The sequence below is a fragment of the Jannaschia sp. M317 genome (genome assembly GCF_025141175.1).
Classification (GTDB): Bacteria; Pseudomonadota; Alphaproteobacteria; order Rhodobacterales; family Rhodobacteraceae; genus Jannaschia.
In genome coordinates, this window is record NZ_CP081155.1 from 607,422 (window position 1) to 829,446 (window position 222,025).

Annotated in this window: 230 protein-coding genes, 2 tRNA genes and 1 riboswitch (2 of these 233 only partly in view); of the genes, 137 read left to right on the plus strand and 95 right to left on the minus strand. The window is 66.1% G+C overall.

Annotated elements, in window-relative coordinates; translation table 11 throughout:
* Positions 1–738 carry the 3' portion of a murein transglycosylase A gene (locus K3551_RS03190; RefSeq protein ID WP_259917611.1) on the plus strand. Its footprint begins 192 nt before the window's first position, so the window shows 738 of its 930 coding nt (coding positions 193–930); the start codon falls outside the window, past its left edge; the stop codon is at positions 736–738.
* Positions 735–1,316 (plus strand): Smr/MutS family protein, encoded by a 582-nt coding sequence (locus K3551_RS03195; protein ID WP_259917612.1) that lies wholly within the window; start codon positions 735–737, stop codon positions 1,314–1,316. Before K3551_RS03190 ends, K3551_RS03195 begins: the two co-directional genes overlap by 4 nt.
* Here K3551_RS03195 and K3551_RS03200 read toward each other — a convergent pair.
* On the minus strand, positions 1,281–2,549 hold the full coding sequence (locus K3551_RS03200; protein WP_259917614.1) for an MFS transporter: 1,269 nt from the start codon (positions 2,547–2,549) through the stop codon (positions 1,281–1,283). The genes K3551_RS03195 and K3551_RS03200 overlap by 36 nt on opposite strands.
* On the minus strand, positions 2,546–3,844 hold the full coding sequence (gene hslU / locus K3551_RS03205) for an ATP-dependent protease ATPase subunit HslU (protein ID WP_259917616.1): 1,299 nt from the start codon (positions 3,842–3,844) through the stop codon (positions 2,546–2,548). The genes K3551_RS03200 and hslU overlap by 4 nt, the downstream gene beginning before the upstream one ends.
* A gap of 126 nt (positions 3,845–3,970) precedes the next feature.
* On the opposite strand from hslU, the gene K3551_RS03210 reads away from it, so the two are divergent.
* From K3551_RS03210 to K3551_RS03220, 3 genes are all read left to right on the plus strand, one after another.
* Positions 3,971–4,375 (plus strand): hypothetical protein, encoded by a 405-nt coding sequence (locus K3551_RS03210; RefSeq protein WP_259917618.1) that lies wholly within the window; start codon positions 3,971–3,973, stop codon positions 4,373–4,375.
* 57 nt (positions 4,376–4,432) lie between these two features.
* Complete coding sequence (locus K3551_RS03215) at positions 4,433–4,807, plus strand: class I SAM-dependent methyltransferase (protein ID WP_259917620.1); 375 nt, start codon at positions 4,433–4,435, stop codon at positions 4,805–4,807.
* Positions 4,808–4,885: 78 nt separating this feature from the next.
* Complete coding sequence (locus K3551_RS03220) at positions 4,886–5,260, plus strand: DM13 domain-containing protein (RefSeq protein WP_259917622.1); 375 nt, start codon at positions 4,886–4,888, stop codon at positions 5,258–5,260.
* On the opposite strand, the gene K3551_RS03225 is transcribed toward K3551_RS03220, so the two are convergent.
* From K3551_RS03225 to crtD, 4 genes are read right to left on the minus strand one after another with little or no spacing between them, the layout of a single operon-like run.
* Complete coding sequence (locus K3551_RS03225; RefSeq protein WP_259917623.1) at positions 5,226–6,308, minus strand: hypothetical protein; 1,083 nt, start codon at positions 6,306–6,308, stop codon at positions 5,226–5,228. The genes K3551_RS03220 and K3551_RS03225 overlap by 35 nt on opposite strands.
* Positions 6,305–6,856, minus strand: a complete 552-nt coding sequence (gene hslV / locus K3551_RS03230) for an ATP-dependent protease subunit HslV (RefSeq protein ID WP_259917624.1) — start codon at positions 6,854–6,856, stop codon at positions 6,305–6,307. Before hslV ends, K3551_RS03225 begins: the two co-directional genes overlap by 4 nt.
* A 40-nt stretch (positions 6,857–6,896) precedes the next feature.
* Positions 6,897–7,733, minus strand: coding sequence for a carotenoid 1,2-hydratase (crtC, locus tag K3551_RS03235; RefSeq protein WP_409197420.1), 837 nt, complete (start codon positions 7,731–7,733; stop codon positions 6,897–6,899).
* A complete protein-coding gene (gene crtD, locus K3551_RS03240; protein ID WP_259917629.1) occupies positions 7,646–9,268 on the minus strand; it encodes a 1-hydroxycarotenoid 3,4-desaturase CrtD in 1,623 nt (540 codons plus the stop codon). Before crtD ends, crtC begins: the two co-directional genes overlap by 88 nt.
* A 92-nt stretch (positions 9,269–9,360) precedes the next feature.
* On the opposite strand from crtD, the gene K3551_RS03245 reads away from it, so the two are divergent.
* The 12 genes from K3551_RS03245 (at position 9,361) to pufC (ending at position 20,137) form a co-directional block, all read left to right on the plus strand.
* Positions 9,361–10,230 (plus strand): polyprenyl synthetase family protein, encoded by an 870-nt coding sequence (locus K3551_RS03245; protein WP_259917632.1) that lies wholly within the window; start codon positions 9,361–9,363, stop codon positions 10,228–10,230.
* 44 nt (positions 10,231–10,274) lie between these two features.
* Entirely contained in the window at positions 10,275–11,348 is a 1,074-nt protein-coding gene (locus tag K3551_RS03250; RefSeq protein WP_259917634.1) for an acetylserotonin O-methyltransferase, read from the plus strand.
* Between the two features lie 93 nt (positions 11,349–11,441).
* A complete protein-coding gene (gene bchC / locus K3551_RS03255; RefSeq protein ID WP_259917636.1) occupies positions 11,442–12,380 on the plus strand; it encodes a chlorophyll synthesis pathway protein BchC in 939 nt (312 codons plus the stop codon).
* Positions 12,377–13,378: a chlorophyllide a reductase iron protein subunit X gene (locus K3551_RS03260; protein WP_259917638.1), complete on the plus strand. Its 1,002-nt coding sequence runs from the start codon at positions 12,377–12,379 to the stop codon at positions 13,376–13,378. Before bchC ends, K3551_RS03260 begins: the two co-directional genes overlap by 4 nt.
* Positions 13,371–14,873 carry a chlorophyllide a reductase subunit Y gene (gene bchY, locus K3551_RS03265; protein ID WP_409197402.1) on the plus strand — a complete coding sequence of 501 codons (1,503 nt, stop codon included), beginning with the start codon at positions 13,371–13,373 and terminating at the stop codon, positions 14,871–14,873. Before K3551_RS03260 ends, bchY begins: the two co-directional genes overlap by 8 nt.
* Entirely contained in the window at positions 14,873–16,342 is a 1,470-nt protein-coding gene (gene bchZ, locus K3551_RS03270; protein WP_259917640.1) for a chlorophyllide a reductase subunit Z, read from the plus strand. The genes bchY and bchZ overlap by 1 nt, the downstream gene beginning before the upstream one ends.
* On the plus strand, positions 16,335–16,556 hold the full coding sequence (pufQ, locus tag K3551_RS03275; RefSeq protein WP_259917642.1) for a cytochrome PufQ: 222 nt from the start codon (positions 16,335–16,337) through the stop codon (positions 16,554–16,556). The genes bchZ and pufQ overlap by 8 nt, the downstream gene beginning before the upstream one ends.
* A gap of 195 nt (positions 16,557–16,751) precedes the next feature.
* A complete protein-coding gene (gene pufB, locus K3551_RS03280; RefSeq protein WP_115380695.1) occupies positions 16,752–16,907 on the plus strand; it encodes a light-harvesting antenna LH1, beta subunit in 156 nt (51 codons plus the stop codon).
* 10 nt (positions 16,908–16,917) lie between these two features.
* Entirely contained in the window at positions 16,918–17,082 is a 165-nt protein-coding gene (gene pufA, locus K3551_RS03285; RefSeq protein ID WP_259917644.1) for a light-harvesting antenna LH1, alpha subunit, read from the plus strand.
* A 122-nt stretch (positions 17,083–17,204) separates the two neighbouring features.
* Positions 17,205–18,044: a photosynthetic reaction center subunit L gene (gene pufL, locus K3551_RS03290; RefSeq protein ID WP_259917646.1), complete on the plus strand. Its 840-nt coding sequence runs from the start codon at positions 17,205–17,207 to the stop codon at positions 18,042–18,044.
* Position 18,045: 1 nt separating this feature from the next.
* Positions 18,046–19,023 (plus strand): photosynthetic reaction center subunit M, encoded by a 978-nt coding sequence (pufM, locus tag K3551_RS03295; protein WP_259917648.1) that lies wholly within the window; start codon positions 18,046–18,048, stop codon positions 19,021–19,023.
* A gap of 1 nt (position 19,024) precedes the next feature.
* Positions 19,025–20,137 (plus strand): photosynthetic reaction center cytochrome PufC, encoded by a 1,113-nt coding sequence (gene pufC, locus K3551_RS03300; protein WP_259917649.1) that lies wholly within the window; start codon positions 19,025–19,027, stop codon positions 20,135–20,137.
* 148 nt (positions 20,138–20,285) lie between these two features.
* Here pufC and idi read toward each other — a convergent pair whose 3' ends face one another.
* Genes idi through K3551_RS03330 form a run of 6 tightly spaced genes read right to left on the minus strand, consistent with a single transcriptional unit; the run spans position 20,286 to position 26,432 of the window.
* Positions 20,286–20,819 carry an isopentenyl-diphosphate Delta-isomerase gene (idi, locus tag K3551_RS03305; protein ID WP_259917651.1) on the minus strand — a complete coding sequence of 178 codons (534 nt, stop codon included), beginning with the start codon at positions 20,817–20,819 and terminating at the stop codon, positions 20,286–20,288.
* Positions 20,816–22,006, minus strand: a complete 1,191-nt coding sequence (locus tag K3551_RS03310) for a geranylgeranyl diphosphate reductase (protein WP_259917652.1) — start codon at positions 22,004–22,006, stop codon at positions 20,816–20,818. Before K3551_RS03310 ends, idi begins: the two co-directional genes overlap by 4 nt.
* A gap of 3 nt (positions 22,007–22,009) precedes the next feature.
* Positions 22,010–23,236, minus strand: a complete 1,227-nt coding sequence (locus K3551_RS03315) for an MFS transporter (RefSeq protein ID WP_259917654.1) — start codon at positions 23,234–23,236, stop codon at positions 22,010–22,012.
* Positions 23,236–24,141 (minus strand): chlorophyll synthase ChlG, encoded by a 906-nt coding sequence (gene chlG / locus K3551_RS03320; RefSeq protein ID WP_259917656.1) that lies wholly within the window; start codon positions 24,139–24,141, stop codon positions 23,236–23,238. Before chlG ends, K3551_RS03315 begins: the two co-directional genes overlap by 1 nt.
* A gap of 41 nt (positions 24,142–24,182) precedes the next feature.
* The gene (gene ppsR, locus K3551_RS03325) at positions 24,183–25,607 is read right to left on the minus strand and encodes a transcriptional regulator PpsR (RefSeq protein ID WP_259917657.1); all 1,425 of its coding nucleotides are present in this window, start codon (positions 25,605–25,607) and stop codon (positions 24,183–24,185) included.
* A gap of 42 nt (positions 25,608–25,649) precedes the next feature.
* A complete protein-coding gene (locus K3551_RS03330) occupies positions 25,650–26,432 on the minus strand; it encodes a B12-binding domain-containing protein (RefSeq protein WP_259917658.1) in 783 nt (260 codons plus the stop codon).
* Positions 26,433–26,631: 199 nt separating this feature from the next.
* Here K3551_RS03330 and bchF point away from each other — a divergent pair, with 199 nt between their 5' ends.
* From bchF to K3551_RS03405, 15 genes are all read left to right on the plus strand, one after another.
* Positions 26,632–27,114 (plus strand): 2-vinyl bacteriochlorophyllide hydratase, encoded by a 483-nt coding sequence (gene bchF, locus K3551_RS03335; RefSeq protein WP_259917659.1) that lies wholly within the window; start codon positions 26,632–26,634, stop codon positions 27,112–27,114.
* Complete coding sequence (locus K3551_RS03340) at positions 27,111–28,442, plus strand: ferredoxin:protochlorophyllide reductase (ATP-dependent) subunit N (RefSeq protein ID WP_259917660.1); 1,332 nt, start codon at positions 27,111–27,113, stop codon at positions 28,440–28,442. Before bchF ends, K3551_RS03340 begins: the two co-directional genes overlap by 4 nt.
* On the plus strand, positions 28,439–29,992 hold the full coding sequence (gene bchB, locus K3551_RS03345; protein ID WP_259917661.1) for a ferredoxin:protochlorophyllide reductase (ATP-dependent) subunit B: 1,554 nt from the start codon (positions 28,439–28,441) through the stop codon (positions 29,990–29,992). Before K3551_RS03340 ends, bchB begins: the two co-directional genes overlap by 4 nt.
* Positions 29,982–33,488, plus strand: coding sequence for a cobaltochelatase subunit CobN (locus K3551_RS03350; RefSeq protein WP_259917663.1), 3,507 nt, complete (start codon positions 29,982–29,984; stop codon positions 33,486–33,488). Before bchB ends, K3551_RS03350 begins: the two co-directional genes overlap by 11 nt.
* A gap of 12 nt (positions 33,489–33,500) precedes the next feature.
* Entirely contained in the window at positions 33,501–34,391 is an 891-nt protein-coding gene (bchL, locus tag K3551_RS03355; protein WP_259917665.1) for a ferredoxin:protochlorophyllide reductase (ATP-dependent) iron-sulfur ATP-binding protein, read from the plus strand.
* A gap of 1 nt (position 34,392) precedes the next feature.
* The gene (bchM, locus tag K3551_RS03360) at positions 34,393–35,055 is read left to right on the plus strand and encodes a magnesium protoporphyrin IX methyltransferase (protein ID WP_259917667.1); all 663 of its coding nucleotides are present in this window, start codon (positions 34,393–34,395) and stop codon (positions 35,053–35,055) included.
* 5 nt (positions 35,056–35,060) lie between these two features.
* Entirely contained in the window at positions 35,061–36,479 is a 1,419-nt protein-coding gene (locus K3551_RS03365) for a PucC family protein (RefSeq protein WP_259919449.1), read from the plus strand.
* A gap of 16 nt (positions 36,480–36,495) precedes the next feature.
* Entirely contained in the window at positions 36,496–37,254 is a 759-nt protein-coding gene (puhA, locus tag K3551_RS03370; protein ID WP_259917668.1) for a photosynthetic reaction center subunit H, read from the plus strand.
* 23 nt (positions 37,255–37,277) lie between these two features.
* Positions 37,278–37,928: a photosynthetic complex putative assembly protein PuhB gene (gene puhB / locus K3551_RS03375; protein WP_259917669.1), complete on the plus strand. Its 651-nt coding sequence runs from the start codon at positions 37,278–37,280 to the stop codon at positions 37,926–37,928.
* Positions 37,929–37,933: 5 nt separating this feature from the next.
* Positions 37,934–38,401: a photosynthetic complex assembly protein PuhC gene (gene puhC, locus K3551_RS03380; RefSeq protein ID WP_259917671.1), complete on the plus strand. Its 468-nt coding sequence runs from the start codon at positions 37,934–37,936 to the stop codon at positions 38,399–38,401.
* 16 nt (positions 38,402–38,417) lie between these two features.
* On the plus strand, positions 38,418–38,714 hold the full coding sequence (locus K3551_RS03385) for a hypothetical protein (protein WP_259917673.1): 297 nt from the start codon (positions 38,418–38,420) through the stop codon (positions 38,712–38,714).
* Complete coding sequence (gene acsF, locus K3551_RS03390; RefSeq protein WP_259917675.1) at positions 38,711–39,832, plus strand: magnesium-protoporphyrin IX monomethyl ester (oxidative) cyclase; 1,122 nt, start codon at positions 38,711–38,713, stop codon at positions 39,830–39,832. The genes K3551_RS03385 and acsF overlap by 4 nt, the downstream gene beginning before the upstream one ends.
* An 82-nt stretch (positions 39,833–39,914) precedes the next feature.
* On the plus strand, positions 39,915–40,715 hold the full coding sequence (gene puhE, locus K3551_RS03395) for a putative photosynthetic complex assembly protein PuhE (protein ID WP_259917677.1): 801 nt from the start codon (positions 39,915–39,917) through the stop codon (positions 40,713–40,715).
* Entirely contained in the window at positions 40,702–41,916 is a 1,215-nt protein-coding gene (gene hemA / locus K3551_RS03400) for a 5-aminolevulinate synthase (protein WP_259917679.1), read from the plus strand. The genes puhE and hemA overlap by 14 nt, the downstream gene beginning before the upstream one ends.
* A gap of 80 nt (positions 41,917–41,996) precedes the next feature.
* Positions 41,997–42,437: a cytochrome c family protein gene (locus K3551_RS03405; RefSeq protein ID WP_259917681.1), complete on the plus strand. Its 441-nt coding sequence runs from the start codon at positions 41,997–41,999 to the stop codon at positions 42,435–42,437.
* Here the strand turns inward: K3551_RS03405 and bchO are convergent.
* The 4 genes from bchO to crtA are packed head-to-tail and all read right to left on the minus strand — an operon-like array spanning position 42,434 to position 46,600.
* Complete coding sequence (gene bchO, locus K3551_RS03410; RefSeq protein WP_259917683.1) at positions 42,434–43,303, minus strand: alpha/beta fold hydrolase BchO; 870 nt, start codon at positions 43,301–43,303, stop codon at positions 42,434–42,436. The two genes, K3551_RS03405 and bchO, sit on opposite strands and share 4 nt — an antisense overlap.
* On the minus strand, positions 43,300–44,919 hold the full coding sequence (locus K3551_RS03415; RefSeq protein WP_259917684.1) for a magnesium chelatase subunit D: 1,620 nt from the start codon (positions 44,917–44,919) through the stop codon (positions 43,300–43,302). Before K3551_RS03415 ends, bchO begins: the two co-directional genes overlap by 4 nt.
* The gene (gene bchI, locus K3551_RS03420) at positions 44,916–45,917 is read right to left on the minus strand and encodes a magnesium chelatase ATPase subunit I (RefSeq protein ID WP_259917685.1); all 1,002 of its coding nucleotides are present in this window, start codon (positions 45,915–45,917) and stop codon (positions 44,916–44,918) included. Before bchI ends, K3551_RS03415 begins: the two co-directional genes overlap by 4 nt.
* Entirely contained in the window at positions 45,914–46,600 is a 687-nt protein-coding gene (gene crtA / locus K3551_RS03425; protein ID WP_311199757.1) for a spheroidene monooxygenase, read from the minus strand. The genes bchI and crtA overlap by 4 nt, the downstream gene beginning before the upstream one ends.
* Before the next feature lie 118 nt (positions 46,601–46,718).
* On the opposite strand from crtA, the gene crtI reads away from it, so the two are divergent.
* From crtI to tspO, 3 genes are read left to right on the plus strand one after another with little or no spacing between them, the layout of a single operon-like run.
* Entirely contained in the window at positions 46,719–48,272 is a 1,554-nt protein-coding gene (gene crtI / locus K3551_RS03430) for a phytoene desaturase family protein (protein ID WP_259917687.1), read from the plus strand.
* A complete protein-coding gene (gene crtB / locus K3551_RS03435) occupies positions 48,269–49,306 on the plus strand; it encodes a 15-cis-phytoene synthase (protein WP_259917689.1) in 1,038 nt (345 codons plus the stop codon). Before crtI ends, crtB begins: the two co-directional genes overlap by 4 nt.
* Before the next feature lie 5 nt (positions 49,307–49,311).
* The gene (gene tspO / locus K3551_RS03440; RefSeq protein ID WP_259917691.1) at positions 49,312–49,767 is read left to right on the plus strand and encodes a tryptophan-rich sensory protein TspO; all 456 of its coding nucleotides are present in this window, start codon (positions 49,312–49,314) and stop codon (positions 49,765–49,767) included.
* Here the strand turns inward: tspO and K3551_RS03445 are convergent.
* The 4 genes from K3551_RS03445 to K3551_RS03460 form a co-directional block, all read right to left on the minus strand.
* On the minus strand, positions 49,759–50,451 hold the full coding sequence (locus K3551_RS03445; RefSeq protein ID WP_259917694.1) for an ATP-binding cassette domain-containing protein: 693 nt from the start codon (positions 50,449–50,451) through the stop codon (positions 49,759–49,761). The two genes, tspO and K3551_RS03445, sit on opposite strands and share 9 nt — an antisense overlap.
* A complete protein-coding gene (locus tag K3551_RS03450; protein WP_259917696.1) occupies positions 50,444–51,970 on the minus strand; it encodes a thiamine/thiamine pyrophosphate ABC transporter permease ThiP in 1,527 nt (508 codons plus the stop codon). Before K3551_RS03450 ends, K3551_RS03445 begins: the two co-directional genes overlap by 8 nt.
* A 22-nt stretch (positions 51,971–51,992) precedes the next feature.
* Positions 51,993–52,967: a thiamine ABC transporter substrate binding subunit gene (locus K3551_RS03455; RefSeq protein WP_259917697.1), complete on the minus strand. Its 975-nt coding sequence runs from the start codon at positions 52,965–52,967 to the stop codon at positions 51,993–51,995.
* Between the two features lie 34 nt (positions 52,968–53,001).
* Positions 53,002–53,101, minus strand: a riboswitch (TPP riboswitch).
* A 34-nt stretch (positions 53,102–53,135) separates the two neighbouring features.
* Positions 53,136–53,987 (minus strand): MBL fold metallo-hydrolase, encoded by an 852-nt coding sequence (locus tag K3551_RS03460; protein ID WP_259917699.1) that lies wholly within the window; start codon positions 53,985–53,987, stop codon positions 53,136–53,138.
* 216 nt (positions 53,988–54,203) lie between these two features.
* Between K3551_RS03460 and K3551_RS03465 the strand changes: the two genes are divergently transcribed.
* Positions 54,204–54,539: an acyl-CoA thioesterase gene (locus K3551_RS03465; RefSeq protein ID WP_259919453.1), complete on the plus strand. Its 336-nt coding sequence runs from the start codon at positions 54,204–54,206 to the stop codon at positions 54,537–54,539.
* Positions 54,540–54,596: 57 nt separating this feature from the next.
* Entirely contained in the window at positions 54,597–55,700 is a 1,104-nt protein-coding gene (gene aroC, locus K3551_RS03470; protein WP_259917701.1) for a chorismate synthase, read from the plus strand.
* Between the two features lie 98 nt (positions 55,701–55,798).
* On the opposite strand, the gene K3551_RS03475 is transcribed toward aroC, so the two are convergent.
* The 5 genes from K3551_RS03475 to K3551_RS03495 all read right to left on the minus strand — a co-directional run bounded on the left by K3551_RS03475 (position 55,799) and on the right by K3551_RS03495 (position 61,719).
* Positions 55,799–56,668 (minus strand): DMT family transporter, encoded by an 870-nt coding sequence (locus K3551_RS03475; RefSeq protein WP_259917703.1) that lies wholly within the window; start codon positions 56,666–56,668, stop codon positions 55,799–55,801.
* Between the two features lie 100 nt (positions 56,669–56,768).
* On the minus strand, positions 56,769–57,059 hold the full coding sequence (locus K3551_RS03480; protein ID WP_259917705.1) for an HU family DNA-binding protein: 291 nt from the start codon (positions 57,057–57,059) through the stop codon (positions 56,769–56,771).
* 119 nt (positions 57,060–57,178) lie between these two features.
* On the minus strand, positions 57,179–58,660 hold the full coding sequence (locus K3551_RS03485; protein WP_259917706.1) for an AMP nucleosidase: 1,482 nt from the start codon (positions 58,658–58,660) through the stop codon (positions 57,179–57,181).
* Complete coding sequence (locus K3551_RS03490) at positions 58,657–60,465, minus strand: adenine deaminase (protein ID WP_259917708.1); 1,809 nt, start codon at positions 60,463–60,465, stop codon at positions 58,657–58,659. Before K3551_RS03490 ends, K3551_RS03485 begins: the two co-directional genes overlap by 4 nt.
* Positions 60,466–60,546: 81 nt before the next feature.
* The gene (locus K3551_RS03495; RefSeq protein ID WP_259917709.1) at positions 60,547–61,719 is read right to left on the minus strand and encodes a HupE/UreJ family protein; all 1,173 of its coding nucleotides are present in this window, start codon (positions 61,717–61,719) and stop codon (positions 60,547–60,549) included.
* Here K3551_RS03495 and K3551_RS03500 point away from each other — a divergent pair.
* The 8 genes from K3551_RS03500 to K3551_RS03535 all read left to right on the plus strand — a co-directional run bounded on the left by K3551_RS03500 (position 61,718) and on the right by K3551_RS03535 (position 68,428).
* On the plus strand, positions 61,718–62,527 hold the full coding sequence (locus tag K3551_RS03500) for a DUF4198 domain-containing protein (RefSeq protein WP_259917710.1): 810 nt from the start codon (positions 61,718–61,720) through the stop codon (positions 62,525–62,527). The genes K3551_RS03495 and K3551_RS03500 overlap by 2 nt on opposite strands.
* 26 nt (positions 62,528–62,553) lie before the next feature.
* Positions 62,554–63,159 carry a 3-isopropylmalate dehydratase small subunit gene (gene leuD, locus K3551_RS03505; RefSeq protein WP_259917712.1) on the plus strand — a complete coding sequence of 202 codons (606 nt, stop codon included), beginning with the start codon at positions 62,554–62,556 and terminating at the stop codon, positions 63,157–63,159.
* A gap of 306 nt (positions 63,160–63,465) precedes the next feature.
* The gene (locus K3551_RS03510) at positions 63,466–64,251 is read left to right on the plus strand and encodes a hypothetical protein (RefSeq protein WP_259917713.1); all 786 of its coding nucleotides are present in this window, start codon (positions 63,466–63,468) and stop codon (positions 64,249–64,251) included.
* A gap of 2 nt (positions 64,252–64,253) precedes the next feature.
* Positions 64,254–65,243, plus strand: a complete 990-nt coding sequence (locus tag K3551_RS03515; protein ID WP_259917715.1) for an endonuclease/exonuclease/phosphatase family protein — start codon at positions 64,254–64,256, stop codon at positions 65,241–65,243.
* A 58-nt stretch (positions 65,244–65,301) separates the two neighbouring features.
* Positions 65,302–66,405 (plus strand): 3-isopropylmalate dehydrogenase, encoded by a 1,104-nt coding sequence (gene leuB, locus K3551_RS03520; protein WP_259917716.1) that lies wholly within the window; start codon positions 65,302–65,304, stop codon positions 66,403–66,405.
* Positions 66,406–66,650: 245 nt separating this feature from the next.
* Positions 66,651–67,625, plus strand: a complete 975-nt coding sequence (locus K3551_RS03525; RefSeq protein ID WP_259917718.1) for a DMT family transporter — start codon at positions 66,651–66,653, stop codon at positions 67,623–67,625.
* A gap of 46 nt (positions 67,626–67,671) precedes the next feature.
* Positions 67,672–68,280, plus strand: coding sequence for a methyl-accepting chemotaxis protein (locus tag K3551_RS19900; RefSeq protein WP_311199758.1), 609 nt, complete (start codon positions 67,672–67,674; stop codon positions 68,278–68,280).
* A gap of 71 nt (positions 68,281–68,351) precedes the next feature.
* A tRNA-Pro gene (locus K3551_RS03535) sits at positions 68,352–68,428 on the plus strand.
* A 2-nt stretch (positions 68,429–68,430) separates the two neighbouring features.
* Here K3551_RS03535 and K3551_RS03540 read toward each other — a convergent pair.
* The 3 genes from K3551_RS03540 to K3551_RS03550 are packed head-to-tail and all read right to left on the minus strand — an operon-like array spanning position 68,431 to position 72,735.
* Complete coding sequence (locus K3551_RS03540; protein WP_259917720.1) at positions 68,431–69,294, minus strand: DMT family transporter; 864 nt, start codon at positions 69,292–69,294, stop codon at positions 68,431–68,433.
* Positions 69,281–71,539, minus strand: coding sequence for a PIG-L family deacetylase (locus K3551_RS03545; protein ID WP_259917722.1), 2,259 nt, complete (start codon positions 71,537–71,539; stop codon positions 69,281–69,283). The genes K3551_RS03540 and K3551_RS03545 overlap by 14 nt, the downstream gene beginning before the upstream one ends.
* An 11-nt stretch (positions 71,540–71,550) precedes the next feature.
* Complete coding sequence (locus tag K3551_RS03550) at positions 71,551–72,735, minus strand: ROK family transcriptional regulator (protein ID WP_259917724.1); 1,185 nt, start codon at positions 72,733–72,735, stop codon at positions 71,551–71,553.
* Between the two features lie 103 nt (positions 72,736–72,838).
* Between K3551_RS03550 and K3551_RS03555 the strand changes: the two genes are divergently transcribed.
* The 9 genes from K3551_RS03555 (at position 72,839) to K3551_RS03595 (ending at position 82,750) form a co-directional block, all read left to right on the plus strand.
* The gene (locus tag K3551_RS03555; protein WP_259917726.1) at positions 72,839–74,089 is read left to right on the plus strand and encodes an extracellular solute-binding protein; all 1,251 of its coding nucleotides are present in this window, start codon (positions 72,839–72,841) and stop codon (positions 74,087–74,089) included.
* A gap of 100 nt (positions 74,090–74,189) precedes the next feature.
* Positions 74,190–75,086 (plus strand): carbohydrate ABC transporter permease, encoded by an 897-nt coding sequence (locus tag K3551_RS03560; RefSeq protein WP_259917728.1) that lies wholly within the window; start codon positions 74,190–74,192, stop codon positions 75,084–75,086.
* Entirely contained in the window at positions 75,083–75,979 is an 897-nt protein-coding gene (locus K3551_RS03565) for a carbohydrate ABC transporter permease (RefSeq protein ID WP_409197403.1), read from the plus strand. Before K3551_RS03560 ends, K3551_RS03565 begins: the two co-directional genes overlap by 4 nt.
* A 196-nt stretch (positions 75,980–76,175) precedes the next feature.
* Positions 76,176–77,660, plus strand: a complete 1,485-nt coding sequence (argH, locus tag K3551_RS03570; RefSeq protein ID WP_259917729.1) for an argininosuccinate lyase — start codon at positions 76,176–76,178, stop codon at positions 77,658–77,660.
* 3 nt (positions 77,661–77,663) lie between these two features.
* Positions 77,664–78,713 carry an ABC transporter ATP-binding protein gene (locus tag K3551_RS03575; protein ID WP_259917730.1) on the plus strand — a complete coding sequence of 350 codons (1,050 nt, stop codon included), beginning with the start codon at positions 77,664–77,666 and terminating at the stop codon, positions 78,711–78,713.
* A complete protein-coding gene (locus K3551_RS03580) occupies positions 78,710–79,612 on the plus strand; it encodes a carbohydrate kinase family protein (protein WP_259917731.1) in 903 nt (300 codons plus the stop codon). Before K3551_RS03575 ends, K3551_RS03580 begins: the two co-directional genes overlap by 4 nt.
* A complete protein-coding gene (locus K3551_RS03585) occupies positions 79,612–80,139 on the plus strand; it encodes a hypothetical protein (RefSeq protein ID WP_259917732.1) in 528 nt (175 codons plus the stop codon). Before K3551_RS03580 ends, K3551_RS03585 begins: the two co-directional genes overlap by 1 nt.
* A complete protein-coding gene (locus K3551_RS03590; protein ID WP_259917733.1) occupies positions 80,136–81,080 on the plus strand; it encodes an SIS domain-containing protein in 945 nt (314 codons plus the stop codon). The genes K3551_RS03585 and K3551_RS03590 overlap by 4 nt, the downstream gene beginning before the upstream one ends.
* Before the next feature lie 95 nt (positions 81,081–81,175).
* Positions 81,176–82,750, plus strand: coding sequence for an ABC transporter substrate-binding protein (locus K3551_RS03595; protein ID WP_259917734.1), 1,575 nt, complete (start codon positions 81,176–81,178; stop codon positions 82,748–82,750).
* A 69-nt stretch (positions 82,751–82,819) separates the two neighbouring features.
* Here K3551_RS03595 and K3551_RS03600 read toward each other — a convergent pair whose 3' ends face one another.
* Together K3551_RS03600 and K3551_RS03605 are read right to left on the minus strand one after the other, a co-directional pair.
* The gene (locus K3551_RS03600; protein WP_259917735.1) at positions 82,820–83,314 is read right to left on the minus strand and encodes a hypothetical protein; all 495 of its coding nucleotides are present in this window, start codon (positions 83,312–83,314) and stop codon (positions 82,820–82,822) included.
* 109 nt (positions 83,315–83,423) lie between these two features.
* Positions 83,424–84,641 carry a winged helix-turn-helix domain-containing protein gene (locus K3551_RS03605; RefSeq protein ID WP_259917738.1) on the minus strand — a complete coding sequence of 406 codons (1,218 nt, stop codon included), beginning with the start codon at positions 84,639–84,641 and terminating at the stop codon, positions 83,424–83,426.
* A 102-nt stretch (positions 84,642–84,743) separates the two neighbouring features.
* On the opposite strand from K3551_RS03605, the gene K3551_RS03610 reads away from it, so the two are divergent.
* Complete coding sequence (locus tag K3551_RS03610; RefSeq protein ID WP_259917739.1) at positions 84,744–85,199, plus strand: YtoQ family protein; 456 nt, start codon at positions 84,744–84,746, stop codon at positions 85,197–85,199.
* Here the strand turns inward: K3551_RS03610 and K3551_RS03615 are convergent.
* Positions 85,196–85,945: a helix-turn-helix domain-containing protein gene (locus K3551_RS03615; RefSeq protein WP_259917741.1), complete on the minus strand. Its 750-nt coding sequence runs from the start codon at positions 85,943–85,945 to the stop codon at positions 85,196–85,198. The two genes, K3551_RS03610 and K3551_RS03615, sit on opposite strands and share 4 nt — an antisense overlap.
* A 64-nt stretch (positions 85,946–86,009) precedes the next feature.
* Here K3551_RS03615 and K3551_RS03620 point away from each other — a divergent pair, with 64 nt between their 5' ends.
* Both K3551_RS03620 and K3551_RS03625 read left to right on the plus strand, forming a co-directional pair.
* Positions 86,010–86,612, plus strand: coding sequence for a pyridoxamine 5'-phosphate oxidase family protein (locus tag K3551_RS03620; protein ID WP_259917744.1), 603 nt, complete (start codon positions 86,010–86,012; stop codon positions 86,610–86,612).
* 92 nt (positions 86,613–86,704) lie between these two features.
* Positions 86,705–88,255 (plus strand): ABC transporter substrate-binding protein, encoded by a 1,551-nt coding sequence (locus tag K3551_RS03625; protein WP_259917745.1) that lies wholly within the window; start codon positions 86,705–86,707, stop codon positions 88,253–88,255.
* Between the two features lie 37 nt (positions 88,256–88,292).
* Here the strand turns inward: K3551_RS03625 and K3551_RS03630 are convergent, their stop codons facing one another.
* On the minus strand, positions 88,293–88,694 hold the full coding sequence (locus K3551_RS03630) for a glyoxalase superfamily protein (protein ID WP_259917747.1): 402 nt from the start codon (positions 88,692–88,694) through the stop codon (positions 88,293–88,295).
* Positions 88,691–90,049 (minus strand): MATE family efflux transporter, encoded by a 1,359-nt coding sequence (locus K3551_RS03635; RefSeq protein ID WP_259917748.1) that lies wholly within the window; start codon positions 90,047–90,049, stop codon positions 88,691–88,693. Before K3551_RS03635 ends, K3551_RS03630 begins: the two co-directional genes overlap by 4 nt.
* 344 nt (positions 90,050–90,393) lie before the next feature.
* On the opposite strand from K3551_RS03635, the gene K3551_RS03640 reads away from it, so the two are divergent.
* From K3551_RS03640 to K3551_RS03650, 3 genes are read left to right on the plus strand one after another with little or no spacing between them, the layout of a single operon-like run.
* Positions 90,394–91,368: an ABC transporter permease gene (locus K3551_RS03640; RefSeq protein ID WP_259917750.1), complete on the plus strand. Its 975-nt coding sequence runs from the start codon at positions 90,394–90,396 to the stop codon at positions 91,366–91,368.
* Positions 91,368–92,318 carry an ABC transporter permease gene (locus tag K3551_RS03645; protein WP_259917752.1) on the plus strand — a complete coding sequence of 317 codons (951 nt, stop codon included), beginning with the start codon at positions 91,368–91,370 and terminating at the stop codon, positions 92,316–92,318. Before K3551_RS03640 ends, K3551_RS03645 begins: the two co-directional genes overlap by 1 nt.
* Before the next feature lie 2 nt (positions 92,319–92,320).
* Positions 92,321–92,629 carry a hypothetical protein gene (locus tag K3551_RS03650; protein ID WP_259917753.1) on the plus strand — a complete coding sequence of 103 codons (309 nt, stop codon included), beginning with the start codon at positions 92,321–92,323 and terminating at the stop codon, positions 92,627–92,629.
* Between the two features lie 5 nt (positions 92,630–92,634).
* Here K3551_RS03650 and K3551_RS03655 read toward each other — a convergent pair whose 3' ends face one another.
* A complete protein-coding gene (locus K3551_RS03655; RefSeq protein WP_259917755.1) occupies positions 92,635–92,829 on the minus strand; it encodes a hypothetical protein in 195 nt (64 codons plus the stop codon).
* 173 nt (positions 92,830–93,002) lie between these two features.
* On the opposite strand from K3551_RS03655, the gene K3551_RS03660 reads away from it, so the two are divergent.
* On the plus strand, positions 93,003–93,983 hold the full coding sequence (locus tag K3551_RS03660) for an ABC transporter ATP-binding protein (protein WP_259917758.1): 981 nt from the start codon (positions 93,003–93,005) through the stop codon (positions 93,981–93,983).
* Positions 93,980–94,978 carry an ABC transporter ATP-binding protein gene (locus K3551_RS03665; RefSeq protein WP_259917760.1) on the plus strand — a complete coding sequence of 333 codons (999 nt, stop codon included), beginning with the start codon at positions 93,980–93,982 and terminating at the stop codon, positions 94,976–94,978. The genes K3551_RS03660 and K3551_RS03665 overlap by 4 nt, the downstream gene beginning before the upstream one ends.
* Positions 94,979–95,061: 83 nt before the next feature.
* On the opposite strand, the gene K3551_RS03670 is transcribed toward K3551_RS03665, so the two are convergent.
* From K3551_RS03670 to K3551_RS03695, 6 genes are all read right to left on the minus strand, one after another.
* A complete protein-coding gene (locus K3551_RS03670) occupies positions 95,062–95,427 on the minus strand; it encodes a Lin0512 family protein (RefSeq protein ID WP_259917764.1) in 366 nt (121 codons plus the stop codon).
* Positions 95,424–95,768 (minus strand): Lin0512 family protein, encoded by a 345-nt coding sequence (locus K3551_RS03675; protein ID WP_259917767.1) that lies wholly within the window; start codon positions 95,766–95,768, stop codon positions 95,424–95,426. Before K3551_RS03675 ends, K3551_RS03670 begins: the two co-directional genes overlap by 4 nt.
* Positions 95,769–95,771: 3 nt before the next feature.
* Complete coding sequence (locus K3551_RS03680; protein WP_259917768.1) at positions 95,772–96,248, minus strand: ureidoglycolate lyase; 477 nt, start codon at positions 96,246–96,248, stop codon at positions 95,772–95,774.
* On the minus strand, positions 96,242–97,714 hold the full coding sequence (gene puuE / locus K3551_RS03685; protein ID WP_259917771.1) for an allantoinase PuuE: 1,473 nt from the start codon (positions 97,712–97,714) through the stop codon (positions 96,242–96,244). Before puuE ends, K3551_RS03680 begins: the two co-directional genes overlap by 7 nt.
* A 66-nt stretch (positions 97,715–97,780) precedes the next feature.
* A complete protein-coding gene (locus tag K3551_RS03690; RefSeq protein WP_259917773.1) occupies positions 97,781–98,545 on the minus strand; it encodes an IclR family transcriptional regulator in 765 nt (254 codons plus the stop codon).
* 155 nt (positions 98,546–98,700) lie between these two features.
* Positions 98,701–101,682, minus strand: coding sequence for an L-glutamate gamma-semialdehyde dehydrogenase (locus K3551_RS03695; protein ID WP_259917776.1), 2,982 nt, complete (start codon positions 101,680–101,682; stop codon positions 98,701–98,703).
* 105 nt (positions 101,683–101,787) lie between these two features.
* Between K3551_RS03695 and K3551_RS03700 the strand changes: the two genes are divergently transcribed.
* The 5 genes from K3551_RS03700 to K3551_RS03720 all read left to right on the plus strand — a co-directional run bounded on the left by K3551_RS03700 (position 101,788) and on the right by K3551_RS03720 (position 105,404).
* A complete protein-coding gene (locus tag K3551_RS03700) occupies positions 101,788–102,246 on the plus strand; it encodes an Lrp/AsnC ligand binding domain-containing protein (RefSeq protein WP_259919459.1) in 459 nt (152 codons plus the stop codon).
* A gap of 191 nt (positions 102,247–102,437) precedes the next feature.
* Positions 102,438–103,727, plus strand: a complete 1,290-nt coding sequence (locus tag K3551_RS03705) for a flagellin (protein ID WP_259917778.1) — start codon at positions 102,438–102,440, stop codon at positions 103,725–103,727.
* 108 nt (positions 103,728–103,835) lie between these two features.
* On the plus strand, positions 103,836–104,210 hold the full coding sequence (locus K3551_RS03710) for a flagellar biosynthesis regulator FlaF (protein WP_259917781.1): 375 nt from the start codon (positions 103,836–103,838) through the stop codon (positions 104,208–104,210).
* A 1-nt stretch (position 104,211) separates the two neighbouring features.
* Positions 104,212–104,616, plus strand: coding sequence for a flagellar biosynthesis repressor FlbT (locus tag K3551_RS03715; protein WP_259917783.1), 405 nt, complete (start codon positions 104,212–104,214; stop codon positions 104,614–104,616).
* Positions 104,613–105,404 (plus strand): DUF1217 domain-containing protein, encoded by a 792-nt coding sequence (locus K3551_RS03720; RefSeq protein WP_259917786.1) that lies wholly within the window; start codon positions 104,613–104,615, stop codon positions 105,402–105,404. Before K3551_RS03715 ends, K3551_RS03720 begins: the two co-directional genes overlap by 4 nt.
* 97 nt (positions 105,405–105,501) lie before the next feature.
* On the opposite strand, the gene K3551_RS03725 is transcribed toward K3551_RS03720, so the two are convergent.
* Positions 105,502–106,842 carry a FliI/YscN family ATPase gene (locus K3551_RS03725; protein WP_259917789.1) on the minus strand — a complete coding sequence of 447 codons (1,341 nt, stop codon included), beginning with the start codon at positions 106,840–106,842 and terminating at the stop codon, positions 105,502–105,504.
* Positions 106,843–106,923: 81 nt separating this feature from the next.
* On the opposite strand from K3551_RS03725, the gene K3551_RS03730 reads away from it, so the two are divergent.
* Genes K3551_RS03730 through K3551_RS03770 form a run of 9 tightly spaced genes read left to right on the plus strand, consistent with a single transcriptional unit; the run spans position 106,924 to position 111,392 of the window.
* Complete coding sequence (locus K3551_RS03730) at positions 106,924–107,292, plus strand: FlgB family protein (RefSeq protein WP_259917791.1); 369 nt, start codon at positions 106,924–106,926, stop codon at positions 107,290–107,292.
* Position 107,293: 1 nt separating this feature from the next.
* Positions 107,294–107,686, plus strand: coding sequence for a flagellar basal body rod protein FlgC (gene flgC / locus K3551_RS03735; RefSeq protein ID WP_259917792.1), 393 nt, complete (start codon positions 107,294–107,296; stop codon positions 107,684–107,686).
* A 9-nt stretch (positions 107,687–107,695) separates the two neighbouring features.
* Positions 107,696–107,977, plus strand: coding sequence for a flagellar hook-basal body complex protein FliE (gene fliE / locus K3551_RS03740; protein WP_259917794.1), 282 nt, complete (start codon positions 107,696–107,698; stop codon positions 107,975–107,977).
* A 4-nt stretch (positions 107,978–107,981) separates the two neighbouring features.
* Positions 107,982–108,248: a flagellar biosynthetic protein FliQ gene (locus K3551_RS03745; protein ID WP_259917795.1), complete on the plus strand. Its 267-nt coding sequence runs from the start codon at positions 107,982–107,984 to the stop codon at positions 108,246–108,248.
* 1 nt (position 108,249) lies between these two features.
* Entirely contained in the window at positions 108,250–108,966 is a 717-nt protein-coding gene (locus K3551_RS03750) for a flagellar hook-basal body complex protein (RefSeq protein ID WP_259917797.1), read from the plus strand.
* Between the two features lie 10 nt (positions 108,967–108,976).
* Complete coding sequence (gene flgG / locus K3551_RS03755) at positions 108,977–109,762, plus strand: flagellar basal-body rod protein FlgG (RefSeq protein WP_259917798.1); 786 nt, start codon at positions 108,977–108,979, stop codon at positions 109,760–109,762.
* Between the two features lies 1 nt (position 109,763).
* Positions 109,764–110,174, plus strand: coding sequence for a flagellar basal body P-ring formation chaperone FlgA (gene flgA / locus K3551_RS03760; RefSeq protein WP_259917800.1), 411 nt, complete (start codon positions 109,764–109,766; stop codon positions 110,172–110,174).
* Between the two features lie 16 nt (positions 110,175–110,190).
* Positions 110,191–110,925, plus strand: coding sequence for a flagellar basal body L-ring protein FlgH (flgH, locus tag K3551_RS03765; protein WP_259917802.1), 735 nt, complete (start codon positions 110,191–110,193; stop codon positions 110,923–110,925).
* Entirely contained in the window at positions 110,925–111,392 is a 468-nt protein-coding gene (locus tag K3551_RS03770) for a flagellar basal body-associated protein FliL (protein ID WP_259917804.1), read from the plus strand. The genes flgH and K3551_RS03770 overlap by 1 nt, the downstream gene beginning before the upstream one ends.
* A gap of 4 nt (positions 111,393–111,396) precedes the next feature.
* Here K3551_RS03770 and K3551_RS03775 read toward each other — a convergent pair whose 3' ends face one another.
* The 9 genes from K3551_RS03775 to fliL all read right to left on the minus strand — a co-directional run bounded on the left by K3551_RS03775 (position 111,397) and on the right by fliL (position 119,841).
* On the minus strand, positions 111,397–111,723 hold the full coding sequence (locus K3551_RS03775) for a hypothetical protein (RefSeq protein ID WP_259917806.1): 327 nt from the start codon (positions 111,721–111,723) through the stop codon (positions 111,397–111,399).
* On the minus strand, positions 111,720–112,796 hold the full coding sequence (locus tag K3551_RS03780; protein ID WP_259917808.1) for a flagellar biosynthesis protein FlhB: 1,077 nt from the start codon (positions 112,794–112,796) through the stop codon (positions 111,720–111,722). The genes K3551_RS03775 and K3551_RS03780 overlap by 4 nt, the downstream gene beginning before the upstream one ends.
* On the minus strand, positions 112,793–113,548 hold the full coding sequence (locus K3551_RS03785; protein WP_259917810.1) for a flagellar biosynthetic protein FliR: 756 nt from the start codon (positions 113,546–113,548) through the stop codon (positions 112,793–112,795). Before K3551_RS03785 ends, K3551_RS03780 begins: the two co-directional genes overlap by 4 nt.
* A complete protein-coding gene (locus K3551_RS03790) occupies positions 113,545–115,602 on the minus strand; it encodes a flagellar biosynthesis protein FlhA (protein WP_259917814.1) in 2,058 nt (685 codons plus the stop codon). Before K3551_RS03790 ends, K3551_RS03785 begins: the two co-directional genes overlap by 4 nt.
* 75 nt (positions 115,603–115,677) lie before the next feature.
* Positions 115,678–117,528: a hypothetical protein gene (locus K3551_RS03795; protein ID WP_259917815.1), complete on the minus strand. Its 1,851-nt coding sequence runs from the start codon at positions 117,526–117,528 to the stop codon at positions 115,678–115,680.
* A complete protein-coding gene (gene motA / locus K3551_RS03800) occupies positions 117,528–118,391 on the minus strand; it encodes a flagellar motor stator protein MotA (protein WP_259917818.1) in 864 nt (287 codons plus the stop codon). Before motA ends, K3551_RS03795 begins: the two co-directional genes overlap by 1 nt.
* A 4-nt stretch (positions 118,392–118,395) precedes the next feature.
* The gene (locus K3551_RS03805; RefSeq protein WP_259917820.1) at positions 118,396–118,968 is read right to left on the minus strand and encodes a MotE family protein; all 573 of its coding nucleotides are present in this window, start codon (positions 118,966–118,968) and stop codon (positions 118,396–118,398) included.
* A 14-nt stretch (positions 118,969–118,982) separates the two neighbouring features.
* Entirely contained in the window at positions 118,983–119,360 is a 378-nt protein-coding gene (locus K3551_RS03810) for a hypothetical protein (RefSeq protein WP_259917823.1), read from the minus strand.
* A 1-nt stretch (position 119,361) separates the two neighbouring features.
* A complete protein-coding gene (gene fliL, locus K3551_RS03815) occupies positions 119,362–119,841 on the minus strand; it encodes a flagellar basal body-associated protein FliL (RefSeq protein ID WP_259917825.1) in 480 nt (159 codons plus the stop codon).
* 119 nt (positions 119,842–119,960) lie between these two features.
* Between fliL and fliF the strand changes: the two genes are divergently transcribed.
* From fliF to K3551_RS03840, 5 genes are read left to right on the plus strand one after another with little or no spacing between them, the layout of a single operon-like run.
* Positions 119,961–121,619 carry a flagellar basal-body MS-ring/collar protein FliF gene (gene fliF / locus K3551_RS03820; protein WP_259917827.1) on the plus strand — a complete coding sequence of 553 codons (1,659 nt, stop codon included), beginning with the start codon at positions 119,961–119,963 and terminating at the stop codon, positions 121,617–121,619.
* Positions 121,616–122,200, plus strand: a complete 585-nt coding sequence (locus K3551_RS03825) for a hypothetical protein (protein ID WP_259917829.1) — start codon at positions 121,616–121,618, stop codon at positions 122,198–122,200. The genes fliF and K3551_RS03825 overlap by 4 nt, the downstream gene beginning before the upstream one ends.
* Positions 122,193–122,456 carry a FliM/FliN family flagellar motor switch protein gene (locus K3551_RS03830; RefSeq protein ID WP_259917833.1) on the plus strand — a complete coding sequence of 88 codons (264 nt, stop codon included), beginning with the start codon at positions 122,193–122,195 and terminating at the stop codon, positions 122,454–122,456. The genes K3551_RS03825 and K3551_RS03830 overlap by 8 nt, the downstream gene beginning before the upstream one ends.
* A gap of 35 nt (positions 122,457–122,491) precedes the next feature.
* Positions 122,492–123,163: a flagellar type III secretion system pore protein FliP gene (gene fliP / locus K3551_RS03835; protein ID WP_259919462.1), complete on the plus strand. Its 672-nt coding sequence runs from the start codon at positions 122,492–122,494 to the stop codon at positions 123,161–123,163.
* A gap of 10 nt (positions 123,164–123,173) precedes the next feature.
* Positions 123,174–123,821: a hypothetical protein gene (locus tag K3551_RS03840; protein ID WP_259917835.1), complete on the plus strand. Its 648-nt coding sequence runs from the start codon at positions 123,174–123,176 to the stop codon at positions 123,819–123,821.
* 48 nt (positions 123,822–123,869) lie between these two features.
* On the opposite strand, the gene ettA is transcribed toward K3551_RS03840, so the two are convergent.
* The gene (ettA, locus tag K3551_RS03845) at positions 123,870–125,525 is read right to left on the minus strand and encodes an energy-dependent translational throttle protein EttA (protein ID WP_259917836.1); all 1,656 of its coding nucleotides are present in this window, start codon (positions 125,523–125,525) and stop codon (positions 123,870–123,872) included.
* A gap of 117 nt (positions 125,526–125,642) precedes the next feature.
* On the opposite strand from ettA, the gene K3551_RS03850 reads away from it, so the two are divergent.
* Positions 125,643–126,242: a nicotinate-nucleotide adenylyltransferase gene (locus K3551_RS03850; RefSeq protein WP_259917838.1), complete on the plus strand. Its 600-nt coding sequence runs from the start codon at positions 125,643–125,645 to the stop codon at positions 126,240–126,242.
* Here K3551_RS03850 and K3551_RS03855 read toward each other — a convergent pair.
* Positions 126,239–127,081: a DMT family transporter gene (locus K3551_RS03855; protein WP_259917840.1), complete on the minus strand. Its 843-nt coding sequence runs from the start codon at positions 127,079–127,081 to the stop codon at positions 126,239–126,241. The two genes, K3551_RS03850 and K3551_RS03855, sit on opposite strands and share 4 nt — an antisense overlap.
* A 104-nt stretch (positions 127,082–127,185) precedes the next feature.
* Here K3551_RS03855 and dacB point away from each other — a divergent pair, with 104 nt between their 5' ends.
* The 4 genes from dacB to K3551_RS03875 are packed head-to-tail and all read left to right on the plus strand — an operon-like array spanning position 127,186 to position 129,983.
* Positions 127,186–128,640 (plus strand): D-alanyl-D-alanine carboxypeptidase/D-alanyl-D-alanine-endopeptidase, encoded by a 1,455-nt coding sequence (gene dacB, locus K3551_RS03860; protein WP_259917842.1) that lies wholly within the window; start codon positions 127,186–127,188, stop codon positions 128,638–128,640.
* Positions 128,637–129,101 (plus strand): tRNA (cytidine(34)-2'-O)-methyltransferase, encoded by a 465-nt coding sequence (locus tag K3551_RS03865; protein WP_259917844.1) that lies wholly within the window; start codon positions 128,637–128,639, stop codon positions 129,099–129,101. Before dacB ends, K3551_RS03865 begins: the two co-directional genes overlap by 4 nt.
* A 26-nt stretch (positions 129,102–129,127) precedes the next feature.
* Complete coding sequence (locus K3551_RS03870; RefSeq protein ID WP_259917846.1) at positions 129,128–129,403, plus strand: DUF5665 domain-containing protein; 276 nt, start codon at positions 129,128–129,130, stop codon at positions 129,401–129,403.
* Positions 129,404–129,428: 25 nt separating this feature from the next.
* A complete protein-coding gene (locus K3551_RS03875) occupies positions 129,429–129,983 on the plus strand; it encodes a hemerythrin domain-containing protein (protein ID WP_259917848.1) in 555 nt (184 codons plus the stop codon).
* Here the strand turns inward: K3551_RS03875 and K3551_RS03880 are convergent.
* Positions 129,980–130,663: a hypothetical protein gene (locus tag K3551_RS03880; RefSeq protein ID WP_259917850.1), complete on the minus strand. Its 684-nt coding sequence runs from the start codon at positions 130,661–130,663 to the stop codon at positions 129,980–129,982. The genes K3551_RS03875 and K3551_RS03880 overlap by 4 nt on opposite strands.
* A 104-nt stretch (positions 130,664–130,767) precedes the next feature.
* Here K3551_RS03880 and K3551_RS03885 point away from each other — a divergent pair, with 104 nt between their 5' ends.
* On the plus strand, positions 130,768–131,061 hold the full coding sequence (locus tag K3551_RS03885) for a GlsB/YeaQ/YmgE family stress response membrane protein (protein ID WP_259917851.1): 294 nt from the start codon (positions 130,768–130,770) through the stop codon (positions 131,059–131,061).
* Positions 131,062–131,242: 181 nt separating this feature from the next.
* On the opposite strand, the gene K3551_RS03890 is transcribed toward K3551_RS03885, so the two are convergent.
* Together K3551_RS03890 and uvrB are read right to left on the minus strand one after the other, a co-directional pair.
* The gene (locus K3551_RS03890; protein WP_259917853.1) at positions 131,243–131,632 is read right to left on the minus strand and encodes a hypothetical protein; all 390 of its coding nucleotides are present in this window, start codon (positions 131,630–131,632) and stop codon (positions 131,243–131,245) included.
* A gap of 73 nt (positions 131,633–131,705) precedes the next feature.
* Entirely contained in the window at positions 131,706–133,895 is a 2,190-nt protein-coding gene (uvrB, locus tag K3551_RS03895) for an excinuclease ABC subunit UvrB (RefSeq protein ID WP_311199759.1), read from the minus strand.
* A 157-nt stretch (positions 133,896–134,052) separates the two neighbouring features.
* Between uvrB and K3551_RS03900 the strand changes: the two genes are divergently transcribed.
* Both K3551_RS03900 and K3551_RS03905 read left to right on the plus strand, forming a co-directional pair.
* Positions 134,053–135,210, plus strand: coding sequence for a hypothetical protein (locus K3551_RS03900; RefSeq protein ID WP_259917854.1), 1,158 nt, complete (start codon positions 134,053–134,055; stop codon positions 135,208–135,210).
* 70 nt (positions 135,211–135,280) lie between these two features.
* Positions 135,281–135,592: an ETC complex I subunit gene (locus tag K3551_RS03905; protein ID WP_259917855.1), complete on the plus strand. Its 312-nt coding sequence runs from the start codon at positions 135,281–135,283 to the stop codon at positions 135,590–135,592.
* Positions 135,593–135,596: 4 nt separating this feature from the next.
* Here K3551_RS03905 and K3551_RS03910 read toward each other — a convergent pair whose 3' ends face one another.
* The 4 genes from K3551_RS03910 to K3551_RS03925 form a co-directional block, all read right to left on the minus strand.
* Positions 135,597–137,093 carry an ABC transporter permease gene (locus K3551_RS03910; protein WP_259917859.1) on the minus strand — a complete coding sequence of 499 codons (1,497 nt, stop codon included), beginning with the start codon at positions 137,091–137,093 and terminating at the stop codon, positions 135,597–135,599.
* Complete coding sequence (locus tag K3551_RS03915) at positions 137,086–137,742, minus strand: ATP-binding cassette domain-containing protein (RefSeq protein ID WP_311199760.1); 657 nt, start codon at positions 137,740–137,742, stop codon at positions 137,086–137,088. The genes K3551_RS03910 and K3551_RS03915 overlap by 8 nt, the downstream gene beginning before the upstream one ends.
* A gap of 4 nt (positions 137,743–137,746) precedes the next feature.
* Entirely contained in the window at positions 137,747–138,595 is an 849-nt protein-coding gene (locus tag K3551_RS03920; protein ID WP_259917861.1) for a putative selenate ABC transporter substrate-binding protein, read from the minus strand.
* An 83-nt stretch (positions 138,596–138,678) separates the two neighbouring features.
* Positions 138,679–139,767, minus strand: a complete 1,089-nt coding sequence (locus K3551_RS03925; RefSeq protein ID WP_259917863.1) for an alkene reductase — start codon at positions 139,765–139,767, stop codon at positions 138,679–138,681.
* A gap of 136 nt (positions 139,768–139,903) precedes the next feature.
* Between K3551_RS03925 and K3551_RS03930 the strand changes: the two genes are divergently transcribed.
* Positions 139,904–139,980 (plus strand) — tRNA-Arg (locus K3551_RS03930).
* 9 nt (positions 139,981–139,989) lie between these two features.
* On the opposite strand, the gene K3551_RS03935 is transcribed toward K3551_RS03930, so the two are convergent.
* The 3 genes from K3551_RS03935 to K3551_RS03945 all read right to left on the minus strand — a co-directional run bounded on the left by K3551_RS03935 (position 139,990) and on the right by K3551_RS03945 (position 142,735).
* A complete protein-coding gene (locus tag K3551_RS03935) occupies positions 139,990–140,817 on the minus strand; it encodes an ABC transporter permease (RefSeq protein WP_259917865.1) in 828 nt (275 codons plus the stop codon).
* 153 nt (positions 140,818–140,970) lie between these two features.
* A complete protein-coding gene (locus K3551_RS03940) occupies positions 140,971–141,720 on the minus strand; it encodes an ABC transporter ATP-binding protein (RefSeq protein ID WP_259917868.1) in 750 nt (249 codons plus the stop codon).
* Between the two features lies 1 nt (position 141,721).
* The gene (locus K3551_RS03945) at positions 141,722–142,735 is read right to left on the minus strand and encodes an ABC transporter substrate-binding protein (RefSeq protein WP_259917871.1); all 1,014 of its coding nucleotides are present in this window, start codon (positions 142,733–142,735) and stop codon (positions 141,722–141,724) included.
* 166 nt (positions 142,736–142,901) lie between these two features.
* On the opposite strand from K3551_RS03945, the gene K3551_RS19905 reads away from it, so the two are divergent.
* On the plus strand, positions 142,902–145,091 hold the full coding sequence (locus tag K3551_RS19905; protein WP_311199761.1) for a calcium-binding protein: 2,190 nt from the start codon (positions 142,902–142,904) through the stop codon (positions 145,089–145,091).
* 104 nt (positions 145,092–145,195) lie between these two features.
* Here K3551_RS19905 and typA read toward each other — a convergent pair whose 3' ends face one another.
* Entirely contained in the window at positions 145,196–147,016 is a 1,821-nt protein-coding gene (gene typA, locus K3551_RS03955) for a translational GTPase TypA (protein WP_259917875.1), read from the minus strand.
* Positions 147,017–147,239: 223 nt separating this feature from the next.
* On the opposite strand from typA, the gene K3551_RS03960 reads away from it, so the two are divergent.
* The 3 genes from K3551_RS03960 to K3551_RS19915 all read left to right on the plus strand — a co-directional run bounded on the left by K3551_RS03960 (position 147,240) and on the right by K3551_RS19915 (position 149,550).
* A complete protein-coding gene (locus tag K3551_RS03960) occupies positions 147,240–148,478 on the plus strand; it encodes a cytochrome c peroxidase (RefSeq protein ID WP_311199762.1) in 1,239 nt (412 codons plus the stop codon).
* A gap of 205 nt (positions 148,479–148,683) precedes the next feature.
* On the plus strand, positions 148,684–148,992 hold the full coding sequence (locus K3551_RS19910) for a hypothetical protein (protein WP_311199763.1): 309 nt from the start codon (positions 148,684–148,686) through the stop codon (positions 148,990–148,992).
* 255 nt (positions 148,993–149,247) lie between these two features.
* Positions 149,248–149,550 carry an EamA family transporter gene (locus K3551_RS19915; RefSeq protein ID WP_311199764.1) on the plus strand — a complete coding sequence of 101 codons (303 nt, stop codon included), beginning with the start codon at positions 149,248–149,250 and terminating at the stop codon, positions 149,548–149,550.
* Positions 149,551–149,637: 87 nt separating this feature from the next.
* On the opposite strand, the gene K3551_RS03970 is transcribed toward K3551_RS19915, so the two are convergent.
* Positions 149,638–150,564: an ABC transporter ATP-binding protein gene (locus K3551_RS03970; RefSeq protein ID WP_259917877.1), complete on the minus strand. Its 927-nt coding sequence runs from the start codon at positions 150,562–150,564 to the stop codon at positions 149,638–149,640.
* A gap of 150 nt (positions 150,565–150,714) precedes the next feature.
* Between K3551_RS03970 and K3551_RS03975 the strand changes: the two genes are divergently transcribed.
* The 8 genes from K3551_RS03975 (at position 150,715) to K3551_RS04010 (ending at position 158,085) form a co-directional block, all read left to right on the plus strand.
* Positions 150,715–150,903, plus strand: a complete 189-nt coding sequence (locus K3551_RS03975; RefSeq protein ID WP_259917880.1) for a zinc-finger domain-containing protein — start codon at positions 150,715–150,717, stop codon at positions 150,901–150,903.
* A gap of 19 nt (positions 150,904–150,922) precedes the next feature.
* Positions 150,923–151,525 (plus strand): DUF2459 domain-containing protein, encoded by a 603-nt coding sequence (locus tag K3551_RS03980; RefSeq protein ID WP_259917882.1) that lies wholly within the window; start codon positions 150,923–150,925, stop codon positions 151,523–151,525.
* A gap of 83 nt (positions 151,526–151,608) precedes the next feature.
* A complete protein-coding gene (gene trhA / locus K3551_RS03985; RefSeq protein ID WP_259917885.1) occupies positions 151,609–152,286 on the plus strand; it encodes a PAQR family membrane homeostasis protein TrhA in 678 nt (225 codons plus the stop codon).
* 63 nt (positions 152,287–152,349) lie between these two features.
* Positions 152,350–154,080 carry an ABC transporter ATP-binding protein gene (locus K3551_RS03990; protein ID WP_311199765.1) on the plus strand — a complete coding sequence of 577 codons (1,731 nt, stop codon included), beginning with the start codon at positions 152,350–152,352 and terminating at the stop codon, positions 154,078–154,080.
* Positions 154,077–154,922: a glycosyltransferase family 10 gene (locus K3551_RS03995; RefSeq protein ID WP_259917887.1), complete on the plus strand. Its 846-nt coding sequence runs from the start codon at positions 154,077–154,079 to the stop codon at positions 154,920–154,922. Before K3551_RS03990 ends, K3551_RS03995 begins: the two co-directional genes overlap by 4 nt.
* Entirely contained in the window at positions 154,919–155,965 is a 1,047-nt protein-coding gene (gmd, locus tag K3551_RS04000; protein ID WP_259917890.1) for a GDP-mannose 4,6-dehydratase, read from the plus strand. Before K3551_RS03995 ends, gmd begins: the two co-directional genes overlap by 4 nt.
* A complete protein-coding gene (locus K3551_RS04005) occupies positions 155,958–156,911 on the plus strand; it encodes a GDP-L-fucose synthase (RefSeq protein WP_259917894.1) in 954 nt (317 codons plus the stop codon). Before gmd ends, K3551_RS04005 begins: the two co-directional genes overlap by 8 nt.
* Positions 156,904–158,085 (plus strand): DegT/DnrJ/EryC1/StrS aminotransferase family protein, encoded by a 1,182-nt coding sequence (locus tag K3551_RS04010; RefSeq protein ID WP_259917896.1) that lies wholly within the window; start codon positions 156,904–156,906, stop codon positions 158,083–158,085. The genes K3551_RS04005 and K3551_RS04010 overlap by 8 nt, the downstream gene beginning before the upstream one ends.
* Before the next feature lie 2 nt (positions 158,086–158,087).
* Here the strand turns inward: K3551_RS04010 and K3551_RS04015 are convergent, their stop codons facing one another.
* Positions 158,088–158,924, minus strand: coding sequence for an alpha-1,2-fucosyltransferase (locus K3551_RS04015; protein WP_259917898.1), 837 nt, complete (start codon positions 158,922–158,924; stop codon positions 158,088–158,090).
* A gap of 45 nt (positions 158,925–158,969) precedes the next feature.
* Here K3551_RS04015 and K3551_RS04020 point away from each other — a divergent pair, with 45 nt between their 5' ends.
* Both K3551_RS04020 and K3551_RS04025 read left to right on the plus strand, forming a co-directional pair.
* On the plus strand, positions 158,970–160,007 hold the full coding sequence (locus tag K3551_RS04020) for a glycosyltransferase family 4 protein (protein WP_259917900.1): 1,038 nt from the start codon (positions 158,970–158,972) through the stop codon (positions 160,005–160,007).
* Positions 160,007–160,732, plus strand: coding sequence for a glycosyltransferase family 25 protein (locus tag K3551_RS04025; protein WP_259917902.1), 726 nt, complete (start codon positions 160,007–160,009; stop codon positions 160,730–160,732). Before K3551_RS04020 ends, K3551_RS04025 begins: the two co-directional genes overlap by 1 nt.
* Here the strand turns inward: K3551_RS04025 and K3551_RS04030 are convergent.
* The gene (locus K3551_RS04030; RefSeq protein WP_259917903.1) at positions 160,722–161,411 is read right to left on the minus strand and encodes a sulfotransferase; all 690 of its coding nucleotides are present in this window, start codon (positions 161,409–161,411) and stop codon (positions 160,722–160,724) included. The genes K3551_RS04025 and K3551_RS04030 overlap by 11 nt on opposite strands.
* A gap of 134 nt (positions 161,412–161,545) precedes the next feature.
* On the opposite strand from K3551_RS04030, the gene K3551_RS04035 reads away from it, so the two are divergent.
* Together K3551_RS04035 and K3551_RS04040 are read left to right on the plus strand one after the other, a co-directional pair.
* Positions 161,546–162,103, plus strand: coding sequence for a GNAT family N-acetyltransferase (locus tag K3551_RS04035; RefSeq protein WP_259917905.1), 558 nt, complete (start codon positions 161,546–161,548; stop codon positions 162,101–162,103).
* 92 nt (positions 162,104–162,195) lie between these two features.
* Entirely contained in the window at positions 162,196–162,336 is a 141-nt protein-coding gene (locus K3551_RS04040; protein WP_259917907.1) for a hypothetical protein, read from the plus strand.
* A gap of 17 nt (positions 162,337–162,353) precedes the next feature.
* Here the strand turns inward: K3551_RS04040 and K3551_RS04045 are convergent, their stop codons facing one another.
* A complete protein-coding gene (locus tag K3551_RS04045) occupies positions 162,354–162,641 on the minus strand; it encodes a YggT family protein (protein WP_259917909.1) in 288 nt (95 codons plus the stop codon).
* Positions 162,642–162,754: 113 nt separating this feature from the next.
* Between K3551_RS04045 and K3551_RS04050 the strand changes: the two genes are divergently transcribed.
* The 4 genes from K3551_RS04050 (at position 162,755) to K3551_RS04065 (ending at position 166,402) form a co-directional block, all read left to right on the plus strand.
* The gene (locus K3551_RS04050) at positions 162,755–163,318 is read left to right on the plus strand and encodes an acyl-CoA thioesterase (protein ID WP_259917911.1); all 564 of its coding nucleotides are present in this window, start codon (positions 162,755–162,757) and stop codon (positions 163,316–163,318) included.
* A gap of 71 nt (positions 163,319–163,389) precedes the next feature.
* Positions 163,390–164,748: an MFS transporter gene (locus K3551_RS04055; protein ID WP_259917913.1), complete on the plus strand. Its 1,359-nt coding sequence runs from the start codon at positions 163,390–163,392 to the stop codon at positions 164,746–164,748.
* Positions 164,721–165,578: a penicillin-insensitive murein endopeptidase gene (mepA, locus tag K3551_RS04060; RefSeq protein WP_259917914.1), complete on the plus strand. Its 858-nt coding sequence runs from the start codon at positions 164,721–164,723 to the stop codon at positions 165,576–165,578. Before K3551_RS04055 ends, mepA begins: the two co-directional genes overlap by 28 nt.
* Entirely contained in the window at positions 165,551–166,402 is an 852-nt protein-coding gene (locus tag K3551_RS04065) for an esterase-like activity of phytase family protein (RefSeq protein ID WP_259917915.1), read from the plus strand. Before mepA ends, K3551_RS04065 begins: the two co-directional genes overlap by 28 nt.
* Before the next feature lie 148 nt (positions 166,403–166,550).
* Here the strand turns inward: K3551_RS04065 and K3551_RS04070 are convergent, their stop codons facing one another.
* Positions 166,551–167,411 carry an LOG family protein gene (locus K3551_RS04070; RefSeq protein WP_259917916.1) on the minus strand — a complete coding sequence of 287 codons (861 nt, stop codon included), beginning with the start codon at positions 167,409–167,411 and terminating at the stop codon, positions 166,551–166,553.
* A 60-nt stretch (positions 167,412–167,471) separates the two neighbouring features.
* Here K3551_RS04070 and K3551_RS04075 point away from each other — a divergent pair, with 60 nt between their 5' ends.
* Positions 167,472–168,398, plus strand: coding sequence for a threonine/serine dehydratase (locus K3551_RS04075; protein ID WP_259917918.1), 927 nt, complete (start codon positions 167,472–167,474; stop codon positions 168,396–168,398).
* Here K3551_RS04075 and K3551_RS04080 read toward each other — a convergent pair.
* Complete coding sequence (locus K3551_RS04080) at positions 168,395–168,850, minus strand: DMT family transporter (protein WP_259917919.1); 456 nt, start codon at positions 168,848–168,850, stop codon at positions 168,395–168,397. The two genes, K3551_RS04075 and K3551_RS04080, sit on opposite strands and share 4 nt — an antisense overlap.
* A 92-nt stretch (positions 168,851–168,942) precedes the next feature.
* Here K3551_RS04080 and dapD point away from each other — a divergent pair, with 92 nt between their 5' ends.
* Entirely contained in the window at positions 168,943–169,770 is an 828-nt protein-coding gene (dapD, locus tag K3551_RS04085) for a 2,3,4,5-tetrahydropyridine-2,6-dicarboxylate N-succinyltransferase (protein ID WP_259917920.1), read from the plus strand.
* Between the two features lie 19 nt (positions 169,771–169,789).
* Here dapD and K3551_RS04090 read toward each other — a convergent pair whose 3' ends face one another.
* Entirely contained in the window at positions 169,790–170,071 is a 282-nt protein-coding gene (locus K3551_RS04090) for a DUF6525 family protein (protein WP_259917921.1), read from the minus strand.
* A 272-nt stretch (positions 170,072–170,343) separates the two neighbouring features.
* Here K3551_RS04090 and K3551_RS04095 point away from each other — a divergent pair, with 272 nt between their 5' ends.
* The 3 genes from K3551_RS04095 to dapE all read left to right on the plus strand — a co-directional run bounded on the left by K3551_RS04095 (position 170,344) and on the right by dapE (position 172,194).
* Positions 170,344–170,601: a GlsB/YeaQ/YmgE family stress response membrane protein gene (locus K3551_RS04095; RefSeq protein WP_259917922.1), complete on the plus strand. Its 258-nt coding sequence runs from the start codon at positions 170,344–170,346 to the stop codon at positions 170,599–170,601.
* Positions 170,602–170,707: 106 nt separating this feature from the next.
* Positions 170,708–171,055, plus strand: coding sequence for a hypothetical protein (locus K3551_RS04100; RefSeq protein ID WP_259919474.1), 348 nt, complete (start codon positions 170,708–170,710; stop codon positions 171,053–171,055).
* Complete coding sequence (gene dapE, locus K3551_RS04105; RefSeq protein ID WP_259917924.1) at positions 171,052–172,194, plus strand: succinyl-diaminopimelate desuccinylase; 1,143 nt, start codon at positions 171,052–171,054, stop codon at positions 172,192–172,194. Before K3551_RS04100 ends, dapE begins: the two co-directional genes overlap by 4 nt.
* Positions 172,195–172,253: 59 nt before the next feature.
* Here the strand turns inward: dapE and yaaA are convergent, their stop codons facing one another.
* Positions 172,254–173,030 carry a peroxide stress protein YaaA gene (gene yaaA, locus K3551_RS04110; RefSeq protein ID WP_259917925.1) on the minus strand — a complete coding sequence of 259 codons (777 nt, stop codon included), beginning with the start codon at positions 173,028–173,030 and terminating at the stop codon, positions 172,254–172,256.
* A 132-nt stretch (positions 173,031–173,162) separates the two neighbouring features.
* Here yaaA and K3551_RS04115 point away from each other — a divergent pair, with 132 nt between their 5' ends.
* On the plus strand, positions 173,163–173,480 hold the full coding sequence (locus K3551_RS04115) for a DUF3775 domain-containing protein (protein ID WP_259917926.1): 318 nt from the start codon (positions 173,163–173,165) through the stop codon (positions 173,478–173,480).
* Here the strand turns inward: K3551_RS04115 and recQ are convergent.
* Positions 173,477–175,531 carry a DNA helicase RecQ gene (gene recQ / locus K3551_RS04120; RefSeq protein WP_259917927.1) on the minus strand — a complete coding sequence of 685 codons (2,055 nt, stop codon included), beginning with the start codon at positions 175,529–175,531 and terminating at the stop codon, positions 173,477–173,479. The two genes, K3551_RS04115 and recQ, sit on opposite strands and share 4 nt — an antisense overlap.
* Positions 175,532–175,682: 151 nt before the next feature.
* Here recQ and K3551_RS04125 point away from each other — a divergent pair, with 151 nt between their 5' ends.
* On the plus strand, positions 175,683–176,720 hold the full coding sequence (locus K3551_RS04125) for a TRAP transporter substrate-binding protein (protein WP_259917929.1): 1,038 nt from the start codon (positions 175,683–175,685) through the stop codon (positions 176,718–176,720).
* A gap of 81 nt (positions 176,721–176,801) precedes the next feature.
* Here the strand turns inward: K3551_RS04125 and rsmD are convergent, their stop codons facing one another.
* A complete protein-coding gene (gene rsmD / locus K3551_RS04130; RefSeq protein WP_259917931.1) occupies positions 176,802–177,347 on the minus strand; it encodes a 16S rRNA (guanine(966)-N(2))-methyltransferase RsmD in 546 nt (181 codons plus the stop codon).
* Entirely contained in the window at positions 177,344–178,540 is a 1,197-nt protein-coding gene (locus tag K3551_RS04135) for an NAD(P)/FAD-dependent oxidoreductase (RefSeq protein WP_259917932.1), read from the minus strand. The genes rsmD and K3551_RS04135 overlap by 4 nt, the downstream gene beginning before the upstream one ends.
* Before the next feature lie 74 nt (positions 178,541–178,614).
* Between K3551_RS04135 and K3551_RS04140 the strand changes: the two genes are divergently transcribed.
* Positions 178,615–179,103 carry a peroxiredoxin gene (locus K3551_RS04140; protein ID WP_259917933.1) on the plus strand — a complete coding sequence of 163 codons (489 nt, stop codon included), beginning with the start codon at positions 178,615–178,617 and terminating at the stop codon, positions 179,101–179,103.
* Positions 179,104–179,206: 103 nt separating this feature from the next.
* On the opposite strand, the gene K3551_RS04145 is transcribed toward K3551_RS04140, so the two are convergent.
* Positions 179,207–179,629, minus strand: a complete 423-nt coding sequence (locus tag K3551_RS04145; protein ID WP_259917934.1) for an Lrp/AsnC family transcriptional regulator — start codon at positions 179,627–179,629, stop codon at positions 179,207–179,209.
* A 113-nt stretch (positions 179,630–179,742) separates the two neighbouring features.
* Here K3551_RS04145 and rocF point away from each other — a divergent pair, with 113 nt between their 5' ends.
* The 4 genes from rocF (at position 179,743) to K3551_RS04165 (ending at position 183,869) form a co-directional block, all read left to right on the plus strand.
* On the plus strand, positions 179,743–180,666 hold the full coding sequence (rocF, locus tag K3551_RS04150; protein ID WP_259917936.1) for an arginase: 924 nt from the start codon (positions 179,743–179,745) through the stop codon (positions 180,664–180,666).
* 2 nt (positions 180,667–180,668) lie between these two features.
* Positions 180,669–181,595, plus strand: coding sequence for a citrulline utilization hydrolase CtlX (gene ctlX, locus K3551_RS04155; RefSeq protein WP_259917938.1), 927 nt, complete (start codon positions 180,669–180,671; stop codon positions 181,593–181,595).
* Entirely contained in the window at positions 181,592–182,650 is a 1,059-nt protein-coding gene (locus tag K3551_RS04160) for an ornithine cyclodeaminase (RefSeq protein WP_259917940.1), read from the plus strand. Before ctlX ends, K3551_RS04160 begins: the two co-directional genes overlap by 4 nt.
* 64 nt (positions 182,651–182,714) lie before the next feature.
* Positions 182,715–183,869 carry a glycosyltransferase gene (locus K3551_RS04165; RefSeq protein ID WP_259917941.1) on the plus strand — a complete coding sequence of 385 codons (1,155 nt, stop codon included), beginning with the start codon at positions 182,715–182,717 and terminating at the stop codon, positions 183,867–183,869.
* Positions 183,870–183,902: 33 nt separating this feature from the next.
* Here K3551_RS04165 and K3551_RS04170 read toward each other — a convergent pair whose 3' ends face one another.
* The 8 genes from K3551_RS04170 to K3551_RS04205 all read right to left on the minus strand — a co-directional run bounded on the left by K3551_RS04170 (position 183,903) and on the right by K3551_RS04205 (position 193,056).
* On the minus strand, positions 183,903–184,751 hold the full coding sequence (locus K3551_RS04170; protein WP_259917943.1) for a mechanosensitive ion channel family protein: 849 nt from the start codon (positions 184,749–184,751) through the stop codon (positions 183,903–183,905).
* 1 nt (position 184,752) lies between these two features.
* On the minus strand, positions 184,753–184,992 hold the full coding sequence (locus K3551_RS04175; protein ID WP_259917944.1) for a 4a-hydroxytetrahydrobiopterin dehydratase: 240 nt from the start codon (positions 184,990–184,992) through the stop codon (positions 184,753–184,755).
* Complete coding sequence (locus tag K3551_RS04180) at positions 184,989–186,176, minus strand: GNAT family N-acetyltransferase (RefSeq protein WP_259917946.1); 1,188 nt, start codon at positions 186,174–186,176, stop codon at positions 184,989–184,991. Before K3551_RS04180 ends, K3551_RS04175 begins: the two co-directional genes overlap by 4 nt.
* Before the next feature lie 25 nt (positions 186,177–186,201).
* Positions 186,202–186,957 (minus strand): glycerophosphodiester phosphodiesterase family protein, encoded by a 756-nt coding sequence (locus K3551_RS04185; protein ID WP_259917948.1) that lies wholly within the window; start codon positions 186,955–186,957, stop codon positions 186,202–186,204.
* Positions 186,954–187,412, minus strand: a complete 459-nt coding sequence (locus K3551_RS04190; protein ID WP_259917950.1) for a RidA family protein — start codon at positions 187,410–187,412, stop codon at positions 186,954–186,956. The genes K3551_RS04185 and K3551_RS04190 overlap by 4 nt, the downstream gene beginning before the upstream one ends.
* Positions 187,413–187,669: 257 nt before the next feature.
* Positions 187,670–189,043, minus strand: coding sequence for an HlyD family type I secretion periplasmic adaptor subunit (locus tag K3551_RS04195; protein ID WP_311199766.1), 1,374 nt, complete (start codon positions 189,041–189,043; stop codon positions 187,670–187,672).
* Positions 189,040–190,785, minus strand: a complete 1,746-nt coding sequence (locus K3551_RS04200) for a type I secretion system permease/ATPase (protein WP_259917952.1) — start codon at positions 190,783–190,785, stop codon at positions 189,040–189,042. Before K3551_RS04200 ends, K3551_RS04195 begins: the two co-directional genes overlap by 4 nt.
* Positions 190,786–190,908: 123 nt before the next feature.
* Positions 190,909–193,056 (minus strand): transglycosylase domain-containing protein, encoded by a 2,148-nt coding sequence (locus K3551_RS04205; protein WP_259917954.1) that lies wholly within the window; start codon positions 193,054–193,056, stop codon positions 190,909–190,911.
* 282 nt (positions 193,057–193,338) lie between these two features.
* Between K3551_RS04205 and K3551_RS04210 the strand changes: the two genes are divergently transcribed.
* The 3 genes from K3551_RS04210 to K3551_RS04220 all read left to right on the plus strand — a co-directional run bounded on the left by K3551_RS04210 (position 193,339) and on the right by K3551_RS04220 (position 195,745).
* Positions 193,339–193,677, plus strand: coding sequence for a P-II family nitrogen regulator (locus K3551_RS04210; protein WP_259917956.1), 339 nt, complete (start codon positions 193,339–193,341; stop codon positions 193,675–193,677).
* Positions 193,678–193,700: 23 nt separating this feature from the next.
* Positions 193,701–195,020 carry an ammonium transporter gene (locus K3551_RS04215; protein WP_259917957.1) on the plus strand — a complete coding sequence of 440 codons (1,320 nt, stop codon included), beginning with the start codon at positions 193,701–193,703 and terminating at the stop codon, positions 195,018–195,020.
* Positions 195,021–195,121: 101 nt separating this feature from the next.
* Positions 195,122–195,745, plus strand: coding sequence for a Pr6Pr family membrane protein (locus K3551_RS04220; RefSeq protein WP_259917958.1), 624 nt, complete (start codon positions 195,122–195,124; stop codon positions 195,743–195,745).
* 138 nt (positions 195,746–195,883) lie between these two features.
* Here the strand turns inward: K3551_RS04220 and trxA are convergent, their stop codons facing one another.
* The 8 genes from trxA to regB all read right to left on the minus strand — a co-directional run bounded on the left by trxA (position 195,884) and on the right by regB (position 207,782).
* The gene (gene trxA, locus K3551_RS04225; RefSeq protein ID WP_259917960.1) at positions 195,884–196,204 is read right to left on the minus strand and encodes a thioredoxin; all 321 of its coding nucleotides are present in this window, start codon (positions 196,202–196,204) and stop codon (positions 195,884–195,886) included.
* A 70-nt stretch (positions 196,205–196,274) separates the two neighbouring features.
* On the minus strand, positions 196,275–199,580 hold the full coding sequence (gene addA / locus K3551_RS04230) for a double-strand break repair helicase AddA (RefSeq protein WP_259917962.1): 3,306 nt from the start codon (positions 199,578–199,580) through the stop codon (positions 196,275–196,277).
* Positions 199,577–202,495: a PD-(D/E)XK nuclease family protein gene (locus tag K3551_RS04235; protein ID WP_259917964.1), complete on the minus strand. Its 2,919-nt coding sequence runs from the start codon at positions 202,493–202,495 to the stop codon at positions 199,577–199,579. The genes addA and K3551_RS04235 overlap by 4 nt, the downstream gene beginning before the upstream one ends.
* Positions 202,492–203,160 carry a nucleotidyltransferase family protein gene (locus tag K3551_RS04240; protein WP_259917966.1) on the minus strand — a complete coding sequence of 223 codons (669 nt, stop codon included), beginning with the start codon at positions 203,158–203,160 and terminating at the stop codon, positions 202,492–202,494. The genes K3551_RS04235 and K3551_RS04240 overlap by 4 nt, the downstream gene beginning before the upstream one ends.
* Positions 203,157–204,173, minus strand: coding sequence for an aminoglycoside phosphotransferase family protein (locus tag K3551_RS04245; RefSeq protein WP_259917968.1), 1,017 nt, complete (start codon positions 204,171–204,173; stop codon positions 203,157–203,159). The genes K3551_RS04240 and K3551_RS04245 overlap by 4 nt, the downstream gene beginning before the upstream one ends.
* Positions 204,170–204,661, minus strand: a complete 492-nt coding sequence (tsaE, locus tag K3551_RS04250; RefSeq protein WP_259917970.1) for a tRNA (adenosine(37)-N6)-threonylcarbamoyltransferase complex ATPase subunit type 1 TsaE — start codon at positions 204,659–204,661, stop codon at positions 204,170–204,172. The genes K3551_RS04245 and tsaE overlap by 4 nt, the downstream gene beginning before the upstream one ends.
* Before the next feature lie 74 nt (positions 204,662–204,735).
* The gene (locus K3551_RS04255) at positions 204,736–206,310 is read right to left on the minus strand and encodes a PAS-domain containing protein (protein WP_259917972.1); all 1,575 of its coding nucleotides are present in this window, start codon (positions 206,308–206,310) and stop codon (positions 204,736–204,738) included.
* 110 nt (positions 206,311–206,420) lie between these two features.
* A complete protein-coding gene (regB, locus tag K3551_RS04260; RefSeq protein WP_259917973.1) occupies positions 206,421–207,782 on the minus strand; it encodes a sensor histidine kinase RegB in 1,362 nt (453 codons plus the stop codon).
* A 73-nt stretch (positions 207,783–207,855) separates the two neighbouring features.
* Here regB and K3551_RS04265 point away from each other — a divergent pair, with 73 nt between their 5' ends.
* Positions 207,856–208,407, plus strand: a complete 552-nt coding sequence (locus K3551_RS04265; protein WP_259917975.1) for an ActR/PrrA/RegA family redox response regulator transcription factor — start codon at positions 207,856–207,858, stop codon at positions 208,405–208,407.
* Positions 208,407–208,751, plus strand: coding sequence for a hypothetical protein (locus K3551_RS04270; RefSeq protein WP_259917977.1), 345 nt, complete (start codon positions 208,407–208,409; stop codon positions 208,749–208,751). Before K3551_RS04265 ends, K3551_RS04270 begins: the two co-directional genes overlap by 1 nt.
* Positions 208,752–208,778: 27 nt before the next feature.
* Here K3551_RS04270 and K3551_RS04275 read toward each other — a convergent pair whose 3' ends face one another.
* From K3551_RS04275 to K3551_RS04285, 3 genes are read right to left on the minus strand one after another with little or no spacing between them, the layout of a single operon-like run.
* Positions 208,779–209,180, minus strand: a complete 402-nt coding sequence (locus K3551_RS04275; protein ID WP_259917978.1) for a DUF2177 family protein — start codon at positions 209,178–209,180, stop codon at positions 208,779–208,781.
* Between the two features lie 60 nt (positions 209,181–209,240).
* Positions 209,241–209,693: a GNAT family N-acetyltransferase gene (locus K3551_RS04280; RefSeq protein ID WP_259917980.1), complete on the minus strand. Its 453-nt coding sequence runs from the start codon at positions 209,691–209,693 to the stop codon at positions 209,241–209,243.
* Positions 209,686–210,279, minus strand: a complete 594-nt coding sequence (locus K3551_RS04285) for a hypothetical protein (RefSeq protein WP_259917982.1) — start codon at positions 210,277–210,279, stop codon at positions 209,686–209,688. The genes K3551_RS04280 and K3551_RS04285 overlap by 8 nt, the downstream gene beginning before the upstream one ends.
* A 120-nt stretch (positions 210,280–210,399) precedes the next feature.
* Between K3551_RS04285 and K3551_RS04290 the strand changes: the two genes are divergently transcribed.
* From K3551_RS04290 to K3551_RS04315, 6 genes are all read left to right on the plus strand, one after another.
* Positions 210,400–210,708: a hypothetical protein gene (locus K3551_RS04290; RefSeq protein WP_259917983.1), complete on the plus strand. Its 309-nt coding sequence runs from the start codon at positions 210,400–210,402 to the stop codon at positions 210,706–210,708.
* A 180-nt stretch (positions 210,709–210,888) separates the two neighbouring features.
* Positions 210,889–212,274, plus strand: coding sequence for an adenosylhomocysteinase (gene ahcY / locus K3551_RS04295; protein ID WP_259917984.1), 1,386 nt, complete (start codon positions 210,889–210,891; stop codon positions 212,272–212,274).
* Between the two features lie 174 nt (positions 212,275–212,448).
* A complete protein-coding gene (locus tag K3551_RS04300; RefSeq protein WP_259917985.1) occupies positions 212,449–213,168 on the plus strand; it encodes a PRC-barrel domain-containing protein in 720 nt (239 codons plus the stop codon).
* A 173-nt stretch (positions 213,169–213,341) separates the two neighbouring features.
* Entirely contained in the window at positions 213,342–214,679 is a 1,338-nt protein-coding gene (locus tag K3551_RS04305) for a PRC-barrel domain-containing protein (RefSeq protein ID WP_259917987.1), read from the plus strand.
* A gap of 77 nt (positions 214,680–214,756) precedes the next feature.
* Entirely contained in the window at positions 214,757–215,458 is a 702-nt protein-coding gene (locus tag K3551_RS04310) for an extensin family protein (RefSeq protein ID WP_259917989.1), read from the plus strand.
* An 85-nt stretch (positions 215,459–215,543) separates the two neighbouring features.
* A complete protein-coding gene (locus K3551_RS04315) occupies positions 215,544–215,885 on the plus strand; it encodes a DUF2853 family protein (protein WP_259917990.1) in 342 nt (113 codons plus the stop codon).
* A gap of 24 nt (positions 215,886–215,909) precedes the next feature.
* Here K3551_RS04315 and K3551_RS04320 read toward each other — a convergent pair whose 3' ends face one another.
* On the minus strand, positions 215,910–216,389 hold the full coding sequence (locus K3551_RS04320; protein WP_259917991.1) for a hypothetical protein: 480 nt from the start codon (positions 216,387–216,389) through the stop codon (positions 215,910–215,912).
* 192 nt (positions 216,390–216,581) lie between these two features.
* Between K3551_RS04320 and clpB the strand changes: the two genes are divergently transcribed.
* The 4 genes from clpB to msrP form a co-directional block, all read left to right on the plus strand.
* Positions 216,582–219,197: an ATP-dependent chaperone ClpB gene (clpB, locus tag K3551_RS04325; protein ID WP_259917992.1), complete on the plus strand. Its 2,616-nt coding sequence runs from the start codon at positions 216,582–216,584 to the stop codon at positions 219,195–219,197.
* 291 nt (positions 219,198–219,488) lie between these two features.
* Positions 219,489–219,974, plus strand: coding sequence for a fasciclin domain-containing protein (locus tag K3551_RS04330; protein WP_259917994.1), 486 nt, complete (start codon positions 219,489–219,491; stop codon positions 219,972–219,974).
* A gap of 183 nt (positions 219,975–220,157) precedes the next feature.
* Positions 220,158–221,669, plus strand: coding sequence for an FMN-binding glutamate synthase family protein (locus tag K3551_RS04335; protein ID WP_259917996.1), 1,512 nt, complete (start codon positions 220,158–220,160; stop codon positions 221,667–221,669).
* Positions 221,670–221,767: 98 nt separating this feature from the next.
* On the plus strand, positions 221,768–222,025 hold the beginning of the coding sequence (gene msrP, locus K3551_RS04340; RefSeq protein ID WP_259917998.1) for a protein-methionine-sulfoxide reductase catalytic subunit MsrP. It continues 627 nt past the right edge of the window; only the first 258 of its 885 coding nucleotides appear in the window; its start codon is at positions 221,768–221,770; its stop codon lies beyond the right edge, outside the window.

Below are 222,025 nucleotides of genomic sequence, written 5' to 3' on the forward strand. Positions count from 1 at the left end.
CCGGATGGCCGGACCTTCTTTGAGACGTATTTCGCGCCCGGTCCCGCATCCGTCGGCCATTTCACCGGCTATTACGAGCCAGAGCTGGACGGCAGCCTGACCCAAAGCGCGGCCTTCCCGGTGCCGGTCCACGGTTTGCCCGACGCCGGCTGCACCCATCCCCGCGCCGGGATCGACGCCCACCTTACGGGGCAGGAAATCGTCTGGCTGCGCGATGCGGTGGACCGGTTCTTTCTTCAGGTGCAGGGATCGGGACGGGTGCGCCTGCCGGACGGGACCACATTGCGGCTGGGCTATGCGGGCAGGAACGGGCATCCCTACCGATCCATAGGCAAGCTGCTGATCGAACGAGGTGACTTCAACACCGACATCACGGCTGACGCCCTGAAGGCCTGGCTGCGGGCGGACCCGGAACGCGGTCGTGCCCTGATGGAAGAAAACCCGAGCTACGTCTTCTTTGCGCCCCTTGATGCCCCGTCGGATCAGGGTCCGCGCGGCACGCTTTGCCCGGTGACCGCAGGGCGGAGCCTGGCCGTCGACCCGGATCGTACCCCCCTTGGCACCCCGATCTGGATCGAGGTCGATGGCATGGCCCGGCTTTGCATTGCGCAGGACACCGGGTCCGCGATCAAGGGTCCGGGTCGGGGGGATCTGTTCTTTGGAACGGGCGATGCGGCGGGGCAGGCGGCAGGGCGGCTCAACCATGTCGGCAGTTTTCGCGCCCTGGTGCGCCGATGAGACGGCGCAACCTGTCTCCGGAGGATCGCGACATCTGGGCGCGGTACACCCGCACCGCCGACCCCCTCGGCCGGGAGGAGCGGGACCGCGCGCCCACCCCGGCCCCTGAACCCACCCCCGCCCCGCGTGCCCCGCGTCAGGTCAAACCCTTTCAACTGGGCGAAAAGGCCCGCGCCCGCAGCAGCACCCACGCGCTGGCCCCCACCGTGTCCGAGGATGTGCGCGCAGCCCCCCTGCGGATGGATGCCAAGGCGCATAAACGCATGAACGCGGGCAAGCTGCGGCCCGAAGGCAAGCTGGACCTGCACGGCATGACGCTGGCCGTGGCGCAGCCTGCGCTGACCCGCTTTGTCATGGCCGCCCATGCGGACGGAAAGCGCCTGATCCTGGTCGTGACCGGCAAGGGCAAATCGAAACCCTCCGACACCGTCATGCCGAACCGTCTGGGCGTGTTGAAACATCAGGTGCCGCAATGGCTGTCCATGGCACCCCTGTCCCCCTTGGTCCTGCAAGTGCGCGAGGCGAACCGCGCACATGGCGGGTCAGGGGCGTATTACGTCTATCTCCGCCGCGGCTAGGCTGGCGCGGACCCGCGTGACGGTGACCGCGGCCAATCCGCCTGCGAACAGGAAATAGACCCCGATCGCGGTCATTTGTCCCGGAAAATCCACGCCCAGGTCGATCACCCAGCCGGTCAACCCCGGACCGATGGCAGAGCCCAGAACCATGATGGCCGTCGCCAGTGCCTTGATCGCGCCCAGATGGCGTGTGCCGTAGAATTCCGCCCAGAACGCGGTGGGAACCGTCGCCTGCGACCCGGTTCCCAGGGCAAACACGCACAGCGCCAGCGCCGCGCCCGCCAATGTCTCGGCCCAGCCCATCAGGAAAAAGGCCAGGGCAAAGGGCAGCATATAGACCTTGATCATCCGTGCCGATCCGATCCGGTCCAGAACCACCCCGGACAGCAGCGTCGTCGCGACCGAAACCACCGTGAACAATGGCATCAACGCCACATACCCGGTCAGCGACCAGCCCTTGACCACGGTCAGGTGCACCTGGTGAAACCAGAGCGCGGTCCCGAATGCAGGTGGCCCCAGCAGCAGGGGGACCAAACCCCAGAACAACGGGTGACGCAGCATGGCGCCCCGCGTCCAATGACGCCCGGACATGCCGGCTATAGGCTGTTCCCGGGCGATGCTCTGCGGGGTGCGTTCGGCGCGCAGCAAGCGCAGCAGGACAGGGATCGTCGCCACGGTCGCCAGCGCCGCAATCCCCCAGAGCCAGCGCCAGTCCATGACGCCAAGTCCCGCCACGAACAGGATCGGTAAGATGGCCTGTCCCAGGGCAAACCCCATGGCCGAAATCGACAGCGCGCGCCCCCGCGTCGCCACGAACCAGCGCGCCATGGCAACGGCGGCCAGATGGCTCATCATGCCCTGTCCGGCAAAGCGCAACAGGAACACGGCAAGCACCAGCAACGCCGCATGTCCCGCGCCCGCCATGGTCAGGCAGGCCAGCGTCAGCAGGACACAGGTCGCCACTGCCAACTGCCGCACCCGCAGCCGGTCGGTCACCGGCCCGACAAAGACCATCGCCGCCGCCGAGGCGGTGGTGGCCACGGCATAAAGCAATCCCCATTGACCATCGGTCAGGGAAAAGGTGGCCATGATCTGCGCGGCAAACAGCGCGATAAAGAACGTCTGCCCATAGCTCGACGTAAAGGAAATCAAAACGCCAGCCGACAGGAACGGCGCGTTGTCGCGCAGAAAGGGCAGGGTGGCCCCCGGTGCGGCAGGGGCCGGATCGCTCACAACACGTATCGCGACAGATCGGTGGACCGGGCCAGCTCACCCAGTTGGCCTTCGACGAAATCGGCATCGACGGTCACTTCGGTGCCACCCTTGTCGGGTGCCTCGAAGGACAGCTCCTCAAAGACCCGTTCCAGCACGGTATAGAGCCTGCGGGCCCCGATATTCTCGACGCTTTCGTTGACCTGCGCGGCGATACGGGCCAGGGCGGCGATGCCTTCGGGGGTAAAGGTGACGGTGACCGCCTCGGTGGCCATCAGGGCCTTGTATTGCAGGGTCAGGGCGTTGTCGGTCTCGGTCAGGATGCGGACGAAATCGTCCTCGGTCAGGGCGCGCAATTCGACCCGGATCGGCAGGCGCCCCTGCAACTCCGGCAAGAGGTCCGAGGGTTTCGCCACGTGAAAGGCACCCGAGGCGATGAACAGGATGTGGTCGGTCTTGACCGCGCCGTGCTTGGTCGAAACGGTCGTGCCCTCGATCAGGGGCAGCAGGTCGCGCTGCACGCCTTCGCGGCTGACGTCACCGCCGCGCGCGTCCTGCCGGGCGCAGACCTTGTCGATCTCGTCGATGAAGACGATGCCGTTCTGCTCTACGGCGCGGATCGCCTCGCGGGTGACGGTCTCCGCATCCAGCAGCTTGTCCGCCTCTTCGTCGATCAACAGGTCGTAGGACGCCGCAACCGTCAGCCGTTTCTTGACGGTGCGCTGCATCATCTTGCCGAACATCTCGCCCAGGCCGGCCATCTGATCCATTCCCGGTTGACCCGGAATGGCCATGCCCATCGGGTTGGAGGTGTCGGCCACCTCCAGCTCGATCACCTTGTCGTCCAGCTCTCCGGTACGCAGCTTCTTGCGGAAGGCTTCGCGCGTGCCCTCGCGGGCATCGACCCCGGCCAATGCTGTGATCACACGATCCTCGGCGGCGGTATGGGCCTTGGCCTTCACCTCTTCGCGCATCTGTTCACGGATCATGAGCTGGGCGGCGTCCACCAGATCGCGGATGATCTGTTCCACGTCACGGCCGACATAGCCGACCTCTGTGAACTTGGTCGCTTCGACCTTGAGAAACGGCGCACGGGCCAGTTTGGCCAGGCGGCGGCTGATCTCGGTCTTGCCGACACCGGTGGGGCCGATCATCAGGATGTTCTTGGGATAGACCTCATCGCGCAGATCGTCGCCCAGCTGCTTGCGCCGCCACCGGTTGCGGAGCGCCACGGCAACGGCACGCTTGGCGTCTTTCTGGCCGATGATGAACCGGTCCAGTTCGGACACGATTTCGCGCGGGGTCAGGTCGGTCATGCGGTCATCTCCTTCGTCCACGCCTACCTAAGCGCAGTTCACGGAAACGCAACGTTGCTCGCATTTGCGTTGATCCGGGATTGAGCCGGTTCCAAACCGTGATGTGACTACACGAAAGACGCCTGCATGAAGTCTATCCGGATCGACTACCCCCCAAAGTCCGAAGTCCGCTGGGGACCGGGGAGCGGCTATCCCCATGGCACGATGGAGATGTTCGAGGCCCAGAAGGACGCGCACCGGGATTTCATTGACTTGCTTGGCCGGTACGAACAGGATTTCCTCGACATCCCGCGACTGACCCAGGATGAGACTTTGCACCGTTGGCAGCAGAGCTGGTTCATGCCGCTCGATGGGATGAGCAGCTACGCCCTCGTGGCGGATCGCAAGCCGCGGCAGATGATCGAGATCGGCTCCGGCAATTCGACGAAGTTCTTCGCTCATGCCAAGCGCAATCATGCCCACAACATGATCCTGCATTCCATCGACCCGCACCCACGGGCCGAGATCAACGCGCTCTGTGATCACATTTAACGCACGCCCCTCGAAACGGTCGATCTGTCGATTTTTGGCGCGTTGCAGCCGGGTGATATGGTCTTCCTCGATGGATCGCATCGGACGTTCCAGAACTCCGACGTCACGGTTTTCCTTCTCGACGTGCTGCCTCGCCTTGCACCCGGAATCACGGTTGGCATCCACGACAACTTCCTACCGCGAGACTATCCGGAAGATTGGATCGCGAAGTATTACAGCGAGCAATACATGCTTGGGGCCTACATGGCGCCCTTCGGACCCCAGTTCCCGCTCGTTGCTGCCTGTCACTACTTGCACAAGTTCATGAACGACGACCTGCTGGCAGCTTTCGGCCCGGAGTTGATCGGACATCTACCCGAAAAGATCGCCCAACGGGTTCCCGCGCGGATCAACGGGGCCTGCTTTTGGTTCGAAACACGCAAGTTGACATGACTTCACGTGGTCGTGCGTGAGGCTAGGCAACACGGCGCGTGCGATGCAGGGTGCGGACAACAATCTGAGGAGTTCTCCATGCACCGTCGTTCCTTTCTTGCCCTCGCCGCCGCTGGCGGCGCGATGCTGTCCACCAGCCGCGTCTTTGCCGGGGGCCATGGCCGCCTTGGCACATTTACGGGCGCTGCCCGCTACGGCATCGGCGGCACTGCCGAAGTGGCGGGCAATCAGGTCAACCTGCTCGACGATTTCCGCTTCGGCAGCGCGCCGGATCCCAAGGTTGCGCTGGGCCGTGATGGCTATGACCCCAAGACCCTGATGGGTTTGCTCAAGAACACCAATGGGGCCTCCAGCTATGCGATTCCTGACGGCATCAACCCGGACGACTACAACGAGGTCTGGATCTGGTGCGAACGGTTCAACGTCCCTCTGGGCGTGGCGAAACTGAGCTAGGGGGCAGGCGGTCGCGCAGGGCGGCAGGCACTGCTTGCATCAGCCCCGCGCGCACCCGCGTCCAACCCGCGCCCAGGCCAACCAGACCCACCCCAAGCAACAGCACGACGGGGGCGAAGCCTTCGCCCTCGGTCGCCAATGACACCAGCACGACGATGTAGCCTATGGCCGAGATCAGAAAGGATCGCCGGTCGATGATGACGGCAACACCGGCCATGGCCGCAAGAAACACGGCCAGCACGGACAGGTGCCCCGCCCCGCCCCCTTCGATCAGGGACAAGGCGACCGTGTTCACGATGGCCGGCGCCGCGATCACATGCAGCCAGAAGCCGTTGGCCGACCGCAAGGTCACCCGATGCGGATCGGCCATGTCGAACCGCATCGCCGCCGCAAAGAGAACCAGTCCAAAGACCAGCGTGCCCAAGGCCAACGGCCCCGATGCGGACAGAAGGAACAGGCTGCGGCCCGTGATCTCTTCTCCGGTGCCGGCGGCCAGGGCCAGGATCAAACAACCAAAGGCTGCCGCCGCGATGACCGCCATGGCAAAGGGCACCCGGTAGCGTAGCCAGAACAACGCCGCCGTCGCCGTCGTCAGCGCCAGGGGCATCACGGCCGATTCCAGGTCGACACCGCCCAGCAGGGTCACGCTGCGGTTGACCAAAAGCCACAGCGCCAGCGCCGTCCCGCCCCAGGCCAGTGACAGCGCGATGGCAGGCGCGACCATGCGGCGGCGGCGGATGAAATATTCCGACAAGAGCGCGATCAACACCAACGTCAGGATCAGGCCGACCGTCCAGATCGTCGACCACCCCCCCGACGTTGCCGCCACGGCGGTCCAGACCCCGAACCAGCCGGCCGCCAGAATGCCGAGGCCGACGACGATGAAGATCTCGTTGAAACCCCGGAACAGCTCGAACGGTTCTTCGCCCGGTCTGGCCGCGCCGCGTCCTGTCGACCGGGCATCCGCCAGGGTGACCAGCCGCGCGGCCTGTGCCTCGGTCACGATACCCGCGCCGACGGCGGCGCGCAGATCATCGTCGGCGATCATTGGCCGATCGTCTCTACCGTCAGGTTTCCGTTGGTATAGACACAGATGTCTGCGGCGATCCCCATGGCCTTGCGGGCAATCGCCTCGGCGTCCAGATCGCTGTCCATCAGGGCGCGGGCAGCGGCCAGGGCAAAGTTGCCGCCCGATCCGATGGCGGTCACGTCATGTTCGGGTTCCAGCACGTCCCCGGCCCCTGTGATCACAAACAGGTCGGTGCCATCCGAGACGATCAACATCGCCTCCAGCTTTTGCAGGTACTTGTCTGTGCGCCAATCCTTGGCCAGCTCCACGCTCGCGCGGGCCAGTTGGCCGGGCGTCGCCTCCAGCTTCTTTTCCAACCGCTCCAACAGGGTGAAGGCATCGGCGGTGGACCCGGCAAAGCCACAGACCACGTCAGATCCGCCGGGTGTCAGGCGGCGGACCTTGCGGGCGGTGCCCTTCATCACGGTCTGACCGACGCTGACCTGTCCGTCACCTGCGATGACGACGTGCCCGCCCTTGCGGACGCCGATGATGGTTGTGCCGTGCCAGCCGGGGAAATCGCTCATGACCTGTCTCCTGTCGCTTGGTCCCCGATATGGGGCGCGTTCAGGAAAATCGCCACCCTTTGCGACGCGGCACCCGAACGGCCAGCATCGGCATCAGCCAGGGACCGCGAAACCGGCGCAGGTCCAGCGCCTCATAGACGCCGGTGGTTTTCTGTCCCTGAATAACCGTTTCCACGGCGCAGCGGTTGTAGAACGGTGCATCCAGCATTGCCTTGACCTGCCGCGGTCTGTGCCCCGCGTCGCAGCGCGTTTGCCGCGCCACCAACCAGTTGGACCGGCGGAAAGACTGCAGCGGCGGGGCTTCGATCTCGGTGCAGCTGCCATTGGCCTCGAACCGCAGCGCCACATTGAGCGTTGAGCCATCCCGCCGCACCGCGTCGTAGAAGGCGACCGAACCGCCAGAGACCGGGAACCGACCCCAGGACCAAGTGTCGAAATCCGCCTCGAGCGCGCGGGTGCCGAAATTGGCATCCAGATAGCCATGCCCCTGCCAGCACCAGCCAGGACGGTTCAGATCGACCTCTATCGCCGCCGTGGGTGCAAGGGGCCGCCAGACGTGGGCGCCATCCTCGGTCAAGGGCACCTCGATGTCGGTGATGGCGGTGGGCGTGACCGTGATCGACCCTTTCAGGCGCTGGGCGTGGGGGGTCGAAATCTCGTCGATGTCGATCACCAACCGGTCGCCGTCCCACCGCAGGGACGAGGGCCCGACCTTCATCGACGTCTCGGTCAGGCGCAGGGCGTCGCGCCCCCTGTCGGTCATGGTCCAGCGTCCGCCGCGTCCGTAGGTTACGACGTTGATGCAGACGTGATCCGACGGCTCTTGCCGCCCGCTCCAGCGATACCAGGGCGAGAAGACGGAGCCGATGAAGGCGATGACAGAGACGGCGCGCGTGCCGCAGGCGCTGATGCCGTCGATGTACCACCAGGCGTAGCCGTCCGGCGGAACCGAGAGGTCGAAGCAAGGTCCGCGCAGATCGCCTCGGCCGCGAGCCGCCCGGACGTGGCCGCCATCGGCACCCCCGCCCCCGGGTGCACGCCCCCGCCCGCCAGATACAGCCCCGGCAGAGAGGTCCGCGCCCTGGGCCGGTCGAAGGCAGCCATCAGTCCCTTGGGCGATCGCCCGTAAAGGGATCCGTCCGACCCCGGAAACAGCGCGTTGAACTGCTCCGGCATGGTCAATGCCTCCGGCCCCGGGACCTGATCGAAGGTCAGGCCCATCCGGGCCAGCCGGGTAAAGGTGATCTTTCGGCATATCTCCTGCTCCTCCGGCTGGGGACGGGTGCCCGCGCGGGGCGGGGCGTTCATGATGATCTCGAACCGGCCCGGGCCCGCCCCTGTCTCGGCGGCATCTTGCGCGCAGACGTATAGCGTCGGATCCCCCGGCAGGCGGCTCGCGGCAATATCCGGGAATTCGCTGTTGGGATGGCGCGCGAAATAGACGTTGTGATGGGCCAGGGCGGGTCCTGTCGGGCGCGCGGCAAAGGACCAGACGCAGGCCGAAAGGCTGCGGGGGGTGACCGACCTTGCGGGCATTGGCGCGGGGCCGGACAGGCATCGGTCCAGCGCGCGCGGGTCCCCGTTGAACAGCACCGCATCGCAGGCAAGGCGGTCATCGGCGGTCGCCACGGCGCAGGCGCGCCCATCGCGCACCTCTATCGCGGTGACGTCGGCGTCGAACCTGAACCGCGCGCCGCGATCTTCGGCCAGATGTTGCAGGGCCCGCGCCAGCCTGTGCATGCCACCGGCCACGGTCCAGACGCCCCGCGCCTCGGCCTGCCAGATCAGCGATAGCAGCGCGGGCGCGGTCAGGGGGTCGCCGCCGACATAGGTCGCATAGCGGCCAAACAGCTGTCGCAGGCGCGGATCTCGAAACCGTCGGGCAAGTTCACGCGCCATCGTCAGCCCGGGACGCAGGGCGGATATCAGGCCCGGATTGCGCAAAACCAGCTTTGTCATGCCCGACAGCCGGGGTGCTGCGGATTGCATCATCGGTCCCTCGAAGGTCTCGAACAATCTTGCCGTATCGCGGTGAAAGACCGAAAACTCCCGCGCGGAATCGGGTCCGGCAAAGGCACGGATCGCTGCCTCCGATTCGTTCGGATCGGCATGGAGATCGAGGGGCCCGCTGTCTTCCCAATGGTGGCGGGCCAGCACGGTCAGAGGCGTCAGCGTCACGTGATCTGTCAGCGTTTCGCCGCAATAGTCGAACAGTTCCTCGAACACGGGGCGCAGGGTCAGCACCGTTGGACCGGCATCCACCGGCCCGGCGATGCTGGGCAGGGTGCGCATCTTGCCGCCCGGTCCGGCGGCGCGGTCCAGAACGGTCACGTCACAGCCGTCCTGCGCCAGCCGCAGGGCCGCGGCCAAGCCGCCGATCCCGGCCCCGATGATGACGACCCTTTCGGACATGATCCCCCGCATGAGTTGACAGACGACGTATTATGTCCACATCATGTTACACCAACTGTCATTTTGCAATGACACTCCGTCGGAGGACCGCCATGCCCCTCAGCGCCCGTATAGAGGCCGAGATCGACCGCGCCCTGGCGCGGGCCACCCGTGCCCGCCCACCCGCGCGATTGGCGGCGGCCCTGCACCACGCGGTAAAACCAGGTGGCGCACGTATCCGTCCGACCATCGCCCTGTCGGTTGCCATGGCCTGTGGCGATGACCGCCCGGCGTTGGCCAATGCCGGGGCGGCGGCGATCGAGCTGATCCATTGCGCGTCGCTGGTGCATGACGACATGCCCTGTTTCGACGATGCGGACACGCGGCGCGGCAAGCCCTCTGTCCATCGCGCCTTTGACGAGCCTATCGCCCTTCTGACCGGTGACAGCCTGATCGTGCTGGGCTTCGACATCCTGGCGGAGGCGGCGCAGGCCGAACCCGCCCGCGCCGCCCGCCTGATGTCCGAACTGGCCCGCTATACCGGCATGCCCCATGGCATCTGTGCCGGGCAGGGCTGGGAGAGCGAGGCAGAGATCGACCTGGCCACCTATCACCGTGCCAAGACCGGCGCGCTGTTCACCGCCGCGACCCGCATGGGGGCTGCCAGCGCCGGGCAGGACCCGGAGCAGTGGACCGAACTGGGGGCCCGCATCGGCGAAGCGTTCCAGGTGGCCGACGACCTGCTGGACGCGCTGCAGCCGTCCGACGTGACGGGCAAGCCCGCCGGGCAGGACGCCTTGCACAACCGGCCCAGTGCGGTGTCGCGCTATGGCGTCGATGGGGCCATCCGGCGGCTGGAAGACATCCTGTCCGGCGCCATCGCCTCGATTCCCGCATGTCCCGGCGAGGCGATGCTGGCCGAGATGGTGCGCCGCACCGCCAAGCGTCTGACGCCCGCGCACCACGCCACCCCTGCCGAATGACCCTGTCGGAGCCTTTGGCCCCGACCCGGCGCGGCAATCCCCTCATGCGGTTGATCGCCTCGCGCCGGTTCCAATCCTTTTGTGCCGCGACCCCCGTTCTGCGCCGTTTTGCCCGCCGCGACGGAGAGGCTCTGTTCGATCTGGTCGCGGGGTTCGTGCATTCGCAGGTGCTTTGGTCGGTGGTCGAACTGCGGCTGCTGCACCATCTGGCTGACGGGCCGCAGGGGGTTGCCGGACTGGCGCGGGGGGCCGGCATTGCGCCAGACCGTATGGTCGTGCTGTGCAATGCGGCCTGCGCGCTGGGCCTGATGTCACGCAAAGCTGACACCTACCGTCTGGCCCGCAAGGGCGCGGCCCTTTTGGGCGTGCCGGGGCTGGAGGCGATGATATCTCATCACGCGGTGCTCTACCGTGATCTGTCCGATCCCCTGGCCCTGCTGCGGGGCGGCGAGACGGAGCTGTCGCGGTTCTGGCCCTACGTCTTTGGGGCCGGTGCCGCAGAGGATCCGCAGGTTGCCGCGCGCTATTCGCAACTGATGGCCGACAGTCAGGCGCTGGTCGCCGAGGAAACCCTGCGCCGGATCGACCTGTCCGGTGCCCAAGAGGTGCTGGATATTGGCGGAGGCAGCGGCGCGTTCCTGACGGCGCTGGGACAGCGTCACGCCAAGCCACGCCTGCATCTGTTCGACCTGCCTGCCGTCGTTCCCGCCGCCGAGGCGCGGTTCGGGGCCGCGGGCCTGTCCGCCCGTCTGCGCGTGACGCCGGGCAGCTTCCGCGATGACGCCCTGCCTGCCGGGGCCGATGTCGTGACGCTGATCCGCGTGCTTTACGACCACGGGGACGACACGGTTCTCGATCTCATGCGCAAGGTCCATGCCGCCTTGCCCCCCGGCGGTCGGCTGGTCGTCAGCGAGCCGATGACCGGGGCCGCGCGGCCCAGTCGGTCGGGGGATGCCTATTTTGCGGTCTACTGCATGGCGATGCAAACCGGTCGCGCCCGCGACCCGGATCAGATTCGCGCCCTGATGATGCGTGCCGGATTCGCCCGGATGCAGGATCACGGCACCACGCGCCCCTTTGTGACCCATGTCCTGTCCGCACGGAAACCATCAGAATGACACAGCATGTGTCTAGATGAATTGACATATCGCAATGTCTGCTTAAAGTGACAGTCAGGGAGCGACTCTCCCGACACCGCTGGGGAGGGCATCTTGCAGACTGAGGGAATCATCATGACGGGACCGGGGGCCATCGGCCTTGGCGTGCTCGGCCTGAAGGCACCCGCCGAGGGGTCTGTCGTCGTCGACATCCATCAGTCCGCGATCTCTACCGGCACCGAAAAACTGTTGTGGTCCGGTGAGATGCCGACCTTTCCCGGCATGGGGTACCCCCTTGTCCCCGGTTATGAGGCCGTGGGCGAGGTGATGGAAACCACGCCTGGTGCGACCTACAAGGTGGGGGATCGGGTGTTTGTGCCCGGTGCCGATTGCTACACCGACGCGCGGGGTCTGTTTGGGGCCGCGGCCCGCCGGATCGTCACACCGTCCGATCGGCTTGTGCGAATCGACCGGGACTTTGGCGCAAGGGGCGCCCTGTTGGCGTTGGCCGCCACGGCGCGTCACGCGATTGCAGGGCTGCGTACGGATCTGCCGGACCTGATTGTGGGCCACGGGGCCTTTGGCCGCCTGCTGGCGCGTCTGACGGTTGCCGCCGGCGGCACCCCGACGGTCTGGGAAACGCAGGCTGACCGTCGCGGCGGGGCCATCGGGTACGACGTCATCGACCCCGCGACCGACACGCGCCGCGACTATGCCACCATCTATGACGCGTCGGGCAATGAGACGTTGCTGGACGATCTGATCGGGCGGCTCGCCAAGGGAGGAGAGATCGTGCTGGCCGGGTTCTATCCGCGCCCGGTGAATTTCGCCTATCCGCCCGCCTTCATGCGCGAGGCCCGCTTTCGCATCAGCGCGGAATGGACCCGCGACGACCTGATCGCCACCCGCGACCTGGTCGAGGCGGGGATCTTGTCGCTGGACGATCTGATCACCCACAGCCGCCCCGCGTCCGACGCGACCGCGGCCTACGAACAGGCGTTTTCCGCACCGGATTGCCTGAAAATGATTCTCGATTGGGAGCACCACGCATGAGCCTCGATGTCCCCAACCTGAAGGACTTCTCCGACCGTCTGCGCGACGAAGCGCATGAGGATCTGGCCGATGTCATCCCGACCGAGGCCACCAAGAAGACGCAGATCATCGCGATCTACGGCAAGGGCGGCATCGGCAAGTCGTTCACGCTGGCCAACCTCAGCCACATGATGGCCGAACAGGGTAAGCGCGTGCTGCTGATCGGGTGTGATCCGAAATCCGACACCACCAGCCTGCTGTTCGGCGGCAAGGCCTGTCCGACGATCATCGAGACCTCGACCCGCAAGAAGCTGGCGGGCGAAGAGGTCGCGATAGGCGATGTCTGTTTCAAGCGCGGCGGTGTCTTTGCGATGGAACTGGGCGGGCCGGAAGTCGGCCGCGGCTGTGGCGGACGTGGCATCATCCACGGGTTCGAGTTGCTGGAAAAGCTGGGCTTCCACGATTGGGATTTCGACTACGTCCTGCTGGATTTCCTGGGCGACGTGGTCTGCGGCGGCTTTGGCCTGCCGATTGCGCGGGACATGGCGCAAAAGGTGATCCTGGTCGCGTCCAATGACCTGCAGTCGCTTTATGTGGCGAACAACGTCTGTTCGGCGGTGGAATACTTCCGCAAACTGGGCGGCAACGTCGGCGTCGCGGGTCTGGTCATCAACAAGGATGACGGATCGGGTGAGGCGCAGGCCTTTGCCAAGGTCGCGGGCATTCCCGTGCTGGCGTCCATTCCGCAGGACGACGACTTGCGCAAGAAATCCGCGAACTATCAGATCGTGGGAACCGATGAATCGGAATGGGGCGTGTTGTTTGCCGCCCTGGGCGACGCGGTTTCGGTGGCCCCGCCGGTGCGTCCGACGCCCGTGGACCAGGACGGTCTGCTGGCCCTGTTCGACGGGTCCGAAACCGGGGCCGGTGTCACACTGGAACCTGCGACCGACGCCGACATGCGCGGCAAATTCTATGCGCCGACCCCATCGTTGGAGGTCGTCTACGACGATGCCTGACGATTTCGGACATATCGAGGCCCCGCAGGGGGGGTGCGCGTCGACGGAAACGATGGACGCCGCCGCGCGCGCGGCAGGGTCCGGTGATATCCTCGACCGGTACAAGGCCGACTATCCCGTGGGCCCGCACGACAAGCCGCAATCGATGTGCCCCGCCTTTGGGTCGCTGCGCGTGGGCCTGCGGATGAAACGGGTCGCCACGATCCTGTCCGGGTCGGCCTGCTGCGTCTACGGTCTGACCTTCGTGTCGCATTTCTACGGCGCGCGCCGGTCGGTGGGCTACGTGCCCTTCGACAGTGAATCGCTGGTCACCGGCAAGCTGTTCGAGGACATTCGCGACGCCGTTCACGCCAGCGCCGACCCGGCCAAGCTGGACGCCATCGTGGTCACGAACCTTTGCGTGCCGACCGCCAGCGGCGTGCCGCTACGGCTGTTGCCCGACCAGATCGACGGCGTTCGCGTCATCGGGATCGACGTGCCGGGGTTCGGCATTCCCACCCACGCCGAGGCCAAGGATGTCCTGGCCGGGGCCATGCTTTCCTACGCCCGCAAGGAAATCGCCGCAGGTCCTGTACCTGCGCCGAAAGCGGGCAAATCCGATCGTCCAACAGTCACGCTGTTGGGCGAAATGTTTCCAGCGGACCCCTTGGGGATTGCTGGAATGCTCGCGCCACTCGGTCTGGCGGCAGGTCCGGTCGTTCCCTGCCGTGAGTGGCGCGAGTTATATTCTGCGTTGGATTGTGGCGCTGTCGCCGCGATCCATCCCTTCTACACCGCAGCCGTGCGGGAGTTTCAGGCGGCCGGACGCCCTGTGCTCGGATCGGCCCCCGTGGGGGTCGATGGAACGGCGGCGTGGCTCGCTCAGGTCGGCGATGTCTTTGGGATCGAGGCGGCCAAGGTCGCCCTCGCGCAGAACCAATTTCTCCCCGCGATCAAGGGCGCGCTGGCCGCCTCCCGGATCGACGGGACGGTGACCGTGTCGGGCTACGAGGGCTCTGAGCTGCTGGTCGCGCGCCTGCTGATCGAAAGCGGTGCGGATGTGCCCTATGTCGGCACGGCCTGCGCCAGGACGCCCTGGTCCGCCCCGGATCTGGACTGGCTGGAGGCGCGCGGCGTCACGGTCAAGTTCCGCGCCTCGCTGGAGGATGATCTGTCGGTGATGGAAGGGGTGCGCCCCGACCTGGCCATCGGCACGACTCCGGTCGTCCAGAAAGCGAAGGAGCTGGGGATTCCCGCGCTCTACTTCACGAACCTGATTTCGGCCCGACCCCTGATGGGCCCCGCCGGAGCCGGGTCGCTGCAACAGGTGGTCAACGCGGCCATGGGCAATCGCGACCGCATGACAAAGATGAAGGGCTTTTTCGAGGGCGTTGGCACGGGCGATGCCGCCGGTGTCTGGCAGGGTGCCCCGAACCTGCGCCCCGATTTCCGGGCTGCCCATCAGAAGAAACTCGACAAGAAGGCGCGCGCTGCCAAAGCCGCGACCATGATCTGATGCTGGTGCAGGACCATGATCGGGCCGGTGGCTATTGGGGCGCGGTCTATGCGTTCTGTGCGGTCAAGGGTCTGCAGGTCGTGATCGACGGTCCGGTGGGCTGTGAAAATCTGCCGGTCACCTCTGTTCTGCACTACACCGACGCCCTGCCGCCGCATGAACTGCCGATTGTGACGACCGGTCTGGGCGAGGAAGAGCTGGGCCGCGACGGAACCGAAGGCGCGATGAAGCGGGCCTGGGCCACAATGGACCCGGCGCTGCCTGCGGTCGTGGTCACGGGATCCATCGCCGAGATGATCGGCGGCGGTGTCACGCCCCAGGGCACCAACATCCAACGGTTTCTGCCGCGCACCATCGACGAAGATCAGTGGCAGGCCGCCGACCGCGCGATGACCTGGATCTTTACCGAGTTCGGGATGACCAAGGGGCGGATGCCCCGCGAGAAAGCGCGCGAAGACGGGGCCAGGCCCCGCGTCAACATCCTGGGTCCGATGTACGGCACCTTCAACATGCCTTCGGATCTGGCCGAAATCAGGCGTCTGGTCGAAGGCATCGGGGCCGAGATCAACATGGTCATGCCGCTGGGCGCCCACCTGGCCGAAATGCGCGACCTGGTGAACGCCGACGTCAATATCTGTCTCTACCGGGAATTCGGGCGCGGGCTGTGCGAGGTGCTGGGCAAACCCTATCTGCAGGCCCCCATCGGCGTCGAAAGCACCACCGCGTTCCTGCGCAAGCTGGGCGAGCTGACGGGGCTGGACCCGGAGCCGTTCATCGAGGTCGAGAAGCATTCGACCCTGAAGCCGGTCTGGGATCTGTGGCGGTCGGTCACGCAGGATTTCTTTGCCACCGCGTCCTTCGGGATTGTCGCGAACGAGACCTACACCCGCGGCATCCGCAAGTTTCTGGAGGACGACCTGGGATTTCCCTGCGCCTTCGCCACGGCCCGCATCGCCGGCAAGAAATCCGACAACGATCAGGTTCGCGCCGACATCCACGGGCGTCGTCCGCTGGTCCTGCTGGGGTCGATCAACGAAAAGATGTATCTGACCGAAATGGCGGGCGGGCACGGGCCGAAGCCGGCTTTCATCCCCGCCAGCTTTCCGGGGGCCGCGATCCGTCGGGCCACGGGAACGCCGTTCATGGGCTACGCCGGTGCGACCTATCTGTTGCAGGAGGTGTGCAACGGCCTGTTTGACGCGCTGTTTCACATCCTGCCGCTGGGCAGCGAAATGGACGCCGCCGAGGCGACGCCCACCCCTCTGCGCCGCGATTTCCCCTGGGAGCCGGAGGCGCAGGCCCTGCTGGACCGGATCGTCGCGGGCTTCCCGGTTCTGACACGAATTTCCGCCGCCAAGATGCTTCGCGACGAAGCGGAGGCGGCGGCGCTCAAGGCGGGGGCGGCGCGCGTCGATGCGCGCACCGTGGCCGCCCTTTCGCCCACCCATAAGGAGGAGAGCCATGTCTGACATGACCTCGAACACGCCCCTCGTGCGCAATCGCCGGGAACCGGGCTGGGAATACTGGATGTACTTTGCGCCGATCTTCGCGCTGTCGCTGCCGCTGGCGGTGATGCGCGCGGGGGTTGCGGCGGTGACATCCGACACCGGGCCGCGACCCGGCATCGTGACCGATGCCTGGGCACGTGCGCGCGATGTGACGACGACGATCTTCTCGGTCTGACGACCGGGACGATCCCGAGATACCCGCGGCACGTCAGACACGCCCTGGGTCGAAACAAGGCTCCCCTTCCCGTGGCCGGGCGGATCGGAGCACCGCTTTCACCCCCCGCCAGGGGGGTGATCGGCCGGTGTCGCAATAAGGCGGCACCGGGGCCCGGCCGCAGGGTGTGCGGCGTCAGTTCCAAGGAGTTTTCCAATGGCTGACAGAACCGACCTGTCCTTTACAGGTCTGACCGACGAGCAGGCCCAGGAACTGCATGCGGTGTATTTGAGCGGGCTCTGGCTGTTTTCGGCAGTCGCCGTAGTCGCCCACTTGCTCACGTATATCGTGTTCCCCTGGTTCAGCTGGTGAGGAGATGGACATGAGCAAGTTCTACAAGATCTGGCTGGTATTCGATCCGCGCCGTGTCTTCGTGGCACAGGGAGTTTTCCTCTTCCTGCTGGCCGTGATGATCCACCTCGTGCTGCTTTCCTACGATGGCTACAACTGGTTCGAGCTCAGCTCGAACGCCCGCCTCGTGGACTGATCGCGATCCACACGACACCGGTGCGGGCGATGGCTGACGTCGCCCGCACCGACCATCACAAACACACGACGGCACCGGGTTCTTTCGCCTGACGTCCGTCCCGAATGCGCGGAGGCTGCCCCATGGCATTGCTCAGCTTCGAAAGAAAATACCGCGTCCGAGGCGGGACGCTGATCGGGGGCGATCTTTTCGACTTCTGGGTGGGGCCGTTCTACGTCGGCTTCTTCGGTGTCACGACGATCTTCTTCGCCGCCCTCGGCACGCTGCTGATCTTTATCGGCGCGGCCTGGCAGGGCACGTTCAACCCCTGGCTGATCGACATCCGGCCACCCGACCTGGCCTATGGTCTGGGCCTTGCCCCCCTGATGGAAGGCGGGCTGTGGCAGATCATCACGATCTGCGCGATCGGTGCCTTCGTGTCCTGGGCCCTGCGGGAGGTGGAAATCTGCCGCAAGCTGGGGATGGGCTATCACGTGCCTTTCGCCTTCAGCTTCGCGATCCTGGCCTATGTCACGCTCAATGTGTTCCGCCCCGCGCTGATGGGGGCCTGGGGACACGGCTTTCCCTATGGCATCTTCAGCCATCTGGATTGGGTGTCGAACACCGGCTACGCCTACCTGCATTTCCACTACAATCCCGCGCATATGCTGGCCGTGACGCTGTTCTTCACGACCACCTTCGCGCTGGCACTGCATGGCGCGCTGATCCTGTCGGCGGCCAATCCCGAAAAGGGCGAAGAGGCCAAGTTGCCCGACAACGAGGACACCTTCTTCCGCGACTTCATCGGGTATTCGATCGGAACGCTGGGCATTCACCGCCTGGGATTCCTGTTGGCGATCAACGCCGTCTTCTTCTCGGCGGTCTGCATCATCATCTCCGGGCCCGTCTGGACGAAGGGCTGGCCGGAATGGTGGAACTGGTGGCTCGATCTTCCGATCTGGCCCGCAGCAGGAGGGTTGTGAGATGAGCTGGTGGCCTGAATATCAAAACGTCTTCACACAGGTCCAGGTTCAGGGCCCGCCCGAGATGGGCGTCGGCGGAGAGCCGGGCATGGAGGTCGAGCGCACCAAGGGCGCGTCCTTCAGCACCCTGGTCGGTCTGCTGGGCAATGCGCAGCTGGGTCCGATCTACCTGGGTTTCTTCGGGCTGATCTCGCTTGCGACGGGTACGCTGTGGCTGAACATCATCGGCTTCAACATGTTGGCGCAGGTGGGCTGGTCCATCCCGGAATTCATCCGGCAGCTGTTCTGGCTGTCGTTGGAGCCGCCCTCGCCGGAACACGGGCTGACCATGCCGCCGCTCAAGGATGGCGGCTGGTACATGATCGCGTCCTTCCTGCTGCTGGTGTCCGTCATCAGCTGGTGGTGCCGGACCTATCATCTGGCGCAGCAGCACAAGATGGGCAAACACGTCGCCTGGGCCTTTGCCTCCGCGATCTGGCTGTTCCTGGTGCTGGGTCTGTTCCGCCCGATCTTCATGGGGTCCTGGTCGGAAATGGTGCCCTACGGCATCTTCGCCCACCTGGATTGGACGACGGCATTTTCGATCCGCTACGGCAATCTCTACTACAACCCGTTCCACTGCCTGAGCATCGTGTTCCTGTATGGCTCGGTCCTGTTGTTTGCGATGCACGGCGCGACCATCCTGGCGGTCACCCGCTACGGTGGCGACCGGGAGCTGGAGCAGATCTATGACCGTGGCACGGCAACCGAACGCGCGGCCCTGTTCTGGCGCTGGACCATGGGGTTCAACGCCTCGATGGAGGGGATCCACCGCTGGGCCTGGTGGTTCGCGGTTCTGACCCCGATCACCGGCGGCATCGGCATCCTGCTGACCGGCACCGTGGTCGACAACTGGTTCATCTGGGCGCAGGAGCATCACTTCGCCCCGACCTACCTCGAGCCCTATGGCTACGAGTCCTATGTGACGGGAGGGGAGTGAGATGTTTCCGAAATGGTTCGACGACTGGAACGCTGAAAATCCCACCAATATCTTCGGTCCCGCCATTCTGGTGGGGACCGTGGGCGGGGCCCTGTTCGTGGCCGCGATGCTGGTCACCTGGGGGCAACCCTTCGAGACCGAAAGCACGCAGACCGGCCCGCGCGGGATCGGCATGTCGACCGTCGGTTTCGTGGGCGAGGCCCCGGACCCGACCCTGGCCGACTACTACACGGAGGAGCCCTATCCCCGCGAGGAGGGCGAACCCCTGGCCGGAGAGATCTACGAGAACGTGCAGGTCCTGGCCGGCGTCTCGGAGGGGAACTTCAACCGGCTGATGAACGCGATGACGATCTGGGTCGCCCCGGATGAGGGCTGTGCCTATTGCCACGCGGGTGCGGACGAAGGGAACTATGCCGACGACGGCCTTTATACCAAGGTCGTGGCCCGGCGGATGATCCAGATGACGCAATACATCAACGAGGAATGGGCGGGTCACGTCCAGGCCAACGGTGAAGTCGGCGTCAACTGCTATTCCTGCCACCGGGGCGAAGCGGTGCCGTCGAACGTCTGGTTCCGGGTCGATCCCGTGACCGAGGCCACGCGGGGCTGGGCGTCTGTCCAGAACCGGGCGACGATCCAGTCGGGGTCCACCTCGCTGCCGTCGGACGCCTTGCAGGTCTACCTCAGCGGGGATTACGCGCGGATCACGGTCCACGATCTGGAAAGCCGGGTCGAGGGCACGCCGGGCGAAGGCGACTACGCGTCCATTCAGGACACGGAGCGGACCTATTCGTTGATGAACTACTTCGCCAACTCGTTGGGCGTGAACTGCGTGTTCTGTCACAACAGCCGGGCGTTCTACGACGGTGGGCAGGTCACCCCGCAATGGGCCACGGCCTCGCTCGCCATCGAGATGGTGCGGGATCTGAACATGACCTTCCTGACGCCGCTTCTGGAAACGCTGCCGCCGGAACGGCTGGGCCCGGTCCACGCGGACGCGCCCAAGGTCGCCTGCGCGACCTGCCACAAGGGCTACAACAAGCCGATGCAGGGATTGAACGCGGTCGCCGATTGGCCCGAGTTGGCCAGCTCGGAGCCGCCGGTCTACCAGTAAACCCACGCGACAGAATGACGACGCCCGCCAAATCTGGCGGGCGTTTTCGTTCGAACAGGGACGTTGCCCGGCAAGGGGGTCAGCGTCGTGTGTGAATATTTTTGAAACAAGGCAGCCGGGGGGCGCAGCGCCGCCCCAGGGCCGCGCGTCAGGCGGTGCCTGTGGCTTCGCCAAAGATCGCGGCGTGGTGATCGCGCATGTAGATGCGTAGCCAGGGCGTGAATTGGGCCGGGGTTTCCGCCACCTCCGCCGCCAGACGGTCAAGCGGGATCCAGCGGGTCGCCTGAACCTCTTCGGGGTTGAGCGTCAGCGGCAGGTCAGCCGCAGCATCGGCCACGAAAACCTCGACCACCTCGTGCTCGATCAGGCCACCGCCGACATCGGCGCGATATTCCAGCGTGCCGCGCGCGCGCAGGGTCAGGCCGGTGATGCCCAGCTCTTCCTCCAGCCGGCGGGCGGCGCAGGTCGCGTCGTCCTCGCCCCAGTGGGGGTGGGTGCAGCAGGTGTTCGCCCAAAGGCCGGGTGTGTGGTATTTCGACGCCGCCCGCTGCTGGATCAACAGGCGCGGCCCATCCATCACAAACACCGACACCGCCTTGTGCCGCAGCCCGCGTTCGTGGACCGACAGTTTTTCCACGGGGGTCAGCGTGCCGTCGACCCAGGCGGGAATCATCGCGGTCATGCGCGACCGGTGGCGGGGATGATCCCCATCAGATGCGCCAGGTTCTTCACGCCGATCTTCAGGTGTGCCATGGGGCGGGCCCTCACCAGTTCCTTGTTCATATAGGCCTCGAACGTCAGCCGCTGCACATCGACATCATGGCACAGCGTCACGAACCGTTCGCGCCGGTCGTCGGACTTGTAATAGGCGTCCTGCATGGCGCCAAGGATGCGGAACACGGCCTTGTGGTCCTTCATGAACAATTTGCGCGCCGCAGCCAGGTGTTTGGCCTGGCCTGTGGCCAGCACCTTTTCGCAGGCGACGGCGGCCACACGGCCGCCAACCATGGCGTAGAAAATACCTTCACCCGACGAGGGCGCGACCACGCCGGCCGCATCCCCTGCCAGAACCAGGTCACGCCCATTGTCCCAACGGTCGAGCGGGCGCAGCGGGATCGGCGCGCCCTCTTTCCGGATGGTGCGGCAATCGGCCAGGCCAGAGGCCGCGCGCAGCGCCGCGGTCGCCTGTTTCAGGTCGACGCCGTCGCGGCCCGTGCCCATGCCGACGCTGGCCTGCCCGCCGTGGGGAAAGACCCAGCCGTAGAAGTCCGGGCTGATGGTTCCGTCATAGATCACATCGCAACGTTCCGGGTGGTAAGAGCCGCGCGCCTCGGGGGCCTCGATGATTTCGTGGTAGGCGATCACGTAGGGGATGGCCTTGCCGCCCTTGACCTCGGCGCGGGCGACATTCGATCGGGCCCCGTCGGCACCAATGACCAGCCGCGCGTCCAACCGGATTTCCGCCCCGCTGGCCTTGTCGCGGTAGATCACGGTGGCGACGTTGCCCGCTCGTTCGATCCGCAAGAACGTGCCGGTCTTGCGAGACGCCCCCGCCTCGGCCGCGCGGACCCGCAGGAATTCATCGAAATGTTCGCGGTCAACCATGCCGACATAGCCGTCTTCGATGGGGATATCGACCTGGCGCCCCGTGGGCGAAATCATGCGGGCGGTGTTGATCTTGGCGACCAGCTGCGTGTCGGGGATGTCGAAGTCGCGGATCAGGCGCGGAGGCACGGCCCCACCGCAGGGCTTGATCCGGCCCGCCCGATCCAACAGCGCGACAGACCGCCCCGCCTGTGCCAGGTCATGGGCCGCGGTGGCGCCCGATGGACCGCCCCCGATCACGATGACGTCGAATGTCTCTGTCATGGTCTATTCCCCCGGTAGGATGGCGGGCGTGGGGCCCAGGATGCGGGCAGCCATCAGGGCGGCTGCCAGAAACAGCAGGGCCTCGATGGTGAAAAGCGTGCCGTAGGCTGCGGGCGCGGGCAGGATCAGACGCAGGATGTCCAGCGTGGCGGTCGCCGCGATGCCGGCCAGGCCCGCGGCAATGGCCTGCGCCGCACCGAAGACGCCCATTGTCGTGCCCTCGGCCCCCTGGCGGTCAGACGCCAGCCGCATCATCGACCCGATGGCCCCCACCACGAACAGACCGTTGCCAAGGCCCAGCGTGACCGTCGCAGGCATCAGCGGCGCGCCGCTGCCCATTGCGATCAACCCGACGGCCGAGACGACGCAACCCACCATCGCCCAGATCCGCAGGGACCCGATCCGAAGCTGCGTCAAGACGCCTGCGCCGATCATGCCCAGCAGGGCCGCGCCGTCCTTGCCGCCCGACAGTTTCGTCGACTCCGACGGGGACAGCCCGTGCACATGGCCCGCGAATGGCTCAAAGATCAGCTCCGACAGGTAGAACGCCAGAATGGACAGAAAGACGAACCCGGTAAAACGCCGCGCGCCCGGATCGGCCCAGGTCTGTGCCAGGGCTTGTCGCAGGGGCGGCGCGCTGGCCGGGGCGGGGGTGTCACGGTCCATGCCCCAAGTCGCGATGACCGTCAGCACCATGGCCACCCCAACGGCCACGCCCACCACGGTGGTCAGGCGCTCGGGGGAATAGGGCTCCAACGCGGCGCCTGTCCCGACCGAGGCGGCGATGGCCCCGGCGATCAGCATCAGCCATGCCAGCGTCGCGGCGGCCCCGCGTTTGTCGGACGGGGCCACCGTGGCCAGCAGCGCCAGGAACGAGGTGCCCGCCGCGCCGATACCAACCCCAATGGCGGCATAGGCCAGAACCCAGACCGTCAGCGCCCAGCCGGTCGGCAGACCCACCGCCGATGCCGCCGCCAGAACGCCCGCGCCCAGCACCGCCATGCCACCCAGGATCACCGGCACCCGAGCGCCTGCGCGATCCGATCGGTGGCCCCAGGCGGGGCGCGTGATCTGCACCGCATAATGCAAGGCCACCAGCAGACCGGGCAGCAGGGCGGGCAAGGCCAACTCGACCGTCATCAACCGGTTGAACAGGTTGACCGGCAGGGCCGCCATGCCGCCGATGGCGGCATTGACCAGGCACAGGCGCGCGATGCCAGCCCAGCACATCACAGCGCCCTCAGCGCGACGGCGGCGACCATCATGCCCGCGACCGAAAGCAGAACCCCGGTGCCATTGTACCAGGGCGCCAATGCCTTGGGGTCGCGCAACATCCGGCGCATGGCCAACAGTTGAAGCGCGATCAGCCCCGCGATGATCGCCGCGTGCACCGGGCGATCCCATGCCAGCAACGCGGCGACAACGGCCACCTGCGGCAGGGCCATGATCCAACAGGCGACCCGCGCCGCCCGGTCCGGGCCCAGCGTCACCGGCAGGGAATTGACGCCGTGCTGTCGGTCCCCCTCCAATGCCTTGAAATCGTTCAGGGTCATGATGCCGTGGGCCCCGATCCCATACAGACCCGCGATCAGGATCACCCGCGCATCCGGTGCGCCCGCCGCCAAAACGGCGGCTCCGGTGATCCAGGGCAAGGTTTCATAGCTCAGGCCGACCAGACCCGGCCCCCACCAGCCGGATCGCTTGGCCCGCACCGGTTCCGCAGAATAGGCCCAGGCGGCGATCACGGCCAGCACGGTTGCGCCGAACCCCCAAGGCCCAAGCGTGGCCCCCAGGGCCAACGACAGAACCGTCATCGCCAAGGCAATCCAAAGCCCCCAACGGCCCGGCACCCGGCCCGACGGGATCGGGCGGTCCGGCTCGTTCACGGCGTCGACGTGTCGGTCGCACCAATCGTTGGCGGCCTGGCTCATGCCGCAGACGATGGGGCCCGCCAGAAAGACACCGGCCAGGACCAACATCGGTTGCGACCAGGGCGATACCCCGGACGACACGACGCCGCACAGGTAGGCCCACATCGGCGGGAACCAGGTGATTGGCTTGATCAATCGCAGCATCGCCGAGGGTTCGGGATAGCGGCGTGGCAAGGCTGAGTGTAAATCGGACGTGACAGTCATGTGTGTAGCGTAGACGATACACATACGATGTCACAAGAGGTTTACACCTCCGGGTCGCCCCGTTCCAGCAGACCGTACTTACGCAGTTTGACATAAAGGCTCTGACGGCTCAGCCCCAGCATTTCCGCCGCGGCGACGCGATTGTTTTCCGTCAACTCGACAGCGGCCTCGATGCATTGTTTTTCAATGACATCCGTCATCGAAGCGACGATATCGCGCAACGGCGCGGATCCGACCAGCGCGCGGGCATTGGACCCGCCAGCCGGCTCGTTCGGGCCTTCGGCTGCACCATCTTCTCGCAGGGCGGCGGTTCGTCCGACTTCGCGCAGAATGATTCCATGGCCCCCGGTCTCGCCAAGCGGTACCCCGGACACCTCGACCGCAAGCTGAGATCCGTAGCGCGTGATCAGTCGCGTGGCATAGGCACCGACCTGCGCCGGATCCGTGATGACCTTCAGGTCGATCCCGCCCCGCGACAACAGATCCTCGAACGCGGTCCCACGCAGTTCTGCCACCGCGTCCACATCCATCATCGACAGAAAGGCGTCGTTGGCCTGGGTCACACGGTTCTGCGCGTCGACAAAGACGATTCCCTCGGCGGCACCACGATACAAAAGGCTCAGCAGACGGGTCATCGGGTCGGCAATCGGCAGGCTCGTATTGGCTGCCGGGGTTTCGATTCGGCACAACAACACCCGCTCGCCCGCGTTGCGGAACAGGGTCGGGTGGATCGTGACCTGCTGCCCTGCTTGCCGGCGCAGTTCGACGGTGAGACCGGTACGGCCATCGGCCTGGGCGATCTTGCACAGCTCGTCGATGAACTCCGCGCGGCGACGTCCTTCGAATTCCTGGGTAAAGGCCCCGCCGTTCATCGACGCGGTCTGGCCGCCCAACAGGGTGGCCGCCCCGGAATTGAGGTCCAGCATCCGGCCAGACACGACATCCACCAGAACCAGCGCATCGCGCGCCGCCTCCAACAGGACGCGGTAGCGGGTTTCATAGACGCGCTGGGCCTCGTAATCCTTTTCCAGGGCCAGCTGCGCGCGGACCAGGCGCTGCTGCAACTCGGCCACGGGACGCAGGTCGCGGCCCAGCATCAGAACACGGCCATCCCGACCGGTCTTGTGCAGGGTATAGCGGACCGGGAAGTCCCAGGCGGCCCCATCCAGGTGATTGACTTCGATGCTGTCGGGCCGGGCGCGGTCGTCTTTCAGAACGGCTTCCAGCTGGGCCATGACCTTGCGGGTGCTGTCCGGGGCGAGAAATTCGGTGATGCGCCGCCCTTCCCAATGGCCGATCTGACCCAAGGCAGAATTCAGCGGGTTGGTGGTGACAGAGACGACCGTGCCGCTTTCGGACAGGATGATCGCCAGGTCGGCGGCGGTCGCAACGATGTCGCCGAAATGCTCCGGCGCGATGCGCGGGCCAGACCTTTCGTTCCAGAAATCGCTTTCACGCGTGTTCATCCACTACCCCTTGCGGTTAGCCGCTTCGTATGTCCGGCAAGATCATACATCGCAAAGGGTGCCTTTGTGAATGCGCACCGGCACATCGAGGTCACAATAGCGCAAGGCCTCGCCCAGATTGCTGGTTGCAAGGTCGGCGCCCGCACGGTGGCATTCTGCGAAATTCGCCTCCATCGCCGGGCCGCCCAGCACGATCGGAACCGCACGGGGAATCGCGCGCCGCAGGGCAGTGAACAGGTCGGGCATGCGCGCAACCGATCGGTAGCTGCCGGCGGAAACCAGGATCGCATCCGGTGCCGCCCGCGCGGTCAGCGCCAAAAGTTCGTCGGTCCGCACGCCCGACAAAAGCCGGACCGGAACGCCAAGGCGGCGCATGTGTTCAGACGCAAGAAACGCGGGCAGGGTATGCTGTTCCCACGCGGGGACAATCATCACCAGGCTGGCGGGCCCCCTGGACGGTGCATGCCGCGCGCCGAGGTTGCGCACCGCATCCTGCAGGCGGGTGGCGGCGATCGTAACCTCTGCAAAGGACAACCTGTCATGATTCCATCCTTCCTCCAGCCGTCTTGCGACGCGGGGGAAGACGGTGCCGATCAGGTCGTGAGCCAGTCCGATGTCGCCCTTTGCATGATGCAGAAGCTGGCGGCGCGGTCCGTCTTCGGGGTGCAGGAAGATTCCCTCGGCCAGATGGCTGAGCGCGTCGCAGCTGTTGGAGGCTTGCGGTTGCAACCCCGCGTGCGTCGCCACGCGGACGATCACGCTTTCTACCCGTGCGGGCAGCGGCCCTGCGCGGTCGAATCCTGCCATGTCGATCTTGCCTGCCACGTCGCACATCTCCCAAGGCGATAAGGGCGGATCGTCTGACTAGACGCCGAACCGCGCAGTTTGTCAAACAAACCTGACACTATTTTCCTGCTATATCGTCCACACTATCTGACAATCAGTACTGTCAATGTGTAAGAGAAAGTTGACAACATGGGCGTCAATGCGGTGATACTGTCCAAATAGAGGGGGAGTCGCCGCGATGAACGTGTCGAACCAAACCGACCGAGGGACGCGGCTGTATACACCGCAAGAGAGGGCGCGGCGCGATGCCAGCGTCTGGACCCTCGTGCAGGGAGTCCTCGCCCCGGTTCAGTTTCTCGTCTTCCTGATCTCGCTGGCCCTGGTCCTGCGCTACCTTGCGACCGGCGCGGGGTATGGCGCGGCCACGGTGTCGGTGGTGATCAAGACCGGCGTGTTGCTGACCATCATGGTCACGGGGTCGATCTGGGAAAAGGTCGTCTTCGGTCGCTGGCTCTTTGCGCCTGCGTTCTTTTGGGAAGACGTCGTCTCCTTCGGGGTGATCGCGCTGCATCTGACTTATGTCTGGATGCTCTGGTCCGGTGGGTTCACGCCCGCCGCGGAAATGGCCTGCGCCTTGGCCGCCTATGCCGCCTATCTCGTCAACGCCGGACAGTTCCTTTGGAAACTGCGCATGGCCCGCCTGCAAGGGATCCCGGCATGAACGACGCGACGCCCCTCGGCTGCACCGCCACCCCCGTCCTGCGCGAACGCGGCCAGCATGAGGTGTTCTGCGGGCTGACCGGGATCATCTGGCTGCACCGCAAGATGCAGGATGCGTTCTTCCTTGTGGTCGGCTCGCGCACCTGCGCGCACCTGCTGCAATCGGCTGCGGGCGTGATGATCTTTGCCGAGCCCCGCTTTGGCACCGCCATCCTGGAGGAAGGCGACTTGGCCGGGCTGAAGGACGCCAACGAGGAATTGGACCGCGAGGTCGCGCGCCTGCTGGACCGGCGCCCCGACATCCGGCAGCTGTTCCTGGTCGGGTCCTGCCCGTCTGAGGTCATCAAGCTGGATCTCGCCCGCGCCGCGGAACGCCTCAGCGAACATCACGCCCCCCACGTGCGGGTTCTGAATTTCTCCGGCTCCGGTATCGAGACGACCTTCACCCAGGGCGAAGACGCCTGTCTGGCCGCCATGGTTCCGGGTCTGCCCGCGACCGACGCGGCGAACCTGCTGCTGGTCGGGGCCCTGCCCGACGTGGTGGAGGATCAGGCCCGCGACCTGCTGGCCCGCCTGGGCATCGACCATGTGCAGGTTCTGCCGGGCCGCCGCGCCGATCAGGACCCGGCCGTCGGGCCGAACACCCGCTATGCGCTGCTACAACCTTTTCTGGGCGATACGGCCGGGGCGCTTGACGGTCGGGGTGCGCTACGGATCGCCGCGCCTTTCCCGTTCGGAGAAGAGGGGACGACGCTCTGGCTACGCGCCGTGGCGCAAGCCTTTGACGTCGATGCCGAAATTTTCGAGGCAGTGACCGCCGCGCCGCGCGCCCGCGCCCGCAAGGCGGTGGCCGCTGCCGCGGAAACCCTTTCGGGCAAGCGCGTCACCTTCCTGCCTGACAGCCAGCTGGAAATCCCGCTGGCACGTTTTCTGACCCGCGAATGCGGCATGGAGGGGGTGGAGGTCGGCGCCCCCTTCATCCACGCTGGCATCATGGCCGAAGAGCTGGCGCTCCTGCCCGCCGGTCCCCGCCTGGCCGAAGGGCAGGACGTGGAGAAACAGCTCGACCGCCTGCGCGCCGACCGCCCCGATCTGACCGTCTGCGGTCTGGGCCTTGCCAACCCGCTGGAGACGGAGGGCCTGACGACCAAGTGGGCCATCGAACTGGTCTTCACGCCGGTTCATTTCTACGAACAGGCTGGCGATCTGGCCTCGCTGTTCGCGCGCCCGCTGCGGCGCAAGGAACTGTTGGCCAAATCCGCGCCTCTTCCTCTGGCCGAAAATACCGCGGGGGTGCGGGGGCTGGCCCCCGCTCCGACGCTGCCATGAAGTTGACCGTCTGGACATACGAGGGCCCGCCCCACGTCGGCGCGATGCGCGTCGCGACCGGGATGGAGGGGCTGCACTACGTGCTGCATGCGCCGCAGGGCGACACCTATGCCGACCTTCTGTTCACCATGATCGAACGGCGCGGCAAGCGCCCGCCGGTGACCTATACCACCTTCCAGGCCCGCGACCTGGGGTCCGACACCGCGACGCTCTTCAAGGACGCCTGCCTGGCCGCCTATGACCGGTTCAAGCCCGAGGCGTTGATCGTCGGCGCCTCCTGCACCGCCGAGCTGATCCAGGACGACCCCGGCGGTCTGGCCGAGGCCCTGGGCCTGCCGATTCCGGTCATCGCGCTGGAGCTGCCGAGCTATTCCCGCAAGGAGCTGTTTGGCACTGACGAGACGTTCTATCAGCTCTGCCGCCACCTGGCGAAACCGATGGACCGCACGCCCGAGGTCAGCTGCAACATCCTGGGCCCCGTGGGCCTCGGCTTCCGCCACCGCGACGATGTCGAAGAGGTGACGAAGCTGCTGGATGCAATGGGTATCGCGGTGAACGTGGTTGCACCGATGGGCGCGCGGCCGTCTGACATCGCCCGTCTGGGCGCCGCGCATTTCAACGTCGTGCTTTACCCCGAACACGCCGAGACCGCCGCCCGCTGGTTGGAGCGGGAGCATGGCCAGCCCTTCACCGACGTCATCCCGATCGGCGCACGGGCGACCGCCGGGTTTGTACAAAACGTGGCAAAACTGGCTCAGGTTTCCCCCAAAATGGACCAAACCGCGTTGCGCCAACCCTGGTACGCCGCCTCGGTCGACAGCACCTATCTGACGGGCAAGCGGGTCTTCGTCTTTGGCGACGCCACTCACGCCATGGCCGCCGCCCGCGTCGCCCGCGACGAGATGGGTTTCGAGGTCTGCGGGCTGGGATGCTACAACCGTGAATTCGCCCGCCCTGTCCGCGCGCTTGCCCGGGAAATGGGCGTCCCCGCCACGATCACCGACGATTATCTGGAGGTGGAGCGCGCGATTGCCGATGCCGCGCCCGAGATGATCCTGGGCACCCAGATGGAACGCCACATCGGCAAGCGTCTGGGCATCCCCTGCGCGGTCATTTCCTCGCCCGTCCATGTACAGGATTTCCCCTCACGCTATTCCCCGCAAATGGGAATCGAGGGCGCGAACGTGTTGTTCGACACCTGGGTTCACCCCCTTGTCATGGGGCTGGAAGAGCATCTGTTGACAATGTTCCGCGAGGATTTCGAGTTCTCCGACGCGGCCGGTCCAAGCCATCATGGTGGCGCGCCTGCGGCCCGCGCCGAAGGGGGGCCAGCCCCCCGTCCTGCGGACCCCCCCCGGAGTATTTCTGCCGAGAAGAAAACCCTGGAAGAGATCGTCTGGGGCGCCGCCGCCGAGAAGGAGCTGCGCAAGATCCCGTTCTTCGTACGTGGAAAGGCCCGCAAGAACACAGAGATTTTCGCAGCTAATCAGGGGGTTGCGGAGATTACGGTCGAAACCCTCTATGAGGCAAAGGCCCATTATGCGCGGTGATGGTCCCATTCCCTACCGCGTGGTGATCGTCACGCTGGACGCCCATGCCGCCGGACCGGTGGCGCGCGTCGGGCTGCGTCTGGCGGCTGAATTTCCGGGGCTGGAGGTCAGCGTCCATGCCGCCGCCGAATGGGCCGAAACGCCCGAGGCATTGGCAGTCGCGCAGGCCGCCGTCGCGCAGGCGGATATCATTGTCTGCGGCTTGCTTTTCATCGACGAACATCTGCGCGCCATCCGCCCGGCGTTGGAGGCACGGCGCGACGGCTGCGATGCGCTTGTCGGCATGGTGTCGGACCCCGACATCGTCCGGCTGACGCGCATGGGCGATCTGGACATGGCCAAGCCGTCGTCGGCGGCCGTGCAACTGTTGAAAAAACTGCGCGGGTCAAAGGCCCCTTCGGCGTCGAGCGGCGAAAAGCAGATGAAGATGCTGCGCCGTCTTCCGAAGCTTTTGAAATTCATTCCCGGCAAGGCGCAGGACCTGCGCGCCTGGTTCCTGTGCATGCAATATTGGCTGGGCGGGTCGGACGAGAATTTCGAGGGGCTTCTGCGGCACCTGTTGGGCCGCTATGCGCCCGGTTTTCAGACGGAGGCGGCGGCCCCGGTCGATTACCCGGACGTCGGGCTTTACCACCCGGATCTTGGCATCGTGGAAGATGCCGCCGCCCTGCCTGCGGCGGGCGAGGTCACCGTCGGTTTGCTGTTGATGCGGTCCTATGTCCTGGCGCGCGACACGGCGCATTACGACGCGGTCATCCGTGCCTTCGAGGCGCGGGGCGTGCGGGTTTTGGCGGCCTTTGCCGGGGGCCTCGATATGCGGCCTGCCGTGGCGCGGTATTTTGCGGGCGGGCGGATCGACGCTCTGGTCAGCTTGTCTGGTTTCAGCCTGGTTGGCGGCCCTGCCTATAACGACAGCGCGGCGGCGGTCGAGGTTCTGGCGGATCTGGACGTGCCCTATCTGTCGGCGCACCCGTTGGAATTTCAGACGCTAGGCCAATGGGGGGCTTCGGCGCAGGGGCTGGGCCCGGTCGAGACGACCATGCTGATCGCGCTGCCGGAAATCGACGGGGCGACCAACCCGACCGTCTTTGCGGGCCGCCATGACGCCGGCGGCTGCACCGGCTGCGTGCAGGCCTGCCAGGGCGGATCAGATCGTGCCATGGCCCCCTGTCCCGAACGGATTGCCCGGCTGGTCGAACGGGCGACGCGGTTGGCGCGGTTGCGCCGGGGGCGCGCGCCTGCGCGTCGGATCGGCATCGTTCTGTTCAACTTCCCTCCCAATGCCGGGGCGGCGGGGACGGCGGCTTATCTTTCGGTGTTCGAATCGCTTTGGCACACGCTGCGGCGGTTGGCGGCCGAAGGGCACGACGTGGACGTGCCCGCCGACGTGGCTGCCTTGCGTGCGCGGCTGCTGGACGGGAACGCCGCCACCTATGGCCAGGACGCCAATGTCGCGGCCCATATTCCGGCCGACCGCCTGGTGGCCGAGGACCCCTATCTGGCCGAGACCGAGGCCGCCTGGGGCCCCGCACCGGGTCGGGCACAGACCGATGGTGCGGGTGTCTTCGTTCTGGGCGCGCAGTTCGGCAACGTCTTCGTCGGGCTGCAACCGGCCTTTGGCTATGAAGGCGACCCGATGCGCCTGTTGTTCGAAAAGGGGTTTGCGCCGACCCATGCCTTCGGGGCGTTCTACCGCTGGCTCAAGACGGATTTCGGGGCCGATGTCCTTTTGCATTTCGGCATGCATGGCGCGTTGGAGTTCATGCCGGGCCGTCAGGCCGGGATGGGGGCCGCTGACTGGCCCGACCGCCTGATCGGGGATCTGCCGAACGTCTACCTTTATGCGTCCAACAACCCGTCCGAGGCGACCCTGGCCAAGCGCCGTTCGGGGGCCGTGACGGTGACCCATGTAACGCCGCCGCTGTTGGCGTCCGGGCTCTACAAGGGGTTGCTGGCCTTGAAGGACAGCGTTGATCGCTGGCGCGGCGGTGACAGGGGCGCAGAGCTGGCCGCCTTGATCGCCGATCAGGCGGCTGCGGTCGATCTGGACGGGGGCGATCCGGATGCGCTCTGGCTGACGCTGCTGGAGACGGAGGCCGCGCTGATCCCCGAAGGGTTGCACGTGGTCGGGGCCGATCTGACCGATGCGCAGATGGCGGCCTATCTGGGACACCTGCCGGGCGAGGCGCGCGCCGGAGCCGAAGCCGCCCTGCGGTCGAACGCGGAACTGGATGGCTTGATGCGGGCCTTGTCTGGGCGGTTCGTGGCCCCGGTGCCCGGCGGCGACCTGATCCGCGCGCCCGAGGTCTTGCCCGCGGGCCGCAACATCCATGCCTTCGACCCGTTCCGCATGCCCACCGCCTATGCGTTGCGCGATGGGGCGGCGCAGGCGGACCTGCTGCTGGCGACCCATGCGCAGATGCCCCGGTCGGTCGCGCTGGTCCTGTGGGGCAGCGACAACATCAAGTCCGATGGTGTACCGATCGGTCAGGCGCTGGCGCTGCTGGGCGCGCGGCCCCGGTTCGACCATTACGGCAGGCTGGCGGGGGCAGAGCTGATCCCCTTGGCCGAATTGGGCCGTCCACGCATCGACGTGGTGATGACGCTTTCGGGGATCTTTCGCGATCTTCTGCCGCTTCAGACACGCCTTCTGGCCGAGGCCGCCTGGCTGGCCGCCAGCGCGGAGGAGCCGGAGGACGCGAATTTCGTCCGGGCCCATGCGCGGGACTATGCGGCGCGCATGGGGTGCGACTTTGAAACGGCGGCGCTCCGGGTTTTTTCTAACGCCGAAGGGGCCTATGGGTCGAACGTCAATCACCTGGTGGATCAGGGGTGCTGGGAGGATGAGGGCGAGCTGGCCGATGCCTATGAGGCGCGCAAGAGCTTTGCCTATGGGCGCGACGGTAAGGCGGCCCGCCAGGGCGCGCTGATGCAGGCCGCGCTGGGCGATGTGGATCTGGCCTATCAGAACCTGGAATCGGTCGAGCTGGGCGTGACGACCGTCGATCATTATTTCGACACGCTGGGTGGCATTTCCCGCGCGGTGAAACGCGCCAAGGGGGTCGAGGCCCCGGTCTATATCGGCGATCAGACCACGGGTACCGCCAAGGTGCGGACGCTGCGCGATCAGGTCGCGCTGGAAACCCGGTCGCGCAGCCTGAATCCGCGCTGGTTCGAGGGCCTGCTGAAGCATGGGTCCGAAGGCGTCCGGATGATCGAGGCGCAGGTGACGAACACGCTGGGCTGGTCGGCGACGACGGGCGCGGTGGATCCTTGGGTCTATCAGAAAATTTCCGAGACATTCGTTCTGGACGAAGAGATGCGCCGCCGTCTGGCGGAGCTGAACCCAAAGGCCAGCGCCCGCATGGCCAACCGCCTGCTGGAGGCGGGGGACCGCGACTTCTGGCAGCCCGACGCAGAGACATTGGCTGCGCTTCAGGATGCCGCGGACGAGCTGGAAGACCGGCTCGAAGGCATCACCGTGGCCGCGGAATAGGAGAGAGACGACATGCCCAAGGATATCATCCCCGATCTGGGCCAGGACGGCGAAGGCTCCGTCCAGGTGCATCAGGACGAAGGCGCCAAGATCGAAGGGGCCAAGGTCTTTTCGGTCTACGGCAAGGGCGGGATCGGCAAATCGACGACCTCGTCGAACCTGTCGGCGGCCTTTACCAAGCTGGGCAAGCGGGTGCTTCAGATTGGCTGCGATCCCAAGCACGACAGCACGTTCACCCTGACGGGGCGGTTGCAGTCGACGGTCATCGACGTGCTCAAGGACGTGGATTTCCACGCCGAGGAGCTGCGCCCCGAAGACTTCGTCGCGGTGGGCTATGGCGGCGTGCAATGCGTCGAGGCGGGCGGCCCCCCGGCGGGCACCGGCTGCGGTGGCTATGTTGTGGGGCAGACGGTCAAGCTGCTGAAACAGCATCACATGCTGGAGGACACGGACGTCGTGATCTTCGACGTGTTGGGTGACGTCGTCTGCGGCGGGTTCGCGGCACCCCTGCAACATGCGGACCGGGCCTTGATCGTGACCGCCAACGACTTCGACAGCATCTATGCGATGAACCGGATCATCGCAGCGGTGCAGGCCAAGTCCAAGAACTACAAGGTGCGGCTGGCGGGGTGCGTGGCGAACCGGTCCAGGGACACCGACGAGGTGGATCGCTACTGCCGCACGGTTGGCTTCGACCGGATCGCGCATATGCCGGACCTGGACGCGATCCGCCGGTCTCGCCTGAAAAAGAAGACCCTGTTCGAGATGCCCGACGATGAGGACATCGTGCAATGTCGTGCCGAATACGTCCGCCTGGCCAAGCTTCTGTGGGACGGGACCGAGGGCAAGGCCCCCGCATCCCTGCCGGATCGGGAGATCTTTGAGTTGCTGGGGTTCGACTGATATGACCTACGCCGCCACCCGTTCGCGCGTCGAAAGCTATTTCGACGGCACCGCCACCAAGGTCTGGGCCGATCTGACATCGGATGCCCCGGTGTCCAAGGTGCGTGCGACGGTGCGCGCGGGCCGGGACCGGATGCGCGATGTGATCCTGTCGCGCTTGCCCGACGATCTGACCGGGATGCGCGTGCTGGACGCCGGCTGCGGCACCGGGGCCAAGACGGCGGTGCTGGCGGCGCGTGGGGCCGATGTGGTGGCGGTCGATGTGTCGCCCAAGCTGCTCGATATTGCGGCCAAACGCCTGCCTGACGGGCTACGCCCGCAGGTCGGCTTTGCCGCGATAGACATGTTTTCCCCTGATTTAGGGTCTTTTGACGCCGTGGTGGCGCAGGATTCGATGATCTATTACGGCGCTGACGATCTGGCCCGAAACCTTGATGCCCTGTCGGCGCGGTGCCCGCAGATCGTCCTGTCGGTGGCCCCCCGCACCCCGCTGTTGATGGCGATGTTCTGGGCGGGCAAAACCTTTCCGAGGGCCGACCGGTCACCCGCCATGGTGCCGCATTCCGCCGCCGATCTGGCCCCGCGCCTGTCGGCCCCGCTGACGCGGATCGAACGGGTGACCAGCGGCTTCTACATTTCCGAATGTCTGGAGCTGCGGGCGTGAGCCTGATGAAACATATCGCCTTGCGGGCGCTGCCGTTCTCGGACGCGGGGTCCGAGGGGCTGCCGTTGGCGCAACTGCTGCGGCTGTCGCTGTTCCAGGTGTCGGTTGGCATGGCCGCCGTGATGCTGCTGGGCACGCTGAACCGGGTGATGATCGTGGAGCTGGGCCTGTCGGCCTTCCTCGTCGCCGCGATGATCGCGTTGCCGGTCCTGATCGCACCGTTCCGCGCGTTGCTGGGCTTCAGGTCCGACACCTACCGCAGCGCCATCGGCTGGAAGCGGATCCCTTACCTCTGGTTCGGGACGCTATGGCAGTTCGGGGGTCTGGCGATCATGCCCTTCGCCCTGCTGATCCTGGGTGGCTACGATCAGATCCGCATCCCACCCTTCGCCGGCGAAGCCGCCGCCGCGCTGGCCTTTCTGATGACCGGCCTCGGCATGCACATGACACAGACAGCCGGTCTGGCCCTGGCGGCAGACCGCGCCGATGATGACACGCGGCCGCGTGTCGTGGCGCTGCTTTATGTGGCGTTCCTGGCCGGCATGCTGGTCAGCGCGCTGTTGATCGGCTGGCTTTTGCGAGACTTCGACGGCGTTCTATTGATCCAGGTGGTGCAGGGCACCGCCGTTGCAACGCTGATCCTGAACGTCATCGCCCTGTGGAAGCAGGAGGCGCTGCGCCCCACGACCCGCGCCGAGCGCGCCGCGCCACAGCCGGAATTCCGCGACGCCTGGGCCGATCTGGCCAGCGGTGGGACGGCGGGGCGGCTATTGCTGGCGGTGTTCCTGGGAACCATGGCGTTCAACATGCAGGATGTTCTGCTGGAACCCTACGGCGGTGAAATCCTGGGCCTGTCGGTGTCGAACACGACCCTTTTGACCGCGACCTGGGCCATCGGGGCGCTGGGCGCATTCACGCTGGCGGCGCGCTGGCTGGCGCAGGGCCTGAACCCGACCCGCATTGCGGCGCGCGGCGTTCTGGTCGGCGTCGGGGCCTTTTGCGCGGTGATCTTTTCGGCCCCGCTGGGGTCTGCTCCGCTGTTCTTCGCAGGCAGCGCGGGAATCGGGTTCGGCGGTGGGCTGTTCGCGGTCGCGACCTTGATGACCGCGATGACCCTGCCCACAGGCCTGGCCGGGCGCGGCTTGGCGCTGGGCGCCTGGGGCGCGGCGCAGGCCACCGCACAGGGCCTGTCGACCGCCATCGGTGGCGGGCTGCGCGACGCGGTCGACGCGCTGGCGATGAACGGGCTGCTGGGCCCGGCGCTCACTGCGCCGACGACCGGCTATTCCGTCGTCTATCACCTCGAAATCGGACTTCTCTTCCTGACGCTGGCGGCGCTTGGCCCGCTGGTGCGCAGGACCCGCACGACAGACAGACCCGACCCGAAGGAGGCCAGGATCGGACTGGCCGACTTCCCAACCTGACACCGGAGGACACCCCATGGTGGACGCCTTTTTCGGAAACTTCGACCTCGCCAGCCTGTCGCTTTGGCTGTTCTGGGGCTTTTTCGCCCTGCTGATCTATTACCTCCAGACGGAGAACATGCGGGAGGGTTACCCGCTGGAAAACGACGACGGGACGCTGGCCCCCAATCAGGGCCCATTCCCCTTGCCGTCGACCAAGACCTTCAAGCTGCCCCATGGCCGCGGAGAGGTCACCGTGCCCGACATGGCACCCGAGGGCCGGGAGGTTGCCTTGGTGAAATCCGACGTCTCCAACGGCTTTCCGTTCGAGCCGACGGGCGACCCGATGCTGGATGGCGTCGGCCCCGCCTCCTGGGCACCGCGCCGCGACGTGCCGGAACTGGACGGCCACGGTCACCCCAAGATCGCGCCGATGGCGGGTCTTGACGGCTTTCGCGTCAGCGCCGGGCGTGATCCGCGTGGTCTGCCGGTGATGGGCGACGACGGCCAGATCGCCGGCGAAGTCAGCGACATGTGGCTGGACGCACCAGAGCAGCATGTCCGCTATATCGAGGTCGACGTGCCGGACACCGGCAAACGCCTGATCCCGATCCAGCTGGTCCGGGTCCACGCCGACCACGTCGAGGTGAAATCGCTGCACGCGCGCCACTTTGCCCAGATCCCCGCGCATAAGTCGCCCACGCAGGTCACCCTGCTGGAAGAGGACAAGATCTGCGGCTTCGTGGGGGGCGGCAAACTGTATGCATCGCAGGATCGCCAGGATCCGTTGCTGTGACATGAAGAAGGGGAGGACGCGCCATGAGCCATGACGACTTCGATCAGGAACCGATCCGGGGCCTGCCCGAGATGCTGCCGGAGGGAGAGCGTATCCTTTGGCAGGGGGCACCGGATTGGTGGGCGCTCAGCCGCGACGCCTTGAAGGTGAAATGGGTCGCGGCCTATTTCGTGGCGCTGTTCGGGTGGCGCGCGACCGTCGCCGGGGCCGATATGCCCGCGACGCAGGCGATGGCGGCCTCCTCCTTCTATCTGGTGTTGGGCGCGATCACCTGCGGGATGCTGATGGCGGTCGGATGGGCGCAGGCACGATCCGCGGTCTATACGATCACCGACCAGCGTGTGATCCTGCGGATCGGCGCGGCGCTGACCATGACGCTGCAATTCCCGTTTTCGTGGATCGGGGCGGCGGATCTGGTGACCCGGCCAGACGGCAGCGGCACCATTGCCCTGCGGACATTGGGCGAGACGCGGTTCAGCTATCTCTTGCTCTGGCCGCATCTGCGGCCCTGGCGGATGGCGTGCACGCAGCCCGCCCTGCGCTGTATCCCCGACGCGGCTGCCATTGCCCGCCTGCTGGGCGAAGCCGTGGCCGAAAGCGGGGTCGCCCCGCGCGCCCCGCAGCCGGTACGTGACAGGCAACCTACCGGCGCGATGCCGGTCCCGGCGGAGTAGGCGCGATGACACCCGAAGCCCGCCTTGCCACACGCGACCGCGAAATGATCCCGGCTTTCCTGCTCAAGGCCATCGGGTTTCTGATGCTCTGCGCCTTGGCGATCACGGCCTATTCCGCGCTTAGCCAGCGCCCGCTGGAGGCGATGCCCGCGCTGGAAGGCGAGGTGCCGATCGTCCGGGAACGGGCCATTTTCCTGCATTCCGACGGGACTACCGGGGCCGCACGGGTGCTGGATGCCAACGGATCGGTCATCGCCGATCTTGATACAGAACAAGGCGGCTTTGTCGCGGGCGTGCATCGTGTGCTGATGTTCGAACGCAGCAAACGTGGCCTGACCATGCAGGCGCCGATCCGCCTGATCCTGTTTGAAAACGGGCAATTGAGCCTGCGCGACTCGGCCACCGGCTGGCGTGCAGAGCTGATCGGATTCGGGGCGAAGAACGCAGACACCTTCGCCAAGCTTTTGAACTAACCGGGAGGAACGACCCATGGGATTTCTGACGAGAACACGCGAACGGGTGCCCTGCACCGTCGAGATTTCGCACCGCTTCGAAGAGCTGTCGGCGCATGTGCGCTTTGACGATGGATCCGTCGTCTGGCCCGGCGACGAGGTTCAGGTACTGGGCGAAGAGATCATGGCCCCCTTCGGCGAGGTCGTGCGCGAGGAACGCGTGGCTGTGATCACACGGGCCAGCGGGTTGGAACGGCTCTGGACCCGGATGACCGGCGATTTCGAGTTCATGGAGCTTTGCGAATTCAGCTTCTCCGAGGAGGTGCTGTCATGAACGTCCAGATCAAGCATTCCGCCGACGCCCATACCGTCGAAGAGGCGTTGGCCGCCGACAACCAGCAGGTCGTCGACAGCGAAAGCGCGACCAGGCTGGCGATGTCCAACACGCTGCTGACGCCGCGGTTCTACACCACCGATTTCGACGAGATGGACGCCATCGACGTCACCCCCGTGCGCGAAGACTGGGACCAATTGATCGCGCAGATGAAGGCCGACCCGAACCGGGGGCATTTCAAGAAGAACGAAGACTGGGATCATGTCGATTGGGACGGGATGGAGCCGAAGCTGCGTGCCGAATTCATCGACTTCCTCGTATCGTCCTGTACTGCCGAATTCTCTGGCTGCGTGCTTTACAAGGAAATGAAACGCCGGGGCACGAACGAAGACATCACCACCCTGTTCCAGTTGATGGCCCGGGACGAGGCGCGGCATGCGGGGTTCATCAACGATGCCCTGCGCGAGGCAGGCATTGCCGTGAACCTTGGATTTCTTACGCAAAAGAAGAAATACACCTACTTCCGGCCGAAATTCATCTACTACGCGACCTACCTGAGCGAGAAGATCGGCTATGCGCGCTACATCACGATCTTCCGCCACCTCGAACAGCACCCGGAGCATCGGTTCCACCCGATTTTCAAATGGTTCCGGGAATGGTGCAACGATGAGTTCAGCCATGGCGAGGCCTTTGCCCTGCTGATGAAGACGGATCCGAAGCTGACGTCCGGGCGCAACGTCTGGTGGATCAAGTTCTTCCTGACGGCGGTCTACGGCACCATGTATGTCCGCGACCACCAGCGGCCCGAGTTCCACAAGGCGCTGGGCGTCGATCCTGATTGGTATGCCCATTCGGTGTTCGAAAAGACCTCCGAGATCACCAAGCAGGTGTTCCCCATCACGCTCGATATCGATCACCCGCGCTGGCAGCCCACGTTGGAGCGGTTGCAGAAGGCGAACGTCGATCTGGCACAGGCCGAAAAGAAGACCGGCCTCGCGCGTCTGATCGGCAAGGCATCCGGGTCCGCCCGTGCCGCGCTGGCCTTTGCGTCGCTCTACACGATCCCGGTCAAGCGCCATCAGGTGCCGGTGCAGACCCGGTTGGAGCCGTCGTATTGATCCAAGCGGTCACATACCGTCCCGCCCGGTCGCAGACCGGGCAGCCCCCGGCGTTCGACTTCAGGACGGAGGCCCAGACCTGATGTTCGCCTCCCCCTGGATCGCGGCCCTTGTGGCCCTTTTCGCCTGGTGGTTTTCCACCGGGGCGATCCTGTTGGTCGTGCGCTATGCCGACCGGTCCGGGCGGCATCTGACGGCGGTTCTGTCCATGCTGCCGCTGGCGGGTCTGGGCGGGGTCGGGTTCGTGTCCAGCATGGGGCAAACGACCCTTGGCGCGACCTATATCGCCTTTGCCTCGGCGCTGTTGATCTGGGGCTGGTTGGAGCTGGCGTTCCTGACCGGCCTCGTCACCGGCCCTAACCGCACCCCCGCCAAACCCGGTGTCCCGGAGTGGGAGCGGTTCATTCGCGCCTGGGGCACTGTCGCCTATCACGAGATGACGCTGACCGCCGCGTTGATCGCGCTGGCCATCGGCAGCCATGGGGCCCTCAACCGCTTTGGCTTCTGGACCTTTGCCGTGCTTTACGCGGCCCGGATCAGCGCCAAGCTCAACCTCTATCTGGGGGTGCGCAAGGTGAACACGGAGTTCATTCCCCGGGCCCTGACCCATTTGCCCAGCCATTTCCGCGAAGCGCGGATCAATTGGCTGTTCCCCACCTCTGTCACCGCCCTGACCTTCGCGACCGCCTGCTGGATGGAACGCGCGGTGTCGGCGGGGGCGGGATCTGTTCAGGCGGGCTTTGCCCTGCTGGCCGCGCTGACCGCGCTGGCGCTGCTTGAACATTGGTTCATGATCGTCCGCCTGCCGGACGAGAAACTGTGGCGCTGGATGCTGCCAAAACACGAGACTTTGTTGAAGGAGGGGCCGGATGCCGTTCGATAAGATGTTCCAGAGCCAGTTGGAGGCTTTGAAGGCCGAAGGCAATTACCGATACTTTGCGGATCTGACCCGCGAATGCGGCCAGCACCCGCGCGCCAAGAACCATCACGACGGCACGACGCGCGACGTCACCGTCTGGTGTTCCAACGACTACCTGGGCATGGGCCATCACCCTGACGTGGTCGACGCGATGGCCGAAACCGCCCGCGCCTGCGGCACCGGGGCGGGCGGCACGCGCAACATCTCCGGCACGCAGCATCAGCATCTGGAGCTGGAGGCCGAACTGGCCGACCTGCACGGCAAAGAGGCGGCGCTGGTCTTTACCTCCGGCTATGTGTCGAACTGGGCCGCGCTCTCGACGTTGGGATCACGTCTGCCGAATGCGGTGATCCTGTCCGACAGCCTGAACCATGCCTCGATGATCGAAGGCATCCGCCATTCCCGCGCCCAAAAGGTCATCTGGAAGCATAACGACCCCGAAGATCTGGACCGCAAGCTGGCGGCTTTGCCCGCGAACGCCACCAAGATCGTCGCTTTCGAAAGCGTCTATTCCATGGATGGCGACATCGCCCCGATCCGCGAGATCGTCGAGGTCGCCGAGAAACATGGGGCCATGACCTATCTCGATGAGGTCCACGCCGTCGGCATGTATGGCCCGCGCGGCGGTGGCGTCGCCGAGCAGGAAGGGCTGATGGACCGCATCACCCTGATCGAGGGTACGCTCGGCAAGGCGTTCGGCGTGATGGGCGGCTACATCACCGGGTCCGCCGCGCTGTGCGATTTCATCCGCAGCTTTGCGTCCGGCTTCATCTTTACGACAGCCCTGCCGCCCGCCGTGGCCGCGGCGGCCACCACCTCGATCCGGCACCTGAAGGTCAGTGAAGTGGAGCGCGCCCAGCAACGTCGCCAGGTCGCCCGTCTGCGCGCCCGCCTGGATGCGGCGGGGATTCCGCATGAAAACAACCCGTCCCACATTATCCCGGTGATGGTGAAAGACCCGGTCAAGACGCGGATGCTGTCGGACTATCTGATGGATGAATTCGGCATCTACGTGCAACCGATCAACTATCCCACGGTGCCCAAAGGCACGGAACGCCTGCGCTTTACCCCCGGGCCGCGCCATTCGGACGCGGATATCGATCATCTCGTTGCCGCGCTGTCGGTCTTGTGGAAGCAATGCGCCGTGGCACGCGCAACCGCCTGACGCAAAGGTGACTTGTTATTGGATCACAAGGCGGGTTGCCCTAGCTTGAGCCACAAACGCGATTCAATGGGAGAACCTGAATGCTTCGTACTATGACTATCCTCGCCGCCGCCGTTGCGGCCGGTCCCGTGTTGGCCGACGGTCACGCCGCCAGCGGCGATGCCGAAGCCGGGGAAAAGGCGTTCCGCCAGTGTCAGTCCTGCCACGTCGTGCAAAACGGCGACGGTGAGGTTCTGGCCGGTCGCGCCGCCAAGACCGGCCCCAACCTTTACGGGATCGCCGGGCGTGCCGGTGGCATGGTCGAGGATTTTGCCTATTCCGATCTGGCCGTCGCCGCCGGTGAGGCCGGGCTGGTCTTCGACGAGGCGAACTTTGTCGCCTACGTCCAGGACCCGACCGCGCACCTGCGCGAAGTGTCCGGCGAAGGTGGCCGGTCCAAGATGTCGTTCAAGGTCCGCAAGGAAGAGGACGCCGTGAACCTCTATGCGTTCCTGGCGCAGTTCGCCGACGACGCCAGCTAAGGCGCGGGGGGCAAGACGCCCACCTCTTCGAGAAATGCGATGACAGCCCCCGCCGCAAGGTCGGGGGCTTCTTCGTGCAACAGGTGGCCCAGCCCCGCCTCGATGCACAACCGTCCGTCCGGCATCTGCGCGGCCATATCCCGGCTGACTGACGGGGGCACCGTGCCATCCTTGTCCCCCGCCAGCAAAAGGACCGGTGCCGACAGGCCCGCGGCATCGCGCACCAACCTGTCCAACGACCAGTTCGCCATCATCGCCAGGGCCCCCGCGACATGCCCCTTGTCCGAGATCAGCCTGTGGTACAGCCGCAACCCGTCCTCATCCAGCCTGCTGCCGGTGCCCGCCAGCATTCGCCGGGTCCGCGCCGGGCTGGCCCCGGCGGTGAACAGCGGCACCGTCAACGGGTTCAGCGCCAGCGCCTTGGCCATCAGCGGGAACAACACGGCGGCCACGCCTCCGAACATCTGAAACGCGCCGTTGATGGATACGACCGGCACGGGCACCGCAGCGTCCAGCGACAACCGAAGGGCCAACGCTGCCCCTGCGGAATGGCCGATGATCGCGCGCGGGGTCAGGTTCAGCTCTGCCAGCAGGGTGGTGACGTCCTGCGCCATCGCGTCCAGCCCGCGCCGACCCGGTCCGGCGCGGGTAAAGCCGTGCCCCGGCAGGTCCACCATCGTCACCCGCATCCGCCGTGCCAGCAGGGGGGCCAACCCGCGCCAGGACTGTGTCGCCGCACCGGCCCCATGCAGCAACAGGACATCCGGACCGCTGCCGATCTGTTGCACATGCCACTGATGGGGACGTGCGGGCACGATGCGGCTGTGCGCGGCAAAGGGCCAGTCGTCGGGGACCGGGGGCGTCACAGGGCTGCCGCGACGGTTTTGCTGACGGCCTTGGCGTCGGCGCGGGGCAGCGGCAGATAGGGCGCGTCCATGGTCTGCGCCAAGGTGGCCAGGGCAGGGGTTGGGCGGTTGCCCGTGTCGATTATCAGAGCGGTCATCCCCTGCGTCCGCAGGGCACGGGCCATCGCCTGTGCATCGGCCCCTGCCTCGCTCCGGGAGGCGGTGCCCGACAGCGCGATATTGGGCCGCCCATCGGTCAGAACCACCACTGCGGGATCCATGCCGCGCCCGCGCGCCTGCAAGCCCAGGTCCAGCGCCGCCCGCAGGCCCGCCGCCAATGGCGTACCGCCGCCGCCGGGCAGGCCGGACAGGTGACGTTTCGTGCGCAACAGGCTGCGGGTCGGGGGCAACAACAGCTCGGCCCCTTCGCCGCGAAAGGCGACAAGGGCGACGTGATCACGTCGGGCATAGGCCTCGGCCAGCAGCAACTCGACCGCCCCCTTTACCTCGGCCAATCGCGCAAAGGCAGCGGAGCCGGAGGCATCGACCGCAAAGATCACCAACCGGTCGGACCGCGTCTCGGAGCGTTTGAGATGGATGTCGGCACTGCGCAGCCGAAGCCGTTGACCGGGCCCACCGCCGCGCAACCGCTGCCAGGGGGCGGCGGCCCGCAAGGTCGCGATCAGGTCGATCCGGGCGCGTCCGTCCATGCGCCCCGGCCGCGCGGGCAGGGGGCGACCCCGCCGGTTCCCCTTGCGCCGCGCGCCCGCACCCGTGCCCTGCGCCCGCGCCACGGTCCCTGTTGCCAGCCGCTGCAACACGTCGGGCGGCAGCAGTGCCAGCGCCGCCTCCAGCAGGACATCACCGTCAGGCAGGCCGGTGTCGGGTTGCGTGTCGGATTGGGCTGCGTCCGTCTCCGGCTCGGGCGGTGGCGGGGCTTCTTCCTCCTCCGGGGCGGGCATCCTGGTCGCATGGGGCAGCAAGGCCGTGGCAATGGCAAAACTGAGATCGGCCTGCACGAGCGTGTCGCGCCCATCCACCTGCGCCGATACCCGCGCAAGGCGCAGCGCAAGACCAAGCCGCCGCAGCGACCCGATCCCAAGCGTGAGGGACAACGCAGAGAGGGTTTCGATCGCCGTCTCTTCGGTGATCGCGTCCCAGTCTGAATACGTCTCTAACATGGGCATTTCGGCAAGTCGCAGGCCATCCAGGTCGAGTGTCATCGCAAGCCGGTCCAGCAGCGCCACCGGCGGGCGTTCCCCTTCGTCGCCCTCGTCGAGGGCGACGAAGGAATGCCGCCCCCGGTCCAGCGCCTGCCCCAACCGCGCGGCCAGGCCAGGCGCGACCCGCTCTGCCATGGGCAGGATCAGCGACCGATAACGTGCCAACAGACCGTCACGGCGCACCAAACGCCCGTGCTGCAGGGACGCGGTAAGGTCTATACCTGGGGCCAGTAGATCCTCGGGCAGATCGGCGGGCAGGCGCAGGGGTGCGGGCAGGTCACGTATCAGCCGGTTGACCACCGCATCGCGCACCGGCCCGGCCCGCGCCCGCAGGTGCAGCCCGCCCAGGGCCTGCGGATCGAGGGACAGGCAGGCCAGCGCGCGCACCACCAGGGGCCAGCGCGGATCGGTCACGCCAGCACCTCCTCCAATGCGCGGGTGACGCGGATGGTCGACCCGGCCTCGTCCAAGGGGTCGCGGCGCAGACGGTGGCGCAGGCTCATGGGGGCGACGCGGCGGATGTGATTACGGCCCGCGACCTCGGCCCCCTCAAAGGCGGCCAGCGCGCGCGCGGTCCGCAGCAGCGTCAGCTCGCCCCGCACCCCGTCAGAGCCGAGCGCGATGCATAAGGCGGCGCAATCCTCCAGCACCGCATCAGGTGCCTCGACCTTGCCCAGACGGTCGCGGGCCGCGACGATCCGGGCGCGCAGGGCCAGCTGATCCGCCTCACAGGCGGTCGCAAAGGCCTCCTTGTCCCTTTCGAAGGTGTCGCGCGCGCGGATCACCGCGACGCGTTCGGCCACGGTGTTCGGCGAGGCGACCTCCACCGACAGGCCAAAGCGATCCAGAAGCTGCGGGCGCAGCTCTCCTTCTTCGGGGTTACCGGATCCGACAAGCACGAAGCGCGCGGGGTGCCGGATCGACAGCCCCTCACGCTCCACCACGTTTTCGCCGGACTGGGCGACATCCAGCAACAGATCGACGATGTGATCTTCCAGCAGGTTGATCTCGTCGATGTAGAGATAGCCGCGATTGGCCCGCGCCAGCAGGCCCGGTTCGAACGCGCGTTCCCCCTTTGTCAGAGCCTTTTCGATGTCGAGCGCCCCGGTCACCCGATCCTCGGTCACGCCCAGTGGCAGATCCACGACGGGGGTCGGGCCGGATGTGATCACAGGGTCCGGGACAGCGGCCCAGTCCGGCACATCTGCCACCAAGGCGGAATTCACCGGACAGCCCTGCACTATCTGCAATGGCGGCAGCAGACCCGACAAGGCGCGCACCGCCGTCGATTTGCCGGTGCCCCGATCACCGAAAACCAGAACACCGCCGATGCCGGGGTCCACGGCGGTCAGGATCATCGCGGTCTTCATTTCGTCCTGACCGACGATTGCGGTGAACGGAAAGGCTGTCATCGGAGCACCTCGGACATGGGCCGGCCCTGCCAGCGGCCTTCGGCCCCGGTTACGGCAAATCTTGCATAGAGTTCTTCGGCGAACCAGTCCCCTGCGCGCACGGCGCGGATCGCCTCTGCGTGGGGGCCGGATGTGCGGGCGAACCGGGCCATTGTCTCTGCATCCGGCCAGATCGAAAACGTGACCTGATGCAGGAAGGGCACCTCGCCCACACCGATCTTGAGCTGAACGTCAGGATTGGTGCCGATACGGGCGGAAATGTCGGGCACCCGCCGCCAGAACCGCAACAGGTTGCGCGGGCGGACGGTCGCGCGGGTCAAGGCGGCGAGCGGGCCGGTGCAGTCGACAGCGGTCGCATCAAACGGGGCCTGCCCGGACCAGAGCCCGCGCGCAGAGGTGGGCGACAGGCGCAGCGTGCAGTGTTCGATCGCGTGGCCCGCATAGCGTCGGAACACATCGGCCTGTGTCCCGATCCGCTCGGCTGCGGCGTCGGTCCAGGCGCAAAGGATCGCGTAGACGCCGGTGTTGGGCACGGGGGTGAACCCCTCGCCCGTGCCGGAGCCGAGCAGCTTCCAGAACGTCAGGCCGGGCACGCGGGCCATGGCTGCGCGCGCCAATCCCATCTGCGCAAAGGCCCAGAGACGGCCCCGCCAGGGTCCGAAACGATAGAGAGTGAGGGTCACGGTCTGGATGGTCGCCTCCCGGGGTTGCCGCGCTGATTGCCTTTTTGGCAAACAAACGTTTGGCGTTGGTTACATATTCAGTGTAAATCGAAGTGGACAGTCAAGGAAAGAGTCGCCGATGACCCGACACCAGACCTTCGACAGGACCGACCGGTCCCATGCCATCGTGATCGGCGCGGGGTTGGGCGGATTGGCTGCGGCCATGCGTCTGGGGGCCAAGGGGTGGCGCGTGACGGTGCTGGACCGGCTGGACATGCCCGGCGGGCGGGCGTCGTCCGTCACCAGGGACGGGCACCGTTTCGACCTTGGTCCCACGATCGTCACCGCGCCCCAGGTGTTTCGCAAGCTGTTCACCGATTGCGGGCGGGATTTCGACGCAGAGGTGACGCTGACCGCGCTGGACCCGTTCTATACGATTCGCTGGCCCGACGGCACCTACCTGGAGGCGCGCGCCCAGGACGCCGACATGGAATCGGAGATCGTGCGCCTGTCGCCCGGCGACCTGGACGGCTGGCGGCGGTTTCTGAAGGATGCCGAGGCGCGCTATAAGGTCGGTTACGAAGGCATGCTGACCAAGCCGATGCACCGGCTGTGGGAAACCATCAAGGTGCTGCCGCGATTTGCCATGCTGCGCGCGGATCGGTCGATCCTGGCCTTGGCCCGGTCTCGGGTGCGCAACGAACGGCTGCGCATGGCGCTGTCGTTTCATCCGCTGTTCATCGGCGGCGACCCGGCGCGGGTGACCTCGATGTATGCATTGGTCAGTCATCTGGAAAAGACGTTCGGCGTCCATTATGCGCAGGGCGGTGTCGGCGCGATGGCGGCGGCCATGGCCCGTGTGGTGCGCGACCAGGGCGGGGTGCTGCGGTTCGGCACCACGGTCGACCATGTGCAACAGGACGCCGAAGGCCGCGCCAGTGGGGTGCGGTTGACCGATGGTCAGGTTCTGGATGCGGATATCGTCGTGTCGAACGCGGACGCCGGGCACACCTATTCCAATTTGCTGCGCAACCGGCCCAAGCGGCGCTGGACCCCGAAAAAGCTGGATCGGTCGCGCTGGTCCATGGGTCTGTTCGTCTGGTATTTCGGCACCAAGGGCACGCGGGACATGTGGCCCGATCTGGGGCATCATACGATCCAGTCCGGTCCCCGCTATGAAGGGCTGCTGCGCGATATCTTTCGGCGCGGGACGCTTTCGGATGACATGAGCCTTTATATCCACCGCCCCTCGGTCACCGATCCGACCGCGGCCCCGGACGGTGACGATACGTTCTACGCCCTGTCGCCGGTGCCGCACTTGGGCCACGACGATCCGGTCGACTGGTCAACGATGGCCGAAACCTATCGCCTGAAGGTGCAGGCCGTCCTGGAAGAGACGGTGATGCCGGGACTGGGCAAGCATCTTGGCCCGTCCATGTGCCTGACACCCGAAGATTTCCGCGACCGGTATTTGTCGCCCCACGGTGCCGGGTTCTCGATCGAGCCGCGCATCCTGCAAAGCGCCTGGTTCCGCCCGCACAACATCTCCGAAGAGGTGCCGGGCCTGTTCCTGGTCGGCGCGGGTACCCATCCGGGCGCGGGGCTGCCGGGGGTCGTCGCCTCGGCCGAAGTGCTGGAGCAGTTGGTGCCACCGGCCCGAACCGTCACCTCGATGATGCAGGCCGCAGAATGAGCGCCGCCACCGATCTGGACCATTGCCGTGCCGCGATCCGTACCGGGTCGCATTCGTTCCACGCCGCGTCCCGCCTGCTGCCTGGGTCGGTCCGGGATCCGGCGCTGGTGCTCTATGCTTTTTGCCGCCTGGCCGATGATGCCGTCGACGAGGTGGCCCTGGCCTGCGACAAGGCACCCGCTGTTCTGGCGCTCCGCGACCGGCTGGATCGGGTCTATGCGGGCGCGCCGCGGGACACGCCCACGGACCGTGCCTTTGCGCGGGTGGTGGCCGATTTCGACATGCCCCGCGCCCTGCCCGAAGCCCTGTTGGAGGGGTTGGCCTGGGACGCGCAGGGGCGCACCTATGCCAGCCTGTCGGATCTGCGCGGCTATTCCGCCCGTGTGGCCGCCGCCGTGGGGGCGATGATGTGCGTCTTGATGCGGGTGCGTGACGGCGATGCCCTGGCGCGGGCCTGTGACCTGGGCGTGGCGATGCAACTGACCAATATCGCCCGGGACGTCGGCGAAGATGCGCGTGCCGGGCGGCTGTATCTGCCAACCGATTGGTTCGCCGAGGCCGGGCTGGACCCCGCCGCCTTTCTGGACGATCCGCAGCCGACGCCGCAGATCCGCGCCATGACCCGGCGCCTGCTGGCCGAGGCGCAGCGGCTGTATCACCGATCCGAATCCGGGGTACGCGCGCTGCCGCCATCGGTGCGTCCCGGCATTCTGGCGGCGCGGCATGTCTATGACGGCATCGGCGGACAGGTGCGCCGCGCCGGGTTCGACAGCATCACGACCCGCGCCCATACCTCGACGGCGCAGAAACTGGGCTGGCTGACGCAGAGCCTGGGACAGGCGGCGGTGCTGTCGGTTCTGCCCCGGTCCCCGATCCTGCATGCCCGCCCCTTGGACGAAGTCGCCTTTCTGGTTTCCGCCGCCGCCGACCCGCGCCCGGCGCGCGATGGCTGGCGCGACGAAGTGCTGGAGGTGTTCGCCCAACTTGCCGCGCAGGATCGCCTGTTGGATCGCGGCCCGCCGCAGTCTAGCTAAGCGGTATGGATTGGATTCTCTTCCTTGTGTTCCTCGGGGCCTGCGGCGCGGCGGCGGCCACCGGCGCGATGTTTTCGCCCGGTGCCTGGTACCGGGGTTTGTCTAAACCATCCTGGACGCCGCCCGACTGGGTGTTTCCGGTGGTGTGGACGACGCTCTATCTGGCGCTGGCCTTTGCGGGCGCGCGGGTCGCCCCGTTGGAGGGGTCGGCCTATGCCATGGCCTTCTGGGCCCTGCAGATCGCGCTGAATACCCTCTGGACGCCCGTGTTCTTCGGGTTGCAGCGGATGAAGGCGGGGCTGGTGGTGATCGTGCTGCTGTGGCTCGCCGTTGCGGGGTTGCTGGTCAGCCTCTGGCCGCTGGACAAGATCGCGTTCCTGGTGGTCGCGCCCTATCTGGTCTGGGTGACGATCGCTGCCGCCCTGAACGCCTCGGTCCTGCGGCGCAATCCGTCAGCCTAGATAGGCGCGCAGCGCGGGCGTCGGGTTCGCGAACAGCGGGCCGGTCGGCACCGGATCGGCCAGCACGCCATCCGCCAGAACGCAGGTGTGGTCCGCCACGGCCTGCGCATCGTCGGGGTCGTGCGTGACCATCAGAACCGACAGACCCTCGGCCCGCGCCGTGTCCCGCAACAGGGTCAGCATGTCGCGCCTGAGCGCGGGGCCAAGCGCCGAGAACGGTTCATCCAGCAAGAGCCAGGGCCGCCTGCGCAACAGGGCCCGCGCCAGGGCCGCGCGGCTTTGCTGTCCGCCCGACAGGTCGCGGGGCAGGCGCGTGTCCATGCCATCCAGCCCGACGCGGGCCAGAACGTCGCTGCGGGCCTGCCGCTGCGTCGCATCCAGCCGCAGGTCCGGGCGCAGGCCCAGGCCCACGTTCTCCGCGACGCTCAGGTGCGGGAACAGGTTGTTGTCCTGAAACAGAACCGACAGGGGCCGCGCGCCGGGTGCCAGGTCGGTCACATCCTGCTCGTCTATGCGAATCCGTCCCTGCGCCGGCGTCAGGAAACCGGCGATGGCCGACAGGATCGTGGATTTTCCCGACCCGCTGGCCCCCATCAATGCGGTGATGCCACCGGTCGGCAAGGAGGTATCGGCCCGCAGGGTGAAGGTGCCCAGCGTGATGCGGATGGCATCCAGGTCAAGCATCGCGGCTCCCCCTCTCGAAGATCCAGAACAGGCCAAGCGACAGCAGCACGAGGAGCAAGGCGGCGGCCTTAGCCTCCTCCATCCGGTAGCTGCCCATGAGTTGATACAGCATCAGCGGCAGCGTTGCCTGATCCGGGGTGGCAAACAATGTGATCACACCCAGATCCCCCGCCGCCAGCGCCGCCGTTAGCCCGGCCGCAAAGCCCGCGGGACGGCGCAGGCGCGGCAGGCCGACAAGGCGCAGCCAGGACAGGCCACCGAGGCCGAGGGACGCAGATAACCTGCCATAGTCCCGGTCCAGGTCACGCATGGCAGGGATCAGGGCGCGCAGCGCAAAGGGTAGGCCCAGCACCACGTTCACGAACAAAGTTACCGGCAGGGCCAGCCCGATCGGGTTCACGAAAGGCAGGAGCAGCACATAGAGCCCGGTGCCCAGAACCAGCGGCGAGGCGGCGATGGACAGGGTGCCGATGACCTCGACCGCACCGCTGCGGATCGCGGCGCGCGCCATGGCCAGGGCTGTGGCCACCGTCAGGATTGCGGCCAGCAGGGCGATGGTCAACGACCGCAGCGCCGCCCACCAGACCGATTCCGGCAGACGGTGCAGATGAAGGATGCCTTCGCCCAGCACCAGACCCATGGGCAGCAACAGGAAGGCACAAGCCAGCAGGATCGCGCCAGTGTCCTGAACCCGCAATCCCAGCCCGCGCGCGTCCCATCGCGGGACCACCCGGTCCTGTCCCGCGCCAAAGCCCGAAGGCAGGGTCAGCCGCATGGACAACAGCGCCGCGCCCACGCCCAGGGCCAGTTGCATCGCCCCCAGCAATGCTGCCCGGCCCAAGTCGAAATCAAATCGGAACGCCTGATAGATTGCCAGCTCTACGGTGGTGGACCGGGGGCCGCCGCCAAGGGCCAGTGCCACTGCGAAAGAGGTCGTGCAGATCAGAAAGATCACCAGGAACACACCCGGCACGATGGCCCGTAGCATCGGCCATTCAAGGTATCGGGCCGTCTGGGCCGGGGCGAAACCCAGCGAGGCGGCAAGGCGCAGGCGTTCGCCCGGAATTGCCTGCCAGCCCTGCAGGATCAGGCGCGTGGCAAGTGGCATGTTGAAAAAGACATGGGCCAGAATGACCCCATGTGCACCGTAGATCGACAGCGGCTCGAACCCAGCCCAGCCCAGCACGACACTGACCGGGCCGCTGCGCCCGAACAGCGCGACAAGGCCCAGGACCGCGACAATCACCGGCAGGATGAAGGGGGCGCCCAGCAGCAGGATCACCGCGCCGCGTCCCCGGAACCGGCGGCGCGACAAGGCGCGCGCAACCGGGATCGCCAGCAGGATCGACAGTGCCGCAGAGGCTGCGGCTTGCCAGAGGGTGAAGCGCAGCGCGCTCCAGTCCCCCGGTTTCAACCCGGCAAATCCCTCGGCCCGCCAGGCCACGGCGCCCAGCGGCAGCAACAGCGCCGCCGCCACGATTAACGTGGCGGCAAGACCGATGCGGATGCCGAGGGTCACCGTGGGCTCCGGCCCTTTGGCCTTAGCGGCCCAGGCCTGCCTCGAACTCCGCCACGACGGTGTCGCGCAGGGCCTCTGCCTCGTCGGAGGAATAGAGCAGCGCGGTGTCCGGCAGGTCCAGCTGTGCAAAACCTGCGGGCATCTTGGCCGGGTCCAGCTTGGCCGGCAGGGACCAGTTGCCCTCGGGGATGATCGACTGGAACGCTTCGGTCAGGATGAAGTCGAGGAAGGCCTGCGCCAGCTCGGGCTGATCGGTGGTGGCGATCTGACCGGCGGTTTCGACCATGACATAGTGGCCTTCGTCGAAGATGGCGGCCTTCTTGGTCAGGTCTTCCTCGGCGATGATGTGGTAGGCGGGCGAGGTGGTGTAGGACAGGACCATGTCGGCCTCGCCTTCGGTGAACATGCCGTAGGCCTCGGACCAGCCCTTGGTCACGGTCACGATCTTGGGGGCCAACGCCTCCCAGGCGGCTTCGGTGTCGTCACCGAAGATCGACTTCATCCACAGCGCAAGCGCCAGACCCGACACCGAGGTGCGGGGGTCCTGGACCACGATCCGCAAATCGTCGGGGGCGTCCAGCAGGGCCTGGAACGTGGTCGGCACGCTGTCCAGACGGGTGGTGTCGTAGACAAAGGCGGTGTGGCCCCAGTTGAACGGCACGAACGTTTCATCGGTCCAGGCGACGGGCATCGTCAGCCCCTCGATCGTGACGTTGTGGGGGGCGAACAGACCGGTCTGGCGGGCGCGTTCGGCGTCGTCTGTGTTCAGGCCGATGACGACATCAGCGCTGGTGCGCGCACCTTCCAGCCGCAGGCGCGGCAGCAGGTCGCCGGTGACGTATTCGATCTCGCAGGCGCAACCGGCCTCGAAGGCGGCCTTGATGGCCGGGCCGGGCCCCCATTCGGAGGCAAAGTAGTCGGGCGCATAGACCGTCAACGGCTCTGCCAATGCGGCAGGGGCGATCAGGGTCAGGGCCGTGGCGATGGTCAGTTTCATGTCTCAACTCCCATGGCGACGGACGGGGGTTCAGGCGAGACAGTCACACCTTCCCTCCGCCGGTCTTAACCGGTTCAGGTTCAACGGGTCCGCTGTGACGCATCTCAGCCTGTAAGGCCCCCCGAGGTAGGGTGATACATAGGAGGGACGCCGCATCACGTCCAGTCGTCAAAACGGGATGCGTAGCCCGTCACGACCCAGATGCAGCGGGCCGTCCCAATGGGGCCGTACCGCAGCCAGCCAATCGTCCGGGCCAAAATCCGGGTCGTCAGAAGGCAGCAGGTGGTGCAGGGCCAGCGCCTTGACGCCTGCCTGTGCCGCGATCCGCGCGGCATCGGCGGCAGAGGTATGGGACCGTTCGATGTGGCGCAGCAGGCGGTCGTCGCCATTGCCCACGCGGGCGACCAGGGCGCGGACTGCTTCGGGCAGCATAGCTTCGTGGATTAGAAGGTCGGCCCCGGCTGCGAAATCCGCCAAGGGCGGGTAATATGCGGTATCTGCCGAAAAGACGACGCGCCTGGCCCCGGCAAACGACAGCGCGAAACACTCCGTCAGCGGTGGATGATCGACGCGCATCGCGGTCACCGAGATGCCGTCCAACCGGGTGACAGCCCCGGCGTCGATTGTCCGGATCGACACCAGTCCGCGCAGGTCGGGCCGCCCCTCGTCGACGATCCGCAGGTCGATGTCATCGGCCATGGACGCGAGGAACCCGTCCCAATACCGGTCCAGGCCCGCAGGACCCCAGACCGTCACCGGCGTCTTCAGCCCCGCGGTCCAGGCCGTGTGCAGCAGAGGCCCTAGTTCCAGATAGTGATCGGAATGCAGGTGCGTGATGAAGATGATCGACAGATCGGCCAGTGCCATTCCCTGATCGCAAAGACCCCGGGTCACCCCCAGCCCGCAATCCACCACGATCCGCTGCCCCCCGATCACCAAGAGGCTGGAGGTCGGCATGGTCGAGCCCGGGCGGATCGCGGGTCCGCCCTTGGTGCCCAAAAGAGCTACGTGATCCTGCATGATGCCACCTCCGGAGGGCAGGCTGTCAGAGCGGGCGATGCTTGGCAATCGGTGCGGTGACGGGGGGCGCCGGGCTGTGCTAGGGCGGGGTCAGCACAGACCGAAGGACGCGCCACGATGACCGAAGCAGTCGATGACCGCCTGGCCCGGGCCCGGGCGCGCGGATCCCACGGACGCCAGCAGGACGACGGCATTCTGGTCATCCGCACCATCGCCATGCCTGCCGACACCAACCCTTCGGGTGATATCTTTGGCGGCTGGCTGATGAGCCAGATGGACCTGGCCGCCGGCAATCTGGCCGCGCGGGTCAGTCAGGGGCGGGGCGCCACCGTGGCCGTCGAGGCGATGCAATTTTTGCGCCCGGTGAAGGTGGGGGACGAAGTCACGCTTTATGCGACGCTCAAGTCGGTTGGGCGGACCTCGATGCGGATGCATGTAGACGTCTGGGCCCGCGCCCGGTTCGCGCAGGAGGGGGCCAAGGTCACCAGTGCGGATTTCGTTTTCGTCGCCTTGGACGAGGCTGGGGCCCCCCGCGAAATCCCCGACGCCTGAGCACCGCTTGCCGGGCCGGGCCCGACCGTCTAGACCCGCCCCCCGAGGAGAGCGCCCATGTCCCTGAACACCTTCGGTCACCTGTTCCGCGTCACTACCTGGGGCGAAAGCCACGGCCCCGCGCTGGGGGCGACGGTCGACGGCTGCCCGCCGGGCGTGCCGATCCGGGCCGAGGACATCCAGGTCTGGATGGACAAGCGCAAGCCGGGCCAGTCCAAGCACACGACTCAGCGCAAGGAACCCGATCAGGTGGAAATCCTATCCGGTGTCTTCGATGGGGTCAGCACGGGCACGCCGATCCAGCTGATGATCCGCAACACCGATCAGCGGTCCAAGGACTACGGCGAGATCGCCGAGAAATTCCGGCCCGGCCACGCCGATATCACCTATTGGCAGAAGTACGGGGTGCGGGACTATCGCGGCGGGGGCCGGTCTTCGGCGCGCGAGACGGCGGCGCGGGTGGCGGCCGGTGGTGTGGCGCGGGCGGCGCTGTCGGTTCTGGCACCGCAGGTGCAGGTGACGGGCTACATGACGGCCATGGGGCCGCTGGATATCGATCGGGACCGGTTCGACTGGGACGAGATCGCGCGCAACGATTTCTGGTGCCCGGACCCCGTCGCGGCGCAAAAATTCGCGGATCACCTGGATTGGCTGCGCAAGGATGACCACAATTCGGTGGGCGCGATCATCGAATGCGTGGCGCGCGGCGTGCCCGCGGGGCTGGGCGCACCGATCTATGGCAAGCTGGACACCGACCTGGCCGCAGCGATGATGTCGATCAACGCGGTGAAGGGTGTCGAGATCGGCGAGGGCATGCACGCCGCCCGCCTGACCGGGCGGGACAACGCCGACGAGATTTCGATGGGGCCGGACGGGCCGGTCTATTCGTCGAACCACGCAGGCGGCGTGCTGGGCGGTATTTCCACCGGGCAGGATGTCGTGGTGCGGTTTTCGGTCAAGCCGACGTCGTCCATCCTGTCGGAGCGGCGCACGATCACCAAGTCCGGCGAGGATACCACGATCGTCACCAAGGGCCGCCACGACCCCTGCGTCGGCATCCGTGCGGTGCCCGTGGCCGAGGCGATGATGGCCTGCGTCGTGCTGGATCATCTGCTTTTGCATCGCGGCCAGGTCGGTGATGCGGGTGGTGTCATCGGGTAGGGCGCGGGCCGCGCGGGGCATCGAGCCCCGCCCGACCCGGCAAGAGGCGCGGCCTCTTGCGCGCGACCGTATCGCCTGATCCGGCATCCGCCATGGCGTCAGGGGCGTTTCAATCGGCTGAGTTGAACCGCCAAGATCCCGAGCGTCACCACAACCACGCCCAGGATATCCAGCGGCCCGAGGCGTTCGCCCAACAGCGCCCAGGCCACGACCACGCCAAAGAACGGGTTGAGAAAGTGGAAGGTGGCGGCCGGAGTGGCCCCGATGCGCGCGACCAGCAGGAACCAGATCCAGGTGGCGGCAAGGCCGGGCACCAGGGTCGTATAGGTCAGGGCCGCGACCAGGCGTGGCGTCCAGGTCACCGCCCAGGTTTCCAGCGCCAGGCCCACGGGCAGCAGTGCTGCGGACCCCACCAGCATCTGCAGGCCGACGACCATCAACAGATTGCCGCCGCCCGATGCCCCCCGGACCGACAGCGTCGCCACAGTCAGGGCAAGGACCCCCAGCATGCAAAGCGCGATGCCCGTCAGGTCGGCTCCGCCCTGCAACCGGGTGCCCATGATCAAAAGCACCCCGAAAGATCCCGCCAACAGGCCCGCGACGCCCAGCAGGCGGGTGCCTTCGCGAAAGATCACCCAGTTCGCCAAAGCCACCAAAAGCGGCAGGCAGGAAGCGATGATGGCCGCGAGGCTGGCCTCGATCCACTGCATCGCGACGAAATTCAGCCCGAGATAAAGCGCGTTCTGGCAAATGCCGAAGATCACCACCGCCCGCCATTGTGCGCGCGTCAGGCGCATCCTTTGGCCGAGCGCATAGGCGATGGCGATGCCCAGCACCCCGGAGATGGCGAACCGCAGGGACAGCGACAGGATCGGCGGGGCCTCGGCCACGATGATCCGGGCCGAGGTGAAGGCCGAAGACCACATCAGGGCAAAGGCCAGCCCGTAGCAGAGTGCGCGAATATCCATGCAGGGGTTGTGACGCCCGGCGCGCGGGGGCGCAATCTGCCACGCAACGAAAAAGGGCCGCCCCGGGGCGGCCCTTGTCAAACTGTCAATCGCGGCGCGATCACTCGTTCACGGAATCCTTGAGCGCCTTGGCGATGGTCATCTTGACCACCTTGTCGGCCTCTTTCTTGAACTGCTCGCCCGTGGCGGGGTTGCGGACCATACGCTCGGGGCGTTCGCGGCACATGATCTTGCCGACGCCGGGCAGGGTCACGGCACCACCGGCGGACACTTCGTCGGTGATCACGGCGACGATCGCGTCGAGCGCCGTGGTCGCGGCCTTTTTGTCGGCATCCATCTTTTCGGCGAGTGCGGCGACCAGCTGGGTCTTGGTCATCGGTTTCTGAGCCATTGTTCGGTTCTCCCCATTGAGGCAGGTTTGGTGTTTCTCATCGGGCAGTTAACCCGCCCTAGTCTTGTGTCACAACAAATTGTGAACGCGATGACCCAACGTACTATAGGTTTTTGGGGTCAGAGGAAGGCCGTTTCCTCGAAACTGCGCAACTTCCGCGAATGCAGTCGCGCCAGAGGCATTTCGCGAAGCGCCTCCATCGCCTTGATTCCGATTTGCAGGTGCCGGCTGACCTGGGTCTTGTAGAAAGCCGAGGCCATGCCCGGAAGCTTCAGCTCGCCGTGGAGCGGCTTGTCGCTGACGCAGAGCAGCGTGCCGTAGGGCACCCGGAAGCGAAACCCGTTGGCCGCGATTGTGGCCGATTCCATGTCCAGCGCCACGGCGCGGGATTGCGACAGGCGTTGCACCGGGCCCGCCTGTTCGCGCAGCTCCCAGTTGCGGTTGTCGATGGTGGCGACGGTGCCGGTGCGCATCAGGCGCTTCAACTCGTAGCCTTCCAGCTGCGTGACCTCGGCCACGGCGTCTTCCAGCGCGACCTGAACCTCGGCCAGGGCCGGGATCGGCACCCAGATCGGCAGATCGTCGTCGAGGACGTGATCCTCGCGCAGGTAGGCATGGGCCAGGACGAAATCGCCCAGGCTTTGCGAATTGCGCAGACCGGCGCAGTGGCCGACCATCAGCCAGACGTGGGGCCGCAGAACGGCGATGTGGTCGGTGGCCGTCTTGGCGTTGGATGGGCCGACGCCGATGTTGACCAGGGTGATCCCGGCCTCGTCCTCGCGCGTCAGGTGGTAGGACGGCATCTGCGGCATCTTGGGCGGGTCGACCATGGGGGCATCGGGGTCGGCGGCGGTGACACGCTGACCGTTGGGCCCGACCAGCGCGACATAGCCAGACGCCGGATCGCGCAGCATCTCGCGTCCGTAGGCGATGAACTCCTCGACGTAGAACTGGTAGTTGGTGAACAGAACGTGGTTCTGGAAATCGCTGGGATCGGTCGCGGTGTAATGCGCCAGCCGCGCCAGCGAATAGTCGATCCGCTGCGCCGTAAACGGGGCGAGCGGGCGGGCCCCGTCCTGGTAGGTGAAGCCGGTGCCGTTGACGATGGCGTCGTTCGTCGTCTCCAGGTCCGGCACGTCGAAGACGTCGCGCATCAGGAACGGCAGCACGCCGTCCTGCGGCACCGACAATTCGGCATCGTTGAGCACGGCGAAATGTACCGGGATCGGCGTGTCCGAGGCCCCGACGATCACCGGGACCTCGTGCGAGGTGATCAACAGATCGATCTGCTGGGTCAGGTATTTCTCGAACAGATCGGGGCGGGTGATGGTGGCCGCGTAGTGGCCCGGTTCGGCCACGTGGCCAAAGCTGAGGCGGCTGTCCGTGCGCGCAAAGCTGGTCGTGACAATCCGCACCTCGGGGTAATAGGCGCGGTAACGGCAGTCGGGCATCCCGCCGGACAAGGCCTCCGAGAAGCAGCGGCGCAGATAGCCTGTGGCCTCGGCATAGAGACGTTGAAGTTCGGCCACCGCCTCGGCGGCGTTGTCGAAGACACGCGGCTCGCTGAAGCCGGGGGTGCAAATGGGGGTCAGGTCGGTCATGAAGTCTCGATCAGGTCGGTCAATGCGAATGTGGTCACGTCCACCAGTCCCAGGTCCGAGATCCGCAATTCGGGGATCACCACCAGGGCCAGCAGCGAATGTTGCATGTAGGCGTTGTTGAGGCGGCAGCCCGCGTCGCGCATGGCCGCCATCAGGACGTCGGCCTTTGCGGCCACCTCGGCGGCGGGGCTGTCGGACATCAGGCCTGCGATGGGCAATTCGATCAGCGCCCGTTCCTCGCCGCCTTCAAACAGACAGACGCCGCCGCCCACGGCGCGCAATCGGTTGGCCGCCAGCGCCATCTGCGCGCGGTCGGTGCCCACAACGATCATGTGGTGGCTGTCATGCGCCACGGTCGAGGCCAGGGCCATGGGCCGGTCGTAGCCGAAGCCCGCGACAAAGGCGTTGGTCACGCCGCCGGTCGCACGATGCCGTTCCACCAGCGCGATCTGACAGGTGTCGCCGCCGGTCAGGGCATCGCCTTCAACCAGCCCGTTGCGGACCGGCAGGTCGCGGGTCAGCGCCTTGGTCGGGGCCTGGTTTTCGACCACGCCGATGACGCGGGCGGTGGCGGTGTTGGCGCCCTTGGGGGCGGGGATCTCATAATCGGTGGCGGTCAGATCGCGGGCCATGTTGACGGTGGACCGGGCATCGGCGGGCCAGGCGATATGGGGGCATTCTGCGGTCAAGCGACCGTCCTGGGCAACCCATTGGCCCAGGGCCATCACCCGCTCGACCGGCAGGTCGGTCAGGGACGAGGTCAGGATCAGGTCGGCGCGGCGACCGGGGGCGATGGACCCAAGCTCCCGCTCCAGGCCGAAATGGGTCGCCGTGTTGATCGTGCACATCTGCAGTGCCACCAGAGGATCGCAGCCGCAGGCAATGGCGTGGCGCAGCACCCGGTTCATATGCCCGTCGTTCACCAGCGTCCCGGCCATGCAATCGTCGGTGCACAGGATGAAGTTGCGCGGGTCGAGACCTTTTTCGGTGACCGCGGTGATCTGGGTCTCTACGTCGTACCAGGCGCTGCCCAGTCGCATCATCGACCGCATGCCTTGCCGCACGCGGGCCACGGCATCCGTCTCGCAGGTGCCTTCGTGGTCGTCCGCCGGACCGCCTGCCACATAGGCGTGGAACGCGGGGCCCAGATCGGGCGACGCATAGTGTCCGCCGATGGTCTTGCCCGCCTGTGCCGTCGCGGCCATTTCGGCCAGCATCTTGGGGTCGCCCGCCGCCACGCCCGGAAAGTTCATCATCTCGCCCAGGCCGACGATGCCCGGCCAGGCCATCGCTTCGGCGACGTCTTCGGGCGTGATTTCATGACCGGTGGTTTCCAGACCCGGTGCCGAGGGCGCGCAGGACGGCATCTGCACGAACATGCTGCACGGCAGGCCCCGTGCCTCGTCATGCATCAGACGGACACCGCGCAGGCCCAGGACATTGGCGATCTCATGGGGGTCGGTGAACATGGCGGTGGTGCCATGGGGGATCACGGCGGCGGCAAATTCGGCTGGCGTCAGCATCCCCGATTCCACGTGCATATGCGCATCGCACAGGCCGGGGATGACATAGCGCCCGGCGGCGTCCACGACCTGCGTTTCCGCGCCGATGCAGTGGCTGGCGTCGGGCCCGACATAGGCAAAGCGTCCGCGGGCGATGGCGACCTGCCAATCGAGAACCTCGCGGGTGTGGACAAGGACAACCTTGCCGCCTGTCACAACGGTGTCGGCCGGGGCACGGCCCGCCGCAATGGCGATCAGATCGGCGGCCGCGTCGGGCCAGGAAGGGAGCGTTTCGGGTGTCATGAGCAAGCCTGTCATGGCTTGGCGGGGGGTGCAATGGGGGCTCTGCCCACCGGCCCCGCGCCGGAGGGCAGAGCCCGCGATCTAGGTCAGGATCGGCAGGTCACCGACCCAGCCGATGCGGTTGAGAACCCAGTAAACCCCGATCGCGGCGATGATCAGCGATCCGGGAATGGCGATGGCAGGGCGATAGAGCGGCTTGGACCCGAACGGCAGGCCCAGCAGCAGGAAGGCCACCGCGATGACGGTCAGCTGCCCGATCTCGACGCCGACGTTGAACGAGATCAGCGAGGCCAGGAAATGCTGCCCCAGACCGAATTCTCCCAGCACCGAGGCAAAGCCGAGCCCGTGCAGCAGACCGAAACCAAAGACGATGGCAATACGGCCCCACCCGATGTCGCGGCGGTTGCCTGCCCAGATGTTCTCGACCGCGACATAGACGATCGAGGCGGCGATGATCGTCTCGACCAGCCACATCATGTCGTCGGGAATGTTCACGATGCCGAGCGTCGCCAGCGCCAGCGTCACCGTATGCGCGGCGGTAAAGGCGGTCACCTGCCAAAGCATCGGACGCCAGGCGAGGGCGTAGAAGAACAGGCCCAGCACGAACAGGATATGATCCAGCCCCTTGGGGATGATGTGGTCAAAGCCGGACACGACGTAACGCATCACCGCCTCGCCCAGCGTCTGTTCGGCGACGCCGCTGCGCGGCAGCGGATCGGTCAGGCCACCGTCGGTCAGATAGACGTCGTAGCCTTCATCGCCCGACACCTGCCGCACGATCAACCCGCCCAGGGCACGGTCCCATCCCAGCACCACGGGGGCGTCGCCTTCGGGCAGGAGAGCGGTGATCGTGAGTTGACTGTCGCGCCGCAGCTCCACGTCGCCGATCTCCGGCACGGTGACGGTGCCCAGCTGTGGTGTCAGGCGCTGTTCGGCGCTGGTCAGGTTGATGCGGCGCGCGATGTCGGGCCAGGCCTCGCGAAAGGCGGCCTCCAGCTCGGCGGGGGGCAGGGCGCGCAGGGCGTCGTTGCGGGCCGACAGAGGCGACTCGTCGGTGTCGGTCACGGCGCTCAGGTCGACGCCTGCGATCAGGGGCTCCAGCGCGGCGCGCAGGTCGATGGTGATTTCCGAGGCGGACACCGTCACATCGGCGACGGCTGGCTGTACCTCATGTGCGGAAACTGTGATCGCGCCGACCATTGACAGTATCGCAGCAAGGATCACTCTGCTGAGGATCCGGAGGGAGACAGACATGAAGACCCTTTCTAAAACGTTCCTGGCTGCACTGTGCATCTTGGCGGCCCCGCTTCAAGCGCATGAATTCTGGATAGAGCCCGAAGCTTACACTGTTGCGACAGGTGAGACCGTCAAGGCGACGTTTCGCAATGGGCAGGAATTCAAAGGCTCCAACCTCAGCTATATTCCGTCGCGGTCGGCACGGTTCGACATGGTGACGGGCGACACGGTCCAACCGGTGCCCGCGCGGATGGGCGACAATCCGGCGGTCGCGATCGACACCGCGCCCGAGGGCCTGCTGACGGTTCTGCAGGAGACGACCGAGCAGAGGCTGACCTACAAGGAATGGGTGAAATGGGTCAATTTCGCCGAGCACAAGGATTTCACCGAAGTGCTGGAGGCGCACCGGGCGCGGGGTCTGCCTGACGAAGGGTTCCGCGAAGCCTACCTGCGGTTCGCCAAGGCGTTGATCGCCGTGGGTGACGGGGCCGGAGAGGATTCCGCGCGCGGGATGCGGGTCGAATTCGTGGCTGGGGCCAATCCCTATACCGACGATCTGTCCGGCGGATTGCCGGTCCAGATCCTGTTCGACGGCGCGCCCAAGGCCAACGCCCAGATCGAGATGTTCGAAAAGGCCCCCGACGACAGCGTCACCGTCACCCTGCACCGCGCCGATGCCGAAGGCCGCGCGACCCTGCCGGTCAGGCCGGGGCACGAATACCTGCTCGACTCGGTCACCATTCTGCCGCTTGAGCCGGAGGCCGAGAACGATCCCGTCTGGCTGACGCTCTGGGCTGCGTTGACCTTTGGGGTGCCGCAGGAGTAATCAACGCCGACCCTACGGAGGCCCCCATGGACAAGTTCGACACCCTCACCGGCATCGCCGCCCCTCTGCCCCTGATCAATGTCGATACCGACATGATCATTCCCAAGCAGTTCCTGAAGACCATCAAACGGTCCGGTCTGGGCGTGAACCTGTTCGACGAGATGCGCTATCTCGACGACGGGTCCGAAAACCCGGACTTCGTGTTGAACAAGCCCGCCTATCGCGAGGCACAGATCATTGTGGCGGGCGACAACTTCGGCTGCGGCTCGTCGCGCGAACATGCGCCCTGGGCGTTGCTCGACTTTGGCATCCGCGCGGTGATCGCGCCCAGCTATGCCGACATCTTCTACAACAACTGCTTCAAGAACGGCATCCTGCCGATCGTCTTGCCGCAGGATCAGGTGGACGCCCTGATGGAAGATGCCAAGAACGGCGCCAACGCCCGCATCACCATCGACCTGGACAGCCAGACGGTCACCGGGGCGGACGGTACAACCTATGCGTTTGCCGTGGACGCCTTCAAGAAGCACTGCCTGCTCAACGGTTTGGACGACATCGGCCTGACGATGGAGAAGGGTGCCGCCATCGACACCTTTGAATCTGCCGCTGCACAGGCCCGTCCTTGGGTTTAGGTTAACGTCACATTGTAAGTATCTGTATTAAAAGACCCTTCCTGATCATCAGGAAGGGTCTGATGCTTTCTGGGCACAATTTTCTCAAGATGCCTTTTTGTTCGCAAACAGGAACTTGCGAGCCGAAGTTAAACAAGGCACATTCAAGGCAAGATTGAGGCAACCGCCCGGAAAACAGGGCGGCACGACAGGTGGAACAAGGGGGTGGCATCGTATCAGCCCCGTCCAACGAGGATCGATTAGGCAGTGATTTCGCAGCTTCCAGGTGCGTGCATTCGTGCGCTTTTGACCGTGGCGATGGTGTTGATGCCATCGCTGCTGTTGCCTGACGCCTCGCCGCAAGTCACCGATGCGATGGTTCTGATCGCGTTGTTCGCCGGTGCCTTCGTCTTTATCGAATACGCGGCCGTCTATCCCGGCCTGATCGAGTTCCGAGACGCTCCGCCGTTCAACACCGTCCGTTTTGCGATGCTTTTTGCCTTGCTGTTGTTGATCGGGCTGGCGGCGCGCGGCATCGCGGACCCGTCGACCCTGACGCGTCTGGTGCATGCGGTGGGCATGTTGCTGGGGCAGTCCATGGACTTCCCGCTCAGCCCGATTCGGATGTTGCTGTGGCTGCTGCCCGAGGGGACGACCCTGACCGAGGCGCATATGGTTCGGGTGACGGCCGGGATCGCCTATCTGGTGTCGCTGCTCAGCCTCACGATTTTCGCCATCATCATCCGGCTCAACAACTGGCCGTCGCCGACCGGGGCGTTCAACGTCTGGATCAATCTGCCTACCTTCGACCCGACGGCAGGGTCGGATGTGGTCAAACGGCTCAACCGGGACGGTGCCGTTAACATTCTGTTAGGCATTTTGCTGCCATACCTGACCCCACCGTTGGCGTTGTTCATCGCCCGATCCTATCAGATCTCGATGTTCGAATCCCCGCTGCTGCTGGTCTGGACGATGACGCTATGGGCCTTCCTTCCTGCATCGCTATTCCTGCGCGGCATCGCGATGCGGCGGCTGGCCCTGATGATCTCCAAAAAACGCCGTCGTTATGGCGAAGAGCTTGCCGCCGAGGACCCGGACTTCTTGCCGGCCTGATCTTGTGCGCGGCTCCGGTCGCCGCCGAGACGATCCGCATCGCCACCTATCATGCAGAGCTGAGCCGCAAGGGCCCCGCCGTCCTGCTGCGCGACCTGACCGCGGGCAAGGACGCGCAGGTCGATGCCGTGCTGACGGTCATCGCGGCGGCGCAGGCGGATATCTTGCTGCTGCTGGATGTGGATTGGGATTTTGGCGGGGCGGCGGTCGCCGCGCTTGTCGACGGGCTGGGCGCCCGCGGGCTGGCCTATCCGCATCAGGTCGCGCTGGCCCCGAATGCGGGGGTGCCCAGCGGGTTCGACCTGGATGGCAACGGGAGGCTGGGCGAGGGGCGTGACGCCTTGGGTTATGGCCGGTTCACCGGCGATGGCGGCATGGCACTGCTGTCGCGGCTGCCGCTTGGGCAGATCACGGATCACTCTGCGGTGCTCTGGTCCGAGGTCAGCGCGGCGCCCGCCGCCGTTCTGCCTGTGGGCGCGGCGGCGGTGGTGCCCTTGGCTTCGGTCGCGCAGTGGGAAGTGTCGGTTCCCTTGGGCGATGGCGTGCTGACGCTTTTGACGTTGAATGCCAATACGCCGGTGTTCGACGGGCCCGAAGATCGCAACGGCCTGCGCAACGCCGACGAACTGGCCTTTGTCGCGGGATTGGCGGGTGCGGTCCCGCGGCCCGTGGTTCTGGGGCGTGCCAACATTGATCCCATGGACGGCGAAGGCGACCGCGCCGCGTTGCGCAGGCTTTTGGAACACCCGGCCTTGTCCGACCCGGAACCGACTGGGCAGGGGGGCGGGGGCGACCACGCGGGCGACCCGGCGCTGGACACCGTCGATTGGGAGGGGCCGGGCCCCCTGCGGGTGGATTACATCCTGCCGTCCCGTGATCTGCGGGTCATCGATTCGGGCGTGATCTGGCCTGCACCGGACGATCCCCTGGCCGACGTGGTTCGGACCGCCAGCCGGGGGCGGCTGGTCTGGGTCGATGTCTCGCTTCCTTGACGGGCCGCGGGGCAGGGCCTAGTCCGTTGCGCGCATCTTCATCGAAAGGCCCAGTGACATGGCAAACACCCTTCTGATCCTGCCCGGCGACGGCATCGGCCCCGAGGTCATGACCGAGGTGCGTCGCGTGATCGACTGGTTCGGCGCCAATCGCGGTCTGGACTTTGAGGTTTCCGAGGATCTGGTCGGCGGGGCCGCCTATGACGCCCACGGCACGCCCCTGCACGATGACACCATGGCCAAGGCTCAAGAGGTGGACGCCGTTCTGCTGGGTGCCGTTGGCGGGCCGAAGTACGACAACCTCGATTTCTCGGTCAAGCCGGAGCGGGGGCTGCTGCGTTTGCGCAAGGAAATGGACCTGTTCTCGAACCTGCGCCCGGCGCAGTGCTTTGACGCGCTGGCCGATTTTTCGTCGTTGAAGAAAGACATCGTCTCGGGCCTCGATATCATGATCGTGCGCGAACTGACGTCGGGCGTCTATTTCGGCGAGCCGCGCGGCATCCATACCGAGGGCAACGAACGCGTCGGCATCAACACGCAGCGCTACACCGAATCCGAGATCGCGCGCGTTGCGCGGTCAGCTTTCGAACTGGCCAAGAAGCGCGGCAACAAGGTCTGCTCCATGGAGAAGGCCAACGTGATGGAATCGGGTATCCTGTGGCGCGACGTGGTGCAGGAAATCCACGACGCCGAGTATCCCGAAGTCGAGCTGAGCCACATGTACGCCGACAACGGGGCCATGCAGCTGGTGCGCGCGCCCAAGCAGTTCGACGTCATCGTGACCGACAACCTGTTCGGCGACGTCCTGTCCGATTGTGCGGCGATGCTGACCGGGTCGCTGGGGATGCTGCCGTCTGCCTCGTTGGGTCTGCCCATGGAAAATGGCAAGCCGAAGGCGCTGTATGAGCCGGTCCACGGGTCCGCGCCCGACATCACCGGGCAGGGCAAGGCCAACCCGATCGCCTGTATTCTCAGCTTTGCCATGGCGTTGCGCTATTCCTTCGACGAGGGCGCGAATGCCGACCTGTTGGAGGGCGCGGTCGAAAAGGTGCTGGCCGACGGCGTGCGCACGGCGGATCTGATGGGACCCGATGGCGGTACGGCGGTCAGCACGACCGGCATGGGCGATGCGATCCTGGCGGCCCTCGACGCGGCTGCCTGAGGCGCGCGCCCGGATACTTTGATGGGGGCCGGTGCACCGGCCTCCGTCGCGGCAGAACTTGGCAGTCGTCTTGGAGAACCCGATGCCGGATCGTGGGCCGTTCCGCGAAATCCGCCGGAAAACCACGTGATCCGCACGCCCCCCTTGAGACATGCCCCCGGACCGCGCTAAGGCCGAAGAAACACCGATTCACAGCCGCACGTCCGGGGAGGGGCGTCGCGGTGCAGACCCCGCCCGGAGCGCCCATGCCCGACCGTACCTCTCCGCTATCCGGTATTCTGCTGGCGCTTCTGGCGTTCGCTGCCTTTTCGACCCACGATATCGCGGTAAAGATGCTGGGCGGCGGCTATGCCGTTTTCCAGATCCTGTTCTTCAGCGTTCTGCTGACCTTTCCGTTGGTGGTGATGATGCTGCTGCGGGACAATCAGCAGGGAACCCTGATCCCGGTGCACCCATGGTGGACGGCGCTGCGAACCGTGTCGGCGGTGATCACGGGCTTTTCCGCGTTTTATGCGTTCTCGGTCCTGCCGTTGGCGCAGGTCTATGCGATCATCTTTGCCTCGCCTCTGATCATCACCTTGCTGTCGATCCCGATCCTCGGAGAGCGGGTCGGCCTGCATCGCGGTGGGGCGGTCATCGTTGGTCTGGCCGGCGTGATCATCGTCTTGCGCCCTGCCGATCTGGACCTTGGGCTGGGTCATATGGCGGCCCTGACCGCTGCCTTCTTTGGTGCATTGGCCGCCGTCATCATGCGCAAGATCGGGCGGGATGAGCGGACAGCGGTGATGATGCTCTATCCGATGATGGCGAATTTCGTGATCATGGGGGCGCTGATGCCCTTCGTCTATCGGCCGATGCCCCTGCCGGATCTGGGCCTGTGGGTGATGATGGCGGTTCTGGCCTTTGCCGCCTCTGTCGCGTTGATCCATGCCTATCGTCGCGCCGAAGCGGTCCTGGTCGCGCCGATGCAGTATTCCCAGATCCTGTGGGCTGCGCTTTATGGCTGGTGGTTCTTTGACGAGACGATCGATCTGGTGACCGGTCTGGGCGCGGCGGTCATCATTGCATCGGGCCTGTATATCGTTCTGCGCGAGGGGCGGGGCCGGTCGAACAATTCGCCGGTGTTGCGGACACGGTCGCGGGCCGAAACCGGTACCGCGCCGCGCATCTCTCCGATGCTGTCGGACGAGGACCGGACAGTGCCGCAGGACCGCTCTTAACGTATTGTTAGGGGCAGTGGGCTATCCTTCGGAGGAAGGAGCGCCCATGCCCGAATCCCCTCGTACGGATTGGCGTCTTGATCCGCTGGTGCGGATCGAAAAGCGGCTTTATCCGCTTCAGGCGCGTCTGTTGTTGCAACTTGTGCGTGACCCACCCGGGGATGCGGCGCTAGCCGGTGATCTACGGCAGACGGCGGGCGCGCTGCGCGACGTGCAGGCCAGGTATTTCGATGCCGCCGATGTGCGCCTGCCGGTCGACGTTCTGGGCGGCTGCCTCGCCCTTGCGCGCGCCTTCGAAGGACGCGCCGCAGAGCTGGAGGCTGAGGGACCGTTGGCCCGTGACTATGCGTCCTGGTGTTGCGATGTCTTCCCGAAGGCGATCGAAACCTTGATGGACGGCTTGCGAGGGGCCTTTCTCGCCGCGGTCCTTGCCCGGCAGGAAGACGCGCGTCAGCAGGCGGCCGATGCCGCGCGCGAGGTGCATGCGATTTCGCGTCAGATCCACTTCATCTCGATCAACGCCACGATCGAGGCGGCGCGCGTGGGCGAGATGGGGCGTGGGTTCGCCGTCATCGGCGATCAGATCCAGACATTGTCACGGGAAACCACGGTCGCGCTCGATCGTCTCAAAGAGACGGTGCAGATGCGGCGATAGGCCCTTGCCCTGCCGCGCGCCTGTCGATAAGTCCGGCGCATTCGATCCCGAGGATGTCGGGGTCGTCCGGTCGGGCAGTGGCGCAGCCTGGTAGCGCACCTGCTTCGGGAGCAGGGGGTCGGAGGTTCGAATCCTCTCTGCCCGACCAATCTATCCCCCTTGTTTGCGATGCCCCGCGCTGTTGCGCGCCATAACGGTGCTGACCACGATCAGGCCTGCGCCGATCCAGAACCCGGCGCGCGGCACCTCTGCAAAGATCAGCCAACCCACGGTCGTCGACAGGATCAGGCTGCCGTACCCCAGGATCGCCAGCAGCCCGGCCTCGGCCAGGCGATGGGCCTGCAGAAAACAGACCTGCGCCGATTGTGCGAACAGGCCGATGGCCAGCAGGACGGGCCAGTCCGAGGGGCCCACAGGCGTCCAGCCGACCCAGGCCAGGGGCGCCGTCGCCAGGGCCAGCCCCGCCGTGTAGACCGTCATCAGAACCACTGTCGGTTGGTCGCGCAGCTTGCGCGTCACCACGATGGCGGCTGTACCCGCGAACACGGTCGTGGTCAGCGCCAGCAATGCCAGGGTCGAGGTCCCGCCGCCCGGCTCTACCGCGATGACAACGCCGATCAGGCCCAGCCCTGCCGCCATCCACCGCCGTGGGCCCGCCCGTTCGGAAAGGAACAGCGCGGCGAGCGCGATCATCATCAAGGGGCGCGTGAAGTTGATGGCCGTGAACAGGGCAAAGGGCATCCGCGCGATGGCATAGAACGAACAAGTCAGCGCCGTCGTCGACAGGCCCACGCGCAGCAGGTGCAACCCCGGCGCGCGCGTCTCGGCGAAGCGGGCGCGCGCGAACCAGATCCAGGGTGCGATGACCAACAGGCCCGTCACCGCGCGCAGAAACACAAGCTGCGCCGCCGGGACGTCCGCGCCCCAGGCCTTGACGATGCTCAGCGCCCAGATGTTGAGCGCCATATCCGCAAACAGCCAGAGCCCGCCGCGCAGGCTCTCAGACAGGCGCAACGAGATTGGCCATCAATCGGAACGCGCCGGGGACCAGCGCATTCATCTGGTGGTGCAGAATCAGGGCGCAATGGGTGTGCCGCCCCTTGCCGATGTCAGCCGATACCAGCGCGCCGTGCAGCGGCTGCTCATCCGGGTCCGACATCGACAAGAGCGGGGTGTAGGCCGCATCCCAGGACGAGGCGAAGTACAGCCCGCGTTCCTTGTGCCATCCCTGCCAATCCTGCGGACCAATCGGGTTCGGACCATTCAGTACCGGATGATCCGGAACCAGATGGGTTACGACCGCAGCTTCGTCTGTGACCCGCCAGCGCAGCGAAGGTTGACCGACCTGCAGCCGCGCCGGAGGTGCCGCCTCCGGATCCCAGTTGTCCCAGGGGCGGTGGTAAAGCGTCGTCAGGTTTCCGCCCGCACGCGTCCAGGCGTGGATTGCGGGCATCCGTTCCAACAACCCGGGGCGGAAGCGGAGCGCGAAGATCCCGATCACGAGACTGTCGAACTGTGCCAGGGCCGCATCGTCGGCCAGCTGAGCATCCGACAACTCGGTCACGCCCATCCCGATCCGCCTCAGCCAATGGGCCACCCGGTCGCGTCCGGCACCGATATAGCCGACCCGCGCAGGGGCCAGCGCGACCTCCAACATGGCCAGTCGCAGGATGGCGGGCTGCGCCAGAACGCGGGGTGCCGTGTGTGCGGCCTGGATCTGTTGGACCGTCAGGGCAGGGGCGTCGTTCAGCAGGACGGGAATCTCATGCAGACCAGGGCGCGCATCGTCTGGGATGGCCAGTTTGCCGTCGACGATCCGCCAGCCGTCCAGGGTCGCCGCGTCGGGTGACAGGCGCACATCCGGGGCGGGTGCTTTGGTCGAAAGGTTCACGACCTCTGCCTGAGGGCTCAGGGTCACCGCATCGCCCGGCAGGGCTGCGGGCGTGCGGTCGAAGGGAAGGACCATCGAGATCGCCTCACCCGCAACCTCGGCCATGACCGACAGCGCGGGGGCGGGGGGCGACAAAGGCAACCAGGCCTCCGGATAGGGGTCAGAGGTGGTCCCGGGCGCGACCGACAGCCTGTCGCCCTCGGCCGACCAGCCAGGGTCCAGCAGCGGCGACACGCTGACCGCTTCGGCGGCCCCTTCGCTGACCTCAAGGATCAGCTGCGCGGGGTCCCCGGGCGCGATCCAGTCGCGATCCACGGTCGCCCGCACCTCGGTCCCCGAGGCGAGCCAGAGAACGCGGTGCAGTTGCGCGATCTTGGTGGCGACGCGGTGGGCGTGTTCGGGGGCCACGGTCGCGTGGCGCAACAGGGCCGTGGCGCGCGCGGCCTCCGGCAGAATTCGGGTGGTGTCCGGAAAGGCGGCGATGGCGGCGTCGCAGGCGGCCTGCGCCGGGCCAAGGTCCAGATCGGCCAACGACGTTGGCAGGCCGTTGGTCACCGCGGTCTCAACCCCGCCGCCGACCAGATGCAGAGGCCAGTCGTGGGGCACCTCGGACGGCCAGCGGCCCATCCCCTGTGTGCGGTGCATCGCGCGGGAGTGTTGCCCCATCCGCCCCCAGGTCCAGCCGCTGACCGGGTCGCGGTCGGTTCCATGCACCTTGACCGTCGCCTCGGGCGGCGGCAGGTCGTCGTCATAGGCCTGGCCGGCCCCGGACCAGGCCGGCAGGTACAGCTTGGCCACCTGCCAGACCGGACCCAGATCGGACCCGAACGCGGGATCGGCGGCGGCTTGCATGACCTCATGGGCCAGCAACGTCATGGCGCGGTGGTGGCCATGCTGACCCGGGACGTCCAGAAACGTCGGGCACAGGATATCTGGCCTGGCCCGCCGCACCACCTGAACGAACCGCGCCAGTGTCCGGTCGCGGCCCCAGCGGTCCAGGGTTTCTTCGCCGTGTTTGGAAAAGCCGAAGTCGGCGATGTCGCCAGGCCGTTGGCTGAGCCAATACATATCCATGTCGAGACGGGCGGCGGCGGCCTCCATCTCGGCGGTGCGGAGCGTGCCCAATGCGGCCCCGGCTTCCTGGCCGATATCGTTCTGTCCGCCTTCGCCACGGGTAGAGCAGACATAAGCGATGTGCAGCCCGTCCCGGAACCGCAACGCGGCCAGCATCGCCGATATCTCATCGTCGGGATGGGCCCCGGACTGCAAGAAGGTGAGCGGCGAGCGCAGGGCGGTCAACGCCTGCCAAAGTGCCAGGATACGTGGCGCGGCGCGGTCGGCTTCCAGCCGGGTCTGGTCGGGGGTCATGAACGGGCCTTTCAGGCGGCAAGCGCCGGGGTGAAGGTTCGGTTGAGCACCAGTGCCGCGGCACCCAGCGTCGCCGCCGTCCGCGAACAGCGACCGACGCGCAGCGCAGGCTGCGGATTGTCGCCGCGCCGCGCGACGGACCGCGCGGGCAGGGCGACCGTTTCGGTCAGGTGACGGACGATGCCCTCGGGCATGGCCCCACACAGCAGGATCGTCTGAGGATCCAGCAGGTTTTCGAGGATCGCGATGGCCTGTCCGAACGGGTCGCGCGCCGCATCGAGCCAGGCCATCAACGCCGGGTCCCCCGCATCGAACAACGCCTGCAACGCCGGCATGTCGCGCACGACGCGGCCATGTGCGGCCAGGTGACGTTCGACGGACAGGCGGCTGAGGCATTCCTCCAGGGGTTGCATCCCCTGGGGGGTGGCGACGGGAATGTGACCGATTTCCCCGGCGTTTCCAAAGGCACCGGGGACGATCCTGCCGTCCTGCACGATGGCAAGGCCCAGGCCGGTCCCGAAATAGAGGGTCGCAAAGGTGGTCACGCCTTCGGGCGCCAGCGCGATACGTTCAGAGATCGCGGCGGCGTTGGCGTCGTTTTCAACGGTCACGGCCAGGTCCAGCGCCTGTGCAAAGACCGCGCGTGCGTCCACGTCTTCCCATCCGGGCAGGTCCGATCCGTCGCCGCGCAGGCCGGTGCGCCCGAATGGACCAGGAAGCGCCACCCCCGCGCCCAACAGTCGATTGCGGGCCGAGGGTGCGGCGGCCAGGGCCGCGGCCTTCAGGTCGGGCAGGATGGCGGTCACCGCCTGCGGGGTGGCCCGGTCCAGCGGGCGGCGGTCATGCCAGACAGGCTGGCCGCTCAGATCCATCAAGGCGGCCAGAATCGCACCGGGCCGCACCTCGATCCCCAGGGCAAAGGCCCCGGTCGCGTTCACTGCATATTGTCGCGCGGGCAGTCCGCGCTTGCCTTGTTGCAGGCCTTCGTCGCGCAAAAGGCCGTCTTGTTCCAACTCGGCGATGATGTTGCTGACGGCCTGAGTCGACAGACCGGATCGCCGCGCCAGTTCCGCCCGGCCCAAGGCCCCGCCCGCGTGCAGGTGGCCCAGAACAAGCTGTCGGTTATGGTCGCGAGAGCGGGCGGGCGTGACGCCGCGAGAGGGGGCCTGAGAGGTCATGGGTCGGGAATAACTCAAGACGGTTGTATACTCAACAATGTTGAGTTAACCCTTGGTCAGAATGTTCGCCCGGCCATGGATCGGGCGGCGCGCCATGCCACGCCAACGGGAGATGACCTTTATGACGTTCCTAAGACAGACTGCTTTCGCTGCCCTCGCTTCGCTTGGGCTCGGAGGTGCCGCGCAAGCGGTTGAAATCGAATACTGGCAATACTTCTTCGACGCGCGTGTCGACGCGATGGAGCAGTTGATCGAGAATTTTCAGGCTGCGAACCCCGACATCACCGTCACGATGACGCATTTCCCCTACGCCGACTATCGCACCAAGGTCGCCGCCGCGATTCCCGCAGGCGAAGGCCCGGACGTTGTGCAGCTGTTCTACGGATGGCTGAACGACTACGTCGAAGCAGAGCTGATCCAGCCGCTTCCGTCGGACGTTTTCCCGGCGGCAAAGATCGACGCAGAGTTCTTCCCGATGGTTCAGGCCATGAAGGACGGCGAAAACTACTGGGCGCTGCCGACAGCCGTGCGTTCGCTCGCTTTGTTCTACAACGAGCGTCTGTTCGAAGAGGCTGGCATCGAAAGCCCGCCCGAAACCCTGGAAGAGATGATGGAGGTCGCCGCCGCCCTGACCAAGAAGGACGGGGCCGGGAACATCACTCAGGTCGGTATCACCGCCGGCATGACCGCGCAGGATCATCATTGGTGGCGCGAAGGTCTGGTCCGTCAGATGGGCGGAGAGCCTTACGTCGACGACTACAAGACCGTGAACTACAATTCGGACGCCGGCCGCATGGCCGCCGAGTTCTATACGAACATGTTCATGGGTGAAGACCCGGTCACCGGTATCGGTTTCATGGACGAGCCGCAGGCCGCCTTCAAGGCCGGGCGCGCGGGCATGCACATCGATGGGTCGTTCCGTATCGGGTCGCTGAACGGGGTGCGCGGTCTGAACTGGGGCGTCACCGAGTTGCCCGCGAATGCGGACGGGGTGCGGTCCAACTACTCCTCCTACTGGGTGAACGCGATCACCACCAAGGCAGAGGGCGAGAAGTACGACGCCGCCGTCAAGTTCATGGAATACGTCACCTCTGACGAGGCGATGCAGATCTGGCTGGACGTGGTCGGCGAACTGCCTGCCAAGCCGTCGGTGGGTATGACCGACGCCAACGCCAACGACGACACCTTCGGGCCGTTCATCCGGGGGCTCGCCTATGCCAACACCACCAAATTCGCCAACGAAAGCGCGCAGCGCCAGCTGATGGTCGAAATGGTGGAGCGGGTGCAGCTGGAGGGGATGACCCCTGCCGACAGCCTGGCCATCGCCGCCGAGGCCGAACAGAAGATTCTCGACGAGTACTACTCCGAGTAATCCGATACCGGGTCCGGCCCCATGACGGGCCGGACCTGTCATCCCATCGTTTCCAACTCTACGTGGTTCGGGCCTGATGCCGGACCCGAAAGGGACCGTCATGACCGCCTACCGCAACCTGACCATCCGCCAGAAGCAGATCGTCTGGGCCTGGATCTTTCTTGCGGTTCCGGTCCTGTTCTATGTGGTTATCCGGTTCTATCCGACGGGCAACGCGGTCCTGATCTCGTTCCAGGACTGGAACCTGTTGGGGGCACGGACATGGACCGGCCTCGACAACTACGAAAAGCTCTGGAACGATCCGACATTCTGGAAGGTCTTCGTCAATACCTTCGAATATCTGATCATCGGCACGCCGGTCTCGTTGGTGCTGTCCTTTGTGATTGCCTACCACCTCGATAAACTGCGGTTCGCGCATTCGTTCATCCGAATGCTCTATTTCCTGCCTTTCATGACGTCGGCTGTTGCAATGGCCTGGGTCTGGCGGTGGTTCTATCAGGGGGTGCCTATCGGGTTGTTCAACAACCTGCTGGCCTCGGTCGGGATCGCCCAGATCGAGTTCCTGAATTCGACCACCAATGCCCTGCCCGCCGTTCTGGCCCCTGCAATCTGGGCCGGGCTGGGGTTTCAGATCATCATCTTCATGGCCGGCCTGCGCGCCATTCCCGTCAGCTACTATGAGGCGGCGCGGATCGACGGGGTCGGCTGGTGGACGGTCCTGACCGAGATCACCATCCCGCTCTTGCGTCCGACAATCGTGTTCATCGTCGTGTTTTCGTCCATCGGGTTCCTGCGGATCTTCGATCACGTCTTCAACATGACGACGAACAATCCGGGCGGACCGCTCAATTCCACGAAACCCTTGGTGCTGATGATTTATGACACGGCGTTCAACGCCTTCGACATGGGCTATGCGGCGGCGCAGACGGTGGTTCTGTTCACCATCCTGCTGATCGTCTCGCTGCTGCAACTCTGGATTCTGAGGTCCGACCGATGACCGATGCGACCCTGACTGATGTGCCTGACCGGGTGAAACCCTCGTCCGAGGCATTGCTGGCCAAGCCCACCGGGCGCGGCCCCCGCGACAATGTGCAGATCATCCGCTGGATCCTGCTGTTCCTGGGCGGCATCCTGATGGTGATGCCCATCGCCTACATGATCTCCACCTCGTTGAAGTGGCCGCATGAGGTCTACAACGTCAATCTGATCCCCGATGAGCCGACGATCGAGAACTATACCTATGTTCTGGAGGATGGGCGGTTCTTCAACTGGTTCATCAATTCGATCATCATCGCGACGATCACCACGATCTCGAACCTCTTTTTCGACAGTCTCGTGGGCTACACCCTGTGCAAGTTCAAGTTTCCGGGCCGCACGCTGGTCTTCATCGCGATCCTGTCGACCCTGATGATCCCGACCGAGATGCTGGTGATCCCCTGGTATCTGATGAGTCAGCAATTCGGTTGGCTGGACAGCTATTGGGGCATCATGTTCCCCGGTCTGATGACCGCCTTCGGGACCTTCCTGATGAAGCAGTTCTTCGAAAGCGTGCCCGACGATTTCATCGAGGCGGCGCGGATCGACGGGTTGAACGAGTTCCAGATCTGGTGGGAAGTGGCGATGCCGCTGGTCAAACCCGCGCTTGCCGCGCTGGCGATCTTCGTCTTCCTCGGCAACTGGACCGCGTTCCTCTGGCCGCTGATCGTGACCAATTCGCCGGACATGTATACGCTGCCCGTCGGGCTGGCGGGCTTTGGCGACGAGGCGGATGTCGCCTGGGAGCTGATCATGACCGGTGCCGCGATCTCGACCATTCCGACGCTCGTGGTGTTCCTGATCTTCCAACGTTTCATCATCCGCGGCGTCGTCATGGCGGGGCTGAAGGGATGATCGGGCATGCCGGAAAAGGTCCAGTGGATCGTTCAATCCGCGACTGCGCGCAGCGGCGGTCGTTCGCAACGTCCGGTCTTCTTGCCAGAATGACGCTGACACGACGCCTTTCCGCAGGTCACGCGGTGGGGTGGCGTTCGATCAGCCAGGGCTCGGCCCCGGAACGGAGCTTGAGGCCCGTGACGAGAGGTGCATCATGACCGATCTGGAAACCTTCCCCCACCCGGTCTATCGCGACACCGTGCTTGCCCCGCTGTTCGAAGGGGTCAAGGCGCATTACGCCGCCGGAATGGACACGATCAACCGGGCGCATCTGGTGATGCTGGTCGAGACCGGGATCCTGTCACCGGATGACGGTGGCGCCATCGCTGTGGCGCTGGATGGAATTGCAACGGACCTAGATCATTCGCAACTGAACTATACGGGCGAATACGAAGACTGGTTCTTCCTCGTCGAGGCGGAGCTGCGCAAGCGGCTGGGCGATCTTGGCGGGGCCTTGCACACCGCGCGGTCGCGCAACGACATGGATCACACGCTGTTCAAGCTGGCGCTTCGGGGCCGTGTCGCACGCCTGGAGGCGCAGGTGCAGGATCTGGCGCAGGCCCTGCTGACCAAGGCGCGGGCGGAACGCGATACCTTGATCGTGGCCTATACCCACGGCCAACCGGCGCAGCCCTCGACCTTTGGGCATTACCTGGCCGCCGCGTTGGAGGTTCTGCTGCGCGACGCCGCACGCCTGTCGGAGGCGGCAGACGGCCTGGAGCATAGCCCCATGGGGGCCGCCGCGATCACGACCAGTGGCTTTCCCATCGACCGCGCCCGCATGGCGGACCTGCTGGGGTTCGAGGGGGTTCTGGTCAATTCCTACGGCTGTATCGCGTCGGTCGACTATGTCACCGGGCTCTATTCCGCGATGAAGCTTCCGTTCGTGCATCTGGGCCGTCTGGTGCAGGATTTCGCCTTTTGGTCGGCCTTTGAGGTCGGGCAGCTGCATTTGCCGGGCGGGCTGGTGCAGATCAGTTCCATCATGCCGCAGAAACGGAATCCGGTGCCGATCGAACATATGCGCCATCTGGCTGCCGTCACCGCCGGGCGCTGCGACGTGATGGTCGATACCATGCGCAACACGCCCTTTACCGACATGAACGACAGCGAAGGCGAGGTGCAGCAGGCCGGCTATGCCGCCTTCGAAAGCGGGGGCCGGATGCTGGACCTGTTGGCCGCCGTGGTCTCGGCGGCACGGGTCGACGGGACCCGCGTGCGCCGGACCGCCGATGCGGCCTGCGTCACGATCACCGAACTGGCTGATACCTTGGTGCGCGATGAGGGGCTGACGTTCCGCGCCGCCCATCATGTGGCCGCCGTCACTGCGAAATCCGTCATCGCGCGGGGCGTGCCCCTGGGCGAGGGCTTCGACGCGTTCCGCGCGGCCTTTGCCGATCAGGCGGGGCGCGAGGCGGCGATGGACGCCGCGACCTTTGCACAGACGGTGGCGATGGAAACCTTCGTCGCCCGTCGCGACCGGATCGGTGGGCCCGCGCCTGCCGCGCTGGATGCCGCCTTCGAGGGCTACGCCGAAACGCTCGTCGATCTGCGCACCCGCACCGACCTGCGCGCCCGCCGCCATGCCCGCGCGGACCAGGACCTGACCCGCGCTTTTAACGATCTGAAAGGGGCCTGACCCATGGCCAATCTGAGCCTCCGCAATCTGGTGAAGCGCTATGGCGACACCGAGGTGCTGCACGGTATCAACCTGGACGTCGCAGACGGGGAGTTCGTGGTTTTTGTCGGGCCATCGGGCTGCGGCAAGTCGACGACCTTGCGCCTGATTGCGGGGTTGGAGGACGTCACCGACGGTGCCATCGAAATCGCTGGCCGCGACGTCGCCCGATTGGAGCCGAAGGACCGGGACATCGCCATGGTGTTCCAGAACTACGCCATCTACCCGCACATGACGGTGCGCAAGAACATCGGATTCGGCCTTCGGTCGTCCAAGCTGCCGAAGGCGGACAAGGAACGCCGCATCGACGAAGTGGCCGAGATCCTGGACATGACACCGCTGTTGTCGCGCAAGCCGAACCAACTGTCCGGTGGACAGCGGCAGCGGGTCGCCATCGGTCGCGCGATGGTCCGTGACCCCGCAGTGTTCCTGTTCGACGAGCCGCTCAGCAATCTGGACGCGCAATTGCGCACGCAAATGCGGCTGGAGATCAAGAAGCTGCACCAACGCGTCGGCAACACCATCGTTTTCGTCACCCACGACCAGGTGGAGGCGATGACAATGGCCGACCGCATCGTGATCATGAAGGACGGCCATATTCAGCAGGTCGGTACCCCCGCCGAGGTCTATCGCAACCCGGCCAACACCTTTGTCGCCCGCTTTATCGGGGCGCCGTCCATGAACATGTTGGAGGGGGTTGCACAGAACGGAACCGTGACGCTGGCCTCTGGCGGGGTGATCGGCACCGGGTCGAATGCGGGCGGCGATATCCTGCTGGGCGTGCGGCCCGACGATTTGCACCCGGTGGCCGAGAACGCCCTGATCGAGGGGCGCGTGACCGTGCGCGAACCGCTGGGCCCCGAAACCCTGATCTATGTGGACACCAAGGGCGGTGAAATCATCGCTAAGGCCGACGGGCGCACGCCACCTGATGTCGGCGCGACCGTTCTGCTGGGGGCCAATCCGCAGGATGTGCATCTGTTCGACAAGGCGAGCGGGGTGGCGCTGGGATGACAGCCGCGGCGGACAGGCCAGGGGTTCTATGCGTGGGGCGGGTCTATTGCGACCTGGTCTTCACCGATTTGCCGCGTCTGCCGACCCTGGGGACAGAGACCTTCGCCGGTGGTCTGTCCCTGCATCCCGGCGGGGGGGCCGCGATCACGGCGGCCTATCTGGCGGCGCTGGGTCGCCCCGCGTTCCTTGGTGCCTTTCTGCCCGCTGATCCCTTTGGCACGCAGGTCGCGCAGGAGCTGTCGCGCCTTGCGGTGGATTGCAGTTTCGCACGTTTCGCCGCCGCCGGACTGGACCCACAGGTCACGGTGGCCATGGCAACCGGGGGCGACCGGGCGTTCGTGACGCGGGATGCGGGACCTGCGGCGCCTGCCTTCGATGCCGCCGCCCTGCGGGATGCGGGAATCGGGCACTTGCACGTGGGAGAGTTGAAGACCCTGGCGGAACGGCCCGACCTTCTGGATCTGGCAGAGGCGGCGGGGCTGACCGTCTCGCTTGATTGTGGGTGGGACGACGGCCTGACCACACAGGCCGCCGCCCTGATCGAGAGGGTCGCCGTCTTTCTGCCCAACGCCGACGAATTGGACCGGCTGGAGGCCATGGGCCTGACCCCGCGCGGGCAGATGGTGACCGCCGTGAAACGCGGGGCCGAAGGCGCGCGTGCCTTGGTAGGCGACACCATGACCGAGGCCTGCGCCCACCCGGCCAAAGTGGTCGATACCACCGGGGCCGGAGACGCCTTCAACGGTGGCTTTCTGCATGGCTGGCTGGAGGGGTTGCCCCTGGCAGAGTGTCTGGCCGAGGGGATCGCCTGCGGCACGCAGGCGGTGTCGGCGGCTGGCGGCACGACCGGCGCGCTGGCGATCCGTCAGGACCGGCTGGGACTGGCGGCGGCACAGTGATGGGCTTCACGTTGGAGGCCTTCGTCGCGGATGCGCGCGCCGCCGCTGCGGCTGCTGATCCGCTGGCTGCGGTGACGCGGTTGATGGCCGATACGCTGGCCGATCCGGCCCGTGTGGCCGCCGGGGCCCCCACGCCGGACCGGGACGAGACCTGTCTGTTTGAGGATGCCACCGTGTCGGTCTGGCATGAACGATTTCAGCCGGACGTGGAATTGCCGCCCCATGATCATGCCATGCCCGCCGTTCTGGGGGTCTATCAGGGCCGCGAACGCAATCGCCTGTGGCATCGCGTCGATGGTCTTGCCCGCCCTGGCGGTGCCCTCGTCCTCGAGGCCGGCGGCTTTCATGTCTTTGGTCCCGACGACATCCATTCCGTCCATGCGGAAGACGGCGCGCCCAGTCTGGGGCTGCATGTCTACCTTGGCCCGCTGACCACGGTGCCCCGATCCCTGTTCGACTGGGAAACGGGCGCTGCAATCCCCCTGACGGGGGCAAATTTCGAAACGCTGTTGAGGCCCCTTTCATGAGCATCCTGTCACGGGAAATTGCAGAAATCCCCGAGGCCGCCGCCCGCCTGCTTGACCGCGGCGCGCCCGCCCTGGCCGAGGCCGGTGCACGGCTGCGCGCGCAGGATCCTTCGATCCTGGCCACCATCGCGCGGGGCAGTTCGGACCATGCGGCCACGGTGCTGGCCTATGGGGCCGGGGCGTTGTCGGGGGTCGTCCCGCTCAGCTATCCGCCGTCGCTGGCGTCGCTGCACCACCAGGTGCCGCGTTTGTCCGGACAGGTCGCCGTCGCCATCAGCCAATCAGGTCGCAGCGAGGATCTGTTGGCCGCCGGGCGAGCCGTGGTTGCCGGGGGCGGACACCTGATCGTTCTGACGAACCGGTTCGATAGCCCTCTGGCCAGAGCGGCGGGCGACGCGCTCGATATCCATGCCGGGCCGGAGCATGCCGTCGCGGCCACGAAGAGCTTTGTCAATTCGGTGCTGGCTGGCGCGATGTTGCTGGCAGAGTGGCAGGACGACGATGCCCTGCGCGCGGCCCTTGTGCGGATGCCCGAAGCATTGTCGCAGCCGCGTCGGATCGACGGGCTGGACGCCGTGCTGACAGGCGGTGACCGGTTGATGGTGCTGGGCCGCAGTGCGTCGCTGGGGATCGCGGGCGAGGTGGCGCTGAAGGCGATGGAACTGTGTGGGATGACCGCGCTGGCCTATTCCTCGGCCGAGGTGCGCCACGGACCGATGCAGATCCTGCGCGATGGCTATCCGGTGTTGGACCTGACGCGCGGCGCGGCATTGCCCGACACGCGGACCCTGCACCCGCCGGCGCCGACGGGGCTGCATCCGCTGCTGGATCCCTTGCTGGATCTGGTGCCGATCTACGTGGCCTTGGAACAGGCGGCGCGGGCGCGGGGGCTGAACCCTGACGTGCCCGATCGTCTCAAGAAGGAAACCGTGACCGTCTGAGGTGCGCTTGCACCCGATCAAAAAGGATGGTCCAGTTCCGCCACCGCCGGGCGCGCTGAACGACGCCTGGCATCTTTCCAACCGGGAGACTCCGAATGCTGAGAACAACCGCAATTCTGACCATTGCCGCATTGGCCGCAGGTGCCGCCAATGCCGAAACCCTGCGTTGGGCGCGGGCGGGCGACAGCCTGACGCTGGACCCGCACGCCCAGAACGAGGGCCCGACCCACACGCTGGCCCATCAGATCTATGAGCCGCTGATCATCCGCGACACCTCTGGTGCATTTCAGGCCGCGTTGGCGACCGATTGGGCCCCCAAGGCCGATGATCCCAACGTCTGGGTGTTCAACCTGCGCCAGGGTGTCAAATTCCATGACGGGGCTGACATGACCGCCGAAGACGTCGTCTTCAGCTTTGAGCGGGCCAAGTCCGAAACCTCGGCGATGAAAGAACTGCTGACCTCCATCGTCGAGGTGCGCGCCGTGGACGACCACACCGTCGAATTCGTCACCGACGGTCCGAACCCGATCCTGCCGAACAACTTCACCAACCTGTTCATCATGGACAAGGGCTGGACCGAGGCCAATGGCGTCGAAAAGGTGCAGGATATCGCCAACGGCGAGACGACCTTTGCCGCGACCAACGTCAACGGCACCGGCGCCTATACGCTGATCAGCCGCGAACCCGATGTTCGCACCGTGCTGGAGGCGAACCCCGAGTATTGGGGCAAGGACGACTTCGCCCTGGAAGTGACGCGCATCGAATACACGCCGATCCAGAACGCCGCGACGCGGGTTGCCGCGCTGCTGTCGGGTGAGGTGGACTTCATCCAGGATGTGCCGGTGCAGGATCTGGGCCGCGTGGATGCGACCGACGGCCTGGTGGTCAAGACCGCGCCGCAGAACCGGACCATCTTTTTCGGGATGAACATCGGTGCCGATGATCTGTCGTCGGACAATGTCGACGGCGCCAACCCGCTGTCCGACGTGCGTGTGCGTCAGGCGATGAACATGGCCATCAACCGGGATGCCATCAAACAGGTCGTCATGCGCGGCCAGTCGCAGCCCACCGGCGTCATCATGCCGCCCTTCGTCAACGGCTGGACCGAGGCGCTGGACGCCGTGCCCGCCACGGATGTCGAGGCCGCCAAGGGTCTCTTGACCGAAGCCGGCTATGGTGACGGCTTCTCGATCCAGCTGGATTGCCCGAACGACCGCTACGTCAACGACGAGGCGATCTGTCAGGCGGCTGTCGGCATGTTGGGCCAGATCGGCATCACCGCCAATCTGAACGCGCAGTCCAAGGCGCTGCACTTCCCGCTGATCCAGAACGGCACGACCGATTTCTACATGCTGGGCTGGGGCGTGCCGACCTACGATTCGGAGTACATCTTCAACTTCCTGGTCCACTCCAAGGACGGGGAACGTGGGTCCTGGAACCCGACCGGGTTCTCTGATGCGGATACGGATGCGGCCATCGTCAGCCTTGCCTCCGAGACGGATCTGGATGCGCGCAACGCCTCCATCGCCGGGATCTGGCAGACCGTGCAGGACGAGCAGCTGTATATCCCGCTGCACCACCAGGTCCTGAACTGGGGCATGTCCGACAAGGTGGGCATCGAGGTTTCGCCCGAGGATGACCCGAAGATCAAATTCTTCGAGATGAACTGATCCGATCTACTGACGGATGCGAACGGGGGCCTTCTGGCCCCCGTTTTGCTGTGCACCGTGCGCCGATGGCTACTTCGAGATTATCAGACATCGAAGAGAGAGCTCCGAATGTGACGCGGTCGGTGCGATCTGAACGTCGAAATCCCTGAAACTGTCCAGGATCAGCGTCTGCGCGCAGTCGCTGCCGCTGCGGGTTTCCCAGACTTCCAGCGTTGTATCGTTGATCGCGCTGACCGACCAATCCGGCGCACGTCCGATGCCCGCCACCCGCGGATAGAAGTTCAGGCGGATTCCGAAAGAGATCGGGGACACGACATGCATCCATCCCGCCTTGTGTTCGACGCGCGAGCCGGGAACCGACCAGATGACACTTGCCGAATGGCGGTTCTGACCAACAAAGCTCAGGAAATCCTGCGAGACGGCGAGCGTCCCCTGTCCGCCCCCCGAGAGGAGCGTGTCGGGCGGGATCTCGGTGAAGCTGGTGACGGAATTGAATCCATCATGGTCGACCTTGCCGTGAAACTCGGTCGAAGACAGGTTCTCGAAGCTGCAGGACATTTCCATGGGGTCGTCCCTCCGGGGCCGATGGTTGCGATTTCCGCCACGTCAAGATGACCTGACGGTGGGCGATCACGCAAGGGCGCGGGCCCGGGTATCGGCGATATGCCGGGCGTCAGGTGCCGGGGGGCTGAGTGGCTCGCAGCCAATCGGCGGCAAAGTTTACGGTGCCTACCGCCGCCAGACGGGCGCTGCGGGCCAGCGCCGCCTCCAGCCGTGCCTGTCGTCCGGCACCCCATCGCACCCCCGCCTCGGGCCAGAGCGCGCGGACAGCCAAGACATCCGCTCCCCGCTCCGCCTTCATGTCGATGCGCCCGATCAGGCGGTCGCCTTCGAGAATCGGAAAGACGTAGTAGCCATAGCGTCGCTGCGCCTCGGGCACGAAAACCTCGATCCGGTAGTGGAAGCCGAACAGCCGTTCCGCCCGCGCCCGGTCGCGGAGCGCCGGGTCAAAGGGGCTGAGGATGCGCAGGCGGGGCGTGACGCGAGGCGTAGGCCGGTCCAGGGTTTCGGGCCGCAGAACGACGCGGCGTCGGGCCCCGTCGGCCAAGCCGATCTCCGCCTCGGTCAGGGTGCCCCCCGCCAGCCCATCCGCGACCCAGCGTTTTGCCTCGTCCGGGGTGATCAAGGCCCAAAAGGCCGCCAGCTCCCCCGAGGTGGCGAAACCCAGTCGGTCCAGCGCACTGCCGCAGGCCCAGTCCACGGTCGTCTCTGTGTCCACAGAGGCGGCGCGCGTGGCCTGGGGAATCACGTTTTCCGTCACGTCATAGATCTTGCGGAACCCGTCGCGCCGGGTCACCGACAGCGCGCCCGTCCGCCACAGATGTTCCATCGCGGCCTTGGACGGGTGCCAATCCCACCACCCACCCGAAGACCGCGCCTCCGTCGCGCCCACGTCCCCCGATCCGCAAGGGCCGTCGTCGGCGATCCGGCGCAGCACCTCGTCCATTTTGGTCAGCCAGTCGGGCCGGCCCTTGTGCTGCCAGCGCCGCTCCGCTGTTGCCTGATGGCGCGCGAACTTAAGGCGCCAGTGCGGGAAATGGGCCATGTCGATCATGCTGGCGTCATGGGTCCAATGTTCGAACAAGGCGCGGTCGGTGTCGTGCAACCGGTGCAGGGCCGCGGGCCGATAGCTGGGCCGCCTGGCGTGCAGGATCATGTGATGCGCGCGGGCGACGGTATTGATTGAATCCAGCTGCACGAAACCCAAATCTTGCAGCACGCCGCGCAGATCCTCCCCGCGCCCCGTGCCGGACGGCGTTTCGGCCAGCCCGTGACGGTCAAGGAACAGTGCACGGGCGCGGGCGTTGTCGAGGAAGGGGCTGCGTGTCATGAAACCAGACTACAAGTCCCAGTCCCCCGGCACAGCCCGAAACCGGCTTGATTGCACAGACCCCGGCGGCGATACCCCAAACCGACCCAAAGGAGACCCGCCATGACCCTGTCCGTCTATCTGTCCGGCGAAATCCACACCGACTGGCGAGAAGAGATCATCACCGGTTGCAGGGCTGCCGGGTTGGATGTCACCTTTTCCGCGCCGGTGACCGATCATGCTGCGTCGGACGATTGCGGCGTTGCCATCATGGGGGCAGAGCCGTCGAAATTCTGGCACGATCACAAAGGCGCCAAGCTGAACGCCATCCGCACGCGGCATGCCCTGGCTGCGGCCGACGTTGTGGTTGTGCGTTTTGGCGAGAAATACAAGCAGTGGAACGCGGCCTTTGATGCGGGACAGGCGGCGGCGCTGGGCAAGTCGTTGATCGTCATGCACGGGGCCGACCATCAGCATGCCCTCAAAGAGGTCGACGCCGCCGCGCTGGCCGTGGTGGAAACACCCGAACAGATTGTCCAGATCCTGCGCTACGTGATGTCGGGCCAGTTGCCCGGCTAGCGCGCCATCCGCGCCAGCAGCGCGCGCAAGGCGTAGGGGCTGGCATACCCCAGATCGCGGGCGACGCGGGTCTCGGCCTCGCCTGCCGCCAGTCGGGTCATGGCCACCTGAGCCCGCAGCCGCCCGCGCCACTGCCCGAACGACAGTCCGGTCTGAGCCTGGAACGTGCGGGTAAACGACCGCCGACTGCGCCCTGCCTGAACGGCCCACGCGTCCAATCCACGCGGATTGGCCGGATCGGCGGTCAAGGCGGCGCAGACCCGGCGCAGAGCCACATCCCGCGGCGTCGGGAGAGACAGCGCCTCGGTCGGGGCCGCGCGCAATTCGATCAAGGCCAGCGCGCGCAGATGTGCGTTGCGCACGGTGTCCTCCTCGGCCCGGCACAGCGCGGCAATCAAAAGCGACAGCAGGGGCGTGACGGAGATCATGCGCGGGGTGTCGAACCCGTCGACCTGGCGGGCGACATACAGCGTCTCGACCCGGACATCGCCGACCATCCGGACCCGGTGTGCCCGTCCGGCAGGCATCAACAGCCCACTGCCCGGCGGGACGACCCAATTGGCGTCCGCTGTGCGCACCCGCATCAGGCCCGCGACCGCATGGATCAGTTGATGGCGGGGGTGATCGTGCCAGTCCGACAGATGCCCGCAGGCATAGCTTTTGCGAAAGGCCACCACCTCGTGCGGCAGATCCTGCACTGCGTCCGATGAGGTGGCGCGCAACGGCGAGGTGTCGGTTTGGCCCATTTCGCGATTTTCTGGCCCCATTTGTGGATCGGGACAAGGTATGACGGATCCAAAAGGAACACCGATGCCCCAGATCACCACCCTCGCCGCGCTGGACGCGCTTTATGGACCCCCCGTACCCGCCGCACTGACCAAGGTGTCAGATCATCTGACGCCGCTTTATCGGCAATGGATCGGCGCGGCGCGATTCGTCGTTCTGTCGACCGTCGGGCCAGGGGGCACCCATGGCAGCCCGCGCGGAGACGATGGACCCGTGGTCGAGATCGCCGATGGCCGTACTCTGTTGTTACCGGACTGGCGCGGCAACAATCGGCTGGACTGCCTGCGCGACATCGTGGCGGATGGGCGTATCAGCCTGATGTTCCTGGTGCCGGGCGCGGACAATGTCGTGCGGGTGAACGGGCAGGCCGTGCTGGTGGACGATGCGGACATGTGCGCGCGTTTCGACAAGGCGGGCAAACACCCCCGCACCGTGATCGTCGTCACCCTGCATGAGGCTTACTTTCAATGCGCCAAGGCGCTCCTTCGGTCTGGTTTGTGGTCGGCGGACACGCCGCGCCCGCAGGTGCCCAGTGCGGGGGATTTTCTGCGTGAACAAATCCCGGCGTTCGATGGGGCCAGCTATGATGCAACCTACCCCGACTATGCGCGCAATCGGATGTGGTGATGCCTGCGGGGCGGACCTGCGACACTCGTGATTTGACCTCGGCGGAAACTGCTCCATGGTGAGACGTGCACAATCAATTCCGGGGATCCCTCATGAAACTAACCTTGACCGCGCTGCTTTTGGCGACGGCCCTTCCCGCATCTGCGGCAGAGCTGCGTTACGCGTCGACGACCGATCCGAACACGCTGGACCCGAACGCGGGCAACTCTGCCCCGGTGTTCAGCCTGTTGGGCAACATCTACGAAGGTCTGGTGCGGCGCGGGCGCGACATGTCGATCGAACCCGCGCTGGCGACATCGTGGGAGCCGATTGGCGCGGGCGAGGGCTGGCGCTTCACCCTGCGGCAGGGCGTGACCTTCCACGGGGGCGAAACCTTCGACGCCGATGATGTGATCTTCAGCTATGAGCGCGCCGCGTCCGAGCAGTCCGACACCTCCAGCTGGTTTGCGCCCGTGTCAGAGGTGATCAAGGTCGACGACTTCACCGTCGACATCATGACCTCTGCCCCGAACCCGATCTTCCCCGACAGCATCGCCAACTGGATGATGATGGACGCGGGCTGGGCCGCCGCCAATGGCGCGGAACGTCCGAACATCGAACAGGGCAACTATGCCACGCTCAACGCCAACGGCACCGGGCCGTACATGGTCACGGAACGTCAGCCGGGCCTGAAAACCGTGCTGACCTCCTATGACGGCTGGTGGGGCGACGACCGGGGCAACGTGACCACGGCGACCTTTACGCCTGTCCAGAACTCCGCCACCTCGGTTGCGGCGCTGCTGTCCGGAGAGTTGGACCTGATCGAGCCGGTGCCGGTGCAGGATGCCAATCGCGTCGACGCCGCCGAGGGCGTCGATGTCGTGCGCGGGATCGAGGCGCGGGTGATCATGCTGGGCTTCCCTCATGATGCCGACGGCCTGATCGCGGGTGGCGAGGGCAATCCCTTTACCGATGCGCGCGTCCGTCAGGCCGTCGCCCAGGCGATCAACGTGCCCGCCATTCTGCAGACCGTCATGCGCGGATCTGCCGAGCCGGTGGCGCAATTGGTGGGGGCCGGCATGCGCGGCTACACCGAAGGGCTGGAGCGTCCGGCCTACGACCTGGAAGGGGCCAAGGCCCTGCTGGCCGAGGCGGGCTATGCCGATGGCTTCCGGTTCTCGCTCAAGTGCCCGAACGACCGCTATCTGAACGACGAAGCGGTCTGCACGGCGATCAACGCGATGCTGGCGCAACTGGGGCTGGAGCCTCTGCTGGAGACGATGCCGGTCGCGAACTACTGGCCGGTTCTGCGGTCCGAGGATCACGACATGTACATGCTGGGTTGGTCGCCCGGCACCTTCGACGCCGAGCATCCGATCCGCTTCCTGCTGAGCACGCCCAACGAAGAAAAGCGCTTGGGGTCCTGGAACTTCGGCGGCTATTCCAACGCGCGCATCGACGAGCTGTTGCCGATGATCCAGTCGGAAATCGACGACACCAAGCGTCAGGCGATGCTGGACGAGGTGGCGAATATCCAGCTGGACGACGTGGCCTATGTGCCGCTGTATGTGCAGCCCCTGGTTTGGGGCGTGAAGGAAGGCGTCGAGGTCGTGCAGCGGCCCGACAACTTCCTTGTCCTGCGCTGGATCGAAATGGCCGAGTGATCACAACGGGCCGGGGGCGATGGCGCTCCCGGCCAATTCAGGACCGTACGATCAGGTGTGGCACGCCGTCCGAGGTCTGCTCCGCCGTGGTGCCCTTTGGGCCGATGGTTGCCGTGATGCGTTTGCGCATCGCCGAGAAACTGTCGAACCGGACCACGTCGACCGCTTCGTCCAGGTCCAGCGTCAGGCGCGTCCAGCCGGTCGGCAGCACCTGCGCCGTCAGGACGGTGGCGTCAAAATCCCGACCCAGATACTGTCCGCGCACCCGGTCCCCGACCTGCCAACCGTCCGTCAGGCTGGCCGACATCGTGTTCCAGTCGCGAAACCCCTCGGCGCGGGCCACGCGTTCCAAAGCGGCGGCGTGACTGATCTCCTCGCCCTGCGCGGCGAGGTCGGTGCGCAGGGTGCGGGCGCGGCCCTTGGCGTCGCGGCGGTTCATGCCCGTGCCCCCGTGAACAGACCCCAGCCAAGCCCGCGCCGCGCCGACTGCATCAGCACCGCCAATGCGACCAGCGCCAGCAGCGCCTCGGCTGCGGGGCCAGCCAACCAGATGCCCGCCTCTCCGAACAGGTCGGCCAGCAGGAACGTCAACGGAATTGCGAACAGGTAGGGTCGCGTCAGAGACAGTATCGCCGCCCGTGTCGCGTCGCCAATCGCCTGGAAATAGGCCGAAATCATCATGATCGGCCCGGCCAGAACGAACAGCGCAACGATGACCGGCAGGATCCGCGCCACCTGGTCGATGACGGCAGGATCATCGACAAAGATCGCCCCCAGGTCCCTTGCGTAGACCGTCAGTCCCAGCTGCATCGCGGCGCAATAGCCCAAGGCCAGCATCAAGGCGACCCGCAGGCTGGCGTCCGAACGGGTCCAGGCCTGCGCGCCATAGTTGTTGCCGGTGATGGTCTGCATCGCAAAGCTCAGCCCCAGAAGCGGCAGATAGACGAAGGTCATGACCCGCGTGACGATGCCATAGGCCCCGATCGTATCCGCATAGCCCGGCGCGCCCACCCATTGCAGCGCCACCACGATGGCGCCCGAACCAAGGGCCAGGCCGACAAATGTCAGGCTCTGCGGTGCGCCTAGGGCGAGGATGCGACCCCAGTGGCCGGTGCCGATGCCGGGGGGCAACGCCCCGCCCCGCAGGCGGAAGGCGACGATCATCGCAAGCGCCACCGCCTGCGCCGCCGCGGTGCCCCAGGCCGACCCGGCCACGCCCCAGCCAAGGCCCGCGATCAGAACCCAGTTGAACCCGATATTGGCGAGCGAGACGAACAGGCTCATGGCGGCCATGAAGCCGACGCGCCCTTCGGACCTCAGGGCATCCGAATTGACCGACAGAACGAACATCATCGGCGCGGTCAGAACCGTGATCCGCAGATAGATCAGCCCCAGATCCGCCAACAGCGGTTCTCCTCCGGCGGCGATCAGGGCGACGGTCGGACCGGCGGCGAGAAAGGCCAGGATCACCACCACCCCGCTGATCAGGGCCAGCCCGTGCGCCCCGTGAAAGACGCTGCGCGCACCGGCCATGTCTCCCGCCCCCACCCGGCGCGCCAGCACAGAGGACATGCCGCTGGACACGAGCGTCGCCAGCGAAACGATCAGCATGTAGGCGGGGAACATCAGGGTCACGGCGGCCAGCGCCTCGGGCCCCACATAGCGGCCCAGGAACAGCGCATCGGTGACGGCCAGAACGCCGTTCATCCCCATCACGAGAATGATCGGCAAAGCGGTGCGCGCATAGATGACGGGCAGAGGCCCGTGCAGAAATGGATTGTGGTCGGCGGACATGGCCCCGGCTCCTTTGGTCGTGTCGCGCGTTCTGGTCGGGGTCCGCATTGCCGTCCGTGCGACGGACGAAAAGATCGTGGGCTAGATTGCCGAAAACTCAGGACTTCACCGGGGCCCGATGGCCTGCGGACGGCGGGCGCCTGGTGCCCGTGGCGCGGGGCTACCCCCGACGAGGAGATCGGTCAAGCCCCTGGGCGGCGCGCCCTCCTCGGCCGACCACCCGAGGTCGGTGTGGAATGATTGAAAATTTCGATCAACCCTGCCTGTTGCAGTTGCTCGGCCATATCGCGTCCGAGGCGCGGATCGGGCCTTGACCATTCGGTCAGGAAACGCACTATCGCCGGATGCTCGCCTACATCATTCGCCGCATCTTCCAGTCCGTCGTCGTCCTGCTGGCCGTCGGCCTCGTGGCTTTTTCCATGTTCCGGTTCGTCGGTGATCCGATCGAGCAGTTGCTGGGCCAGGAGCGCACCGTCCAGGACGTGGAACGTCTGCGCGAGGCGCTGGGCCTGAACGACCCCTTCCCGGTGCAATACGCCAAGTTTCTGGCCCGTGCGGCGACCGGTGATTTCGGCATTTCCTACCGGCAGTCGCGCCCCGTGGCCGAAATCATCGCCGAACGCGCGCCCGCCACGCTGGAACTGGCGCTGGTGTCCGGGGTTCTGGCCCTGACGGTCGGGATCGGCCTGGGCGTCTTTACCGCGATCCGGCGGGACGGTTGGGGGGCGAACCTGATCATGTCGGCGTCTCTGATCGGGGTCAGTCTGCCGACCTTCCTGATCGGGATATTGTTGATCTACGTCTTTGGCGTCCAGCTGAGATGGCTGCCGACCTTCGGCAGGGGAGAGGTCGTTGACCTTGGCTGGTGGACGACTGGTTTCCTGACGACCTCGGGGCTGAAGTCCTTGATCTTGCCGTCGATCACGCTGGGCCTGTTCCAGATGACGCTGATCATGCGCCTGGTTCGGTCCGAAATGCTCGAGGTGCTGCGCCAGGACTATATCCGCTTTGCCCGTGCGCGGGGGCTGTCGGCACGGGCGGTGAATTTCCGCCACGCGCTAAAGAACACCATGGTGCCCGTGATCACGGTCACCGGCCTGCAGCTGGGTGCCATCATCGCCTTTGCGATCATCACCGAGACGGTGTTCCAATGGCCCGGCGTCGGTCTGTTGTTCATCAACGCCGTGCAATTCGTCGATATCCCCGTCATGGCGGCCTATCTGATGCTGATCTCGGTGATGTTCGTGATGATCAACTTGCTGGTCGATATCCTTTATGTCTGGGTTGACCCCCGCTTGCGCATCGACGGGAGGCATTGATGACCGACACGCCCGACACCACACCCGAGGCCGCCCCGTCCCGCCTGCGCATGGCCTGGGACAGCGACATCGCCTATTCTTTCCGCCGGTCGCCGGTGGCCATGATCGCGACGTTCGTGACGCTGTTGATGGTACTGGCGGCGATCTTTGCGCCCCTGGTGGCGACGACCAACCCCTTTGACCCTGCATCCCTGAATCTGATGAACGGGTTTTCGCAGCCCGGCGTGCCCAATGCCTTTACCGGCGAAAGCTTCTGGCTGGGCACCGACGATCAGGGCCGCGACGTCTATTCGACGATCCTCTACGGCTTGCGGATATCGCTGTTCGTGGGGGTCATGGCGGTGATGTTCTCGATGGTTTTGGGCGTTCTGCTGGGCTTGCTGGCGGGCTATCTGGGCGGCTGGACCGAGACGATCATCATGCGCGTGGCGGATGTGCAGCTGACGTTTCCGTCGATCCTTGTGGCGCTGTTGATCTTTGGGGTGGCGCGGGGCGTGATCCCGATCGAATACCGCGATCAGATGGCGATCTGGGTGCTGATCATCGCGATCGGCCTGTCGGACTGGGTGCAATTCGCCCGCGTCGTGCGCGGGGCCACCCTGGTCGAGAAGAACAAGGAATACGTGCAGGCCGCACGCCTGATCGGGCGCAAGCCGGCTGCGATCATGTTGCGGCACATCCTGCCCAATGTTCTGTCGCCGGTGCTGGTCATCGCGACCATTTCCCTGGCGCTGGCGATCATCGCCGAGGCGACGCTGTCGTTCCTGGGCGTGGGGGCACCGCCGACGCAGCCTTCGCTGGGGACGCTCATCCGGATCGGACAGGATTTCCTGTTCTCGGGCGAATGGTGGATCCTGTTTTTCCCGGCGCTGACCTTGCTGGCGCTGGCGCTGTCGGTGAACCTGCTGGGTGACTGGCTGCGGGATGCGCTGAACCCGAGGCTGCGCTGATCATGGGCGGCGACCCCTATCGCGGCACCGGGTTCTGGCAGCCCAAACCGGAGGAGCGGGCCGCCCTGCGCCAGCATCTGCTGGCCGAGCTTCCGCCGGGGCACGTGCTCTATCCTCGCCGCGATACACTCGAGGTGGAGGCGCGGGCGCAGGACGGGGACGATGTCATCGTGCGCACCGGCTGCGTCCGCAATCCGCTGGCCTTGGTGCAGATGACCTGGCGTGGCCGTCCGGAAATTGCGCCGTTTCTGCCGGAAACAACGCTTTTTGCGTCTGACGATGCGCTGCGGATGCAGCTGGGGGGGGCGTGATGCCCCTATTTCGCGGCGACACTGGCAAAGCGCAGGCGGCGATCCTGCTGCGGACCATCGGTGCACCAGGTTTCGCCCGACGCGATCCAGTGAACGTCCCGCGTGTCCGACCGGATGGTATAGCGACCCGGTTCAGCGGAGATGACCTCCGGCCCGATCAGGGTCAGAAACATTGCGAGGGCAGAAGCAGTAAGGCACATGTCTTGGTTCCTTGTCCTTGTGTGGCCCTCCCGCGCCGATGCGCCCCAGGCTACGCGCAGCGCCGCCCCGATCAACGGTTTGTGCCGCGTCGCGGCATGACATCACGCCGCAGCGCAGCAAGCGCGCACTTTGACGGCGCTTCTGCCGAATATCTGACCTGTCGGAGACTGCCTTGACCCCTGTTCTCTCGCTCCGCGACCTGACGGTCGACATCCCCACGCGCCACGGCACCCTGCGCCCGGTCGACAAGGTCAGTTGGGACATCGCCGCCGGCGAGATCCTGGGCGTGGTCGGTGAATCCGGCGCGGGCAAGTCGATGACGGGCAACGCGGTCATCGGCCTGCTGGACCCGCCCGCCCATATCTCCGGCGGAGAGGTCCTGCTGGAAGGCGAGCGGATCGACCACTACACCCTGCCGCAGATGCGCAAGATCCGGGGCAAGCGGATCGGGATGGTGTTCCAGGATCCCCTGACGTCTTTGAACCCGTTGCTCACGGTGGGCGAACAGCTGACCGAAACGATCCTGCGCCATCTCGACGTGTCGGACGAAGAGGCGAAGGCGCGGGCCATTCAAGGTCTGGATGAGGTCGGCATTCCGGCGGCCAAGGATCGGTTGGGCGCCTATCCGCATGAATTCTCGGGCGGGATGCGGCAACGGGTGGTGATCGCGCTGGCGCTATGTGCCGAGCCGACCCTGTTGATCGCGGATGAACCGACGACCGCGCTGGACGTATCGGTTCAGGCGCAGATCATCGCGTTGCTCAAACGGTTGTGTCGCGAACGGGGAATGGCTGCGATGCTGGTGACCCATGACATGGGGGTGATCGCGGAAACCGCCGATCGCGTGGCCGTCATGTATGCCGGGCGCCTGGCCGAGATCGGGCCCGTCAGCCAGATCGTGGGCCAGCCGCGCCATCCCTATACCGACGGCCTGATGGCTTCGACGCCTGCGGCATCTGCCGGCCAACACCGATTGCGTCAGATCCCGGGTGCGATGCCCCGTCTGGGGCGGTTGCCGGACGGCTGCGCCTTTCATCCCCGTTGTCCGCGCGCGCAGGATCGTTGCCGACAGAACCCCGGTCCCAAGGTCGGCGAGGCCGACGCCCGCGCCGCCTGCTGGTTCCCCATCGATGCAGAGGAGAGCGCCGCATGAGCCCGTCCCGAACCCTCGTCTCGGTGCAGCGGCTCACCCGTGTTTTCGACGTCTCGAAACCCTGGTTGAACCGGCTGATCGAACGCCTGCCCAAACGGATGCTGACCGCCGTGTCCGATGTCAGTTTCGACATCCCCGAACGCACGACCTATGCGCTGGTGGGTGAAAGCGGGTCGGGCAAGTCCACTATCGGCAAGATGGTGGTGGGCCTGCTGACCCCGTCCGAGGGGCATGTGGATATCGACGGCGTCGATCTGGTGACCGAACGCGACCCGGAGGTCATCGACCGCATCCGCACCGACATCCAGATGATCTTTCAGGATCCCTTTGCGTCCCTGAACCCGCGCTGGCGTGTACGGGACATCATCACGGAACCGGTGGTGGCACGGGGGGGCAAGGTCGACGGCCTGGCCGAACGGTTGCTGGAACAGGTGGGCCTGGCCGCCGAAGACGCGAGCAAATACCCGCACCAGTTCTCCGGCGGACAGCGGCAGCGGCTGTGCGTGGCGCGGGCCCTTGCGTCAGAGCCGAAGCTGATTGTCTGCGATGAACCGACCAGCGCGCTGGACGTCTCGGTTCAGGCACAGGTTCTGAACCTGATGAGCGATCTGAAGGATGAGCACGGGCTGACCTACCTGTTCATCAGCCATGATCTGACGGTCGTGCGGCACATGGCCGATACCATCGGCGTGCTGTATCTGGGCCGCCTGGTCGAGGAGGCACCGCCCGAGGCGCTGTTTACCCAACCCGCGCATCCCTACACGGCGATGCTGATCGATGCGGCCCCGAAGCTGGACGCCTTCGGGCGCGAGGTGATCCCCCCCGAGGGTGAGATCCCCGACCCAATCGACCCGCCCAAGGGCTGCGCCTTCCACCCACGTTGCCCACTGGCCACCGATATCTGCAAGCAGGAACGTCCGCCGTTGGAGGCCTTCGGTGCCGGTCGTGTCGCCTGTCACCACGCGGGCGAGATCAAGTTGGAGAGCGCCGCCTGAACTGGCCGCCCGGTGGCGGGCGGGCGATCATTTTCTTCGAAGAAAATGACCAGATCCTTCGAAGGATCTGGCTGCGGACCGGGTCAGTCGCCTTGCAAGGTGAAGGGGCTGTTGCCGGTTTCCAGGAAGGCCCGAACGCCTGCGATGACCAAGGTTGTGTCGGCGCTGCCGCCCATGCCCTCGTCGGTCAGGCCCCCTGCCTCGCAGATCACCTCGACCGTGCCATAAGGCAGCGCCGCTGCGACCGCTGCGCGATCCACGGCTTCGGGGTCCGGGCAGGCGATGGTCACCTCGATCCGCATCTTGTGCGGCACCTTCCAGGTCGCGAACACCGACAGCGACGAATGGCGGATCGCGTCAGACACGGCACGCAACGCGGCCTTGGTCATGTCGCGGCCATGGACGTCCGCACCCATGCCGATTTCCAGGATCAATTGCTGTTCGCTCATCGTGCGATCTCCACGTCGAAGCTGACCGAGATGATGGCATTGGCCACCACGACATGCTTGTCCCGCGACGGCAGGCGCGCGCCGCCCTTTACGGCCGCGACGGTCACGGTGCCATAGGGCGCTTCGGCGGCCACGCGGGCGGTATCGACGGCCCCCGGATCGGGCACGCCCACGCGGATATCCACCAGCATGGCGTCACGTGGGAACCCGAAGGCCGGGCCGATGGTCAGGGAATTGCGGTGCAGCGCATCAAAGACGGCACGACAGGCGGCCTTGGTCTGATCCTCGCCGGTCAGGTCGGTGCCCATCCCCATTTCGATGGCGAATTGCGTCTTTGGCATGTCTCAGCGCTCCACTGTCCAAGGGATGTCGTAGTGATGTTCGTCCAGATTGTCCGCCGTCGCCTCGCGGTCAATGACCGCGAACAGGCCGGGGGCCTGCAGCGGCGTCAGCACCCCGTGCCAGGTGCCCCGGTGGAACTGGATGCCTTGGTGCGGGGCGGTCAGGAAGGCGCGCGGCGCGCTGTCGGGGGCGTCGGCCACGATCACCAGAAACGGGTGCTCGGTCATCGGCAGGAATGCCTGCGATCCCTTGGGGTGCCGTTCGATCAGGTCGAGACGGTACGGCAGGGTGCGGGGGATGGCGTCAAACAGGCTGATGGACGCCGGGCCGTCCACATCCGGGCGGCAGCGGTCGTGCCAGCGGGTGCACATGTCCGCGTTGATGCGCCGCGCCTCGCCCGTGCCGCAGGCGATGACGGTGCCGTAGGGGGCAAAGGCGGCGGCGGTCAGCGGTTCGGCCCGGATTACCCGGTCTACCATTGCAGCGCCTCCAACCGCAGGCGGGCGATGCGTTCGACCTGACGACAGGCCTCGGCGAATTCCACCTCGCGGTCGTTCGCGATACGCCGGTGAAAGGCATCCAGGATGCCGGCCTTGTCGTGATCCTTGACCGCGATGATGAAGGGAAACCCGAAGCGGGCCACGTAATCGGCGTTGAGCCTCTGGAACGTCTCCCGCTCGTTGTCGGTCAAATGGTCGAGACCAGCGCTGGCCTGTTCGGCCGTGCTTTCGTTGGTGAGCCGTCCGGCGGCGGCCAGTTTGCCAGCCAGGTCCGGATGCGCGGTCAGGACGGCCAGGCGCGCGTCCTCCGACCCGGCGCGGAAAGCGCGGGACATGGCGGCGGACAGGCCGGCGGGATGGTGGTGGGCGGGGCCCAGTTCTGCCTCCCAGGTGTGTTCGGCCACCCAGGGGGAATGTTCGAAGATGCCGCCGAAGCGGGCAACGAAGGCGTCGCGGTCCATCTCGTGCACCATGTCACCGGAGGAGACGTCGCGGTCCGACAGGGCGGGCACCGCATCGCGCACCAGATCGCGGGCACCTCGGGCCGATTGCACGACCGGCGGGTGGACCTTGGCCCAATGCGCGGCAATCTGTTCGCGGGTGGCGACCCAGACGCCTTCGTGGCTGCGCACGTGATCGAGAAACCGTTTCAGCGCCTGTGCCCGTCCGGGACGACCAGCCAGGCGGCAATGCAGACCCACCGACATCATCCGCCCCCCTTCGGCATAGAGACAGTCGAAACTGTCGCGCAGATACTGCTCCCACGAGGCGCCATCGGCATGGCCTGCCTGGATCGCGAACCGCATGTCATTGGCGTCCAGCGTGTAGGGCAGGATCATCTGGGGCCGGTCGCCGATGCGCACGTAATACGGCAGATCGTCGGCATAGCTGTCGGAGATATAGGCCAGCTCTCCTTCTTCTGCGGCCAGCCGCACGGTGTTCTGGGAACAACGCCCGGTGTACCAGCCACGCGGAGGTGTGCCGGTCAGATCGGTGTGCAGGTCCAGTGCGGCCCGAATTGCCGCGCGTTCCTCAGCCTCGGGCATGTCCTTGTGCTCGACCCATTTCAGGCCGTGGGACGCGATTTCCCATCCCGCCCCCTGCATCGCCTCCAGTTGGAGCGGCGAGCGGGCGAGGGCGGTCGCCACGCCGTAGACCGTGACGGGCAGGTCGCGCAGCATCCGGTGCAGACGCCAGAACCCGGCGCGCGACCCGTATTCATAGATCGATTCCATGTTCCAGTGCCGTTGACCGGGCCAGGGTTGGGCCCCGGTGATTTCCGACAGGAACGCTTCGGAAGCAGGGTCGCCGTGCAGGATGTTGTTCTCGCCCCCCTCTTCGTAGTTCAGCACAAGGGACAGGGCGATACGGGCACCGCCCGGCCAATGGGCGTCGGGCGGGGTGGGGCCGTGGCCCAGCATGTCGCGGGGATAGCGGTCGGGCATGGAAACTCCGGGATGCGTGGGTCGGTTGCCCGACCATGACGCGCAGCGCCCCGAGGGTCCAGTCGATCAATCCGTCGACAGCAGCGACAATTCGGCGGCGGCGGCCTTCAACTCGGGCAGGCGGGCAATCGCCTCGGTCACGGACATGCGCTGCACCGGCGCATGAACCGACAGCGTCGCCAAAAGCCGGTCGTTGGCATCGAGGATGGGTACGGCCACGGCGACCATATCCTCCATGAACTCGCCCCGGTCGGTGGCATGGCCGTCACGGCGGATGCACTCGATCTCCAGCTTCAGGTCTTCGGGATCGGTGAAGGTATGTGCGGCCAGTGGTTTCAGCGTGGCCGTGTTCAGATAGCCGCGCAGGGACCGGTCGGGCATCGTCGACAGGAACATCTTGCCCGCAGCCGTGGCATAAAGCGGGACGCGCGTGCCGATGGGCAACTGGATGCGCAGCGGCCACTCCGTCTCGACCCGTTCGATATAGACCATGTTCTCGCCGTCCGGCAGAGAGATGTTGCAAGTCTCGCCGAAGGTGCGACTAAGCCGGGTCAGAATGCTGCGCCGCGCGCTTTGCAGATGCGACGTCGACAGCACCCCGCCGGCCATCCGGCGCAGGCGCGGGCCGGGCAGATAGGCGCGCTCGCCAATATCGCGTTGCAGGAAGCCTTCGGCCTCCAAGGTCGCAAACAGCCTGTGGATCGTGGGCTTGGGAAGGCCCAAGCGCGCGTTGACGGACGTCGGCGTCACCGGAGCACCGCTGCGCGACATCTCTTCCAGGACCAGCACGAGCCGGAGGTTCGTCGGAATGGTCTCGTTCTGACCGTCCATGGAAGGCACCCTTTCTGCCCCGGTCGCATCAACGGGCATCCGGCCTCCCGAACCGATGCCCGGAGGAGGGCCGGGTGGCCCGTCGCCGGATGACAGCCGATATAGGACAGGTCACCGGAATTTGAAAGCGCTTCGGTGTGGCTCCCTTGGCGGGGTCAGCCGGTGCTGACCTCCGCCATGGCGATCAGACTGGCGTTGCCCCCTGCCGCGGTGGTGTCCGTGGATACGACGCGTTCGGTCGCGAAACGCGGCAGGTAAAGCGGCCCGCCCGCCTTTGGTCCCGTCCCCGACAGGCCATGTCCGCCGAATGGCTGTGACCCGACAATCGCCCCGATCTGATTGCGGTTCACATAGACATTGCCCGCGCCCACCGCCGCCGTCACCTTGGCGATGGTTGCGTCAATCCGGCTGTGCAGCCCAAAGGTCAGGCCGTAGCCGGTGCCATTCACCTCTGCCAGAACCTTGTCCAACGTGCCTGCCTTGTATCGTTTGACGTGCAGAATGGGGCCGAACACCTCTTCCGTCAGGGTTTGGTCGGGGGCCAGTTCGATGATCGTGGGCGCCAGGAACAGACCTTCGGGGGCCGCACCCTGAAACGCGATCTTGTGGCGGGCAACGTGAGCGGTCAGCCGGTCCAACGCGGGCTGGTCGATGATCGGTCCCACGTCGGTGGCGGTGTCCATCGGGTCGCCCAGGCGCAGGGTCGCGGCATTGCCGGCGATCATCTCGATCATCCGGTCGGCGACGTCTTCCTGCACATAAAGAATCCGGCAGGCCGAACACCGTTGCCCGGCCGAGCGGAAGGCCGACATGACCACGGCATCGGCCACCTGTTCGGGCAGGGCGGTCGCATCGGCAATCATGGCGTTGATGCCACCGGTTTCCGCGATCAGCGGGACGATGGGCCCGTCGCTGGCCGCCAGCGCCCGGTTGATGGCGCGCGCCGTTCCTGTGGACCCTGTAAAGGCCACTCCGGCCAGACGGGGGTCCGAGGTCAGTTTCTGTCCCACCTCCGGCCCGCCGGGCACCAGGACCAACGCGTCTGCGGGCACGCCCGCCTGGTGCAACAGCGCCACGGCCTGCGCGGCGATGCGCGGGGTCTGGGGCGCGGGCTTGGCGACGACGGTATTGCCCACGGCCAGGGCGGCGGCACATTGCCCCAAGAAGATCGCCAGGGGAAAGTTCCAGGGCGCGATGGTCAGGAACACGCCCCGCCCCTGAACCTGCCAGCGGTTCGATTCGCCGGTGGGGCCGGGCAAGGCCCGCGGGGTGCACAGCGGTTCGGCTTCGTCGGCATAGTAGCGCAGGAAATCCACCGCCTCGCGCACTTCGGCGATGCCGTCGTCGATGGTCTTGCCGGCCTCGTGGGCCAAGGTCGCCATCAATGGGGCGCGATGCTCCTCCAACAGGTCGGCGGCGCGGCGCAGGGCCTGGGCGCGGGTTTGCACCGGGGTGGCGGACCAGGCGGGAAAGGCACGGGCGGCGCGGGTCATGGCGTCTGTTGGGTCGACCTGCGGGGCGGCGGGTGCCGTCGACGCGCGGGCCATGGCCTGGCCCAGCATGTCCAGGTCCACCCGGTCGCCAAAGGTCATGCCGCGCGAATTGACCCGCGCGCCGAACAACGCACCGGGCAAGGCGATGCGCGGATGTCGTGGCGCAGTGCGCAGATCATCCGGGATCGACAGCAGGTCGGCAACCGGCACATCGTCGTCCCCCGCCTTGGCCACAAAGGAGGTGGAGGCCCCGTTTTCCAGCAGGCGGCGCACCAGATAGGCCAGCAGGTCGCGGTGCCCGCCCACGGGCGCATAGATCCGGCAGGGCACATCGCTGATGCGGCGCAGTCCGGCATAAAGCGCTTCGCCCATGCCGTGCAGGCGCTGGAACTCGTACCCATCCTCCCGCCCCGAGGTCGCGGCCATGTCGAGGATCGCCGCGATGCTCAGGGCGTTGTGGGTCGCGAACTGCGGGTAGAGCACGGGGCGCAGCGCCAGCATCCGTTCGGCGCAGGCCAGATAGTTGAGGTCCGTGACGGCCTTGCGGGTAAAGACGGGGAAATCGGTCTGACCCTCGACCTGGGCGTGTTTGACCTCCGTGTCCCAGTAGGCCCCTTTGACGAGCCGCACCATCAGGGTCTGGCCATGCTGCCGTGCCAATGCGCCGATCCGGTCGATCAGTGGCAGGGCGCGTTTGCCATAGGCCTGGATCGCCAGGCCGAACCCGTTCCACCCGCGCAGCCGGTCGTCGGCAAAGGCGGCCTCGATCACATCTATTGACAGCTCCAGCCGCTCCTGCTCCTCCGCGTCGACGGTGAAGTTCAGGTTGTGGGCCTTGGCCTGTGTGGCCAGCTCGATCAGGACGGGCACCAGCTCTGCCAGGACGGCGGCGCGGTTGCGGGCCTCGTATCGGGGGTGCAGGGCGGACAGCTTGACCGAGATACCGGGGCGGTGGGGCAGGGCCCGCGTCCCGGCGGCGCGACCGATGGCTGCGATGGCGCGCGCATAGCTGTCGGCATACCGGCGGGCATCGCCCCAGGTCCGCGCGCCTTCGCCCAGCATGTCGTAGGAATGCAGCGCACCCTTCGCCTCGCTTTCGCGGGCGCGTTTCAGGGCGGCCTCGATGCTTTCGCCCAGGACGAACTGGTGCCCCATGAAGCGCATTGCCTGTTGCACACCGGCGCGCACGGCAGGGGCCCCGATCCGGCGGGTCAAACCGCCGACCACGCCCTCGACCGTGTCGCCGGGCCGCAGCAGGCGAGAGGACAGGCCCAGCCCCCAGGTCGCGGCCGACACGAGCCAGGCTTCGGACGGCTCCTGCCCCGACCAGTCGCCCGCCCCGATCTTGTCGGCGATCAACGCATCCTGCGTCGCCTTGTCCGGCACCCGCAGCAGCGCCTCGGCCATTGCCATCAGCGCCAGCCCCTCGCGCGTGCTCAGGTCATAGTCCCGCAGGAAGTCTTCGAGCCCGCCGATACGGGTGTGGGCCTTGCGAATGGCCTGGATCAACTGGGTCGCGGCGGCCTGCACCTTTGGCTGGATCTGCGCGTGTTTCATCAGCGGCGCGATCAGGGTTTCGTCGGCGGGTGCATAGGGGGCGGAAAAGGCGGGCATGGCATCCTCGGGTTGGCTTGCGCGGATCATAACGCGGTCCCGGGCGCGGATCTCACTGAATCGCGGGTGGTTTGCGGTGTGTTTTGGGGGTAAAATCCGTGAAAACGGGTAATCTCGGGGGATTTGGCAGTGACGATGTCTTTGGACCGGCAAGATCGCAGCATTCTACGCCTTTTGCAGCAGGATGGTCGGATCAGCGTGACGGCGTTGGCGGATCAGATCGGTCTGTCCGCCAACGCCACGGCAGAGAGGATACGCCGCCTGCAGCGGGACGGTGTGATCGAGGGGTTCCACGCGCGCCTGTCCGCCAAGGCGCTGGGCCGCGACCTGCTTGCCTTCGTCGAGGTGAAACTGGATCGCACCAGTGCGGATGTCTTCGAGGCTTTCGCCGAGGCGATTCGTCAGGCCGAAGACGTGGAGGAATGCCACATGGTCGCGGGCGGTTTCGATTACCTGCTCAAGACGCGCCACCGCGATATGGCGGCCTATCGCGCCTTTCTGTCCGAGACCCTTCTGACCCTGCCGGGGGTGCGCGAAACCCATACCTACGCAGTCATGGAAGAGGTGCGCAGCGGCGCGGGCCTGCCCGTCTAATGGGCTGAATTTTCGAAAAGAAGCGTCAAATGCTCCGTGCTTTGGGGGCAGAAATTCGTAGGTTGTTAGGATAGGACCAGTAGCTGGAAGTGGCCAAGAATGGCACCCGTGGGCCCAGCCCAAAGACAGAATGTCATGTCGTCCCGTCGGGACCAATTGCCTGCGAAGCGGGCGCATTCAAAGGAACTGAAATGTCCAGCATTCTGACCAACAACGGCGCGATGGTCGCGCTTCAGACTCTGCAATCCATCAACAAGAACCTGGGTATGACCCAGTCCGAAATCTCCACCGGCAAGTCGGTGGCGAACGCCAAGGACAACTCTGCCGTCTGGGCCATCTCCAAGCAGATGGAATCCGACGTGAAAGGCTTCAAGGCCATTCAGGAAAGCCTGTCGCTGGGTGAATCCACCGTCGCCGTCGCACGCAATGCGTCCGAGACGGTCACCGACCTGCTGACGGAAATCAAAGGCAAGATCGTCGCCTCGCAGGAAGAGAACGTCGACCGCGCCAAGATCCAGGCCGACGTGGCCGCCCTGCGCGATCAGATCGGATCGGTTGTCGGTGCCGCGCAGTTCAACGGTCTGAACCTGCTCAACAATACCGAAACCGATGTCGATTCGCGCAACGTTGACGTGCTGTCGTCGCTGGATCGCTCGGGCAGCGGTGTGGCTGCGTCGAACATCAGCGTTGGCAAGCAGGATCTGGGAACGGGCGCCGCGGCAGCCGGCACCGTGGGTCTGGATCAATCCGTCAACAGCGCGGCCGTTGCCGTCGGGGCCTCGGCCGAATTCGTGACCTTCGACGGTGTTGGTGCGGACGACAACCTGGTCGCTGGTGCCAGCTTTCTCGTCACCGGGTCAGCGAACTTCGAAGGCGACGACTCGGGCGATACTTACGACTTCTCCGAGGATGTGACCTATGTCGCCCGTGATGGGGATACGTTGACCGACGTCGTGAACAACATGGTCGAGCGGCTGAACTACCAGGCCGAGAAGGACGGCCTGGACATCACCTTTGCCGCCAACACGGCAACCGCGGGCCGGATCGATTTCACCAACAACTACGACGAAGCGATCTCCGACTCCAACAGCGTGGTCGAGCAGTCTGATATTGCCGACCAGGCCACCCTGGAAACCGAAGCCGACGGCACCATCGGCGGCGGGCTGGAACTGCTCGAAGATTTCGATGTGACCACGGACGAAGGTTCGGCCGCGGCGCTTCAGGCCATCGAAGGTTTGATCCAGTCCTCCATCGACTCGGCTGCGTCGTTCGGCTCCGTTCAGGGCCGCATCGAAACTCAGTCGGATTTTGTGTCCAAGCTTTCGGACTCCCTGACATCGGGTATCGGCTCCCTCGTGGATGCCAATATGGAAGAAGCCTCGGCCCGTCTGCAGGCGCTTCAGGTGCAGCAGCAGCTGGCAACGCAGTCGCTGTCGATCGCCAACCAGGCGCCGCAGTCGATCCTGTCGCTGTTCCGCTAAGATCAGCGGCCGCCCCGGAGCTGAAAGGTCCGGGGCGGCCTTGCCGTCACACCGGCCTCTGGTCGACCGCCGCTGAAACGCGGCACGCCTTGCAGAAAGTAAGCCCTCATGCTGAACGTTCATGCTGCCGCCGCCGCCGCCTATGGCGCGCTGGATGCGCAGATCGTCGATCCGACCCGCGCCGAAGCGATGGTCTTTGCCAAAGTCACCCGCCGGTTGGAGGCGATTTTCGCCGATCCCGCCAGCAGCCATGCCGCCCGGGTCGGCGTGCTCCACGATAATCGTCGCCTCTGGCTGGCCGCTGCCGCAGCTGTCGCCGACGACGGCAACGAACTGACCCCGCAGCTGCGGGCCTCACTCCTGGGTCTTTCCGGTTTCGTTGAACGTCATACCCGCGCCGTCCTCAAGGGGGAGGCGAAGGCCGATGTCCTGTCGGAAATCAACCGCCGGGTGGTCGGCGGCCTGTCGCACGGGGCCCGCTGACATGGCCGGGCTCATGCTCAAGTTTCCGGCCGGTGACCGCATCGTTCTCAACGGGGCCGTCATCGAAAACGTGGGTCGGGGCGCGCGGCTGCGGGTCTTGACGCCCGATACGCAACTGCTGCGGCTGCGCGATGCCATCAACCCCGAAGAGGCGGGCACGCCGGTCGGGCGGTTGGCGCATTCGGTGCAGCTGATGCTGGTTGGTGAATGCGATGTGGCAAAGGTCCTGCCGGACACGTTGGCGGCCTTTGCGCCCTTGCGCCTGGCCTTTGTCGACGACGAGGACCGCCTTTGCATCGACGAGGTGACCGGCCATCTCGAAGCGATGCAGTTTTACCAAGCGCTGCGGGCCCTGGGCCGCCTCCGCAAGCGGGAGGCGGCCATACTTTCCCGCGGTCTGCCATGACCTTCCAGCCGTTCATTCCAAGCGGCGGGCTGGCGGGCTGGCGTTTTCTGCAGAACACCCTGGATGCGCAGAAGGCGGCGCATGGGGCGTCTCCGATCGTGCAGCGGGATCTGGATTATTTCGCCGCCAATATCGGCAAGGTGGAAACGGCAGAACAGCTCGTCTCTGACTTCCGTCTTCTATCTGTGGCACTGGGGGCTTTCGGTCTGTCCGAGGACGTCGGCAGCAAGTTCCTGATCCGACGTGTTCTGGAAGAGGGGACGATTGATCCCGAATCTCTCGCCAACAAGCTGTCCGACAAACGGTACCGAGATCTATCGCGCGCCTTTGGTTTCGGCGACTTTCCGGTCGCGAATACCGCGCTTAGCGACTTTCCCGAAAAGATTGCTGCGCGCTACCGTGATCAAAGCTTTGAGCAGGCGCTGGGTCAGACCGACAACACCATGCGGCTTGCGCTTAACGCCCGCAGAGAGTTGGCCACCATCTCCGAGGGAGAGGGGTCCAACAAGACGAAATGGTTCACAATCATGGGCACGCCGCCGCTACGGTCGGTCTTTGAGGGGGCGCTGAACCTGCCGACCAGCTTTGCGACCCTGGACCTCGACCGTCAGTTGAAAGTCCTGCAGGAGCGGAGCCTGTCTGCCTTTGGGTCCGATCAGGTCGTTGACCTGGCAGAGCCGAAAACGATGGAGAAGATCCTCGACCGCTATACCGCGATGGCAGGCCTGCGGGGCCAAAGCGCCAGCACGGTTACATCGCCCGCCCTGTTCTTGCTGCGCGGCTTCTAGCCGTCATGCTATCCTCACAGACCCGGCAGGGAGGTCGGGTCGCTAGCCTGGTCTTGCCGTTGGCTGGCAGGCGATCCCCGCGACCTGTGCAGACCGGTCATAGGCGTCCCGAATACCCCCGGCCCAGAATTTCGGCGAGCCTTGCAAAGGACGCTTCGCAGCTGTCCACCCCGACCTGAGCAAAGAGTTCGTGCAGCAGCGGCAGGACCGATTGCGCGCGGTCGATGCCGGCGTCCGACCCCCGGTCATAGAGGCCGGAACTGACCATGAGTTCGCTGCGGTCAGCGACGGCGAGCAATTTGCGGGCTTCCTTGATCAAGGCGTTTTCCTCTGGCGTAGCTGCTTCGGGCAGGCTGCGGGACACGGATCGCAGGACGTCCACCGCAGGAAAGCGTCCTGCCTCCGCGATTTCCCTCGACAGGACGACGTGACCATCCAACTGGCCGCGCACGATGTCGGCCACCGGCTCTTCCATGTCGGAGCCTGCCACCAGGACCGAAAAGATCGCCGTGATATCGCCCTGTCCGGACTCCCCGGGGCCCGCCCGCTCGGCCAAGGCGGCCAGCAGAGGCGTCAGGCTGGCCGGGTGCCCGCGCAGATCCGCCCCTTCGCCCGCTGCGGTCGCGATTTCGCGGTGCGCCTCGGCGAGGCGCGAAACACTGTCGAGCAGGAACAGCACGCGCAGGCCCCGGTCGCGAAAATATTCGGCCACCCCCATCGCCGCAAAGGCACAGCGTCGTCGAAGGGGCGCGGGCTGGTCTGATGTGGCGGCCATGACCACTGTGCGGGCCATTCCGTCTGGGCCCAGCACGTCATTTACGAACCCGGTGACCTCGCGCCCGCGCTCCCCCACGAGGGCCAGCACACAGACATCGGCCTGCATCCGCTGCGCCAGCAGTCCCAGCAACGTTGATTTCCCCACCCCCGATCCGGCGAACAGGCCGATCCGCTGTCCGGCGACGATCGGCAACATCGTGTCGAGCACCGCGACCCCGGTGCATTGCCGCGTGCCCATGGCGCGCCGTTGGCCGGCACCCGGGGGGCCGGCATGCAACGGCCGGGCCAGGCCCCCGCCGATGGGCCAACCGTCCAGGGGCCGCCCAAAGGGATCGACCACGCGGCCGATCCAACTGGCATCCGGGCACAGTGACGGTTGCCCCTTGGGCTGCACCGTCAACCCGATCCGCAACCCCGTTGCAGGCCCAAAGGGTGTCGCGCGCAGGCTGTCGCGGTCCAGGCGCACGACCTCGGCGCGATGCGGCGTGCCGTCGGCATCCCGGTACACAACCTCGTCGCCCAGACCCGCGTGATCGGACAGACCCTCGACCGCGAACCCGGTTGGATCCAGGTGAGTGATGCGGCCCACGGGCTGCGTCCGCGCGATACCGACAAGGCTGTCGCGGATCGCGGCAAACGGGTCGAACGTCTGAATGTCCATGGTGTCATCTCCTCTGGTTGAAACGATTTCTAAAGGAATCAGTCTTAAGGCTTCGTTTCAGGAATGACGGAGAATCCGCCTGTGACCGAAATTGCCTTGCTCAGCCTGGCGTCGAACGCTGCGCGCCACGCAGCCACCCGACAGTCAGTGATCGCCACCAATGTCGCCAATGCCGACACCCCCGGGTTTCGCGCCCGCGATGTCGCCCCTTTCAGCGCGGGTGAGGATGGGTTCGCCCTGCGCCGTAGCCAGGCGGGGCATTTCGCTGGAACCCCCCGAACCGCCCAGATCTTTGATGAAATCGGGACCGCCGCCGACCCCAACGGCAACACAGTGTCGTTGGAGGATCAGGTTCTGCGCGGGATCGAGACGTCGCGCGCCCACAATCGGGCGCTGACCGTCTACAAGGCGTCGCTCGACATTCTGCGCGCCAGCATCGGGCAGCGGTAAGATGGCGGGCTTTTCCAATACGATGGCGATCCTCAGCTCTGGCATGCGCAGTCAGAGCCAGCGCCTGACCCATGTGGCCGAGAACATCGCCAACGCCGACACGCCCGGCTATCGCCGCAAGGTCGTCGATTTCCGCGCCGAAGTGGCCGAAGGCCAGCGCACCGGGGCGGTTCAGGTCGGGCCCGTGCGTTTGGACCGGGCCGAGTTGGACCAGATCCATGACCCTGCGCACCCAATGGCCGACAACGAAGGCTACTATCAGGGGTCCAACGTCAACTTGATGACCGAACTGACGGACGCCCGCGAGGCGCAGCGCACCTACGAAGCCAACCTCAAGATGTTCGAACAGGTCCGCCGCATGTCGTCGGCGATCCTCGATATTCTCAGACGATAGGAGACCAGAATGGACATGTCCCAACTCTCGGCGCTGGTACGCGGTGCCGGTGCCGGTGCCAGCCCCGCCTCTGCCACGCCCACGGGGTCCGCCGCGATGGAGGCGGTCAGTGGGTTCGCCAAGGCCCTGACCGAGGCCGAGACCCAGGCCCAGGCCGCCCTGACCACGGGGGCCGATCCTCATGATCTCGTCTCGGCCCTGGCCGAAAGCAAATTGGCGGTCGATACCGTCGTGACGGTGCGCGACCGCGTGGTCGAGGCCTATCAGGAAATCCTGCGGATGCCGGTCTAGACGCATGTCCGACGCGCTGTTCTTCGACACGTTGCGACAGGGGCTTTGGATTGCGGTGATGATCTCCGCACCGATCCTGCTTGTGGCGTTGGTGGTGGGCCTCGCGATCGGGCTGTTCCAGGCGCTGACCTCCATTCAGGAAATGACGCTGACCTTCGTGCCGAAGATGGCTGCGATCCTCGTCGCTTTCTGGGCATCCATGAGCTTCATGACGCTGACGCTCGCCCGCTATTTCACGGACACGCTTGTCCCGATCATCGAAGGGTTCTGACATGACCGACGGCATCTATCCCACGCTGGGCCGCCAGTCCGGCCTGATCCGGGAAATGAACCATATCGCCCAGAACATCGCCAATGCCTCGACCACGGGATACCGCGCTGGCGGGATGATCTTTAGCGAGCATGTGGTCGATACCGGCAATGGGAACCCGTCGGTGTCCATTGCCCATGCCAACGTCGAGACAACGCGTTTCGCCCAAGGTGCCATGGAACAGACCGGTGGCACGCTGGATCTGGCCATCGAAGGCGACGGGTATTTCCTGATCGACCGGGGCGGGGCCCCGTTTCTGACCCGCGCCGGATCCTTTCTGACCGGTCCCAATGGCGGGGTTGTCACGGCCGAGGGCGACGCGGTTCTGGACGCGGGCGGTGCGCCCGTCTTCGTGCCTCCGGGCACCGGGTCGATCCATGTCGGCCTCGATGGCACCGTCTCGGCGGACGGACAGCCGGTGTCGCAGATCGGCATCGTCATGCCCGAAGCGCCCGACCGGATGGAGCGGGCCGCCGGCACCTTTTTCGATGCGGGTGACGATTGGTTCGCGGTGGATCAACCGCGCGTCCTGCAAGGCTTCCTCGAGGGGTCGAACGTCAACCCGGTCGAAGAAATCGCGCGCATGGTGTCGGTCCAGAACGCCTACGAACTCGGCCAGAGCTTTATGGAGAAGGAGGATGAACGCCTCCGCTCCGTCTTCAGATTGATGGAACAATAGGAGGTCCGCCATGCGCGCCCTGAGTATCGCCGCCACCGGAATGTCGGCCCAGCAGATGCGGGTGGAGGTCATCTCCAACAACCTCGCCAACATGAACACGACCGCCTACAACGCCCGCCGCGCCGAATTCGCGGATCTGCACTATCAACAGGCCACCCGCGCCGGGTCCATCGCCGCCTCGACCGGGGCCGTGATCCCCACCGGGGTTCAACTGGGCCTGGGCGTGCGTGCCGCCGCCGTGTCTATGGACGTCGCCCAAGGGACGCTGGCCCAGACCAATGGTGACCTGGACATCGCCATCGAAGGGCGCGGCTATCTGGAGGTGACGCTGCCCTCGGGCAATTCCGCCTATACCCGCGACGGCGCGATGAAACGGACGGGCGACGGCCTTCTGGTTACGTCGGACGGGCACCCCATCGTGCCCGATATCACCATCCCCGACGATGCCCGCTCCATCAGCATCAACCCCGATGGGGAGGTCTACGCCTATTTCATTGACCGGACCGAGCCGGAGCAGCTGGGCCAGCTGACCCTCGTCGGGTTCTCCAATGAGAAGGGGTTGGAAGCGCTTGGATCGAACCTCTACGCCGAAACCAACGGGTCCGGCGCGCCGATCGTCGGGTTCGCTGGCGAGGACGGGCTGGGCATGTTCCGCCAAGGCTATCTGGAGGACAGCTCCGTCGATGCCGTGCGCGAAATCACCGACCTGATCGAGGCGCAGCGGGGCTATGAGATGAACGCCAAGGTCATCACCGCCGCCGACCAGATGATGTCGGCCACAACGCAGATCCGCTGAGATGATCCGCGCACTCTTCCTCATGCTATTGGCGACGCCGGTTTCGGCCCAATCGGTCATGGTCCTGCAACCCGTCCGCGCGGGTCAGATGTTGACCGCCGACGTGCTGGCCTTTGCAGATACGACCATTGCCGACGGCTTCGACGACCCACGAGACATGCTGGGAATGGAGGCGCGGGTGAACCTTTACCCCGGACGTCCGGTCCGTTTGCGCGATGTGGGTTTGCCGACAGTGATCCGTCGCAACACCGTCGTGCCGCTGATTTTCCAGCGAGGCGGCCTGACCATCACGTTGGAAGGGCGCGCTCTGGGGCGTGCCGGCGACGGAGAGCCGGTGCGCGTCATGAACCTTAGCTCCCGGTCCACGGTGACCGGCATCGCGACCGCCTCTGGCGCGGTCGTGGTCAACTGATCGAATCGGAGAGAGCATGCCCCTACGCACCGCCATTCTCGTGACCTTCTGTGGCCTGGCCGCGACCGGTTGTTCGCGCATCACCGAGGTCGGGAAGGCCCCCGAACTGACACCCATCGCGCAGGGCACCGAACATGTGGCGATGGCCTTTCCCGCGCCGGTCCCCCTGTTGGTCGATCGGGATCCGGTCATGGAGGCTTCGCTGTGGACGGCGGGGCGGCAATCCCTGCTTGGCGACCGCAGGGCCCGCGACCGCGGTGACATCCTGACCGTCGTGATCGAAATCGACGAGAACGCCGAGATCCGAAACAGCACTAATCGCAGTCGCTCCGGGTCCGAAAGCCTGTCGATCCCCGATTTCTTTGGCCTGCCGCAAAGCCTGTCGGACGAGGTCCCTGCCGGGACGTCGTTTGACAACGCGGTCTCCACCGACAGCTCCAGCGCGTCTTCGGGGCAAGGCGGCGTGCGGCGGCAGGAGAAACTGACGCTCAGGATTGCCGCCACGGTGACGAATGTGCTGCCGACCGGGGTCCTGGAAATCCAGGGCCGACAGGAAGTGCGTGTCAATTTCGAACTGCGTGAAATGCTGGTGACTGGTTACGTACGCCCAGAGGATGTGTCGCGCCAGAATGAGATTACTTACGACAAGATCGCGTCGGCGCGCATCTCCTACGGCGGGCGTGGCCAGATCACGGATGTGCAGCAACCGCGATATGGCCAGCAGATCGCCGACATCCTGTTGCCGTTCTGATGGGTAAGATTATCGCATTTCTCGTCGTCCTGGTGGCGGCATTGGGTGGGGCCGGCGCGGGTTTTCTGCTGCAACCGCCACCCTCGGAGGAGGAGCTGGCCGCAGCGGCCGCCGCAGAAGTGGCCGCGCCGCCCGATCTTTCGGCCCCGGAAATCGTATCGATGCGCGACCTGTTCGTGGTGCCTGTCTTGCGCGATGGGCGGGTCTGGTCGCATGTCGTCCTGACGCTCGGCGTCGAAAGTCACACTGTCTCTCGCGACGAGGTTCTCGCCCGAGAGCCGCTGCTGCGCGATGGTTTGAACGAGACGCTGTTTCTGCATGCGTCGCTGGGCGGCTTCGATGGTGACTTCACTGCGGCTGCGTCGATGAACCGTCTGCGCGCCCGTCTGGATGGTGTGGTCACCAAACGGCTGGACGATCCCGCGGCCCGGGTTCTCATCATTTCGATGGCGCGCCAGAACGGCTGATCGATCAGCGCGTCTTTTTCCGAAGCGTGTCGATGACCTGTTCGCGCGCCCGATCCCGTGCGTGGCGTTCGCGGTAGGGCTGTGCCTCGGCCTGGGCGCGGGCCAGCACGATGCCGAGCCGGGTCAGCTGCTCTTTCTTCCAGATTTCGTGCCGGTCCCGGGCGATCAGATCCGCAACGTCGGTCGTGGCCTCGGGGCCCGGCTCGCGCAGGGCTGCGTCTCGGCGCTGCAATTCTGTGACGATGGCTTGCCGGGTGGCCAACGCCTGCGCGGAGCGCAACGCGCGCAGCTCCGCCAGCTTGCGCAACTCTGCCAGGCGGGCCCGCTTCATGCACCGCCTGCCTTCTTGCGCATTTCCTGCGCAAAGCGAATGGCTGCCGCGACGGCGGCAAAATGCTCCCGATCGATGGCCTCGCCGATGTCCAGGCTGGCATGGAGCGCGCGCGCCGTGGGAGGGTCGCTGAAAATCGGGATGTCGTGTTCCTCGGCAATCGCGCGGATACGGGCGGCAACCTGATCGACGCCCTTGGCCACGCATAGCGGCGGCGTCGGGTCCAGGGGCGACCATTTCAGCGCAACGGCGTAATGCGTCGGATTCACCAGGATGACCGCGGCATCAGGCACGTCCTTGAGCATCGTATTCGTTGCGATTTCCTGGGCGCGTTGGCGCCGCTTGGCCTTCAGGTGCGGATCACCCTCGGATTGTTTGGTTTCGTCCAGAACCTCTTGGCGTGTCATGCGATTCTTGGCCAGATGACTGTGCCGTTGCCAGAAATAGTCCACCGCCGCGATGCTGCTTGCGACCAGGACGACCGCGATCAGAAAGCTCGACAATTCCTGCGGCAGCATGGCCGCGACCTTGCGTGGGTCCAACGCCGCGGAGGCGATGACGCGGTCGAGGTTGGCCCAAAGGACATAGACCAGAAGCCCCATATAGGCGGCCATCTTGGTGGCGGATTTGGCGAATTCGAACAGGCCGGTCGGGCCGAACTTGTTGCGGGCGTTTGCGAGTATGGAGATCCGCGACAGCTTTGGCACCAGTTTCGACGGGGCCACGACAAAAGCCTGCTGTGCCACAATGGCCGCCAGCACCAACCCGGCGGCGGGAGCCACGGCCAGCAGGGTAATCCAGAGCATGCGCTGCAAGACATCGGCCGCGCGGCCGGGCCCACCCTCTACCAAGGGGCGCGAAAGCCGCTCTGCGTCCTGGAGCATTGAACCGCCCATGTCGATCAGCCCGGCCCCGATGCGCGGTGCCACCAAGGCAAGGCAGAGCAGCGCGCCGAGATACGCCGCCGCGACCATCACGTCCTGTGATTTGACGATCTCGCCCTTGCGCCGTGCTTCCTGCAGCTTCTGCTCTGTCGCTTCATGACTGCGTTCTGCGCCGTCTTCCTGGCTCATGGCAGGCCCCCGGTCAGGGGATCGCCCAGCAAGGCGATCATCGCGCCTTTCCAGACGACCAGAATGATCGGCGCAGCCAGCATAAGCACGATGCCCGCCGCGCCGGTGATGGCAGGGGCCCCGACCAGCGCCACCATCAGCTGCGGCATGGCGCGGTTGATGACGCCCATCGCGGCGTTGTATAGCAGCGCCGCCAAGGCAAACGGGGCCGCAAGCGCAAAGGCCAACGCAAAGGCCTGGGCGATCCGTGCAACGCCCCAGGTGACGACATCCGCCCCCGGCATCACCGCCCCGATTGGCAGCACATCATAGCTTTGGATCAGCATTTCAACCAGATAGAGCGGCAGCCCGGCGGCCATCAACAGGGCCAGTCCGGCAAGGTTCAGCAAGTTGCCGATGGCAGACGACGGTTCTGTCGACCCGAAAAGTTGCGACAGCGACGTCAACTGTGCGGCCATCATGCCTGCCATCAACAAGGCCTGGGCCAGGAACCGCAGCGCCGCGCCAAAGGCCGTTCCAATCAGCGTTTCCGTCACGATCAGGGGCAGTGTCACCTCGGACGGGAGGGGGACGGCGGGGGTCACCGCGACAGCCAGCGAAAAGGCCCCCACAAGCCGAACCCGTGCCGGAATCAACCTGTCACCAAAGCCCGGCACCAACAGGACCATGGCCCCGACCCGCAGAAACACGGCAAAGAACCCCGACAGGATCGGGCCCGACGCCGCGTGCAGGGCCAGCAATCCTTCGGTCACGCGGCGATCGACCCGACGATGGAGGGCACCGCGGCGGACCCGATTTCCTCGTAGGAAATCACCGCGTTGGGCAGGCCGCGTGCCGACAGGACGGTGTGCACGAAGCGCCGCCTACGGGCCGAGGTGACGATCGCGGGATGCGTGCCCTGCTGTGCGGCTTGTCCGATGCCCTCGGCCAGGCCGTTGGCAAGTCGTTGGAACACGTCGGGCGGCAATGCGACATCGGTGCCGCCGTTCTGTCCGTCAAGCTGATAGCGCGCAAAGGTCTCCTCCCAGTCGGGGGCGAGTTGCAGCAGCGGCACGGTCCCGTCGGGACGTTTGAGGGTCGCGGTGATCTGGTCGGCCAGCCGCTGACGCACGTGTTCGGCCAGGTCTTGCGTCGACAACCCCTGTTCGCGCCGCTCGGAAACAGCCTCCAGGATGACAGGCAGATTGCGCACGGAGATCCTCTCCGACAGGAGGTGGCGGAGGACGGAGAGCAACACTTCGGGCGTGACCTTGGATGGCACGAGGTCGTCCAGAAGGCGGCGATTGGCAACTGACTTCTCGGGGGAGGACACCTTGGCGAAGGCATCCAGCAACCGTTGCAGCCCCTTGAGCCCCAGCAGCCGCGGGAAATTCTGTTTGATCACTTCCAGCAGATGCGTTGCTAGGACCTCGGTCGGGGTGACGGTCGTATGGCCGATCATTGCATCGGCCTGCGCGGCAGGCACCCACCGCGCGGGCGCGCCATAGACCGGCTCCTTCACGTCCCGACCGGGCAACGTCTCGGGGGCACCTGCGCCGGTCAGTACGAGCAGATGGTCATGCTCCAACTCGGCGCGGGCCAGTTCGACGCCCTGAATGCGGATCACATATGTCTTGGCGGGCAGGCCCGCGTCGTCGGTCATACGGATCTCCGGCAGGATGATCCCGAAGGATTCGGCGATGTGGTTGCGCAATCCGCCGATCCGACGCTCCAACCCGTTGGCCGGATCGAGGGCCAGGTCCACGAGGTCCAGCGCGAATTCCACCCGGATGTCGTCCAAGTCCAGGACGTCGCCGATCTCCCTCTCTGGTGGGGCGGCGGCCTCCTCCGTGTCTGGGGTTGCGACCGGTCGCAGGGTGCGGGCCCGTATGGCTGCGAAGCCGCCCAACAGGATCGCGCCCAGCACGAACGGCAGGAACGGCAGGCCCGGCACGAACGCAAAGATCGCCATGATCAGCGCCACGGTCGCCAAGGCCGCCGGGTGCTTGCCGACCTGTGCCACGATGGCCGCGTCGATGGCGCCCGTGCCGCCGCCCTTGGCCAAAAGCAGGCCAGATGCGACCGAAATGATAACCGCCGGGATCTGCGACACCAGCCCGTCGCCGACGGTCAGGATGGCATAGGTTTCGATTGCGGTGGAAATCGGCATGCCGTGCACCAACATGCCCGCCGTCAACCCCACCACCAGGTTCAGCAGCGTGATCAGCAGCCCCGCGATGGCATCGCCCTTTACGAATTTCGAGGCCCCGTCCAGAGATCCGAAGAACGTCGTTTCAGACAGTTCCAGTTCGCGCCGGCGCTTGGCCTCTTCGTGGTCGATGGCCCCGGCTGACACATCGCTGTCAATGGCCAGCTGTTTGCCGGGCATGCCATCCAACGCAAAGCGCGCACCCACCTCGGCCATGCGCGTGGCCCCTTTGGTGATGACCACGAAGTTGACGATCAGCAACACGCCGAAGACCACCAAGCCCAACGCAATCGACCCGCCCATGACGAAGTTCGCGAATCCCTCGATCACATAGCCCGCGGCGTCAGTACCGGTGTGCCCCTCGCCGATGATCAGCTTGGTGGAGGAAACGTTCAGCGACAGCCGGAGCATGAGCGAGGCCAACAGGATCGTCGGAAAGGCCGAGAAATCCAGCGGGCGTTCGATGAACAGAGTTGTCGTGAAGATCAGGATCGCAATTGCGAACGACGCCGAAAGGCCCAGGTCCAGCACCCAGGACGGCATCGGCAGGATCATCATCAGGATCACCGCCATCAGCGCCAGGGCCAATAGGACGGTCGGCTGAAAGAACGATTTCATCGTTGGCACCTCGTCGGGGGCTTCTGCCCAGGTGCAGGTCTAGGAGATCGGGGTTAACGCAGGGTTACGTGCCTATCAGGACGCGTCATCTTCTGCGGCAAGAAGATCCTGGACTGTGGCAGACAGATTGCGCGCGCGATCAGCCGCAGCACGCGCGCGGTCGAAGTCATCGGTCGGTGCGGGTGCCAGATTGCGGGCCTGGACCGTTGCGGCCAACCGACGTCTTGGGTCCTCTGCCTTGCGAGTGTCGTCCGACAGCACGGCCGCGAAATCCCTTTGAAGCCAGGCGCGATCCCCGTCGGTGATGCCCGGCGGTCCCGGTTCGGCAACCAGGGCGGGTTGCCGCCAAAGCGCCCTTTGGTCCACTGGTCCCTCGCCGGTTCGCACGGCGCTGAAGTCCCGAGCCAGCGCGGTAAGCCCGTAGCCTTCCATCAGGTTGGCGACACGGGTCACTTCGACGGCGTCGCTGGGCAGATGCGGGCGCAGCCTCAGGCCAAGCTCGATGACCTGCTCGGGCGGGAGATGGGTCAAGGCAACCTCCATGACCTGCGCCGCAAGGGGGGGGTGTTCGCCCACCAGACGGGCCGCCTCGGGCAGATATCCCGCACGCACCAACCGGTCCGTCAAAAGGGTATCATATTCGCCGCGCAAAGGACCGGCCGGGATCGATTGTCGCAGGGCGAGCGCATTCTGAAGCGCCAGGCCAACCGATTCTGGCGCGGCGCTATTGTCGCGAAGCAGATCCATCGCCGCGCGCACCGCGCCCGTTCCTGTGCCTGCGGCCTGCACCTCGGTCGAGGGGGTACGATAGGCTGGCTCCGTTTGCGGCAATTGTGCCAGGCGCAGCAGGATGTCTTCGTGACCCAACCGGGCCAGGCTGTCGCGGAGCCGGGGCTGAACGTCCGCGCGCCGATCATCGGTCATGCGATCGACCAGGCGGATCAGGGCGTCTTCGTCGACACTGTCCCAGGAGGCGTCGAACACGCCGCTGATAAGCAGAAGCGTAGCCGTCGCCGGACCGCATCCGGCCTCTGCGGCGATCCCCTCGGACGCGAGGTTCGGATCGCTGTCGAGCGCCCGTCCGATAAGGCGCAGTTCCTCGGCGTCCGTCGAGGCGCGCGTCAACACGGCTATCGCCTCGGCCCCCCAGCCCGCGGCGAGGTACGTTTCCGCCAGGGCGCGCAGGTTCTGGTCCGACAATCGATCGCTGCCGTCGATTATGGCCGCGCGCCTGTCGGGCAGAGAGGCCACTGCCGCAACCGGGTCCTCCAGCAGGAGGCGCGCGGCCAGGGTTTCCAGGGTGCAGGCGGGCGCGCGCGTGACAGATGACCCCTCTGCCCCGGCCGGGCTGCGAACGAAGCCGCTGCGGGCATGTTCGCGAATGACAACCTGCGGTGCGGTTTCCGTCGCCGGAGGCGGGGCATTCGTTCCGAGGGGGGGCTGACCCTCCCGGATCGGCAGACGCGGCGTGAGCCGCAGGCCGGTCGACAGCGTGTCGACCGGGGCGAGGCGCAGCGGCAGTTGCGCAACCTCGCGTGTCGGTTCCGGAACGGGCGAACCGGCTCCGGGGACCGGGTCCAGGATGTCGATCACGATGTGATTGCTGGGAATCTGACGCACGCTGATTTCGCAATCGCAAGCCAGCGTCAGCGCCAGCCCGTCTGACCCAGAGGTCAGCGCCTGGATTCGATTGCGAGGGATCCGGGCAAAGACATCGCCCAGATCCAGGCGCAGCGTGGGATCGTCGAACCGGATTATGGCCGCACGCGGAGTGTCGCGTGTGACGTCCCAGCTCAGGCCGGCACGGGCTGGAAAGACCAGCCGCGCAAAGCGATCGTGATCCCCCGATCGCACCGGCACGCCCTGCGCCCAGCTGGCGGTTGCCCCGAACACCAGCCACAGAAGGAGGAGAGTGAGACGCGCCATCAGGCGGCCTTGCGCGCCTTCAACGCCTCTTCCAGGTCGGCGTAGCTGGGGCGCATGTGGGTTGGCGTATTCTGGCGGCCGACTTCGATGCAGATGTTGGTGGCGTGGTTGTGGAGATTGGCAACCAGCACCTCCTGGATGAGGCTGTAGAAATGGCCATCCTGTTCCGCCACGTCCTTGAGGCGGACGGCAAAGGGACCGACCAGGCCATAGGCCAGAAACACCCCGAGGAACGTTCCGACAAGCGCCCCCCCGATCAGCTTTCCCAGAACCTCAGGCGGCTGATCGATGGAGCCCATTGTCTTGATGACCCCAAGAACGGCAGCGACGATGCCCAGGGCAGGCAGGCTGTCGGCCATGCTTTGCAAGGCGTGGCTGGAATGCATGGAGTGGTGGAGGTTTTCCTCGAGCCGTTTGCTCAGCACATCCTCCACCTGATGCGGATCGTCATAGTTCATCGACATGGCTCGAAGGGTGTCGCAGATCATCGCGACCGCCTCCTTGTCGGCAAGGATCTTGGGGTAGTTCGCGAAGATGGTCGACTCCGCCGGGTTTTCGATATGCTCCTCCAAGGCAACGGGATTCTGCCGCCCGAGCCGCACAAGTTCATAGAGCAGGCAAAGCAGGTCACGATAATCATCCGGGACCCATTTCGGCCCCTTGAAGATCTTTCCCACGTCCTTGAGCGTATGTTTCACCTGCGGGAAACTGTTGCCGACAAGAAAGGCCCCGACAGCGGCACCGCCGATCATCGTCATTTCATAAGGGAGGGATTTCAGGATGATGGACATCTTGCCCCCGGCGAGCAGATAGCCGCCAAAGACCATGATGAAGGTACAGACAATTCCGACAATTCCGATCATGCGATCACTCCGTCGCGGCGGTTGCGTTGCGGCCGGCCATCACCACGCTGAGCGCGTAGGCCTTCTCTGCCGAGAGATTCGAGAAAATCGCGGAGGCGGCGTCGGGCCGCATCCGGGCCAGAAAACCTGACGCGAAATTGGCCTCCATCGTTTCGAACAACAGGGCTGCATCCTTGGGCTTCATGCCTTCGTAGACTTCGGTCAGCCGCGCCAGGTCGGTCTCGGAGGCTTGGTCAGATTGATACATCCGCGATTGCAGCCGCGCCTCCGCCTCGACCAAGGCGTCGAGCGATGCATTGATTTCCTGGCGCGCGACCTGCATGTCCTGCTCACGCAGTGCCACGGCCCCCTCGCGTGCCTCCAGCTCGGCGTCGCGCCTGGCGATTTCACGCAGCAGGTTCGCGACCTCTTCCGAGGGGGGGCAGAGCAGCGAGGCCTGGGTCGGGATCTCCTGCTCCGGTTCGCCAGGCAGCGTTTCCAACCCGGCGGAGACGATTCGCGCCAGAGCCGACAGGGCCAACAGCCCCAGCAACGTGGCAAGCCCGAAGCGTTTGATCGGTTTGAACAGGGCTTTCATGGCATGATCCTCCTTCAAGCCTGATGTCGGAAGGCGCGGAAGGCCGGTGCCGCGTCAGCATCTTCTTGCGTGGTCGCGTGCAATGGCTCTTGCAGCTCTGCCTCAAGATCCTCCAACCCGGCCATCAACATCTCCAGGCGGCCGATCCGGTCGTCGGCGGCAGCGACGCCTTCGGTCATGCGGTCCGTTCTGTCGTCGACGTCGGACCGCGCGGCCTGAAGCGAGGATTGCAGTTGATCGACCTGCAACGACAAGGCCGCGACCGTGCCGCCGATTCCTGTTTCCAGGTCGTTGAACGCGCGCAACCGTTTCGACAGAACGCGGCAGTAGATTGCCATTCCGATGGTCGCGGACAGCAGAAGAAGATCGGAGAGAAGTCCAAGCAATATCATGTCAGGTGATCACAAAATCGATGATGAGAAGGTCCGAAACAGCCTCGGGCCCGGCAAGAAGTTGCACACGGCGCAGCAATTGGGCGCGAATTCGCAGCAGGGAGGAGGGATCCTCCAGCATGTCGACGGAAAGCGCGCGAAGGTAGGTTGCAAAGATATCCAGGATGCGGGGCTGCAGGTCCGGCACATGATCGGCCCCCTCATGCGCGGTTTGCAGGAACGCGCGAAACCGCAACTGCTTGAGCGATCCGGGCCCGCCGACGGTCACCAGCATCGGGTCGAGTTCCAGAAACTCCGGCCCTTTGGCGTCGGCGACCGGATGCGGCACCTCTTCCTTGGCCAGCAGGTCGTCAGCCATGCCCGAATAGGTGGCGAAAAATCCCGCCCCGCCCAGCCCGAGCGCGAGAATCACGACGATCAGCCAGCCGATCAGGCCCAGGCCCTTTTTCTTTTCAGGGGGTTCGGTGGTTTCATCGGCCATATCGGCACCCTCTTGTTGCGAGGATGGTGATAACCGACCGGTGGCTAACCGATTCTTAATAGGAATCGGGAATCTTGTCCCCAAGCCCAGAATGGGTCGACCTTCCCGGAGGATGAGATTTGGACAGTTTCGCAGCCTATTGGCAGGCACAGGATAAACGTCGGCTGACGATCCTGGCGCTGGCAACGATCGTGGCCTTTCTGGCGGTGCTGTTCCTGACGCGCCTGGCCATGGCCCCACGGATGGAACTGCTTTATGCGCGGCTGGATCCCGCGGCGGCGGGGGAAGTCGTGGCCGCGCTGGAAACGCGCGGCGTGGCGCACGAGGTGCGCGGCGACGCGATCTATGTGGACGGTGCCGCGCGCGACAACCTGCGCCTGCAGCTCGCAGGCGAAGGCCTGCCGCGCACCGACGGCACGGGGTATGAACTGCTGGACGGGCTCAGCGGCTTCGGGACCACGTCGCAAATGTTCGATGCCGCGTATTGGCGTGCCCGCGAGGGAGAGTTGACGCGCACGATCCTGGCCGGAAACGGTGTGAAATCGGCCCGCGTCCATATTGCCACCGCCGATGCCTCCCCCTTCTCGCGGGAACGCGAGGCCAGCGCGTCGGTCACGATCGGCATGACCACAGGTGCGGTCGGGGCAACGCTTGCGCAATCCGTGCAATCGCTCGTCGCAGGGGCCGTCCCCAACCTTGTCCCCGAAGCGGTAACCGTGATCGATTCGGCCAGCGGTCGCGTGGTAAGCGGCGATGCGGTCAGCGCGGAACGCGATACCCGCGACGCACGCGTGGCTGAAATGCGGAACGCTGTCGAGAATTTGCTGGCCGCCCGTGTGGGGGAAGGCCGATATGTTGTGGAACTTGCCGTCGAAACCCGAAACGACCGCGAGGTCATCAGCGAGCGTGTCATTGACCCCGAAAGCCGTGTCGTCCTGTCCACCGACACAGAGGAGCGGAGCAATTCCGAGCGCGGCGGGGCCGGTGCGGGGGTCACAGTTGCCAGCAATCTGCCCGACGGTGATGCCGCCAACGGCGAGGGTAGCGAATCGAACAACGCCGAAACGCGAGAGCGTGTGAACTACGATTTTTCCGCCACCGAACGGCAGATCGAGCGTGGTCCCGGCAGCATCGAACGCCTGACCGTCGCCGTCATGGTCGACGGGCTGCGGGATGTCGGCGAAGACGGCGTCACCACCTGGGCCCCCCGCTCCGAAGAGGAAATGGCGGTTCTGCGCGAATTGGTGCAATCGGCGGTGGGCTTCCGCGAGGATCGCGGCGATGCGGTGACCGTTCGCAGCATGGAATTCCAGCTGCCCGAAGGACCCGAGGCCGCGCCAACCCTGTCGCTGCCCTGGCTCAGTGGCGGTCAGTTGACCCAGCTGGTGACGGCGGCCTTGTTGGCGCTGGTGGCCATTGCGGCCCTGGCTTTCTTTGTCCGCCCGACCCTGCGGGGCCTCTTGATGCCGCAGGCCTTGCCGGCCCCGACCGACACCGCCGCTGACGACGGCGAGACGGCAGCCGACCTCCCCGATACGTCCTTGCCGCGCGAACTGCCGGGCCCCGGGGCTGCGCCGACTGCCTTGCTCGCCAGTGACGCGAAAGCGGATCTGCCGGATATGTCCGACCTTGGTGCCCTGCCTGAATGGTCCGAAGAAGAAGGCGAGCCGGGAGAGGATCCTGTGGACCGCTTGCGGCAGCTCATCTCCGAGCGGCGCGAAGAAACGATCGAAGTGCTGCGCGGCTGGATGGAAGACACGCCGGAAGATGTCCGATGAGCCGTCTGCCATTGGAAGATTTCGGCAAGCCCCGACCCATCCCCGTGCCTGAAATCGCGACGATGCCCGTCGATACGGAAGAGTTCGACGCCGCCTACAACGCCGGGTGGGACGACGCCATGGCGCAGGTCGACAGCGAGCAAGGCCGCATCGGCGAGAAGCTGGGTGATCGTCTGGTGACGCTGGAACGCGATCAGAAGGCGGCCATTTCGTCGGCCATCGCCGCGTTGGAGCCGATGCTTCACGAGGTTTTCGACAAGCTGCTTCCGCGTGCTGCCGAACGCTCCTTTCTGGCGATCCTGCTTGATGAGATCCGCGACCTCATGGCCGCGGAGGCTGGCAAGCTGCTGATTCAGGTCGCCCCGGAGGAAGCCCCGGAACTGGGCCGTTTGCTGGATCGTGCCAACATCTCACCCGAACGGGTCACCGTCCGCGCAGAACCGGCACTGGCCCTGTCTCAGGCGCTGGTACGCTGGGACGACCAGGAACGCCGCATCGACCTGGAGGCGGTCTTGTCCGCCCTGGATGATGCCCTCGAATCCTTCCTTGCCTCCATTGAACAGGAGCCCTCAGATGGCTGACGACACCCGCAACGCCCTGTCCCGCGTCCCCGTGGAAATCACGATCTCCGTGGGTCGCGCCCACCCCACGGTGTCGGAGTTGTTGACCCTGCGCCGCGACGCCGTTCTGCCGCTGGATCGCGGCGTGGACGACCCGGTGGAGCTTTATGCCGGGGACCGGTTGATCGCGCGCGGACAATTGCAGGCCGATGAGAGCGGGTCTGGCCGGTTGGCCGTCCGCCTGACCGAAGTGTCCGAGCCGGACGGCGTCGCGTGACCGCACTGCGCGCCCTCGCGATCCTGTCGGCCCTGATGCTTGCCGCCCCGGCAAGCGCGCAGGAGCTGTCGTTTACCTTGGGCGACGAGGGGTCGCTGACGTTCCGGTCGATGCAGTTGATCGCGCTGCTCACCGTGCTCAGCCTGGCGCCGGGCATTGCCATCACGGTGACCTGTTTTCCCTTCATCGTCACGGTTCTATCGATCCTGCGGCAGGCCATCGGATTGCAGGCGTCGCCCCCCAACATGTTGATCGTCAGCCTGGCGTTGTTCCTGACCTATTTCGTGATGGAGCCTGTCTTTACCGCCGCCTACACGCAGGGTCTGGCACCCCTGGCCGAAGGCGATCTGACACCGGAACAGGCGTTCCAGGCCACGATGCAGCCCTTCCGCGTCTTCATGGCCGCGCGCGTCGATCCCGAAACGCTGGAACATCTGCGCGCGCTTCGCCCCGCGGCAGAGGCGGATGCGCTTTCGGTGCTGGTTCCCTCGTTCCTGTTGTCGGAAATCAGTCGCGCGTTTCAGATCGGGTTCCTTGTGTTCATGCCATTCCTGATCATCGACATGGTTGTCGCCGCCGTCCTGATGTCGATGGGCATGATGATGGTCCCGCCCGCCATCGTGTCGCTTCCGTTCAAGCTGGCGTTCTTTGTCGTGGTGGACGGCTGGACGTTGGTGTCCGGCGCGCTCGTCCGTAGTTACCTCTGAAAGGATCGACATGTTGCTCCGTCGTAGCGAAGACCCATCCCCCGCCCGCACCCCCGCCGAGAAGGCGCAGGCCCTGCTTGCCCTGCTGGGAGAGGAGGCCGGGGCGATCGGCGTGCGGGGTACGCCGCCCGGCGCGCCCATTTCGGACGATCATCTGCGCCGCATGGCGCGGGATCTGATTTCGCAGGTCGAGGCCAGGCCACCTAAAACCACGCCCGCCGAGGCCGCAACCGACCCCGGCCCCGGCCCAAAGCGGACGCTGTTTCGAAACCCCGCGCCCTTGGCGCAGCCAATGCCCGAGACCGCCTCCGCGCCACGTGCCGCCCGGGCACCCGCCCCCGAGGACAGCCCCGCGATGCCCGCGCGCGCGGACCTGACCCCGCCCCGACCGGAACGGCAGGCCCGTCTTTCCGTGCCGCGCCCCTTTGCGCCCCCGGCCGAAGTCGCGCGCCCCGCGCCGGTTCTGCCGATGTCCGAGGTGCGCCGCCTGATTGCCGAAGGTGTCGATGCCGAGGCACCGGGTCGCGAACACCCCGCCGTTGTCGCGCTCACGCTGGACGGGTTGCCGCCGCTGGAACAGGCCGCCGCGCTGCGCCGCCTGCCGCGCGGACAGGTGCGCGCCGTCCACCGCGCGCTGCGCCTGTTGGAGATGGCCTGACCTGGCCCGCGGCCTGAACAGAAAAGGGGCCCCGCAGGGCCCCGACCCTTAGCGGGTGAACTTCTTGTATTTGACCCGCGTGGGTTCCAGCGCATCCGGCCCCAGCCGCCGTGCCTTATCTTCCTCATAGGCCTCGAAGTTGCCCTCGAACCATTCCACATGGGCATCGCCTTCGAAGGCGAGAATGTGGGTGCAAAGCCGGTCGAGGAAGAAACGATCGTGCGAGATGACCACGGCGCAGCCCGCGAAATCGGCAATCGCGTCTTCCAGCGCGCGCAGCGTTTCCACATCCAGGTCGTTGGTCGGTTCGTCGAGCAGCAGGACGTTGCCGCCCTCCTTGAGCAGGCGCGCCATGTGGACCCGGTTGCGTTCACCACCCGACAGCAGGCCAACCTTCTTTTGCTGATCGCCGCCCTTGAAGTTGAACGATCCGCAATAGGCGCGGGAGTTGACCTCCGCATCGCCCAGCTTGATCAACTCGGCCCCGCCGGAGATCGCCTCCCAGACGGTTTCATTCGGGGCCAGGTCGTCGCGCGACTGATCGACATAGGACAGTTTGACCGTATCGCCGTATTCGACGGTGCCGGAATCCGGCTGCTCCTGCCCGGTGAGCATGCGGAACAGGGTCGATTTACCCGCACCGTTCGGGCCGATCACACCGACGATCCCGCCGGGGGGGAGGGAAAAGGACAGGTTCTCGACCAGCAGCTTGTCGCCGTAGGCCTTGGTCAGGTCATTGACCTCGATCACCTTGGAGCCCAGGCGCGGCCCGTTGGGAATGACGATCTGGGCGCGACCGACCTTCTCGCGTTCCGACTGGCCCGCCATTTCCTCGTAGGCGTTGATCCGCGCTTTGGATTTGGCCTGCCGCGCCTTGGCACCGGCGCGAATCCATTCCAGTTCCCGCTCCAGCGTTTTGGACCGGGATTTGTCTTCCTTGGCTTCCTGGGCGACGCGCTTGGCCTTCTGCTCCAGCCAGGCGGAGTAGTTGCCTTCGTAGGGAATGCCCCGTCCGCGATCCAGCTCCAGGATCCAGCCGGTGATGTCGTCCAGGAAATAGCGGTCGTGGGTCACGATCAGGATCGTGCCCTTGTAGTCGATCAGGTGACGCTGCAGCCAGGCGATCGTCTCGGCGTCCAGGTGGTTGGTCGGCTCGTCCAGCAGCAGCATATCGGGTGCCTGCAGCAACAGCTTGCACAGCGCGACACGGCGCCGCTCCCCGCCGGACAGATTGGCGGGGGACGCGTCGTCGGGGGGGCAGCGCAGCGCCTCCATCGAGACGTCGATCTGGCTGTCCAGATCCCACAGGTTCTGGCTGTCGATCTCGTCCTGAAGGGCGGCCATCTCGTCGGCGGTCTCGTCCGAGTAGTTCATCGCCAATTCATTGTAGCGATCCAGGATGGCCTTTTTCTCGGCCACGCCCAGCATCACGTTTTCGCGCACGGTCAGGCTTTCGTCCAATGCGGGTTCCTGCGGCAGATAGCCGACGCGGGCCCCTTCGGCGGCCCAGGCCTCGCCCTGAAAATCGGGATCCTGACCGGCCATGATCTTCATCAGGGTCGATTTACCGGTGCCGTTGACGCCGACGACGCCGATCTTCACGCCGGGCAGGAACGACAGGCGGATGTTCTCGAACACCTTCTTGCCGCCCGGATAGGTCTTGGACACGCCGTCCATGTGGTAGACGTATTGATAGGCTGCCATCGTCTCTCTCCGCGTCTGAGGTCGGCCCGCCGTCTACCGCGTGGCGGCGGTCCGCGAAAGGGGCAGATTGCACCGGGGGCTTGCGCCCTGCGGATCGCTCCGCCAAGGCTGGCCGCCATGCGCGAAGGCTTTCCATATGCGGTGCCGGGGATGGTCGTGGGTCTTCTGGGCGGGTCGTTCGACCCCGCCCACGGCGGTCATGTGCATATCACCCGCGAGGCGCTGCGCCGGTTCGGGTTGGACCGGGTCTGGTGGCTTGTCAGCCCCGGCAACCCGCTGAAGGCGCGAGGGCCTGCGGCCTTGCCGAAGCGGATGGTGCGGGCGCGCGCGGTCATGCAGCACCCGCGCGTCATCGTCACCGATATCGAGGCACGGCTGGGCCTGCGCTACACCGCGCAGACAATCCGCGCGCTGCGTCGTCATTACCCTGGCGTGCGGTTCGTCTGGCTGATGGGGGCCGACAATCTGGCGCAGGTGCACAGGTGGGAGGATTGGCGCTCGATCCTGGACACCGTCCCTGTCGGCGTTCTGGCCCGCCCCGGCGACCGCATTGCGGCGCGCACGTCGCGCGCGGCCAAGATCTACCGGCAGCACAAAGTTCCCGCCCCCGCCGCGCACCGGCTGGGGTGGATGCAGGCCCCGGCCTGGGCTTTTGTGAACGTGCCGATGAACGCCGCGTCTTCGACCGCGATCCGTGCGGGCGGCGGCTGGGACTAGCGCCGCGCCAGCACAGTGCCGACCCCGGCCGTGACCAACACGCCCAGCCCGACCATGCCCAACCCGTTGGGCAGAGTGCCAAAAATCGTCCAGCCCAGCACCGTGGCCGAGAGCAGCTGGAAATAGACAAAGGGTGCCAGCACCGTCGCATCGCTGCGTCGGTAAGCCAGCACCAGCAACAGGTTCCCCATTGCCGAGGACAGGCCCGAAAAGATCACCAGGGCCGACACCTCTGCGTCGAACACCGGCACTTCGACCAGGCCCAGCGGGGCCAGCAGCAGCGTTCCCAACACCGTCTGCGTCAGCATCAACTGCCGTGGCGGTGCCAGGTTGCCCAGCCAGCGCGATGTGGTCAGATAGGCCCCGTAGAACAGCCCTGCCGCGACGGCGAACAGGATGTTGGGGGACATTCCCGCACCGGGCTGCACCACCAGCAACACCCCCCCGAACCCCACCAACAGAAACAGCGATTGCAGCGCGGTCACCCGTTCGCGCAGAAAGACGACCGACAGGACATAGCTGAAGATCGGCCCGATGAAGAAGGCCCCGAACGCGGTGGCAAGCGGTTCGGTGCGTAGGGCAGTCAGGATGCAGGCGATGCCCGCGGCGATGAAAGCTGCCCGCAGCCAGATCCGCCAGTCGCGGTACAGGCACCATTGCACCTGCCCGCCCGCAAAGGCGAAGATCATCGCCGCCCCCACCGCGAACCGGCTGAAGGCCACGAAGAACGGCGTCACACCGTGGTCTGTCGTCAGGATCTTGCCTGCCGTGTCGCCCATCGGGATCAGCGACATGGCCACGAACATCAATCCGATCGGGATCAGCAGGGAACGGGTCATGGAACTGCCGCTATCACTCTGACGTTCCTAGGCCCAGAGCGGGGTTCACATCGCCCGGCGCTCCGGGCATCAAGGACCCCGGACCCCGAGGAGGACAATCCAGCATGTTCAGGCGTTCCTTTCTGTCGGCCAGTCTTGCGACCATGGCTTTGCCGGCCTGTGCCAACGCACCAGAGACGTCGACCCGCCCGATCTTCAAGCCCGACGACATGCTCGCCCGCTCTGCGCCGGCGGCAGACCGTCTGGTGGCCGAGGCGGGGCTGGGCGGCAAGGTCGGATTCGTCGTGGCCGATGCCCGCAGCGGTGAGATCCTGGAATCGCTGAACCCGATCCGCCCGTTGCCGCCCGCGTCCGTGGCCAAGGCCGTAACCGCGCTTTATGCGCTGGAAACCCTTGGGGCGGACCACCGGTTCGTGACGCGGCTGGTTGCGACGGGGCCGATCACGAACGGACGGCTCGATGGCGATCTGGTGCTGGTTGGCGGGGGCGATCCGACGCTGGACAGCGACGGTCTGCACGATCTGGCGGGCCAGGCGGCGGCGGCGGGCCTGCGCGAGGTCGGCGGCCGCCTGCTGGTCGCGGACGGGGCCCTGCCCAGTTTTGAGCGGATCGACAGGGAACAGCCGGATCATGTCGGCTACAACCCCGCGGTCGGCGGCATCAACGTGAACTTCAACCGGGTCCACTTTGGCTGGCGGCGCGCGGGCAGCAGCTACGAGGTGACGATGGACGGGCGGACCGAACGGTTCCGCCCCGACGTGCGCAGCGCCACGATGCGCGTCGCCGACCGCAGCCTGCCGGTCTATACCTATCAGCAGCAGGGCGATGTCGACGCCTGGACGGTGGCCCGGCAGCAGCTGGGCAATTCCGGCGCGCGCTGGTTGCCGGTGCGCAACCCCGCGCTTTATGCGGGCGACATCCTGCGCACGATGTTGCGTGCCAACGGCATCACGACGGGCGCGGCGCAGCAGGTGACCACCGCCCCCGCCGGCACGCAGATCGCGCGCACGCAGGGGGGGGCGCTGGACCGGGTGGCTTCGGCCATGCTCAAATTCTCCAACAACCTGACCGCCGAGGTGCTGGGCCTGTCGGCCACGGTCGCGCGCGGGGCGCGGCCCCGCACATTGAACGCGTCCGCCGATCTGATGTCGGCCTGGCTACAGGAACGGACCGGGGCACGTCGGGCGGACTTCGACGACCACTCGGGCCTGAACGGCACCACCCGGATCAGCGCCGCCGATATGGTCACCGCCCTCACCGCACGCGGTGCGGCGGACCGGCTGCGGCCCCTGATGAAGGAACTGACGATCGACGGCGCGGTGCGCATTCCGGTGCAGGCCAAGACGGGCACATTGAATTTCGTGTCTGGTCTGGCGGGGTATTTCAATGCGCGCGGCGGGCGGCCCCTGGCCTTTGCCACCTTTTGCGCCGACGTAAACCGCCGTGCCGGACTGTCGGTTGCCGAGCGCGAGCGTCCCAGCGGCGGGCGCGACTGGGGCCGCCGGGCGCGCAGCCTGCAATTCGATCTGATCGAGCGGTGGGAACGGGTCCACACGTGACCCGCCCCGCAATCGTCCTGGTCCGCCCGGAAATTCCGGGAAACACCGGCACGCTGGGGCGCACCTGCGTGGCGCTCGATCTCGATCTGTGCCTGATCCGCCCTTACGGGTTCGAGCTGTCCGACAGGACCGTGCGGCGCGCGGGCCTGGATTACTGGAAACACGTGTCGTTGTTCGAATTCGACAGTTGGGACGATTTCCTGACCCGTCGCGCGCCCCGGCCCGAGGCGCTGTTCCTCTATGAGGAATTTGGGGCGACCTCTGCTTATGACGCCACTTATCCGGCTGACGCGCACCTCGTGTTCGGTCAGGAAACGAAGGGCCTGCCGCCCGAGGTGCTGGACGGACGCGCCGACCGGTGTCTGCGCCTGCCCATGCGCTCGGCGCATATCCGGTCGCTGAACCTTGCCAATGCGGCGACGGCGGCGGCCTATCTGGCGTTGCGCGGGCATCTCGACTGAGGCGGCCCGACGCGTTAGGCGGGGGGATGGACACAGAAGAGCTCAGCATCGAAATCGCGCGCCTGCGGGTCGAAGTCTCCCGGTTGAACAGCTTGCGGTTCATCCGCGTGCACAACTCTGTGCCGCGGCTGATCCTGTTCCAGCTGTATCGCGGTGTGGCCTTTGGTCTGGGCACGGTGCTGGGCGCGACAGTGGTTCTGTCGATCGTTCTCTGGTCGCTGAGCCAGATCAACTTCATCCCCGTTATCGGCGATTGGGCGACGCAGCTGTTGGAGGCAATCGAGCCGCCAGGCGGGACCTGACGCGCGCGCGCCCTATGTCTCGGACATGACCGACAATCCCCTCTCTCTCGCCAGGCGCGACAGGCTGCCCGAGGCACTGCAGGTCCTGCTGGCCGACTACCCGCGCGCCGGGTGGCGGGCGCATCCGCAGTTCGGGCCCCTGACGCAGTTCTGGCTGGACCGGCACCTGTCGTTTCGGACACTGCTGGCGCAGCTGACGCGGGATACCCAAGGTCGGATCGACGGCACCCTGGATCCGGACCGCCACGCCGCGCGGCTGGCCCAGGGCGGCAGCCGGTTCCTGCAGGAGTTGCACGGCCACCACAGTATCGAAGACGGTGTCTATTTCCCCAAGATGGTCGCGCTTGTGCCTGCGCTGGACCGCGCTTTTGCCCTGCTGGATGCCGACCATCATGAGCTGCACGACGCGCTGGAGGGGTTCGCCACCGACGCGAATGGCCTGTTGCGTGGCGAGTTGGAGGCCGGGCGGTTCCTGGACCGGTTGGACGGTATGACGCGCTTTCTCGACCGACATCTGACGGACGAAGAAGAGGTGATCGTGCCAGTGATCCTGAAGGTCGGCGAGCGGCGTCTGGGCTAGAAGTCCCGCGCCCACCCAATGCGTCCGATCCGGTCGCCATCGCGGGTGACCGACAGGCCCAGTCGCAGGCCACCGTAATCGCCGATCTCGTATTGCAGGGTCGGGGCAAGGGTCAGGCTAAGCGTCTGTTCCTGTTCGGCAAACAGGCCCATCTCCAGGGTCAGACGATCGGTTGGCTTGATCCCCATGACGGCCTGTCCGTTGATCCGCCGTCCTTTCAACCCGCCCTCGGTCAGGCGCAGGTCGACCGTTGTCCAACCGTCACCCCAGCGGGTCTGGAACCCCCGTCCGACACTGGTGCCCAGCGACCATGTCGGGGTCGTATCGCCCGTATCGGCCAGATCCAGCCCGACCCCCACCTCGACCGCCAAAAGCCAAGGCGTCAGCCAGCGCGGCCGCCCTTCGCGGATCTGGGTGCCGGACAAGAGCGGTGCCCGCACAAAGGCCCGCAACCGCCCATCAACGGGGTCGGGGAGGGTCTTGAGCGCGCGCATCCCATGGCCGCCAAGATCCAGCCCAAAGGTCAGGTTTCGCGGCCCGCCGTATTCCGCATAGAGGCTGGTCCAGCCGTCCATGCCGTCTTCGTGCCCAATGAAAACATAGGCTTGCCCCTGCGCGCGCGGCCAGGGCCCGCCTTGAGCCGGGAGGCTGAGCAACAGCAGAAGGACGAGGATTCGCATGGCTCCATCTGGGGGGCTGCGTGGTTAACGGGTGGTTAACGCGGGAGAATTGGCACGGAGGGACCGCGCGCTAGATCCTGGTCAGGCTTATGCAGGAGGCAGCCATGGAAGGGTTCTTTGAAGGTTTGGGCATCGCGGCGCTGGTGATCCTGGCGCTGGTCGGTCTGGCCGTGGGTCTGGTCGCAGGCCTTGTGACCGGGCGCAGCAAGCTGGTCTATGCGGCGATCGGGGCCCTGGCCGCCATGGCGACGCCCTTCGTTTTGGCCGCTCTGGGCGTGACCGTCCTGGCTGCGGGCGGGGTGCTGCTGGTGGCCTTTGTCGGGCTGGTCGGCGCGGTTTTGGTGGTGGCCGCCGTGCGGGCGTTGACGGGGCGCGGGAGGGATGGATCGGAGGGGTGACGCGTGGGTGATCCACGGGTGATCCGGGTCGGACACCTTGATTTGGGTGGTGGTGGGTTTCACCCACCCTACGGGGGCTGGTGCGGCGTTGATGTGGCGCGAGAGGGAATGACCTGAGGGGTATGTTTCCGAGACACGCAGAGATCCGCAACAGCCATTCCCCGGCTTCGAGAAACGCGGTTCAGCTGGCGGGATAGGTTGCCTGACATTGCCTGACGCCGGCATCGGCCTCCGCTCGCAGCTTTGGCAACAGGCGATCAATATCCCGAACGCGACGACGCTCCTCCGCCAGGTTGACAGGAACAGGTGTCTCTTGGGTTCGATAGCTCGTCTGCATGCAGGAATAGCTGCCGACGTAGGCGTTATAGCACGTGCTGGCGACTTGATACGGAACGCGCTGTCGATGGATGGCGTAGCCGCGTGCAATGTTGCCCTGCGCCGTCGACTTGAGCGCCAGGGCGTTCGAATAAGAGGAGGAGGCCGACCGCATACAGGTTTCCAGAGGGGTCGAACAGGCCCCGAGCAGAACGATGGCCGATGTGCCCAAGACAAGTGTCGCTTTGACTGCCATTCTGGATTTTCCCTTCATATGATGGTCTTAGCCTATCAGCCGCAAGACCGGACGAAACACAAGCTGATTGTTTCTAACGCCCCCCCTTCTTCCGCCGCTTCACATTCCCCCCGCGTTGCCCCGGCCGTCCTGCGGTTGACCGGCCTTCGGCCTTGCGGGCGTCTTCGACGGCCTGTTGCACCGCCGACTGACGGGTCATGGGGTCGTCGGACACCAGCAGGTCCACCTGTTCCAGGCGCTTGACCTCGTCGCGCAGGCGGGCGGCTTCTTCGAATTCCAGGTTCTCGGCGGCCTTGCGCATCTGGTCGCGCAATCCGTCCAAGTGGGCCATCAGGTTGGCACCGGCCATGGGTTTGTCGACCTTGGCGGTCACGCGGCTCATGTCGACGTCGCCCTTGTAGAGGCCCGCCAGCACGTCCTCGACGTTTTTCTTGACCGTTGCGGGGGTGATACCGTGTTCCTCGTTGTAGGCGATCTGCTTGGCGCGGCGGCGTTCGGTTTCGCCCAGGGCCCGCTCCATCGAGCCGGTGATGCGGTCGGCGTACATGATGACGCGGCCTTCGGCGTTGCGCGCGGCGCGGCCGATGGTCTGCACCAGCGAGGTCTCAGACCGCAGGAAGCCTTCCTTGTCGGCGTCCAGGATGGCCACCAGCCCGCATTCCGGGATGTCGAGCCCCTCGCGCAGCAGGTTGATCCCGATCAGCACGTCAAAGGCACCAAGGCGCAGATCGCGCAGGATCTCGATCCGCTCGATCGTGTCGATGTCGGAGTGCATGTAGCGGACCTTGATGCCCTGCTCGTGCAGATACTCGGTCAGATCCTCGGCCATGCGTTTGGTAAGCGTGGTGCAAAGCGTGCGCATGCCCCGCTGCGTCACCAGGCGGATTTCGTCCAGCAGGTCGTCGACCTGGGTGTCGACGGGGCGGATTTCGATCACCGGGTCCAGAAGACCGGTGGGGCGGATGACCTGTTCGGTGAAGACGCCGCCGGTCTGCTCCAACTCCCACGCCTGGGGCGTGGCGGAGACGAAGACGGATTGCGGGCGCATGGCGTCCCATTCCTCGAACTTCAGCGGGCGGTTGTCCATGCAGGACGGTAAGCGGAAGCCGTGTTCGGCAAGCGTCATCTTGCGGCGGAAGTCGCCCCGATACATGCCGCCGATCTGCGGCACCGAGACGTGGCTTTCGTCGGCAAAGACGATGGCGTTGTCGGGGATGTATTCGAAGAGCGTGGGGGGCGGTTCGCCCGGGGCGCGGCCGGTCAGGTAGCGGGAATAGTTTTCGATCCCGTTGCAGACGCCGGTGGCCTCCAACATCTCCAGGTCGAAATTGGTCCGCTGCTCCAACCGCTGCGCCTCCAGCAGTTTGCCCTCGCCTTGCAACTGCGCCAGGCGGACGGCGAGTTCGGCTTTGATGCCCTTGATGGCCTGCTGCATCGTCGGGCGGGGGGTCACGTAGTGGCTGTTGGCGTAGACGCGGATCTTGTCCATTTCGCCCTGTTTCGCCCCGGTCAGGGGGTCGAATTCCACGATGCTCTCCAACTCCTCGCCGAAAAAGGACAGCCGCCAGGCGCGGTCTTCCAGGTGGGCAGGCCAGATTTCCACGCTGTCGCCGCGCACCCGAAACGACCCGCGCGCAAAGGCCGCGTCATTGCGGCGGTATTGCTGCGCCACGAGATCGGCCATGACCTTACGCTGATCGTAGTCGTGGCCGACCAGCAGGTCCTGGGTCATCGCCCCATAGGTTTCGACCGACCCGATACCGTAGATACACGACACGGAGGCGACGATGATCACGTCATCACGTTCCAGGAGCGCCCGGGTCGCCGAGTGGCGCATCCGGTCGATCTGTTCGTTGATCTGGCTTTCCTTCTCGATGAAGGTGTCGGATCGGGCGACATAGGCTTCTGGCTGGTAGTAATCGTAGTAGCTGACGAAATATTCGACGGCGTTCTCGGGGAAGAAGCCTTTGAATTCGCCGTAAAGCTGCGCGGCCAGCGTCTTGTTCGGGGCCAGGATGATCGCCGGGCGCTGGGTCTCGGCGATGATCTTGGCCATCGTAAAGGTCTTGCCGGTGCCGGTCGCACCCAACAGGACCTGGTTCTGTTCGCCGTCCTGCACGCCTGCGACCAGTTCCTTGATGGCGGTCGGCTGATCGCCCGCCGGCTCAAAGTCTGTCTTCATCACAAGCCGAACGCCGCCTTCCATCTTGGGACGGGCGGCGGGGGCGCGGGATGTCATTGGAATGTCGAGGGCGTCGTCCATTGGTCTGTTCCTCGGCTTTGGCAGGGCCGACATGTTGAACCGATCTGACCGGAGTTCAAGGGCAACACCGCCGCCGCATGGCGCGCCATGCGCGCGGGCGCTTTCGCCAAAGGCCAAGAGGTCGCGCGCGTTTTGACCCATTGATGTCAGAATTGCCGTGAAGAAGCTGGACAGGCTGCACAGGGGACCGGGTATGAAATACGATTTGCTTCTCGCCGATATTCTGGCCCTGCTCCTTGGCGTGTTCGGGGTTTTGGCGCTGACCTCCTATTGCCTGTATATCAATTGGGGCGGGGCCATGGCCGGTGGGCGGGTGCATTTGTTTCTGGCACTTGCGGCCTTGATGGTCGCGATGACGGCCTTCTACTTGATCCCGCCACTGCACCAGAATGTGCTGCGGCGTACCCTGCCCTGGGCGACGCGTATCCCTTTCATCGGACTGAGCATCATTTGGTTGACGGTGTCTCTGTCCTACTTGCGGCAAGTGCCGGGTCTGCCGGAGGGACTGTTGTCGTCCTTGCAGGGGAATTACAGGTGGTTGGCGTTTCCCGTGCTGTCCATGTTCGCTTTGCTGATCTTTCCCCTCGGCCTCGGCTATCGAGAGCCTGCGCGCGAACGGCGGGCATCGGCCATCGTGGCAGACCCCGCGGGCCAGCAATACGCCACCGCCGCAGTCGTCCGCCAACGAGAGCAGATCCATGGCGGGGCGGTTCCCCATGTCGGGCGGACCGAGCGCGCGGAACCCAAGCGCAAGGCCAGCCCTATGAACGGGCTCCTATGGGGAGTCATCGTGCTGTTTGTCGGGTATATCGCTTATACGCATCTTATCGGGGCGGTGACCCAGACGCTGTTGCTTGATCAGATGCTTGTCAAATACAGCACGATTTCGATTGGGATTGGGTCCGTCGTCGTGTGGAGCTACCTGGCCACCCGCTGGCGGGTCACTGTTGATCGAAACCGTGCGCGATGGGGCCACGCTGCGCCCGTCGTGACGTTGCTGGCCGTTTTGGCGTGCGGGCCTTCTCTGGCGGTGTTTTTCTACGGTGGGGTCGCCTACAGCGCCTTTCCCTACACATGGAACCTGTTGACCGAAAACCCTCGTGGGGAACTGGTCTATTCCGTCATCCATGTCGACAAGCGCGGCAGGGGAAAGGGGTGCGTGACGCTGTCTTTCGGCGACTCGGACGCCCGAACAAAGGTCTGCGGTCTGGGACGCGATGTGGGGCAAAGCCTTGCGCCCGGCGATCGGCTTCTCGTCTCCGGAGAGTTGAGCCGGTTTGCCCATAGTTTCGAGGCCGTCCAGAAATTGCACTGATGCAGAGGCCTTGCGCGGCAAGGGCCCGTTCGGATAGCAAAGGCGCGTATACAAAAGACCGGAGGCCGCCATGCGCGCCCGTATCTACAAGCCTGCCCGCACGGCCATGTCCTCCGGCACGGCGAAGACTCACAACTGGGTTCTGGAATTCGTGCCCGAAACGCCGCGCTGGATCGACCCGCTGACCGGCTGGACCGGGTCCAAGGATACCCAGGCGCAGGTCAAGCTGCAGTTCGAGACCCAGGCCGAGGCCGAGGATTACGCCCGCGACAAGGGCATCGAGTTTGTCGTGCTGCGGCCCCAGTCGCGCAAGGCCAACGTCCGCCCCGGCGGTTATGGCGACAACTTCGCGACCAACCGGCGCGGCGTCTGGACCCACTGATCGGTCAGGTCGGGGCCTCTGCGGGGGCCGATCGACTGACGCGCATGGCGCCGCTGGCCCGCTGCAATCGGCGCGATGCGATGTCCACCAGCGCCGTCAACGCGCCCGACGCCAGCAACAGGACCAGCGCGCGGTCCAACCGCAGTTCCGCAATCGCCCCGTCCACGTAGAAGCCCAGCGTCGCCACACCCAGCAGGCCCATGGCTGCCGTGTCTCTCAGGATGATTTCCCAACGGTAAAGGCAAAGCGCGAGGAACCCCGCGAACTGCCTTGGCAACAGGTCCCACAGCCAATGGGTCAGGCCGCGCCCCGCGTCGCGGCGGACCGGCAGGGCGGCGGCCTCGCGCCCGCTCAGGTGACCGATGATCGCCCCGTTGTGCAGCGCCAGCGCCAGAATCGCAGGCAGCATCGAGGGGCCGAAGACCTGCAGGAACAGATAGGCCAGCATGTAGTCGGGCAGGCTGCGCAGCACCGTCAGGACCAGGTGCCCCAGCAGCGCCCCGCCGCGCCCCGTCACCCGCTGCACGATCAGCGCCGAAGACAGCAGCGCCACCGCCCCGGTCAGCACCAGCGCGATCTGCGCCACGATCAACGTGGCGACCATGCCGGGCAGCGCCTCGGCCATGATCAGGCGCGCGCCCCAGTCCCAAAGGGCCGGGCCGTCCCACCCCCCGCGGAGCGGCGCGGGCACCAGGTCTACGGTCAGGAACCGCCAGAGCGCGCCGGACCCCATCGGCGGCGTCTCCAGCCAGGCCAGCCAGCCCAGCGCCCCCGCCAGCCAGACGGGCACCAGCCGTCGCCGCATCCACAGTCGCATGCTGGCGATCATCGCGATGTAGCAGATCAACACCGCGCTGGCCGCGCCGTAGGCCCCGGTCTTGAAAAACCCGTCCAGCTGGAAGCCAAGCGTCGGCAGGCCGATGAACCCCAACACCGCGCTGGACCGGAGGCCGCATTCCAGCCGGTAGAGCGTGTAGCTGCCCATCAGGTGCCGGATCAGCGGGACTTCGGCAAAAAGATAGCGTGCGATCCGGCCCGTCCGGGGGCTCAAGACGCGGGCCGGGCCGGGATCGGTCTGGGCGATTTGATCGGCGAAGACGCGCGCGAAGATGCCCGCATAGGGCAGGGCGATGGCCAGAACGCCGGTCGTCACCCCGATGCCCAACGCCTGCATCAGGATCAGGGCCCAGAACAGCTCATGCACGGAGCGCAGGGCAATGGCCGCCCCGCGCACCAGCGCGCGGTCGTAGAACGGGGCCAGCATAAACCCCGCAACCGCCCCCAGCGCCACGCCCGCGATGGCAAAGGCGAGCGTGCCGGCAAGGGCAGCGCCGATCTGCTCGACGGCGGTGAAATCGGGCCGCAGCAGCCCCGCGCCCATACGCCCCAGCGCGGCCCAGGGATCGTGCCCGGCCAGCGTCAGGTCCGCGAACGGCAGCAGAAGGATGGCGATGGCGACGAAGGCGCTGGCCACCCGCAGGCGGGATAGGCGCTCAGCCATAGAGCGCGGCCAGCATGGTATCGGTCACCGCCTCGGGCGGGGCGTCAAAGGCAACGCGCCCGCCTTTCAGGCCGATCAGGCGGGTGGCGATGCGCCGCGCCATTTCGGTGTCGTGCAGCGTCAGCAGCATGGTGGCAAAGCGGTCGCTCAGCAGGGTCAGCACCGTGTCCGCCCGCGCGGCATCCAGCGCGGAGACGGGTTCATCCGCCACCAGCACCCCGCCCCGGTCCAGTGCACGGGCGAGCGCCACGCGCTGTCGTTGGCCGCCGGACAGCGCGCCGACGGGCCGGTCCGGCAGATCCCCCAGCCCCAGGTCGGCCAGATGCGCCGTGATCCGTGCCCGGTCGGCTGCGCGGGGGCGGACGAAGCTGCGGATGTTGCGCAGCGTTCCGTGATCGTCCAGCCGCCCCATCAGAACGTTGCGCAGGACCGAAAGCTGCGGCACCAGGCCCAGATCCTGTGGCACCAGCGCGACCCGTTCGTCTGCCGCCGTCAGCCCGTCGAAGGCGGCGTTCAAAAGCGTCGTCTTGCCCGCCCCGCTGCGCCCCAGCAGCACCACCCGGTCGCCGGGGGCAAGCGTCAGGCTCACCTCCGACAGGACGGAGGCCGAGCCGTAGCCGAGTGTCTGACGGTCGAGGCGCAGCAGCAAGGCGCTACTCGATCAGGTCGAGCGCGCGGGCCGTGTCCTCGATCGGCTGGTAGTCGGCGTTTTCCGCCGGAATGAAGCCGGACCGGGGAAAGGCAGCCAGGATTTCTGGATCATCGAGCGCCAGCAAGGCCGCCTGCACCCGGTCGGCGAACCCTTCGCCAAACCGCGCGTCCACGTCGCCCCGGATCGTCCAGTTGTAATCGGGGTAGGGCGGCGTCTTCCACAGCAGCGTGGTGTCGGCCACTTCGGGCGCACCGTCGGCCACGGCCCGGTCATAGACGGCGTAGTTCAGCGCGCCGACCTCCCAGGCACCCGAGGCGACAAGGCGCAGGGTCTGGCTGTGGTCGCCGGAAAACCCCACGCGTGCGAACAGATCGTCGGGCGACTGCCCGGTTTCTTCGCGGATCCAGTAATCGGGCATCAACCGCCCGGAGGTCGAGGTCCGCGCCCCAAAGGTAAACGTCCGGCCCGCCAGGTCCGGGAACGTCTCGGCCGGGGTCAGGCCGGTCGCCGCGTTGGCGATGAAATAGGTCACGAAGGTCTGATCCTCGGTGCCCTGCGCAATCGCGCGGGCGCCCGGCGTGGCCAGACGCGCCTGCACGCCGGTCAGCCCGCCAAACCAGGCCAACTGCACCTGATCGTTGCGAAAGGCGGTGATGGCGGCGGGGTAGGATTTGACCGGAACGAACTGCACATCGACGCCCAGCGCGCGCTCCAGGTAGGTCTCCACCTTGCCGAAACGGGTGACCAGGGCGGTCTCGTCCTGGTCGGGAATGGCGGAGAAATAGAGCGTCTGCGCCGAGGCCATGCTCCCGACAAACGTCATCCAGAGCAGAAGGCAAAAGCGGATCATCGGGGAACCTCATCAAAGCATGTCGCGCCGGGCCCTAGCATTGCGGCCCGGCGAGGACACCCCCGATCCGACGTGCCCCCCATTCAGCCAGGCAGGGACGGGTAATCGGTGTAGCCTTTCTCATCGCCGCCGAAAAATGTGTCGGCGTCCGGGGCATTCAGGTGCGCGCCCTGGCGCAACCGCTCCGGCAGGTCGGGGTTGGCCAGAAAATCCCGGCCGAAGGCCACGGCATCCACCTTGCCCGCCGCGACCCGCGCAGCCGCGCGGGCCCCGTCATAGCCACCGTTGGCGATGTAGGTCCCGGAGTAGAGACCGCGCATCCGGTCCATCATCTCGACGTGTTCAACCGGCCAGTCGGTATCCCGCTGCACCTCGACCACGTGCAGATAGGCCAAATCTCGCGTGTCCAGCATCCGGTAGACGGCCCCAAAGGTCGCCTCCGGGTCGCTGTCGGACATCTCGTTGCCATGCGACAGCGGGGACAGGCGCACGCCCACACGACCGGAGGGCCAGTGCGCTACGCAGGCGTCCAGCACCTCTTCCAGCAGGCGCATCCGGTTTTCCACCGGGCCGCCATAGGCGTCTGTCCGGTCGTTGACCCCATCGCGCAGGAATTGATCCAGCAGATAGCCATTGGCGGCATGCACCTCGACCCCATCGAACCCTGCACGCCGCGCGTAGTCGGCGGCATGGCCGAAATCGGCCACGGTCTGCGCGATCCCTTCCGTGGTCAGGGCAACGGGCTGGGACACAGGTTCGAACCCGGCGGCGGTAAAGGTGCGTGCCTCGGCACGGCGATTGGTCGGCGAAACGGGCTGCGTCCCCTCGGGCAGCAAGGAGACATGGCTGATCCGTCCGACATGCCACAATTGGCAGAAGATCCGGCCCCCGCCCGCGTGCACGGCGTCGGTGATGCGTTTCCAGGCTGCGACGTGATCCTCGGTATAGATGCCGGGCGTATCCAGATACCCCTTGCCCAGTGCCGATACCTGCGTCCCCTCCGACACGATCAACCCGGCCGAGGCGCGCTGTCGGTAGTAGGTTTCAGCCATCGCCTTGGGCGTGCCATCGCCCTGGGCGCGGTCGCGCGTCAGGGGGGCCATGAACACGCGGTTGGGACAGCTGAGACTGCCGATCTCGATCGGCGAGAAAAGGGGGGAGATATCGGTCATGAAGTACTCGATCTGGTGGGTATCCCAAGTACTTAGGAAGTTCCGCCGCCCGTTGCACCCCCGCGGGCGTGTTCAGATGGCTTTACTCCGGTCGCGCGGGCGGGCATTCATCGCCAGAGGTCCCTTGGGGCCGTGCGGGCCCTTAGCTCAGCTGGATAGAGCAGCCGACTTCTAATCGGCAGGTCGAGGGTTCGAATCCTTCAGGGCCCGCCACCGCACCCCTCAGACCCGCCAGCGCAGCACCCGCCGCTCCACCCAGCCGATCACCGCGCTGACGGCGATGCCCAGTACCGACAGGATGACGACCCCTGCGAACAGCCGCTCCAGGTCGTAAAGCGATCCGGCCTCCAGGATGTAGGCACCGATGCCGTGGGTCGCGCCCAGCATTTCGGCCGCGACCAGCAGGATGATGGCGATGGCCAGCCCGATGCGCAGCCCCGACAGGATGCCCGGCATCGCCCCGGGCAGGACGATCTTGCGCACGATCGACCCCCAGGACAGGCCGAAGCTTTGGCCCATGCGGATCAGGGTGCGATCCACATTGTCCACCGCGCCGTAGGTGGCGACCACCATGGGGGTGAAGGTGCCAAAGGCGATCAGGGCGTATTTCGACCCCTCTCCGATCCCGAACCAGATCACGAAGAGCGGCAGCAGGGCGATCTTTGGCACCGGGAACAGTGCCGCGACCACCGGCACCAGCCCGGCGCGGACCAATCCGAACAACCCGATCAGGGTGCCGACCCCGATCCCGGCAACCGTGCCCAGGGCCGCGCCCACGGCAAACCGACTGAGCGAGGGCAACAGGTGATCCCACAGCGCCCCGGTGACATAAAGCTGCCGGAACGTGTCCGCGACCTCTGACGGCAACGGCAGGGTCAGGCGCGACATCCACCCCTGGCGCAAGGCGATCTCCACAAAGGCGATCAGAACCACGAAGACGACGAGGCCCGCCCAACGGTTGCCCGTAATGCGGAACCCGCCACCGCGATAGGGGACGGGGCGTGCGGGGGCGGCCTCGGCACGCGGCTTGATATCGACGCTTTCGGTCATGGGGCCCCTCGTGGGTGGGGCGCGGGGCCCTGTCTTCCTCTGGCCATAAATACCTCCGTCGGAGACGCGGGCGTGCGGGGCTCGATGCCCCGCGCGTGCGCCGCTCCGGGCGGGCCGCCAGGGGCGGCGCGCATCCCTCGGGGCAGGCACACCCTATCCATCCAGCAGTTCCGCATCCGCCGCGCGGGCTTCGTCCCGCATCAGGCCCCAGAGGTGCGACTGCACCTCTTCCATGGCCCCGCGCCCGCTCAGGGGGGCATCGATTTCCACAACTTCGCGGATCTGACCGGGCCTGCGCGACAGCACCACGACACGATGGCCCAGGCGCACTGCTTCTGCCAGGTTGTGGGTGACGTAGACGGCGGTGAACCGCTCCCGCTCCCACAGGCCGATCAGGTCGTCCATCAACAGCTCCCGCGTTTGCGCGTCCAGCGCGCTGAGAGGTTCGTCCATCAGCATGACCGCGGGATCGACGGCCAGGGCGCGGGCGATGGCCACCCGCTGCTTCATCCCGCCCGACAATTGCCGGGGCAGGGCTTCGGTGAAATCGCTCAGCCGGGTGCGGGCCAGCACGTCGGCGATGCGGGCGGCGCGGTCGGGGATGTCGTGATCCTCCAGGACCAGCGACACGTTGCCCGCCACCGTCCGCCAGGGCAGCAGGGCAAAGTCCTGAAACACATAGGTCAGCGGGTTCAGCGACCCGGGCGGCGGTGCGCCCAGCTGCAGGACCTGCCCGCCCGAGGGCCGCTCCAACCCGCCGATCATCCGCAGCAGGGTGGACTTGCCGCAGCCCGAAGGCCCGACGATGCAGACGATGCGCCCCGCTGGAATGTCCAGCGAGACGTCGCGCAGCACCTCCGTGTCGCCATAGCTGTGCGACAGGCCCCGAACCGAAAGCTCCATCCTAGCTGCCGATCATCTCGGTGAACGACGGGTCGATGATCTGGTCGAGCGAGATGCCCGCGTCGATCAGTCCCTCGGACTGGAACCACTCCAACTGGTCGCGGATCGAGCCGACGTTGAGCGCCGCGCCTTCGTTGATCCGCATGGTGCCGTTGATGATCGAGGGGGCGGCCCGCTCCCGCTCCCGGTCGGTGTAGACGTATTTGTGGATCAGATCGACCATGGCGTCGACGCCCGCGTCGCCACCTGCGCGGTCGATCATGGTGCTGTTGTAGTCGGTGATGGCGGGCTTGAACGCCTCGAGGAAGGCATTCGTCTTGGGCCGGTCGCCCGCGTTCGCCGCCGAGGTGAAAACCGTAGTGACCTGGTAGTCGGGCAGGTAGTCGGCGACCGATCCGATCATGTGCACCTCTGGCCCCGCCGCGACGGGCTTGGCGATATGGGGCACGATGGACCAGGCGTCGATCTGCCCCGTCTTCAGCGCCCCGATGATCGCGCCCACGGCCTGCAGCGGCACAAAGGTCATGTTCGCGCCCTCGGCGGCGGCGATCTTGCTGCCCATGTAGTGAAACGACGATCCTGCCGTGGTCATGCCGAAACGCTTGCCGTCCAGGGCTGCCGGGCTGGTCACACCCGCCTGATAGGCCGCATCGGATGCCAGGATCTTCTGCCCGTCGATCCCCGGCTCTTCGCTCAGGCCGCCGCCGATCACCTTGATTGCGCCCTTTTCGGCCAGGTTCACGAGGCCCCCGGACATCGCCGTCATCGCATAGTCGACATCGCCGGATGCGATCGCCACGGCCATCGGCTGCGCGGCCTGAAAGAACTCCAGCTCCACGTCCAGCCCGGCCTCGGCAAAGAGCCCCTTTTCCAGCGCGATGAAGCTGGGGCTGTGCGAGGTGAAGCGCAGCGCGCCGACCTTGAGTTTGGTGCCCTGTGCGATTGCGGGTGCGGCGAGCGCGGTGGTGGCCGCAGCCCCCATCAGCGCGAGGGTGTGGCGGCGTGTGATGGTCATCGGTCTCTCCTCCCAAAGATCGGGAGGAGTGGAGGGGACAGGCGCGACGCTGTCAACGCGATAGCCGCCTTTTCGCCCGCAGACGGACCCGGCAACGTTTTGAGGGACACAGGCCCTCACTTGGGCTAGCGTTTGCGGCATTATGGGATTGGCCTGGGGGGCTGACATGGCAATTTTCACCGTAACGACCGCTGCCGATACGACTGATGAGACGGACGGCGATCTGTCGCTGCGCGAGGCATTGACCGCCGCGCGCGGAGCCGCGGGCGCGGATATCATCCGGTTCGCGCAGGGCCTCCGAGAGATCGAGCTGTCTTCACGCCTGTTTATCTACAGGGACGAAGGTCTGACGATTGACGGCGACACCAATGGTGACAATTTCGCCGACATCTCTCTTACTTTTCTCGGAGAGAGGTCATCCTCTGTGATCCTGTTCCGACAAGGCAGCGCGGATGAATTTGCCGCCCCGGCCCCGATTGCCCTGCAAGATATCCGGCTAGACGGTGTTCAACGGAACGTCGCCACCGCTAGCTCTTCCGGGCCGGCCGCTGCGGGAGAGGACGGACGCGACGCGTTCGACAGTGGCCGGATCGTTGCCGCCTTCGAGATCAGGGCCCCCATTGTCCTGGACGGAGTGACGATTTCAAACGTCACCACACCGTCGGTGCGCGAACGGTTCGAGGGCCAGGCGGGCGGTGCGGGAATCAATGGTGGCGACGGGGCGGATGGCCGCAGCGGCAGCATTGATGGTGGCCGGGGCACTGCCGGTGGCCCCGGCGGCGCGGGTGGCGCGGGCGGCGACAGCAGCACGATCGCGATGTTCTATTCGACGGGCTCGGTCACGCTGCGGAACGTCGTGATGGACGGGACCTCGGTTCTTAACGGTTCGGACGGAGGTCCCGGCGGCGCGGGCGGCGCAGGGGGCGATGGTGGCGACGGCGGCGACGGCGCTGGCAGCTTTGCCCGTGGTGGCGACGGCGGACGCGGCGGCAACGCCGGGGATGGCGGCGATGGTGGCACCGGCGGCAAGGGCGGCGACGTCGTCCAGGGGATCTTTCTGGGGAGCGGCGGCACGATCACCGAAGCCATGGGCGTGATCATCGCGGAGAACGAAGCCTCCGCGGCCGGTGCTGGTGGGGCCGGTGGTGCCGGCGGGGCCGCGGGCGGCCGTGGAAGTGGCGGCACCGGTGCCGGCAACCTGTTCAACGGGGGCGATAATGGCGCGCGCGGCTCGGCCGGATCCTCGGGCGACCCCGGTGCGACCGGTCCTGCCGGGCGTCTTCTTACAGGGGTGCGGGCCCTGGACGGGACCGTGACGTTGAGCGATACGCCTGATTTCATTGTCTATACGCGCGACCGCGCCGAGACGGTCAACGAAGGTGGCAGCATCAGCTTTTCCGTCATTCGCGGGGGGGACACCGGGGCGAACTTCACCCTCGATTGGCAGGTCGGTGGCGCAGGCATCACGGCAGGCGATTTCGAGGGCGGGTTGACCGGCCAGCTGGAATTCACGGCGGGCGGGCCTGACCTGCGCACTGTCACCTTGAACCTGGCGGATGATGGCCGTGTGGAGGGTGACGAGAGCTTCGATTTCTTCATCGGCAACATCACCTTTACCTCGGCGACCGATCTGGTCGGTGGCTTTGGCGACCAGTCGGAAACCACGATGATCATCGACGGGCCAGGCCGGATAATCGGCAACAACCAGGCGAACCGGCTGCTGGGCGGCCCTCTCGGCGACCGGATCGAGGGGTTGAACGGGCCTGACACGCTGAACGGGTTCGGCGGCGATGACACCATTCTCGGCGGGCGCAATGAACAGGATCGGGGTGATCTGATCTTTGGCGGCGACGGAAACGACAGCATCGACGGCGGCCATGGCAACGACCGCATCTTTGGCCAGGCCGGAAATGATACGTTGATCGGCGGCTTTGGCGCGGATCAGTTGCAGGGCCAGGAAGGCGACGATCAGATCAGCGGGGGCGCGCTGGGCGACGAGATCTTTGGCGGCGATGGCATGGATTTCATCAACGGCGGTTTCGGATTTGACCGTGTGAACGGTGGAAATGGCGCAGACAGCTTCTACCACCTGGGCGTGCGAAACCACGGGTCCGATTGGATTCAGGATTTCGACAGCGAAGAGGGCGACAAGCTGGTCTTCGGCAACGCCGCGGTCCGGGCGTCCGATTTCCAGGTGAACTACGCGACCACGGCCGGTGCCGGGGCCGCCGGCGCGCAGGAGGCCTTTGTGATCTATCGTCCCGACGGACGGATCATTTGGGCGCTTGTGGATGGCGGCGCGGAGCGGTCGATAGACATCCAGATCGGCGGTCAGACCTTTGACCTGCTCGCGTAGCGCGGGCGTCGGTCAGCGTTTCTGAAACCCCTGATCGACGCCTTTGCAGGATGTGACACGGCAGAAAGCCGTGGGGTCCGGCGGCCAGGCCGCCGGACACGGTCTTAGCCAGCGGCGCGGGACTGGCGCTTGCGCTCGTGCGGGTCGAGGAAGCGTTTGCGCAGGCGGATCGAGTTCGGCGTGACCTCGACCAGTTCATCGTTGTCGATATAGGCGATGGCCTGTTCCAGCGACATCTTGACCGGCGTGGTCAGGCGCACCGCCTCGTCGGTGCCCGAGGCGCGCACGTTGGTCAGCTGCTTGCCCTTCAGGGGGTTGATCTCCAGGTCGTTCTCGCGGGAATGCTCGCCCAGGATCATGCCCTGATAGACCTGCTCCTGCGCGCCGATGAAGAACTTCCCGCGATCTTCCAGTTTCCACAGGGCGTAGGCCACCGAGACACCGTCTTCCATGGAGATGAGAACACCCGCACGACGGCCCGGAATCGCACCCTTGTAGGGGGCCCATTCCTGGAACACGCGGTTCATCACGCCGGTGCCGCGCGTGTCTGTCAGGAATTCGCCGTGATAGCCGATCAGGCCTCGCGACGGGACATGGGCGATGATCCGGGTCTTGCCCGCGCCCGCCTGCTTCATCTCGACCAGGTCACCCTTGCGGGCCCCGGTGATCTTTTCGATCACCGCGCCGGAGTATTCGTCGTCCACGTCGATGGTGACTTCCTCGACCGGCTCATGCTGCTGCCCGTCGATGTCCTGGAACAGGACCTGCGGCCGCGAAATCGACAGCTCGAAGCCCTCGCGGCGCATGTTTTCGATCAACACGCCCATCTGCAATTCGCCCCGGCCCGCGACCTCGAATGCCTCGCCGCCGGGCGTATCGGTGATCTTGATGGCGACGTTGGTTTCCGCCTCTTTCATCAGGCGGTCACGGATGACGCGGGACTGCACCTTTTTGCCGTCGCGACCGGCCAGGGGCGAATCGTTGATGCCAAAGGTGACGGTGATGGTCGGCGGGTCGATGGGCTGCGCGGGCAGCGGCACGTCGATCGAGGTATCGGCCAGGGTATCGGCCACGGTGGCCTTGGACATGCCCGCGATGGACACGATGTCGCCCGCCTCGGCCAGGTCGATCGGCTGCTGGTTCAACCCGCGGAAGGCCAGGATCTTGGTGGCGCGGAACTGCTCGATCTTGTTGCCCTCACGCGACAACGCGTGGATCGTCTGACCCGCCTTCAGCGTGCCCGATTCGACCCGGCCCGTCAGGATGCGCCCGATGAACGGGTCGGCGCCCAGCGTGGTGGCCAGCATGCGGAACGGCTTGTCGCGGTCGGCGATCTGCTTGGGGGCGGGCACATGCTCGATCACCAGATCGAACAAGGCGGACAGATCCTTGCGCGGCCCCTCCAGCTCCATATCGGCCCAGCCGTTGCGGCCCGAAGCATACATCGACGGGAAATCCAGTTGATCGTCATCGGCGCCCAGGTTGGCGAACAGGTCGAAACATTCGTCCAGCGCGCGGTCCGGCTCCGCGTCCGGCTTGTCGACCTTGTTGAGCACGACGATGGGCCGCAGACCCAGGGCCAGCGCCTTGGAGGTCACGAATTTCGTTTGCGGCATCGGGCCTTCGGCGGCATCGACCAGCAGGACGACACCGTCGACCATGGACAGGATCCGTTCCACCTCGCCACCGAAATCGGCGTGGCCGGGGGTGTCGACGATGTTGATCCGGGTGCCCTTCCACTCGACGCTCGTGGCCTTGGCGAGGATGGTGATGCCCCGCTCCCGCTCCAGGTCGTTGCTGTCCATGGCGCGTTCGGTGGTCGCCTGGTTTTCCCGGTAGGTGCCGGATTGCTTGAGCAATTCATCGACAAGGGTCGTCTTGCCGTGGTCAACGTGTGCGATAATCGCAATATTGCGAAGGTCCATAGGTTCAGTCCTGAAACGAGGGGGCCGCGGGCGGGCGTTGGCGCGCGCCTACCGTGCATCCGCAGAAAAAGCCAGAGCCATGGCACATGGGGCCGCCCGGCGTGGCCGTCAAGACGCAGGCCTGTCGTCACGCGGCCCCTTTTCAGGCCGCGCGGCCCGTGCTTCTACTTGCGCCATGTTGCGTGTCCTCTGCTTTCTCGCCCTCACGTTCCCGGTCTCCGCGATGGAGTTCCCGGCCCCCGTCACCGACGCCGATTACCGGGCCACCGACCCGGATGTGGTGGCCTTGGGGCGGTTGCTGTTCTGGGATCCGATCCTGTCGGGCAATCGCAACATTTCCTGCGGGACCTGCCACCATCCGGATTTCGGCACCGGCGACGGGCTCAGCCTAGGCTTGGGCGAGGGCGGCACCGGGCTTGGCCCAGACCGCGTGGCCGACCCCAACAATCTGCCCGAGCAGCGTATCCCCCGCAACGCGCCCGGCCTTTGGAACCTGGGCGCGCGGGAATTCACCGTGCTGTTCCACGATGGCCGGATAGAGCAGACCGAGGACGGCCTGCGCACGCCCATGGGCCCCGAGATGGAGCAGGGCTTCGCCACGCTGTTGTCGGCGCAGACCATGTTCCCGGTGCTCTCGGCGGATGAAATGGCGGGTCACTACAGCGAGAACGAGATTTCCCGCGCCGTGCGCCAGGGCATCATTACCGGCGAAGGCGGGGCCTGGGACCTGCTGTCGGCGCGTGTCCGGGCCATCCCCGCCTACGCAGAGATGTTCGACACCGCGATGCCGGGCCGCGACATCACCTTCACCGCCATCTCCGATGCCATCGCCCAGTTCGTGGAGCATGAGTGGCGGTCCGACACCGCGCCCTTCGATGCCTGGCTGCGGGGCGAAGGCAGCTTGCATCCCAATGCCCTCGCGGGGATCGAATTGTTCTACGGCAGTGCGGGTTGCGCCGACTGCCACAGCGGCCCGTTTCAGACCGACCACGGGTTTCACGCGGTGGGCGCACCGCAGTTGGGTCCAGGCAAGGCCGCCCGCTTCGAGAGCCATGCCCGCGACGACGGGCGGATGCGGGTGACCGGGCGCGACAGCGACCGCTTTGCCTTCCGCACGCCGTCCCTGCGCAACGTTACCGAAACCGGCCCATGGGGGCACGCGGGCAGCCATTCCAACCTGCGCCGTTTTCTTGCGGATCATGCCGCGCCCAGATCCGGCCTGGCGACCTATCTGCGCGATGCCACGTTGTCGCCTATGGACACGGACGATTGGCGCATCCTGAACGACCCGACCGAGGTCACCGCCCTTTCGGCCTCAATCCAAGGCCCGGACCGGGTTCTTGCCGAGGGGGAAATCTCTGCCCTGATGGCGTTCCTGGAAACCCTGCGGGATGCGAACGCCCTGACGGGCCGCGCGGGTATTCCCGGTGCCGTCCCGTCCAGCCTTCCGATTGATCGCTAGGGGGCCTGGTGGGTCAATCGCCATGCTCTGTCGCTGGGTGTGAAATGCCCCCTGGGTGCGCGCAGGGCGGGGCCGGTGTCTGCCACCGGGTTGGCAGCATCCCGAACCTGACAGGATGCCCCGGACCGCCCGAGGACGGGGGTCCGGGGGGCGTCCCCCGGCCTCGCCCCTTGCGCGCGGGTTCGGGCGTGCGCCTGCCCTGTCGATGACCCGCTCCTCCGCGATACTCCTCGGATTTGGCGCTGTTCTGCTTTGCGCGCTGCTTGCGCTTTTCACCGCAGCCTCGGGTGCAGTGCCGCCGCTGCAGTTGCTGGCCATGGGTTTCTCGATCGGCGGGGCGGCCGGTCTGGCGGTCGGCGCGCGCCGCCGAGGGTGGCGGGCCTGGGCGCAACCCTGGCCGGTCTGGGCCGTCGGGGTTGGCGGGCTCTTTGGGTATCACCTGCTCTATGTTCCGGCCCTGCGCCGCGCCGACCCGGTGGAGGCCAGCCTGTCGCCTATCTCTGGCCGCTTCTGATCGTGCTGGGGGCCGCCCGTGTCTCGGGTCAGCGGCTGCGGTGGCATCACATCGCGGGGGCGTTTCTGGGGGCCGCTGGGGCGGCTCTGATCGTGACCGGGGGGCAGGGCCTCTCGCTCGATCCGGGGCAGGCACCGGGTTACGCGCTTGCCCTGTCGGCTGCCGTCTTCTGGGCGGGGTATTCGCTTTTGTCGCGCCGCCTTGCGCAGGTTCCAACCGATGCGGGCACCGGGTTTTGCCTTGTGAGCGGCGGGCTTGCGGCGCTCGCAGCATCTGCTGCTGGAGACGAGCTACGTTCCCAGCGGCTCGGAATGGCTGGCCATCGCGGGGTTGGGCCTTGGCCCGGTCGGTCTGGCGTTCTTTCTGTGGGACATTGGCATGAAGCGTGGCGACATCGCCGTACTGGGTGCCGCCAGCTACGCCGCGCCGCTCCTGTCCACGCTGGTGCTGGTCGCGGCGGGACTGGCCCGGCCTAGTTGGTCCCTGGCGCTGGCCTGTTTGCTGATTACCGGTGGCGCGGCGCTGGCCGCCCGCGACCTGTGGCATAGGGCCCCCTGAACCGCGGGATCAGGGCTGGCTCGTCCCAGCTTTCCAGCAACCTCGGGGGGATTGATCGCTCTCCTGCCCGCCCGGGCCTGACAGGTCCTAGCCGTGCGTCAGCGAAACGAAGACGTCCTCCAGGTCCGCCTCTTCGGTCCGCACATCGCGGATCGACACCCCGGCCCGATGCACCGCCGACAGCAGCTGATCGGCGGAAACCACGCTGCGCTTGTAGGTAAAGACCAGGGATCCATCGCTGCGGCGGGCCAGGTCGACCCTCTCCGGCAGGGCGATTTCGCCCACCTCCGCTTCGGGTGTGATGACCATGGTCTTGCCATCCAGCCGGTTGAGAAGATTGGACGTCTTGTCGCGGATCACCAGTTCGCCGTGGTTGACGATGGCAATCTCGTCGCACATTTCCTGCGCTTCTTCCAGGTAGTGGGTCGTCAGGATGATGGTCATCCCCCGCTCTTCGTTCAGCCGCCGCACGTTGCGCCAGAGCATCTGACGCAGCTCGATATCGACACCCGCCGTGGGTTCGTCCAGCACCAGGATCTGCGGGTGATGCACCAGCGCCTTGGCCAGCAAGAGCCGCCGCCGCATGCCCCCCGACAAGGTCCGCGCATAGGCATCCGCCTTGTCGGACAGCCCGACGAGTTCGAGGATCTCTGCCGTTCTGCGATCTGCTTTCGGCACGCCGTACAACCCGGCCTGCACCTCCAGCGCGCCGGCGGGCGAAAAGAACGGGTCGAGGTTCAGCTCCTGCGGCATGACGCCGATGGCGGCGCGGGACTGGCGCGGATTGATGTCCTGGTCAAATCCCCAGATCCGAACCTTTCCTTCGGTCTTGCGCACCAAACCGGCCAGAATGTTGATGGTGGTCGATTTTCCCGCGCCGTTCGGCCCCAGAAGGCCAAAGATGGACCCGACCGGGATCTCCAGGTCGAGGCCTTTCAATGCGTCTTTCGGGGGGGATTTACCGTCGCCACCATAGGTCTTGCGCAGGCCCTCGATCTCGATGGCGTTTGACATGGATGTGGGCCTCCTCGGTTGGGGGGTGACCTAGGTGGGGGCCGGGGGCAAGGCAACCCGCGCATCCGCAGTCCCGCCTGTGCGCGCCCTTGCGGCAGGGGCCGCGCTTGCGCCATAAGGCCCTGACACCGCGTTCATCCGAGGCCCGCCATGACGACCCCGTCCCCGCACGACACGCCCCCAGAGACCGAGACCGTCACCGCGCTGCGCGTTGCCTGCGACGGCGGCGAAGGCGCGCTTGGCCATCCGCGCGTCTGGCTGTCCATCGACCCCAAGGTCGGCCACGTCGATTGCGGCTATTGCGACAAGCGTTTCGTCCTGGAGGGCGACGGTCATTAGGGTTCTGCGCTGGGGACTGATGTTCCCCGCGCTGATTGCCCTTTGGTTCGGAACCGGCCTGGTCGGCGCCCTGTTGCCTGCCGCGGGCGAGGTGCCCGGCGACGATGTCGCCATTCGCCTGATCGGCACCGCAATCCACTATGACATCTTGTTGCCCGCCACGCCCGAGGCCCGCGCAAAGCTGGCATTCGCGGGGATGGCGGGCGTGCCCATCGATGCGCCGGGGGCGGAGTGGATCCTGGTGGGGTGGGGCGCACGTGATTTCTATACCGCCACGGGGACCTATGCGGACATGCGGCCCGGACCGGTCTGGCGGGCCGTGACGGGCGACCACTCCGTCCTGCGTGTCGAGGTTCTGGGTGCCCTCGACACTGCCGACCTGCCAGAGGTTCGTCTGTCCGCCGCGCAGTTCACCCGCCTGCTTGGGGCTGTGGCCGGCACCCGCAGCGGCCCTGTGGTGCCCGGTGCGGGATTTACGGCAACCGATGCCTTCTTCGAGGCCGACGGCCGGTTTCACCTGAACCGGACCTGCAACGTCTGGGTCGGAGAGATGCTGCGCGCGGCGGGCCTGCGGTTTGGCCGCTGGACACCGACGCCGCAGGCGGTGCGGTTGCACGGCTGACGTGACGCGACGGAATCCCTCTGGCGCAACAGGAACACGCCTTCGTCATCTGTCCGTTAAGGATTTTGTGCTATCTCAGGGGCATGGCTCACGATGGTGACTTCCTTGCGCCTTCGGGTACTGCGCGGACATACGACCGTGCCGAACGCCTGAGCGACGCGCTCATTCATCTGACGGGCCTTGTGCTTGCGCTGACGGCGGTGCCCGTTCTCATCACCCTGACCGCCATCTGGCGGGGCGATGCCGCGGGGATCGCCGCCGTGACGGTCTACGGCGTGACGTTGATCGCGATGCTGTCGGCTTCGCTGGCGTACAATCACATCTACCGCCCCGAATGGTCCGAGGTGCTGCGCCGCCTGGACCTGTCGGCCATCTACCTCAAGATTGCGGGCACCGTGACGCCCTTTGCCCTGCTTTCGGGCACCGGCGGCACCTTTGTCGCGATGATGTGGACGGCGGCTGTGATTGCGACGGTAACCGTTTTCCTGCGCAGGCGCCGGTCCAGCGCGGTCAGCGTGGGCATTGGCCTGGCAATGGGGTGGGCGGTTCTGGTCGCCGGGGGCGATGTCATCGCCACCACCAGTTGGCCGGTGTTCGGTCTGATGCTGGCGGGCGGTCTGCTGTATTCGCTGGGCACCCCGTTTCTGTTGTTGGAGAGGATGCGCTTTCACAACACGATCTGGCATGGCTTCGTCGTGGCGGCCTCGGTCGTCTATTTCGTGGCGATCACCTGGCACCTTGCGGCGACCAGCCTGGCCTGACGCCCCATTGCCGCGTGCCCCCGCCATGGGCTAAGCCCGCCCGAGGCAACACCGGGGCCCCACGTGCAACACCCTCGTCATCCCTTTGCCCGGCTCTGGTCCGGCTATCTGCGCCGCCATTGGATGTGGATCGGGCTTGCGGCCCTGCTGATGGCAGTCGAGGGCAGCTCCGTCGGGGCGCTGTCCTACATGCTGGAGCCGATGTTCGACACGGTCTTTGTGGCCAAACGGTCGGACCTGATCATCTGGGTCGCGGTGGCGATTTTCTCGTTGTTCCTGCTGCGGGGCGTCGCAGGCGTGGCGCAGCGGATCATCATGGCGCGCGTCGCCTTTACCGCGTCGTCGCGCCTGCAACAGGACCTGTTGGCGCATGTGCTGCGTCTGGACACCGCCTATTTCCACGCCAACGCTCCGGGACAGTTGATCGAACGGGTGCAGGGCGATGTGCAGGCGATCCAGCAGATCTGGACCTCGATCCTGACCTCGGCGGGGCGCGATGCAGTGGGATTGGTGTCGCTGATGGTCGTGGCGCTGATGGTCGATCCGATCTGGACGCTGGTGGCCATCATCGGCGCGCCGCTTCTGGTGGCGCCCAGCCTGATCGTGCAGCGTTATATTCGCCGCAAGTCGGTTGCGCTGCGCGACATCGCGGGGCGGCGGACGACACGGTTGGACGAGATTTTTCACGGGATCACGCCGATCAAGCTGAACGCGATGGAAGCCTACCAGGAGGACCGCTTCCGCACCGCGACCGAGGACATGGTGCGTGCCACCGTCCGCACCCAGGCGGGGCAGGCAACGGTGCCCGCGCTGGTCGATTTCGCGGTGGGCTTCGGGTTCTTCGCGGTGCTGATCTATGGCGGGCCGCAGATCATCGCAGGCGAAAAGACGATCGGGCAGTTCATGTCCTTTTTCACCGCGATGTCGCTTGCGTTTCAGCCGCTGCGTCGTCTGGCCGGGGTGGCGGCGAGTTGGCAGACGATGCTGGCGTCGCTGGAACGGATCTATGCCTTGCGCGATACGGTCCCCACGATCACCGAGCCACCGACCCCCGCCCAGGCCCGCCCCGCCAGCAGCGCCGTGGTGTTCGAGGATGTGAGCCTCGACTATGGCGACAACGCGGTTCTGCGGGGGCTCAGCTTCGAGGTGCCGCAAGGCACGACAACCGCGCTGGTCGGGTTGTCGGGCGCGGGCAAGAGCACCGTGTTCAACGTGCTGACCCGGCTGGTCGATCCGTCGTCGGGTCGCGTCACCATCGGGGGCGAAGACATCCGCGACCGATCGCTGGCCGATCTGCGGGGGCTGTTTTCGGTCGTCAGCCAGGACACGCTGCTGTTCGATGAGACGCTGCGCGAGAACCTGACCATGGGGCGCGACCTGCCCGAGGCGCGCATCCAGGCTGCGCTGGACGCGGCCAACCTGCGCGATTTCGTCGGCAGCCTGTCGCAGGGGTTGGAGGCACCCGCGGGGCCGCGCGGATCGCTCTTGTCAGGGGGACAGCGGCAGCGGCTGGCGATTGCGCGCGCGCTGTTGCGGGACACGCCGATCCTGTTGCTGGACGAGGCAACCTCGGCGTTGGACACCAAGTCCGAGAAACTGGTGCAGGAGGCGTTAGCCACCTTGTCCGCCGACCGCACCACGCTGGTCATCGCGCACCGCCTGTCCACCGTGCGCGACGCCGATCAGATCCTGGTCCTGTCCGAGGGCCGGATCGCCGAGCGCGGACCCCATGACGCGTTGCTGGCGCAGGGCGGGCTTTATGCGCAACTCAGCGGTCTGCAGGGGGCGGCATGAGCGTCGTCGCGGTTCTGCCCTACGGCACGCCCACGCCCGGTGGGTTGGGCGCCGTGTCGCTGGATGCGCTGGATTGGCAAACGCCGCGCCCGGACCGGCTGGCGCTGGGCACGGTGGGCGACATGAGGGCGGAGGATCATCTGATCGTCTATCCGCGCACGCCCTATTGGTTTCGCCCCATGCCCCGTGCCCGGGTCACCCTGATGATTGTCGAACCCCGGTCGATCCATGCCAAGCACCTGCGTCTGGCGCGTCTCCTCGGTTGGCGGTTCCACCGCATCCTGACGCGCGATCCTGCCACCCTGCGGGCGGTGCGCAACGCGCGGTTCCTGCCCTATGCCGACACCTGGATCGAGGATGCGGGCGTCGATACCACCAAGACCCGCATGACGTCGCTTATCGCCTCGGCCAAGCGCGATCAGGAAGGGCACCTTCTGCGCCATGCGGTTGTCGATGCCCTGCCGCCCGGTGCGGATGTGGATATCATGGGACGCGGCTATCGACCCTTTGACCGCAAGGAGGAGGGGCTGGCCCCCTACCGCTATTCGGTGGTCATCGAAAACACCCGCGAGGCGGGCTATCTGTCGGAAAAGATCATCGACGCGCTGATCTGCCGGACGATCCCGATCTATTGGGGGGCACCGGACGTTGGCGATTACTTCGATCCGGCGGGGATCATCGTCTGCGCGTCGCAGGCGGACATCCTGGCGGCCATCGACGCCGCAAGCGTCGCCGACTATGACGCGCGGGCAGCCGCGGCAGAGACGAACCGCGACACCGCGCTGAAACTGGCCGATTTGCACGGTCGCGCCGCCCGCATCATCCAGGAGGAAGACACATGAAGACAGCGCTCATCACCGGGATCACCGGCCAGGACGGTGCCTATCTGTCAGAGCTGCTGCTGGACAAAGGCTATCAGGTGCACGGGATCAAGCGGCGCACTTCGCTGTTCAACACCGCGCGGATCGACCATCTGTTCGACGGTGCACCGGGACAGGAGGGGCGGTTCGTTCTGCATCATGGCGACATGACTGACAGTTCCTCTCTGACGCGGATCCTGTCGGCGGTGAAACCCGACGAGGTCTACAACCTCGCCGCGCAAAGCCATGTCGCCGTGTCCTTCGAAGAGCCGGAGTATACCGCAAATTCCGACGCGCTGGGCCCGCTGCGCCTGCTCGAGGCGATCCGGTTCCTGGGGCTGAAGACCAAGTTTTACCAGGCCTCCACCTCGGAACTGTATGGTCTGGTGCAAGAAACCCCGCAGCGCGAGACGACGCCGTTCTACCCCCGCTCTCCCTATGCGGTGGCAAAGCTCTATGCCTATTGGATCACGGTCAACTACCGCGAGGCTTATGGGCTGTTTGCCTGCAACGGCATCCTGTTCAACCATGAAAGCCCCCTGCGCGGCGAAACGTTCGTGACCCGCAAGATCACCCGCGCGCTGGCCCGGTTGAAGATCGGCGGGTCCGAGGTTCTGCGCCTGGGCAACATGGATGCGCTGCGCGACTGGGGCCACGCCCGCGACTACGTCGAGATGATGTGGCTGATGCTGCAACAGGACGCGCCCGAGGATTTCGTGATCGCCACCGGCGTGCAATATTCCGTCCGCGATTTCGTCCGCGCCGCCTGTGCCGCGCTGGACATGGAGGTGACCTTCGAGGGCGAGGGCCTGGACGAGGTCGGGCGCGACGGCGAGGGCCGGGTGATCGTCCGCGTCGATCCGCGCTATTTCCGGCCCGCAGAGGTCGAAACGCTGCTGGGTGATGCGGCCAAGGCGCGGGACAAGCTGGGCTGGACGCCTTCGACCCCCTTTGACGCGTTGGTCCGCGAAATGGCCGAGGCCGATCTGGCCGAGGCACGGGCCGAGGCGCGCGCCCGTGGCTGATGTTTTCGACCTGAGCGGTCGCCGGATCTATGTGGCCGGGGCCACCGGCATGGTCGGCGGTGCCCTGGTCCGCCGCCTGGGCGAGGAGCCTTGCGAGATTCTGACCACCACCCGCGCCGAGCTGGACCTGACCCGGCAAGCGGATGTGGAAACCTGGTTTGACCGGGTGCGTCCCGACGCGGTGATCCTGGCGGCTGCGCGGGTCGGCGGTATCGGGGCCAACAGCGCCTTTCCGGCAGAGTTTCTGAACCAGAACCTCGCGATCCAGACCAATGTGATCCAATCCGCCCACGACAGCGGCTGCGAACGGCTTTTGTTCCTCGGCTCGTCCTGCATCTATCCGCGCAATGCGCCGCAGCCGATGCTGGAAGAACACCTGATGCAGGGCCCGTTGGAGCCCACGAACGAGGGCTATGCCCTTGCCAAGATCGCGGGCATCCGCGCCTGTCAGTATCTGTGGCAGCAACACGGGCGGCGCTATATCTCGGCGATGCCCACCAACCTGTTCGGACCGGGCGATACCTTCGACCTGGAGGCGGGCCACGTCATCCCCGCGATGATCGTCAAATTCGTCGAGGCGGTGCGCAGCAAGTCCCCGACCGTGACGATCTGGGGCACCGGGTCCGCCCGGCGGGAATTCATGCACGCCGACGATTGCGCCGATGCACTGGTCTACCTGCTGCAGCACTATGACCAGCCGGAGCACATCAACGTCGGCACCGGCGAAGAGGTGTCGATCCTGCAACTGGCGGAACTGGTCGCGGAGCTGACCGGCTTTGACGGAGAGATCGTCAAGGACACGACCAAGCCCGACGGCATGCCCCGCAAGCTGATGGATTCGGGTCGCCTGCGGGCGCTGGGCTGGACCCCCCGGATCGGCCTGCGCGACGGGCTGGCCGCCACCATCAACACCTATCGCCGCCAGACGGAGGCCGCCCATGCCTGAGACCATCCTGCCGCTCGCCACCTCCTCCTGGGATCAGGCGGAACATGACGCGATGAACCGCGTCATCGCCTCCGGCTTCTATTCCATGGGGGTGGAGGTGCGGACCTTCGAAGCGCAATTCGCCGAGGCGATGGGCGCGAAATACTGCGTCATGGTCAACTCCGGCTCATCGGCGAACCTGCTGATTGTCGGCGCGCTGCGCTACCACTCGCGGGCCCTGATGCCGGGCGACGAGGTGATTGTGCCCGCCGTGTCCTGGTCGACCAGCTATTATCCGTTCCAGCAATACGGCTGCCACGTCAAATTCGTCGACATCGATGCGGACACGCTGAACTACGATCTGGACGCGCTGCAGGCGGCGGTCACGGACCGGACGCGGATGATCCTGGCGGTGAACCTGCTGGGCAATCCGAACGACTTTGACCGGATCGAGGCCATCATCGGCGGTCGCGACATCCTGTTGATGGAGGACAACTGCGAATCCATGGGCGCGACCCTGGGCGGCAAGCAATGCGGCACCTTCGGGATCGCGGGCAGCTATTCGTCGTTCTTCTCGCATCATATCTCGACCATGGAAGGCGGGCTGGTCGTCACCGACGACGAGGAACTTTATCACATCATGCTGTCGGTTCGCGCCCACGGCTGGACCCGCAACCTGCCGTCGCCCAACCACGTGACGGGCACCAAGGGCGACGATCCTTTCACCGAAAGCTTCCGCTTCGTCCTGCCCGGCTACAACCTGCGCCCGCTGGAGATGTCGGGCGCCATCGGTCAGGCCCAGATCACCAAGTTGCCGATGCTGGTGCGCGAACGTCGCGCCAACGCCGACCGGTTCCGCGCCGTCATGGCCGAGTTTCCGCAGATCCGCATTCAGCAGGAATTGGGCGAAAGCAGCTGGTTCGGATTTTCGATGGTGCTGGACCCGGCGGCTGGCATCGCGCGCAGGGATCTGGTGGACGCCCTGACCGCGGCGGGGATCGAGTGTCGGCCCATCGTCGCGGGTAATTTCGCCCGCAACGAGGTGGTGACGAAACACTTTGACCATTCGATCCACGGCACGCTCGACAATGCCGATCTGATCGACGCCAATGGTCTGTTCATCGGCAATCAGCACTATCCGCTGGACGATGCCTTTGGGGTGCTTGCTGACGTGTTGCGTCGGGTCCTGGACTAGGCTCAGGTTCGCAGCCAACCCGCCGGGATCAGGTCGGCGTTGGTCAGCGCCGGATCGCGGAACCAGACCTCGGGCGCGACGACGATCTTGCCCTGCGCGGGGTTCAGCCAGGCACCCCACCAGCTGAAGGTGGAATTGGCGATGATGTGGTGACGGCACAGCGACATCAGGTGCATGTCGACCTCCGGCCCCGCGCCGGGCAGTTCGACCACCTCCATCGGCACCGGCAGGGACAGGTTGTCCCGCACCCAGGCGGGATCGTCGCTGAAGGCATGGATGCGCAGGTCCGGGACGCGGGCGCGGATCAGGTCCAGCGCGCGGGCGTAATAGGCACCGTCGCAGGTGCCATAGGCCCCCGATGACAGGTAGTCGCCGCGCCGGACATGCAGCGACACGGTGGTCGCGTCGCCGCGAATACGGTCTGCGATGGCCTCTGCCGCCGGGGGCAGGGGGGCGCTGGGTGTCAGGTCCGCGCGGATCGTGTCGGCGTGATCGGCGAAATACCCTTCGGACTGGAAATAGCCGTGCAGATAGGTGTCGTCGGGCGCGTTCAGGACGCGGGCGTCCAGCCCGTGCCCCTGCTGCCGCAACAGCCGCCGCGTCGTCGCCCGCCAAATCGCGTAGCGCAGCGGCGCGCCCTTGCGGTCGGGCGGCAGGTCGGCAGGCGGCACCGTGCGGATCTGCCAGGCGGAGAGGCCATTGAGCCAATGGCCGCCCTTCGCATCGGTTGCGCGCGCATCCAGCGCCAGGTCGGTGCCCAGCCGCAGGGCCAGAGCCCGACCGGTGGCATATTGGAACATCTGGTTGCCCAGACCCCCGAGAAGGCGTGCGGTAATCATCCCCGGTTCTTGCCAAAGCCCCGCGCCAAAGACCATAGCAACCCCATGGCCGAGTTGATCGTCACCAACCTGAACCGCAATTTCACCGGGGTCTCGGCCACGGCGGCGGGCGTCGTGGCGCAGCAGGCGACGGTTTACGACATGGCGCTTGCGGGGCATCCCTTGCCGGGCTGTCCGGGTCCGGTCAGCGTCGCACAGGCGCGGACGCTCAGCCGGGCGCACGGGGCGCGGCCCTTTGCGATCTGGCATGTGCGGCGCAACCCCGAGATGCGCGCCGGGATCTGGGCGCGCGACGTCCTGCGCCTGCCGGTCCGGCTGGTGTTTACCTCGGCGGCGCAGCGGCGGCATTCGGCCTATCCGCGTTGGTTGATCTCGCGGATGGATGCGGTGATCGCCACGACCGAGGCGGCGGCGGGCTACGTGCCCCATGTGCGGGCCGTGGTGCCCCATGGGGTCGACACCGCCCGCTGGACCCCCGCCCCGGACCGTACGGCGGCCTGGGCGGCAAGCGGGTATCCGGGGCGCGCGGGCGTGGCTTGCATCGGACGGGTCCGGCCCGAAAAGGGCACCGACCGCTTTGTCGAGACGATGCTGCGCGTCCTGCCGCAGCGTCCCGACCTGACCGCGCTGGTCATCGGGCGCGCCGGTCGGTCGCACGCGGCGTTTGAGGCGGACCTCAAGGCGCAGGTGGCGCAGGCTGGTCTGGCGGACCGGATGCGTTTCGTGGGCGAGATCGGGGCCGACCGGATGCCGGCGCTGATGCGCGGCTTGTCGGCCCTGGTGGCCCTGCCGCGCTACGAGGGCTATGGCATGACCCCGCTCGAGGCGATGGCCTCAGGCGTGCCGTTCGTAGCGACCCGGACCGGCCATTTCGACGATTTCGCCGCTGGCGGCGGTGGGGTCGTCGTTCCCAACGATGCGGATGCCCCGCAAGCGGCCGCTGCGGCATTGATCGGGATGTTGGGCGACGGGCAAGCGTGGGCGGCACAGGCGCGTAAAACCGTCGTCGACCGGTTCGGCATCGAACGCGAGGTGGCGGGCATCGGGGCCGTCTATGACATGCTCTGGTCGGAGGGGCCGTGATGCGCGCGCAGGCGGCCTTTGTCATCCACCTGGCCCGCGCCCAGGCGCGCCGCGCCCAGGTCGCGCGCCTGCTGGCCGACCTGCCGATCCCGGCAGAGGTTCTGGACGCCGTCGATGGCCGGGCCGCCCCGCCAGAGGTGCTGGCCCCCTACGACCCCAGCGTCGCACACCGGCCCCGGTATCCCTTTGCGCTGGCCCCCGGAGAGATCGCCTGTTTTCTCAGCCACCGGGCCGCCTGGGCCCAGGCGGTCGCGCGGGACCTGTCCGGCGTCTTGCTGATCGAAGACGACGCCGGGCTGGACCCCGAAACCTTTGCCCGCGCGCTGGCAATGGCCGAGGCGCATCCCGGCACGGGTTTCACCCAGTTTCAGACCCGCGCACCCGGTCCCGGCCCGGTGCTGGCGCGCGACCGGGAGGTTACGCTCAGCGCCCCGCCGTTGGTGCCGTTGCGCACCACCTGCAATCTATACTCGCGCGCGGCCTGCGAACGGCTGCTGAAGGTCTCGGCGCGGTTCGATCGGCCCCTGGACGTCTTTCTCCAGATGCATTGGGTGACGGGGATCAGGCCGCAGGTGGTCTGGCCCTCGGGTATCTCCGAGGTGTCCGAGGCCGTCGGCGGCACCACGATCCAGAACAAGGGGCGCGGTGCCTGGGATCGGCTGCACAGGGAGGTGCAGCGCCCGCTGTTCCGCGCCGCGATGAAGCGCCGCGCGCTCAAAGAGTAAGCGACCGCGCCTTCAGACCGTCGTAGTACGGCAAGGCCGCGCGCAGCAGGTCATCGCGCGTTCCGTGCGGCAACGGCCCCTCGACCCCGGCAAAGCCGGTCGACTGATGCACCGCGCCGTACCAATGGGCGGCCCAGACCCCGTCGGCGGCATGTCCCCCCGCAGGCCAGCGCAGCATGGCCGCGTCCCAGGGCAGGCCCAGTTCCGCGCAAAGCCGTCTGAGCATCGCCTCCGGCGCGGCGCGCAGGTCGGCGGTGTCCAGAACCAGCCCGCCCAACCGATCATAGAGAGCAGCCTGCGCGGCAAAGGCGATGTCGTCCTCGGTGATTTCGTCGCGTTTGACCCCATAGCTGGCGATGACGCGGGCCGGGTGGCGGATCAGATGCAGATGCACGGCCCCCTCGGTCCAGTCCAGCGGCATGCCTGCCGCCATGTGGTGGGCCATGTGTTTCTGATAGCTGTGCTGCGCGGGCGGACGGGCGCAGATTTCCGCGACCTCGGCGGGGTCAGTCGGCTGGCTGGCCAGAATCCTGTCCCGCATCGGGTGATCCAGTCCGGTCGCGGCCAGATAGGCGGCGTAGAACGGCTCGTCCATCACCTCCGTATCCGGGCGATTGCCAAAGCTGTACATCATGGCGGTAGAGAGATTCCGGGGACCGGACCAGGCAAGGATTTTCATGGCGACTGCGGGGCTGTTGTGACTGCGGCAAGGGTCTGCAGGGGACGGCGGCAGCGCAAGCGAAAAGGACACGAGGCTTGGCCCAGGAGGACCTTTTCTGCTAGGTTTCGCGCAGGTTTTGACAGGACGGTTTCATGGTTGAAAAGATCGATGTCACGCTCTGCTCGGACTTGCCTGATCAGGGGGCGCTCAACGAAATCCTCAAGGATTACTACCGTCTGGCCGTCGCGCGGATGCAGGCGATGGGCATCGATGTCGATCCTGCCGCGCCGACCAGCGCCCTGGCCGAATTCTGGCAGAATGCCACCGACTACCTGTCCCCCCGCGGGTGCCTTGCCATCGCCAGAACCGATGCGGGCGAACTGGTCGGATGCGGCATGATGAAACGGTTGGATTCAGAGACGGGGGAAATGAAGCGGCTGTATGTCAGCGACCGGGTTCGGGGCACCGGGGCCGGGCGCCGCCTGGTCGATATCCGGGTAGAGGAGGCGCGACGGATGGGGCTGCGCCGGTTGGTGGCCGACACCTTGACCAGCAACGTCGAAATGCGTGGCCTGTACCCCAAGCTCGGCTTTGCCAACGTGCCGGGCCCGATCGAGACATCCACGTATCGCGATCAGCCGATGCTGCGCCCGCACCTGCATTATTTCGTGCGCGAGCTGGAACCCAGCACGCGCGGGACGCCAGAATGATCCGGCCCGATTGAGGGATGCGGTCACGGGGCTGTGACTTGCGTGGGGACTGCCGCCGCGCCAAACTGAACCAATCCGTTCAGGAGGGTCCGATGTCCAAAGCAGTCGCACATAACATCCGTCTGACCGCGCTGATCCTGGCGCTGGCCGCAGGCGTTGTCGTCCAGAAACACGCGCACGGCGGCCAACATGCCGATTGCACCCTGTGCACAGAGGTCAACGAGCGGGGGTAACCCCCGCTGGTGAGGCCCTAGTAAAAGGCGGCGGCGTTGTTGATCAGCACCGTGCGCAGGCTGAATATACCCAGGATCACGATCAATGGTGCCAGGTCCAGCCCGCCCATCTGAGGCAGGGCACGGCGGATCGGGCCGTAGATCGGCTCCAACAGGCGGTTCAGACCGTCCCAGATCTGCGCGACGATTGGCTGGCCCATGTTCAGCACGCCGAAATTGATCAGCCAGGACATGATGATGTGAATCAGGATGATCGTCTGGGCGATGCTCAGGATGAACATGATGATCTTGAAAAGCGATGTCATTGGCCGGGCCTGTGGTTGGGTCGCTACCTGATCTAGGGACGCAGGCGCCCCGGCGCAAGTTGACGTTCGGTCCGACCTTGACGCCCGCACAGGGCAGGCAGAGGTCCGGTGACATGTATCCGTTCATCCGCCTTCTGCTAACGCTGCGCCGGGCCCGCGCCCTGGGCCGGGCCGATCTGACGGGTGAACATGTCAGCCATCACCTGTGTCTGCCCTGGGATCTGGACGGCTTTCTGGAGCTGAACAACGGGCGGACGCTGACGCTCTATGATCTGGGCCGTTTCGGTCTGGGCGAACGTGTCGGGCTGAGCGCGGTCTTGCGCGCGCGGCGCTGGGGGTTGGCGGTGGCCGGCTGTTCGGTGCGCTACCGCAAGCGGGTCACCCTGTTCCAGCGGATCGAGATGCGGACTCGCTGTGTCGGCTGGGATGATCGGTTCGTCTATATCGTCCAGTCGATGTGGGTGAACGGCACCTGCACATCGCAGGCGTTGATGCGCACCGCCGTCACCTCGCGCCAGGGCACCGTCCCGCCCTTGGATGTCATGGCCGCGCTAGGCTGGACCGGCGACGTGCCGGAGCCACCCGCCTGGGTGCGCGCCTGGATCGCCGCCGAGGCGGAGCGTCCCTGGCCGCCGATTTCCGAGGTGCCCGAAGGCCACGTCGTTCCCGCCGCCTGACGTAAGCGTCATATCTCCGTTGCGTCGCGGCGCTTCTCTGCCCATGGTTTGCCGGGAACGAGGGGAAGCACATGACCGATACAGCATTGAAGCGCCGGGTGCGCGGCTGGATGATGTTCGACTTTGCGTCGCAGCCCTACAACACGCTTTTGCTGACCTTCATCTTTGGCCCCTATTTCGCGACCGTCGTGGGCGACCCGGTCGCCGCACAGTCGATGTGGGGCTTTGCCATCGGTCTGGCCGGTCTGGTCATCGCGCTGTCGGCCCCGGTCCTGGGGGCGATGGCCGACGCGTCGGGGCGGCACCTGCCCTGGATCTGGATCTTTTCGGCGTTGTACGTCGCGGGGGCCGCCGCGCTTTGGTTCGCGGTGCCGGGGGCGGATACCGTCGTGCCGATCCTGTTTGTGTTCTGTGTGGGCCTGATCGGGATGGAGTTTGCCACCATCTTCACCAACGCCATGCTGCCGGGCCTGGGCCCGCGTGATGAAATCGGACGCATCTCCGGCTCTGGCTGGGCGCTGGGCTATGTGGGGGGCGTCATCGCGCTGGTCATCATGCTGCTGTTCTTTGCCGAGAACGCAGCCGGCGTGACCCTGCTGGGCACGGCTCCCTTGCTGGGTCTGGACCCGGAAACCCGCGAGGGTACGCGTTTCGTGGGCCCCTTCACGGCGCTCTGGTATGTCGTGTTCATGGTGCCGTTCTTCTTGTGGGTCCGCCCGTCGCCCAGGCCGGGCGCGGTCCGGTTGCCGGTGGGACGGGCCCTGGCCACCTTGGGCGACACGCTGAAACGTCTGCCGCGGACGCCGGGGTTCGCGTCGTTCCTGGGGGCCTCGATGCTGTACCGGGACGGGTTGAACGGGCTGTACACGTTCGGCGGCATCTATGCGGTCGGTGTGCTGGGCTGGTCGGTCGTGGACGTGGGGGTCTTTGGCATCCTGGCTGCGGTGACCGGGGCGATCTTTGCCTGGCTGGGCGGACGTATCGACCGGGCACGGGGCCCGAAGCCGGTGATCGTCGGCTGCGTCGTCGTGTTGTTGATCGACACGCTGCTGCTGGTCACGATTTCTCCCACGCGTGCGCTGGGCTTGCCGGTGGCCGAAGGATCCGCCTTGCCGACCATCGCCTTTTACGTGCTGGGTGCAGTGATCGGGGCCGCGGGCGGCGCGTTGCAGGCGTCCAGCCGCACCATGTTGACCCGCCAGGCCCATCCCGATCGCATGACCGAGGGCTTTGGCCTCTATGCGCTGGCGGGCAAGGCGACGGCCTTTCTGGCCCCCTTCCTGATCGGGGTGGTCACGCTGGCAAGCGGATCTCAGCAGATGGGCATCCTGCCGGTCGCGGCCCTATTCATCTTTGGCCTGATCCTGCTAGTCTGGGTGAAACCAGAAGGGGAACCCGACGCATGGTCCGACACCTCCTCGCCTGCCTGATTGCGGCCCTGCTTTGGGCCGCCCCGGCGCAGGCGCAGCTTGCCAAGCAACAGTTCGGCGCAGCCCGCCAGCCGTCCGCCCAACCGGCGGAGCCTTTCGGTTCCTATGCCAAGGGGTGTGCGGCAGGGAACGTGCAACTGTCCGAAACCGGGCCCAGCTGGCAGGCCATGCGCCTGTCGCGCAACCGCAACTGGGGGCACCCGGACCTGGTGGACCTGGTGCAGGACGTCGGTCGCCACATGGACCGGATCGGTTGGGGCGGCATCTACGTGGGCGACATGAGCCAGCCGCGCGGTGGTCCCATGCTGACGGGTCACCGGTCGCACCAGATCGGGCTGGACGCCGACATCTGGCTGTATCCTGCGACCGACATGACGCTCAGCCGGGGCCAGCGCGAGACGATCTCTGCCATCTCCATGCGGCGCCAGAACGGGGCCTTCGTCAATTCCAACTGGACGCGGGGTCAGCACGAGCTGGTCAAGAAGGCCGCCCAGGACCCCCGCACCGCCCGGATTTTCATCTTTCCAGGGGCCAAGGTGCAGATGTGTAACGACGAAACGGGGGACCGGTCGTGGCTGCGCAAGGTGCGGCCCTGGTACGGGCACCACTACCACATGCATGTGCGCATCAGCTGCCCGCGCGGCGCGCGCAATTGCGAAAACCAGGCGGCCCCGCCCCCCGGTGACGGCTGCGCCGAGGCGCAGGACTGGGTGAACCGCATTCTGAACCCACCGCCGCCCGACCCGAACGCGCCGCCGCCGCGCCCGCGTCGCGAATATGTGCTGGCGGATCTGCCTGGCCAATGCGCGTCGGTCCTGTCCTCGCGCTGATCTTCGGCCTCAGCGGCCCCGCCTTCCCCGCCGACCTGATCGGGAGCCATACCTGGCGTCCCGATTGGCACGGCGCGGGCGGGTTTTCGGCGCTGTGGCTGGATCAGGCGGGTGCATCCTTTGCCACGCTTTCGGATCGGGGGACCTGGGTGACGGGCCAGCTGTCGCGCGACGCGGACGGGGCGGTTGACGGGGTCAGGGTGACCGCGCGCGGCCCGCTTCTGCGGTCCACAGGCGAGCGTCTGCGCGGCCGCGAAAGCGACGCAGAGGCGATTGCCCGCGTGGGCGATACCTTTTTCATCGCCTACGAAGGGGCGCATCGGGTCATGCGCCACGCTGATGGCCTGCAGGCTGCGCCCGAGCGGATGCCACAGGCCCCGGATTTCGAAGGCCTGCAGCCGAACTCCGGGCTGGAGGCGCTGGCCTCCGGCCCCGATGGCACGCTCTTTGCCATCCCGGAGCGGTCGGGCCGCGAGGACCGCCCCTTTCCGGTCTATCGGTTTCGCCAGGGGGCCTGGGATCAGCCCTTTGCCTTGCGGCGGGATGGGGATTTTCTGGTCACCGGCGCGGATGTCTTCGACGGGCGGATTTACCTGTTGGAGCGGGACTTTGCCATCGTCGGCTTTCGCAGCCGTGTGCGCAGCTTTGACCTGACCGGCGGGGACGAGCAGCTTGAGCTGCAGAGCCCCCTGCGCAGGCACGACAACCTGGAAGGGATCGCGGTCTGGCGCGACGCGTCCGGGGCACGGCGCATCACGCTTGTTTCAGACGACAACCTGCGCGCCTATCAGCGCACCGAGTTCGTCGATTACCGACTGGACTGAGGCGCGCGCAGAGGGGGCCCTGCCCCCGGTGCCTTTGCCGCCCCCCCGCGGTATTTATGGCCAGAGGAAGATAAGGTCGGCGCGTTAACCTTAACGCGGGATTTACCTATTGGCGGATGCATTGCGCAGCGCCTTGCGCGCCCCGGTCTCAGCCTTCGACGCGGCCCGGAATCTTGTCGCGCCGGGTGCGGGGCAGGTGCCAGTTGTCCAGGTGTCCCATCGCCTCTTCGGCGGTGTCGACAAAGCGGAACAGGTCCAGATCGTCGACCCCGATGGTCCCGGCCTCCTGCAAGGCGTCCCAGTTGATGATCCCCTTCCAGAAGTCGACGCCGAACAAAAGAACCGGCACCCGTTCCATCCGGCCCGTCTGGATCAGGGTCAGCGCCTCGAACAGCTCGTCCAGCGTGCCGAAGCCGCCGGGGAAGACGCAGACGGCACTGGCCCGCACGAGGAAGTGCATCTTGCGCACGGCAAAGTAGTGGAAATTGAACGACAGTTCGGGCGTGACATAGGGGTTCGGGGCCTGTTCGTGGGGCAGCACGATGTTCAACCCGATGGACCGGCCACCCGCGTCCTGGGCCCCGCGATTGCCGGCCTCCATCACGCCTGGGCCGCCGCCGGTGACGATCACGTTCTCGCGGCCGCCGGTCTCGGCCATCGACCTTTCGGTGATCATCTGCGCGAAACGGCGCGCCTCTTCGTATTGGTCGGCCAGGTCGCGCAGGGTATCGGTCCGGGCGCTGTCGCGATTTTCCGGTCGCGGGATGCGGGCGCCGCCGAACAGGACGACCGTGCTTTCGACCTCTGCCTCATCCATGAGGAGGGTGGGTTTGAGCAGCTCCAGTTGCAGTCGGACGGGGCGCAGTTCTTCACGGCAGAGGAAATCCTCGTCGGCGAAGGCCAGGCGATAGGCAGGCGATCGGGTCTGCGGTGTGTCGGGAACGCCATGGGCCGTTTCGACGTCTTCGCGGGAATGACGGAGCGGGTGGCGGCGGTCGTGGTCGGTCATCGGGCGTCCTTGCATCAAGCTGTTGGGACGGGTCTAACAGGCGGGGCAAGGGGGCGCGAGATGATTGAATTGCCAGACGATTGGCGGCCAGTGGTTGCCGCCGCGCGTGATCGGATCGCGGGCCATGCACGGGTGACGCCAGTGGGCCAGATGACCCTGGGTGGCTTTGATATCGCCGTGAAGCTGGAGCAGATGCAGCACACCGGCAGCTTCAAGGCGCGGGGCGCGTTCAACACGCTGCTGCAGGCCAATGTGCCGGCCGCCGGGGTGGTCGCCGCCTCGGGCGGGAACCACGGTGCCGCCGTGGGCTTTGCCGCCGCCAGCCTGGGCCATGCGGCACACATCTTCGTGCCCGAGGTGGCGGGGCCCGCCAAGATCGCTCTCATCAAACGGACCGGCGCGACGTGCCACGTTGTCCCCGGTCTCTATGCCGAGGCGCTGGCCGCCGCCCGTGCGCATGAGGCCGAGACGGGGGCGATGCAGGTCCATGCCTATGACGCCGTGCCGACGGTTGCGGGACAAGGCAGCTGCTTTGCGGAATGGGACGCACAGGGGTTGGAGGCGGACACGGTGCTGATCGCGGTCGGCGGCGGCGGGTTGATCGCCGGGGCCTACGCCTGGTGGGGCGACCGCCGCCGTGTCGTCGCCGTCGAGCCGGAGCAATCCTGCGCGCTGCACACCGCGCTGGCCCAGGGCGGACCGGTCGACGTGCCCGTGTCCGGCGTAGCGGCGAACGCGTTGGGTGCCAGCCGCATCGGAGAGATATGTTACGGTCTGGCGCAGGGCCGCCCGGCTGTCACGGTCCCCGATGCGGCGATCACCCAGGCGCAGCACATGCTTTGGCAAGAGGCGCGTGTTCTGGTCGAACCGGCAGGGGCCTGCGCATTGGCGGCCCTGGTTTCGGGGGCGTACCGACCTGAACCGGGGGAACGGGTGGCCGTTCTGATCTGCGGGGCCAATCCCGCCCCGGATCCGATTGCGGGCTAAAGCCGCGTCAGCAACAGGCCCGCCGCGATCATCAACACGCCCAGAACCCTTGGCAGGGTGATCGGGATCACCGGCAAGGCAAAGGCCCCGATCGCGTCCAGAACCAGGGCGGTGCTCATCTGACCCAGCAGCAGGATGCCGAGCGCCGTCACGATGCCCAGCACCGGCACCGATGTCAGCATTCCCCAGACCACCAGCGCGCCCAGGACACCGCCCAGCCAAAGAACCGGTGGCGCGGCGGGTACCCGGGCCAATGCCGCGCCCTGGCCCTGGATCAGGGCCAGGGCCAGCAGCACGACAAAGCTGACCCCGACCGAAACGGTGGCCGCAACGACCCCGCTGCCGACGTCGCGGGCCAGGGTCGCGTTCAGCGGCGACTGGATCGCAAAGACGATTCCGGCGGCAAGGACCACCAGCATGGGCACGATCAGAGAGGGGGCGAGGCTTGGCATGGCGGCTCCGGAGGATGCGGCGGGATTGCTCCGACGAGCGCTGGCCGATAAGAGCGCCCCAGTCAATTCATCCCCGCCCCGGAGCCTGCCCCATGTCGAACGCACAGCTGGAAGCCGCCATCGAAGCCGCCTGGGAGGGTCGCGACCAGATCACGCCGCAGACCACCGGCGAGGCGCGCGATGCCATCGAAGCGACGCTGGATGCGCTCGACAGTGGCAGCCTGCGCGTGGCCGAGCGGCAGGACAGCGGCGACTGGCACGTGAACCAATGGGCCAAGAAGGCGGTCCTTCTGGGATTCCGCCTGAAGGATATGGAGCTGCAGTCCGGCGGCCCGCAAGGCAGCAGCTGGTGGGACAAGGTCGACAGCAAGTTCCATGGCTGGAACGCCGCAAAGTGGGAGACCGCCGGCTTTCGCGCGGTCCCGAACTGCATCGTGCGCAAGTCGGCCTATATCGCGCCGGGCGTGGTGCTGATGCCGTCGTTCGTGAACCTGGGCGCCTATGTCGATTCGGGCACCATGGTCGACACCTGGGCCACCGTGGGCAGCTGCGCGCAGATCGGCAAGAACGTCCACCTGTCGGGCGGCGTCGGCATCGGTGGTGTGCTGGAACCGATGCAGGCGGGGCCGACCATCATCGAGGACAACTGCTTTATCGGCGCGCGGTCCGAGGTGGTCGAGGGCTGCATCGTCCGCGAAGGCTCGGTCCTGGGCATGGGCGTGTTCATCGGCAAATCCACCAAGATCGTCGACCGCGAGACCGGAGAGTTCACCTATGGCGAAGTCCCCGCCGGGTCCGTCGTGGTGGCCGGGTCGATGCCGTCGAAGAACGGCGTGAACCTCTACTGCGCGGTCATCGTGAAAAAGGTGGATGCGCAGACCCGGTCCAAGACCTCGATCAACGAGCTGCTGCGCGACTGATCCAGACGCGCGGGCCGGTTCACTCCGGCCTGCGCAGGCCGTCCCGCTGACGCTCCAGCGTCAGGGCATCGCGGGCAATGCGATCTTCTTCGATACGGTCCATATGGGCCAGGGCCGCCTTTGTGCGGCCCATGTTTTTCCACAGGGCACGCCGCCAGGCCCGGCGCGCAGAGGCGGGCGACCAGGGCAGGCGCGCCTCGGCCAGCCAGGCGCGCAGCGCGGGTGGCAGCGCATCAAAGGCCGCCATGTTCTCACGCTGTGCCCGGGACAGACCGGGCGGGGGCGGTGTGCGATCGGTCATCCTGTCCTCCGTGGCGCGCAAGATGAAACGGCGGGCAAAAACTGTCAAAGGCCGCGACGGAATTCGCCCGGATCGGCGTGAAAGGGCGAACGGAGGCGACGCCCATGACCCGATCCAGATTGACGGCCCTGCTTTTCATCTTTGGCTGTGGCGGCGTGATGCTGGCCTATGCCGTCACCGGGCCGGGCGGGGGTGGGTAGGTTCGGCTCGGGAACCTGATCGGCCCAAGCGACGTTACATCTCCGACGCACAACTCTGAAGGAGATCGCATCATGGAAGGACTTGGTTGGTTCGCGGCCATCGTCGTCGGTGGCCTTGCTGGCTGGATCGCCAGCATGATCATGAAGGCCGATACGGGCCTGATCCTCAACATCATTCTTGGCATCGTCGGTGCCGTCGTCGCCAACTTCCTGCTGGGTCTGGTCGGCATTTCCGCCGCCGGTGGCTGGATCGCGCAGATGATCGTCGGCATTATCGGGGCCTGTATCCTGATCTTTGCCGTCCGTGCCGTCCGGGGCCGCGCTGCCTGACAGCAACCTCAACAGCCTGCAAAGGGGGCATCGTCCGACAGGGCGGTGCCCTCTTGCGTCGGTGGCTCGCTTGACAAGCCGCGGTGCCGGACCCACACCCGAGCCCATGTCCGAAAAGCCCAAAAAACCCAAGCGCCCGCATTACGTCTTTACCCTGTTGGTGGAGGTGGGCCGCCGTGACGGCGATGGCCTGCCCGCCGATGCCTCGGGCGCGGCACTGATGTGCTATGCCTCGGGCGTCGACGAAGAGGAGGCGGTGCGCGAAACCGTGGCCGTCCTCAAGACCGCCGAAATGAACGTGCTGGAGGTGACCGGCTACGGCACTCTCGAAGAACGCCTGGCCGAGGGCCACGACATCGAGGCGGACGAGCGTGAATTGATGGACCGCGCCCTGGCCGAGAACGCCGTCATCGTGGCCCAGACCACCGTCTTTCGCGAAGGCGACGAGGCATGACCTGCGATCCCGTCGCCCTGACCGCCGACCTTGTCCGCTGCCCCTCGGTCACGCCAGAAGAGGGCGGCGCGCTGGTTCTGTTGCAGGGGTTGCTGAGTGACGCGGGCTTTGCCTGCACGCGCGTCGATCAGGGCGGTACCGCGAACCTGTTCGCGCGCTGGGGCGACAAGGGCCACGCCCGGACCTTCGGCTTCAACGGGCACACGGATGTGGTGCCGGTGGGCGACCGCGATGCCTGGACGCACGACCCTTTTGGCGCGGTCATCGAGGACGGCTGGCTTTACGGGCGCGGGGCCACTGACATGAAATCCGGCGTCGCCGCTTTTGCCGCCGCCGCCGTCGATTTCGTCGCCCGGACGCCCCCGGATGGTGCGCTGATCCTTGCGATCACCGGGGACGAAGAGGGCGATGCCACCGATGGCACCATCGCCCTGCTCGACTGGATGGACACCGAAGGCGAACGGATGGATGTCTGTATCGTCGGCGAACCCACCTCGCCCGATCACATGGGCCAGATGATGAAAATCGGGCGGCGCGGGTCGATGAACGTCTGGTTCACCGTCCAAGGCACCCAGGGCCATGCGGCCTATCCCCACCTGGCGCTGAACCCGATGCCCGCGATGGCGCGGTTGATGGCGCGGCTGTCGGATCACGTGCTGGACGCGGGGACGGAGCATTTCGATGCCTCCACCCTGGCGGTCGTCACCATCGACACCGGCAACGCGGCCACCAACGTCATTCCCGCCGAGACGCGCGCGACGGTCAACATCCGGTTCAACGATGCCCATACCTCCGCCAGCCTGACCGAGTGGTTGCAGGCCGAGGCGGACCGCGTGGCCGAGGAAACCGGCGTGATGGTCGAGATGCGGGTCAAGGTTTCGGGCGAAAGCTTCGTGACGCCGCCCGGCGATCTGTCGGCCCTTGTGTCGCGTGCGGTGCAGCTGGAAACCAACCGTCTGCCGGAGATGTCGACCACGGGCGGCACGTCGGACGCGCGTTTCGTCAAGAACCACTGCCCGGTGGTGGAATTCGGTCTGGTCGGCCACCGGATGCACGCGGTGGACGAACGGGTCCGCGTGGAACAGATCGGCCAGCTCAAGGCGATCTACGCCCGGATGCTGGCGGATTACTTCGCCTGACAACGGGGGGCGGCGTAAACCCCGCCCTACGCCTGACGCACGAACCCGTAGGGCGGGGTTTACGCCGCCGCGCCCCTGGCCCCCTGATCGGCGCGCAAAAAGACCGGGGCCTCGGGCGAGGAACGGTCGGGCTGATAGGCATAACCGCCCAGATCGAAGGTGCAGAGGTCGGCGGGATCCTCGATCCGGTTGTCCACGACGAACCGCGCCATCGATCCCCGTGCCTGTTTCGCAAAGAAGCTGACGATCTTGGGCCCGCCGGGCTTGTCCTCCAGGAAGGTCGGCGTGATCACCGGAAGGGTCAGCGCCTTGCGGTCCACCGCGCCGAAGTATTCCTGACTGGCGCAATTCAGCAGAAAGCGGCTGCCCTCGGCTGCGGCATCCGTGTTCAGGGCGCGCGCGAGCCGGTCGCCCCAGAAAGCATAGAGATCCTTGCCCCGCCGCGTGGCCAGGCGGCTGCCCATTTCCAACCGATAGGGTTTCAACGCGTCCAGCGGACGCAACAGACCATAAAGCCCGGACAGGATCCGCAAACGCGCCTGCGCCTGCCGGGTGGCATCCTCCGACAGGGTCGCGGCGTCGAAGCCGGTATAGGTGTCGCCTGCAAAGGCGTGAATCGCCGGCTTTTCCGGCGCGTGATCCCAGTCGCGGAACCGATCGCGGTTCAGGCGGGCCAGCGGCTCCGAGATGCTCATCAGGTCGCGCAGGTCCTTGATGCCCTTGCGCCGCGCGGTCCGCACCAAGCTTTCGGTTTCCTCCGGAAAGCGGGGGGCGGTGGGCGCGACCTCGACCGGATCGAAGTTCAGCGATTTGGCGGGCGAGATGACGGTCAGCATGGGGCCTCCTGCGGGTGTGTCGGCAATCTAGGGCCTGTCCGGTCGGGTGCAACCACCGGGCTTGATGCAGGTCATGGTCCGATGGTCGCAGGGGCGGGCAGACTGACCTCAGCACAACAGGGAGTCGCAACCATGCTGGAGATATCGCTGCCCAAGATCGCCCAGGTCATCCTTTACGGGCACGAACTGGCCCGAGCGGAGCCGGAATTGCGCGGTTTTCTCGACAGCCTGAACGAGGAGGAGCTGCAGAGCCTGGTGGCCGTCATGTGGATTGGTCGCGAGAGCTTTGCCGCCGAAGACCTGCCCGAAGCGCTGCGTGTCGCCCAGGAAGAGGCGCGCACGCCGACCGCCGACTATCTGCTGGGCACCCCGCATTTCGCAGACCACCTGGAGGCCGGGCTGGAGGCCCTGGGCCTGTCGGCGGCTGAGGACGAAAACGCGCTGCTTTAGTCTTCGGTCGCGCGTAGAACCGCCAGGAACGCCGGGCCGAAGCGATCGGCGTGGCGGTCGCCCAGGATGCGGCGCAGGGCGTCGGCATCTGCGGGCGCGCGCGCGACCTTGGCCAGTTGCGCCGACGAGCAGGTCATCGGCTTGTCCATCCCGTCCGGCCCCCGTGCCAGATCGCCCTGAACGGCAAGCAGGCGGTCGTATATCTCGCCCTCGCCACGGCCCGCCAGCTTGCGCCGCGCGGGGTGCTGCGGCTCCGGGGTCTCTCCGGTGATGACGGCCAGAAAGGTCGCGCCATAGCGGTCCAGCTTGGTGGCCCCCACGCCGCTGATCCGGGCCATGGCGTCCAGGCTGTCGGGGCGGGTCTCGGCCATCTCGATCAGGGTGCGGTCGGTAAAGACGACATAGGCGGGCACACCCTGTGCCTCGGCCAGGGCGCGGCGCTTGGCCTTGAGCGCGGACAGCATCGGCGCGTCTTCTTCGGACACCAGCTGTTTGACGGCGGGGCGACGTTCCGCACGGACGATGGTGTCACGGCGCAAGGTGACGCTTTCCTCGCCGCGCAGGATTGGGCGCGCGGGGTCGGTCATGCGCAACGCGCCGTGACGTTCCGCATCCGGGCGAACCAGGTCCAGCCCCATCATCTGCCGGAAGATCGCCTGCCATTGCGGTTTCGCCGTATCCGACCCACAGCCCCAGGTCGGCAGGGTTTCATGCCCGAAACGGCGGGTCTTGTCGGTTTCGGTGCCGCGCAACACGTCGATCAGGTGCCCGGTGCCAAAGCGTTCCTCGGTCCGGAGCATCGCCGACAGCGCCTTGCGCACCTCGGTCGTGGCGTCGAACAACTCGGGCGGTTTGGCGCAGAGATCGCAGTTGCCGCAAGGCGCGCTGTCCTCGCCGAAGTAGCGCAGCAGGGATACCCGGCGACAGACCTGTGCCTCGGCCAGGCCCAGCAGGGCGTTCAGGCGACCATGGTCGGCCTGCTTCAGGTCGGGCGGGGCCAGCCCCTCGTCGATCTGTTGGCGTCGAAACCGGATGTCGTCGGACCCGAACAGGGTCAGCGTGTCGGCGGGGGCACCGTCGCGGCCCGCGCGGCCAATTTCCTGATAGTAGGATTCGACCGATTTCGGCAGGTCTGCATGGGCGACCCAGCGGATGTCAGGCTTGTCGATGCCCATGCCAAAGGCGACGGTTGCGACGACGATCAATCCGTCCTCGCGCTGAAACCGGGTTTCCACCCGGCGGCGGTCGTCCGGGTCCATGCCCGCGTGGTAGTGGCAGGCGCTGTGCCCGTCGTCGGCAAGCGCGCGCGCCAGCCCCTCGGTCTTGGCGCGTGTGCCGCAATAGACGATGCCCGATTGCCCCTTGCGCGCGGCGGCGAACGACAGGATCTGGCGGCGCGGCTGGTTCTTCGGCTCGAAGGCCAGCGTCAGGTTGGGCCGGTCGAAGCCATGCAGGAACACCTGCGGCGGGGCGTCGAACAGGCGGCGGATGATTTCATCGCGGGTTTCGGCGTCGGCTGTCGCGGTAAAGGCCGCCAGCGGCACGTCCAGGGCCTGCCGCAGGGCCCCGATCCGCAGGTAGTCGGGGCGGAAATCGTGGCCCCACTGGCTGACACAATGGGCCTCGTCCACGGCGATCAGGGTGCAGTTGGAGTTTTTCAGCATCCGTTCCGTGCCACCGGAGGCCAGCCGTTCCGGCGCAATATAGAGCAGCTTCAGCCGTCCCTCCTCGATCGACTGCCAGACGGCCTCGGTCTCCTCCTCGGTGTTGCCCGAGGTCAGCGCCCCGGCGGTCACCCCCGCCTCCTGCAAGGCGCGCACCTGATCGCGCATCAGGGCAATCAACGGTGAAATCACAACGGTCAAACCATCGCGACACAGGGCAGGTAGCTGGAAACAAAGGGATTTTCCGCCACCCGTCGGCATGATGGCCAACACGTCGCGCCCGTCGCAGACGGCGTCTACAATCTCCGCCTGACCGGGACGGAAGGCGTCGAAACCGAAGACGCTGGACAGAAGGTCCGCAGGGGCGGGAGAGGGCGTGTCTGACATGCCCTCGGAGTCTCATATGGCAGGCCTGTTCACAAGGCAGGACGCGGCGCGCGGGTTGCAAGCGTATGCGAACGATTCGCAAAAAGCGTCTTTAAGTTTACGAGATGTTGTATTACGTAACCCACCCTGACGCACTTTATGGGGGACCACGATGTCCATCCTTCGCAATACCCTGATCGCCACCTCGCTGGCCACGACCCTCCTGGCGCTGCCCGCAGCCGCCGCCGAGGTGACGCTGCGCTTCCAGCATTTCGTCAACCCGACGTCGGCCAACCCAAAGCATTTCATGCAGCCCTGGGCCGATGCCATCGAAGAGCAATCGGGCGGCCGGATCGAGGTCCAGCTGTTCCCCTTCATGCAGTTGGGCGGTGCCGCGCCCACTCAATACGACCTGATCGCGGACGGTGCGATTGACGGCGGCTGGGTGATCCCCGGCTATCAGCCCGGCCGTTTCCCCGAGGCGGAGGCGCTGGAACTGCCGTTCATGGTGACCAAATCCGCCGAAGAGGCGTCGAAAGCCGCCTGGACCTTTACCGAGCAGCACCTGATGGACGATTTCGCGGACGTCCACGTCATCGCCGCGCACATGCACGGTCGCGGGCTGGTTCACAAAAAGGGGGCCGCGCCCGAAACAGTCGCCGATTTCGCCGGTCTCGACCTGCGCGGCCCGTCGCGGACCGCCACGCTGCTGCTGCGCAAACTGGGCGCGAACCCGGTCGGTATGCCCGTCCCCGCCTTTCCCGAGGCGTTGGCCAAGGGCGTGCTGGACGGCGGCGTCATCACCTGGGAGCAGGCCCCCCCGCTGAAGCTGGACGAACTGACCGACAGCCACACCGACGTGGCGGGCGACAAGTCGCTCTATAACCTCTATTTTATCTGGGCAATGAACAAGGCTGTCTACGAGGGCCTGCCCGATGATCTGAAGCAGGTGATCGACGACAATTCCGGCATGATGGCCTCGGCCTGGGCCGGGCGCGCCCATGACATCGGCGATGCCGAAGCGAAGCTGGTGATCGAAGCCACCGACAACCAGATCGCGGAAATGTCGACGGAGGCAACCGCCGAGATCATCGCCCTGGGCGAAGAGGTCACCGCCGAGTGGATCGTGGAGATGACCGAAAAAGGTCTCGACGGAGCGGCTCTGGTTGCCGATGCGCAGGCGGCGGTTGCGGCGAACATCGCGCAGTGATCCGCGCGGGCAGCCGCGTCGGAATGAGTATTTTCGCCGAGAAGAAGCAGGGGGCGGTCCATCATGGGCCGCCCTTTCGCGTCAGGTGGGCCGGGCCAGGGTGACGAGCGTGTCGCCATAGCGGCGCTGATCCACCTGGATCAGGCCGGCGAGGGTGGGGGCCGTGCTCTCTTCCCAGACGATGAGCGCCTCGGGCGCGATCCAGCCCGCGTCCAGCAAGGCGGCGATGGCTTTTTCGCCCAGACCCTGCGCGTAGGGCGGGTCGAGAAAGATCAGGTCATGCGGCGTGCCGGGGCCGGGGCGGCGGGCGTCGCGGGGGTGCAGGCGGGCGGGGGCGTCCAGCAGGGCGATGTTCTCGCGCAGGATGGCCTGAGCTTTGCGGCCTTGTTCGATGAACGTGGCCTGCGCCCCCCCCCGGCTCAGCGCCTCCAGACCCAAGGCACCGGTGCCGGCGAAGACATCCAGCACGCGGGCCTCCGTCACCGGATCGCCATGGCCGCCGTTGATCAGCAGGTTGAAGATCGACTCGCGGACGCGGTCGGTGGTCGGACGCAGATGGGCGGCGGCATCGCCTTTGCCGACGCTGGCCAGACGGCGGCCCCGCCAGCGGCCTCCGACGATTCTCACATCAGGCTCTTGATCGGGACGGAGCCGTCGGCGACCTGCGCCGGGTCCGGGGACCGGCCTGCCTCGACCAGCCGCTTGCCAACCATATAGGCCCGCGGGTCGTTCATGGCGTCCACTGCCAGCAGGCGGTCGCCCGCGTAGTACCAATGCGACCGGCCATCCCCGTCGCGCTGGACGACGCGGTCGAAGCCGGTGTTCAGGCCCGCGATCTGCAACTTGACGTCGTATTGATCGGACCAGAACCAGGGCTTGGCCAGGTAGTCGGTGGTGTCGCCCAGGATGTTGCCGGCAACGGTTTGGGCCTGTTCAATCGCATGGGGCACCGATTCCAGCCGCAACCGGATGTCGCCCACCGGAAAGGAGCAGCAATCCCCGGCGGCCCAGACCCCGGCGGCAGAGGTCCGTCCCCGCGCGTCCACCGCAATGCCATTGTCGACCGCCAGCCCCGCCGCCTGGGCCAGGGCAGTGTTCGGCGTGACGCCGATCCCGATGACCACGCTGTCTACGGCCAGGACCGTGCCGTCGGCCAGAACGGCCCCGGTGACCCGCCCGTCACCGGTCAGGCGATCCAACTGGGTTCCTTCGCGGATGTCGACGCCCTCGGCACGGTGCTTGGCGGCGAACCAGGCGGCGGTTTCGGCGCAGGAGACGCGGGACAGCAGACGCTCCGCGGCCTCCAGCAGGGTGACGCGCATGCCGCGCTTTCGGGCGACGGCGGCGGCCTCCAGGCCGATATATCCGCCACCGACGACAAGCAGGTGGGCGTCCGGCGCAAAGTCCGGCTCCATCGCGTCGATATCGGCCAATGTGCGGACGGTGTGGACGCCGCCAAGGTCACCGCCGATGGCGGCGGGCAGGCGGCGCGGGGTGGCACCGGTGCTCAGCACAAGCGCGTCCCACGCCTCGACCCCGCCCGCATGGGTCAGGGTGCGCGCGGCGGGGTCGATGGACGTCACCGGCGTGGCAAGGTGCAGGTCCACCCGTTGATCGTCGTAGAAGGCGCGGGGCCGCAGATGCAGCCGTTCGCGCGCCATGTCGCCAAGCAGATAGGCCTTGGACAGGGGCGGGCGTTGATAGGGGATCTCCGGCTCGGCGCACCAAAGGGTGATGCGCCCGTCGAAGCCCTTCTTGCGCAGGGTTTCGACCGTGGTGGCCCCGGCCTGGCCGCCGCCGACGATTGCGATGTGATCCATGGTGCGTCCTCTGGTCCCCGTGTCGGTCACAGCTATATCCCCGAGGATCGAACTTCAAACACGAGGACTGCGACATGACGATTACCACCGGCGACCGACTGCCCGAGGCCACCCTGCTGCGGATCGGCGACGACGGGCCCGAAGGCGTGGCCCTGTCCGAGCTGACGGCCGGCAAGACGGTCGTGCTGTTCGGCCTGCCGGGTGCCTTTACCGGGACCTGCACCACAGCGCATGTGCCCAGCTTCATACGGACCAAGGACGCCTTTGCCGAGAAGGGTGTCGTCGATATTATCTGCTTTGCCGTCAACGATCCCCACGTGATGAAAGCCTGGGCGGAGGCAACCGGTGCCGAGGCGGCTGGTCTGCACATGCTGGGCGACAGCGACGGGGCGCTTACCAAGGCGCTGGGCCTAGACTTCGATGCGCCGGCGGCAGGGTTTCACGGACGCACCACCCGCTGCGCCATGCTCGTGGAGGACGGCACGGTAAAGGTGCTGCATTTGGAGCAGGGGCGTGGGATCTGCGAGGCCACCGCCGGTGAGGCGATGCTGGCCGAAGTCTGACGGACGGGGGGGCGAGGGGATTGCCATCCCCTCGCGCTCCCCTGCCCGAAGGGGGCGATGCCCCCTTCGGAAACCCCGCGCGGGCCGGGGGCGGGGGCCGCGCTCAGCCGCGCGTCGTCGACAGATAGAGGTTCGTCTCGGATCGGCTGACGCCATCGATCATGCGGATGCGGCCCAACGTGCGATCCAGAACCTCCAGCGTGTCGGCACCCAGCTCTGCGATCAGGTCCCAGCGGCCATGGGTGGAATGCACGGCCTCTACCTCTGGCATCCGGGCCATGGTGCGGGTGATGCGGGCGGCACCCTGGCCCTCGATCTCGATCAGGATGATGCCGCGGACGGCACGATCGCCCAGGTCCCCCTTGAGCACCGCGCGGTATCCCAGGATTTCACCTGCTTCGGTCAGGCGATCCATCCGGGCCCGCACCGTGGCACGGGTGACCCCCAGATCAGCCGCCAGCGTCGAGACGGAGGCCCGGCCATCCGCCGATAGCGCGGCCAGCAGGCGCAGGTCGAGTTTATCCATTTTGTCGGGTCACCTTGCGCAATTTGGTCGATGAGATGCTCATTTCGATCACTTATCGCGCTACGATCTGCCGGGCCAGTCTGATCAATCCAACCGCAAGAACGGAGACACACATGACCAAGACCATTTCCCTGATCGGTGCGCCGATCCAGACCGGAGCCTGGCGGAGGGGCTGCCTGATGGGTCCCGATGCCCTGCGCACGGCAGGATTGCGCCAGGCGTTGGTCGACCTGGGCCATGATGTCACCGACCGGGGCAACGTGGCCCCGCTGGCCGCCGAGGTGCCACCCGCGCGCAACACTGCGATCCGTGATCTGTCGCTCTGTGCCGGGTGGGTTGGTGCCCTGCAGGCAGAGGCAGGGCGCGTCGCGGCCCATGACATCCCGATCTTTCTGGGCGGTGATCACCTGATGGCTGCGGGCACCGTTCCTGCCATGGCCGCCCGCGCCGAGGCGGCGGGCCGACCGCTGTTCGTGCTGTGGCTGGACGCCCATTCGGACATCCACGATTTCGACAGCACCGACACCGGCAACCTGCATGGTACGCCGGTTGCCTATTTCACCGGGCTGTCCGACTTTTCCCCGCAGTTCCCTGTGCTGCCTGCACGCGTCGACCCGGCCAACATCTGCATGATCGGGCTGCGGTCGGTGGACCCGCACGAGAAATCGGTGCTGGCCGCGACCGACATTCAGGTCGCGGACATGCGCGCGATCGACGAACATGGCATCGCCACGCCGCTGCGCGCCTTTCTCGACCGGGTAGAGGCCGCGAATGGGCATCTGCACGTCAGCTTCGATGTCGATTTCCTTGACCCCGACATCGCCCCCGCCGTGGGCACCACCGTGCCCGGCGGTGCCACCTTCCGCGAGGCGCATCTGGTGATGGAATGGCTGCACGACAGCGGCCTTGTCACCTCGCTCGACATCGCAGAGCTGAACCCCTTCATGGACGACCGTGGCAAGACGGCGCGCCTGATGGTGGATTTCGTGGCCTCGCTGTTTGGCAAATCCGTCCTCGACCGCCCGACGCGAGGCTGATCATGGCATCCGTTCAGGCCCCCTCTGCCGTTGTGATGATCCGGCCGCTGGCGTTTCGGTCCAACCCCGAAACCCGCGCCGACAACGGCTTTCAGACCGGCGGCGGCAGTGTCGAGGAACCGGGCCGTGCAACGGCGGAATTCGATGCCGTGGTTGCCAGCCTGCGGGCCGAGGGCGTGACGGTTCATGTCCATGAGGACGACGGCAGCCGCGACACCCCCGACAGCGTGTTTCCGAACAACTGGTTTTCGACCCATGCGGGCGGACATATCGCGGTCTATCCGATGTTCCCCGAAAACCGCCGCCGGGAACGGCGCTGGGATGTGATCGAACAGCTGAAGCAGGACTACCGGGTTCAGGACGTGATCGATTATTCCGGGTTGGAGCGGGACGGCCTGGCCCTGGAAGGCACCGGGGCCATGGTTCTCGACCACATCGGGCGGGTGGCCTATGTGGCGCGGTCGAACCGCGCCGATCCCGTTATCCTGGAGCGGTTCTGCACCCACTTCGGTTATGAACCCATGGCGTTCGATGCGCGCGACGCACGGGGGATGAGAGTCTATCATACCAACGTCATCCTGACGATCGGGACCGGCTTTGCGCTGATCTGTCTCGACATGATCGACGATCCCGACCGCCGCGCCGAGGTGGCCGAGCGTCTGGCCGAGGATGGCCGGGACGTCATCGACCTGACCCCGGCACAGATCGACGGCTTTGCCGGCAACGCGCTGGAACTTGCCGGACGCGACGGTGCCGTCCTGGCGCTTTCGGCCCGCGCGCACGCCGTCCTGAGCGACGCGCAGCGGGCGCGCATTACCGCGCACGCCCGGCTGTTGCCGATGCCCGTGCCCACCATAGAAACCGCCGGCGGATCGATCCGCTGCATGCTGGCGGGCGTTCATCTTTCGCCTCGAAAGGCCAAGCCATGACCCTCTCCCCCTCCCGCCTGGCGATGGTGCCCTTCGTGTCTGTCCACGACATGATGAAGATCGTGAACGAGACCGGCGTGGCCGAAACCATCGCCGCCATCGCCGACCGGATCGAGGCGGATTTCCTGCGCTGGGAAGACTTCGACAAGGTGGCGCGCGTGCCCTCCCACTCCGAGGAAGGCGTGATCGAGTTGATGCCGACGTCGGACGGGGAATTCTACGGTTTCAAATACGTCAACGGTCACCCGGCCAACATGGCGCGCGGCTTTCAGACGGTCACGGCCTTTGGCGTGCTGGCGCGGGTCGATAACGGCTATCCGGTGATGCTGACGGAAATGACGGTGCTGACGGCGCTGCGCACGGCGGCCATGTCGGTCGTCGCCGCCCGCCACCTGGCCCCAAAGGGGGCCCGCGTCATGGCCATGATCGGCAACGGCGCGCAATGCGAGTTCCAGGCGCTGGGCTTCCATCACTGCCTGGGGATCGAGGAGGTGCGGCTTTACGATATCGACCCGGAGGCCACCGCCAAGGCCGCGCGCAACCTGTCGCGCACCGGCCTGCGCGTCGTGCCCTGCACCACCGCCGAAGAGGCCATCGCCGGGGCCCAGATCATCACCACCTGCACCGCCGACAAGAAGCAGGCGACGATCCTCAGCGACAACATGGTCGGCGCGGGCGTGCACCTGAACGCCATCGGCGGCGATTGTCCCGGCAAGACGGAACTGCACCGCGACATCCTGCTGCGGTCCGACATCTTTGTCGAATACCCGCCGCAAACCCGGGTGGAGGGAGAGATCCAGCAACTGGACCCCGACCACCCGGTGACCGAGCTGTGGCGCGTCATCGACGGGCAGGTTCCGGGCCGTCGCACCGACAGCCAGATCACCCTGTTCGACAGCGTGGGCTTCGCGACCGAGGATTTCAGCGCCCTGCGTCACATCTACGGCGAGTTGCAACGCACCGGCCATTACCTCGACCTCGACATGCTGGCCGACCCGGACGACCCGCGTGACCTGTTCGGGATGGTGGCGCGGGCGGACGGCGCGGGCGACTAGGCAGACGTCCCCTCGTCGGTTAGCAATTGGTGATTGCTGACAGTGCAGTTTCGCCGGGGGGCCGATGCGCATTCTCTTTACCTGCATCAAGTCGGAAAGCCATTTTCGACCGCTCCTGCCGTTGGCGCGGGGGATGCACGCGCGCGGTCATGACGTGCGGTTCGCCGCCATTGCGCCGATGGCCGAAATGATCAAGGGGCACGGCTTTCCACATCTGGTGATGGACGGCCCGTCGGACGCTGATCGCGCGGCCTTTTCCGCCATGGTCCGTGACCTGCCGAAATCAGAGATCGCGGATGCCTATGTGCCGGAGTTCTTCATGGGGCTGCTGCCTCGCGCGGCCTTGCCCAGCCTTTTGCCGCAACTGGCGGATTGGCGTCCCGACCTGATCGTCCGGGAGACGTGCGAGCTTGCCGGCTACCTCGCCGGGGAATTGCAGGGCATTCGCCATGTGCGCATGGAAATCCTGAACGCCTGGTCCGAAGACCTCTTTGCGACCCGCTTCCCGCAGGTGCTGGACGCGTTGCGGGCGTATGTCGGTCTGCCCAAGCGCCGCCGCGGCCCTTTTGTCGATGAGGCGGCCTTCACCCTTCATCCCGCACAGCTCGACCGCGTTGACCGAACCGGGACGCAGACCCCCTTTCGGTTTCGACCTGCCACAAGCGCCGCCCCCGCCGGGACGCAGACGGATTGGCTGCCGCAGGACGGCACTCCGCTGATCTATGCCACCTTCGGTACCGTTACCGCGAACCAGACGAACCCGCCGCCGATCTATGCCGACACGATCGCCGCGCTGGCCGATTTGCCGGTCTCGGTCCTGTTGACGGTTGGGCGGGACGCGCCGGACGCCCTGATGGACTGCGCCGCCCCGAATATCATCGTGCGTCGCTTTGTGCCGCAGGATCAGGTGTTTCCGCATGCACGGCTCGTGCTTTGCCACGGTGGGTCCGGCACCGTGTTGGCGGCCATGGGCGCAGGCGTGCCGATGGTGGTCGCGCCCTCCATTGCGGATCAGCCGGACAACGCACATTGCATCGCCGCCGCCGGTCTGGGCATTGCCGTGCCGGATGCCGATGCCACATCGATCCGCGCGGCCGTCGTCGCAGCCCTGGCGGACGACAGCTTGCAATCGCAGGCCGCAGCGGTCGCCCGGCAGATCGCCGAGACGCCGGACCTTGAGGCCGCGCTGGACCGGTTGGAGGCGTTTCACGCAACGTGACGGGGCCGGAGGATGCCTGAGGGTTCTTCGCCCTCAGTCGTCCTTGATGATATGCACCGTGCGGTTCGGAAACGGGATCTCGACGCCCGCCGCATCCAGCGCGATCTTGACGTCGCGGTTCATGTCCTTGCTGTAGCCGAAGAAATCTTCTCGCTTGACCCAGGCGCGGGCCAGGAAATCCACCGAAGAGGCACCCAATTCCGTCACCTTCACGGTGGGTGCCGGGTCAGCCAGAAACCGCGGGTCCGACATGAGCGTGTCGAGGATCACCTTCTCGACCAGATGCAGATCGGCATTGTAGCCGACCCCGAACGTCCATTCCGCCTGCCGCGTCGGATAGGCGGAAAAGTTGGTGATCGTGTTGCCCCAAACCTCGGAGTTGGGAATGATGATCTGCACGTTACCGACGCTGGCCAGTTCGGTGAAATTCAGGTTGATCGACTTCACCGTCCCGCTTTCACCGTTGATGGTGACGAAATCGCCCAGCTTGATGGGCCGGAAAAAGATCAGCATCACGCCCGCCGCGACGTTCGACAGGGTGCCCTGCAAGGCCAGGCCGATGGCCAGACCGGCGGCACCGATGACGGCCACCAGTGACGTCGTCTGAATGCCGAAGGTGCTCATCACGATCAGGACCGACAGGCCGATCACGACGTAGCGCGCGATGTTCGACAGGAAGTCGAACAGCGTCTGGTCCAGCCGCTTGTGCCGTTCCGCCACCGCGCGGATGCGACGGCTGACCCAACCCGCGATGATGAACCCGAGGAACAGGACCACCACGGCAGCCAGCAGATCGCCCACCAGCGCCGCCAGGAAATCGAAGGAAATGAAATCGCCCAGCGTGCGCCCGGCATAGATCTCGGTGGAAAGCAGTTCGTTCATGTCAGGCCAGTTCGTTGATCGCCCGAGCAAGCGCCCGGTCCTTGTCCGTCAGGCCCCCCGCATCGTGGGTCGTCAGGCGAATGTCCACCCGGTTCCAGACATTCGACCAGTCCGGATGATGGTCCGCCGCCTCGGCGGCCAGCGCCACGCGCGTCATGAAGCCCCAGGCCTCGGAGAAATCCTTGAACCGGAACCGGCGCTCCAGTCCGCCGTCCCGTTCCGTCCATCCGTCCGGGATCATTCCTGTTCCTCCACCTTGTCGCGTCTGAACGGGCCGTAGGCGGTCAGCACCTCGATATCTTCCTCGATGGCGCGGGCTTCGGCCTCCAGGAACTGGGCTACGGCGCGGGCAAAGCCCTCGTTCGGGATGTGATGCAGGGAATGGCAGGTGACGGGCAGATAGCCGCGCGCCAGTTTGTGGTCGCCCTGCGCGCCCGCCTCCACCCGACCCAGACCGCGAGCGATGGCGTGGTCGATGGCCTGATAATAGCACAGCTCGAAATGCAGCATCGGGTGATGTTCGGTGCAGCCCCAGTAGCGGCCATAGAGCACATCGCGCCCGATGAAGTTCAATGCACCCGCCACCGGCACCCCGTCGCGTTCCGCCAGCACCAGCAGGACATCGTCGCGCATGTCGCGTTGCACCAGGTCAAAGAACTGGCGCGTCAGATAGGGCGACCCCCATTTGCGCGCGCCCGTGTCCTGATAGAACCGCCAGAAGGCATCCCAATGCTCGGGCCGCAGGCTGTCGCCGGTGTAGCTGCGGATGTCTCCGCCAAAGCCCTGCGCCTGCGCCCGTTCCTTGCGGATGGTCTTGCGCTTGCGACTGCTCAGCGCGGCGAGGAAATCGTCGAAACCGGCGTAGCCGTCGTTGAACCAGTGATACTGCTGGCTGGACCGCGCCATCAGGCCCAGGTCCGCGCCCACCTCCCGCTCCGCCTCGGTGCAGAACGTGATGTGCAACGATGACAGGTCGTTCTGTTCGGTCAGTTGCACCGCCCCCTGGATCAGGGCCTGGATGCCCACCTCCTCCTGCCCCGGTCGCAACAGGAACCGCCGCCCGGACGCGGGGGTGAAGGGCACGGCCATCTGCAGCTTCGGATAGTAATTGCCCCCCGCCCGTTCCCAGGCATGGGCCCAGTTGTGATCGAAGATGTATTCGCCCTGGCTGTGCCCCTTGGCATAAAGCGGCGCGCAGGCGATCACCTGTCCGCCTGCCCGCGCGATCAGGTATTGCGGCTGCCAGCCGCTGCCCGGCCCGACCGACCCGCTTTCTTCCAGCGCGCGCAAGAACCGATGGGTTGTGAATGGATCGGCAGGCGGGCCGCCGTCCGCCGCCTCGGGGCAGGCGCAGGCGTCCCAGTCTGCGGCGTCGATCTGCGCCAGTGACGGCAGCACCGTGATTTCGATGGAGGTGTCAGTCATTGTCCTGATCTGGGGTCGCGGGCGGTCAGGGCAAGTAGCCTTCGAAGGTCACGGTGTCGGCGATTTGCCGCGCCTGTGCCTCTTGCGCCCTTGATCGGACCGTCCAGCACAGAACGGGCAGGCCGGCGCGTTTGATTTCTGCCACCCGTGGCATCGTCAGGGCCGCGACCTCATGGCTGATGAACCCGGCTGCGACCCGGTCCAGGTCTGGGATTTCGCGCAGGTGCGTTCGGGTTGTCTCGGACAGGTCGGGCCAATGCCGCGCCTCATAGGCCGATGTGACCAGCCCCCGCGCACGCGACGGGCACAGCCGGGCCAGCGCGGCCACCGAATGCGGATTGAAGGACATCAGCGCGACATCCCCGGCGTACCCGTCCAGGGCCCGCGCCACATCGCGTTCAAGACGCCCCACGTCCGGCCCCATGTCGCCGTCCTGATCCTTGATCTCGATCAGCAACGGGACTTGTCCGGCGACCAGGGTCAGCACCTTATCCAGCGTTGGAATCCCTTCGCGGCCACCGGTCAAAGGCAGCGCGGACAGCTCTGCCTTAGGGCGTGCGGCGATCGGACCGGTCGCAGCGGTCAGCCTGTCCAGGGTGTCATCGTGAAACACCATGGCCGTGCCCTCGGCCGAGGGCTGGACGTCCAGCTCGATCCCGACACCCAGCGCAATCGCCGCCCGGAACGCCGCGAGAGAGTTCTCGGGCCGCCCGTCCGCGCGGTCGTGCAGGCCACGATGGGCGATGGGTCCGGCCAGAAAGCTGTCGGGCAGGCGGGTCATTTCAGGCGAAAGATGCCCTCGATTTCCACCATGACCCCAAACGGCAGCGAAGCGGCGGACACGGCAGACCGGCTGTGTTTACCCGCATCGCCCAAGGCCTCGGCCAACAGGTCCGAGGCACCGTTGATCACCTTGGGCTGATCGTGGAAGTCAGCGGTCGAATTGACGAAACCGGTCAGCTTCACGACCTGGTCCAAACGCTCCAGATCCCCGCCGCAGGCCGCCTTCACCTGCGCCAGCAGGCTGATCGCGCAGGCCCTGGCCGCGGCCACGCCCTGCTCCAACGAGGCATCCGCCCCCAGGGTGCCGACCATCATCCCGTCCGGCCCCGCGCTGATCTGACCGGAGACGAACAAAAGGTCGCCGGACCGCACGAAGGGCACATAGTTGGCCGCCGGTGCGGGCGCGTCGGGCAGGGTGATCCCCATGGCGGAAAGGCGGTCGGTGAAGGACATGGTGCGGGCTCCTGGGCGAAATGTTGCCGCAGGCTGTCACGGTCGGGCGGAGAGGGCAATCGCGATTACTGGCGAGGCAGGGCGGCGTGAACCCCGCCCTACGGGGGGCAGTCGGATGCCGTCTTCATCGTAGGGCGGGGTTCACGCCGCCCCGGCCCGGCGCTGTCCTTCGGACCTTGCGACCTCCTGCCGGAGGCCGCGTTCGCGCCTTCACAGGCTCCGCCGGAGCCTGCGATCCAGCTTCGCTGGACCGGCGCTCACCCCTCCCGGAAGGCCCGGTTGAAGTAGTCGGCGAGGGGCTTGATCAGGTAGCCCAGCGGTGTGCGGTCGTCGGTGCGGATATAGGCCTCGACGGGCATGCCAGGCAACATGACCTGGCCGTTCAGCCGGTCAATCTCCCCCTCGTTCGGCAGGATCTCCGCGCGATAGTACGGCGCGCCCGTCGCCTCGTTGGTAAAGGCATCGGGCGACACCCGGATGACCGATCCGAAGATTTCGGGCGTGGTGCGCGCGTCGAAGGTCGGCATGCGCAGGGTCACCGGCTGTCCGGGATAGACCTGGTCGATATGGATCGGATCCACCTGCGTCTGGATCACCAGGGCGCGATCCTGTGGGACAATGAACAGAACCGGCTCGGCGGGGCGGATCACACTGCGTTCCGCAAAGACGGCAAGCCCGTAGACGACCCCGCCCACCGGGGCCGTGATCTCCATCCGGCTGAGCCGTTCCTGGACCGAGCGATATTGTTCCGCCAGTTCGACCTGGCGGAATTGCAGGTCGCGCAGTTGGCTGATGGCCTGTTCCCGCAGGCGCGTTTCCAGCTTCAGAACCTCCAGGTCGATCTCGATGGCGCGCCCTTCCAGTTCCGCGACGGCGGCGGTGAATTCACCCACCTGGCCCAACAGCCGCGCCTCTTCGCGTTGCAGCGACAACACCCGAGGGGCCTGGGCCAGGCCGCGTTCCAACAGGCTTTGCTGGGCCTCCAGCTCTTCGCGGATGAAACCCAGTTGCAGGTTCAGGGCCTCTTGCTGGGCGGTGATGCCATCGACCTGGTTGCCGATCTGCTCCTTGCGGCGGAGCAATTGCTCCGCCTCGCGGTCAGCGGCTTCCTGGCGGGTTTCGAACAGCCGTTCCTGTCCGTCCAACATGGACTGCACTTCGGGGTCCTCGGCGGCAGCCGCGCGCAGCGTGTCCGAAAAGGCGATCTCGGGCAGCAGATCCCGCTCCGCCTCGAAGCGGGACGACCGGGCCTCGATCTCGTGCAACTGGTCAAGCAGGATCTGCGCGTCCGATTGCACAAGCGTCCGGTCCAGCCGAAGCAGGACCTGGTCGGCCCCGACCACGTCGCCCTCGCGCACCAGGATATCGGTCACGACACCGCCGTCAGGGTGCTGGACGACTTGTCGATTGCTGTCGACCGCGATCTGCCCCTGGGAAATGATCGCCCCCGAAATATTGGCAAGGACTGCCCAGGATCCGAAGCCACCTAGCAGGATCAGCAAGCCGATCACCCCGATGACCAGCTGTCGCCGCGCCGTCCAGGCCTTGGCCGCCGCTTTGGCGGGGGGCACCGGTTTGGCCGGCGTGGCGGGCATCTGCGGTTTGGGCGGATGGGCGGGCATCTGGTTCATGACACGCCTCCGGGCGTCGGGTTGCGGGCCAGTTCCGCGTGGTTCTTGACCATCTTCTGCAGCACCTCTTCGCGCGGGCCAAAGGCGGTGCGCACCCCGTGTTCAAGCATCAGCAGCACCTCGCATTCCTGAATGGCGGCGGGGCGGTGGGCGATGATGATGACGGACTTGCCTTCGGACTTCATGCCCTTGATCGCGGTGTTGAGCGCGCGCGTCCCCTCATTGTCGAGGTTCGAATTCGGCTCATCCAGAACCAGGATCACCGGGTCGCCATACATGGCGCGGGCCAGGCCGATCCGCTGGATCTGCCCGCCCGACAGCCGCCCGCCGACGGCGGACACGGGCGTGTCATAGCCCGCAGGCTGTTCCAGGATCATCTCGTGGGCGGCGGCCTTCTTGGCGGCCTCCACGATCTTGGCGGGGTCGGGGTCGATGGCAAGGCGGGCGATGTTCTCGGCGATGGTCCCGTCGAACAGGGTCACCGTTTGCGGCAGGTATCCGATGTAGCCGCCCAGCACGTCAGGATCGTATTGATCCAGCGTTGCACTATCGAGGCGCATCTTGCCGCCCGCCGGGTTCCAGACCCCGGTGACGGCCTTGGCCAATGTCGTCTTGCCCGCACCCGACGGCCCGATGACGCCCATCGCCTGACCGGGTTTCAGGATGAACGTCACCGCCCGCAGACTGGCCTGTTGGGCCCCCGGCGGCACGATGGTGACGTTTTCGGCGGTCAGCAGGGCCTGCGGCCGCGGCAGCGGCGTGCGGGGCGTTGTCGGCGGCACCGCCTCCAGCAATTCCAGCACCGACTGCCGCCCCTTGCGTGCGCCGTGCACCAATTGCCATTGGCCGATCACCATCTCGATCGGGGCCAGCGCGCGCCCCATCAGGATCGAGCCCGCGATCATCGCGCCCGCCGTCATCTGGTTTTGCAGGACCAGATAGGCCCCGAGGCCCAGCATCGCCGATTGCAGAAACAGCCGCAGCGTCTTGGTCGTGACCGTGAAAAACCCGGAACGGTCCGAGAACGCCATCGATTCCGTCAGCGACTTGCCCCGTGCCTGCATCCAGCGGTCGAACGCCGCACCGCGCATGCCCAGGCTCTGTACCAGCTCCGCCTCCGAGGCGAGCTGTTGGGCGGTCAGTTCTGCGCGCATGTTGGCCTGGTTGGCATCCGCCATCGGCCCGGAGGTCATCGCCTGGTTGAGCAGGGCCAGCGCCACCAGCACAAGGCCACCCCCCACCGCCAGGAACCCCAGCCAGGGGTGGAACAGGAAGATCGCGAACAAGAACAGCGGTGTCCACGGAATATCAAACAGCGCAAGAAACACCGGCGAAGACAGCAGCCGCTGCACCGCCTCTACATCGCGCAGGGGGTTTCTGGTGCCGGCGCCGCCCGGACTGACAGCGGCGCGGCGCAGGTGGGCCTGAAACACGCGCCCGTCCAGGGCCGACTGGAACCGCGCGCCCACCCGGGCCATGACACGGCCACGGATGTGATCCATAACGCCCATCATCAAGAACAGAAAGGTCACCAGAACCGACAGCGCCAGCAGCGTTTCTTCTGATCGGGATCCCAGCACGCGGTCATAGACCTGCAGCATGTAGATCGGCCCGGTCAGCATCAGGGCGTTCACCACCATCGAAAAGATAAACACCATCACCAGCAGGCCGGTGCTGCGGCGACGAATATCGGTCAGTTCCGGCTGGCCTTGCCCCGGACGCACTGCCTGCGGTCGCTTCATGTCGGTCGGTCCCCCCGGGTGCGCCCGGTCAATACCGGGCGGCCTTCGAATATGTTCGCGCTTCAATACGCGGATCGTCCTATAACGCGGCCCGGGTTACCAGAGCCTTTGCCGCCCGAGGCATCAGTTCCTGCGGAAGATTCCGCCCAGCACATCCATCAGGATACGTTCCGCCAGGTCCGGCGCGGGGGCGGGGTTGGAGGCGGGGGCCTGCGGTTGCGGTGCCGGAGCCACGGGTCTGCGCGCGGCGCGGACCGGATCGACCATCGGCAGGGGCGTGACGGGCAGGCCGTCGTGCACCCGTACCATCGTCTCGTGCCAGATCTCTGCGGGCAGGCCGCCGCCGGTCACCCCGGTCAGGGGCGTGTTGTCGTCATAGCCCATCCAGACGCCCGCGACATAGTCCCCCGTGAACCCCACGAACCAGGCGTCGCGGTAGCTGCTGGTCGTGCCGGTCTTGCCGGCCGCCGGACGTCCCGGCAGGGCGGCGCGGGTGCCGGTTCCGCGCTCGACGACCTGGCTCATCATATAGACCAGCTGGCGGGCGGCGTCTTCGGTGATGACCCGTTCGCCCAGCCCGCTTTCGTGATCCAGCAGGGATTGCGTCTCGCCGCGCAGCCGCAGCGATGTCAGCCCGTAAGGCGTGACACTGGTGCCGCCGTTCAGGATGCCCGCGTAGGCCCCGGTGATTTCCAACAGGCTCGATTCCGAGGCCCCCAGGGCCAGGGCCGGACCGGCGGCCAGATCGCTTTCGATGCCGAAGTCGGTCGCGACCTTGCGCACGATGTCGCGGCCCACGTTTTCCGACAGGCGCACGGCGGCCGTATTGAGCGACCGCGTCAGCGCCTCGGTCAGGGTCACCTCGCCATAGAACTTCTTGTCGTAGTTTTCGGGGGCGTAGATGCCGGATCCCGGTACCTGGATCTGCAACGGCCCGTCGAACACCCGGTCGTCGAACCGCCACCCCAGATCCAGTGCCGCGGCATAGACAAAGGGTTTGAAGCTGGACCCGGTTTGACGCACCGCCTGCACTGCGCGGTTGAATTGCCCGGCGCCGCGCGTGTTGCGCCCGCCAACCATGGCGCGCACGGCACCGTCCGCGCTCATGACGACGATGGCGGCCTGTGCTTCGGATCCTTCGCGCACCTTGGTGTCGAACACATGGTTCAGCGCCTCTTCGGCGGCGCGCTGGATGCCCTTGTCCAGCGTGGTGCGCATGATGACGTCTTCGGTGGTGTCCTTGGTCAGAAAGTCGGGGCCGGTCCCCATCACCCAATCCGCGAAATAGCCGCCGGTGTCCTGGCGCGCGGCCGACGACAACGTGGCAGGCGACTCCAGCGCCTGTTGGTACGCGGCCGTGCTCAGATAGCCCTGCTCGTTCATCAGCCGCAGAACGGTCGCCGCCCGGTCCTGGGCCCGTTTCAGATTCGAGGTGGGGGCGTAATAGCTGGGCGCGGGCAGCAGCCCGGACAGCATGGCCGCCTGCGCGGGGTTCACCTGCGACACCGAGGTGCCGAAATACCGCTCGCTTGCCGCCGCGAAGCCCCGCGCGCCCGCGCCAAGGTAGGCCCGGTTGAGATAGATCGCCAGGATCTCGTCCTTGGAGAATTTCAGCTCCAGCGCCAGAGCATAGGGGATTTCCTTGACCTTGCGCCAGACGCTGCCGGCGCGGCAGTCGGCCTCGAACTCGGCCTCGCTTTGCCCCAGGGTCGGGTCGTAGTCGGTGCCCAGACACAGAAGCTTGGCGACCTGCTGCGTGATCGTCGATCCGCCGCCGCCGGAAAACGGTCCGCGACCGGCCTGCATGTTTGTGCGCATGGCCCCCGCGATGCCGCGCGGGCTGACGCCCAGATGGCGATAGAACCGCTTGTCTTCGCTGGCGACGACCGCGTTGCGCAGATGTTCGGACACGCTTTCGGTGGTGATCAGCCCGCCGTAGTTTTCGCCCCGCCAGGCATAGACCGCGCCCGAGCGGTCCTGCAGCGTGACCGACCCCCGCGCGCGCCCATCTGCCAGCGACGCCATGTCGGGGATACGGGCCAGGTTATAGGCAACCGCCACGCCCAGGATCAGGGCCAGCACCGCCGCGCCGCGCCAGGCCAGCGCCCAGGTGACGCGCAGCAGGAAGGTAAAGGGCCAGATCAGCCAGCCCAGCAGACCCCGCTTGCGCGGTGCGCGCGGTGCGGGTTTCTTTTTGGCCGGGGCCCGGCGGGGGGCTGCGGCTTTGCTGCGACGGTCCGCGACGAGGCGGGACTTGCCGGATTTCGCCATGATGTCTGCTCGTCCGTTGGACTGTGTCGGTTCGACTTTTTCACAACTCTACCCGCAGGCGAGTCGCTTTGGCACCCCATGACCGACCGAAGACTTCGCATTTGCAGCATTTCAGTATCGCCCGAAAAATAAGCACTGACGAAAAATTGTGCAAAAAAAGTGCAATTCGACCTCCGCGAGCCCGCGGATCTGCCCCATTTCGTTGCACCTCCCCTCTTGCGTCCGTGATCACCCCTGCATCCGGGCCCCTTCAGTGGGGGGCCGTAGCGTAGGGGAATCGATGTGAAACTCATCATTGCAGCGATCAAGCCGTTCAAGCTCGAGGAGGTGCGCGAGGCGCTCACCGCTTTGGGCGTGCGCGGCATGATGGTCACCGAGATCAAGGGCTTCGGCTCGCAGTCGGGCCACACAGAAATCTACCGCGGCGCCGAATACGCCGTGAACTTCGTGCCGAAGGTCAAGCTGGAGATCGTGGTGCCGGCTGCCATGGCCGACCAGGTCGTCGAGACAATCGCCACCACCGCCAAGACCGACAAGATCGGTGACGGCAAGATCTTCGTCCTCGATGTCCAGCAGGCCGTGCGTGTGCGCACCGGCGAGCTGAACGAAGACGCCATCTGAACGACGCCAAGGGGAAACTGGTAATGAAATTTATGAAAACACTGGCCCTGGGCGCTGCGCTGACCGCGCTTCCGGTCGCGGCCTTTGCTCAGGACGCGCCTGCGCCGGGCTTTGACGAAATCGGGCCGTACATCATGACGACCCTGCTGTTCCTGGTGGGCGGCTTCCTGGTGTTCTGGATGGCGGCAGGCTTCGCCATGCTCGAGGCCGGCCTCGTGCGGTCCAAGAACGTCACGACCCAGCTGACCAAGAACATGGGTCTGTTCGGCATCGCCTCCATCATGTACTGGCTGGTTGGCTTCAACCTGATGTATCCGGGCGATTTCAACGGCTACGTCGGCGGTTTCTTCAACATCACCGTGCTGGAGCCTGTGGGCCTGGGTGCCGGTGACGCCGCGCTGGACTATGCCTCGGTTGCGTCCGACTTCTTCTTTCAGCTGATGTTCTGCGCCACCACCGCGTCGATCGTCTCGGGCACCCTGGCCGAGCGTATCAAGCTGTGGCCGTTCCTGATCTTCGTCGTCGTGCTGACCGGCTTCATCTACCCGATCGAAGCGTCCTGGCAGTGGGGTGGCGGTTGGCTGTCCGAAGCCGGCTTCTCCGACTTCGCAGGTTCCACCCTGGTGCACGCCGCCGGTGGTTTCGCAGCCCTGGCCGGTGCCATCGTGCTGGGTCCGCGGATCGGCAAGTATGCCAAGGACGGCAAGGTCGTGCCGATGCCCGGTTCGAACCTGGCGCTGGCAACCCTGGGTACGTTTATCCTGTGGCTGGGTTGGTTCGGCTTCAACGGTGGCTCGCAGCTGGCTGCTGGCACCGTGGGTGACATCACCGACGTGGGTCGCATCTTTGCCAACACCAACATGGCCGCGTCGGCCGGTGCGGTTGCCGCGCTGATCCTGACACAGGTGATGTACAAGAAGGTCGACCTGACGATGGTCCTGAACGGCGCGCTTGCCGGTCTGGTCTCCATCACCGCCGGTCCGCTCGATCCCACGCTCTTCGGGGCGCTCTGGATTGGTGCTGTCGGTGGCGTGATCGTGGTCTTCACCGTGCCGATGCTGGACAAGCTGAAGATCGACGACGTCGTCGGCGCCATCCCGGTCCACCTGATCGCCGGTTTCTGGGGCACGCTGGTTGTTCCGGTCTACACCGACGGCACGTCTTTCGCGACGCAGATCATGGGCTTTGCCGCGATCGGTGCCTTCGTCTTCATCGTCAGCCTGGTCGTCTGGCTGATCCTGAAGGCCACCATGGGCATCCGCGTCAGCGAAGAGGCCGAGATCAACGGCCTCGACATGTCCGAGCTGGGCATGGAAGCCTACCCCGAGTTCTCGAAGGGCTGATCCCCTTCCACGGAATTTGATGAAGCAACCCCCGGACGCAACCGCGCCCGGGGGTTATTCTTTGCCTTGCCCACGGGCCCCTGCCCGTGCACCGATGGGCCATGACCGATCCGTCCCAGACCAGCCGCGCACGCCAGACCGCCGCCGCCCTCGCCGCGCTGGCATATGCCTTTCTCGCCCTGCGTCTTGCCCTGTCGTTCGAAGAAAAGGGCGGCCTGCTGCCCGCGCTTTCGCATCTCAGCCACTACTTCACGATCCTGACGAACCTTCTGGTGGCTCTGATGCTGACGGCCGTGGTCCTGCGCCGGGCCGTGGCCCCGGCGATCCTGCTCGCACTAACCATCTCGATCCTGATCGTGGGCGCGGTCTATCACGTTCTGCTGGCCCACCTCGTCGACCATCAGGGGTCAGAGGCCCTGGCCGATCAGGGCGTCCACACCGTCGTGCCAATCCTTACGGTCCTGTGGTGGCTGGCCTTTGCGCCCAAGCCGCCGCTGACCCTGCGCGACCCTCTGATCTGGGCGGTCTGGCCATTGATCTATTGCGTCTACATCCTGATCCGCGCGGCGGGGGATGGGGTCTATCCGTACTTCTTCCTGAACCTGCCCGAGTTGGGCGCGACCCGCCTGTCGATGAATGTCGCTGGCCTTGCGGTTCTGTTCATCGCGACGGGATACGCGCTGATCGGCGTGGCCCGCCTGTTCCGGCGCGGGCAGGTGGCCTGACGCCCCTTTCGTCGGCGGTCCCCTGACCACGGTATCAACGCAAACCCCCCCGTAGGCGGTGGACCTGCGGGGGGTGCGGGTTTTACCCCGAAACGTGAATTGCAGCGGTGAGGTTTCCCCCAAACCGTGAAAAACGGCTCAGACGGCGCCGTCGATCCAGTCTTTCAGCGCGGCCTTGGGGGCGGCGCCGATTTTCTGATCCACGGCTTCCCCGTTCTTGAACATGAACAGGGCCGGAATGCCGCGCACCCCCATCGCGCCGGGCGAGGCGGGGTTTTCGTCGACGTTGACCTTCACGATCTTGACCTTGCCTGCATATTCTTCCGACAACTCTTCCAGCGCCGGGCCGATCTGCTTGCAGGGGCCGCACCATTCTGCCCAAAAATCAACGATAACAGGGACATCAGACTGTTTGACGATTTCGTCGAAGGTGGCATCGGTGGCGGCAACGGTGGCCATGGCAGATCTCCTATGGGGCGCGGAATGCGCTTGGGTCGGAGGGGGAAGCTATGCAGCGCCCGCGCCGGGGTCAATGCCGCGCAAGCGCCTGCCACGCCCCTGTCACAAGATCGTGCGGGACCGCCATCAACTCGGCCGTCCGCGTCCAGAGCACGGCAAGCGTCACCTCCCGCTCCGGCCAGATCGCCTGTGCCGCCGCGCGGTAGGCGCCCATCTGCGCCAGAATTCCGGATGGAATTTTATCAGGGACATCAGGCGTTTGCGCGTTAGATTTGAAGTCGATGATCGTGACACGTTCCGCCGTCACAATCACCCGATCCATGGTCCCTGAAACGGCTGGAAATCCGTCTTGCGCGGGCAAGGCAAAGGGCACCTCGGCCAGGGTTCCGGGCGCGAAGACCTCGGTCAGGTCGGGGCTGTCCAACACGCGCGTCGCCTCGGCCACGGCGTCGGGCAGAAGGGTCGGGGCAATGCGCCCGGCCGCGTCGTCCCAGCGATCCCTGGGCAAGTTCGGCAGGTGTTCGAGCAACAGATGGATCCCCGTCCCCCGTGCCATCGCCGCCTCGACGGTCAGGCCCGCATCTCCGGGCAGGGCCTTGGCCCCCGGCAGGGCCGAGGGCGCGATGGGTTTCACGCCGACGGCTGGGGCGGTGACGGATTGTCCGGCCCAATCAGGTAGTTGGGGGGTGATTTTCGCGCCCGCCTTGCGTGGTTGCACGGGGACAGCGGACCAATCCCCGGCCTCCAGCCTCAGGTCGCCATTGCCTGTATCCTGCGCGCCTGCGGCGGTCATTCCGGCCTCGACCTGGCACCACCAACTGTCCGTGCGCGCTTCGCCCACGTCACCCGCCGCGCAGACGATCAGCCAGCTTTCGGCCCGCGTCAGGGCCACGTAAAGCAACCGGTCCCGTTCCGCCGCATCCGAGGCGATTACCTGGTCCGACAGCCTGTGCAATGCCGGGGACCAGCCCGATTTGGAGGGCATCCAGACCGGAACATCGCCCGGCAGACGGCGCACGCCTGTGACGCCCCTGGCTTTGCGTTTCTGTGTCTCCGGCAGGATCACCACGGGCGATTCCAGCCCCTTGGACCCATGCACCGACATCACGCGGATACTACCTTTGCTGGCCTGTCGTTTCAGGTCCACGTTGGCCGAATCGAGCCAGCCAAGGAAGCCCGCCAAGCTTGGCACCTCCAGTTGTTCATAGGCCAGCGCCTGACCCAGCAGCGCCTCGATCGCCTCGTCCCGTTCGACCCCCAGGCGCGCCAGAAGGGTCCGGCGGCCATCGTGACGGATCAGGATTCGCTGAAGGATTTCATAGGGTCGCAGGATATCCGCGACCCGCAGGACGTCGTCGAACAAGGCCACATTCTGCCCACTGTCCCGCAGCACCGACCAGAGCGGTCTTTTGCGCCGCCCCTGCGCCAGGGCGAACAGATCGGCCTCGTCCCGTCCGCCCAGAGGGGAGCGCAGGACCGTGGCCAGCGACAGGTCATCGTCGGGTGTCGCGGCCCATCGCAGCAGGGCAATCAGGTCCCGGACGGCCAGGTCGTCCGACAGCTTCAGGCGGTCCGCCCCCGCCAGGTCCAACCCGCGCGCCTTGCAGGCGCGGATGACATGGTGGAACAGCGCCCCCCGTCGTTGCAGCAGGATCAGGATATCGCCGGGCTGCACGGGACGACGGGTGCCCTTGTGCAGGATCGGCGTGCCGTCCTGCAGCATGGTGGCGACCTGGTCCGCGATCCGGTCCGCCAGGACGACGTTGGCATCGTTGCTGGCCACCCGGTCGATGGGGTCGAACCACCGTCGATCAGAGGTGTTCGCCGCCTCTTGGAGGATGGGTTGCCACAGATCGACGCGGCCCGGGATGGTGTCGAAGAAGGCCCTGTGTTCAGGCGCCTCGCCCACGCCGCCCCCGTCAGCAAAGACCCGGTCCACGAGGTCGAGAATCACCGGAGAAGATCGGAAGGAGTAGAGCAACGCGTGGTCGCGCAACCGCGCCGCCGTGTCCGGCAGGCGGTCGGCAAAGACGTCTCGCATCCGCTCGAACGCCTCGGGGTCGGCCCCCTGGAAAGAATAGATCGACTGCTTGCGGTCCCCCACCACGAAAAGCGTGCGCACCACGTCGGCCCGCGCGCCCTGACCGGCCCCGAACTCCGTCGCCAGAGCCTTGATCACGTGCCATTGGTCGGGCGCGGTGTCCTGCGCCTCGTCGACCAGGATGTGATCCAGCCCGCCGTCCAGCTTGAACAGGACCCATTGCGCCATATCGGAGGTCGACAAGAGGTGCCGCGCGCGGCGGATCTGATCGTCGAAATCCAGCCAGCCGCGCGCCTCTTTTGCGGCCTGCAACCGGGCGGTGAAAACAGGCGCAAAGGCGTGAAGTGTCCGCGCGAAATCCAACGAGGCCAGCGCGGAGATGCGGGCGAGCGCATCGGCCATGCGCTCGGCCATCAAGGTGAACAGCTCCACCAGGGGGCCATGGTCACCGGCTTGTACCGCCTTGGGCCAACGGCCGGTCTTGCGCGGTTCCGACTTGTCGGTCAGCAGGGCCTTGCGCAGAAGGTCGAAGCGCGTGTGGGGATCGGCGATCCGGGCGTGTTGCAACGTGGACCGAAGGTCGTCGATCGACTTGCCGGGCGCGCCCTCGGCATCGCCCAGGAAGCTTTCGATCATGTCGAGCATATCCGGGCCCGTGGCCAGATCGCGGAGGCTGTCTTCGGTGTCACAGCCGACCTCCAGCGCGGTGCGCAGCGCAGCCTCGTCCAGGGCCACGGTGCCGGCGCGCCAAGCGCTGGCGACGGCAGCCAGGAAAGACGACGGCTCTCCTTCGGTGAGCCGGGCGGACATGGCGTCGACCAGATGCGCGTCGGCCCCGCTGGCCATCTCGTCCAGGATCTCGGCGTGCAGGCGCGCGGTGGCCGTCTCGTCCATCTCCGAGAAGGCGGGGGACACGCCTGCCTCCAGTGGGAATCGCCGCAGCAGAGAGGCGCAGAAGGCGTGGATCGTCTGGATCTTCAGCCCGCCCGGTGCCTCGATTGCGCGGGCAAAAAGCGTGCGGGCATGGCGCAGATTCTCCGAGGTGATCCGCAGCGGCGGCACGCCCAAATCACGCAACTCGGCGCGCAGCGCCTCGTCGGGCAGCATGGCCCAGGTGCCCAGCCGCTCGAACAACCGGTTCTGCATCTCTCCGGCGGCGGCCTTGGTGTAGGTCAGGCAGAGGATCCGCTCCGGCGGGGTGCCCTCCAGCAGCAGCCAGGCCACGCGGTTGGTCAGCACGCGCGTCTTGCCGGATCCCGCATTGGCCGCCAACCAGACAGACCCGGAGGGATCGGCGGCCCCGATCTGCGCGCGCGTCGCCTCGGAATCGGTCATCGGCCCACTCGCTGTGGCAGGGCGCGGTCGGTGTCATCCCATTCGCCGCGCCGCGACAGCTGGTCGTAGTCGCTGGAGAATTCGATGAAGTCGGGGGCCAGGCGCGCGACCCAGGGGCGGCCGTCGCGATAGGCCTGGATCAGGGCGCGCAGGCCCGCACGGGTGTCGGCCAGGACATCTGCGTCCAACTTGACGCGCACCTCGTCGTATTTCGATCCGACCTGAAGGTAGGCGATTTCATCCACGTGGCGCTGGGCGATGGCGGGAAAGGCCCCGTCTTCGACCATCACCGCCTCCAGCAGCAGTTGTTTCGCAAAGAATGCCTGCTGCGGGCCGCTGGGCGGTTTGCCGGTCTTGTAGTCATAGATCGCCACCGATCCCCCCCGATCGTCCAGACGGTCGGCCTTGGCCGTCAGCGTAAAGTCGAGACCGGGCAGAGGCATGTGCCCCTCCTCCTCCACGAAGAGAGGGCGGCCTGCGGCGCGGCGGCGGGCCTCTGCGGTCAGCAGCTCGTTCATCAACCGGTCGAATTTCCCCAGCCAGATCCGCCGCATGGCGGGCCAGGGGGCCGTGTCTTGCAAGGTCTGTTCCAGCGTGTCGCGCAACCGCGCCGCCGCATCGTCGGGCAATTCATCGGGCAGGGCGCGGGCGAAACGTTCCATCGCCGTGTGCACCACCACCCCGCGCAACCGGGCATCCGGCCCCTGCCGCAACGGGCCCAGGGCACGCAGACCCAGGACATAGCGCGCGTAGGTGGCATAAGGATCGCGGATCAGCGTCTCGATGGCGGTGACCGACAGGCGTTTCGGCTGCGCCTCGGCCGGGACGATGGGGGCAGGGCGGGTGGCGGCGGGTACCCGCGCGGCAGGCCGGTCCAGGGCCGCCGCCAGCGTCAGCCAATGGTCCCCGCGCGCGCGCATTGCGTCCAGCACGGCCTTGGCCTCGGTGCCAAGCCCGCCCAGCAGGTTCTCGATCCGGTTGAGCCAGCGGGACGGCACCGTCTCGGCCTCTGCGTCGCGTGCGGCGCGGCTGAGCCAGATTTCCGGCCCCGAGGCCGCCTGCTGGAAATCATGCGCCGACAGGCCGACGCTACGGTCCGGCAGCCGCAGTCCCGCTTCTGCACGCATGGCGCGGTTCAGCCAGGGATCGACGCTGGGCTGGCCCGGCCAGATGCCGTCGTTCAAGCCACCCAGGATGACCAGCGGCGCGGTGCGGACCCGCGCCTCCAGTGCGCCCCAGATCATCGCGTCGGGATGGGGCGCAAAGCTTTCGCGGACCTCTTCGGCGGACAGGAGGGCGTGCAGGATGCGGGCGTATTCGGTCGTGGTGATCGGTTGGCCATCCAGTTCCGGCGCAGCCTGCGACAGGGTTTCGACCACCGCGCGCGCGCTGCGCCCCGCCTCGGCCGCCCAAGGTTCGGACGGGCCGGTCAGATGATCGAGGACGGTCAGATGCATGGTCAGATGCTCGGCCAGGGTGGCCTTTCCGAGGGCTGTGGCCAGATTGTCCAGCAACGCGGCAAGCCAGTCGATCCAGGGCCCCGACATGGCCCCGCTTCCGGGATCATCGGCCCAGGCACGCAGCAGGGCGGGCGTCGGGAAAGGACAGGGGGTTTCTCGTAGCAGTGCCACTTCCAGCGTGCGGGCCTGTTTCAGGTGGTCACCGCGCCCGGCACCTGCCTGCACCAGGGGATGGGCCAGCAGAATGGCGAGCGGTTCTGCCTCTACCGTCTGGCCCAGCATCGCCGCGCTTTGCATCAGCAGGCGACCGGGCGCGGATTGGACCAGCGGGCGACCGGCGCTGTCGTCAGGTTCGATCCCCCATCGATCCAGCTGGGCGGCGACCTGACGGCTGAGGCCGCGGTCGGGTGTGATCAGCGCGGCGCGGCGACCATCAGCCAAGGCCGCCCGCAGACCCAGGGCGATGGCCTGCGCCTCGGCCCCGGGCGACGGCGCGGCGAGCAGGGTGATGCCCGCACAGGCCGCGTCGATCCCCGACAATGCCGGCCCTTCCTCGCGCCAGGCATCGGTTGCAGGGGCCGGTCGCAGGGCAAGCGAGATCAGGCGGTTGCGGGCGGGGGCCACGGGGCGCGCGCCGCTCCATTGTGGGCAGTCGGCGCGACTGCGGTCGTGATCGGCCAAAAGCGCGGCGTGGCGATATTGGGGATGGTCCTGGGCACCGGGCCCCTCGCCCTGGGTCAGCTCTGCCCACGCCAGATCGGGCATATCGGTGTCGAGGCCCGGCAGGATCACGGCCCCCTGCGGCAGGTCCAGAACCGCGCGGATCAGCCGCCGCGTCGGCGCGCGCGAGGCGGTGGACCCTGCGATGATCACCGGGTCGGTCGGCGGCGCGGCCTGCCAGGATCGGGTCAGCCGGTGCAATGCCTCGGTCTGGATCGCGGCCGGGGTGACCTCTCCGGTGGTTTCGGCCCAATGGGTCACAAGCCGGAGGAATTCCAGCGACCGCTGCCAATGTTCGGACAAGGCACCGGTCTCGATCCTCTCCAGGGCTTCGGGGTCCATCGCCTCTTCCTGCATTTCGTCCAGCAGGGTCAGCAGCGTGCCCGCCAGATCGAAAGCGGCCTCGGGCGGGGACAGGTCGGGCCGTGCCTGCAGCAGGCCGCGCACCAGGCGTGTCAGGCGCAGGCGCAAAGCCAGGCCTGTCGTCCCCGCCTCGGGCAGGGTGCCGGGGGGCAAAAGCGGGCGCAGGTCCGAAACCAACCCGATGCGTGGCAGAAGGGTCGGGCCCTGCGCCGCGCAGGCCGCGCGCAGACGGGCAGCCATGCGGTTGGTATTGACCAGGATCGTGACACGGGCCAGCGCCTCGGGCGGGGCATCGCCCAGCCGGGCGCGCAACCCGTCGATCACGGCGGCAGAGAAATCTACCCCCAGCGGTTCGTGCCAAAGCCCCTTCATGCGGCCTGTCGCAGCATGGCTTCGGCGGCGTCTATGCCCTGGGGCGTGCCGACATCCGCCCAATGGCCGGGATGGACAACGCCGCAGAACCGCCCCCGTGCCATCATGTCGAACCACAGGTCGCGGAGCGAGAAGACCTGGCGCGGGTCGTCCGTCAGCGCGTCCGGTTTCACGATGGTCACGCCGGTGGCGATCAACCCTGCGTCATCACGCGACAGGCGCCCCTGGCCGTCCACGGCGAACCGCGCACCACCGCGCCCGACGGCGCGGCCCTCTGGCACCAGCAGCATGAGGCCATCCATCCGGTCGGGATCCCAGGCGGCGGGCAGGGTGTGGGCGACGCGGGGGCCGGTCCAGACGCTGTCGGAATTCATGGTCAGGACAGGGCCCGCGCCCAAGTGCGGCAGGGCATTGCGCAGCCCGCCGCCGGTTTCCAGCAACACCGGCTCATGCACCAGGGTCACATCGCGCCCGGCCAGGTGATCGCGCAATTGTTCGGCGTGATAATGGGTATTGACGACAATACGGCCCAGCCCTGTGACCTGATCCAGCGCGTGGTCGATCAGGGCGCGGCCTGCCACCTCGACCATGGCCTTGGGCCGGTCGTTCGTCAGGGGGCGCATCCGGGTGCCGAGACCCGCCGCAAAGACCATGACCGGGATCATGGGCGGCCCGCCGCGTGGGTCTCACCATAGAAGTGGCCCGCCTGGTTGCGGATCGCCTCCAGCCGTTCGGGCGTCGGCTCCGGCAGGGTGTCGGAGGCGATGCCGCGCACCCGGTGCAGTGCCGGATGTTCCAGGTCGCGGCGCAGCGCGGCCCAGGTGCGGGGAATGAAGTCCGGGTAATGCGTCTTGCCATCGCGCAGGCAGAGCCGGGCAAATACCCCCAGGATCCGCAGCGACCGTTGGGCGGAACAGATCGCCACACCGGTCGCCACCTGATCGGCCGTGCGGCCGGTGGCTTGAACGTAGGCCTCGGTCGCGGCCTGTCGGGCGGCTTTCGTCACGGTGCGGCGCGGGTCGTGGATCAACGAGGCCAGATCATACTCCGGCGGACCAGCCATGGCGTCCTGAAAGTCGATGATGCCGACCCGGTCGACCCCGCCCCGGTCCGGCAGCCAGAGTAGGTTTTCAGCGTGGAAATCCCTGTGCGTGAGGACCGGGGGCGACAGGGCGGCGTCGGCCAGGGCCTCGGCCATGGCGGCGACCAGACCCGGGCGCGCGTCCCGCGCCTCTGGCGCGTACCAGTCAAGCGAGAGCGCGGCCAGGTCGGCCATCTGCGGGCCATAGGGGCGCAACCCCGCAGGCGGTGGGCTGGCCTGCATCCGGGCAAGCGCCTCGGCGGCCGCGGTATAGAGCGGGACCTCGGACGCGGGATCGGCGGCGGCGACGCGGGCAAAGAGGTCGTCGCCCAGGTCCTCGATGATCAAGAGGCCGGCATCGGAATCTTCTGCCAGAATCGCTGGCACGCTGAGGCCGCGCGCGGCAAAGATGCCGGCCATCCGCAGAAACGGGCGGACGTCCTCTCCGGTGCCGGGCGGGCAATCCATCAACATCGCATGGCGGTCGGGCAGCACCAGACGCTCGTAGCGGCGCAGGGAGGCGTCGCCGCGCAGCGGGTGCCGCGTGGCCTCGGCCCAGCCGGTGCGGGTCAGGAAGGTGGCGATACGTCCGGTCATGGTCGAGCCTCATTGTGCACGTGGACCGCGTGCAGCAGGCGGTCCGCCAGCGCGCCGCCGGTGATGGTCAATCGCCGTGCCTCGGGCCCGTCGTGCGCAAAGCACAGCGTGGCGGCCCCGGCAGGCGTGTCCGGGCCCAGCCGGTCAGGCCATTCGATCAGACACAGCGCCTCGCTGAAGGCGTCGGCCAGGCCCAGCTCCAGCACCTCCTGCGGGTCGGCAAGACGATAGAGATCGGCGTGCCAGATGTCGAAGCGCGCCGTCTCGTAGGTCTGGACAAGGGTAAAGGTGGGGGAGGGGACGTCCTCGGGCGGGAGGGCGTCGCGTGCCCGGATGGCCTGTATCAAAGCCCTGGCAAAGCTTGTCTTTCCGGCCCCGACCTCGCCCTCCAGCAGGAGGGTGTCGCCCGGCCCCACGAGGGGGGCGATGGCCTGGGCCAGCGCGTCCGTGGCGGCCTGGCCGGACAGGATCAAGTCGGGAGCGGTCATGGGCTTGGTTGTGGCCCTCCCCCCGGACAGAGGCAAGGGGGGGCGTCGCGCGCGGTGGCGTTGAAACAGCGGGTTCAGGACACCGGTGTGCGGTCGACATCGACCGGGTCCGACACTGGGGCCAAGGTCCCTGTGGACAATGCGAAGGAGAGCGCCAGGCCCCCGCCCCGCAAAGGTTGCACACGGAGCGTTCGGTGCATGCCCGCATCGCAGTGCAGGGTTTCTTCCCAGGCCACGGCCTCGGCCATCGGGGCCTTGGCGAAGCTGCGCAGGTCGCCCCAGACCGGGCTGGGACGGAACCGCGCCGCCCAGACCTTGAGGCAGGCATCGAACGTCTCCGGAAGGTCGGGGACTGCCGCCAGGTGCCGGGCGGCCGCATTGGCGGTGATCCGTGTGCCACCGGCGGAAAAGACCGCCAGGGCATCGTCGGTTGCCTCAAGCGCGCCGCACAGCGCCTCGACCTCTTCGCGGTGCGCGCGGTTGGCAGAGACGTCGGCGGACACATCCTCCAGCATCAGGGCCACGGCCCCGTCGGCCTGGGGGCGCCCGGTGACGCAATAGGTCTGCCCGTTTGGCAGGGTCCAGGTTTCGCTGTAGGTGCCGCCGGCATCGACGCGGCTCAGGTCGCTCAGCCCGTCGCGCCAGGCTTTGTAGTCGCGCGGCTCGGGCAGCTTGCGGTGGTCGCGGAGCGCGTCGAAGAAATCCTCCAGCTTGGGGCGGCGCGACAGCCAGCTGCCATCTAGGCCGGTCATGTCCATCAACGCCGGATTGAACATCGCCAACGTGCGGTCCCTGTCGAATATGGCCAGACCCGTGGGCAGATAGGCAAAGGTCTTGGTCAGGGTCTGAATGAAGGTGCGCAGGTTGTCCTCGGCGCTGATGACGGCATCGAGCGACAGGGCGTGCATGTGACGTAGATCGCGGGCATCCGGCGCGGTGGTCGTGATCTCGAACCAGTGGCCGGTGCCCTCGCGATCCTCGACGCGCCGTCGCGACGTGCCGACAGGCGCGCCGCCTTCGTCGGGGAACAACGCGACCATCGGCCACCCCCGCGCCGCATCCGGGCCCGCGCAGCGGATTGCCAACCCCAGATAGGCGGCGTTGCACCAGATCACGCGACCCTCTGCGTCGACCACCCAGCTGAGCGTCGGATTGGTGTCGGAACTGCGGGTGAGCAGATGCGCATCCTCCTCCAGCACCTTGAGGCTGGCTGTGTCGATGCGCATCGACGTCTGCGATGTTTCGGCAGAGGCCACGGTGATCCGCAGGTCATCACCCTGCCGCACGCCGATGATCAACACCTGGTCGCGGCCCAATGTGCCGGTCAGCCGAAAGGACCGCCCGGAATCCTGCAACTCGCTGAAGGCCTCTTCGACGCCATCGGCCATATCCGAGAGCGCGTCGATCAACTGAACCCAGGCCTTGAGGTTGTCGACCGGGGTGGGCACCAGAAAGGCGATGTTTTCCGAATGCTCTACCAGGTAGCCATTGCGGAACAGGAACTGCCTGGGTTCCGACAGGGCATCGGTGGCAATGGAGGGCAGGTCGCTGCGGCCGCGCGGGGCGAACCAGACCATGTAGGCCAAGGCCAGCAAGCCCGCCGCCGCGCCCCCCAGTCCGGCCAGCATGGTCACAGCAAGTGCCGGCATGTGCGCACCTTTCCCTAGTCATTTCGGTCACCGGGGCATCTTGGGCTGCAAGTGGTTAAGAGGATCTTAACAATCCGAGGCGATTTTACGGCAATCGGTCGGAGGGGGCGTCAGGACAGCAGGACGTTCGGGCCCAGCGGCCCTGCGTCCTGCTGCGCGATGGCGGCACGGGGCCAGGTCACTTCGGCGATGGCCCCGGTGCGGTCCCGACCCGTCCCCGCCCAGTTGGCGGACCCGTTGTCAAAGGCCACCGTGGCGCCCGTGCGTTCCAGCAGGGTCTTGGCAATAAAAAGGCCTAGGCCCATGCCTTCGTAGTCCGGGCGATTGCGGCGACTGCGCAGAAAAGGATCACCAAGGCGGGAAATGACCTCGGTCGGATACCCGGGCCCATCATCGACCACGCGGACCGTCACGGTGTCCAGCGACCACCGGACGTCGACCCAGACCCGCTCCTCGGCGAAATCCACGGCGTTCTGGATCAGGTTGCGCAACCCGTGGATCATTTCCGGCAGACGGCGGATGACCGGGCGGGCGGCCCCATCCACCAGGGCATCGAAATCATAGAGGATGACCTTGCCGCGATCTTCGTGCGGGCTGGCGGCTTCGCGCAGGATGTCTTCGATCGGTGCGCTTTGGGTGTGCAGGTCACGTTTGCCCGCACGCCCCATGGATCGCAGGATATCGCGGCACCGATCGGCCTGTTGCCGGATCAGGCGCGCGTCCTCCTGCAGGCTGTCCTGGCCCTCCAGCTCTTCGGCCAATTCGCTGGAGACGAGCGTGATGGTGGCCAATGGGGTGCCCAGTTCATGGGCCGCGGCGGCCACGACGCCGCCCAGGTCCTGCAACTTCTGCTCGCGCGCCAAGGCTGTCTGAGTGGCCAGTAGCGCCTTGGACATCGCCTCTGTTTCCTGTGTCAGGCGAAAGGCAAAGCCGCTGACGAACAGCGTTCCGATGGCGATCGAGACCCAGAACCCCAGTAGGTGCAGCGGCGGCAGTTGGAGCACCACGCCCGTCTGCGTCTGCACCGGCAGGTGAAATCCGCCCAACAGCGACATCAGAATCAGGGCCACAACCGCCAGCACGACCGTGGACCGCAACGACAACGACGTTGCAGAGATCGTGACAGGGGCCATGAACAACAGCGCAAAGGGATTGTTCAGCCCGCCGGTCAGGAACAGCAGCAGCGACAGCTGCATCAGGTCGAACAGCAAGAACCAGAACGCCACCGCTTCGGACAGGCGGTGGCTGGGTGGGTAGACCGTCATCGCCACCAGGTTCGCGACGACCGCTGCGCCGATCACCAAAAGGCAGATGCCCAGGTGGATTTCCAGCGACAGCCACAGGCCCACGGCCACGACCGTGACGGTTTGTCCCAGGATGGCCAGCCAGCGCAGGTTCACCAGGGTATTCAGGCGTACGCGGGGCAAAATCGTCTCTGGCGGCAGCAGGGAATGGGTCGATGCGTCTGGCATGGGGCCTCTGAAATTTGACCGAACCACCAAACCCCCATACATCCTCTGAAACAAGAGCCCCGGAGGCACCCAGATGGCCGACCCCCTGACCGACCTTGGCCCTGACAAGTCCCTATTGCTTGTCGACGATGACGAACCCTTTTTGCGCCGCCTGGAACGCGCGATGGAAAAACGTGGCTTTGAAGTCGAGGCGGCGTCCTCGGTCGCCGAAGGCATTGCCAAGGCCACGGTGCGTCCTGCCGCCTATGCGGTGATCGACCTGCGGCTGGAGGACGGCAACGGGCTGGACGTGGTTGAACGGCTGCGCGAACGCCGCCCCGACAGCCGGATCGTAGTGCTGACCGGGTATGGCGCGATTGCCACGGCGGTGGCTGCGGTCAAGATCGGGGCGACAGATTACCTGTCGAAACCGGCGGATGCCAACGACATCACCAATGCCCTTCTGGCCAAGGACGAGGAACTGCCGCCGCCGCCAGAAAACCCGATGTCCGCCGACCGGGTCCGGTGGGAACATATTCAGCGCGTCTATGAGCTATGCGATCGCAACGTGTCCGAGACGGCGCGCCGGCTCAACATGCACCGACGGACCCTGCAGCGGATCCTGGCCAAGCGCAGTCCGCGCTGATGCGCGCGGCGTGGGCAGGGCTGTTCCTGGCGGGGTGCGTGGCCGCAGAGCCGCCCGCGCCCGCGGGCCTGCCGGGCCTTTCGCTGGTGCCTGCGGCGGACGGGCTGACGGTCGACGGGTCGGGGGGGCGTCAGATCGCCTTCGGGCGCGCGCGAACCGGTGTCCTGGAAAGCATCGCGCGGATCGAAGGTCAGCGGCCCGAACCCGTGGCCTGCGGCGGCGGGCGCAGCGCCTGGGTCACGCAGTCGGGGCTGCTGCTGGTGTTCGATCCCGGTGGGACCGACGATGCGCGCTTTGCTGGCTGGCAAGGCGGGGGCACCCGTGCGGGACGGACCTGCGCGTAAGCCGTAGCGCGGGGTTCACGCCGCGCCTCAGTTGGTCAGCAGGCGCGTCACCCAGACACCGAAGGCCGCCGTGGCCCCGGTCAGCACCATGCCCCAGGTCCAGTCGGTCGCGACCATGGTCCAGTCCCAGTTCTTCAACGTCGCCTTGTTGGTGAACTCATAGGTGCCATAGGCCAGCGCGCCGACGACGGCCCCGTTGAACGCGGCCATCCCGATCGTGCCGTCGCGCAACGCTGGGACAGACACCAGATAGAGAAGCCCTGCCACGTAAAGCAGGTAGAAAGCGGCCGCCGGGGCCAGGTCGATCGGCTCGCGCAGCATGTCGCCGATATGGCGCGCGAACAGCGGCTTCATCACCAGCGTCAACATGATCGCATCGACGATCAGGAAGAAGGCGGCGGAACTGACGTAAAGAATGACAAGCTGCATGAGGCGGACCTTTCGTGGCTGCCCCTTGGGTGTAGGGCGCGGGCGCGGTCCAGCAAGCCGTCACAGGGGGCAGCGTTTCCAGATACGCCCGTCGGCGTGCTTCCAATCCTCGAACCCGCGCGATCCGTAATAGGCCAGACCGCCTTCATTGTAGGCCATGATCGTGGCATTGATCCAGGCATAACCATCAGAGCGGGCGGCGGCGCGGGTCGCCTCGAACAGGCGGGACCCGACGCCCAGACCGTGTTTGCCCAAGGCCACAAAGGTCGCGATGTCGCAGGCTTCGGGCGGCAGTTTTTCGCGCGGGCCGATCCATTGGAAGCCCAGGATTTCACCGTCCAGCTCGGCCACGTGCCAGATGTCCCCGTCGCGCGCCATCCAGTCGCGCAGCGCGTCGCCGGTCACCGCCGCGCTAAAGGCGGTGGTGCCGCCTTTCTCGATGATCGCGTTCAGCAGGGCCGCCATGGCACCGGCGTCGAAGGTCTGTGCGCGGCGGATATGGATGTCAGGCATCGAGGGCCTCCAGCAGGGTGGCGTGACGGGCAAGATAGGCGGCGCGTGCCTCGGCAGGGGGGCGCAGCGTGACGGACAGGCCGTCGATGACCGCAGGCGCGGGCCGGCCAAAGAACCGCGACGCCTCTGCCTCGGAAAACCCGGCGATCTGCACGGCCTCCAGCCAGGCGGAAATCTTATCGGCCTTCTTGATGCGCTGTTTCAACCGCACCGGCGTGGCGGCGGGCAGGCCGAAACGCAGGTTGATCGCCGTCTGCAACCGGTCGTCCAGCGCGCCATATCCCGGCCCCACGGCGGCCTTCACCGGGGAAATCATGTCGCCGATCACGTATTCGGGCGCATCATGCAGCAGCGCGGCCAGCCGCTCTGCCGGTTTTGCGGGCCCCAGTCGGTCCAGGATGTCCACCACCAGCAAGGAATGTTCGGCGACCGAATAGGGCCAGTCGCCCTGGGTCTGGCCGTTCCAGCGGGCGACAAAGGCAAGCCCGTGGGCAATGTCCTCGATCTCGATATCCATGGGGGTCGGGTCCAGCAGGTCCAGCCTGCGGCCGGACAGCATCCGCTGCCATGCGCGTGGTTGTTTCATCACACCTCTCTGCCTCGTGTTCGGGCGTGCGAAACCAAATCGCCCGACATGTGTTATGCTCTCATCGAAGGGGGAGACCAACCGGTGCCTCACGCACCCATAGCAACCGGAGGTTCCCGGATGACTTTGCGCCCCCTTTCCCTGACCGCTGCGCTCGCGCTCCTTCTTCCATTGGCCGCCCCGGCCCAGGCACAATCCTGCGCCCCACGCGACAGCATGGTGAAGCGGCTGCTGGATGGCTACGGCGAGAATTTCGCCGGCGGTGGCCTGCAGAACGCCGAGGCCGTGTTCGAGGTCTGGACCTCGCCCGATGCCGGGACCTGGACGATTCTGATGACCCGCGCCGATGGCACATCCTGCATCATGGCCGCAGGCACGAACTGGCGTCCGCAACTCGATCGCCACATTGTGCGCGGCACGCCGTCCTGACATCTGACGTCGCGGCCCCGGACGCGACCACTCGCTGCCCTTGGTTCAGCTTGGTTCAGATGACACAGGCTTGCCCCGGTCTGACACTGCGGCACCTGGCCCCACGCCCGCGCAAATGTTGTGTGCGCAGCGGGTGCCTGCTAGGGCCTCGCCCAACCGAATTCCGCAGGAGAGCGAGAGATGAGCGACTACGTCGTCAAGGATATCAGCCTGGCCGCCTACGGCCGCAAGGAACTGGACATTGCCGAAACCGAGATGCCGGGGCTGATGGCGCTCCGCTCGGAGTATGGCGAGAGCAAGCCCTTGACCGGCGCGCGCATCGTGGGCTCGCTGCACATGACCATTCAGACCGCCGTTCTGATCGAGACGCTGACGGCGCTGGGCGCTGACGTGCGCTGGGCGTCCTGCAACATCTTTTCGACCCAGGATCACGCGGCGGCGGCCATTGCCGAAGCGGGCGTGCCGGTCTTTGCGATCAAGGGGCAGTCGCTGGAAGAGCATTGGGACTATCTCGACAAGTCGTTCCTGTTCGACGACGGCCCCAACCTGATCCTGGACGATGGCGGCGATGCCACGCTCTACGTTCTGCTGGGGGCCCGGATGGAAGCGGGCGAGGATGTGCTGGCCGTTCCCACCTCCGAAGAGGAAGAGGTGATCAAGGCGCAGATCCAGAAGCGTATGGCCGCCTCGCCGGGCTGGTTCACCAAGACCCGCGACGCGATCAAGGGCGTCTCGGAGGAAACGACAACCGGTGTGCATCGCCTTTATGACCTGCACAAGAAGGGCCTGCTGCCCTTCCCGGCGATCAACGTGAACGATTCTGTCACCAAGTCGAAGTTCGACAACAAGTATGGCTGCAAGGAATCGCTGGTCGACGGCATCCGCCGCGCCACCGACACGATGATGGCGGGCAAGGTTGCGGTCGTCATGGGGTATGGCGACGTTGGCAAAGGCTCTGCCGCATCGTTGCGGGGCGCCGGTGCCCGCGTGAAGGTCACCGAGGTCGATCCGATCTGCGCGCTGCAGGCGGCGATGGATGGCTTCGAGGTGGTCCTGCTGGAAGACGTGGTGAGCACCGCCGATATCTTCATCACCACCACCGGCAACAAGGATGTCATCCGCATCGAGCACATGCGCGAGATGAAGGACATGGCGATCGTCGGCAACATCGGCCACTTCGACAACGAAATCCAGGTCGCGGCCCTGAAGAACCACAAGTGGACGAACATCAAGGAACAGGTGGACATGATCGAGATGCCCTCGGGCCATCGGATCATCCTGCTCTCCGAAGGGCGTCTGCTGAACCTTGGCAACGCCACCGGTCACCCGTCGTTCGTGATGTCGGCCAGCTTCACCAACCAGGTGCTGGCGCAAATCGAGCTTTGGACCAAGGGCGAGGAGTATCAGCCCGGCGTCTACATTCTGCCCAAGCACCTGGATGAAAAGGTCGCGCGCCTGCATCTGGGCCGCATCGGTGTGAAACTGACGCCGATGTCCAAGGAACAGGCCGACTATATCGGCGTGCCGCAGGACGGGCCGTTCAAGCCGGAACACTACCGCTACTGAGCCCTGGTCACGGAACCAGGCCGGGCCGCATCCATCCGGGTGCGGCCCTTTTTCGTTTTCGGCGGGCGATGACCGCCCGACTGCGCTGATTGCCGCCGATCCCTGCGGGGCCTGCGGGAACCCGGTGCCACGGTCGGGGGTTCACCGGACATCGCAACCGAAGGAGTTTGCAAAATGAAACCGATGTTCCTGACCACCGTTGCCGCCGCCGCTCTTCTCGCCACGCAGGTCACTGCGGGTAGCCATGTGGCCGCCGACGCCGACGCCGAAGTGACCATGACCGAAACCACCGTCCCGCTGCTGCCCACAGAGGGCGAGACCGAGATGACCGCCGAAGGCGACACCGGCGAGGCAGAGACGTTCCGCACGGAAACCGAGGTCGAGATCGCCGACGAAAACCAGCTGGAGGACGGTGCCGGCACGGGTCTGACCGCCCAGGCCCCGATTCTCGGCAGCGACGTGGTGATCGAGAATGGCCCCGTCACCGGTATCGCCATGGATGACGAGGCCAATCCCCTGATCGACACAGAGGCCGATGTCGAACCGGAAATGGCCGTGCTTGAGGCAACCGACGGCATCTACGGCACATTCGCGTCTGCTGCCGTCCGTGACCTGGTGGGGATGAACGTCCTGGCAATGGACGGCGATGATGTGGGCGAGGTCGAGGCCCTGGTGCGGACCGCGGGCGATGTCAGCGCCATCGTCGGGGTCGGGGGTTTCCTTGGACTTGGCGAACACGACGTCGCGATTCCGCTGTCGAAGTTCACCATGAGCGACGGGGCCCTGATGTTGCCGGGCATGACCGAAGATCAGGTCGAAGCCATGGCCGAATACGAAGGTGACGCCGATGAGTTGCCTTTGACGGTCACGGTCGCAGGCGACCCCATCGAGTGATTTCTACCCTTGCTGCACCCCCGGCCCCGGCCAGGGGTGCAGCGATTCCGAGGGCCGGAACGCAACGCCCAGGTGATTGGTTCCATTTACTTTTGTTGCCCCTATTCAAGGGAACGCATGTCCGGGTTGTTCGTTTGATAGACACTGCAAACGCAAACCGGGAGATATCTCCGATGAATACGCACAAGCTCTTGCTGAGTGGTGTCGCGACCGCCGCTCTTCTCGCACATTCCGCCTTCGCACAGGACACCGACACCGCTCTGGAGAACGATGTCGAGGCCCTTGGCACCGAAATCTCGCAGGAAATGAACGAGCTGGAAAATGAAACCGAAATGTTCCTTGCGGACGTTGACGGCAATCCGGCCATGGACACCGACGGTCGCCCGCTGATGGCAGACGCCGATGGCCGCCTGACCGACACCGACGGCACCATTCTTCTGAACGACGATGGCACCGAGCGTCTCGCCGAGGCCGAAGGCTTCCGCATGGAACAGCGCATCGTCGAGGGCGGCACCCTGTCCGCCAACGCAATGGGCGGCCAGATCGTGGTCGAACAGCCCGACGCGCAGGTTGACGTGTCGGTCGCCGACCCCGTGGTCACCGTCGATCAGGCCCGTCCGGAGGTTCTGGTCGAGCAGGCCCAGCCCGAGATCACCGTGACCGTGGCCGAGCCGACCGTGACCGTCGAGCAGCAGGCCCCGATCATCACCATCGAGCAGGCACAGCCCGAGGTCGTCGTGATGATCCCCGAGCCGACCATCACCGTCCGCATGCCCGAGCCCGACGTGAACGTCGCGACCGCCGAGCCGGAAATCTCGGTTCAGCAGCCGCAACCGATCGTCCGCTTCGTGCGCCCCGAGCCGAAGATCATGATCCAGGAGTCGGAGCCGAACGTGCAGGTCACCCAAGCCGAGCCCGAGATCCGCGTGAACCGCGCCGCAGAGGCCGCCGTCTCGATCGAGCAGGCCGATGCCAATGTGACCATCGAATCCGAAGGCGAAGGCAACGTCGTCGTCTCTGACGCCGAGCCGGTGGTGAACATCGAAAAGGCCGAAGACGCCGACATCATGGTCGAGCAGGCCGAAGCGGATGTGACCATCGAAGAAGCCGACGCAAACGTGCGCGTCATGGCCGACACCGACGTCGAGGCAGAGACAGACGCCGTCGTGGTCGCCGATGTCGATACCCAGTCCACTGGCCTGTACGGTGCCTTTGCCGACGCCCGTGTCGCTGACCTCGTGGGGATGAATGTCCTGGGCGAAACCGGCAATGACGTGGGCGAAGTCGACCGCCTGATCTCTACCGGGTCCGAACTGGTTGCGGTCGTGGGTGTTGGTGGTTTCCTGGGTCTGGGCGAACATGACGTCGCCATTCCGCTGGACCGCTTCGCGATGTCCGAAGACGGCCTGATCCTGAACTCCCTCACCGAGGAAGAGCTGGAGAACATGCCCGAATGGGACCGCGAGGGCGAAGTTCTGCCGCTCGACGTCGTTGTCCGCGACACCTACTGATCCCATTGGAATCACGTTTTGGAAAGGCCCCCACGCGGGGCCTTTCTGCTGTCTATCCCCTGCCCTAGTTGACGATCATGCGCTTGTTTCTTCGTCTCGCCTCGCTGTCGGCCCTGCTTGCGGCCCTGGGTTGGGGTGGAAATTACCTTTTGACCGATCCCAACAGCCCTCTGCCTGCAGAGATGAACCCGACCCTGCCGCTGGATCTTTCGCGACCTGAAAGCGGGCTGACCGGGTTCAAACTGCGCCGTGCGCTTGCCAGCGATGCGACCTGTCTCGCCGCGTTGAAAACGGGGGCGACCTTTGATCTGATGCCCCCGCTAGAGACGGAAAACCCGCAGTGCGGCATCGCCCCTCGGGTTCGCCTGTCGGCGGTGGGTCCGGCGCGTCTGGCCCCGGTCGAAACCGCTTGTGAAACCGCGCTGCGTCTTGCGGCCTGGCGGGCCTATGTCCTGCCTGAGGCGGAATCGCAGTTGGGCATCCCGGTGACCGAACTGGCCCACCAGGGCAGCTACAATTGCCGACCGATCCGGGGCGGCACCCGGATGAGCACCCATGCCACCGCCCGGGCCATCGACATCCGCGGCGTCACATTGGCGGATGGTCGCCTGCTGCCGCTGTCGGGAAACTGGTCCGGCGATGGCCCCGAGGCCGCCTTTTGGAGGGGGCTGCGCGATGGCGGATGCGATTGGTTCACCACCGTGCTCGGCCCCGACTTCAACGCGGCTCATGCCGATCACCTGCATCTGCAATCCGGTGGCTGGGGCACCTGCCGCTAGTTTTTCCTTTATTTCCGGCGCCACGCTGACCAACATGCGCGCGAGGCGCCCAGCGTCCGACGGGGAAGAACCAAGAGGGATCAAGATGAGCAAACGTGACGAGCTGATCGGCAAATACGCCGACGACATCCGCAAGAAGATCGGCGAAGAGCCGGACATGGACTTGCTGCGCAAGGTCACCATCGGCTGCGGCCCGTCGATCTACAACGCCGACAGCGAGACCGTCGCGTCCAGCCAACAGGGCGAAATGGACACGGTGAAGAACAACTTCCTCATCAAGAAACTGGGCCTGTCGGACGGGCCGGCCCTGGACGAGGGGCTGAACGCGGTGATCGAAAAATACGGACGCTCCAACAGCAACAAGTACCGGGCGGTCGTCTACTACATGCTGACCAGGCATTTCGGCAAAGAAAGCGTCTACGGCTGACGCAGGCACCAGCTGCCGCGCCTGTCAGGTCGCGGCAGCCATTCTGTCCCAGCGATCCTGGAACAGTTTGCAAAAGGCCGGATCGTAGCCGCGCAGAAAGACGTGCCTGCGGAACAAGGTCCTGTCCCTGAACAGCAGGCGCGCCTGATTTGCGATCTCACGATCGACATCGGCGGCGTCGAACAGGTCGTTTCGCTGTGCGATCCACATGTTGTAGGGCACGTATATCTTGATGAAGGAGATGCACATCTTCTTGATCTCTGGGTGGCTCAATCCGCCGATCAGATGGTTCTGCCGTTCCAGATCCTGTAGATCCTCGTCCGCCATCACCGCCAGGTTGTAGTTGCGCCAATCGGTCTGCCCGCTCCGGGTGACTTCGTTTTTCAGCGCGCTCTTGGTCCAGCTATCGACGAGATAGGCCAGAGAGGCCGTGGCGGTCGCGCCGACGGCGCCGACCAGCAGTGTCAGCCAGTCCAGCAGATCGACGTGAATTGCATCCGGCATGGGGCCATTCCCGTGCGTCTGTCGCGGCCGTAAAGCGTAGGTTTCGAATGCCGTCCGTCCCCGCAGATTTCCCGTGCCGAGAGGGTTGCAGATCGGCAACAGTCGCCCCATCTCCCTCAGTGAGGTCCGTAACGGACCCGTGCCGGTTCCGGGCGGGTTCCACATCGGGCGCTTTTGCGAAGGAGACAGAGGATGAACCTCGAAAAATTCACCGAACGCGCGCGGGGGTTCCTGAACGCTGCGCAAACCATCGCCAGCCGCGAAGGCCACCAGCAGCTGATGCCGGAGCATCTGCTCAAGGCGATCCTGGACGACGACCAGGGCATGGCCGCCAATCTGATCACCGCTTCGGGTGGATCTGCGGACCGGGTGCGGGACGCGGTGGACGCCGCCGTCGCCAAACTGCCGCAGGTGTCGGGCGATGCCGGACAGGTCTTTGTGTCCCGAGAGCTGACCAAGGTGCTGGCCGAGGCCGAAAGCGTGGCCAAGAAGGCAGGCGATTCCGTCGTGCCTGTCGAACGGGTCCTGACTGCGCTGGCGCTCGTCAAATCCAAGGCCAAGACCGCGTTGGAGGCCGGGGCTGTGACCGCCCAGGGTCTGAACGCCGCCATCAACGACGTCCGCAAGGGACGCACCGCCGACAGCGCCTCGGCCGAGGACACCTATGAGGCGTTGCAGAAATATGCCCGCGACCTGACCGAGGCCGCGCGCGAGGGCAAGATCGACCCGATCATCGGCCGCGACGAGGAAATCCGCCGCGCCATGCAGGTCCTGTCGCGCCGCACCAAGAACAACCCGGTTCTGATCGGCGAGCCGGGGACCGGCAAGACCGCCATCGCCGAGGGCCTGGCCCTGCGCATCGTCGACGGTGATGTGCCCGAAAGCCTGCGCAACAAGCGGCTCATGGCGTTGGACATGGGGGCCTTGATTGCGGGCGCAAAGTACCGCGGGGAATTCGAGGAACGTCTGAAGGCCGTGTTGTCCGAGGTGACCGCCGCCGCCGGCGAGGTCATCTTGTTCATCGACGAGATGCACACGCTGGTCGGCGCGGGCAAGGCCGACGGCGCCATGGACGCCGCCAACCTGATCAAGCCCGCGTTGGCGCGCGGTGAACTGCATTGCGTCGGGGCCACCACCTTGGATGAATATCGCAAGTATGTGGAAAAGGACGCGGCCCTGGCCCGCAGGTTCCAGCCCCTCGTGGTCGAAGAGCCGACGGTGGAGGACACCATTTCGATCCTGCGCGGGATCAAGGAAAAGTATGAGCTGCACCACGGCGTGCGGATCAGCGATTCCGCGCTGGTGGCCGCCGCGACCCTGTCAAACCGCTACATCACGGACCGCTTTCTGCCGGACAAGGCCATCGACCTGATGGACGAGGCCGCATCACGGTTGCGGATGGAGGTGGACTCGAAGCCAGAAGAACTGGACGCGCTGGACCGCGACATCCTGCAAAAGCAGATCGAGGTGGAGGCCCTGCGCCTGGAGGATGATCAGGCCTCCAAGGACCGGCTGGAAAAGCTGGAGCGGGAGTTGGGCGAGGTGCAGCAGCAAAGCGCTGAGATGACCGCACAGTGGCAGGCCGAACGCGACAAGCTGGAAGGCGCGCGCGACCTGAAGGAACAGCTCGACCATCTGCGGGTGGAACTGGACCAGGCCAAGCGCGACGGCAACTTTGCCCGGGCCGGAGAACTGCAATACGGCACCATTCCGGGCCTGGAGAAGCAGCTGGCCGAAGCCGAAGCCGCCGAATCCGAGATGATGGTCGAGGAGGCCGTGCGCCCCGAGCAGATCGCCTCGGTCGTGGAGCGTTGGACCGGCATCCCCATGAGCCGGATGCTGGAAGGTGAGCGCGACAAGCTGTTGCGGATGGAGGATGAGCTGGGCCGACGGGTCATCGGCCAACGTCAGGCGGTGACCGCCGTGGCGAACGCCGTCCGCCGGGCGCGTGCCGGCCTCAATGACGAAGCCCGCCCGCTGGGGTCGTTCCTGTTCCTGGGCCCGACCGGCGTCGGCAAGACGGAGCTGACCAAAGCCCTGGCCGAGTTCCTGTTCGACGACGACGGGGCCATGGTGCGGATCGACATGTCCGAGTTCATGGAAAAGCACTCCGTCGCCCGCCTGATCGGCGCGCCTCCGGGGTATGTCGGCTATGATGAGGGCGGTGTCCTGACCGAGGCCGTGCGGCGCAGGCCCTATCAGGTCGTGCTGTTCGACGAGGTCGAGAAAGCGCACCCGGACGTATTCAACGTGCTGTTGCAGGTGCTGGACGACGGGATCCTGACCGACGGTCAGGGGAGAAAGGTCGATTTCAAGCAGACCTTGATCATCCTGACGTCGAACCTGGGTGCGCAGGCGCTGAGCCAGCTGCCTGACGGGGCCGATGCGGCCCAGGCCAAGCGGGACGTGATGGACGCGGTACGCGCGCATTTCAGGCCCGAGTTCCTGAACCGTCTGGACGAGACCATCATCTTCGACCGCCTTGCGCGGGGCGATATGGATGGGATCGTGGACATCCAGGTGGCGCGTCTGGCCAAGCGTCTAGCGGGGCGGAAGATCACGCTTACGCTGGATGAGACGGCCAAGAAATGGCTGGCCGAAGAAGGCTACGATCCGGTGTTCGGGGCCCGTCCGCTGAAGCGGGTGATCCAGCGTGCGTTGCAGAACCCCTTGGCCGAGATGCTGTTGAGCGGCGCGGTCGGGGACGACAGCGTGGTCCCTGTCAGCGCATCGGACGGCGGACTGATCATCGGGGATCGGGTGGCGACATCAGACCGGAAACCGCCAGAGGATGCGGTCGTCCACTGACCCGGAAATTCACGGATTGGGGGCCTCTCGGGGCCCCCTTTTCACGTTCTGGGGGAACTTTTGCGGGGCTTGGCACCGACGTTCCGGCACCGTCAGACCAGCGAAATGATCACGGCGTTTCACGAATTTGTGACTGGGTTTTCCGGGGCGGGCTGCTTAGCCAGCCCGCCGATTTCGTCAATGGTGCACGGCGTCACGGGGCGCTCTGGACGGGTGGGCATTCACGCCCAGATGACCCATCGACCCTGCACGAAGCAGCGGTCCTGACCCCTTCTCAATGGAGAGACTTCAATGCTTCGGAAAACCCTGATCGCCATGACCGCAACCGCCGCGCTGTCCGTTCCGGCCCTGGCCGACGGTCATTCCAAGAACATCGTCGAGACAGCCGCCGCCGCCGGTGACTTTGGCACCCTGCTGGCCGCGGCAGAGGCTGCGGGCCTGGTCGAGACCCTGACCAGCGAAGGGCCGTTCACGGTCTTCGCCCCGACGGACACGGCCTTTGCCGCCCTTCCGGAGGGCACCGTCGATACGCTGCTGCTGCCGGAAAACAAGGACCAGCTGACCAGCATTCTGCTGTATCACGTCGTGCCCGGCAAAGTGATGTCCACCGATCTGAGCGACGGCCTGGAGGCCCCGACCGCCCTTGAGGGGCAGTCCGTGACGGTCAGCATGGGCGACACCGTGATGATCGGCGATGCCACGGTCGTCGCCGCCGATGTCGAGGCGTCGAACGGCGTCATCCACGTCATCGACGCGGTGCTTCTGCCGGCCAGCTGACCCTTGGCGACCTGACATCCATGCGACCCGTCGGATCCGTCCGGCGGGTCGTTTTACGTCCGGCTGGCGGCCCGCGGGCGAAGGCATCGCCGCCAGCCGCGATCACGGCGCCGTGGTCAGACGTGGGTTGCATCATCGGCGAGGCCGGAACACTTTGACCGCGACCAGACAGAGGGCGCGCGTATGGAAATGGTGGAATCGACGATCTGGCTGGTCGAGGTCCTGGCTGTGATCTTCATCGTGGCGATCGGGGCGGCTGTCCTGGTCGCGGTGGTCCTGTTCGTCGCGGACCGGATACAGACCGAGGACGCCATTCGCCGCAACTATCCGGTCATTGGCCGGTTCCGGCATCTGTTCACGGAGCTTGGCGAATTCTTCCGCCAGTACTTCTTTGCCATGGACCGCGAAGAACTGCCGTTCAACCGGGCCCAACGGGATTGGGTCAAGCGGTCGTCCAACGGTGAATCGAACACCGTCGCCTTCGGGTCGACCCGCAACATTGCGGCACCGGGCACGCCCTTGTTCATCAACGCGGCCTTTCCCCCGCTGGACCAGCAGGCCGCCAAGACCGAGCCGATGATAATCGGCCCCACCGCACGGCACCCCTATGTCGCGGGGTCCATCTTCAACCTGTCGGGGATGAGCTATGGCGCGATTTCCAAGCCTGCGGTTCAGGCGCTGAGTCGGGGTTGCAAGGAAGCGGAGATCTGGATGAACACCGGAGAGGGGGGCCTGTCGGAGTACCACCTGGAGGGGGGCTGCGACCTCGTCTATCAGATCGGCACCGCCAAGTTCGGGGTCCGCGACGCCGACGGCAACCTGTCGGAGGAAAAGCTGCGCGAGATGGCGGCGCATCCGCAGGTCAAGATGTTCGAGCTGAAGCTGGCGCAGGGTGCCAAGCCCGGCAAGGGCGGCATTCTGCCTGCTGCCAAGGTCACACCGGAGATCGCCAAGATCCGGGGACTGCAACCCGGTCAGGCCGGGATCAGCCCCAATCGCCATGCGGAGGCATCCAACGTCGATGAACTGCTGGATCTGATTGTGCGCCTGCGCGAGGTGTCGGGCAAACCCGTCGGCATCAAGACCGTGGGGGGCGCGAAGGAGCCGTTCGAGGACCTGTTCGAGCGGATCAACGCGCGCGGCCTGGACTGCGCACCCGATTTCATCACGTTGGACGGGGGGGAAGGCGGTACCGGTGCCGCACCGATGCCCCTGATCGACCTGGTGGGCATGTCGATTCGCGAATCCCTGCCCATGGTGTCGGGTCTGCGGGATGCGGCCGGGTTGAAGGGGCGCATCCGCCTGATCGCCAGCGGCAAGCTGGTCAATCCCGGCGATGTGGCCTGGGCCCTGGCCGCCGGGGCGGATTTCGTGGTCAGCGCGCGGGGGTTCATGTTCTCGCTTGGCTGTATCCAGGCGCTGAAGTGCAACAAGAACACCTGCCCCACCGGCATCACCACCCACGACCCCCGGTTCCAGAAGGGGCTGGTGGTCGAAGACAAGTGGCGCAAGGTTGCCCGCTATGCCCTGGGGATCATCGAGGAAGTCGAGATCATCGCCCATTCCGTCGGCGTCACCGAACCGCGCCAGATGCGGCGCCGGCATGTGCGCCTGGTGCAGCCCGACGGTACCTCCATCCCCATGCACGAGGTCCACAAACGCCCGGAGCTGGAGACACGGGTCGCGGCGGAATGACGGCTCGCGCCCGGTGACGATTGCGTGAAGGGCAAACCTTTCGGCCCCGAAAGGCGCTATGTGGAACAGACAAATGTCCTGAACCCCGGAGTGCCCCCATGCTCAAACCAGATCTGACCTCTGCCGATGTGTCGCCCAAGGCGGCCTGGTTGAACCGCCGCCAGATCATCGCGGCCATGGGGGCCGGATCCCTGGTCGGCCTGCCCGCACAGGCCGCCGAGTTGGAGCCGAACACGCTGGAGCAGATCCGCAGCTACAACAACTTCTACGAGTTCGGGTTGGGCAAGGATGACCCGGCGCGCAATGCCGGCGCGATGCAGACCTCGCCCTGGACGGTCAAGATCGACGGGCTGGTG

Coding starts and splice junctions, on each gene's coding strand:
- K3551_RS04015 (WP_259917898.1), bottom strand. CDS start 158,924: ATGATTACCGCACGCCTTCTCGGGGGTCTGGGCAACCAGATGTTCCAA.
- K3551_RS04175 (WP_259917944.1), bottom strand. CDS start 184,992: ATGATCCCGGACGGATGGACGGAACGGGACGGCGGACTGGAGCGCCGG.
- K3551_RS03775 (WP_259917806.1), bottom strand. CDS start 111,723: ATGAAGCGGGCCCGCCTGGCAGAGTTGCGCAAGCTGGCGGAGCTGCGC.
- chlG (WP_259917656.1), bottom strand. CDS start 24,141: ATGACTGTCACGTCCGATTTACACTCAGCCTTGCCACGCCGCTATCCC.
- K3551_RS03850 (WP_259917838.1), top strand. CDS start 125,643: ATGCGCGAAGGCTTTCCATATGCGGTGCCGGGGATGGTCGTGGGTCTT.
- argH (WP_259917729.1), top strand. CDS start 76,176: ATGACCGATCTGGAAACCTTCCCCCACCCGGTCTATCGCGACACCGTG.
- K3551_RS03920 (WP_259917861.1), bottom strand. CDS start 138,595: ATGATCCGCTTTTGCCTTCTGCTCTGGATGACGTTTGTCGGGAGCATG.
- K3551_RS03460 (WP_259917699.1), bottom strand. CDS start 53,987: ATGCAGGATCACGTAGCTCTTTTGGGCACCAAGGGCGGACCCGCGATC.
- pufC (WP_259917649.1), top strand. CDS start 19,025: ATGTTTCCGAAATGGTTCGACGACTGGAACGCTGAAAATCCCACCAAT.
- K3551_RS04020 (WP_259917900.1), top strand. CDS start 158,970: ATGGCCGAGTTGATCGTCACCAACCTGAACCGCAATTTCACCGGGGTC.
- K3551_RS03225 (WP_259917623.1), bottom strand. CDS start 6,308: ATGATCGCCGACGATGATCTGCGCGCCGCCGTCGGCGCGGGTATCGTG.
- K3551_RS04180 (WP_259917946.1), bottom strand. CDS start 186,176: ATGACTGACACCTCCATCGAAATCACGGTGCTGCCGTCACTGGCGCAG.
- K3551_RS03670 (WP_259917764.1), bottom strand. CDS start 95,427: ATGAGCGAACAGCAATTGATCCTGGAAATCGGCATGGGTGCGGACGTC.
- K3551_RS04190 (WP_259917950.1), bottom strand. CDS start 187,412: ATGTCCTTCACCGACCGCCTTTCCGCCATGGGGATCACCCTGCCCGAC.
- K3551_RS03445 (WP_259917694.1), bottom strand. CDS start 50,451: ATGCTTGACCTGGATGCCATCCGCATCACGCTGGGCACCTTCACCCTG.
- K3551_RS03970 (WP_259917877.1), bottom strand. CDS start 150,564: ATGTCAAACGCCATCGAGATCGAGGGCCTGCGCAAGACCTATGGTGGC.
- K3551_RS03485 (WP_259917706.1), bottom strand. CDS start 58,660: ATGACCGACCTGACCCCCATTTGCACCCCCGGCTTCAGCGAGCCGCGT.
- K3551_RS03195 (WP_259917612.1), top strand. CDS start 735: ATGAGACGGCGCAACCTGTCTCCGGAGGATCGCGACATCTGGGCGCGG.
- K3551_RS04140 (WP_259917933.1), top strand. CDS start 178,615: ATGACGATTACCACCGGCGACCGACTGCCCGAGGCCACCCTGCTGCGG.
- K3551_RS03475 (WP_259917703.1), bottom strand. CDS start 56,668: ATGGATATTCGCGCACTCTGCTACGGGCTGGCCTTTGCCCTGATGTGG.
- K3551_RS03875 (WP_259917848.1), top strand. CDS start 129,429: ATGACCGACAATCCCCTCTCTCTCGCCAGGCGCGACAGGCTGCCCGAG.
- K3551_RS03640 (WP_259917750.1), top strand. CDS start 90,394: ATGCTCGCCTACATCATTCGCCGCATCTTCCAGTCCGTCGTCGTCCTG.
- trxA (WP_259917960.1), bottom strand. CDS start 196,204: ATGGCCACCGTTGCCGCCACCGATGCCACCTTCGACGAAATCGTCAAA.
- K3551_RS03885 (WP_259917851.1), top strand. CDS start 130,768: ATGGAAGGGTTCTTTGAAGGTTTGGGCATCGCGGCGCTGGTGATCCTG.
- K3551_RS03615 (WP_259917741.1), bottom strand. CDS start 85,945: ATGGGCCAAACCGACACCTCGCCGTTGCGCGCCACCTCATCGGACGCA.
- K3551_RS03650 (WP_259917753.1), top strand. CDS start 92,321: ATGGGCGGCGACCCCTATCGCGGCACCGGGTTCTGGCAGCCCAAACCG.
- K3551_RS03710 (WP_259917781.1), top strand. CDS start 103,836: ATGCTGAACGTTCATGCTGCCGCCGCCGCCGCCTATGGCGCGCTGGAT.
- K3551_RS04310 (WP_259917989.1), top strand. CDS start 214,757: ATGCGCTTGTTTCTTCGTCTCGCCTCGCTGTCGGCCCTGCTTGCGGCC.
- K3551_RS03635 (WP_259917748.1), bottom strand. CDS start 90,049: ATGTCCGCCGACCACAATCCATTTCTGCACGGGCCTCTGCCCGTCATC.
- K3551_RS03705 (WP_259917778.1), top strand. CDS start 102,438: ATGTCCAGCATTCTGACCAACAACGGCGCGATGGTCGCGCTTCAGACT.
- K3551_RS03695 (WP_259917776.1), bottom strand. CDS start 101,682: ATGATCCGCGCAAGCCAACCCGAGGATGCCATGCCCGCCTTTTCCGCC.
- regB (WP_259917973.1), bottom strand. CDS start 207,782: ATGCCAGACGCATCGACCCATTCCCTGCTGCCGCCAGAGACGATTTTG.
- typA (WP_259917875.1), bottom strand. CDS start 147,016: ATGGACCTTCGCAATATTGCGATTATCGCACACGTTGACCACGGCAAG.
- motA (WP_259917818.1), bottom strand. CDS start 118,391: ATGATCGGAATTGTCGGAATTGTCTGTACCTTCATCATGGTCTTTGGC.
- aroC (WP_259917701.1), top strand. CDS start 54,597: ATGTCCCTGAACACCTTCGGTCACCTGTTCCGCGTCACTACCTGGGGC.
- K3551_RS03565 (WP_409197403.1), top strand. CDS start 75,083: ATGACCGATGCGACCCTGACTGATGTGCCTGACCGGGTGAAACCCTCG.
- K3551_RS03880 (WP_259917850.1), bottom strand. CDS start 130,663: ATGCGAATCCTCGTCCTTCTGCTGTTGCTCAGCCTCCCGGCTCAAGGC.
- K3551_RS03545 (WP_259917722.1), bottom strand. CDS start 71,539: ATGACCCCCGACCAGACCCGGCTGGAAGCCGACCGCGCCGCGCCACGT.
- K3551_RS03655 (WP_259917755.1), bottom strand. CDS start 92,829: ATGTGCCTTACTGCTTCTGCCCTCGCAATGTTTCTGACCCTGATCGGG.
- hslU (WP_259917616.1), bottom strand. CDS start 3,844: ATGACCGACCTGACCCCGCGCGAAATCGTGTCCGAACTGGACCGGTTC.
- K3551_RS04240 (WP_259917966.1), bottom strand. CDS start 203,160: ATGATCCCGGTCATGGTCTTTGCGGCGGGTCTCGGCACCCGGATGCGC.
- K3551_RS04245 (WP_259917968.1), bottom strand. CDS start 204,173: ATGACCGGACGTATCGCCACCTTCCTGACCCGCACCGGCTGGGCCGAG.
- K3551_RS04095 (WP_259917922.1), top strand. CDS start 170,344: ATGGAAGGACTTGGTTGGTTCGCGGCCATCGTCGTCGGTGGCCTTGCT.
- K3551_RS03825 (WP_259917829.1), top strand. CDS start 121,616: ATGAGCCGTCTGCCATTGGAAGATTTCGGCAAGCCCCGACCCATCCCC.
- K3551_RS03385 (WP_259917673.1), top strand. CDS start 38,418: ATGGGATTTCTGACGAGAACACGCGAACGGGTGCCCTGCACCGTCGAG.
- K3551_RS04315 (WP_259917990.1), top strand. CDS start 215,544: ATGAGCAAACGTGACGAGCTGATCGGCAAATACGCCGACGACATCCGC.
- K3551_RS03555 (WP_259917726.1), top strand. CDS start 72,839: ATGACGTTCCTAAGACAGACTGCTTTCGCTGCCCTCGCTTCGCTTGGG.
- K3551_RS04285 (WP_259917982.1), bottom strand. CDS start 210,279: ATGAAACAACCACGCGCATGGCAGCGGATGCTGTCCGGCCGCAGGCTG.
- crtI (WP_259917687.1), top strand. CDS start 46,719: ATGACCCGACACCAGACCTTCGACAGGACCGACCGGTCCCATGCCATC.
- K3551_RS04035 (WP_259917905.1), top strand. CDS start 161,546: ATGGTTGAAAAGATCGATGTCACGCTCTGCTCGGACTTGCCTGATCAG.
- K3551_RS03855 (WP_259917840.1), bottom strand. CDS start 127,081: ATGACCCGTTCCCTGCTGATCCCGATCGGATTGATGTTCGTGGCCATG.
- leuD (WP_259917712.1), top strand. CDS start 62,554: ATGGACAAGTTCGACACCCTCACCGGCATCGCCGCCCCTCTGCCCCTG.
- flgH (WP_259917802.1), top strand. CDS start 110,191: ATGCCCCTACGCACCGCCATTCTCGTGACCTTCTGTGGCCTGGCCGCG.
- K3551_RS04270 (WP_259917977.1), top strand. CDS start 208,407: ATGCGCGCGGCGTGGGCAGGGCTGTTCCTGGCGGGGTGCGTGGCCGCA.
- K3551_RS03960 (WP_311199762.1), top strand. CDS start 147,240: ATGGAGTTCCCGGCCCCCGTCACCGACGCCGATTACCGGGCCACCGAC.
- K3551_RS03750 (WP_259917797.1), top strand. CDS start 108,250: ATGACCGACGGCATCTATCCCACGCTGGGCCGCCAGTCCGGCCTGATC.
- K3551_RS03795 (WP_259917815.1), bottom strand. CDS start 117,528: ATGGCGCGTCTCACTCTCCTCCTTCTGTGGCTGGTGTTCGGGGCAACC.
- ppsR (WP_259917657.1), bottom strand. CDS start 25,607: ATGAACACGCGTGAAAGCGATTTCTGGAACGAAAGGTCTGGCCCGCGC.
- flgC (WP_259917792.1), top strand. CDS start 107,294: ATGGCGGGCTTTTCCAATACGATGGCGATCCTCAGCTCTGGCATGCGC.
- K3551_RS03580 (WP_259917731.1), top strand. CDS start 78,710: ATGACAGCCGCGGCGGACAGGCCAGGGGTTCTATGCGTGGGGCGGGTC.
- trhA (WP_259917885.1), top strand. CDS start 151,609: ATGGCTCACGATGGTGACTTCCTTGCGCCTTCGGGTACTGCGCGGACA.
- K3551_RS03340 (WP_259917660.1), top strand. CDS start 27,111: ATGAACGACGCGACGCCCCTCGGCTGCACCGCCACCCCCGTCCTGCGC.
- fliP (WP_259919462.1), top strand. CDS start 122,492: ATGCTTGCCGCCCCGGCAAGCGCGCAGGAGCTGTCGTTTACCTTGGGC.
- gmd (WP_259917890.1), top strand. CDS start 154,919: ATGAAGACAGCGCTCATCACCGGGATCACCGGCCAGGACGGTGCCTAT.
- K3551_RS04300 (WP_259917985.1), top strand. CDS start 212,449: ATGAAACCGATGTTCCTGACCACCGTTGCCGCCGCCGCTCTTCTCGCC.
- K3551_RS03575 (WP_259917730.1), top strand. CDS start 77,664: ATGGCCAATCTGAGCCTCCGCAATCTGGTGAAGCGCTATGGCGACACC.
- pufM (WP_259917648.1), top strand. CDS start 18,046: ATGAGCTGGTGGCCTGAATATCAAAACGTCTTCACACAGGTCCAGGTT.
- K3551_RS19910 (WP_311199763.1), top strand. CDS start 148,684: ATGACCCGCTCCTCCGCGATACTCCTCGGATTTGGCGCTGTTCTGCTT.
- K3551_RS03215 (WP_259917620.1), top strand. CDS start 4,433: ATGGTCTTCCTCGATGGATCGCATCGGACGTTCCAGAACTCCGACGTC.
- K3551_RS03645 (WP_259917752.1), top strand. CDS start 91,368: ATGACCGACACGCCCGACACCACACCCGAGGCCGCCCCGTCCCGCCTG.
- K3551_RS03840 (WP_259917835.1), top strand. CDS start 123,174: ATGTTGCTCCGTCGTAGCGAAGACCCATCCCCCGCCCGCACCCCCGCC.
- yaaA (WP_259917925.1), bottom strand. CDS start 173,030: ATGCTGACCGTCATCTCGCCCGCCAAATCGCTGAACTTCGATCCGGTC.
- K3551_RS04065 (WP_259917915.1), top strand. CDS start 165,551: ATGCGCGTCGGTCCTGTCCTCGCGCTGATCTTCGGCCTCAGCGGCCCC.
- K3551_RS03245 (WP_259917632.1), top strand. CDS start 9,361: ATGCCCCTCAGCGCCCGTATAGAGGCCGAGATCGACCGCGCCCTGGCG.
- mepA (WP_259917914.1), top strand. CDS start 164,721: ATGGTCCGACACCTCCTCGCCTGCCTGATTGCGGCCCTGCTTTGGGCC.
- ahcY (WP_259917984.1), top strand. CDS start 210,889: ATGAGCGACTACGTCGTCAAGGATATCAGCCTGGCCGCCTACGGCCGC.
- K3551_RS03725 (WP_259917789.1), bottom strand. CDS start 106,842: ATGGACATTCAGACGTTCGACCCGTTTGCCGCGATCCGCGACAGCCTT.
- K3551_RS19900 (WP_311199758.1), top strand. CDS start 67,672: ATGCCCGAATCCCCTCGTACGGATTGGCGTCTTGATCCGCTGGTGCGG.
- pufQ (WP_259917642.1), top strand. CDS start 16,335: ATGTCTGACATGACCTCGAACACGCCCCTCGTGCGCAATCGCCGGGAA.
- K3551_RS03905 (WP_259917855.1), top strand. CDS start 135,281: ATGCGCGCCCGTATCTACAAGCCTGCCCGCACGGCCATGTCCTCCGGC.
- K3551_RS03465 (WP_259919453.1), top strand. CDS start 54,204: ATGCCTGCCGACACCAACCCTTCGGGTGATATCTTTGGCGGCTGGCTG.
- K3551_RS04235 (WP_259917964.1), bottom strand. CDS start 202,495: ATGAAGGGGCTTTGGCACGAACCGCTGGGGGTAGATTTCTCTGCCGCC.
- hemA (WP_259917679.1), top strand. CDS start 40,702: ATGCCGTTCGATAAGATGTTCCAGAGCCAGTTGGAGGCTTTGAAGGCC.
- K3551_RS04205 (WP_259917954.1), bottom strand. CDS start 193,056: ATGGCGAAATCCGGCAAGTCCCGCCTCGTCGCGGACCGTCGCAGCAAA.
- K3551_RS03870 (WP_259917846.1), top strand. CDS start 129,128: ATGGACACAGAAGAGCTCAGCATCGAAATCGCGCGCCTGCGGGTCGAA.
- K3551_RS03495 (WP_259917709.1), bottom strand. CDS start 61,719: ATGTCTGTCTCCCTCCGGATCCTCAGCAGAGTGATCCTTGCTGCGATA.
- K3551_RS03720 (WP_259917786.1), top strand. CDS start 104,613: ATGACCTTCCAGCCGTTCATTCCAAGCGGCGGGCTGGCGGGCTGGCGT.
- tsaE (WP_259917970.1), bottom strand. CDS start 204,661: ATGACCGCTCCCGACTTGATCCTGTCCGGCCAGGCCGCCACGGACGCG.
- K3551_RS03220 (WP_259917622.1), top strand. CDS start 4,886: ATGCACCGTCGTTCCTTTCTTGCCCTCGCCGCCGCTGGCGGCGCGATG.
- K3551_RS03210 (WP_259917618.1), top strand. CDS start 3,971: ATGAAGTCTATCCGGATCGACTACCCCCCAAAGTCCGAAGTCCGCTGG.
- bchF (WP_259917659.1), top strand. CDS start 26,632: ATGAACGTGTCGAACCAAACCGACCGAGGGACGCGGCTGTATACACCG.
- K3551_RS03890 (WP_259917853.1), bottom strand. CDS start 131,632: ATGGCAGTCAAAGCGACACTTGTCTTGGGCACATCGGCCATCGTTCTG.
- K3551_RS04170 (WP_259917943.1), bottom strand. CDS start 184,751: ATGAACGAACTGCTTTCCACCGAGATCTATGCCGGGCGCACGCTGGGC.
- K3551_RS03770 (WP_259917804.1), top strand. CDS start 110,925: ATGGGTAAGATTATCGCATTTCTCGTCGTCCTGGTGGCGGCATTGGGT.
- K3551_RS03805 (WP_259917820.1), bottom strand. CDS start 118,968: ATGAAAGCCCTGTTCAAACCGATCAAACGCTTCGGGCTTGCCACGTTG.
- K3551_RS04165 (WP_259917941.1), top strand. CDS start 182,715: ATGCGCATTCTCTTTACCTGCATCAAGTCGGAAAGCCATTTTCGACCG.
- idi (WP_259917651.1), bottom strand. CDS start 20,819: ATGACCGCGATGATTCCCGCCTGGGTCGACGGCACGCTGACCCCCGTG.
- K3551_RS03480 (WP_259917705.1), bottom strand. CDS start 57,059: ATGGCTCAGAAACCGATGACCAAGACCCAGCTGGTCGCCGCACTCGCC.
- K3551_RS03610 (WP_259917739.1), top strand. CDS start 84,744: ATGACCCTGTCCGTCTATCTGTCCGGCGAAATCCACACCGACTGGCGA.
- pufL (WP_259917646.1), top strand. CDS start 17,205: ATGGCATTGCTCAGCTTCGAAAGAAAATACCGCGTCCGAGGCGGGACG.
- K3551_RS03605 (WP_259917738.1), bottom strand. CDS start 84,641: ATGACACGCAGCCCCTTCCTCGACAACGCCCGCGCCCGTGCACTGTTC.
- bchZ (WP_259917640.1), top strand. CDS start 14,873: ATGCTGGTGCAGGACCATGATCGGGCCGGTGGCTATTGGGGCGCGGTC.
- K3551_RS04335 (WP_259917996.1), top strand. CDS start 220,158: ATGGAAATGGTGGAATCGACGATCTGGCTGGTCGAGGTCCTGGCTGTG.
- K3551_RS03365 (WP_259919449.1), top strand. CDS start 35,061: ATGAAACATATCGCCTTGCGGGCGCTGCCGTTCTCGGACGCGGGGTCC.
- K3551_RS04255 (WP_259917972.1), bottom strand. CDS start 206,310: ATGCCGGCACTTGCTGTGACCATGCTGGCCGGACTGGGGGGCGCGGCG.
- puhE (WP_259917677.1), top strand. CDS start 39,915: ATGTTCGCCTCCCCCTGGATCGCGGCCCTTGTGGCCCTTTTCGCCTGG.
- K3551_RS03595 (WP_259917734.1), top strand. CDS start 81,176: ATGCTGAGAACAACCGCAATTCTGACCATTGCCGCATTGGCCGCAGGT.
- fliL (WP_259917825.1), bottom strand. CDS start 119,841: ATGGCCGATGAAACCACCGAACCCCCTGAAAAGAAAAAGGGCCTGGGC.
- K3551_RS03625 (WP_259917745.1), top strand. CDS start 86,705: ATGAAACTAACCTTGACCGCGCTGCTTTTGGCGACGGCCCTTCCCGCA.
- K3551_RS04055 (WP_259917913.1), top strand. CDS start 163,390: ATGACCGATACAGCATTGAAGCGCCGGGTGCGCGGCTGGATGATGTTC.
- K3551_RS03780 (WP_259917808.1), bottom strand. CDS start 112,796: ATGAGCCAGGAAGACGGCGCAGAACGCAGTCATGAAGCGACAGAGCAG.
- K3551_RS04050 (WP_259917911.1), top strand. CDS start 162,755: ATGTATCCGTTCATCCGCCTTCTGCTAACGCTGCGCCGGGCCCGCGCC.
- K3551_RS03405 (WP_259917681.1), top strand. CDS start 41,997: ATGCTTCGTACTATGACTATCCTCGCCGCCGCCGTTGCGGCCGGTCCC.
- K3551_RS04025 (WP_259917902.1), top strand. CDS start 160,007: ATGCGCGCGCAGGCGGCCTTTGTCATCCACCTGGCCCGCGCCCAGGCG.
- K3551_RS03510 (WP_259917713.1), top strand. CDS start 63,466: ATGCCATCGCTGCTGTTGCCTGACGCCTCGCCGCAAGTCACCGATGCG.
- bchI (WP_259917685.1), bottom strand. CDS start 45,917: ATGACAGCCTTTCCGTTCACCGCAATCGTCGGTCAGGACGAAATGAAG.
- K3551_RS04185 (WP_259917948.1), bottom strand. CDS start 186,957: ATGACCCGCCTGCCCGACAGCTTTCTGGCCGGACCCATCGCCCATCGT.
- K3551_RS03675 (WP_259917767.1), bottom strand. CDS start 95,768: ATGCCAAAGACGCAATTCGCCATCGAAATGGGGATGGGCACCGACCTG.
- K3551_RS04030 (WP_259917903.1), bottom strand. CDS start 161,411: ATGAAAATCCTTGCCTGGTCCGGTCCCCGGAATCTCTCTACCGCCATG.
- K3551_RS03715 (WP_259917783.1), top strand. CDS start 104,212: ATGGCCGGGCTCATGCTCAAGTTTCCGGCCGGTGACCGCATCGTTCTC.
- K3551_RS03910 (WP_259917859.1), bottom strand. CDS start 137,093: ATGGCTGAGCGCCTATCCCGCCTGCGGGTGGCCAGCGCCTTCGTCGCC.
- K3551_RS03745 (WP_259917795.1), top strand. CDS start 107,982: ATGTCCGACGCGCTGTTCTTCGACACGTTGCGACAGGGGCTTTGGATT.
- K3551_RS04280 (WP_259917980.1), bottom strand. CDS start 209,693: ATGCCTGACATCCATATCCGCCGCGCACAGACCTTCGACGCCGGTGCC.
- bchL (WP_259917665.1), top strand. CDS start 33,501: ATGCCCAAGGATATCATCCCCGATCTGGGCCAGGACGGCGAAGGCTCC.
- K3551_RS03980 (WP_259917882.1), top strand. CDS start 150,923: ATGTTCCCCGCGCTGATTGCCCTTTGGTTCGGAACCGGCCTGGTCGGC.
- puhB (WP_259917669.1), top strand. CDS start 37,278: ATGAGCCATGACGACTTCGATCAGGAACCGATCCGGGGCCTGCCCGAG.
- clpB (WP_259917992.1), top strand. CDS start 216,582: ATGAACCTCGAAAAATTCACCGAACGCGCGCGGGGGTTCCTGAACGCT.
- fliE (WP_259917794.1), top strand. CDS start 107,696: ATGGACATGTCCCAACTCTCGGCGCTGGTACGCGGTGCCGGTGCCGGT.
- K3551_RS03700 (WP_259919459.1), top strand. CDS start 101,788: ATGTCTTTGGACCGGCAAGATCGCAGCATTCTACGCCTTTTGCAGCAG.
- K3551_RS04160 (WP_259917940.1), top strand. CDS start 181,592: ATGACCCTCTCCCCCTCCCGCCTGGCGATGGTGCCCTTCGTGTCTGTC.
- K3551_RS03260 (WP_259917638.1), top strand. CDS start 12,377: ATGAGCCTCGATGTCCCCAACCTGAAGGACTTCTCCGACCGTCTGCGC.
- addA (WP_259917962.1), bottom strand. CDS start 199,580: ATGACCGATTCCGAGGCGACGCGCGCGCAGATCGGGGCCGCCGATCCC.
- K3551_RS03790 (WP_259917814.1), bottom strand. CDS start 115,602: ATGAAATCGTTCTTTCAGCCGACCGTCCTATTGGCCCTGGCGCTGATG.
- K3551_RS04070 (WP_259917916.1), bottom strand. CDS start 167,411: ATGACCGACCACGACCGCCGCCACCCGCTCCGTCATTCCCGCGAAGAC.
- flgG (WP_259917798.1), top strand. CDS start 108,977: ATGCGCGCCCTGAGTATCGCCGCCACCGGAATGTCGGCCCAGCAGATG.
- bchY (WP_409197402.1), top strand. CDS start 13,371: ATGCCTGACGATTTCGGACATATCGAGGCCCCGCAGGGGGGGTGCGCG.
- K3551_RS03830 (WP_259917833.1), top strand. CDS start 122,193: ATGGCTGACGACACCCGCAACGCCCTGTCCCGCGTCCCCGTGGAAATC.
- dapE (WP_259917924.1), top strand. CDS start 171,052: ATGACCTGCGATCCCGTCGCCCTGACCGCCGACCTTGTCCGCTGCCCC.
- K3551_RS03310 (WP_259917652.1), bottom strand. CDS start 22,006: ATGACAGAGACATTCGACGTCATCGTGATCGGGGGCGGTCCATCGGGC.
- K3551_RS04010 (WP_259917896.1), top strand. CDS start 156,904: ATGCCTGAGACCATCCTGCCGCTCGCCACCTCCTCCTGGGATCAGGCG.
- K3551_RS04100 (WP_259919474.1), top strand. CDS start 170,708: ATGTCCGAAAAGCCCAAAAAACCCAAGCGCCCGCATTACGTCTTTACC.
- K3551_RS03315 (WP_259917654.1), bottom strand. CDS start 23,236: ATGTGCTGGGCTGGCATCGCGCGCCTGTGCCTGGTCAATGCCGCCATC.
- puuE (WP_259917771.1), bottom strand. CDS start 97,714: ATGCCCGACCGCTATCCCCGCGACATGCTGGGCCACGGCCCCACCCCG.
- recQ (WP_259917927.1), bottom strand. CDS start 175,531: ATGTCAGACACGCCCTCTCCCGCCCCTGCGGACCTTCTGTCCAGCGTC.
- K3551_RS03525 (WP_259917718.1), top strand. CDS start 66,651: ATGCCCGACCGTACCTCTCCGCTATCCGGTATTCTGCTGGCGCTTCTG.
- K3551_RS19905 (WP_311199761.1), top strand. CDS start 142,902: ATGGCAATTTTCACCGTAACGACCGCTGCCGATACGACTGATGAGACG.
- crtB (WP_259917689.1), top strand. CDS start 48,269: ATGAGCGCCGCCACCGATCTGGACCATTGCCGTGCCGCGATCCGTACC.
- K3551_RS03975 (WP_259917880.1), top strand. CDS start 150,715: ATGACGACCCCGTCCCCGCACGACACGCCCCCAGAGACCGAGACCGTC.
- K3551_RS04200 (WP_259917952.1), bottom strand. CDS start 190,785: ATGAAGCGACCGCAGGCAGTGCGTCCGGGGCAAGGCCAGCCGGAACTG.
- K3551_RS03665 (WP_259917760.1), top strand. CDS start 93,980: ATGAGCCCGTCCCGAACCCTCGTCTCGGTGCAGCGGCTCACCCGTGTT.
- K3551_RS04075 (WP_259917918.1), top strand. CDS start 167,472: ATGATTGAATTGCCAGACGATTGGCGGCCAGTGGTTGCCGCCGCGCGT.
- K3551_RS03560 (WP_259917728.1), top strand. CDS start 74,190: ATGACCGCCTACCGCAACCTGACCATCCGCCAGAAGCAGATCGTCTGG.
- leuB (WP_259917716.1), top strand. CDS start 65,302: ATGGCAAACACCCTTCTGATCCTGCCCGGCGACGGCATCGGCCCCGAG.
- K3551_RS03995 (WP_259917887.1), top strand. CDS start 154,077: ATGAGCGTCGTCGCGGTTCTGCCCTACGGCACGCCCACGCCCGGTGGG.
- K3551_RS04220 (WP_259917958.1), top strand. CDS start 195,122: ATGACCGATCCGTCCCAGACCAGCCGCGCACGCCAGACCGCCGCCGCC.
- K3551_RS04330 (WP_259917994.1), top strand. CDS start 219,489: ATGCTTCGGAAAACCCTGATCGCCATGACCGCAACCGCCGCGCTGTCC.
- K3551_RS03630 (WP_259917747.1), bottom strand. CDS start 88,694: ATGAACCGCCGCGACGCCAAGGGCCGCGCCCGCACCCTGCGCACCGAC.
- K3551_RS03690 (WP_259917773.1), bottom strand. CDS start 98,545: ATGGACGGTCAGAACGAGACCATTCCGACGAACCTCCGGCTCGTGCTG.
- K3551_RS03590 (WP_259917733.1), top strand. CDS start 80,136: ATGAGCATCCTGTCACGGGAAATTGCAGAAATCCCCGAGGCCGCCGCC.
- puhC (WP_259917671.1), top strand. CDS start 37,934: ATGACACCCGAAGCCCGCCTTGCCACACGCGACCGCGAAATGATCCCG.
- K3551_RS03810 (WP_259917823.1), bottom strand. CDS start 119,360: ATGATATTGCTTGGACTTCTCTCCGATCTTCTTCTGCTGTCCGCGACC.
- pufA (WP_259917644.1), top strand. CDS start 16,918: ATGAGCAAGTTCTACAAGATCTGGCTGGTATTCGATCCGCGCCGTGTC.
- K3551_RS03600 (WP_259917735.1), bottom strand. CDS start 83,314: ATGGAAATGTCCTGCAGCTTCGAGAACCTGTCTTCGACCGAGTTTCAC.
- puhA (WP_259917668.1), top strand. CDS start 36,496: ATGGTGGACGCCTTTTTCGGAAACTTCGACCTCGCCAGCCTGTCGCTT.
- K3551_RS04045 (WP_259917909.1), bottom strand. CDS start 162,641: ATGACATCGCTTTTCAAGATCATCATGTTCATCCTGAGCATCGCCCAG.
- K3551_RS04115 (WP_259917926.1), top strand. CDS start 173,163: ATGCTGGAGATATCGCTGCCCAAGATCGCCCAGGTCATCCTTTACGGG.
- K3551_RS03925 (WP_259917863.1), bottom strand. CDS start 139,767: ATGACCGATATCTCCCCCCTTTTCTCGCCGATCGAGATCGGCAGTCTC.
- K3551_RS03940 (WP_259917868.1), bottom strand. CDS start 141,720: ATGGAGCTTTCGGTTCGGGGCCTGTCGCACAGCTATGGCGACACGGAG.
- K3551_RS04290 (WP_259917983.1), top strand. CDS start 210,400: ATGACTTTGCGCCCCCTTTCCCTGACCGCTGCGCTCGCGCTCCTTCTT.
- K3551_RS03945 (WP_259917871.1), bottom strand. CDS start 142,735: ATGACCATCACACGCCGCCACACCCTCGCGCTGATGGGGGCTGCGGCC.
- K3551_RS04040 (WP_259917907.1), top strand. CDS start 162,196: ATGTCCAAAGCAGTCGCACATAACATCCGTCTGACCGCGCTGATCCTG.
- tspO (WP_259917691.1), top strand. CDS start 49,312: ATGGATTGGATTCTCTTCCTTGTGTTCCTCGGGGCCTGCGGCGCGGCG.
- K3551_RS03250 (WP_259917634.1), top strand. CDS start 10,275: ATGCGGTTGATCGCCTCGCGCCGGTTCCAATCCTTTTGTGCCGCGACC.
- K3551_RS03935 (WP_259917865.1), bottom strand. CDS start 140,817: ATGACCGAAAGCGTCGATATCAAGCCGCGTGCCGAGGCCGCCCCCGCA.
- bchM (WP_259917667.1), top strand. CDS start 34,393: ATGACCTACGCCGCCACCCGTTCGCGCGTCGAAAGCTATTTCGACGGC.
- K3551_RS04125 (WP_259917929.1), top strand. CDS start 175,683: ATGTCCATCCTTCGCAATACCCTGATCGCCACCTCGCTGGCCACGACC.
- K3551_RS03490 (WP_259917708.1), bottom strand. CDS start 60,465: ATGACACCCGAAACGCTCCCTTCCTGGCCCGACGCGGCCGCCGATCTG.
- acsF (WP_259917675.1), top strand. CDS start 38,711: ATGAACGTCCAGATCAAGCATTCCGCCGACGCCCATACCGTCGAAGAG.
- uvrB (WP_311199759.1), bottom strand. CDS start 133,895: ATGGACGACGCCCTCGACATTCCAATGACATCCCGCGCCCCCGCCGCC.
- hslV (WP_259917624.1), bottom strand. CDS start 6,856: ATGAGCGATTTCCCCGGCTGGCACGGCACAACCATCATCGGCGTCCGC.
- K3551_RS03620 (WP_259917744.1), top strand. CDS start 86,010: ATGCCCCAGATCACCACCCTCGCCGCGCTGGACGCGCTTTATGGACCC.
- K3551_RS04320 (WP_259917991.1), bottom strand. CDS start 216,389: ATGCCGGATGCAATTCACGTCGATCTGCTGGACTGGCTGACACTGCTG.
- K3551_RS03350 (WP_259917663.1), top strand. CDS start 29,982: ATGCGCGGTGATGGTCCCATTCCCTACCGCGTGGTGATCGTCACGCTG.
- K3551_RS04090 (WP_259917921.1), bottom strand. CDS start 170,071: ATGACCGATCGCACACCGCCCCCGCCCGGTCTGTCCCGGGCACAGCGT.
- K3551_RS03455 (WP_259917697.1), bottom strand. CDS start 52,967: ATGAAACTGACCATCGCCACGGCCCTGACCCTGATCGCCCCTGCCGCA.
- dacB (WP_259917842.1), top strand. CDS start 127,186: ATGTTCAGGCGTTCCTTTCTGTCGGCCAGTCTTGCGACCATGGCTTTG.
- K3551_RS04275 (WP_259917978.1), bottom strand. CDS start 209,180: ATGCAGCTTGTCATTCTTTACGTCAGTTCCGCCGCCTTCTTCCTGATC.
- K3551_RS03585 (WP_259917732.1), top strand. CDS start 79,612: ATGGGCTTCACGTTGGAGGCCTTCGTCGCGGATGCGCGCGCCGCCGCT.
- K3551_RS04305 (WP_259917987.1), top strand. CDS start 213,342: ATGAATACGCACAAGCTCTTGCTGAGTGGTGTCGCGACCGCCGCTCTT.
- K3551_RS04145 (WP_259917934.1), bottom strand. CDS start 179,629: ATGGATAAACTCGACCTGCGCCTGCTGGCCGCGCTATCGGCGGATGGC.
- dapD (WP_259917920.1), top strand. CDS start 168,943: ATGTCGAACGCACAGCTGGAAGCCGCCATCGAAGCCGCCTGGGAGGGT.
- flgA (WP_259917800.1), top strand. CDS start 109,764: ATGATCCGCGCACTCTTCCTCATGCTATTGGCGACGCCGGTTTCGGCC.
- ettA (WP_259917836.1), bottom strand. CDS start 125,525: ATGGCAGCCTATCAATACGTCTACCACATGGACGGCGTGTCCAAGACC.
- pufB (WP_115380695.1), top strand. CDS start 16,752: ATGGCTGACAGAACCGACCTGTCCTTTACAGGTCTGACCGACGAGCAG.
- K3551_RS04080 (WP_259917919.1), bottom strand. CDS start 168,850: ATGCCAAGCCTCGCCCCCTCTCTGATCGTGCCCATGCTGGTGGTCCTT.
- K3551_RS03500 (WP_259917710.1), top strand. CDS start 61,718: ATGAAGACCCTTTCTAAAACGTTCCTGGCTGCACTGTGCATCTTGGCG.
- K3551_RS04195 (WP_311199766.1), bottom strand. CDS start 189,043: ATGAACCAGATGCCCGCCCATCCGCCCAAACCGCAGATGCCCGCCACG.
- K3551_RS03680 (WP_259917768.1), bottom strand. CDS start 96,248: ATGGTAGACCGGGTAATCCGGGCCGAACCGCTGACCGCCGCCGCCTTT.
- K3551_RS04265 (WP_259917975.1), top strand. CDS start 207,856: ATGGCCGACCCCCTGACCGACCTTGGCCCTGACAAGTCCCTATTGCTT.
- ctlX (WP_259917938.1), top strand. CDS start 180,669: ATGGCATCCGTTCAGGCCCCCTCTGCCGTTGTGATGATCCGGCCGCTG.
- bchB (WP_259917661.1), top strand. CDS start 28,439: ATGAAGTTGACCGTCTGGACATACGAGGGCCCGCCCCACGTCGGCGCG.
- rocF (WP_259917936.1), top strand. CDS start 179,743: ATGACCAAGACCATTTCCCTGATCGGTGCGCCGATCCAGACCGGAGCC.
- crtD (WP_259917629.1), bottom strand. CDS start 9,268: ATGTCCGAAAGGGTCGTCATCATCGGGGCCGGGATCGGCGGCTTGGCC.
- K3551_RS04215 (WP_259917957.1), top strand. CDS start 193,701: ATGAAATTTATGAAAACACTGGCCCTGGGCGCTGCGCTGACCGCGCTT.
- K3551_RS04135 (WP_259917932.1), bottom strand. CDS start 178,540: ATGGATCACATCGCAATCGTCGGCGGCGGCCAGGCCGGGGCCACCACG.